Source organism: Ruegeria sp. HKCCD7181, from assembly GCF_057221055.1.
Window position 1 is genome coordinate 114,271 of record NZ_JBWVBC010000001.1, and the last position, 225,802, is coordinate 340,072.

At 55.9% G+C, this 225,802-nt stretch carries 229 protein-coding genes, 3 tRNA genes, 1 pseudogene and 2 riboswitches (2 of these 235 running past the window's edge); of the genes and pseudogenes, 105 read left to right on the forward strand and 128 right to left on the reverse strand.

Annotated features, from left to right (window positions below; genetic code table 11):
• The 5 genes from nusA to pip all read right to left on the reverse strand — a co-directional run.
• A protein-coding gene (gene nusA, locus AC2TCY_RS00545; RefSeq protein WP_480844765.1) for a transcription termination factor NusA crosses the window boundary here: on the reverse strand, nt 1-457 show its start. Its footprint begins 1,163 nt before the window's first position; the window shows 457 of its 1,620 coding nt (coding positions 1-457); its start codon is at nt 455-457; its stop codon lies off the left edge, out of view.
• Nucleotides 457-1,047, reverse strand: coding sequence for a ribosome maturation factor RimP (gene rimP / locus AC2TCY_RS00550; RefSeq protein WP_480844766.1), 591 nt, complete (start codon nt 1,045-1,047; stop codon nt 457-459). The genes nusA and rimP overlap by 1 nt, the downstream gene beginning before the upstream one ends.
• A gap of 165 nt (nt 1,048-1,212) precedes the next feature.
• Nucleotides 1,213-1,839 (reverse strand): CDGSH iron-sulfur domain-containing protein, encoded by a 627-nt coding sequence (locus tag AC2TCY_RS00555; protein WP_480844767.1) that lies wholly within the window; start codon nt 1,837-1,839, stop codon nt 1,213-1,215.
• Between the two features lie 69 nt (nt 1,840-1,908).
• Nucleotides 1,909-2,730 (reverse strand): ABC transporter substrate-binding protein, encoded by an 822-nt coding sequence (locus tag AC2TCY_RS00560; RefSeq protein WP_480844768.1) that lies wholly within the window; start codon nt 2,728-2,730, stop codon nt 1,909-1,911.
• Complete coding sequence (gene pip, locus AC2TCY_RS00565) at nt 2,727-3,704, reverse strand: prolyl aminopeptidase (RefSeq protein ID WP_480844769.1); 978 nt, start codon at nt 3,702-3,704, stop codon at nt 2,727-2,729. The genes AC2TCY_RS00560 and pip overlap by 4 nt, the downstream gene beginning before the upstream one ends.
• Nucleotides 3,705-3,752: 48 nt before the next feature.
• On the opposite strand from pip, the gene ubiG reads away from it, so the two are divergent.
• Nucleotides 3,753-4,499 carry a bifunctional 2-polyprenyl-6-hydroxyphenol methylase/3-demethylubiquinol 3-O-methyltransferase UbiG gene (ubiG, locus tag AC2TCY_RS00570; protein WP_480844770.1) on the forward strand — a complete coding sequence of 249 codons (747 nt, stop codon included), beginning with the start codon at nt 3,753-3,755 and terminating at the stop codon, nt 4,497-4,499.
• Nucleotides 4,500-4,570: 71 nt separating this feature from the next.
• On the opposite strand, the gene AC2TCY_RS00575 is transcribed toward ubiG, so the two are convergent.
• The 5 genes from AC2TCY_RS00575 to AC2TCY_RS00595 all read right to left on the reverse strand — a co-directional run bounded on the left by AC2TCY_RS00575 (nt 4,571) and on the right by AC2TCY_RS00595 (nt 7,582).
• Entirely contained in the window at nt 4,571-5,182 is a 612-nt protein-coding gene (locus AC2TCY_RS00575) for a hypothetical protein (RefSeq protein WP_480844771.1), read from the reverse strand.
• Nucleotides 5,183-5,273: 91 nt separating this feature from the next.
• Complete coding sequence (locus tag AC2TCY_RS00580; RefSeq protein ID WP_480844772.1) at nt 5,274-5,714, reverse strand: MarR family winged helix-turn-helix transcriptional regulator; 441 nt, start codon at nt 5,712-5,714, stop codon at nt 5,274-5,276.
• Between the two features lie 14 nt (nt 5,715-5,728).
• A complete protein-coding gene (locus AC2TCY_RS00585) occupies nt 5,729-6,559 on the reverse strand; it encodes a carbon-nitrogen hydrolase family protein (protein WP_480844773.1) in 831 nt (276 codons plus the stop codon).
• Nucleotides 6,559-6,816: a glutaredoxin 3 gene (grxC, locus tag AC2TCY_RS00590; protein WP_480844774.1), complete on the reverse strand. Its 258-nt coding sequence runs from the start codon at nt 6,814-6,816 to the stop codon at nt 6,559-6,561. Before grxC ends, AC2TCY_RS00585 begins: the two co-directional genes overlap by 1 nt.
• Nucleotides 6,817-6,853: 37 nt before the next feature.
• Complete coding sequence (locus AC2TCY_RS00595) at nt 6,854-7,582, reverse strand: double zinc ribbon domain-containing protein (protein WP_480845474.1); 729 nt, start codon at nt 7,580-7,582, stop codon at nt 6,854-6,856.
• A gap of 16 nt (nt 7,583-7,598) precedes the next feature.
• Here AC2TCY_RS00595 and AC2TCY_RS00600 point away from each other — a divergent pair, with 16 nt between their 5' ends.
• Nucleotides 7,599-8,429, forward strand: a complete 831-nt coding sequence (locus tag AC2TCY_RS00600) for a class I SAM-dependent methyltransferase (RefSeq protein ID WP_480844775.1) — start codon at nt 7,599-7,601, stop codon at nt 8,427-8,429.
• 55 nt (nt 8,430-8,484) lie between these two features.
• On the forward strand, nt 8,485-9,534 hold the full coding sequence (gene hemH, locus AC2TCY_RS00605; RefSeq protein ID WP_480844776.1) for a ferrochelatase: 1,050 nt from the start codon (nt 8,485-8,487) through the stop codon (nt 9,532-9,534).
• Between the two features lie 74 nt (nt 9,535-9,608).
• Here the strand turns inward: hemH and AC2TCY_RS00610 are convergent, their stop codons facing one another.
• Together AC2TCY_RS00610 and AC2TCY_RS00615 are read right to left on the reverse strand one after the other, a co-directional pair.
• The gene (locus AC2TCY_RS00610) at nt 9,609-9,791 is read right to left on the reverse strand and encodes a hypothetical protein (RefSeq protein ID WP_480844778.1); all 183 of its coding nucleotides are present in this window, start codon (nt 9,789-9,791) and stop codon (nt 9,609-9,611) included.
• Between the two features lie 139 nt (nt 9,792-9,930).
• On the reverse strand, nt 9,931-10,530 hold the full coding sequence (locus tag AC2TCY_RS00615; RefSeq protein ID WP_480844780.1) for a L,D-transpeptidase: 600 nt from the start codon (nt 10,528-10,530) through the stop codon (nt 9,931-9,933).
• 169 nt (nt 10,531-10,699) lie between these two features.
• Here AC2TCY_RS00615 and dalA point away from each other — a divergent pair, with 169 nt between their 5' ends.
• Nucleotides 10,700-11,215: a divisome-associated lipoprotein DalA gene (dalA, locus tag AC2TCY_RS00620; RefSeq protein WP_480844782.1), complete on the forward strand. Its 516-nt coding sequence runs from the start codon at nt 10,700-10,702 to the stop codon at nt 11,213-11,215.
• 76 nt (nt 11,216-11,291) lie between these two features.
• Here the strand turns inward: dalA and AC2TCY_RS00625 are convergent, their stop codons facing one another.
• The 7 genes from AC2TCY_RS00625 to AC2TCY_RS00655 all read right to left on the reverse strand — a co-directional run bounded on the left by AC2TCY_RS00625 (nt 11,292) and on the right by AC2TCY_RS00655 (nt 16,075).
• Entirely contained in the window at nt 11,292-11,756 is a 465-nt protein-coding gene (locus AC2TCY_RS00625) for a PTS sugar transporter subunit IIA (protein WP_480844784.1), read from the reverse strand.
• 60 nt (nt 11,757-11,816) lie between these two features.
• Complete coding sequence (gene hpf / locus AC2TCY_RS00630) at nt 11,817-12,380, reverse strand: ribosome hibernation-promoting factor, HPF/YfiA family (protein ID WP_480844786.1); 564 nt, start codon at nt 12,378-12,380, stop codon at nt 11,817-11,819.
• A gap of 252 nt (nt 12,381-12,632) precedes the next feature.
• Nucleotides 12,633-13,391 carry an LPS export ABC transporter ATP-binding protein gene (gene lptB / locus AC2TCY_RS00635; RefSeq protein WP_480844787.1) on the reverse strand — a complete coding sequence of 253 codons (759 nt, stop codon included), beginning with the start codon at nt 13,389-13,391 and terminating at the stop codon, nt 12,633-12,635.
• Nucleotides 13,391-13,882 (reverse strand): LptA/OstA family protein, encoded by a 492-nt coding sequence (locus tag AC2TCY_RS00640; protein ID WP_480844789.1) that lies wholly within the window; start codon nt 13,880-13,882, stop codon nt 13,391-13,393. The genes lptB and AC2TCY_RS00640 overlap by 1 nt, the downstream gene beginning before the upstream one ends.
• A 3-nt stretch (nt 13,883-13,885) precedes the next feature.
• Complete coding sequence (locus AC2TCY_RS00645; RefSeq protein ID WP_480844791.1) at nt 13,886-14,485, reverse strand: LPS export ABC transporter periplasmic protein LptC; 600 nt, start codon at nt 14,483-14,485, stop codon at nt 13,886-13,888.
• Nucleotides 14,486-14,495: 10 nt separating this feature from the next.
• Nucleotides 14,496-15,464 carry a KpsF/GutQ family sugar-phosphate isomerase gene (locus tag AC2TCY_RS00650; RefSeq protein WP_480844793.1) on the reverse strand — a complete coding sequence of 323 codons (969 nt, stop codon included), beginning with the start codon at nt 15,462-15,464 and terminating at the stop codon, nt 14,496-14,498.
• The gene (locus AC2TCY_RS00655) at nt 15,461-16,075 is read right to left on the reverse strand and encodes a ribonuclease D (RefSeq protein ID WP_480844795.1); all 615 of its coding nucleotides are present in this window, start codon (nt 16,073-16,075) and stop codon (nt 15,461-15,463) included. The genes AC2TCY_RS00650 and AC2TCY_RS00655 overlap by 4 nt, the downstream gene beginning before the upstream one ends.
• A gap of 131 nt (nt 16,076-16,206) precedes the next feature.
• Between AC2TCY_RS00655 and AC2TCY_RS00660 the strand changes: the two genes are divergently transcribed.
• The 8 genes from AC2TCY_RS00660 to AC2TCY_RS00695 all read left to right on the forward strand — a co-directional run bounded on the left by AC2TCY_RS00660 (nt 16,207) and on the right by AC2TCY_RS00695 (nt 23,389).
• Nucleotides 16,207-16,464: a metal-sensing transcriptional repressor gene (locus tag AC2TCY_RS00660; protein ID WP_480844796.1), complete on the forward strand. Its 258-nt coding sequence runs from the start codon at nt 16,207-16,209 to the stop codon at nt 16,462-16,464.
• A 3-nt stretch (nt 16,465-16,467) separates the two neighbouring features.
• Nucleotides 16,468-17,787: an MFS transporter gene (locus tag AC2TCY_RS00665; RefSeq protein WP_480844798.1), complete on the forward strand. Its 1,320-nt coding sequence runs from the start codon at nt 16,468-16,470 to the stop codon at nt 17,785-17,787.
• A gap of 57 nt (nt 17,788-17,844) precedes the next feature.
• Entirely contained in the window at nt 17,845-18,273 is a 429-nt protein-coding gene (locus tag AC2TCY_RS00670) for an Lrp/AsnC family transcriptional regulator (protein ID WP_480844800.1), read from the forward strand.
• A 73-nt stretch (nt 18,274-18,346) separates the two neighbouring features.
• On the forward strand, nt 18,347-19,045 hold the full coding sequence (locus tag AC2TCY_RS00675; RefSeq protein WP_480844802.1) for a transglycosylase SLT domain-containing protein: 699 nt from the start codon (nt 18,347-18,349) through the stop codon (nt 19,043-19,045).
• A gap of 9 nt (nt 19,046-19,054) precedes the next feature.
• Nucleotides 19,055-21,142, forward strand: a complete 2,088-nt coding sequence (gene flhA / locus AC2TCY_RS00680) for a flagellar biosynthesis protein FlhA (RefSeq protein ID WP_480844804.1) — start codon at nt 19,055-19,057, stop codon at nt 21,140-21,142.
• Entirely contained in the window at nt 21,139-21,909 is a 771-nt protein-coding gene (locus tag AC2TCY_RS00685) for a flagellar biosynthetic protein FliR (protein WP_480844806.1), read from the forward strand. Before flhA ends, AC2TCY_RS00685 begins: the two co-directional genes overlap by 4 nt.
• Entirely contained in the window at nt 21,909-22,997 is a 1,089-nt protein-coding gene (flhB, locus tag AC2TCY_RS00690) for a flagellar type III secretion system protein FlhB (protein ID WP_480844808.1), read from the forward strand. The genes AC2TCY_RS00685 and flhB overlap by 1 nt, the downstream gene beginning before the upstream one ends.
• The gene (locus tag AC2TCY_RS00695; protein ID WP_480844809.1) at nt 22,994-23,389 is read left to right on the forward strand and encodes a hypothetical protein; all 396 of its coding nucleotides are present in this window, start codon (nt 22,994-22,996) and stop codon (nt 23,387-23,389) included. The genes flhB and AC2TCY_RS00695 overlap by 4 nt, the downstream gene beginning before the upstream one ends.
• 38 nt (nt 23,390-23,427) lie before the next feature.
• Here AC2TCY_RS00695 and AC2TCY_RS00700 read toward each other — a convergent pair whose 3' ends face one another.
• From AC2TCY_RS00700 to AC2TCY_RS00740, 9 genes are read right to left on the reverse strand one after another with little or no spacing between them, the layout of a single operon-like run.
• A complete protein-coding gene (locus AC2TCY_RS00700) occupies nt 23,428-23,937 on the reverse strand; it encodes a flagellar basal body-associated protein FliL (RefSeq protein ID WP_480844811.1) in 510 nt (169 codons plus the stop codon).
• Between the two features lie 9 nt (nt 23,938-23,946).
• Entirely contained in the window at nt 23,947-24,678 is a 732-nt protein-coding gene (gene flgH / locus AC2TCY_RS00705; protein WP_480844813.1) for a flagellar basal body L-ring protein FlgH, read from the reverse strand.
• A complete protein-coding gene (gene flgA / locus AC2TCY_RS00710) occupies nt 24,678-25,091 on the reverse strand; it encodes a flagellar basal body P-ring formation chaperone FlgA (RefSeq protein ID WP_480844814.1) in 414 nt (137 codons plus the stop codon). The genes flgH and flgA overlap by 1 nt, the downstream gene beginning before the upstream one ends.
• On the reverse strand, nt 25,091-25,876 hold the full coding sequence (gene flgG / locus AC2TCY_RS00715; RefSeq protein WP_480844815.1) for a flagellar basal-body rod protein FlgG: 786 nt from the start codon (nt 25,874-25,876) through the stop codon (nt 25,091-25,093). Before flgG ends, flgA begins: the two co-directional genes overlap by 1 nt.
• 21 nt (nt 25,877-25,897) lie before the next feature.
• Nucleotides 25,898-26,608 (reverse strand): flagellar hook-basal body complex protein, encoded by a 711-nt coding sequence (locus AC2TCY_RS00720; RefSeq protein ID WP_480844817.1) that lies wholly within the window; start codon nt 26,606-26,608, stop codon nt 25,898-25,900.
• Nucleotides 26,608-26,880, reverse strand: a complete 273-nt coding sequence (locus AC2TCY_RS00725; RefSeq protein ID WP_480844818.1) for a flagellar biosynthetic protein FliQ — start codon at nt 26,878-26,880, stop codon at nt 26,608-26,610. The genes AC2TCY_RS00720 and AC2TCY_RS00725 overlap by 1 nt, the downstream gene beginning before the upstream one ends.
• A 3-nt stretch (nt 26,881-26,883) precedes the next feature.
• Nucleotides 26,884-27,174, reverse strand: coding sequence for a flagellar hook-basal body complex protein FliE (gene fliE, locus AC2TCY_RS00730; protein WP_480844819.1), 291 nt, complete (start codon nt 27,172-27,174; stop codon nt 26,884-26,886).
• 12 nt (nt 27,175-27,186) lie between these two features.
• Nucleotides 27,187-27,573: a flagellar basal body rod protein FlgC gene (gene flgC / locus AC2TCY_RS00735; RefSeq protein WP_480844820.1), complete on the reverse strand. Its 387-nt coding sequence runs from the start codon at nt 27,571-27,573 to the stop codon at nt 27,187-27,189.
• A 12-nt stretch (nt 27,574-27,585) separates the two neighbouring features.
• The gene (locus AC2TCY_RS00740; protein ID WP_480844822.1) at nt 27,586-27,972 is read right to left on the reverse strand and encodes a FlgB family protein; all 387 of its coding nucleotides are present in this window, start codon (nt 27,970-27,972) and stop codon (nt 27,586-27,588) included.
• Nucleotides 27,973-28,058: 86 nt separating this feature from the next.
• Here AC2TCY_RS00740 and AC2TCY_RS00745 point away from each other — a divergent pair, with 86 nt between their 5' ends.
• The 6 genes from AC2TCY_RS00745 to AC2TCY_RS00770 all read left to right on the forward strand — a co-directional run bounded on the left by AC2TCY_RS00745 (nt 28,059) and on the right by AC2TCY_RS00770 (nt 35,302).
• Nucleotides 28,059-29,396, forward strand: coding sequence for a FliI/YscN family ATPase (locus AC2TCY_RS00745; RefSeq protein ID WP_480844823.1), 1,338 nt, complete (start codon nt 28,059-28,061; stop codon nt 29,394-29,396).
• An 87-nt stretch (nt 29,397-29,483) separates the two neighbouring features.
• Complete coding sequence (locus AC2TCY_RS00750) at nt 29,484-30,323, forward strand: flagellar motor protein MotB (RefSeq protein WP_480844824.1); 840 nt, start codon at nt 29,484-29,486, stop codon at nt 30,321-30,323.
• Nucleotides 30,324-30,420: 97 nt separating this feature from the next.
• Nucleotides 30,421-31,716, forward strand: coding sequence for a flagellar hook protein FlgE (locus tag AC2TCY_RS00755; RefSeq protein ID WP_480844826.1), 1,296 nt, complete (start codon nt 30,421-30,423; stop codon nt 31,714-31,716).
• A 33-nt stretch (nt 31,717-31,749) separates the two neighbouring features.
• Nucleotides 31,750-33,201, forward strand: a complete 1,452-nt coding sequence (gene flgK, locus AC2TCY_RS00760) for a flagellar hook-associated protein FlgK (protein WP_480844828.1) — start codon at nt 31,750-31,752, stop codon at nt 33,199-33,201.
• Nucleotides 33,202-33,203: 2 nt separating this feature from the next.
• Nucleotides 33,204-34,211 carry a flagellin gene (locus tag AC2TCY_RS00765; protein WP_480844829.1) on the forward strand — a complete coding sequence of 336 codons (1,008 nt, stop codon included), beginning with the start codon at nt 33,204-33,206 and terminating at the stop codon, nt 34,209-34,211.
• Nucleotides 34,208-35,302, forward strand: coding sequence for a flagellar basal body P-ring protein FlgI (locus AC2TCY_RS00770; RefSeq protein WP_480844830.1), 1,095 nt, complete (start codon nt 34,208-34,210; stop codon nt 35,300-35,302). Before AC2TCY_RS00765 ends, AC2TCY_RS00770 begins: the two co-directional genes overlap by 4 nt.
• Before the next feature lie 48 nt (nt 35,303-35,350).
• Here AC2TCY_RS00770 and AC2TCY_RS00775 read toward each other — a convergent pair whose 3' ends face one another.
• From AC2TCY_RS00775 to AC2TCY_RS00840, 14 genes and pseudogenes are all read right to left on the reverse strand, one after another.
• Entirely contained in the window at nt 35,351-35,998 is a 648-nt protein-coding gene (locus AC2TCY_RS00775; protein ID WP_480844831.1) for a DUF1523 family protein, read from the reverse strand.
• 11 nt (nt 35,999-36,009) lie between these two features.
• Entirely contained in the window at nt 36,010-36,276 is a 267-nt protein-coding gene (locus tag AC2TCY_RS00780; protein WP_480844832.1) for a hypothetical protein, read from the reverse strand.
• Complete coding sequence (locus tag AC2TCY_RS00785; RefSeq protein WP_480844834.1) at nt 36,277-37,614, reverse strand: DUF6638 family protein; 1,338 nt, start codon at nt 37,612-37,614, stop codon at nt 36,277-36,279.
• Nucleotides 37,611-38,555 carry a hypothetical protein gene (locus tag AC2TCY_RS00790; protein WP_480844836.1) on the reverse strand — a complete coding sequence of 315 codons (945 nt, stop codon included), beginning with the start codon at nt 38,553-38,555 and terminating at the stop codon, nt 37,611-37,613. Before AC2TCY_RS00790 ends, AC2TCY_RS00785 begins: the two co-directional genes overlap by 4 nt.
• Nucleotides 38,552-40,483 (reverse strand): AAA family ATPase, encoded by a 1,932-nt coding sequence (locus AC2TCY_RS00795; protein ID WP_480844837.1) that lies wholly within the window; start codon nt 40,481-40,483, stop codon nt 38,552-38,554. The genes AC2TCY_RS00790 and AC2TCY_RS00795 overlap by 4 nt, the downstream gene beginning before the upstream one ends.
• A 22-nt stretch (nt 40,484-40,505) precedes the next feature.
• Nucleotides 40,506-41,624: a hypothetical protein gene (locus AC2TCY_RS00800; protein WP_480844838.1), complete on the reverse strand. Its 1,119-nt coding sequence runs from the start codon at nt 41,622-41,624 to the stop codon at nt 40,506-40,508.
• The gene (locus AC2TCY_RS00805; protein WP_480844839.1) at nt 41,621-42,025 is read right to left on the reverse strand and encodes a hypothetical protein; all 405 of its coding nucleotides are present in this window, start codon (nt 42,023-42,025) and stop codon (nt 41,621-41,623) included. The genes AC2TCY_RS00800 and AC2TCY_RS00805 overlap by 4 nt, the downstream gene beginning before the upstream one ends.
• Before the next feature lie 5 nt (nt 42,026-42,030).
• Nucleotides 42,031-43,110: a hypothetical protein gene (locus tag AC2TCY_RS00810; protein ID WP_480844841.1), complete on the reverse strand. Its 1,080-nt coding sequence runs from the start codon at nt 43,108-43,110 to the stop codon at nt 42,031-42,033.
• A 393-nt stretch (nt 43,111-43,503) separates the two neighbouring features.
• Nucleotides 43,504-44,829: a ferredoxin reductase family protein gene (locus tag AC2TCY_RS00815; RefSeq protein WP_480844842.1), complete on the reverse strand. Its 1,326-nt coding sequence runs from the start codon at nt 44,827-44,829 to the stop codon at nt 43,504-43,506.
• Nucleotides 44,826-45,347, reverse strand: coding sequence for a helix-turn-helix transcriptional regulator (locus AC2TCY_RS00820; RefSeq protein ID WP_480844843.1), 522 nt, complete (start codon nt 45,345-45,347; stop codon nt 44,826-44,828). The genes AC2TCY_RS00815 and AC2TCY_RS00820 overlap by 4 nt, the downstream gene beginning before the upstream one ends.
• Before the next feature lie 54 nt (nt 45,348-45,401).
• Nucleotides 45,402-45,677 (reverse strand): PepSY domain-containing protein, encoded by a 276-nt coding sequence (locus AC2TCY_RS00825; protein WP_480844844.1) that lies wholly within the window; start codon nt 45,675-45,677, stop codon nt 45,402-45,404.
• A 104-nt stretch (nt 45,678-45,781) separates the two neighbouring features.
• Nucleotides 45,782-46,030 (reverse strand): annotated as a pseudogene (locus AC2TCY_RS00830) (transposase); the annotation flags it as partial.
• Between the two features lie 184 nt (nt 46,031-46,214).
• Nucleotides 46,215-50,432, reverse strand: coding sequence for a hypothetical protein (locus AC2TCY_RS00835; protein ID WP_480844846.1), 4,218 nt, complete (start codon nt 50,430-50,432; stop codon nt 46,215-46,217).
• A gap of 226 nt (nt 50,433-50,658) precedes the next feature.
• On the reverse strand, nt 50,659-51,147 hold the full coding sequence (locus AC2TCY_RS00840) for a helix-turn-helix transcriptional regulator (RefSeq protein WP_480844847.1): 489 nt from the start codon (nt 51,145-51,147) through the stop codon (nt 50,659-50,661).
• Between the two features lie 444 nt (nt 51,148-51,591).
• Between AC2TCY_RS00840 and AC2TCY_RS00845 the strand changes: the two genes are divergently transcribed.
• From AC2TCY_RS00845 to AC2TCY_RS00860, 4 genes are all read left to right on the forward strand, one after another.
• Nucleotides 51,592-52,899: a tyrosine-type recombinase/integrase gene (locus AC2TCY_RS00845; RefSeq protein WP_480844848.1), complete on the forward strand. Its 1,308-nt coding sequence runs from the start codon at nt 51,592-51,594 to the stop codon at nt 52,897-52,899.
• Complete coding sequence (locus tag AC2TCY_RS00850; RefSeq protein ID WP_480844849.1) at nt 52,892-53,545, forward strand: hypothetical protein; 654 nt, start codon at nt 52,892-52,894, stop codon at nt 53,543-53,545. Before AC2TCY_RS00845 ends, AC2TCY_RS00850 begins: the two co-directional genes overlap by 8 nt.
• 114 nt (nt 53,546-53,659) lie before the next feature.
• Entirely contained in the window at nt 53,660-53,860 is a 201-nt protein-coding gene (locus AC2TCY_RS00855) for a hypothetical protein (RefSeq protein WP_480844850.1), read from the forward strand.
• On the forward strand, nt 53,857-54,372 hold the full coding sequence (locus AC2TCY_RS00860) for a hypothetical protein (RefSeq protein ID WP_480844851.1): 516 nt from the start codon (nt 53,857-53,859) through the stop codon (nt 54,370-54,372). The genes AC2TCY_RS00855 and AC2TCY_RS00860 overlap by 4 nt, the downstream gene beginning before the upstream one ends.
• A gap of 425 nt (nt 54,373-54,797) precedes the next feature.
• Here AC2TCY_RS00860 and AC2TCY_RS00865 read toward each other — a convergent pair whose 3' ends face one another.
• Complete coding sequence (locus tag AC2TCY_RS00865) at nt 54,798-55,691, reverse strand: lipid A-modifier LpxR family protein (RefSeq protein ID WP_480844852.1); 894 nt, start codon at nt 55,689-55,691, stop codon at nt 54,798-54,800.
• 244 nt (nt 55,692-55,935) lie between these two features.
• Here AC2TCY_RS00865 and AC2TCY_RS00870 point away from each other — a divergent pair, with 244 nt between their 5' ends.
• A complete protein-coding gene (locus AC2TCY_RS00870; protein ID WP_480844853.1) occupies nt 55,936-56,451 on the forward strand; it encodes a hypothetical protein in 516 nt (171 codons plus the stop codon).
• Between the two features lie 160 nt (nt 56,452-56,611).
• On the opposite strand, the gene AC2TCY_RS00875 is transcribed toward AC2TCY_RS00870, so the two are convergent.
• On the reverse strand, nt 56,612-56,839 hold the full coding sequence (locus AC2TCY_RS00875) for a hypothetical protein (RefSeq protein WP_480844854.1): 228 nt from the start codon (nt 56,837-56,839) through the stop codon (nt 56,612-56,614).
• A gap of 615 nt (nt 56,840-57,454) precedes the next feature.
• On the opposite strand from AC2TCY_RS00875, the gene AC2TCY_RS00880 reads away from it, so the two are divergent.
• The 5 genes from AC2TCY_RS00880 to AC2TCY_RS00900 all read left to right on the forward strand — a co-directional run bounded on the left by AC2TCY_RS00880 (nt 57,455) and on the right by AC2TCY_RS00900 (nt 61,968).
• Nucleotides 57,455-58,099, forward strand: coding sequence for an acyl-homoserine-lactone synthase (locus AC2TCY_RS00880; RefSeq protein ID WP_480844855.1), 645 nt, complete (start codon nt 57,455-57,457; stop codon nt 58,097-58,099).
• 233 nt (nt 58,100-58,332) lie between these two features.
• Nucleotides 58,333-60,294: a calcium-binding protein gene (locus AC2TCY_RS00885; protein ID WP_480844856.1), complete on the forward strand. Its 1,962-nt coding sequence runs from the start codon at nt 58,333-58,335 to the stop codon at nt 60,292-60,294.
• Between the two features lie 290 nt (nt 60,295-60,584).
• Nucleotides 60,585-60,809 (forward strand): hypothetical protein, encoded by a 225-nt coding sequence (locus AC2TCY_RS00890; RefSeq protein ID WP_480844858.1) that lies wholly within the window; start codon nt 60,585-60,587, stop codon nt 60,807-60,809.
• 90 nt (nt 60,810-60,899) lie between these two features.
• On the forward strand, nt 60,900-61,097 hold the full coding sequence (locus AC2TCY_RS00895) for a hypothetical protein (RefSeq protein WP_480844859.1): 198 nt from the start codon (nt 60,900-60,902) through the stop codon (nt 61,095-61,097).
• Nucleotides 61,063-61,968 (forward strand): SDH family Clp fold serine proteinase, encoded by a 906-nt coding sequence (locus tag AC2TCY_RS00900; protein WP_480844860.1) that lies wholly within the window; start codon nt 61,063-61,065, stop codon nt 61,966-61,968. Before AC2TCY_RS00895 ends, AC2TCY_RS00900 begins: the two co-directional genes overlap by 35 nt.
• 112 nt (nt 61,969-62,080) lie before the next feature.
• On the opposite strand, the gene AC2TCY_RS00905 is transcribed toward AC2TCY_RS00900, so the two are convergent.
• A tRNA-Lys gene (locus tag AC2TCY_RS00905) sits at nt 62,081-62,156 on the reverse strand.
• 210 nt (nt 62,157-62,366) lie between these two features.
• Between AC2TCY_RS00905 and dapF the strand changes: the two genes are divergently transcribed.
• Nucleotides 62,367-63,209, forward strand: a complete 843-nt coding sequence (gene dapF, locus AC2TCY_RS00910) for a diaminopimelate epimerase (protein ID WP_480844861.1) — start codon at nt 62,367-62,369, stop codon at nt 63,207-63,209.
• Nucleotides 63,206-64,462: a tRNA (N(6)-L-threonylcarbamoyladenosine(37)-C(2))-methylthiotransferase MtaB gene (gene mtaB, locus AC2TCY_RS00915; protein ID WP_480844863.1), complete on the forward strand. Its 1,257-nt coding sequence runs from the start codon at nt 63,206-63,208 to the stop codon at nt 64,460-64,462. Before dapF ends, mtaB begins: the two co-directional genes overlap by 4 nt.
• Before the next feature lie 8 nt (nt 64,463-64,470).
• Here the strand turns inward: mtaB and AC2TCY_RS00920 are convergent, their stop codons facing one another.
• The gene (locus AC2TCY_RS00920; RefSeq protein WP_480844865.1) at nt 64,471-64,755 is read right to left on the reverse strand and encodes a nuclear transport factor 2 family protein; all 285 of its coding nucleotides are present in this window, start codon (nt 64,753-64,755) and stop codon (nt 64,471-64,473) included.
• Nucleotides 64,756-65,080: 325 nt separating this feature from the next.
• Here AC2TCY_RS00920 and AC2TCY_RS00925 point away from each other — a divergent pair, with 325 nt between their 5' ends.
• A complete protein-coding gene (locus AC2TCY_RS00925) occupies nt 65,081-65,512 on the forward strand; it encodes a hypothetical protein (RefSeq protein ID WP_480844866.1) in 432 nt (143 codons plus the stop codon).
• A 366-nt stretch (nt 65,513-65,878) separates the two neighbouring features.
• On the opposite strand, the gene AC2TCY_RS00930 is transcribed toward AC2TCY_RS00925, so the two are convergent.
• The 3 genes from AC2TCY_RS00930 to petA are packed head-to-tail and all read right to left on the reverse strand — an operon-like array spanning nt 65,879 to nt 68,609.
• Nucleotides 65,879-66,664, reverse strand: coding sequence for a cytochrome c1 (locus tag AC2TCY_RS00930; protein WP_480844867.1), 786 nt, complete (start codon nt 66,662-66,664; stop codon nt 65,879-65,881).
• 17 nt (nt 66,665-66,681) lie between these two features.
• On the reverse strand, nt 66,682-68,013 hold the full coding sequence (gene petB, locus AC2TCY_RS00935) for a cytochrome b (protein WP_480844868.1): 1,332 nt from the start codon (nt 68,011-68,013) through the stop codon (nt 66,682-66,684).
• 11 nt (nt 68,014-68,024) lie between these two features.
• The gene (petA, locus tag AC2TCY_RS00940; protein ID WP_480844870.1) at nt 68,025-68,609 is read right to left on the reverse strand and encodes a ubiquinol-cytochrome c reductase iron-sulfur subunit; all 585 of its coding nucleotides are present in this window, start codon (nt 68,607-68,609) and stop codon (nt 68,025-68,027) included.
• A gap of 483 nt (nt 68,610-69,092) precedes the next feature.
• On the opposite strand from petA, the gene AC2TCY_RS00945 reads away from it, so the two are divergent.
• A complete protein-coding gene (locus tag AC2TCY_RS00945) occupies nt 69,093-69,539 on the forward strand; it encodes a c-type cytochrome (RefSeq protein ID WP_480844871.1) in 447 nt (148 codons plus the stop codon).
• Between the two features lie 25 nt (nt 69,540-69,564).
• Here AC2TCY_RS00945 and AC2TCY_RS00950 read toward each other — a convergent pair whose 3' ends face one another.
• Nucleotides 69,565-70,179 carry an FMN-binding negative transcriptional regulator gene (locus AC2TCY_RS00950; RefSeq protein ID WP_480844872.1) on the reverse strand — a complete coding sequence of 205 codons (615 nt, stop codon included), beginning with the start codon at nt 70,177-70,179 and terminating at the stop codon, nt 69,565-69,567.
• Between the two features lie 54 nt (nt 70,180-70,233).
• A riboswitch (FMN riboswitch) is annotated at nt 70,234-70,381 on the forward strand.
• 71 nt (nt 70,382-70,452) lie between these two features.
• Between AC2TCY_RS00950 and AC2TCY_RS00955 the strand changes: the two genes are divergently transcribed.
• From AC2TCY_RS00955 to cobO, 5 genes are all read left to right on the forward strand, one after another.
• Nucleotides 70,453-70,893: a 6,7-dimethyl-8-ribityllumazine synthase gene (locus AC2TCY_RS00955; protein ID WP_480844873.1), complete on the forward strand. Its 441-nt coding sequence runs from the start codon at nt 70,453-70,455 to the stop codon at nt 70,891-70,893.
• A 111-nt stretch (nt 70,894-71,004) separates the two neighbouring features.
• Entirely contained in the window at nt 71,005-72,105 is a 1,101-nt protein-coding gene (aroC, locus tag AC2TCY_RS00960) for a chorismate synthase (protein ID WP_480844874.1), read from the forward strand.
• Entirely contained in the window at nt 72,089-72,751 is a 663-nt protein-coding gene (locus AC2TCY_RS00965) for an HD domain-containing protein (RefSeq protein ID WP_480844875.1), read from the forward strand. Before aroC ends, AC2TCY_RS00965 begins: the two co-directional genes overlap by 17 nt.
• A 52-nt stretch (nt 72,752-72,803) precedes the next feature.
• Complete coding sequence (locus tag AC2TCY_RS00970) at nt 72,804-73,739, forward strand: DMT family transporter (RefSeq protein ID WP_480844876.1); 936 nt, start codon at nt 72,804-72,806, stop codon at nt 73,737-73,739.
• A 56-nt stretch (nt 73,740-73,795) separates the two neighbouring features.
• On the forward strand, nt 73,796-74,395 hold the full coding sequence (gene cobO, locus AC2TCY_RS00975) for a cob(I)yrinic acid a,c-diamide adenosyltransferase (RefSeq protein WP_480844878.1): 600 nt from the start codon (nt 73,796-73,798) through the stop codon (nt 74,393-74,395).
• Between the two features lie 35 nt (nt 74,396-74,430).
• Here cobO and AC2TCY_RS00980 read toward each other — a convergent pair whose 3' ends face one another.
• The 4 genes from AC2TCY_RS00980 to AC2TCY_RS00995 all read right to left on the reverse strand — a co-directional run bounded on the left by AC2TCY_RS00980 (nt 74,431) and on the right by AC2TCY_RS00995 (nt 77,257).
• Entirely contained in the window at nt 74,431-74,661 is a 231-nt protein-coding gene (locus AC2TCY_RS00980; protein ID WP_480844880.1) for a hypothetical protein, read from the reverse strand.
• A 187-nt stretch (nt 74,662-74,848) separates the two neighbouring features.
• Nucleotides 74,849-75,214, reverse strand: a complete 366-nt coding sequence (locus tag AC2TCY_RS00985) for an SPW repeat domain-containing protein (RefSeq protein WP_480844881.1) — start codon at nt 75,212-75,214, stop codon at nt 74,849-74,851.
• A 111-nt stretch (nt 75,215-75,325) separates the two neighbouring features.
• Nucleotides 75,326-76,276 (reverse strand): AraC family transcriptional regulator, encoded by a 951-nt coding sequence (locus AC2TCY_RS00990; RefSeq protein WP_480844883.1) that lies wholly within the window; start codon nt 76,274-76,276, stop codon nt 75,326-75,328.
• Nucleotides 76,277-76,390: 114 nt separating this feature from the next.
• Nucleotides 76,391-77,257, reverse strand: a complete 867-nt coding sequence (locus AC2TCY_RS00995) for a branched-chain amino acid aminotransferase (protein WP_480844884.1) — start codon at nt 77,255-77,257, stop codon at nt 76,391-76,393.
• Between the two features lie 158 nt (nt 77,258-77,415).
• On the opposite strand from AC2TCY_RS00995, the gene AC2TCY_RS01000 reads away from it, so the two are divergent.
• The 22 genes from AC2TCY_RS01000 to AC2TCY_RS01105 all read left to right on the forward strand — a co-directional run bounded on the left by AC2TCY_RS01000 (nt 77,416) and on the right by AC2TCY_RS01105 (nt 103,422).
• Nucleotides 77,416-77,925, forward strand: coding sequence for a MarR family winged helix-turn-helix transcriptional regulator (locus tag AC2TCY_RS01000; RefSeq protein WP_480844886.1), 510 nt, complete (start codon nt 77,416-77,418; stop codon nt 77,923-77,925).
• Entirely contained in the window at nt 77,922-78,623 is a 702-nt protein-coding gene (locus AC2TCY_RS01005) for a response regulator (RefSeq protein WP_480844888.1), read from the forward strand. Before AC2TCY_RS01000 ends, AC2TCY_RS01005 begins: the two co-directional genes overlap by 4 nt.
• Before the next feature lie 68 nt (nt 78,624-78,691).
• A complete protein-coding gene (locus AC2TCY_RS01010; RefSeq protein WP_480844889.1) occupies nt 78,692-79,618 on the forward strand; it encodes a histone deacetylase family protein in 927 nt (308 codons plus the stop codon).
• Complete coding sequence (locus tag AC2TCY_RS01015) at nt 79,615-79,857, forward strand: exodeoxyribonuclease VII small subunit (protein ID WP_480844890.1); 243 nt, start codon at nt 79,615-79,617, stop codon at nt 79,855-79,857. The genes AC2TCY_RS01010 and AC2TCY_RS01015 overlap by 4 nt, the downstream gene beginning before the upstream one ends.
• The gene (locus tag AC2TCY_RS01020) at nt 79,858-80,724 is read left to right on the forward strand and encodes a polyprenyl synthetase family protein (protein WP_480844891.1); all 867 of its coding nucleotides are present in this window, start codon (nt 79,858-79,860) and stop codon (nt 80,722-80,724) included.
• A 21-nt stretch (nt 80,725-80,745) separates the two neighbouring features.
• Nucleotides 80,746-82,677, forward strand: a complete 1,932-nt coding sequence (gene dxs, locus AC2TCY_RS01025; RefSeq protein WP_480844892.1) for a 1-deoxy-D-xylulose-5-phosphate synthase — start codon at nt 80,746-80,748, stop codon at nt 82,675-82,677.
• A gap of 220 nt (nt 82,678-82,897) precedes the next feature.
• Complete coding sequence (napF, locus tag AC2TCY_RS01030; protein ID WP_480845476.1) at nt 82,898-83,368, forward strand: ferredoxin-type protein NapF; 471 nt, start codon at nt 82,898-82,900, stop codon at nt 83,366-83,368.
• Nucleotides 83,365-83,637: a chaperone NapD gene (locus AC2TCY_RS01035; protein WP_480844893.1), complete on the forward strand. Its 273-nt coding sequence runs from the start codon at nt 83,365-83,367 to the stop codon at nt 83,635-83,637. The genes napF and AC2TCY_RS01035 overlap by 4 nt, the downstream gene beginning before the upstream one ends.
• Nucleotides 83,638-83,654: 17 nt before the next feature.
• On the forward strand, nt 83,655-86,147 hold the full coding sequence (napA, locus tag AC2TCY_RS01040) for a nitrate reductase catalytic subunit NapA (protein ID WP_480844894.1): 2,493 nt from the start codon (nt 83,655-83,657) through the stop codon (nt 86,145-86,147).
• A 27-nt stretch (nt 86,148-86,174) separates the two neighbouring features.
• A complete protein-coding gene (gene napG, locus AC2TCY_RS01045) occupies nt 86,175-86,993 on the forward strand; it encodes a ferredoxin-type protein NapG (RefSeq protein ID WP_480844896.1) in 819 nt (272 codons plus the stop codon).
• Nucleotides 86,990-87,922, forward strand: a complete 933-nt coding sequence (napH, locus tag AC2TCY_RS01050; protein ID WP_480844898.1) for a quinol dehydrogenase ferredoxin subunit NapH — start codon at nt 86,990-86,992, stop codon at nt 87,920-87,922. The genes napG and napH overlap by 4 nt, the downstream gene beginning before the upstream one ends.
• Nucleotides 87,919-88,353, forward strand: coding sequence for a nitrate reductase cytochrome c-type subunit (locus tag AC2TCY_RS01055; protein WP_480844899.1), 435 nt, complete (start codon nt 87,919-87,921; stop codon nt 88,351-88,353). The genes napH and AC2TCY_RS01055 overlap by 4 nt, the downstream gene beginning before the upstream one ends.
• 27 nt (nt 88,354-88,380) lie before the next feature.
• The gene (locus AC2TCY_RS01060; protein ID WP_480844900.1) at nt 88,381-89,082 is read left to right on the forward strand and encodes a NapC/NirT family cytochrome c; all 702 of its coding nucleotides are present in this window, start codon (nt 88,381-88,383) and stop codon (nt 89,080-89,082) included.
• A 14-nt stretch (nt 89,083-89,096) separates the two neighbouring features.
• Nucleotides 89,097-89,354 carry a hypothetical protein gene (locus AC2TCY_RS01065; protein WP_480844901.1) on the forward strand — a complete coding sequence of 86 codons (258 nt, stop codon included), beginning with the start codon at nt 89,097-89,099 and terminating at the stop codon, nt 89,352-89,354.
• 543 nt (nt 89,355-89,897) lie between these two features.
• On the forward strand, nt 89,898-90,698 hold the full coding sequence (locus AC2TCY_RS01070; RefSeq protein WP_480844902.1) for a glycosyltransferase family 25 protein: 801 nt from the start codon (nt 89,898-89,900) through the stop codon (nt 90,696-90,698).
• Nucleotides 90,695-91,585, forward strand: a complete 891-nt coding sequence (locus AC2TCY_RS01075; protein ID WP_480844903.1) for a hypothetical protein — start codon at nt 90,695-90,697, stop codon at nt 91,583-91,585. Before AC2TCY_RS01070 ends, AC2TCY_RS01075 begins: the two co-directional genes overlap by 4 nt.
• A complete protein-coding gene (gene glf / locus AC2TCY_RS01080; RefSeq protein ID WP_480844904.1) occupies nt 91,586-92,743 on the forward strand; it encodes a UDP-galactopyranose mutase in 1,158 nt (385 codons plus the stop codon). It begins immediately after the preceding gene.
• Between the two features lie 350 nt (nt 92,744-93,093).
• The gene (locus AC2TCY_RS01085) at nt 93,094-94,863 is read left to right on the forward strand and encodes an ABC transporter ATP-binding protein (RefSeq protein ID WP_480844905.1); all 1,770 of its coding nucleotides are present in this window, start codon (nt 93,094-93,096) and stop codon (nt 94,861-94,863) included.
• 363 nt (nt 94,864-95,226) lie between these two features.
• Nucleotides 95,227-96,987 (forward strand): glycosyltransferase, encoded by a 1,761-nt coding sequence (locus AC2TCY_RS01090; protein ID WP_480844906.1) that lies wholly within the window; start codon nt 95,227-95,229, stop codon nt 96,985-96,987.
• Entirely contained in the window at nt 96,984-98,936 is a 1,953-nt protein-coding gene (locus tag AC2TCY_RS01095; RefSeq protein WP_480844907.1) for an HAD family hydrolase, read from the forward strand. Before AC2TCY_RS01090 ends, AC2TCY_RS01095 begins: the two co-directional genes overlap by 4 nt.
• Nucleotides 98,937-99,464: 528 nt before the next feature.
• Nucleotides 99,465-101,204 (forward strand): M10 family metallopeptidase C-terminal domain-containing protein, encoded by a 1,740-nt coding sequence (locus tag AC2TCY_RS01100; protein ID WP_480844909.1) that lies wholly within the window; start codon nt 99,465-99,467, stop codon nt 101,202-101,204.
• Between the two features lie 268 nt (nt 101,205-101,472).
• A complete protein-coding gene (locus AC2TCY_RS01105; protein ID WP_480844910.1) occupies nt 101,473-103,422 on the forward strand; it encodes a hypothetical protein in 1,950 nt (649 codons plus the stop codon).
• Nucleotides 103,423-103,592: 170 nt separating this feature from the next.
• On the opposite strand, the gene AC2TCY_RS01110 is transcribed toward AC2TCY_RS01105, so the two are convergent.
• From AC2TCY_RS01110 to AC2TCY_RS01120, 3 genes are all read right to left on the reverse strand, one after another.
• The gene (locus tag AC2TCY_RS01110; RefSeq protein ID WP_480844911.1) at nt 103,593-104,519 is read right to left on the reverse strand and encodes a hypothetical protein; all 927 of its coding nucleotides are present in this window, start codon (nt 104,517-104,519) and stop codon (nt 103,593-103,595) included.
• 468 nt (nt 104,520-104,987) lie between these two features.
• Nucleotides 104,988-105,063, reverse strand: a tRNA-Thr gene (locus AC2TCY_RS01115).
• A gap of 112 nt (nt 105,064-105,175) precedes the next feature.
• Nucleotides 105,176-105,252: transfer RNA gene (locus AC2TCY_RS01120), tRNA-Arg, on the reverse strand.
• Between the two features lie 115 nt (nt 105,253-105,367).
• On the opposite strand from AC2TCY_RS01120, the gene AC2TCY_RS01125 reads away from it, so the two are divergent.
• Together AC2TCY_RS01125 and AC2TCY_RS01130 are read left to right on the forward strand one after the other, a co-directional pair.
• On the forward strand, nt 105,368-106,393 hold the full coding sequence (locus tag AC2TCY_RS01125) for a LacI family DNA-binding transcriptional regulator (RefSeq protein WP_480844913.1): 1,026 nt from the start codon (nt 105,368-105,370) through the stop codon (nt 106,391-106,393).
• A gap of 4 nt (nt 106,394-106,397) precedes the next feature.
• A complete protein-coding gene (locus tag AC2TCY_RS01130; RefSeq protein ID WP_480844915.1) occupies nt 106,398-107,612 on the forward strand; it encodes a winged helix-turn-helix domain-containing protein in 1,215 nt (404 codons plus the stop codon).
• Nucleotides 107,613-107,842: 230 nt separating this feature from the next.
• On the opposite strand, the gene AC2TCY_RS01135 is transcribed toward AC2TCY_RS01130, so the two are convergent.
• The 3 genes from AC2TCY_RS01135 to AC2TCY_RS01145 form a co-directional block, all read right to left on the reverse strand.
• On the reverse strand, nt 107,843-108,223 hold the full coding sequence (locus AC2TCY_RS01135; RefSeq protein ID WP_480844917.1) for a shikimate kinase: 381 nt from the start codon (nt 108,221-108,223) through the stop codon (nt 107,843-107,845).
• 353 nt (nt 108,224-108,576) lie between these two features.
• The gene (gene hpaR, locus AC2TCY_RS01140; protein WP_480844918.1) at nt 108,577-109,011 is read right to left on the reverse strand and encodes a homoprotocatechuate degradation operon regulator HpaR; all 435 of its coding nucleotides are present in this window, start codon (nt 109,009-109,011) and stop codon (nt 108,577-108,579) included.
• A 65-nt stretch (nt 109,012-109,076) separates the two neighbouring features.
• Nucleotides 109,077-110,231 (reverse strand): DUF3095 domain-containing protein, encoded by a 1,155-nt coding sequence (locus AC2TCY_RS01145; protein ID WP_480844919.1) that lies wholly within the window; start codon nt 110,229-110,231, stop codon nt 109,077-109,079.
• Between the two features lie 129 nt (nt 110,232-110,360).
• Here AC2TCY_RS01145 and AC2TCY_RS01150 point away from each other — a divergent pair, with 129 nt between their 5' ends.
• The 5 genes from AC2TCY_RS01150 to AC2TCY_RS01170 all read left to right on the forward strand — a co-directional run bounded on the left by AC2TCY_RS01150 (nt 110,361) and on the right by AC2TCY_RS01170 (nt 116,927).
• Complete coding sequence (locus AC2TCY_RS01150) at nt 110,361-111,533, forward strand: MFS transporter (protein ID WP_480844921.1); 1,173 nt, start codon at nt 110,361-110,363, stop codon at nt 111,531-111,533.
• Nucleotides 111,534-111,562: 29 nt separating this feature from the next.
• Entirely contained in the window at nt 111,563-112,600 is a 1,038-nt protein-coding gene (locus AC2TCY_RS01155; RefSeq protein WP_480844923.1) for a glycosyltransferase family 4 protein, read from the forward strand.
• Nucleotides 112,601-112,713: 113 nt separating this feature from the next.
• Nucleotides 112,714-113,736, forward strand: a complete 1,023-nt coding sequence (locus AC2TCY_RS01160) for an aspartate-semialdehyde dehydrogenase (protein ID WP_480844924.1) — start codon at nt 112,714-112,716, stop codon at nt 113,734-113,736.
• A gap of 271 nt (nt 113,737-114,007) precedes the next feature.
• The gene (locus AC2TCY_RS01165) at nt 114,008-115,162 is read left to right on the forward strand and encodes a hypothetical protein (protein WP_480844926.1); all 1,155 of its coding nucleotides are present in this window, start codon (nt 114,008-114,010) and stop codon (nt 115,160-115,162) included.
• Nucleotides 115,163-116,009: 847 nt separating this feature from the next.
• Nucleotides 116,010-116,927, forward strand: a complete 918-nt coding sequence (locus tag AC2TCY_RS01170) for an endonuclease/exonuclease/phosphatase family protein (RefSeq protein ID WP_480844928.1) — start codon at nt 116,010-116,012, stop codon at nt 116,925-116,927.
• 35 nt (nt 116,928-116,962) lie between these two features.
• Here the strand turns inward: AC2TCY_RS01170 and AC2TCY_RS01175 are convergent, their stop codons facing one another.
• On the reverse strand, nt 116,963-117,499 hold the full coding sequence (locus AC2TCY_RS01175; RefSeq protein WP_480844929.1) for an SRPBCC family protein: 537 nt from the start codon (nt 117,497-117,499) through the stop codon (nt 116,963-116,965).
• A gap of 82 nt (nt 117,500-117,581) precedes the next feature.
• Nucleotides 117,582-118,232, reverse strand: coding sequence for a carbonic anhydrase (locus AC2TCY_RS01180; RefSeq protein ID WP_480844930.1), 651 nt, complete (start codon nt 118,230-118,232; stop codon nt 117,582-117,584).
• A 144-nt stretch (nt 118,233-118,376) separates the two neighbouring features.
• On the opposite strand from AC2TCY_RS01180, the gene AC2TCY_RS01185 reads away from it, so the two are divergent.
• From AC2TCY_RS01185 to AC2TCY_RS01195, 3 genes are all read left to right on the forward strand, one after another.
• Nucleotides 118,377-118,766, forward strand: a complete 390-nt coding sequence (locus AC2TCY_RS01185) for a hypothetical protein (RefSeq protein WP_480844931.1) — start codon at nt 118,377-118,379, stop codon at nt 118,764-118,766.
• 62 nt (nt 118,767-118,828) lie between these two features.
• Entirely contained in the window at nt 118,829-120,211 is a 1,383-nt protein-coding gene (locus tag AC2TCY_RS01190; RefSeq protein WP_480844932.1) for a leucyl aminopeptidase family protein, read from the forward strand.
• On the forward strand, nt 120,208-120,945 hold the full coding sequence (locus tag AC2TCY_RS01195) for a C40 family peptidase (protein WP_480844934.1): 738 nt from the start codon (nt 120,208-120,210) through the stop codon (nt 120,943-120,945). The genes AC2TCY_RS01190 and AC2TCY_RS01195 overlap by 4 nt, the downstream gene beginning before the upstream one ends.
• Here AC2TCY_RS01195 and AC2TCY_RS01200 read toward each other — a convergent pair.
• The 13 genes from AC2TCY_RS01200 to AC2TCY_RS01260 form a co-directional block, all read right to left on the reverse strand.
• A complete protein-coding gene (locus tag AC2TCY_RS01200; RefSeq protein WP_480844935.1) occupies nt 120,942-121,292 on the reverse strand; it encodes a DUF2794 domain-containing protein in 351 nt (116 codons plus the stop codon). The two genes, AC2TCY_RS01195 and AC2TCY_RS01200, sit on opposite strands and share 4 nt — an antisense overlap.
• Nucleotides 121,293-121,364: 72 nt before the next feature.
• Nucleotides 121,365-123,029 carry an ABC transporter permease gene (locus tag AC2TCY_RS01205; protein WP_480844936.1) on the reverse strand — a complete coding sequence of 555 codons (1,665 nt, stop codon included), beginning with the start codon at nt 123,027-123,029 and terminating at the stop codon, nt 121,365-121,367.
• A gap of 116 nt (nt 123,030-123,145) precedes the next feature.
• Nucleotides 123,146-124,363: a phenylacetate--CoA ligase family protein gene (locus AC2TCY_RS01210; protein WP_480844938.1), complete on the reverse strand. Its 1,218-nt coding sequence runs from the start codon at nt 124,361-124,363 to the stop codon at nt 123,146-123,148.
• 19 nt (nt 124,364-124,382) lie between these two features.
• Nucleotides 124,383-125,216 carry an ABC transporter ATP-binding protein gene (locus AC2TCY_RS01215; protein WP_480844939.1) on the reverse strand — a complete coding sequence of 278 codons (834 nt, stop codon included), beginning with the start codon at nt 125,214-125,216 and terminating at the stop codon, nt 124,383-124,385.
• Between the two features lie 115 nt (nt 125,217-125,331).
• The gene (locus AC2TCY_RS01220) at nt 125,332-126,615 is read right to left on the reverse strand and encodes an ABC transporter substrate-binding protein (protein ID WP_480844941.1); all 1,284 of its coding nucleotides are present in this window, start codon (nt 126,613-126,615) and stop codon (nt 125,332-125,334) included.
• A gap of 77 nt (nt 126,616-126,692) precedes the next feature.
• Nucleotides 126,693-127,769, reverse strand: a complete 1,077-nt coding sequence (locus AC2TCY_RS01225; protein WP_480844942.1) for a branched-chain amino acid ABC transporter permease — start codon at nt 127,767-127,769, stop codon at nt 126,693-126,695.
• A gap of 3 nt (nt 127,770-127,772) precedes the next feature.
• A complete protein-coding gene (locus tag AC2TCY_RS01230) occupies nt 127,773-128,030 on the reverse strand; it encodes a hypothetical protein (protein WP_480844943.1) in 258 nt (85 codons plus the stop codon).
• A 3-nt stretch (nt 128,031-128,033) separates the two neighbouring features.
• Entirely contained in the window at nt 128,034-129,020 is a 987-nt protein-coding gene (locus AC2TCY_RS01235) for a branched-chain amino acid ABC transporter permease (RefSeq protein ID WP_480844944.1), read from the reverse strand.
• A gap of 29 nt (nt 129,021-129,049) precedes the next feature.
• The gene (locus AC2TCY_RS01240; protein WP_480844945.1) at nt 129,050-129,868 is read right to left on the reverse strand and encodes an ABC transporter ATP-binding protein; all 819 of its coding nucleotides are present in this window, start codon (nt 129,866-129,868) and stop codon (nt 129,050-129,052) included.
• A 78-nt stretch (nt 129,869-129,946) separates the two neighbouring features.
• Complete coding sequence (locus AC2TCY_RS01245) at nt 129,947-131,920, reverse strand: AMP-binding protein (protein WP_480844946.1); 1,974 nt, start codon at nt 131,918-131,920, stop codon at nt 129,947-129,949.
• A 489-nt stretch (nt 131,921-132,409) separates the two neighbouring features.
• Nucleotides 132,410-132,808, reverse strand: coding sequence for an 8-oxo-dGTP diphosphatase MutT (gene mutT / locus AC2TCY_RS01250; protein ID WP_480844948.1), 399 nt, complete (start codon nt 132,806-132,808; stop codon nt 132,410-132,412).
• Nucleotides 132,805-134,031: a bifunctional glutamate N-acetyltransferase/amino-acid acetyltransferase ArgJ gene (gene argJ, locus AC2TCY_RS01255; RefSeq protein WP_480844950.1), complete on the reverse strand. Its 1,227-nt coding sequence runs from the start codon at nt 134,029-134,031 to the stop codon at nt 132,805-132,807. Before argJ ends, mutT begins: the two co-directional genes overlap by 4 nt.
• A 6-nt stretch (nt 134,032-134,037) precedes the next feature.
• Nucleotides 134,038-134,886 carry a peptidylprolyl isomerase gene (locus tag AC2TCY_RS01260; protein ID WP_480844952.1) on the reverse strand — a complete coding sequence of 283 codons (849 nt, stop codon included), beginning with the start codon at nt 134,884-134,886 and terminating at the stop codon, nt 134,038-134,040.
• A gap of 176 nt (nt 134,887-135,062) precedes the next feature.
• Between AC2TCY_RS01260 and secA the strand changes: the two genes are divergently transcribed.
• The 3 genes from secA to AC2TCY_RS01275 all read left to right on the forward strand — a co-directional run bounded on the left by secA (nt 135,063) and on the right by AC2TCY_RS01275 (nt 140,385).
• A complete protein-coding gene (secA, locus tag AC2TCY_RS01265) occupies nt 135,063-137,780 on the forward strand; it encodes a preprotein translocase subunit SecA (protein ID WP_480844954.1) in 2,718 nt (905 codons plus the stop codon).
• Between the two features lie 100 nt (nt 137,781-137,880).
• Nucleotides 137,881-138,804: a hypothetical protein gene (locus AC2TCY_RS01270; RefSeq protein ID WP_480844955.1), complete on the forward strand. Its 924-nt coding sequence runs from the start codon at nt 137,881-137,883 to the stop codon at nt 138,802-138,804.
• Between the two features lie 24 nt (nt 138,805-138,828).
• Nucleotides 138,829-140,385 (forward strand): substrate-binding domain-containing protein, encoded by a 1,557-nt coding sequence (locus AC2TCY_RS01275; RefSeq protein WP_480844956.1) that lies wholly within the window; start codon nt 138,829-138,831, stop codon nt 140,383-140,385.
• 3 nt (nt 140,386-140,388) lie between these two features.
• Here the strand turns inward: AC2TCY_RS01275 and radC are convergent, their stop codons facing one another.
• From radC to dnaK, 13 genes are all read right to left on the reverse strand, one after another.
• The gene (radC, locus tag AC2TCY_RS01280) at nt 140,389-141,144 is read right to left on the reverse strand and encodes a RadC family protein (protein WP_480844957.1); all 756 of its coding nucleotides are present in this window, start codon (nt 141,142-141,144) and stop codon (nt 140,389-140,391) included.
• 35 nt (nt 141,145-141,179) lie between these two features.
• The gene (locus AC2TCY_RS01285) at nt 141,180-141,914 is read right to left on the reverse strand and encodes an ABC transporter permease (RefSeq protein ID WP_480844958.1); all 735 of its coding nucleotides are present in this window, start codon (nt 141,912-141,914) and stop codon (nt 141,180-141,182) included.
• Nucleotides 141,911-142,639 (reverse strand): ABC transporter ATP-binding protein, encoded by a 729-nt coding sequence (locus AC2TCY_RS01290; RefSeq protein WP_480844959.1) that lies wholly within the window; start codon nt 142,637-142,639, stop codon nt 141,911-141,913. The genes AC2TCY_RS01285 and AC2TCY_RS01290 overlap by 4 nt, the downstream gene beginning before the upstream one ends.
• Nucleotides 142,636-143,316, reverse strand: a complete 681-nt coding sequence (gene tenA / locus AC2TCY_RS01295) for a thiaminase II (protein WP_480844960.1) — start codon at nt 143,314-143,316, stop codon at nt 142,636-142,638. Before tenA ends, AC2TCY_RS01290 begins: the two co-directional genes overlap by 4 nt.
• Nucleotides 143,313-144,248: an ABC transporter substrate-binding protein gene (locus tag AC2TCY_RS01300; RefSeq protein ID WP_480844961.1), complete on the reverse strand. Its 936-nt coding sequence runs from the start codon at nt 144,246-144,248 to the stop codon at nt 143,313-143,315. Before AC2TCY_RS01300 ends, tenA begins: the two co-directional genes overlap by 4 nt.
• Before the next feature lie 20 nt (nt 144,249-144,268).
• Nucleotides 144,269-145,234 carry a HesA/MoeB/ThiF family protein gene (locus AC2TCY_RS01305; protein ID WP_480844962.1) on the reverse strand — a complete coding sequence of 322 codons (966 nt, stop codon included), beginning with the start codon at nt 145,232-145,234 and terminating at the stop codon, nt 144,269-144,271.
• Complete coding sequence (locus AC2TCY_RS01310) at nt 145,231-145,827, reverse strand: thiamine phosphate synthase (protein ID WP_480844963.1); 597 nt, start codon at nt 145,825-145,827, stop codon at nt 145,231-145,233. The genes AC2TCY_RS01305 and AC2TCY_RS01310 overlap by 4 nt, the downstream gene beginning before the upstream one ends.
• Nucleotides 145,824-146,588, reverse strand: a complete 765-nt coding sequence (locus AC2TCY_RS01315; RefSeq protein WP_480844964.1) for a thiazole synthase — start codon at nt 146,586-146,588, stop codon at nt 145,824-145,826. The genes AC2TCY_RS01310 and AC2TCY_RS01315 overlap by 4 nt, the downstream gene beginning before the upstream one ends.
• Nucleotides 146,589-146,590: 2 nt before the next feature.
• On the reverse strand, nt 146,591-146,785 hold the full coding sequence (gene thiS / locus AC2TCY_RS01320) for a sulfur carrier protein ThiS (RefSeq protein WP_480844966.1): 195 nt from the start codon (nt 146,783-146,785) through the stop codon (nt 146,591-146,593).
• The gene (locus AC2TCY_RS01325) at nt 146,769-147,746 is read right to left on the reverse strand and encodes an FAD-dependent oxidoreductase (RefSeq protein WP_480844967.1); all 978 of its coding nucleotides are present in this window, start codon (nt 147,744-147,746) and stop codon (nt 146,769-146,771) included. Before AC2TCY_RS01325 ends, thiS begins: the two co-directional genes overlap by 17 nt.
• Nucleotides 147,743-148,546: a bifunctional hydroxymethylpyrimidine kinase/phosphomethylpyrimidine kinase gene (gene thiD, locus AC2TCY_RS01330; RefSeq protein ID WP_480844969.1), complete on the reverse strand. Its 804-nt coding sequence runs from the start codon at nt 148,544-148,546 to the stop codon at nt 147,743-147,745. The genes AC2TCY_RS01325 and thiD overlap by 4 nt, the downstream gene beginning before the upstream one ends.
• A 45-nt stretch (nt 148,547-148,591) precedes the next feature.
• A riboswitch (TPP riboswitch) is annotated at nt 148,592-148,697 on the reverse strand.
• 129 nt (nt 148,698-148,826) lie between these two features.
• Nucleotides 148,827-149,978, reverse strand: coding sequence for a molecular chaperone DnaJ (dnaJ, locus tag AC2TCY_RS01335; protein WP_480844970.1), 1,152 nt, complete (start codon nt 149,976-149,978; stop codon nt 148,827-148,829).
• Between the two features lie 74 nt (nt 149,979-150,052).
• Complete coding sequence (gene dnaK, locus AC2TCY_RS01340; RefSeq protein ID WP_480844971.1) at nt 150,053-151,960, reverse strand: molecular chaperone DnaK; 1,908 nt, start codon at nt 151,958-151,960, stop codon at nt 150,053-150,055.
• 214 nt (nt 151,961-152,174) lie between these two features.
• On the opposite strand from dnaK, the gene AC2TCY_RS01345 reads away from it, so the two are divergent.
• Nucleotides 152,175-152,777, forward strand: coding sequence for an alpha-ketoglutarate-dependent dioxygenase AlkB family protein (locus AC2TCY_RS01345; protein ID WP_480844972.1), 603 nt, complete (start codon nt 152,175-152,177; stop codon nt 152,775-152,777).
• Here the strand turns inward: AC2TCY_RS01345 and AC2TCY_RS01350 are convergent.
• Nucleotides 152,774-153,595 (reverse strand): ABC transporter permease, encoded by an 822-nt coding sequence (locus AC2TCY_RS01350; RefSeq protein ID WP_480844973.1) that lies wholly within the window; start codon nt 153,593-153,595, stop codon nt 152,774-152,776. The genes AC2TCY_RS01345 and AC2TCY_RS01350 overlap by 4 nt on opposite strands.
• 121 nt (nt 153,596-153,716) lie before the next feature.
• Here AC2TCY_RS01350 and cysQ point away from each other — a divergent pair, with 121 nt between their 5' ends.
• From cysQ to AC2TCY_RS01385, 7 genes are all read left to right on the forward strand, one after another.
• Nucleotides 153,717-154,514 (forward strand): 3'(2'),5'-bisphosphate nucleotidase CysQ, encoded by a 798-nt coding sequence (cysQ, locus tag AC2TCY_RS01355; protein WP_480845477.1) that lies wholly within the window; start codon nt 153,717-153,719, stop codon nt 154,512-154,514.
• Entirely contained in the window at nt 154,514-155,314 is an 801-nt protein-coding gene (locus tag AC2TCY_RS01360) for a 3-deoxy-manno-octulosonate cytidylyltransferase (RefSeq protein ID WP_480844975.1), read from the forward strand. Before cysQ ends, AC2TCY_RS01360 begins: the two co-directional genes overlap by 1 nt.
• Complete coding sequence (galE, locus tag AC2TCY_RS01365; RefSeq protein ID WP_480844976.1) at nt 155,311-156,294, forward strand: UDP-glucose 4-epimerase GalE; 984 nt, start codon at nt 155,311-155,313, stop codon at nt 156,292-156,294. Before AC2TCY_RS01360 ends, galE begins: the two co-directional genes overlap by 4 nt.
• A gap of 7 nt (nt 156,295-156,301) precedes the next feature.
• Nucleotides 156,302-157,363, forward strand: a complete 1,062-nt coding sequence (locus tag AC2TCY_RS01370; RefSeq protein ID WP_480844978.1) for a glycosyltransferase family 2 protein — start codon at nt 156,302-156,304, stop codon at nt 157,361-157,363.
• A gap of 165 nt (nt 157,364-157,528) precedes the next feature.
• Complete coding sequence (locus tag AC2TCY_RS01375) at nt 157,529-158,515, forward strand: glycosyltransferase family 2 protein (protein ID WP_480845478.1); 987 nt, start codon at nt 157,529-157,531, stop codon at nt 158,513-158,515.
• Complete coding sequence (locus AC2TCY_RS01380) at nt 158,512-160,212, forward strand: DUF5927 domain-containing protein (RefSeq protein ID WP_480844979.1); 1,701 nt, start codon at nt 158,512-158,514, stop codon at nt 160,210-160,212. Before AC2TCY_RS01375 ends, AC2TCY_RS01380 begins: the two co-directional genes overlap by 4 nt.
• 6 nt (nt 160,213-160,218) lie before the next feature.
• Nucleotides 160,219-161,652, forward strand: a complete 1,434-nt coding sequence (locus AC2TCY_RS01385) for a nodulation protein NodH (RefSeq protein WP_480844980.1) — start codon at nt 160,219-160,221, stop codon at nt 161,650-161,652.
• Between the two features lie 6 nt (nt 161,653-161,658).
• Here AC2TCY_RS01385 and AC2TCY_RS01390 read toward each other — a convergent pair whose 3' ends face one another.
• The 8 genes from AC2TCY_RS01390 to hslO all read right to left on the reverse strand — a co-directional run bounded on the left by AC2TCY_RS01390 (nt 161,659) and on the right by hslO (nt 170,913).
• Nucleotides 161,659-162,177, reverse strand: coding sequence for a L,D-transpeptidase family protein (locus tag AC2TCY_RS01390; RefSeq protein WP_480844981.1), 519 nt, complete (start codon nt 162,175-162,177; stop codon nt 161,659-161,661).
• Between the two features lie 61 nt (nt 162,178-162,238).
• Entirely contained in the window at nt 162,239-163,024 is a 786-nt protein-coding gene (locus tag AC2TCY_RS01395) for an ion transporter (RefSeq protein ID WP_480844982.1), read from the reverse strand.
• A 21-nt stretch (nt 163,025-163,045) separates the two neighbouring features.
• Nucleotides 163,046-164,275, reverse strand: a complete 1,230-nt coding sequence (locus AC2TCY_RS01400; RefSeq protein WP_480844983.1) for a class I SAM-dependent RNA methyltransferase — start codon at nt 164,273-164,275, stop codon at nt 163,046-163,048.
• Nucleotides 164,276-164,314: 39 nt separating this feature from the next.
• Entirely contained in the window at nt 164,315-166,147 is a 1,833-nt protein-coding gene (locus AC2TCY_RS01405; protein ID WP_480844984.1) for an ABC transporter ATP-binding protein, read from the reverse strand.
• Nucleotides 166,144-167,994 (reverse strand): ABC transporter ATP-binding protein, encoded by a 1,851-nt coding sequence (locus AC2TCY_RS01410; protein WP_480844985.1) that lies wholly within the window; start codon nt 167,992-167,994, stop codon nt 166,144-166,146. Before AC2TCY_RS01410 ends, AC2TCY_RS01405 begins: the two co-directional genes overlap by 4 nt.
• A gap of 192 nt (nt 167,995-168,186) precedes the next feature.
• Entirely contained in the window at nt 168,187-169,341 is a 1,155-nt protein-coding gene (locus AC2TCY_RS01415) for a CCA tRNA nucleotidyltransferase (RefSeq protein ID WP_480844986.1), read from the reverse strand.
• Nucleotides 169,338-169,937: a CoA pyrophosphatase gene (locus AC2TCY_RS01420; protein WP_480845479.1), complete on the reverse strand. Its 600-nt coding sequence runs from the start codon at nt 169,935-169,937 to the stop codon at nt 169,338-169,340. The genes AC2TCY_RS01415 and AC2TCY_RS01420 overlap by 4 nt, the downstream gene beginning before the upstream one ends.
• Nucleotides 169,927-170,913: an Hsp33 family molecular chaperone HslO gene (gene hslO / locus AC2TCY_RS01425; protein ID WP_480844987.1), complete on the reverse strand. Its 987-nt coding sequence runs from the start codon at nt 170,911-170,913 to the stop codon at nt 169,927-169,929. Before hslO ends, AC2TCY_RS01420 begins: the two co-directional genes overlap by 11 nt.
• Before the next feature lie 76 nt (nt 170,914-170,989).
• On the opposite strand from hslO, the gene AC2TCY_RS01430 reads away from it, so the two are divergent.
• Nucleotides 170,990-171,436, forward strand: a complete 447-nt coding sequence (locus tag AC2TCY_RS01430; protein WP_480844988.1) for an NUDIX hydrolase — start codon at nt 170,990-170,992, stop codon at nt 171,434-171,436.
• 11 nt (nt 171,437-171,447) lie between these two features.
• On the opposite strand, the gene AC2TCY_RS01435 is transcribed toward AC2TCY_RS01430, so the two are convergent.
• On the reverse strand, nt 171,448-172,719 hold the full coding sequence (locus tag AC2TCY_RS01435) for a PP2C family protein-serine/threonine phosphatase (RefSeq protein ID WP_480844990.1): 1,272 nt from the start codon (nt 172,717-172,719) through the stop codon (nt 171,448-171,450).
• Nucleotides 172,720-172,867: 148 nt separating this feature from the next.
• Between AC2TCY_RS01435 and AC2TCY_RS01440 the strand changes: the two genes are divergently transcribed.
• Nucleotides 172,868-173,197 carry an Hpt domain-containing protein gene (locus AC2TCY_RS01440; RefSeq protein WP_480844991.1) on the forward strand — a complete coding sequence of 110 codons (330 nt, stop codon included), beginning with the start codon at nt 172,868-172,870 and terminating at the stop codon, nt 173,195-173,197.
• Here AC2TCY_RS01440 and ilvA read toward each other — a convergent pair.
• Together ilvA and AC2TCY_RS01450 are read right to left on the reverse strand one after the other, a co-directional pair.
• The gene (gene ilvA / locus AC2TCY_RS01445) at nt 173,194-174,420 is read right to left on the reverse strand and encodes a threonine ammonia-lyase IlvA (protein ID WP_480844992.1); all 1,227 of its coding nucleotides are present in this window, start codon (nt 174,418-174,420) and stop codon (nt 173,194-173,196) included. The genes AC2TCY_RS01440 and ilvA overlap by 4 nt on opposite strands.
• Before the next feature lie 57 nt (nt 174,421-174,477).
• Nucleotides 174,478-175,245, reverse strand: a complete 768-nt coding sequence (locus AC2TCY_RS01450) for a hypothetical protein (protein WP_480844993.1) — start codon at nt 175,243-175,245, stop codon at nt 174,478-174,480.
• A gap of 137 nt (nt 175,246-175,382) precedes the next feature.
• Between AC2TCY_RS01450 and AC2TCY_RS01455 the strand changes: the two genes are divergently transcribed.
• From AC2TCY_RS01455 to msrA, 4 genes are all read left to right on the forward strand, one after another.
• Nucleotides 175,383-176,609 (forward strand): argininosuccinate synthase, encoded by a 1,227-nt coding sequence (locus AC2TCY_RS01455; RefSeq protein ID WP_480844994.1) that lies wholly within the window; start codon nt 175,383-175,385, stop codon nt 176,607-176,609.
• Nucleotides 176,610-176,641: 32 nt separating this feature from the next.
• Complete coding sequence (locus AC2TCY_RS01460; protein ID WP_480845480.1) at nt 176,642-177,046, forward strand: DUF1810 domain-containing protein; 405 nt, start codon at nt 176,642-176,644, stop codon at nt 177,044-177,046.
• A gap of 79 nt (nt 177,047-177,125) precedes the next feature.
• Nucleotides 177,126-177,407: an SCP2 sterol-binding domain-containing protein gene (locus AC2TCY_RS01465; protein ID WP_480844995.1), complete on the forward strand. Its 282-nt coding sequence runs from the start codon at nt 177,126-177,128 to the stop codon at nt 177,405-177,407.
• A gap of 98 nt (nt 177,408-177,505) precedes the next feature.
• Nucleotides 177,506-178,177, forward strand: coding sequence for a peptide-methionine (S)-S-oxide reductase MsrA (gene msrA, locus AC2TCY_RS01470; protein WP_480844996.1), 672 nt, complete (start codon nt 177,506-177,508; stop codon nt 178,175-178,177).
• Here msrA and AC2TCY_RS01475 read toward each other — a convergent pair.
• Together AC2TCY_RS01475 and AC2TCY_RS01480 are read right to left on the reverse strand one after the other, a co-directional pair.
• Nucleotides 178,174-179,046, reverse strand: a complete 873-nt coding sequence (locus AC2TCY_RS01475) for a ribokinase (protein ID WP_480844997.1) — start codon at nt 179,044-179,046, stop codon at nt 178,174-178,176. The genes msrA and AC2TCY_RS01475 overlap by 4 nt on opposite strands.
• A 3-nt stretch (nt 179,047-179,049) precedes the next feature.
• Entirely contained in the window at nt 179,050-181,305 is a 2,256-nt protein-coding gene (locus AC2TCY_RS01480) for an NADP-dependent malic enzyme (RefSeq protein WP_480844998.1), read from the reverse strand.
• A 163-nt stretch (nt 181,306-181,468) separates the two neighbouring features.
• Between AC2TCY_RS01480 and mutS the strand changes: the two genes are divergently transcribed.
• Nucleotides 181,469-184,084 (forward strand): DNA mismatch repair protein MutS, encoded by a 2,616-nt coding sequence (gene mutS / locus AC2TCY_RS01485; protein WP_480845481.1) that lies wholly within the window; start codon nt 181,469-181,471, stop codon nt 184,082-184,084.
• 31 nt (nt 184,085-184,115) lie between these two features.
• Here mutS and AC2TCY_RS01490 read toward each other — a convergent pair whose 3' ends face one another.
• Nucleotides 184,116-184,679 (reverse strand): nucleotide exchange factor GrpE, encoded by a 564-nt coding sequence (locus AC2TCY_RS01490; RefSeq protein WP_480844999.1) that lies wholly within the window; start codon nt 184,677-184,679, stop codon nt 184,116-184,118.
• 10 nt (nt 184,680-184,689) lie between these two features.
• The gene (gene hrcA / locus AC2TCY_RS01495) at nt 184,690-185,754 is read right to left on the reverse strand and encodes a heat-inducible transcriptional repressor HrcA (protein ID WP_480845000.1); all 1,065 of its coding nucleotides are present in this window, start codon (nt 185,752-185,754) and stop codon (nt 184,690-184,692) included.
• Nucleotides 185,755-185,866: 112 nt separating this feature from the next.
• On the opposite strand from hrcA, the gene rph reads away from it, so the two are divergent.
• The 4 genes from rph to AC2TCY_RS01515 are packed head-to-tail and all read left to right on the forward strand — an operon-like array spanning nt 185,867 to nt 188,692.
• Entirely contained in the window at nt 185,867-186,580 is a 714-nt protein-coding gene (gene rph, locus AC2TCY_RS01500) for a ribonuclease PH (RefSeq protein ID WP_480845001.1), read from the forward strand.
• The gene (gene rdgB, locus AC2TCY_RS01505; RefSeq protein ID WP_480845003.1) at nt 186,577-187,191 is read left to right on the forward strand and encodes an RdgB/HAM1 family non-canonical purine NTP pyrophosphatase; all 615 of its coding nucleotides are present in this window, start codon (nt 186,577-186,579) and stop codon (nt 187,189-187,191) included. Before rph ends, rdgB begins: the two co-directional genes overlap by 4 nt.
• A complete protein-coding gene (gene hemW / locus AC2TCY_RS01510; protein ID WP_480845004.1) occupies nt 187,181-188,335 on the forward strand; it encodes a radical SAM family heme chaperone HemW in 1,155 nt (384 codons plus the stop codon). The genes rdgB and hemW overlap by 11 nt, the downstream gene beginning before the upstream one ends.
• A 3-nt stretch (nt 188,336-188,338) precedes the next feature.
• On the forward strand, nt 188,339-188,692 hold the full coding sequence (locus tag AC2TCY_RS01515) for a YbaN family protein (RefSeq protein WP_480845005.1): 354 nt from the start codon (nt 188,339-188,341) through the stop codon (nt 188,690-188,692).
• On the opposite strand, the gene AC2TCY_RS01520 is transcribed toward AC2TCY_RS01515, so the two are convergent.
• The 7 genes from AC2TCY_RS01520 to AC2TCY_RS01550 form a co-directional block, all read right to left on the reverse strand.
• Nucleotides 188,682-189,578, reverse strand: coding sequence for a ParB/RepB/Spo0J family partition protein (locus AC2TCY_RS01520; protein WP_480845006.1), 897 nt, complete (start codon nt 189,576-189,578; stop codon nt 188,682-188,684). The genes AC2TCY_RS01515 and AC2TCY_RS01520 overlap by 11 nt on opposite strands.
• A gap of 20 nt (nt 189,579-189,598) precedes the next feature.
• Nucleotides 189,599-190,402: a ParA family protein gene (locus tag AC2TCY_RS01525; RefSeq protein ID WP_480845007.1), complete on the reverse strand. Its 804-nt coding sequence runs from the start codon at nt 190,400-190,402 to the stop codon at nt 189,599-189,601.
• The gene (rsmG, locus tag AC2TCY_RS01530; protein ID WP_480845009.1) at nt 190,395-191,018 is read right to left on the reverse strand and encodes a 16S rRNA (guanine(527)-N(7))-methyltransferase RsmG; all 624 of its coding nucleotides are present in this window, start codon (nt 191,016-191,018) and stop codon (nt 190,395-190,397) included. Before rsmG ends, AC2TCY_RS01525 begins: the two co-directional genes overlap by 8 nt.
• Nucleotides 191,015-192,883 carry a tRNA uridine-5-carboxymethylaminomethyl(34) synthesis enzyme MnmG gene (gene mnmG, locus AC2TCY_RS01535; RefSeq protein WP_480845011.1) on the reverse strand — a complete coding sequence of 623 codons (1,869 nt, stop codon included), beginning with the start codon at nt 192,881-192,883 and terminating at the stop codon, nt 191,015-191,017. The genes rsmG and mnmG overlap by 4 nt, the downstream gene beginning before the upstream one ends.
• A 12-nt stretch (nt 192,884-192,895) precedes the next feature.
• Nucleotides 192,896-194,182, reverse strand: coding sequence for a tRNA uridine-5-carboxymethylaminomethyl(34) synthesis GTPase MnmE (gene mnmE, locus AC2TCY_RS01540; protein WP_480845012.1), 1,287 nt, complete (start codon nt 194,180-194,182; stop codon nt 192,896-192,898).
• A gap of 30 nt (nt 194,183-194,212) precedes the next feature.
• The gene (gene rho, locus AC2TCY_RS01545; RefSeq protein WP_480845013.1) at nt 194,213-195,484 is read right to left on the reverse strand and encodes a transcription termination factor Rho; all 1,272 of its coding nucleotides are present in this window, start codon (nt 195,482-195,484) and stop codon (nt 194,213-194,215) included.
• Nucleotides 195,485-195,608: 124 nt separating this feature from the next.
• On the reverse strand, nt 195,609-196,058 hold the full coding sequence (locus AC2TCY_RS01550; protein WP_480845014.1) for a CopD family protein: 450 nt from the start codon (nt 196,056-196,058) through the stop codon (nt 195,609-195,611).
• Between the two features lie 404 nt (nt 196,059-196,462).
• Between AC2TCY_RS01550 and AC2TCY_RS01555 the strand changes: the two genes are divergently transcribed.
• The 4 genes from AC2TCY_RS01555 to dnaQ are packed head-to-tail and all read left to right on the forward strand — an operon-like array spanning nt 196,463 to nt 199,197.
• Nucleotides 196,463-197,062 (forward strand): Maf family protein, encoded by a 600-nt coding sequence (locus AC2TCY_RS01555; RefSeq protein WP_480845015.1) that lies wholly within the window; start codon nt 196,463-196,465, stop codon nt 197,060-197,062.
• Nucleotides 197,059-197,892 carry a shikimate dehydrogenase gene (locus AC2TCY_RS01560; RefSeq protein ID WP_480845016.1) on the forward strand — a complete coding sequence of 278 codons (834 nt, stop codon included), beginning with the start codon at nt 197,059-197,061 and terminating at the stop codon, nt 197,890-197,892. Before AC2TCY_RS01555 ends, AC2TCY_RS01560 begins: the two co-directional genes overlap by 4 nt.
• Entirely contained in the window at nt 197,889-198,482 is a 594-nt protein-coding gene (coaE, locus tag AC2TCY_RS01565; RefSeq protein ID WP_480845017.1) for a dephospho-CoA kinase, read from the forward strand. Before AC2TCY_RS01560 ends, coaE begins: the two co-directional genes overlap by 4 nt.
• The gene (dnaQ, locus tag AC2TCY_RS01570) at nt 198,475-199,197 is read left to right on the forward strand and encodes a DNA polymerase III subunit epsilon (protein ID WP_480845018.1); all 723 of its coding nucleotides are present in this window, start codon (nt 198,475-198,477) and stop codon (nt 199,195-199,197) included. Before coaE ends, dnaQ begins: the two co-directional genes overlap by 8 nt.
• 25 nt (nt 199,198-199,222) lie before the next feature.
• On the opposite strand, the gene secB is transcribed toward dnaQ, so the two are convergent.
• Together secB and AC2TCY_RS01580 are read right to left on the reverse strand one after the other, a co-directional pair.
• Nucleotides 199,223-199,723 (reverse strand): protein-export chaperone SecB, encoded by a 501-nt coding sequence (secB, locus tag AC2TCY_RS01575; RefSeq protein ID WP_480845019.1) that lies wholly within the window; start codon nt 199,721-199,723, stop codon nt 199,223-199,225.
• Nucleotides 199,724-199,777: 54 nt separating this feature from the next.
• Nucleotides 199,778-200,278: an FxsA family protein gene (locus AC2TCY_RS01580; protein ID WP_480845021.1), complete on the reverse strand. Its 501-nt coding sequence runs from the start codon at nt 200,276-200,278 to the stop codon at nt 199,778-199,780.
• Between the two features lie 108 nt (nt 200,279-200,386).
• On the opposite strand from AC2TCY_RS01580, the gene AC2TCY_RS01585 reads away from it, so the two are divergent.
• The 3 genes from AC2TCY_RS01585 to AC2TCY_RS01595 are packed head-to-tail and all read left to right on the forward strand — an operon-like array spanning nt 200,387 to nt 202,667.
• Nucleotides 200,387-201,043, forward strand: coding sequence for a Tim44/TimA family putative adaptor protein (locus AC2TCY_RS01585; RefSeq protein WP_480845022.1), 657 nt, complete (start codon nt 200,387-200,389; stop codon nt 201,041-201,043).
• Nucleotides 201,040-202,080 (forward strand): murein transglycosylase A, encoded by a 1,041-nt coding sequence (gene mltA / locus AC2TCY_RS01590; RefSeq protein WP_480845023.1) that lies wholly within the window; start codon nt 201,040-201,042, stop codon nt 202,078-202,080. Before AC2TCY_RS01585 ends, mltA begins: the two co-directional genes overlap by 4 nt.
• Complete coding sequence (locus tag AC2TCY_RS01595; protein ID WP_480845025.1) at nt 202,080-202,667, forward strand: Smr/MutS family protein; 588 nt, start codon at nt 202,080-202,082, stop codon at nt 202,665-202,667. The genes mltA and AC2TCY_RS01595 overlap by 1 nt, the downstream gene beginning before the upstream one ends.
• Here AC2TCY_RS01595 and AC2TCY_RS01600 read toward each other — a convergent pair.
• From AC2TCY_RS01600 to hslU, 3 genes are all read right to left on the reverse strand, one after another.
• Nucleotides 202,664-203,884: an MFS transporter gene (locus AC2TCY_RS01600; protein WP_480845026.1), complete on the reverse strand. Its 1,221-nt coding sequence runs from the start codon at nt 203,882-203,884 to the stop codon at nt 202,664-202,666. The genes AC2TCY_RS01595 and AC2TCY_RS01600 overlap by 4 nt on opposite strands.
• Nucleotides 203,881-204,978 (reverse strand): alpha/beta hydrolase, encoded by a 1,098-nt coding sequence (locus tag AC2TCY_RS01605; RefSeq protein WP_480845027.1) that lies wholly within the window; start codon nt 204,976-204,978, stop codon nt 203,881-203,883. The genes AC2TCY_RS01600 and AC2TCY_RS01605 overlap by 4 nt, the downstream gene beginning before the upstream one ends.
• Nucleotides 204,979-205,074: 96 nt before the next feature.
• Nucleotides 205,075-206,382: an ATP-dependent protease ATPase subunit HslU gene (gene hslU / locus AC2TCY_RS01610; protein ID WP_480845028.1), complete on the reverse strand. Its 1,308-nt coding sequence runs from the start codon at nt 206,380-206,382 to the stop codon at nt 205,075-205,077.
• Nucleotides 206,383-206,580: 198 nt separating this feature from the next.
• Between hslU and AC2TCY_RS01615 the strand changes: the two genes are divergently transcribed.
• Nucleotides 206,581-206,979, forward strand: a complete 399-nt coding sequence (locus AC2TCY_RS01615) for a DM13 domain-containing protein (RefSeq protein WP_480845029.1) — start codon at nt 206,581-206,583, stop codon at nt 206,977-206,979.
• Nucleotides 206,980-207,083: 104 nt separating this feature from the next.
• The gene (locus AC2TCY_RS01620; RefSeq protein ID WP_480845030.1) at nt 207,084-208,325 is read left to right on the forward strand and encodes an MFS transporter; all 1,242 of its coding nucleotides are present in this window, start codon (nt 207,084-207,086) and stop codon (nt 208,323-208,325) included.
• On the opposite strand, the gene hslV is transcribed toward AC2TCY_RS01620, so the two are convergent.
• On the reverse strand, nt 208,317-208,874 hold the full coding sequence (hslV, locus tag AC2TCY_RS01625) for an ATP-dependent protease subunit HslV (protein ID WP_480845031.1): 558 nt from the start codon (nt 208,872-208,874) through the stop codon (nt 208,317-208,319). The two genes, AC2TCY_RS01620 and hslV, sit on opposite strands and share 9 nt — an antisense overlap.
• Nucleotides 208,875-209,071: 197 nt before the next feature.
• Between hslV and AC2TCY_RS01630 the strand changes: the two genes are divergently transcribed.
• The gene (locus AC2TCY_RS01630) at nt 209,072-209,266 is read left to right on the forward strand and encodes a DUF1127 domain-containing protein (protein WP_480845032.1); all 195 of its coding nucleotides are present in this window, start codon (nt 209,072-209,074) and stop codon (nt 209,264-209,266) included.
• A 61-nt stretch (nt 209,267-209,327) separates the two neighbouring features.
• Here AC2TCY_RS01630 and AC2TCY_RS01635 read toward each other — a convergent pair whose 3' ends face one another.
• The 10 genes from AC2TCY_RS01635 to regB form a co-directional block, all read right to left on the reverse strand.
• Nucleotides 209,328-209,690 carry a Lin0512 family protein gene (locus AC2TCY_RS01635; RefSeq protein ID WP_480845033.1) on the reverse strand — a complete coding sequence of 121 codons (363 nt, stop codon included), beginning with the start codon at nt 209,688-209,690 and terminating at the stop codon, nt 209,328-209,330.
• The gene (locus AC2TCY_RS01640; RefSeq protein ID WP_480845034.1) at nt 209,687-210,037 is read right to left on the reverse strand and encodes a Lin0512 family protein; all 351 of its coding nucleotides are present in this window, start codon (nt 210,035-210,037) and stop codon (nt 209,687-209,689) included. Before AC2TCY_RS01640 ends, AC2TCY_RS01635 begins: the two co-directional genes overlap by 4 nt.
• Before the next feature lie 71 nt (nt 210,038-210,108).
• Complete coding sequence (gene trxA / locus AC2TCY_RS01645) at nt 210,109-210,429, reverse strand: thioredoxin (protein ID WP_480838588.1); 321 nt, start codon at nt 210,427-210,429, stop codon at nt 210,109-210,111.
• A gap of 60 nt (nt 210,430-210,489) precedes the next feature.
• Nucleotides 210,490-213,849: a double-strand break repair helicase AddA gene (addA, locus tag AC2TCY_RS01650; RefSeq protein ID WP_480845035.1), complete on the reverse strand. Its 3,360-nt coding sequence runs from the start codon at nt 213,847-213,849 to the stop codon at nt 210,490-210,492.
• Nucleotides 213,846-216,773, reverse strand: a complete 2,928-nt coding sequence (gene addB, locus AC2TCY_RS01655; protein ID WP_480845036.1) for a double-strand break repair protein AddB — start codon at nt 216,771-216,773, stop codon at nt 213,846-213,848. The genes addA and addB overlap by 4 nt, the downstream gene beginning before the upstream one ends.
• Nucleotides 216,766-217,452 (reverse strand): nucleotidyltransferase family protein, encoded by a 687-nt coding sequence (locus tag AC2TCY_RS01660; protein WP_480845037.1) that lies wholly within the window; start codon nt 217,450-217,452, stop codon nt 216,766-216,768. Before AC2TCY_RS01660 ends, addB begins: the two co-directional genes overlap by 8 nt.
• Nucleotides 217,449-218,453 (reverse strand): aminoglycoside phosphotransferase family protein, encoded by a 1,005-nt coding sequence (locus tag AC2TCY_RS01665; RefSeq protein WP_480845039.1) that lies wholly within the window; start codon nt 218,451-218,453, stop codon nt 217,449-217,451. The genes AC2TCY_RS01660 and AC2TCY_RS01665 overlap by 4 nt, the downstream gene beginning before the upstream one ends.
• Nucleotides 218,450-218,920, reverse strand: a complete 471-nt coding sequence (gene tsaE / locus AC2TCY_RS01670) for a tRNA (adenosine(37)-N6)-threonylcarbamoyltransferase complex ATPase subunit type 1 TsaE (RefSeq protein ID WP_480845041.1) — start codon at nt 218,918-218,920, stop codon at nt 218,450-218,452. Before tsaE ends, AC2TCY_RS01665 begins: the two co-directional genes overlap by 4 nt.
• Nucleotides 218,921-218,961: 41 nt before the next feature.
• Nucleotides 218,962-220,470, reverse strand: coding sequence for a PAS-domain containing protein (locus AC2TCY_RS01675; RefSeq protein ID WP_480845042.1), 1,509 nt, complete (start codon nt 220,468-220,470; stop codon nt 218,962-218,964).
• A 62-nt stretch (nt 220,471-220,532) separates the two neighbouring features.
• Entirely contained in the window at nt 220,533-221,930 is a 1,398-nt protein-coding gene (gene regB, locus AC2TCY_RS01680; RefSeq protein WP_480845043.1) for a sensor histidine kinase RegB, read from the reverse strand.
• A gap of 89 nt (nt 221,931-222,019) precedes the next feature.
• Between regB and AC2TCY_RS01685 the strand changes: the two genes are divergently transcribed.
• Together AC2TCY_RS01685 and AC2TCY_RS01690 are read left to right on the forward strand one after the other, a co-directional pair.
• Nucleotides 222,020-222,640 (forward strand): SCO family protein, encoded by a 621-nt coding sequence (locus tag AC2TCY_RS01685; protein WP_480845044.1) that lies wholly within the window; start codon nt 222,020-222,022, stop codon nt 222,638-222,640.
• A gap of 85 nt (nt 222,641-222,725) precedes the next feature.
• On the forward strand, nt 222,726-223,280 hold the full coding sequence (locus tag AC2TCY_RS01690) for an ActR/PrrA/RegA family redox response regulator transcription factor (protein ID WP_480845046.1): 555 nt from the start codon (nt 222,726-222,728) through the stop codon (nt 223,278-223,280).
• Between the two features lie 748 nt (nt 223,281-224,028).
• On the opposite strand, the gene AC2TCY_RS01695 is transcribed toward AC2TCY_RS01690, so the two are convergent.
• Nucleotides 224,029-224,622 (reverse strand): HD domain-containing protein, encoded by a 594-nt coding sequence (locus AC2TCY_RS01695; RefSeq protein WP_480845048.1) that lies wholly within the window; start codon nt 224,620-224,622, stop codon nt 224,029-224,031.
• Between the two features lie 205 nt (nt 224,623-224,827).
• On the opposite strand from AC2TCY_RS01695, the gene AC2TCY_RS01700 reads away from it, so the two are divergent.
• A complete protein-coding gene (locus AC2TCY_RS01700) occupies nt 224,828-225,142 on the forward strand; it encodes a hypothetical protein (protein ID WP_480845049.1) in 315 nt (104 codons plus the stop codon).
• A gap of 101 nt (nt 225,143-225,243) precedes the next feature.
• Nucleotides 225,244-225,802, forward strand: partial view of an adenosylhomocysteinase gene (gene ahcY, locus AC2TCY_RS01705; RefSeq protein WP_480845051.1) — the 5' end (the start) only. It continues 830 nt past the right edge of the window; only the first 559 of its 1,389 coding nucleotides appear in the window; its start codon is at nt 225,244-225,246; the stop codon falls past the right edge of the window.

Below are 225,802 nucleotides of genomic sequence, written 5' to 3' on the forward strand. Positions count from 1 at the left end.
CGCGTTTGACTGCACCGTTGATGATGGTGCCCGCACGATCCTTGAATTCTTCGTACTGACGATCGCGCTCGGCCTCACGGACCTTTTGCAGAATCACCTGCTTGGCGGACTGAGCGGCGATGCGGCCCATTTCGACCGGCGGCACTTCTTCAACGAAAACGTCACCAACTTCGGGCGCTTCCATATACTGCTTGGCCTGCTCGACGGTCATCTCGGCCTGATAGTTCTCAAGCTCTTCATCCTCGACCACGGTACGAACGCGAGTGAACGTCGCCTTGCCGGTCTTGCGGTCGATCGACACGCGGATATCCATTTCGGCGCCATAGCGGCTCTTTGCGGCACGGGCGAGCGATTCTTCCATCGCTTCGACGACCAGCCCGGGGTCGATCATCTTTTCGCGGGCCACGGCCTCGGCGGTCTGCAGCAGCTCCAGCTGGTTGGCTGAGGTGATTGCCATCAGTTCGTCTCCTCTTCGGACCCTTCGGTCTCAATCTCGTCGAAAGCGTTTTCGTTCAGCGAGCCAGCGTCCTTGCGCTGGCGCAGCATTTCTTTGATCAGATCATCGGTCAGGACCAGCTTGGCATCGCTCAGCCAGTCGAATTGCAAACCGATGGTTATCGTCTCGTCCCCTTCTTGGAGGTTGATCAGAACCTCGTCCCCTTCAATGCCTGCCAGCTCACCCTTGAAGCGGCGGCGGCCGTCGATCAGTTCCGAGGTTTCCAGCTTGGCCTCATACCCTTCGAACATCTCGAAATCCTTGAGACGGGTCAGAGGGCGGTCGATACCCGGGCTGGACACTTCCAGCGTATAGGCGTCGAGGATCGGGTCCTCGACATCCAGCGTGGCGCTGACCGCATTCGAGATTTCGGCGCAATCATCCACTTCGATGCCGCCATCGGGCTTATCGGCCATGATCTGCATGGTAGTCTGCTTGCCGCTCATCAGGCGGATACGGACCAACTCAAACCCCAGATCCTCAATAACGGGGGTGATGATCTCGGCCAGTCTCCGGTCGATGGCTGCTTTGGCTATCAGGTCGTTTGTCATCTGGTGCTCTACCCTTCAAACGGGCACAAAAAAACGGGCGCGCGGCCCGTCGATCTTTTCCGGTGGAGCCCCGGACCTTAGCCCGACACGCCGCTGTTGAAACTGCATATACGCAGGATGATCCGAATCTGCAAGACGAATGTCCGATATTGTTGCCGCTGACACTTATTCTGCGTCTGACCAACCTTCATCACGATGCGTCCCGTCACAGAAAGGCTTGTTTCCCGACTTGCCGCATCGACACAGGACATACTTACTTTGACACGCCCCTTTCGCCTTCAGTTCGGCGGGCGGTTCGACACCCAGGACCCAATAAGGGCCATCTTTCTGCACCTCGATCTGTGCACGGTCCGCATGCAGATGTTCCCGGGATTCATCATCCCCCAAGGCCAACGCACCCGACGGGCAGGCCGATACGACCTCGCGCACCTCGTCGATGGTTCCTTGATCAGGTTGAACCCAGGGCTTTTGCGATGGGTTAAAAATGTTGGCGGCCAGCCGCCCGCATTCCGCCGCATGCGAGCACAACAATGGATTGAAACTTACGGTTACGGAGTCGCCACGATATCCGATTATCCGATCTGGCCCCGCCGGAGTCCCACCGCGGCTTTCGAAGTCAACCTTCGCATGTGTTCCGTCGCAAAACGGTTTGTTTGCAGAATGCCCGCAGCGGCACAGCGCCATAACCTGTTTGACTTCGATTTCCCTTCCGGCGGCATCGCGCATCGAGTGAAGGTGTTTGACAATCAGTGGGCCGTTTTCACGTTCTTCGATCGTAGTTGTATCGGACATGTGAACATTCTCCCCTCAAAGGGTCAGCGTAGAGAAGCGCACCTGCTTGTCAAATTTCAAACACCTGCCTCAGACAAGCCACCATCTTTCGGCCAGGCGTCCGTCGTCCAACGCGGCGCCTTTTGCGATTTGGCGGGGCATGCCGACATTGGATGCGACGGCCAGCGCCAAATTCGCCTCGGACGGGTGATACCGCAACCCCCGCGTTCCGCGCAGATCGCTTGCGTCAGGAAAGGCGGCAAGGTCCACATAACCGTCCCGCAACGCCTCGGCCCGAACATGAGCATCTGGGATCACGATTACCTCGATCGCATCAACCCATCCTGCCTGGCCATCCTTGTAATGACCCGCAACCCTGCGCCCCAGGAAATGGCGCGTGTCCTCGGCCCGTTCGACCCGATAACAGCCGGTTCCATTCGCCTCGGACAAAGGCGATACGCCTTGCCCCGTACGGGTGATAACAAATCGGTTGTCAGCCAGCAGGAACGGAAGACCCGGATTCGCCTCGGCAAGTTCCAGACGCACGCTATTGGATGACAGGGCTTCGGCTTTCCCGACCTCGGACAGAACAGCCAGAACGTCGCGGATATCCAAGGCCGCCCCATCGTGAAACAGTACGTCGTCCCGTAGGCCAAATTTCCATACGCGCGCCACCGAGTCAGTTTCCCAGCTCGTCGCCAGTTCGCCACGCAGAGTTCCGTCGGCCGCAATCTCGGTCAACGTATCGTACACCGCGCCCCGCGCGACCTGCTCCAGACTATCATCCCGTGGCACGGCCAAACGCAGCGTACCACCCGGTTTTGGCGTATCGGCCAGGGACGCGCCCGTCGCCGCCAGCAACGCGGCAGCGGCACCCGAGGCGAACAAGGCACGACGATCGATCCGGTTCATGCTACGCCCTCCGCCACACGATCCATGATACGCACCAATTCGGAACTGATGCCCGGTTCGGACAACGCGTGCCCCGCATGGCGCACCAATTTCAACTCGGCATTCGGCCAGCGATCCGACAAGTTCCATGCGGCCTGCGGTGGGCAGATCATGTCATAGCGTCCCTGCACGATATGCCCGGGGATATGCGCGATTCGGTCCATTTGGTCCAATATCTGCCCATCCTGTTCGAGAAATCCACCATTGATGAAATAATGGTTTTCAAGCCGCGCAAAAGTGCGCGCGTATTCGCCCGGACTTTCCCCAATCGCCCCGTTGGTATGAATCGAAGCCAATGAGTTTTCCCAATGCGACCACGCACGGGCATAGAGAATCTCGGTCGCGCGGTCTCCGGAAAACAGACGTTTGTTATAGGCGGATATCGTGTCGGACAATTCGGCCTCAGGCAGCAACGAGGTGAATTTCGCCCATTGCTCGGGCCAGAACCTGCCTGCTCCGCCGCCGTAGAACCAATTCAGCTCGGCCTGCGTCATCAGAAACACACCGCGCAGCACCAGACGGCTGACGCGGTCCGGATGCGTCTGAGCATAGATCAGGGCCAGCGTTGCACCCCAGCTACCGCCAAAAGCAATCCATTCTTCAATATCGAACAAGTTGCGCAGCCGTTCGATATCCGCAACCAGGTGCCAGGTCGTATTGTCCTGAATCGACGCGGTCGGTTGTGACCTTCCGCACCCGCGCTGATCAAACAGAATCACCCGATACACACGCGGGTCGAAATACCGCCGCATGGCCGGGCTGCATCCACCACCAGGGCCGCCGTGCAGAACGACAACAGGAATACCATCAGGATTTCCGCATTGTTCCACATAGATACGGTGCCCGTCGCCCATATCGACCATTCGCTGATCGAACGGGTCGGTCGGCGGGTAAAGATATTGAACTGCGCGCTTTTGGTCCGGGTACTTGTCCATTATGGGCCTATATAGTCCTTAAGCGTAAAAGAGCACACGGAGACAGGAATGCAAGCGCATCCGAACACGGTCGACCCGTCCGAGATCGCAAAATTCGAAGCGATGGCTGCGGAATGGTGGGATCCGCACGGGAAATTCAAGCCCCTGCACATGATGAATCCCTGTCGCCTGGATTATATCACACAGCAAATCGCCGGTGAATTTGACCGTGATTTGAAGGCTCCGAAACCGTTCGAAGGGCTGCGTTTACTGGATATCGGCTGCGGCGGCGGGTTGCTGAGCGAACCCATGGCCCGGCTGGGAGCTAAGGTCGTGGGGGCAGACGCCGCCGAAGGTAACCTACCAGTGGCACGTATCCATGCGGAACAGTCCGGTCTGGACATCGACTACCGTCACACCACTGCCGAGGACATGGCAGCCGCAGGCGAGCAATTCGACGTGGTTCTGAACATGGAGGTGGTCGAACACGTCGCCGACCCGGCAGGTTTCTTGACCGCCTCGCAGCACTTGCTGAAACCGGGCGGCTTGCTGATCTGTTCCACCATCAACCGCAACCCGAAATCCTATGCGATGGCCATCTTCGGGGCCGAGGTCGTCATGCGCTGGCTGCCGCGCGGCACGCATGAATGGAACAAGTTCATCACTCCAGATGAGCTATTCGACCTGCTGCGCCAGGCCGGGCTGGAGCCGGTAGACCGCAAGGGATTTGTGTTCAACCCGATCCTGTGGAGCTGGTCGATCTCGGACCGGGATTTAAGCGTGAATTATGTGACGGCGAGTGTGAAGCCGGGGTAGGATGGGTTTTTAACCCATCATTACGACGACAAGCCAGACGCTATGGGTGCAAGCACCCGTCCAACGCTTACTCACTTTCGTAGTTCCGTTTTGAAATCAAACGGGCTGATCAATTGTTGATCAAGATCAGCGTCTATTGGTTTAAGCCACTCATTGTAAGTCGGTAGCCATCGCAAAACCGATTCTACCCCCCCCGTCAACGGTTCCTTCGTGGCTTGGATCGTCAACCTGCGTAATTCATAGTCGGCACCAAATCTGTCAGCAAGTTCGTCAGGGTTTACCAGTTGAATAGATGTTGGGTCTTCGATGTTCTCGAACGTAACCATTCGCGGCCATAAGTTCGGAGGAACATCGAGGGGTTTAGTCTGCCTCTCCACTTCACGAATGGCATCTTTGAACCCGGGAACGTTCTTGGATTCGCTCCGCATGGTCAGCCAAATCAACCGACCGGCTCCCTCGTCAAGCAATGCGAACAGATATCGCCCGCCCAGATCAGCCACGACGGCCTCGCCAGTGATACCAATATCGCCAAAATCCATGCCACCAAGCCAATCAATCGGGGCTCTAACGTCTACCCTGGTAACACTCGACGCGGTCACGGGACCGTCAGGCGTATCAAAATACAGCACCATTTTCTGATGCCAGGCCGCTCTTTTAGCGCAACCTGTCAACAGAACGGCCATGACGGCGAATATGACTATGTAAAATCTCAATTAGCTTCTTCCCGCCATGGTTGATTCCCAGCTTGATCAAATCAATCAAATGGAAGAAACTCTACTCCCCCTCCAACTGCAACCGCAAATCCCGCAGCACGGGCAGGGTGCTGCGGACCCGCTCCAGCCCCAGCTCTCCGACCACCTGATTGATCAGCGGCGCGATGGAGGAGATCGCCTGATCCCGCGCGCGGCGACCGGCGGGGCTGATCGCGACCATCTTGCGGCGGGCGTCGTCCCAGTCGGGGCGGATATGGATGTATCCGGCCCATTCCAGCTTGGCCAAAGTGTTGGTCATCGCACCACGGGTGACATGAAACGTGCTGGCCAATTGCGCCGGACTGCGTTCGTTGCCCACAAAGGCCAGATGATTCAGCACTGAAAAATGCGAGATTTCCATACCTTTGGGCAGCACGCGGCTTAGCCGGTTGCGCAATAACTGATCGGCGGTCAGGATCTCGCTGAACAGCGTGACCGCAATGGCATTGGTATCGTCTGTCATGGTCCGGTTCTGGATCAGGGTCCGTCAAAGGAACGGGTATGCGTCAGCGAATGTATACGCCGACGCGCCTCTGTCACAGAACTATCATCCAAATCGAAAATGTGAATGCCCGGATCGGTCCCTGCGTCGATCAGCACCTCTCCCCACGGGGCCACGACCATGCCGTGACCATAGGTATAACGCGTCTTTCCGCGGGTCTTGGGGTGTTCCCCGGTCTGGGCCGGGGCAATTACCCAACATCCATTTTCGATAGCCCGCGCCCGCAACAGCGATTCCCAATGCGCCGCACCCGTGACCGGCGAAAACGCAGACGGAACCGTCAGGATTCGCGCACCAGCCTGCGCCAAAGCCGCGTAAAGGTGCGGAAAACGAACATCATAGCAGATGGACAGTCCAACCCTACCGAATTCTGTCTCAGCTACGACTGCCCTGTTACCGGGCCGGTAGTTTTTCGATTCGCGGAACGACTCGGCCTCGGTGACCTGAACGTCGAACATGTGGATCTTGTCATACCGGGCCACGATCTGCCCCTGAGGGTCGATCATGAAGGATCGGTTGGCAAAGCGACCGTCCGCGTCATGGGTTTTGATCGCAAGCGAGCCGATCGCCAACCAGACACCAAGCTCTGCAGCCTGCTCGCGCAGGCCAGCCAGCGTAAGGTCATCCTCTTCATGCTGTAACACTTCGCGCTGCCGTGTCGTGCTGGTCGAAACGCAGTTTGTGACCTCAGGCGTCAGGATAAAGCGTGCGCCATGCCCGGCCGCCTCGGCCATCATGGCGCGCACCATTTCCAGGTTCCGGGTCGGATCGTCCGACGAGGTGATCTGCAGCAGCGCGCTTTTCATCAGGCCGCCAACAGGTTGTCCAACTTGCCTTGGCGCTCCAACTCATAAAGATCGTCACAGCCGCCCACATGCGTTGTGCCGATAAATATCTGCGGCACGGTGCGTTTGCCTCCGGCGCGTTGGATCATTTCCGGCTTGCGTTTGGGATGCATCAGCACGTCGACTTCCGAAAACTGGACACCCTTCTGTTTCAGCAAGCGTTTGGCCGCGTGGCAAAAGCCGCATAGCGGCGAGGTATAGATTTCAACCGACTTCATTTTCCGTCCCTTCGGGTTTCGCGCAATCTTCCGCGAATTAGGCATCCTTGGCAACGCGCGCCAGTGCCAACACGAAAATATGATTTGCCCCCGCTGCCTGACAAACACGCGCACAGGCTGCCAGCGTTGCGCCAGACGTCATCACATCATCCACCAGCAGCACATCACGCCCCTGAAGCCTGCCCTGCCGCTTTGGGTGAACCGCGATCGCGCCTTTCAGGACTTCGGCACGCTGTATTGCGGTTTTACCGTCCAGAACAGGCGTTTTAACACGGCGAATCAAAAGATCAGGGCAGGTTTCGATTCCGGTTTCGCGCCCCAGACGTTGTGCCAGCAATGCGGATTGGTTGTATCGGCGCTTTACCAACCGAGACCAATGCAAGGGAACTGGAACGACCAACATATCATCCCGGAACAAATCCCGCCCGGCCTGCGCCATCCAACGGGCGGCAGGGCGCGCCAGCTCCGGTCGGTCGCCGTGCTTCAAAGCCAGGATCAAGGACCGTGCGCGCCCGCTATAAAGAAGCGCTGCACGCCCGCTCTGCCATGGGCGCGGCGATCTCATGCAGTCATCACATTCGATCCGATGACCATCAGCCAAGCCCAGCAATGGCATCCCGCAACTTTCGCAGACAACACCACCGATAAATGGAGTTTCGCGCCAACACATACCGCATAGCCCAAAATCCGACTCTGTCAGTTCCTCGCATCCCAGACAGCGTGGCGGATAGATCAGCTGAACAACGGTTTGAATCCGATGCCACATGCGATAGTTGCGGCCTATGAAATTGCCTGTCTCCAATACACCCTCTCTGTTTGACCGAACAGCCCTTGTCCAGCACCGCGCTCGAGCGACGGACAACGCGCTGTTCCTGCATCGCGCCACCGTGGACGAAGTGCAGGATCGACTCTCCTTGGTTAACAAAACCTTTACAGAGCCTGCGATCGTATCTCCCTTTCCGCAGGCTTGGAGCAACGTCCTGCCGGGCGCCAAAATCGTTGCGGATGACGAGGTGCTGGCTCTGACATCAGCGGCACATGATCTGGTGATCCATGCTATGGCACTGCATTGCGCCAATGATCCTGTTGGACAGCTGATCCAGTGTCACCGCGCCCTGCGGCCTGACGGGTTGCTGCTGGTGGTTTGTCTGGGCGGCGAGACCCTGCATGAACTGCGCGCAGCTCTGGGGCAGGCCGAGATTGAGGTTTCTGGCGGTCTCAGCCCCCGCGTCGCGCCCATGGCTGAACTTCGCGATATGGGCGGTCTGCTGCAACGGGCCGGGCTGGCCTTGCCAGTGGCGGATTCTGTGCCACTAACAGCCGAATACCGTGACCTTTGGCATTTGATGCGGGACTTACGCGCGATGGGTGAAACCAATACTCTGTCTGCGCGCCTAAAACGATTTACGGCGCATTCGGTATTCGAAACGGCACAACAGATTTACGAGTCGCATTTCACAGCCCCTTCGGGCCGTCTGACGGCCACGTTCGAGTTGATCTGCCTGACCGGTTGGTCACCCGATGCCAGCCAACCCAAACCGTTACGCCCGGGATCAGCCAAGATGCGCCTTGCTGATGCCTTGCGCACAGACGAGGGCAAACTGCCCGATTGACGACCCGCCGATTCCCGTTATCTCAGGCCGGAACAGAAAAGCCAGGAAGCCCGACATGTCTGACGCCACCCGCCCCGCGAACGCGCACGCCGAACACCCCAAGGTTAAAATGGGACGTGTGGGCGTTCTGTTGGCCAATCTGGGGACTCCGGATGACTATTCCTATTGGCCAATGCGGCGCTACCTGAACGAATTTCTGTCAGATCGCCGTGTGATCGACTACCCGGCGTGGAAATGGCAACCAATTCTGCAGGGCATCATCCTGACCAAACGGCCTTTCAGCTCGGGCGAGGCGTACAAATCGATCTGGAACCATGACAAGGGCGAAAGCCCGCTAATGACCATCACCAAGGATCAGTCGGCCAAGCTGCGCCAAAGTATGAAAGCACGATACGGAGATAGGGTCCTGGTGGATTTCTGTATGCGCTATGGCAATCCATCGACGAAATCCAAAGTCCGGAAAATGGTGGCCGACGGCTGCGACCGTATCCTATTTTTCCCGCTTTATCCGCAGTACGCTGGCGCCACGACGGCCACTGCCAACGATCAGTTCTTTCGCGCCCTGATGGAAGAGACCTGGCAACCCGCAAGCCGCACAGTGCCCGCCTATTTCGACGAGCCAGCCTATATCGACGCATTGGCGCAGTCTGTCGAGCACGCTTACGCTACCACGGACACTAAACCGGATATTCTGGTCTGTTCTTATCACGGGATGCCCGAGCGCTACTTGCAACAAGGCGATCCCTATCACTGCCAATGCGTGAAGACCTCTCGTTTGTTGAAGGAACGCCTTGGATGGTCGGAAGATCGACTTGTCTCGACTTTCCAATCGCGGTTTGGCCCCGAAGAGTGGCTGAAGCCTTACACGGTAGACCACGTGGCTGAACTGGCGCGACAAGGAAAGAAGAACATTGCCGTTATCGCCCCGGCCTTTTCAGCCGATTGCATCGAGACGCTGGAAGAGATCAATGAAGAGATCAAAGAAAGCTTTGAAGAAGCCGGAGGTGAAACATTCACCTACATCCCATGTCTGAACGACGAAGATGCGCATATCGCAGCACTATGCAAAGTGATCGAAGATAACCTAAAAGGTTGGATGGATTGAACCTATTCTCCGATCAGACATAAAAGAAGGCGGTGGATTTCTCCACCGCCTTTTTGTCGATGAGTCTCGTCGACTTAGCTTGCTGCAACAGCTGCGGCAACAACGACCAACAGGATCAGCGGCAGGACGATGCCCTGCGACGAACCCTGAGTTTCTTCGACAACAACAGGTGCTTCAACAACCGGCTCTTCCAGGTTGCCAGCATATGCGGTCGAAGCAGCAGCTGTCAGAGCAGCAGCGAGAACGAGTTTCTTCATATTAACCTCCAGAATTTGCGCGATTCCCAATAGCGAAACCGCACATCTAAGACTTACCTCGTGAGTTTTTCTAATCAGCTATCCCCATGGATTGCAATTGCAACTTGCGCCGCAGGCGGCTTCGTGCGCGAAAGTGTCGTCAAATAAGCAACACTTGCGTGCCCACCTTCGTCATTGAGAACAGCTCGGCGATATCATCGTTGAAAAGCCCGATGCAGCCATTGGACGACCGGCGACCGATTTTGCGTGTATCGTGCGTGCCGTGGATGCGGTAATACTTCCAGCTCAGATATAAGGCGTGCGTTCCCAATGGGTTATCCGGTCCCGGTGGAATGTAGTCCGGCCATTCCGGGTTTCTTTTCTTCATCGAAGGAGTCGGCGACCAGCTTGGCCCCTCGACTTTGCGGATTACGCTGGTCCGTCCGCGACGCGTCAATTCCTCGGTCAGCGGTACCGATGATGGGTACAGCTTGTAGACGGACTGATCATCTGACCAATAATGCAGCGCTCTTGAGACCGTATCGACCAGAATCGCGCCGTTTCTGGTGTTCGAAAAGTACGGTTCCCAGTTCAGCGCCCGGAATCCTGAGACATTACGGCGCACCTCTGGCTCAGGTTCCGGAGCAGGGCGCAAGGGATCACCCGGAATGTATTGCGCCAAAGCCGGCGAAGCCAGACCAGCCGCAGCAGCCGCGATAAATCCGCGGCGCGTTGGTGAAAATATGCGCTTTTTGACCATGACGGACGGTCCTTTGTTATGTTCAGATACTAAATCCGGGTCATTTTATGGCCAGAATGCTTCAGTCGCAAATCAAACCGGCAGAATCATGCAAGGTTGCCCCATTGCACGTTTGCTCCGAGCGCTCAGGCGGGCTATTCCCGGTATCGACACAAAAATTAGGCCAACCATGACGCGTATTTTTACCTTACTCTTGATTTGTTTTGCCGCTTTGGCCGCCTGTACCGATTCGCGCGCGCCCTCCCTTGGCTCCGACGGTCGGCCTCTGCCTACGGTCTACAAGATTCGCGGGAACCCCGAAAAACTCCAATTCCGTATGCTTGATTCGGTCAATGCACTGCGTCAAGCGCAGGGATTGCAGCCCGTTCAGTTGAATGCCCAGTTGAACGCGGCGGCTGCCACGCACTCAAAGGACATGGCCCGGCAAAATCGCCCATGGCACTTTGGCTCGGACGGATCGTCCCCGTTGGACCGGGCGACCCGTGTGGGGTATTTCGGGACGTTCCTGGGCGAAGCGATTTCGGAAACCTATGAGACGGAAACCGAAACGCTGGCGGCATGGATGCAGGAGCCAGGCCCTCGGGCTGTCATTTTGGACCCCAAGGCAACGCAGATGGGGTTTTCCTGGCATCAGGAAGGTGGCGGCAAGATCTGGTGGACGCTCGAAATGGGCACCGGCGGCTGATCATCCTGATCAGTTGAACGACAAAGCCCCCGAAACTCGGGGGCTTTTTTTGTTTTCGGACCCTTTCCTTCGGCGGTCAGGCCGCTTGCATGGATTGGGCTTCTGTCAAAATCGCGTACAGTTTGACTGGGTCAGGGTTGGCCCTCAACTTAGCGCAGACCGTAGGTTCGCGGAGCGTTCGTGACACCAGCGCAAGTGCCTTGAGGTGATCGACACCGGCCTCTTCTGGCGCAAACAGCGAAAATGCCAGATCCACCGGCTGTCGGTCTACCGATCCGAAGTCCAGCGGCTTCTCCAAAAGCACAAAAACACCAGCAACTGATTCCAACTCAGAAAGTCGCGCATGCGGCAGAGCCACGCCATGGCCAACACCCGTTGGGCCCAGGCTTTCGCGTTCCAGCAAGCTGTCAACAATGGTCTGCGCATTTAACCCGAGGGTCGCCGCGCCAACGTCGCCGATTTCCTGAAACAGTCGCTTCTTGCTAGAAGCAGCAGACAATACACGCACTGCTTCGGGCTTGAGTATGCTCGAAAGCTCCATGGTCACGCTCCTGGGCTAAGCCCCCGCAATTGGCGAGGGCGTGCCACTTATCCTTGCCTGTTACGGATCGATCCAGCCGATATTGCCGTCATCGCGACGGTACACGACATTCAACCCATCCTTGTTCTCATTCCGGAACACCAGCACTGGGGCGCCCGCAAGCTCCATCTGCATAACAGCTTCGCCAACACTCAGCGATGGGATCTTGGTTTCCATCTCAGCCACAATCATGGGCTGCAATGAGTCGGGTTCGGCTGCCGTCTCAGATTCGTCCGAGGCGAGGATATATGAGGACGCGCCAAAGAGTTCAACAGGCTCGGACCGATCCTTGTGGTGGTCCTTCAAGCGACGCTTGTAACGGCGCAACTGTGTTTCCATTTTGTCGCAGCATGCCTCAAACGCCGCGTAAATTTCGGTTGCGTGGGCTTTGGCCTGGGCGGTTAGGCCTGTCGACAGATGTACGGTGGTTTCGCATACATATTCATGCGCCGAACGGGAAAAGACGACGTTGGCATCCGTTGGTCGCTGGGCATATTTGCCAACGGCTTCGCCCAACTCGGTCTGCACGTGAGTCTGCAGCGCCGCGCCGATGTCGATCTGTTTTCCGCTGATTTGGTAACGCATGTGATCTCCTTCACAATTCACACCCATTCTGACGCCGCGATACGCGACTGACTTCTTTTTATCGGGTGGGGGGTAGCGACATTATTTGCGGTAGTCTCCGAATCGGCCCTTCGAAGAAGGGACATCGAGATCCAGACTGGAACCGAAGAAATGCCATAAACCAATTGAGCCAAGAGCCGAGGGAAGAGTCAATCAAAACAGGTGTGTATATACGCGATTTCCGGCATGCGCTCGGCGCAATTCTGCGCAAGCCTATGAAATACGGAAATTTTCGCCCAGATAAACACGCCGCACGTTTTCGTTTTCGACCACTTCATCGGGGGTACCTGACATCAGAACCTGCCCATCGTGCAGGATATAGGCGCGATCCACAATTTCCAGCGTTTCCCGTACGTTATGGTCTGTGATCAGTACACCGATTCCACGCTTCTTCAAATCGGCAACCAAATGACGGATGTCACCCACGCTGATTGGATCAACGCCCGCAAATGGCTCGTCCAGCAGCAGATATTTCGGGTCAGCGGCCAGACAGCGGGCAATTTCCACCCGACGGCGTTCCCCTCCCGACAACGCGAGTGCCGGCGCGCGGCGCAGATGCTCGATCGAGAAATCCGACAACAGTTCTTCCAGCCGTTCCTTGCGGCGGTGAGCATGCTTGACGGTTATGTCCAGAACGGCTGCGATGTTGTCTTCTACGCTCATGCCGCGGAAGATCGACATTTCCTGCGGAAGATACCCGATCCCAAGGCGGGCCCGGCGATACATCGGCAGCGTCGTGACATTCTGACCGTCAATCGTGACAGTTCCCGCCTCAGGAAAGACCAGTCCCGCAACGGAGTAGAAAGTCGTCGTTTTGCCCGAACCGTTCGGCCCCAGCAAAGCCACGACTTCGGATCGATCCAACGTCATGGATACGTCCCGAATGACTGTTTTTTTCTTATAGGACTTGCGCAGCTTTTCGATCTTGAGACCGGAAGAGCCCTCGGCAATGGACAGGTTCGGCCGATTCATCAATTGCCACTCGGTTGCAAAATAGTTTTGACCCGACCCGTCATTGTAGCCGTGCCGTCGGTCAGATTCGCAACCATCTGATCGCCGCTGATAATGCTGGGGCCCTGCGTCAGCAAAACGTTGCCATTCATCCTGATCACACCGGAATCAATAGTATATTCCGCCCGGTCGCCTTCTGCCGCGTCAGGGGGGTTGACCAGAACCACATTCTCAGTCGCCTCGAGCCGCTGGATGGCCGAGCGTTCCTCATTGTAGATGACCATAACCCGCTCGGCTGTCAGACGCATCTCTCCCTGAATAACGATGACGCTGCCCAGAAACTCGGCCGTTCCGTCCTCTTGATTCACGTTCAGAGTTTCGGAGGTGACCTCGACAGGCAAAGTGGGGTCCGCCTTCACCGCCCCGAAAGCTACTTGCGCTTCCTGCGCCGATGCGGGAACGGCTGCACTTGCCAAAGCGATGCAAATTGAGGCTACACGTAAATCAAACACAGGTTATCTTTCAGCTTTCTGCGGCTCGTATATCAGCTTCACACCGTCTGTAAAAAGAATATGGACCGACCCGCCTTCTTTTTGTGTTCCGAAAACCATACGCCCGGCGGTGAAATCACCGATCGGACCGGTTCCATCGACCTGCCCGGGCGTGTCGCCACGGATTTCCTCCAGCGAGGTGTTTAGCAAATCCGTCGTTACGCGGATACCATCGGTTGTGGTTATCACCACATCTCCGACGAATGTCGCCGTTCCTTTGTCCGGGCGGATCAATCCCGAGTTGGAGTCCAGTGTGATGACGCCACCATTGCTCAATCCGAAACGCCCCCGAAATTCCGAAGCGGTCGGCGCGGAACCTTCACTGCCTTGTGTGGCGCGACGGGCCTCGACCTGCACCTCTTCGCCTTTGCTCGTTACCCCTTTGTAATTGGGACGTGTGACCGCCTGATTGGCTAGCCTCTCGTCGATCGCCTCGCGGGAAAACGGTACCGATACATTGGTTTCGATGCTGCGCGACAGAAGAAAAACTGTCGACAGCAGAATGATCGCCGTCAGCGGCAGCACCACCTTGAGGAACTGCACCCATCTGGAATGGCGATCCACGGCAGCCCCCTCAGCCCAACCCGACGCGCAGGCAGTCGTGAATGTGCAACAAGCCTTGCGCCCGTCCCAATTCATCTGCATCGGCGACGAACAGTGACGTGATCTTACGATCATTCATGATCGCCACAGCCTCTTCGGCCAGCGCACCCGGGGGGATGGTGGTTGGATTCTCGGTCATGACCTGTTCTGTGGTCTTTTCCAGCAAACCATCCATGTGACGCCGCAAGTCACCATCGGTGATGATTCCGACCAAATTCCCCTGCGCATCCGTGACCCCCGCCACGCCAAATCCTTTTTGGCTGATCTCGATCAGGGCATCGCTCATGGGCGTATGTGCTGCCACCAGGGGCAGTGCGGCACCAGAGTGCATCAGGTCTCGCACCGTGCTCAACCGCGCTCCCAGCTTGCCGCCGGGATGGAAGGCACGAAAATCCTCAGGCTGGAAATCGCGGTATTTCATCAGCGCAATCGCCAACGCATCGCCCATAGCCAGTGTCAGTGTGGTCGAGATCGAGGGCACCATGCCGAAACCACAAGCTTCGCCCATCGAAGGGATCAGCAGATGCACATCTGCTTGCTTCATCAGCGTACTTTCGGGCTTGCTGGACAGGCCGATCAATGGAATGCCGAAGCGACGAGTGAATGCCAGCAGATTGGCCAGTTCCGGCGCCTCGCCCGAGTTCGAGATGGCCAGCACCACATCGCCATTTGACACCATGCCCAAATCGCCATGGCTGGCTTCGGCCGGGTGCACGAAATAGGCCGGGGTTCCCGTGCTGGCCAGCGTAGCTGCAATCTTGTGCCCAATGTGACCGGATTTGCCGATGCCGCTGATGATGATGCGGCCAGTCGCCTGCAAGATCAATTGAACAGCTTCGGCAAAATTCTCATCGAGACTCTCGGCCAGAACGTCCAATGCTCGAGCTTCGTCGGTAACGACCTGCTTTGCGGTCTTCAGGAATGCTTCGGTATCAGTCATGAGTGCGCAAAAATATCCGTTTCTGGCCATCCGGCGAGGTCAAGCTTCGCACGCATCGGCAGGAAATCAAAACAGGCCTGTGCCATCTCAGTACGGCCTTCGCGGTCGAGACGGGCATTCAGCCCGTCGCGCAGACGGTGCAGGTAAAGGACGTCGGACGCGGCATAGTCCAGCTGCGCCTCAGTCAGAGCTTCGGCCCCCCAATCGCTCATCTGCTGCTGCTTCGAGATATCGACGCCCAGCAGTTCCTGACACAGGTTCTTCAACCCATGCCGGTCGGTGTAGGTGCGCACCAGGCGGCTGGCGATCTTGGTGCAATAAACCGGTGCCGCGAGAGCACCGAAAGCATGGTACATGGCGGCGATGTCGAAACGGCCAAAGTGGAACAGTTTCAGCACGTTGGGATTTTCCAGCATGGCACACAGGTTGGGCGCCGCTGTCTGCCCCTTTTCCACCTGAACGATATGGCTGTTGCCGTCGCCGCCCGACATCTGAATGACGCACAGGCGGTCCCGGTGCGGGTTGAGCCCCATGGTTTCACAATCAATGGCCACAACTGGGCCCAGATCCAGCCCGTCGGGCAGGTCGTTCTTGTACAAATGGTTCGCCACGGAAATTTCCTTTGTGCACTGTCGCCCCCGAGATAGGAGGTTTGTCGATCAAACTCAACGCCGTCCGGCCAAGGAACAGAGGCAGGTACCGTAATCTTGACAATAACCCCTAGGGGGGGATAGGGATATATATGGCTGAATACACTCATCAATCCCACCCGCAGGTCACCGCACGACTGAAACGGGCTCACGGGCACCTGGCCAAGGTTCTCGCGATGCTGGAAGATCACGCGCCCTGCGCAGATATCGCACAGCAACTTTTTGCGGTGGAAAAAGCCATCACCAATGCAAAACGCGTCCTGATTCACGATCACATTGACCATTGCCTGACCTCGGATTCCGTGGGCGAAGGCATTGAGAACTTCAAATCCATTACAAAGTACCTCTGACCAATGTTCCGCGTTCTCAAAAACCGGGTGTATCGACACCTTCTGGCCGCGCAGGTTGTAGCGCTGACCGGAACCGGACTGGCAACTGTCGCGCTCGGCCTGCTCGCCTATGATCTGGCAGGGGATGCCGCCGGTCTGGTGCTGGGCACAGCGCTGACCATCAAAATGGTGGCTTATGTTACCATCGCTCCGCTCGCCGCTGCCTTTGCCGAACAGTTGGATCGCCGCAGGATGTTGGTGGCTCTGGATCTGGTGCGTGCCGCGGTGGCCGTGTGCCTGCCATTCGTCACCGAGGTCTGGCAGGTTTACGTGCTGATTTTCGTACTGCAATCGGCATCAGCGGGATTCACACCCACCTTTCAGGCCACCATCCCCGACGTCCTGACGGACGAACGGGATTATACCAAAGCCCTGTCCCTGTCGCGTCTGGCCTATGATCTGGAAAGCCTGCTTAGCCCGATGCTGGCGGCGGCTTTGCTGTTGCTGGTCAGTTTCGACAGTTTGTTCTGGGGCACCAGCTTCGGGTTTGTTGCTTCGGCAGTTCTTGTCGTTTCAGTCGCGCTGCCTTCACCCAAACCGGGCAAGCGTCGCGGTATTTACGACCGGACGACAAGAGGCATACGCATCTACCTGAAAACGCCCCGGCTGCGCGGACTTCTTGCGCTTAGCTGGAGTGCGGCCGCGCTCAGTGCGATGGTCATCGTCAACACGGTGGTCATCGTCCGCAGCGATCTGGGCCTGTCCGAAAGCGCCGTAGCCATCGCGCTGGCCGGGTTTGGAGGGGGCTCAATGCTCGCCGCCTTCGCGCTACCGCCCCTGCTGGACCGGTTCGAGGATCGCAAAGTCATGATCGCCGGAGCCGCGTTGGGCACGGCCACAATGGCCAGCGCAGCATTATCGACAGCTATTGCGCCGCTGTCGCTTGGCCTTCTGACAGTGTTCTGGGCCTGTACCGGGTTCGGATATTCAGCGACGCTGACCCCTTCAGGCCGGTTGCTGACGCGATCGTCGCAACCCGAAGACCGACCCGCTCTCTTCGCCGCCCAGTTCACCTTGTCTCACGGATGCTGGTTGGTATTGTACCCTCTGGCCGGAGGGCTGATGACTGGCCTCGGCAGTACAGCAGCGCTGGCATGGATGACGACATGTTCGATCATGGGGCTGGTTGTGGCCCTTGTCATTTGGCCGCGCAATGATCATGGCCCGGTGGCACATGAACACCCTGAACTTCCACGGGATCACCCGCACATCGCGGGCGACGGATCGCACTCTCACCCGATCGTCATCGACGATCTGCACCCGCGGTTCCCGCACAAGCCTTGAGCCTGGTTCGCCAAACTGCTCTAACCGGTAGCAGATCCTGCCCGGAACGGAGCCTTCATGGACTCGCTTGACCGCCGCATCATTGTCGCCCTGCAACACAACGCACGAGCGTCGACCACGCATATCGCCGCCACGCTGGGCGTCGCGCGCACAACCGTTCACGAACGTATCAGCCGGATGGAAGAACGGGGGGTGATCGCCGGGTATTCCGTCGTGCTGGGCGAAACCGAGGACACGCCCCGAGTTCAGGTCGTTGTTCTGCTGGAAGTACAGCAAAAGGAAACCACCCGCATAATCAAACGGCTCGAGGCTTACCCCGAGGTCAAGCTGTGCCTGTCGATCAACGGTGAATTTGACCTTCTGCTATCCGCCGAAGCGCCCCGCATCGAGGATTTGGACATTTTGGTGGATGACCTTGCCCGGATACCCGGTATCTTACGAACCAACACGAGCGTGGTCTTTGGTCGCCGCATTGACCGAAACTGAGCCGACGATAACCCTCTGTAAACCGATGATTGGCTAGCTTGTCCCGGATTGATCAAAATCCCGGACCGGCAGAATGCCCAACCCAAAGACCTTGATGCTTCTTATGTTGGCGCAGTTTATTGCGCTACCGCAGGTATTGGCCAAACCTGCCCCCAATTCAGTCAGCATCTGCGATCAGGCCGCCAGACGCGCTGCACAATCCGAAGAAGTGCCGTTGGACGTGCTCCGGGCAATCACGCGCGTGGAAACCGGGCGTGTGCAAAAGGGTCAATTGGAACCTTGGCCGTGGGCTGTCAATGTCGCAGGCCAAGGGTATTGGTTCGAATCCGAGGCTGAGGCCAAGGCGCATGTGTTTGACGTTTTCAGATCAGGAACGCGCAGTTTCGATGTGGGCTGTTTCCAGATCAATTACCGCTGGCACGGCAAGGCGTTCCGCTCGATCGACTCAATGTTCGATCCAGATGAGAACGCAGGTTATGCCGCCCGGTTTCTAAAGCAGCTTCACTCAGAACTTGGCACATGGGCCGCCGCAGCCGGAGCTTATCATTCCCGATCGCCAAACCTGGCGAATGCTTATTCCGGACGTTTTCAAACGGTTCTGGCGCAGTTGAACGATGCGCCCCAGGCTCAAACCGCTCAGGTTGAGCACGATCCATTCAAATGGTCTGCGGCACCCCTGATCCCCTTGTGGCACGCCGAAACACGTCCAAGCTCGCTCGGCTCGCTGGTTCCCGCGACGGGATCTGGTTCTGCTTTCATCGCCTTCAATTAGGAGCCGCCAGTGCCCCGGATCGACATCCGCACCCTTTTCTCACCGACTGTCCTGCTTGCCATCGCGCTTATGACGGTCATCGTGATGATGATCCTGCCGATGCCCGCATGGGTTCTGGACGTGGGCTTGGCGGCCTCGTTCGCACTGGCGATCCTGATCTTCACGTTGACCTTGTTCATTGAAAGGCCATTAGATTTTTCCTCGTTCCCGACGATCCTGCTGGCCTCGCTGATGTTGCGCCTGTCGCTGAACGTATCTTCGACCAAGCTGATCATTGGCCAGGGGCACACGGGCACCAACGCAGCAGGCGACGTTATCGAAGGTTTTGCCCAGTTCGTCATGGGGGGCAGCATTTTCCTGGGTCTCGTCGTATTTGGCGTGCTGTTGATCGTGAATTTCATGGTAATCACCAAAGGCGCGGCCCGTATGGCCGAGGTTGGCGCACGATTTGCACTGGATGGGATGCCCGGCAAACAGCTGGCCATCGACAGCGACATGTCCGCCGGGGCTATCGATCACCAGCAAGCCAAGGAACGCCGAGAGCGCGAGCAGCAGGAGACCACTTTTTTCGGTTCACTCGACGGGGCGTCAAAATTCGTCAAAGGCGATGCCATTGCCGGGCTGCTAATCACCTTGCTGAATCTTGTTATGGGGCTTGTCATGGGCGTGATCGTCCACGGCATGCCTGTCACATCGGCATTTGAAACCTACGCGATTCTGACTGTAGGCGATGGACTGGTTTCGCAGATTCCCGCCGTGATAATCTCGATTGCGTCGGCCTTGTTGTTGGCACGCGGAGGCACGCAAGGCGCGACGGACAGCGCCATATTTTCGCAACTTGGGCGACATCCGGCGGCGTTGGGCACCGTTGCTGTTTTGATGGTGCTGTTCGCTTTGGTACCCGGCCTGCCCTTTTTGCCCTTCATTCTGGGTGCGACCGTTTTGGGGTACGCCTCTTACAGCGTTTACCGCACCCAAAAGGCGCAAGAACTGGCCGAACAAGCTCCGGCAAACGAAACCGATGGACCGGTATCGCAGGCCATCGGTGACATTCTGGATCTGGACGATGTGCATCTGGAATTTTCCCCCGATCTGGTCAGCATGGTGCTGGACCCCGGGACAGGTCTGGACGCGCGGATCACTAATATGCGCACCTATGTCGCGTCGAGCTTTGGATTAATCCTGCCAGAGATTCGCCTGACCGATCGCGCCGACCTTCCCACTGGCACATACGTGATCAAGGTTCAGGGCGTCGAACAGGCACGCGGCGTTCTAAGCGCCGATCTGGTTCTTGCACTGGTGCAGGACAGTAATGACCTGCTGCCCGACGGCAACGATGTGACCGAACCCGTTTACGGCGCCCCCGCCCGCTGGATTCTGCCCAAGGATCAGGAGGCCGCCGCATTGAACGGAGCCACCATCGTCACACCGCCCGAAATCCTGGCGACGCATTTGCTGGAAATTATCAAGCAGAATTTCTCACGTCTGCTGACGTTGAAATCCCTACGGCGTCTGTTGTCCGAGATGACGCGCCTCAGCGATCCGGTCCGGGCCGAGGCAAATCGTAAGTTGCTGGATGAATTGATCCCAGACAAGGTTCCAATCGACACGTTGCACGCCGTGCTGCGCTTGCTGCTGGATGAGAGGGTCTCAATCCGCAACATGGCTCTGATCCTTGAAGGTGTGGCCGAAGCGCGCCTGACCACGACCCAGCCCGAAGGTATCTGTGAACTGGTACGTCAGAGGCTGGGCTTTCAACTGGTTTCTGAAATGAAGCGCGAAGACGGGTCGATCCCATTGATCCAGCTGGCCCCGGAATGGGAGGACACCTTTTCCACCTACCAGATTGACACGCCCAACGCCGGCCTCGATGTCGCATTACCGCCGAACCTGTTCAACAAACTGGCCGATGGCGTCGTCAACAGCGTCGCGCAATCAGCCAATCACGGCTTGTTCCCGGCCGTTGTGACCTCAACCCGGCGGCGCAGGTTGCTGCGCACGATCATGCACGCGCGCGGAGTGTCTAATCCGGTGCTGTCTTTCGAGGAAATCGGGCTCGAGGCGAGGCCTGCGCTGGTCGGAATGGTGCCTGCATGATTGCTCTGCCGCCTGAACTTTTGGATCAGCTATCGGCCAGTCTTTGGCATGTCTTCGCCGTTTTCCTGCGGGTTTCCGCGTTGGTTTCAGTCTTACCCGCCTTTGGTGAGCGCAGCATCCCGGTAAGGGTGAAACTTGGCATCGCGGTGGCCTTCACCCTGATCGTGACCCCCGCTGCGCCCTCGCCGCCCGTCGCTCCGGACCTTGTCGCGATGGCCGGTTTAGTCGGCACCGAAGTTCTGATCGGCCTGGCCTTGGGAATGGGTTTGCGCCTGTTCGTTCTTGCGCTGCAGACAGCGGGTTCTATTGCGGCACAAGCTACATCTCTGTCTCAGCTTCTGGGCGGGGCAGCAGCAGATCCTGTTCCTGCAATGGGGTATCTGCTGACGCTGGCGGGGCTAGCCTTGGCCGCACTGTTGGGCCTGCACATCCGTGCAGCCCAGTTCTTGGTCAACAGCTACATCCTGTTCCCGGTCGGCGCAGTTCCTGCTGCACCTGATCTATCGCCTTGGGGCGTCTTGCAGGTCGCGCGGAGTTTTGGTCTGGCCTTCGCTCTGGCAACGCCATTTGTCATCGCCTCGCTGATCTACAATCTGGCGCTGGGTGTGATCAACCGGGCCATGCCGCAGCTCATGGTTGCTTTTGTCGGTGCCCCGGCCATTACCTTTGCAGGCCTATTCCTTCTTTTTGCCGGTACTCCCCTCATCCTGTCAGTTTGGTCCGATGCGTTGTTCGCTTTTCTCCATAACCCGCTGGGTAGGAACTGATGAGCGGACAGGATGATGACAGCGACAAGTCCTTTGAGCCGACCCCGCAGAAGCTGCAAAAGGCCCGCCAAAAGGGTGAGGTGGCAAAATCCAACGATCTTTCCGTGGTCGCCGCTTATTCCGGATTGTTGATTGCCTTTCTGGTGGCGGGAAGCTTTTCAGTTGAACACCTGGGGTCAGTATTTGTGGTTCTAATCGAACAACCCGAGCAGTTTTCAGATCTGCTGACTACCGGACCGGCTTTCGTCCCTGTCGGTGGGTTGTTGCAATCAACCCTTGTGCCAGTTTCTCTGCTGTTTGCTGTCCCGGCTGCAGCCGTACTGCTGAGCCTGATTGCCCAACGGGCGCTTGTCTTTGCACCTGACAAGCTGAAACCGCGTTCGTCAAGAATTTCGATCCCGTCGAATGCCAAGAACAAGTTTGGCCGGGGCGGTCTGTTCGAATTTACCAAGAGCTTCGTAAAGCTGGTGATCTACGGCATTTGCCTGACACTGTTTCTACGCTCGAATCTGACCGAGATTCTTGCTGCCAGCGCCGCACCGGCCCGGTCTTCGATCCTGCTGATGATGAACCTGCTGTTTCGCTTCCTGTTTATCGTGATCACGATCGCACTGACGATCGGCGTTGTGGATTACCTGTGGCAGCACGCTGAACATCTGCGCAAGAACAGGATGTCGCGCAAGGAGATTCAGGACGAAACCAAGGACTCGGAGGGCGACCCGCACGTTAAACAACAACGCCGTCAGCGGGCGCAGGATATCGCAACCAACCAAATGATGGCCGATGTTCCTAAGGCTGATGTCATCATAGTTAACCCGACTCACTATGCGGTTGCCCTGAAGTGGTCGCGCGACACCGGTACCGCACCCGTCTGTGTCGCAAAGGGTGTGGACGAAGTTGCGACCGCCATCCGAACCGCCGCTGGGGAATCTGGTGTTCCTGTTCATTCCGACCCGCCAACCGCCCGAGCACTGCACGCCACCGTCGACATCGGCCAGGAGATCGCCGAAGAACACTATCGTCCCGTGGCCGCCGCCATTCGGTTTGCCGAAGCGATGCGAAAACGGGCAAAAGGGCAAGTTGGATGAAAAGCGCCCGCATATCTGATCTTGCTGCAGTGACCGAGGCAGTCTTCCAGAAAGAATTCCAGCAACTACGCCCGCTTTTGCAACAAGAGGCTAGTGTGCAACAACAATTGGCACGCCTGGACGCACAGCTTTCTCAAGTACGCTCGGACAGCATTCAGACCGAGGGATATTACATCACAGGCAGTGACATGCTTTGGCATAGCTGGGAATCTGAAATGCGCCGCCAGTTGAACACGGAACTTGCACGGTTACGATCGCAAAAGCTGTCAGCAATCGAAAACCTGCGCAAGGCATTTGGTCGAAAACAGGCCGTCGAAAGGCTGTCGCAGCAGGCAAAAAATGAGAAACGGCGCAAACAAAAAAGAGCACAATTGAGCCAGGTCTTCGACTAGAACGCCCTGGCATATGAAACTGGCCGGGAAAGGTTGCTCTAGGTGTCCTGCCTGGCAACGCTCATGATCAGGACGCGCGAAACATCTTCACCCAGATTTATCCGGGCCACCTCCAACAAGGCTTTTCGCAGGGTAGTCAGATTGTCAGACCGGGTGAATGCCCCATCAAATCCCCCAGTATTGGCATGATCGAAAAGCACCTGCAGGAAGCCGTCCCTCAGTTTCGGCTCAATGTCGTAAAACGATTCCTCAATTCCCGGTTTCACTTCGAGGCTTAGGGCCATAGTTACAAGCGCCGAGATTTCGTCATCCCCTACGACCGGAACCACGAATTGCTTTGTCAGTTTCAAGTACTCAAACTCGGAGTGGTTTTCATCTTTTCCCGCTGGCTTTAGTTTGGCTGACTTGTCTTCTTTCGGCGCGGCTTCGGCGGCAGCTTCGCTGGCTTTGTCCTTGCCTTGGTCCGATGGCGCCAGCGCAACCCCTGCGCCAACACCAGCCGCCAGACCGACGATCAGATAGATAAATGGTAAGAGCGTTTTGATCACGTCGGCACCTCAGAACGGTAGCAGCGAATCGAGGATCTGCTGGCCATACCGCGGCTGTTGCACATCCGTTATTTGCCCCCGGCCACCATAGGACACCCGCGCCGAAGCGATCTTGTCATAGGTGATCTCATTCTGGCGCGAGATATCTTGAGGTCGCACATATCCGGAAACAAGCAGCTCTCGCAGTTCGAAGTTCACCCGCAATTCCTGTGTGCCAGAGATTGACAGAACACCATTGGGCAATACGTCGATAACTGTCGCAGCCACTCGCAGCGTCAGTTTCTCTTTGCGTTTGACCGACCCCTTTCCCTTGCTGGACGATTCAGAGTCGATTGAGACCGCGTCATCCAGAGATGCACCTGTTGGCAGTCGGTCCGCCGCGCGTTGCGGCAAACCGAACAGGCTGGGCACAGCAAGGCTTTCCGATCCGACCCGCGAACGATTTGTGTCATTCGAAAATTCTGCTTTTTCGTCCAGCTCGATTACAACGGTCAGAATATCCCCTTTTTTTATTGCTCGTTGATCACCAAGCAGCGAATGCTGCCCCCCACTCCATAGTGAAGACTGATCAACCGACCGTTGCGGTTGAGTGTGCAGCGGTAGTCCCGGCCAAAGCATCGCCACATGTTCCGGGGATTCCGTATTGGGCGTAAGGCTAGGTGGTTTACCCAGATGGTCCACACGCCCGCAAGCGGACGCGAAAAGCATGCACAAAAGTAGGAGAGCGGGAATTTTTAACATCACTGAACCTCGATATGACCGTCGGCCCGGATAAAGCCCGTTACTGTGGTGCGCGACGACAGGTTCATCACGCGAATCCGCTCGCCGGCCGCACCCCGCCCAAGGGCGCGCCCTTCTGTCGAGATGGACAGCAAAGCGTGGTCAAAAACCAGCGTCACCAGATCGTTACGGTTGACGATTGCGGGTGGACCGAAATCCGCGGCACGGATGGGGCGCCCCGGATAGAGCGCGACGCGCGCCTCCTGCCCGATCAGGTCAGAGGCCCTCGTAATGGCCCCCACGGCATCTATGGCTTTGGTTTCGAGGTCCTCGGCCATGATCACCTCTTTGGCGCGGATGGTCCGGGTCGGAACCAAAATCTCGGCCAATGCGTCCAAAGGAGAAAGTGCCAGAAACAGAATCAGCCCTCTCATCAGCGCACCTGTGTCGTTGCGCCCATCATCTGATCAACAGCAGAGATGACTTTGGCATTCATTTCGTAGCCGCGCTGGGCCTCGATCAGTTCGGTAACTTCGCGCACAGCATCGACCGAGCTATCCTCCAGATAGCCTTGCCGAATGGTGCCCAACCCGTCCTCACCCGGCGTGCCAATCACAGGTGCGCCCGAGGCTTCTGTCTCTTTGAACAAGTTGCTGCCGATAGCTTCGAGCCCTTTGGCATTCGAAAAGTTCGCAAGCGTCAACTCCCCCAGCAACTGACCTTCTGCGGTGTCGTCGAAATAGGCATAGACTTCACCTGTGGCGTTTATCGAGATTGATCGGGCGTCGTCGGGGATGGTGATCTCCGGCGCCACGGCGAACCCGTCTGAGGTTACAATCAACCCTTCGGCGGATCTTTTCAAACTACCGTCGCGGGTAAATCCAGACTGGCCGTTCGGCAGAGCCACCTCAAGATATCCACGCCCTTCGATGGCAATGTCGAGATCACTGCCCGTGGCAGACAGGGCGCCCTGCGAAAGCTGTACTGTCACGGCCGCGGGGCGAACCCCAAGGCCCAGCTGAATTCCAGTCGGCAGAACCGTACCGTCCGAAGCGTTCACCGTCCCGGCGCGCGCCATTTGCTGGTAATGCAGATCGGCGAACTCGGCCCTACGGGCATTGAAACCCGTGGTGTTCATGTTCGCGAGATTGTTTGAGATCGTCTCGACCCGCATTTGCTGGGCAGTCATACCTGTGGCAGCAATCTTCAAAGCGCGCATAGTGAAATCTCCTTGTACAAATCAACGCATCAGGGCCTTGAGCGCCTCGCGAACCCGTTCATCTTCGGTTTCCAGAAAGCTCTGCCCAAGCTCATATGCGCGTTGAATTTCGACCAACCGGGCGACTTGCTCGATGGCATTCACGTTCGACCCTTCCAGAAAGCGGTGCAGAATGACCGGATCTTCGACCGGCTCCACATCGCCCGCGGGGCGGAAGCGTGTATTGCCTTCGCGTACCAGTTCATTGGGTTCGGCAACCTGGTAGACGCCAATTTGACCCAATAGCTGTCCATCCACGCTGAGCGTGCCGTCGCTGCCAACATCGACCGTGGCTGCATCTGGCGGGACAAAAACTGGTGCACCATTGCTGTCCAGCACGCGCGCGCCATCCAATGCCACCAAATCCCCGTCAGCATTGGGCGAGAAGCTGCCTGCGCGGGTCAGGCGGTTGCCAGATGGCGTTTCGACCATGAAAAACCCATCACCTTCGATGGCAAAGTCGAATTGCCCTCCGGTTTCGGTAAGCAATCCTTGGAGCATAGACGTATTGCGCACTTCGGCTCGACTCATGGACAGGGATGGGTTGCCCGGCATGTCCTTAACGAACTCGGAAAACACCACCCCCTGCTCGCGGTAGCCGGTGGTGTTGGCGTTGGCGATGTTATTGGCCACTTGCCGCATTTCATTCATCAAACCGGACTGGCGGGACAGAGTGACATAGGTGGTGTCCATCAGCGGCCTCCTGCGATCAAAGGGATGAGGGTTTTGGTAAAGAACGTCACCAGCGTCTGGGTCATGAATCCCATCGAAATCCAGAAAACGATGACAATGGCGATCAGTTTAGGAACGAAGGTCAGTGTCATTTCCTGCACCGAGGTCAGTGCCTGAAACAGACCCACAGCAAGGCCCGAGATCAGGGCTACAGCCAGGATCGGGACCGAGGTGATCACCGCGACCCATAAGGCCTGGCGCACGATGTCATAGAAAAGACCTTCGCTTAGCATGGCTTAGACCGGCATCCGCAGGATTTCCTGGTAAGCTTCAACCACCTTGTTGCGGACGATAACAGCGGTTTCCACGGCCAGTTCGGTCTGCGCCAACGCCTGCACCAGCGCGTGCGGATCGGCCTGCCCGACCATCGAGGATTGCGCCACCTGTTCGCTGTGTTTCAGCGTTGTGGCGAAATCCTGAAACGAGGATCGCAACCCTTGCGCCATCCCTTGCTGATCGGGATTGGCCTGTGTTGCAGGGCGCGCAACAGCGTAATTCTGCGCTGCGGTCAACGATCGGATATCCATTCTGGCTTTCCTCTATTTGCGAAGTAAATCCATCAGACTCGACGACATCTGTCGGGTCTGGTCGAACATTTTCAGATTGGCCTCGTAACTGCGTTGCGCCTCGCGCGCGTCGGCGATCTCGATCATCAGATCGACATTCGAACCATGAAAGTATCCTGTTCCATCAGCCATGGGATGGCTCGGGTCGTAGATGCGCGTCAGATCACGCCGGTCCAGCTTGACCCTCCCCGCCTGCACCGTTGTGCCGCCGCTCCGCTCGACTGCTTCAAACGGCACAGTCTTTCGCCGGTAGCCCGGCGTATCAGCGTTTGAAATATTCTCGGAAACATGGCGCAATCGGGTCGCTTGCGCGCGCAGAGCACTGGCCGAGGCAGACAGGGAATGGGAAAAGTCACTCATCTCAATCCCTCCTTACGCGCGGCCAAGGCTGGTGCGCAGGATTCCGATGGAAGAGCGATAGATGGCCAGAGCCCGGTCATGCTGCCGTTTGACTTCAACCGCTTTCAGCATCTCTTCTTCCAGCGAAACACCGTTGCCATTGGGATCGCCGGACGAATTGGCCACATGTTCGGCCCAAGGCTGCGCACCCGTGCTGCCGTGTAGATGACCCGGGCGCGTGGCGACCATCTCGGCCTCACGCCCGGCCTTGTCGAAAGCTGTCTGAAAAGCCTCGATATCCCACGGCTGATAGCCCGGTGTATCCGCATTGGCCATGTTTCGCGCGATGACCGCTTGCCGTTGCCCGGCATGGGTTGCCATTGCGTACGCTGTCTTAAAGACGTTCAGGTCAGAGAACATCGGGGCTTCTCCCTCGATCAATTTCAATCAAGGCTTAACCCCGATTCCTTTAGAAAGCGTTTTCAGAACCAAGTTGGAGACCTGCGATGTCCGATTTCGATCCGATACTTCTGAAATGCGAATTCGACAGGATGACTGCTGTGCGCAATATGGGCCGCGTTGCGGGGGTGGCGCACGGGGTTATCGAAATCGACGGTCTGTCCGACAGGGCTAAGATCGGGGATCACCTTATTTTGCGCCGTCGCAAAGGCCCGGACATCATCGGCGAAGTGCTGCGTGTCGATTCTGACAGGATGCACATGCTGCCAGGGTCCGCGCCAAACGGCGTTTCGCTAGGCGACCCGGTAGTGCTTGAACCTGTAGCTGCGTTTGCGCCCGGGATGCATTGGCTGGGGCGAGTTGTTGACCCGTTCGGCCAGCCGCTGGACGGCAAACCTCTGATCGGCGGTAAGCATGAAGTTGATCTGACGCGCACCCCTCCGCCTGCCGTTGCACGCAAACCGCTGGGTGAGCGTATGGAAACCGGGCTGGCCGTTCTCAACACCATGTTGCCAATTGTTCGCGGTCAGCGCATCGGCCTGTTCGCTGGCTCCGGTGTGGGGAAATCCACTTTGCTCGCCACCTTGGCCAGAGCGATGCAGGCAGATGCGGTCGTTGTCGCGCTGGTGGGTGAACGAGGGCGAGAAGTAAACGAATTCGTCGACACCGCCCTTGGGCCCGATGGCATGAAACGGTCTGTTGTCGTTGCCGCTACTTCGGACCAGTCGGCGCTGGCGCGTCGGCGTTGCGCCTGGTCAGCCATGTCAGTGGCAGAGTATCTGCGGGATCAGGGTCTGAACGTTTTATTTCTGGCCGATTCAGTGACACGCTTCGCTGAAGCGCATCGTGAAATTGCTACCGCGATGGGCGAAGCGCCTTCTTTGCGTGGGTACCCTCCATCCGTGACGACGCTGATCGCAAATCTTTGCGAACGCGCCGGACCTGGGACTTCCGAACAGGGGGACATCACTGCGGTATTCAGCGTTCTGGTGGCCGGGTCGGACATGGATGAACCGATCGCGGACATCCTCCGCGGTGTTCTGGATGGCCATATCGTTTTGAGCCGGGACATCGCCGAACGCGGACGCTTTCCGGCGATTGACCTCAGCCGATCAGTTTCGCGCAGCTTGCCGGGCGCAGCGTCTGAAGAGCAAAACCGGATTATATCGGAAACCCGCAAACTGGTCGGCAGCTATGAACAGTCCGAGGTTATGATCAAAGCCGGGCTTTACGCCGAAGGCACTGACCCGCTGCTGGATCAGGCCGTGCGGGTCCATGAGGAACTGGACGCATTTTTCGGCAAACAGGAAACAGACGGGATTGAGAACAGTTTCAACCACCTGTCTCTGATTCTGCGCCGCGCCAGCGCCGGGTTGCCCAGATGAAGGAAAACCGAGACAGTTTTAAGTGTTAAGTCCACCTTAAGATCTGCCCTGTTACCCCGGTAGACGGGTGATAAGAAGGTGGTGGAGATGGGTGCGCAATCCAATGCGGCGCCAATCATCATCAAGAAGAAGCGTGTAACGGGTGGCGCTGGACATCACGGTGGCGCGTGGAAAGTCGCGTATGCTGACTTTGTTACGGCCATGATGGCTTTCTTCATGTTGATGTGGCTGCTGAATGCAACAACAGAAAAGCAACGAAAAGGGTTGGCGGATTACTTCTCGCCCACGATTCCGGTGAACCCAGTTTCGGGTGGCGGCGACGGTGCCTTTGGCGGCAACAACATGTTTTCCGAAAAAACGCTGGTAATGGACGGATCAGGTGCAACCAAACGCAACCCGACCAGGGCCAAAGAAGCACGCGGTTCGACCGGTGTGGATGCCGAGGGCGGTGACGACCAAGTGTCCGAAGAATTCTCATCGCTCGAGGCGCACCTGCTGGGCCGTACCGGTGAAAGTGTTGTTTCAGAAAAACTGCTGAAGCACATCATTACGCGCGTAACAGACGAGGGGTTGGTGGTCGAGATGTTCGATACTGAAGACCAGCCGCTTTTCGAATCAAGATCCGACAAGCCGACGGACATGATGCGGGCACTGGCGCTGCTAGTGACCCGGTCTTCGGATCTCGTGACCAATGATGTCGCAGTGGAGGGGCATGTTCGATCTGAACCGCTGGTCCTGGCCAAAAACCCCTCGTGGGATTTATCGACGTCGCGCGCTCAGGTCGTGCGACAGATACTGCAAAACAAAGGAATGGTAGGTTCGCGGTTTGATCGCGTGGCTGGCCATGCGGACCGCGAATTGGTGACCGAAAATCCGATGGCAGCGCGCAACAACCGGATCGAAGTCATCTTCCTTCGAAGCCCCTGATCCAAAACGATAGGACGCATTTTACCTGTTAGCGCGCTGTTAAGGCCCGGCGCGTTACCTGTTGCAATAACGATATACGCAACAGAAGGGCGTGCTGATGACCATATCCTCTTCGCTGAATGCCGGTGTGGCGGCGTTGAAGGCCAATGCCAACAGGCTTGCAACCATTTCAGACAACATCGCCAATTCTTCGACATTTGGGTACAAGCGGGTTGAGACTGACTTTCATTCGATGGTCACCTCGGGCCAAGGCGGCAGCTATTCCGCAGGGGGTGTCAGAACCACCAGTCAGCGCCTGATCGATCAGCGCGGGTCTTTGGTGACCACGAATAATTCCACCGATCTGGCCGTTCGTGGGCGCGGCATGTTGCCAGTGCGGCCCAGCTCGCAGATCGGAACCGGTTCGAATGAAATGCAACTGACGACCACCGGCTCATTCCGCACAAATGAAGAAGGTTATCTGGTGACAGAATCCGGGCTGGTGCTGCTGGGCTGGCCCGCGGCAGCTGATGGATCGATTCCCAGTGTGCCGCGCGACACGCCCGCTGCATTGGTGCCTGTCCAATTAAGCGTCAATCAGCTCTCGGGTTCCCCTACAACCGCAATGAACCTAAGAATGAACTTGCCTGCCACAGCGACCGAAGCGGGTGCCCCCGGCGATGTTCAGCCTTTGTCGGTGGAGTATTTTGACAATCTCGGCAAATCGGAAAGCGTGGATATTGAATTAACACCAACGGTCCCGGCAACCGGGTCAAGCAATGAATGGACACTAACCTTGCGGGATTCGGCCTCGAGCGGGGCCGTGATTGGGGAATACACTCTTACTTTTACCGACAGCCGGACAGCGGGCGGAACACTGGCCAGCGTCACTGCCGTTTCCGGCGGCGCATATGATCCGGTTACCGGCGGCTTTGTCGTAAACGTTGCAGGCGGGCCGGTGGAAATCAACATTGGCCAGATTGGTGATACGGATGGCATTACACAGCTGTCTGATACCTTCGCCCCTGTTTCGATTACCCGCGACGGTTCGGCCGTTGGAACAATGACCAGCGTTCAGGTCGACGAAAAAGGATATGTTTACGCCTTCTACGATACCGGCGTCAGTCGTCGCATGTTCCAGATTCCGCTGGCGGATGTGCCGAACCCCAACGGCCTGACGGCGTTGGACAGCCAGACATATGCCCCATCCCGGGAAAGCGGAACGTTCTTCCTTTGGGATGCTGGTGAAGGTCCAACAGGTGATCTGATCTCTTTCGCGCGCGAGGAATCGACCACCGATGTCGCCACCGAACTCACGTCGATGATCCAGACGCAGCGGGCCTACTCCTCTAGCGCCAAAGTGATCCAGACCGTCGACGAAATGTTGCAGGAAACCACCAATATCAAACGCTGATCCCGTGTTTGACCGGCGGAAAGGAACTGATCCATGAACATGTCGACGGCATTGAACAACGCGCTGGGCGGGTTAAGCGCAGCCAGTCGCGGCGCGGCGGTTGTTTCGGGAAACATCGCCAACGCGTTGACCCCGGGCTATGCGCGCCGCTCGCTGGAATTGGCGACCAGCCCTATTTCCGGCAACGGTGTTCGGGTAGTCGGAATAACTCGCCACCAGGACCCCGTACTTCTTGCCAACCGCCGCGCGACGGATGCGGATATGGCCAACACCTCGACCCTATCAGAGTTTCATGCAGGTTTTGAAAGACTGGTTGGTTCCACAACGGACCCAACCTCGATCGCCGCCCGCTTTGCAAGCTTTGAAAGCAGCTTGATTACAGCGGCCAGTCTGCCGGATTCCACCATACGTCTGGATCAGGTCGCGGGCGCAGGCAATGAGTTGTCGAGTGCGCTTAATGCAGCCTCTGAGGGATTGCGGCAAATGCGGTCTGATGCGGACAGAACGATCAGAAACCAGGTCGAAACGCTGAATCAGACTCTCAGGGATATCGAGGCACTGAACGCAAGAATTCCAGCTGTGCGAAATTCGGGAGGGGACATCGGCGCATTGCTGGATCAGCGGCAGGTCCTGATCGATCAGGTGAATGAGCTTGTTCCCGTCAACGTCGTCTCTCGCGAAAATGACCGGGTTTCACTTTATTCTGACGGAGGCCTCATCCTGCTGGAAGGAAGCGCCGTCGAGTTTTCGTTTTCAACGACCGGTGAAACCAAGCCTCATATGACGGTAAGCAACGGGCTACTGTCCGGCCTCGAGGTCAACGGGCAACCGGTCAGAGTCAGTGGAGATTATGCTCAGATCCGGGGGGGGGCCCTTGTTGCACAGTTCGAAATCCGCGATGAACTGGCGGTTGAGGCGCAGACAAATCTGGATGCCGTTGCCCGTGATCTGATCGAACGGTTTGAAACGCCGGGGTTGGATCCTACCCTTACCGCCGCGGATCCAGGGCTTTTCACCGATGACGGGAACAGGTTCAACGCGGCCACATTGACTGGCCTCGCATCCCGGATTGAACTTAATGCCGCCGTGAGTCCGGACGCGGGCGGCGCAAGTTGGAAACTGCGTGCAGGGCTGGGCGCCGCTTCACCGGGAGACCCGGGTGACGCCACTCAACTGCAAGCGTTTGGGGCGGCACTCGACACTGGACGCGCGGTGACTGGAGCAAGCTTTGGAACCGGCAACATGCGCGCGGCTGAAATCGCCGAAGCGTTACTGTCGAAAGCGGGTACAGATGCACACGCCGCCAACCAACGCATGTCCTTTGCCGCCAGTGCTCAGCTTGAAATGGAAAAAATCGTTGCCGAGCAGGGTGTTGACAGCGATCAGGAATTGCAACGCATGATGCAGATCGAGCAGGCATATGCAGCCAACGCGAGGATAGTCGCGGTCGTCGATGAATTGATGGACACTTTGCTGAGGCTCTGATCATGACACTGAATTCAATTGGCGATCTGGCGCGAGGTCTGACCCTGAGGTCGCGCAGCACCGAGATCAAATCCCAGATCGAAACCCTGTCATATGAAATGTCCACCGGTCAGGTACAGGATGTCTCGGGCCGGTTGGGCGGTGACTATTCGCATTTGCTCGATCTGGATCACGGGCTGGCCCGGCTGGACGCTTATGGCGTCGCGACAGCCGAGGCGCGTCTGTTCACGGATGCGATGCAGCTTAGCCTGACAACATTCAGCGATTCCGTTGGTGATTTATCCGCCTCACTGCTGGCATTTGGGACGGCGAACCAGACGGTAACACATGAACAGGCCTCGGTTCAGGCCCGAAATGAGCTGGATACGATGGTCTCTGCCCTCAACACACGAGTTGGCGGACGCAGCTTGTATGCGGGAACGGCGACGGATATGTCGCCCTTGCCGTCAGCTGATACACTGCTGAACGCTTTGCAAACCGAATTGGCAGGGCTGACAACAGCCGCGGACATCCGACAAGCCGCTGAAGACTGGTTCAATGATCCTACCGGGTTTGACGCCGTCATCTATCAAGGGGCCGCGACGTCGCTGGCCCCGATGCAAATCTCCGACAACGAAAGGATCGACGTCCCGATCATGGCAACGGATCCTGCCTTCAAGGCGGCCCTGCGCGATGTCGCCGTCGCAGCACTTGTATCAGACAGCGCGCTCAATCTGGCGCCAGCCCAGAGGACTGCGTTGTTCACACAGTTGGGTGTAGATTTGGCGAGCACACAGGACGAAGCCGTGAAACTGCGAGCGCAAGTGGGCGCGGCAGAGGCCCGTGTTGAACAGGCTGCCGCGCGAAATGCTGCGGCGCAAACCAGTGCGGAATACGCACGCGGCGCGCTGATCGCCGCAGACCCATATGAAACCGCTGCCCGATTGCAAACAGTGCAGTTTCAGTTGGAAAGCCTGTATTCCGTGACTGTTCGCAACGCCAACCTTTCACTGGTAAATTTCCTGAGATGAGAGTTCTTCTGTTCCTTTTGGTGTTGTTGCCCAGCCTGGCTAACGCCGGTGCGATCCGGTTGAAAGATCTTGTGGATTTCGACGGGGTGCGCGGCAACGACCTTGTGGGATACGGCTTGGTTGTTGGGCTGAACGGTACTGGTGACGGGTTACGCAACTCTCCTTTCACCGAAGAGATTATGTCGAATATTCTGGAACGCCTGGGCGTCAACGTGAACGGAGAGGATTTTCGCCCCAAAAATGTTGCGGCCGTTCTTGTCACCGCGGCTCTGCCGCCTTTTTCCCGGGTCGGCAGCCAGATCGACATAACGGTATCCGCCATCGGAGACAGTAAAAGCCTGTTGGGCGGGACTCTGGTCATGACGCCCTTGAACGCAGCCGACGGTCAGATCTACGCTGTAGCTCAGGGTACAGTTCTGGCCGGTGGCGCGGTGGCCGAGGGCGAAGCAGCCTCGGTTACGCGTGGCGTTCCTACGTCGGGTGTGGTTCCTTCTGGCGCGCGTGTGGAACGGGAAATAGACTTTGAATTATCCTCCCTCGCACAAATTAGACTGGCGCTGCGGGAACCTGATTTCACGACAGCGGGTCGGATCGAAGCTGCGATAAACACAGAATTCAACCGCGCTGTCGCAATTATGCGGGATTCCGGCACAGTCGAGCTGAACATCGCAGCGACGCAGGCCATATCACCCGCTCATGCCATCGGGCGCATCGAAAACATTCTGGTTCAGCCAGAAAGCAAGGCCAGAGTCGTGGTTGACCAAAGGTCTGGTACGATTGTTATGGGGCAGGACGTTCGGATTTCGCGCGTGGCCGTTTCGCAGGGCAACCTGACTCTGACCGTCGAAGAAGCTCCGATTGCCGTACAGCCAAATCCCTTTGCCCGTGGCGAAACCGTCGTTGTTCCACGCACGATCGCAGGCATTGAGGAGGAAGAGGGCACCGGGCTGGCTGAAATCCCTGAAGCGACCACTCTGTCAGAGGTGGTGGCCGGATTGAACGCCCTTGGGGTGTCGCCCCGCGACATGATCGACATTCTGAAAACGATCAAGGCCGCCGGGGCGCTTCATGCCGAGTTCGTTGTCCGATAGGCGCTCTGGCCACAACGGGATGGCCAGATCAGACCTGTCGCGCCATCGTCACTTTGATTTCCAGCTGTCCAGCCAACGGCGGAACCCGGTGCGCCTTTCTTCAATTGCATCGCCCGCCGCGTAAAAGCTGTCTTCGACATTTTCGAGCATCGGGTCGATGCGGCGCTGCCGAAATCGTCGCCAGCGCACCCAGATCGCCCAGACGATGGCAAAGAACACCGTCAGGAAGATGATGTTGAACCAGGGGATCAGCCGTACATCGGGGCTGTCCACCGGGCGCACCGACACCGCGTTGGGAAAGATCGACATGAGTTGATTGCGCCAACCGTAATGGCGCAACACCACCCATTGCGGGTCCGCCTCGGTCGACACGAGATTGGTCAGCTCCGCCTGCAGATTCGAGCTGTCGAGCTTGAAATAGGGCGGCCAGCCCCAGCCGGTATCCTCGTTGCGATAAACGCGCGGCTTGCCGTTGGGGCGGAAGGTTTCGACGAAACGCACATCGCGATTGACCGTCTGCGCGGTTTCCTGTCCAGTGTCCTGCTGCGCCCAGAAAAGCGAGTTCTCACCGAAATCGACGCGCCTCACCTCGGTTTTGACGATCCGCACCACATCCTGCTGCGGCAGGGTGTATTCCAGCACTGCGGCGACCAAACCCCAGAAAACTATGATGAACGCCCATTTGACATAGACCATCTATCCGGCCCTCACATGAAATTAGTAATATAGATCAGCAGGGCAATTGCCCCAAGCGGGACGACATAGACGCCCAACAGCAGTTTCCTGCGAAAGGAGTTGTCGTATTTCTTCAACCCCCGCGCGACAAAAGCGTCGCGATCACCGGTCAACCCTTTCTTCTCCCAATGCGCGATCAGCTTGCGCCGCCGCATCAGGCGGGAATAGATTGACAGACCGATGTAGATCACCGTCAGAACAATCAGAAGCGGGATCAAGAAACGGATTGCAACGATCATTCAATTCCTCCCAACAGCGCCCCAGGGACCGACGCGAGCTATGACCTCGTCGCTGACCCTGTCGTTGCCGCTCATGTCCGGCTCATGGCCGAACAACGCGGCGCGGGCACCTGCCTTGTCCACCTGATACTCGCGTGCGAGGAAGTCGGCAACATAGGCTTTTTTGGTTTCAGGCCATAGGGCGTATGTGCTGTAAAACAGCTCTTTATGGCAGATGAACATTTGACGAGGGTCCAGCGGGGCAAGCTCGGCCAAAAGCATGTTCACCAGATCGCGGCTCGGGGTATCCGCCGCACGCAGCGTGTAGAAATAGGCTGGGTGATCTGAGGTAATGCGGGGCCACGGACCGCCATCTTTCGCCCAGCGCAACAACTGTGCCAGGCCGTGATAGGCCTCGGGCAGACGATCCGCGTGGTTGCGGGCCAGACGCCGCATGTCGCCCCGATCCAGCCCCGTCAGGTCAACGCCCGCATCAGCGGCGGCGTCAATGGTCAGGAAATCCATCTTCTGCTGCAGGATAGCTGCGGAATCCACACCACGAGCTTCGATGATCGTTTCGACCAGATTGTTGTACCCAAGGAACTTGGCGATCTGATTTCTCTGAGACACGTCAAATACGTATTTGATCGGCAGATCGTCAGGCCGTTCGGCCATACAGATTGCAGCCGGATGTTCCAAATCCGGGAATAGGTAGAGCCCGCCGAAATGCGCTGTCCAGAAATTGCGCTGTTCAAACGCTGTGTGGCGCAGGCGGACCGGGTTGCGTGTCACGTCGCCGGTTTCCTTGGCCGTCTCGATCATTTCCGCAATCAGCACATCGTCGAACCAGGCGTCTTCTTTGGTCTTGAACCGTTCGACCATGCCTGCAAGTTGCTGTGCCTTGCGCAGGGTGCCGCCTGCGGTGTCGGCCTCGATCTCGATCTTTTGCAGGTTCAGCAGATCGCGCGGCGTGCTGAGTTTGATGACAGAGTTCACCAGCTCTCCAGCCACCGCATCGGTGGCGGTCAGGGCGAACAGCTGTGCCTCGTTCATCTCAATGAATTCACGCAGGATATCGCGCGAGGTCGAGAACTTGACGTTCAGCAGAGGCGCGCGTTTCTGCTCGGTCGTCAGCAGGATGAATTGCCGGTTGACCCCGTTGGGATTGAGGTAGAGCGGGTCGTCCAGCTCAATCCCCACCTCGGGCGAATAGCCCGAGATATCGACGTGGAAATCCGTCAGCTCCGTGGTCTTGCCCGCCAGATGCTGCAGCGCGCGGTTATACCGCTCGACCAGAGCCGGGCTGGAGATGTGGACGAGGTTGCCGAACATCAGGCCTTTTTCGATGAGGCGGATCATTGAGTCGGGGTCTCGTAAAACAGTTTCAAGGCTTCCTCAATTTCTATTGAGCCCCCTTCTTCTTCCCAAATATTGTGATCGAGTATCTTCAATAGAGATTTACGAGATCCGTCTATTTCCAGCCTCTCAAAGCGCGTTATTTGATCTGCCCCTAACTTTTTAAAAGTACTTTGTGCGCTGTCGTATAGCTTGAGGAGGTCTCGGAAAGTTCTTTCAGAGTTGCAAGGCCTCATTATTGTTCCATGGAACTTCCCGTATCTAATCATAATTTCAAATCTATTGAACGTACCAAACATTTCAGAAACTAAGTCATCCCCGGCCGTGAGGATCGGTTCCCGAAACAATAGCACCTCGGAAAATTCATTGTCCTCGCTGTCTTCGTCGGACTTAAATGTGGGTCCTTTTTGGTATTTCGAGATAGACCGACATTTGTTTTCAATACTTTTTACTATGCTATCTAACTGCCGCTCAGCTTCCAACTCGCGACTACGCCTTTGTTCACTATCGAGAGACGCAGACTGTTTAGATAAAGCACTGGCCATTTCTTGACTGGCTTTGCGCTGCTCTACCATTTCTTTGCGAGTTAAGGTCAACTCTTGCCTTTGAGCAGCCAGTTCTTTGCCTTGTAGCAACACTGTTACGACTATCCAAAGGAACGCTAAACCGCCAGCAAGTCCAGCCAGTGTATCACCAACTTCGTTTGCGGGCGCGTCAAGGAAGGCGTTCAATCGGCTTTCGCAAACGAGAAAGTTGCACGTGTCATCAAACGCAAGCAAAGCAACTAGCCCTAAAAAGGCTACTGTCGCCAACATGCCAAACTTAATTAAACTATCCACACCAGCCCAATAACGACGCGCGTAACGATACAGAAGATCGTCGCTCCTGCTGTCGATCATCCACCATACATAAGCATAAATTAGCCAAACCGCGACTTTGTTCACCCCTTCCCCTCCAAATACCGCCGCTTGGCCTCTTCCATCCGGCCCATCTCACGCACCGCGTTTTCGATGGCGACTTCGTCGCTCTTGTCGGCATAGCGGAACTCGCTGTCGGCATAGCGGTTGATCTCTTGCATCACCATCTCAACCGTGATCGGCTGGCGCAGGTCCTCGATCATGGCCTTCTTGGTGTCGTAGTCGTGGAACAGGAACAGGTCAGGGTTTTCCATCCATTCGTCAGGCAGTTCGAAATCCATCGCGCGGACCTTGACCGCGTCGGTGATGTTCTTGATCGCGCGGCCGGTGAACCGTTCATCCGCTTGTTGGATCGCTTTTAGGTATGTGCCCAACTTGGCGATCGTGTCCATCTGGCCGATCTGATCGGAGACCCGGTCATAGACTTTCAGCAGAGCATCCTCATGCGGGCGGGAATGGCTTTCAAAGCTGGCGGCGACGGCCTTCTTGATCTCTTGCGCGGCATAGGCTTCGTGCGCGCCCAGCGGAATATCATGGTTGCGGCCCATCAGCAGGTGCAGGATGTCGATGTAATCCTCGCGCGTCTGCGGCCCGTCCACCAGGAACCGCGCGCCCGCCCGCTGGCGCAGGGCGTCGTCGACATTCTCGGGGTAGTTCGAGAACATGCCAAAGGTGCAGTTGCCGCGCACGACGGTGTTGGCGCCTGCAAAGCTTTCCATCAGCACGGCGGTGATTTCCAGCTGCCCGGCCGAGGACTGCCGGTCGCCGCGTTTGCCCGCAAGTTGGTCAATGTCGTCGATGGTGCCGAAGCCGATGACCGAGGGGTCGATGATCGTGTTGATAAAGGCCTTGGCGTTCTGGCCGGATTTGCCCTGATAGCTGTCGATATTGTCGGTGCTCAGGTTCTGATAGCGGAACGGGTATCCCGCGTTCTGACAATAGTTGTTGATCAGCCCGGCCATCATCTGGATCAGGGTGGTCTTGCCGGTCCCCGGCTTGCCGTCGCCCATGAAGGTGAAGATGAACCCGCCCAGTTCCGCAAACGGGTTCAAGCGGCGGTCGAAGTCATAGGCCATCACCATTTTGGCCAGCTTCATGGCCTGATACTTGGCGATATGGTTGCCGACCACCTCGTTCGGTTTCTTGAACGTCATGGTCAGGGTGGTGGATTTCGCCTTCGATGCCGGTTCGAAACCCCGGATGGTCAGATCGTCGACCTCGATATGCCAGGCGGCGTTCTGAAACGCGGCCAAATGGCCTGCGGACTGAGCACGCAGGGCGGCCTTGTCCATCAGTTGCTCGGCATAGGCGCTGGTGGCGGCGATCAGATTCGCGTCGTCGGGGGCGTGTTTGGCCAGCGTCTGGTCCAGTTCCCACAGCGCGCCGTGCAGGGCGAGTTGCCCATTATCGGTCAGAACCTCTTCGATCTCACCGATATCGGCAGTCGTCTCGCCCAGATGCGACGACATCAGATAGGCCAGAGCATTGCCGAAGGTGTGTAGCGTGATCAGAGCCTCAGCCGTCAGCAGTTCCGAGAATTCGGTCTTGCGGGCGGGCGGCAGATCCCCGGCCAGATTGGCACGTTTGAGATCGGCCAGCGGGGTCTGTTCCGCATAAGCATCAGCAACGGCCAGAGCGATGGCGATGGCACGTCGAAGGGCTTGCTGCGTGGTGGCCTGGGGCGGTGAAACCAACGTGTCGCCATCATCCGAGGCTTCAATCCGTTCGACCAGATGCACCCCATCCGCGCGCACGGTGCGCCGTGTCACCAGCCCCGGCGTCGTGGACCGGAAGCGCCGCCCAGTCGACACCCCCGGCGACCGTTCAACAGCGGCCTCAACTGGTTTGGCGATCCTTGGCGCGTGCTCGAACCCGTTCAGCAGGGCGGTCGCCGCTGGATAGTGCTTACGAATGTCGTCTTCGCGCAATTCCATCTGATCTGACGTCAAACTCATTTCAAAATCGCCTTTGCTGTCTTCAATATCTCAAGACCTGCCCGGTTTTGCTGACCACGAACTTGCGCACATCGGCAAAGCCCGGCGGGTTGCGTTCGGCCAGCACCTGAAACGGGCGCTGGGGCAGGATGATCGACCGTTGGGTGCGGGTGGCCCCGGTGTCGGCCCCTTGCCCGCCGAACGGGTCCAACGCAAAGACCTCGCGTTCGACGGTAGAAAACCAGCCTGCGCGCTCCTCGATCACCTCTTCGCTTTCCAGTTCCTCGGTGGTCCAGGCCAGCGCCCAGTCCTGACCTTCGGGCGCTTGCGCGTCTTCCAGCACTTGCCGCAGAGGGCCGGATTGCTCGGTATAGGCCGAGGAATACATCGGCCCCACATGGATGCGGCGCAGATGTTTGGGGTGCAGGTCGTCGAAATCCTGATCGAAGCCCTTGGCGATGGTCACAAGTTTCAGCCCGCCTAAGCTTTGCGCCATCAGATGCGCCTGTACTTCCGGCCAGCGGCGTTGGTCCTTGGGCAAAGCGGTTTTGCCGCTGTCTTCAAGCTGCATCAGGTAGATGACCGGCAGGTTGATCTGGCTGTCATAGACCGCCCAGTGGATCATGAACCTGCGCCGATCCCCCTCATTCCCGATCCAGTGGCATTCGGGATCGTTGCGGGACCAGAACAGCTGACCTTTCAGCAATTCCTCGTAATAGAGCCTTTGAGACAGCGCGAATTGTAGCTTGGTGGGAATTTCCTGATCCCCGATGATGGTGCGCACCATGTCCGTTTTCAGGTCGTCTTCCGAGGGCATATTCGCCAGATGCACCTGCGCCTGTTGCGCGTCATTGGCCATGGTCAGCAGCTCGGCCGCCACCGGAAACCCGCTGTCGCGCTTATCCATGGCGAGGCTGCCAAAGAACCGCCCCGTATCGCGCCCGACCAGCAGGTATTTCATACTCAGAGCGCGAAAGGTGTAGAGCAGCCCCGAGAGGTAACGCGACACGATCCGCACCTCTTGTTTCGAGATCGCTCCCTCAGCCTCCATCGTCGCGGCCACGCGCAGGAGGTGGACGGTGATCACCTCAAATTTGCGGAAATAGCGGCGCGAGGCGAAGGTGTCGGTCAGGCCGACATGGTCGTGGGTTGGGTCAGTCATTGAGTGCGTCTACGACGATTGGATTCCAAACGGCAATGGTCCACTGTTCCGACGAAAAGGAATAGGTACAGACCAACGGCACCAGCTATCGGTAAACCCCAATAAAGATACAAAAGTCCGCCGAGCAGAAATCCTGAAAACGGCAAAGCCCATTCTCTGAAATATTTCCGCCAAAAACGCTTGGACTTCACCGCCTCTGAAATGGTCAGGTAATCTTTGTCCCGGCCACGGCCATCCCTCAGAACAAACGATTTTACTATCCAAAGAGGCACGATACTCCAGCAGGCCAAGATGCTGAGATTGGGTTTGTCAGATGCAATGCCCGCAGCAATGGATAGAAGCAATGCAACAAACAACGCGCCGAAAAGAAGGTTGAGAATGCGATGTGATGCGTAGCTCACCCAGCTCAACCCCCATACAAATTCTTATCATGCTTCTCGACAATCGAGGCAAAGCGGCGGGCAAAGCGTTCGTCTGCCTTGGCCTTCTTCTCCAGCACGTCGCGGGCAAAGACCATATGGTCCTCATGCGCCTCAAGCATGTCGGCCATTTTCTGGTTGGTCGCGGTGCCGATGGCGGCCATGGCGGTTTGCGCCTCTTGGTCGGTCTGCACGCCGATCTCGTTGATGCGGTGGGCCACGTCCTGCTGCTGCGCGGTTTTCAACGATTTGGTCAGGGCGTCATACAGCACCACGCGCTGCTGGGTGTCTGTCTGCAGCTTGTTGATCAGCACCATCTGCGTTGCCGCCTGGTTCTGTAGTGAGTCGACCCAGGTCTTGCCCTTTTCGATGTAACGCTCCAGCGTTTGGCTTTTGGCCAGCTTGACCTGCTCTTCCTGAACCTTGGCGTTGTATTGCCTGTTCAGCTCGGCCAGTTCGGTCTCTAGCTGGGTGCGCGCGGCGGCGTCCTGTTCGACGCTGATCTTGTTTTCCAGCGTGATGATGGTCGGGTCCATGCCCTGAATTTCGGCGCGCAATGCCTCCAATTCGGCCACAGTCGCCTCACGGTCGTCCAGCGTGCCGGTCAGGTTTTCCTCGACCTTGACGCGCTGTTCTTCCAGCAGGGATAGCTGACCCTCCAACAACTTCACGATCACGTCAGACTTGGCGATCAGGTCCTGCAGCTTGTCGTCGATATTGGCGGTGCGCATCCGCTCCTGCCGCATCGACTCGGATTTGCCTTTCGAGAAGATACCAACAAAGGTTTCCCATCCGGATTTCGAACGCATCTCGTCGAAATCCTTGGAGAAAGCGCTGGTGACGTCGTCCAGCCCCATGATCAGCTCGGCGATATTGGCGTTCATCACCTCGGTGTGCGCGTGCACGTCTTCGAGGGTAGCGTTTTCAATGTCGATATCCGCCTCGGAGGTTCCGATCTTGGCTCGCGCGGCTTCGATCCGTGATGTTAGCCCTTCTATCTGCGATTGGCTCTCACGTACTTTCTGTTGAGTCTCTTGAATCAACGCCTCGAATTGCTGGTTCGACATCTGTCCTATCCTTATTTTTCTTATATACCCAATAAGATAGGGAATGTTATGCTGATTTACATCCCCTTGGGTCCTGAAATTCTGCAAAGATTGGCAAACTCACAGCGAAAAAGATAGATGCGACAACTTATCACCGAAGGGAACGACGTCGCCTGTGTAGGTACGGCGTCTTTTCAAGGACTTATTATCCGGTGTTGTTTTGCCTGTAACGGCTTCCTAAATCCACTTGTTGCTACTGCAGCTCCAAAAACGTCACCTCCGCGTCACCCATAGCAACAACAAGTGGCGTAACTGCATTTCGCACCTCATGCGCACGCGGTGGTGTTATCTTCATGATCGTTCAAAACAGGAAACCGCCCATCCTTGGAAAGACGGTTGGTATTATTGGAACCGTCATTCACGGTTGCCAAATTGAAATTGAGAAACGCTGGTAAGGTTTCGGGTTCGCAACCATCCAGCCAGACCCCTGACGCCGACGCCTGTTCGAAACTCAAACTCCTCAAACTGGAACCTTCGCGCAGGCACACCGAAGCGACGCAAGCCTTCGCTGAGAGACACCCGGAGAGAGACCGGCCCACAAAAGGAGACTTTTGCGCGCGACAGGTTCGGGCCTATGACACCGGCGATCATTTCAGCGCTGATGCGTTGACCTTCGTCAGATATTACGAGGTGCAACCTCAAATTCGGTTTGAGTTCAGCAAGTTTTTCGACTTCTTTCAAATGCGGGGCGGCCTTTCGGGAGCTGACGCAAAAGAAAAGATCAACTGGTTCGCCGTCACCGTTCAACGCATTGGCCCATGCAAGAAATGGAGTGATACCGATGCCGCCCGCGACCCAGACCTCAGGGCCCCTGCCTTTATGGCGGAACCGCCCATAAGGGCCTTGGATATGAACAGACTGACCTTCTTTTAGGACGCGGCCCAGAGTAGATGTATAATCCCCAAGGGATTTCACGGTTACACGCAGAGTGCCGTCAGGACCGACTTTCGAAAAGCTGAACGGATGCGGTTCATTTTTCCCGGCGCCGGTGAAGCGCAGAACACCAAATTGCCCAGGGACCGGGTTGAGCCGTCTGTCTTCAGGCTCAAGTGTAACAGCCAAAGCACCGCCGGTCGTCTCAAGTTTCGAGATTTTGTATCCGTATGACGGACGTAGTTTTTGCGGCAGCAGCATCCATGAATAGGCTCCAATGCCCAGCGCACAGAAAAAACCGGTATACAATCCGGCAGGATCCGTCATCGCAAAGGGCTTCATGATCAGAAAGAAATGGAGAGCACCGATAGCAAACAAGGCTCCCATGGCTTTGTGCGTCCACTTCCACAGGTGATAGGGGATAAACGTCGCAACGGAAATCAGGGCCAGGATGAGCAACCCGTAGAAACTGACTTCACCCAAAGATTCAGCGAAGTCATTCCATGCGGTCTCGCGGCCAAGACCGCGCATTTCGGCCCCAATTGTATCGTGCAACAAAATTGCTGCCATTGCTGCGATCCCTGCCCATTTATGCAAGACGTAAACACGATCAAGGCCACCGAATAAGTGCTCGATCCCCGGCAGACGCGTTGACAGAATTTGCCCCCACGCCATCAGAACCAGCGCTGCGAGACCCAAATATTGGGAAAACAGCGCTGTCTGGTCGGTGATTCCTGGCAGAGAAAAAAGCTGGTAAGCCGGGACAAGCGTCGTCACACTGATCAAAAAGAGTCCGATTGGTTTCATGAGTTTTCCTCGATCTGCGTTTGAAATTCGGCGCTGATCAGTTCGTCCGCGAGAAGGTCGTCGATAAAAGTACTTAGAAGCTGCAGACGACCTGACACACCAGCTTTTCGATAAACAGAAGCACATTGCGCCTTGATTGTGCCCGGTTTGGTTCTCCTCAGATCGGCGATTTCAGCGATCGAGAAACCCTTGATGGCGAGAATGGCGACCTCACGCTCTGCCTTGCTGAGAGACCACGCTTGAAATCGGGCATTCAGAAGCTCGCTGAATGCCCCTGACGCAACTTTTACCTGATCTTCAAGTTGGGTTTGGCGGGTCAGAACTTGGCGCAGCTCGTTCGCCGTAAACGCCAACCCACTGATCAGCGCAACTGTTACCAGCGCCTCGATAAGATCGCTTTCAGCCATTTGGATGGAGGATATCGGCCAAAGAAGATCCAGGATGATATCCATCAGGAAGTAAGCGCTACAGACGGCCTGCAAAGCGAACAAAGACCATAAAATGGTAATACGTGTCATAATCGGCTTTCGGAAAAAGGGGTGCGCCCTTAGACAGGGCGCACCAATCGACGGTCAGCTGTCGTCAGAGGGGTCTTGCAGTTCAATCTCGAGTATTTGGCCGGTCTCAGGCGACACCTCGATCTCGAAATCTGTGCCACCCATTGACGCCTGGATTTCGATTTCGTCATCCTCGGTCTCTACTTCTGAAATGACGTAACCCTCCGCCTCTAACGCAGAGCGAATGGCCGCCACCGACGTTCCCAGGGTATCGCCCACATTGACCTGCGCCAGAGCCAATCCGGGCGTAATGAGAACAGCCAGAATCACCAGTTTTCCAAGATTGTTCATTTGCATTCCTTTCCAAGAAATCTGCCACCGCGAGATTGCGGTTGCTCTTATCTGAGAAGTTCTTGAGATCGACAAAATTGGACTTTTGGCAGAATTCAAGCGGCTTAGGCCGAAAGTTTATGCCAACTAAGGCGATTAGCTCGGCCTGAACTAAACAACTGTCGACCGGCGTTGGCGGGATCGGCGATGTGGTAATCGAGATACTGCATAACGATACCCTCAGTGATGACACCGTTTGTGGTTAAGAAAAATCCCCTGCCCCGGAACCTGCGATCCCAATAGCGCCTGCGCAGCGCGGGGAATTTCCGCTGTAACTGGTGAGACGAACGGCGCTTCATCTTGCGCACCAGATCCAGCTGGAAATCGGAGGGCGTCCTCCAATCTGTTGACCCTATGGACTCTTATGCCCATCTATCCTGTTGGGCTTATCGGATTAGTTCCCAACAAAATACTCTGTGGGCCACCTGAGAAGGTTCGAGATGGCCCACGTGAGACTGCATATGTTACTGCGCTACCTCACTATGACGTATCTATTGCTTAAAACCGCCATTCGTACGACGCCCAAAGAGCCTGCGTGGATACGTCGGCACCAAGCGTTGATCTCGCCTCAAGGCGTAGGTTTCCACCGTGATCAAAGGCTTTCTCATAGCTCAGGCCCACTTCGCCAAAAGTGTCGGTTCCGCTGCCGCCTGAGGCAAGTGCAAGGGTGTTGCCAAAAATTGCGACATCAACAACCGACGGCGCATCCGCGTCGCGATGTACGGCGGCCAGCGACGCCGAGAGACTTCCGCCACCCACGGCGGTCGAGTATGCGCCTCCTATCCGGGTCTCGCTGAACGTGACGGTTCTATCGCCCACCGTCGCATTGGGGCTGCTGCCCGTCTCGGTGTAACCATCCAGGTCCTGTTCGCCATACAAAAAGCTGGCCCGGGGGGTCAGGATCGCACCATTCTCCATTCCGAAATCCCGTTCGGCAGCTACCAGCGCAGTAATCATGTCGCTGGAATAATCCGCATCAGTTGTGGTGTTTCCGCTTGTGGTGGAGTCGTCGTGATCCAGGTTGCCGTAACCAAGACCAAAGCTCAGATCAGCAAAGCCAAAGTTCTGGGCGATGATGCCGCTCATGAAGACACCGGACGTGTCGAAAGACGTAGCGCCAAAGGTACCGTCATTCTTGAGGTAGCTGGCCCCAAGCCCGTATCGCAGGCCGGTTCCAAGATCGCGGGTTACACCTGCGCTGGCACTCCACATATTCGACGACAGGGACGCAGAACTCCCGCTCGAAGTTCCATCGCTTCGACTGCCGCTGATCAGAAAATACGGCCTGAACCCTTCGATGGCACCACTTCCACGGGTACTGAGAACAACTCTGTCCTGGCTAACAGTGCCACCATCAGTGCTATCCAACTGGCGGGCCAAATCGTAAGACAGTCCGGCAATTTCAAACGCCTGGTTTGTGTTGGGCTGCAATTCAGTGGCATCAAATGTGGCATAGACAGGGGCCGTGCCGCCTTCGTCGTCAACAAACCAACCCTGAAACGGTGAGGATACCGTCGTGGTGAAGACACCAGTGGACGTGTCATCGTCCTGGAAGTGATAGACAACCCGTCCACCGACATTCTTCAGATTGACGTCATGATCACTGACCCGAATGGTTCCACCAATATTGGCTGAAGATTCGACATTGAGCGTGCCACCGCCATCGCCAAGAAAGACGGAATAACTTTGGCCTGACGACTGGACCGCAATGTCGCCGGTGACGTTGACCACGCCCTGAGCCGATTGCAGATGCAAGCCATAGGCTTCCGCGGTACCCCCGGTGGCGGTAACGGATATCGAACCGCTGTGGGTCAGGACGCCGGTTGCGGTCAGATCGCCGGCAAACAACCCTTCGGCCCTGATCTGGGAATCTCCCAGAGCGGACACAGAGATTGTTCCCGAGTTTTCGGCTATGCCCTCGATCTGGCCAAAGCCCAGACCGGTGGCAGCGACCGTAGATACATTCTGGCCGATGGCGGCGACTTGCACTGTCCCCGAATTTGAAATCTGCGCGTTTTCCTGAATTATTCCGGCAAACATCCCCTCAGCGTAGGCCGAGGTGCCGTGGGTGTTTTCGACCCGCACCGAGATATCGCCGCTGTTGGTTGTGGACCCTTCGATCTCTCCGATGCGCAGGCCCTGTGCGTGGGCATATGCCATCCTATCGCCTTTCGCAGCGACGGAAATGTTGCCGGAATTCAAATAGGTACCGCTGTTACTGGTGCTGATACCCACAGCGCTGGCGCTCGACCCGTTATCGGCTATTGCCGTCACCGAGATGTTACCCGAATTTTCAAACTGTCCGCTTGCGAATCCCAGGTAGTCGCTCGATGTGATACCGACTGCACCGGCAGTCGACCCGCCTGATGCGGCAACTGTAATTGTCCCAGTGTTGGCAAAAGACCCGACGAGATCGTTCATTTCAATCCCCAGCGCAAAGGCGGTTGTCTGCCCATCGGCCAGAACGGTGATCGAACCGGAATTGCTGGCCGCGCCGAATATAAGACCGCTGCGGATACCGGTGGCCTGCGCAGTAATACCCTGCGCAGTTGCCATGATCGAACCGCTGTTGGAGAATTGTCCTTCGACATGAGAGATTTCGATACCGTAAGCGGTTGCCGTGAAACCGCCGGAAACCGCCTGAACGATCAGGCTTCCGCTGTTGCTGAACGTGCCCTCGACGGTACCGTTGGCCGTGACGCCAATAGCGCTTGCATAAGAACTTGGGCTTTCGGCGAGGACGGAAACCGTGCCGGTGTTGGTGACGTCGGCCCCTGCGAGCACGCCGTTCACGCTGATCCCTTCCGCTGTTACTTCAGCCCCCTGCGCAACAACCGAGATATTCCCGCTGTTGGCGAATGAACCCGTCAGAGTGGAAGACCGGATTCCTATGGCTTCGACGCTCGAACCATTGACTACATTGACGGTAATCGTTCCCGAGTTGTTCAGAGTGCCATCTATTTCTCCGACTTCAATACCGTAGGCCGATGCATGATTAATGGCCTCCACCTGAACGAGGATGTTACCAGAGTTTTGTAGCAGCCCGTTCAACCTTCCAGCGTCAATGCCTGTCGCAAGAGCCGAAAATGAGGTGGCGATTGCGTCCAAAGCAATTGTATTTGTGTTGATCAGGGTGCCGTCGACATTTCCAGTCTCTATCCCGATCACGTCAGTGCTGCCGCCTTGTCCGATTGCAGTGATGGTTCCGTTGTTGGTTAACGCGCCTTGAACGAAATCCGTAGAAATTCCAATCGCAGAGACGTTGCTCACCCCGGCCGCCGCGATCACCAGTTGCCCATCATTGGTCAGCTGATTGCGAACCTCATCAACCTGAAAGCCAAAAGCTTCAGCTGACCTGTTACCGGCCCTTGCATCCGTGAAAATCCGTCCGCTGTTGACCAGTGTGCCAGAGATGTTTCCTCCGTGAATTCCCCGGGCTGTCGCCGAGGTGGTTCCGTTCGCAATGACATTGATCTGTCCGGAATTCGCGACGTTGCCGTTGACGTCACCAAAATCCAAACCATCCGCTCTTGCATCCGCTGTGGTGCCCAGGACCTGAACGTTCACCGCGCCAGAGTTGTCGAAGACGGCACTGTTGGCTACATCCGCAATGTCAAATCCATCGGCGCCAGCGCTTCCGGCCATGGCAGTTCCGTTGATAGCTCCCGAATTCGTTAGCGTTCCTGTCAGGTTCGAAACTTCGACAACGTCAACGGAAGCACGACCGGTGTCACCCGCCGTCATCGAAACCGTCAAAGCGCCGCTGTTCTCCAAACGACCTGAGACAGTCGCAATCTCGATCGCATCGCCGTTTGCGTTGCTTCCAGCGTTGCCCACAACGTTTATGGCACCGGAGTTGATCAGATTGCCTGAAAGGTCGTTTATACCAATTCCATCCACACTTGCGGTTACGCCGCCCGAAGCTGCAGCGACGATAGGCCCTGAGTTCTCGACCGTCCCGGCGACAGTTGCCAGTTTGAAGCCATCTGCAAATGCACTGCCGCCAGAACTGGATGCGTCGACGGTAATGTTGCCGGTGTTGCTGACAGTCCCATTCACGGTCTGAGCCGCTATCCCGACGGCCGATACCCGGGAGCTGAGGTCAGCCCGAACATTGATCGTTCCACTGTTGGATAGCGCGCCGTCGATCTGAGTAGCAGAAATACCTGTTGCGGTGCCAAATGTCAGAGCGGAATTTGCAATGTCGATGGTGCCTGTGTTCTGAACGGCACCCGTCAAATTCCCCAATACATCGACACCGTACAGCACAGCACTGTCGCCAGTCGCTGCGCCCATCGAAATCGTTCCAGAATTCAGAACTGTGCCGGAGAGATCACCATTGATGTCAATAGCTGAACGGGTTCTCAGTGTACCTTCCGGCGCTGTCAGCCGCCCGTCATTTGTCAGCGTACTGGTATAATCCGGCACATTGATCTGGACCACCCCCGGCCCGGTCAACAGGTTGACGTCAATCGAACCTGTTGCCGTAATCGTATGATCTTCGTCGACGCTACTGACCAGAGGTGTCGTCCGTGGCCCGTTCACCACTTCGCCAAAAACAGATCCCGCGGAAACTGCCAAAACCGAGGCAGAACACAAAAATACTGAGGGGGCGACACTCGCTACTCTACCCTTCCACTTGGTCAAACGCCCCCCGCGCGTGAAAGCACGAACTCTTTGCTCGATCTGCATATAACTCTGCCCCATCTGGCTCATTTCCGTTCCCCGAGTCCGCAGGGTTGTTTCCCCAGCGTCACCCACTCAATGCGATGTGTGTTTGCACACTCCAGAGCAACGTTAAAAGAGCGATGAGGGCGGAAATGTGGCCAAATCGGCGGTTTAGAACTTTAGTTTATGCTATCTTAACAGGCGTTTATCCAACTTTGAGACTTCCCGCTATATTTGCGAGGTTCAGGCTGCACGCGACTCGACAGAATTGAAATCAGGCCACCGATCCGCCGTCGGTCAGGTCTTCCAGAAATGCGCTCAGCAGCTGAGCTTTGCCGGCGTATCCTGATTTTTTATAGATCGAGTTGGTTTGCGCCTTGATGGTGCCTTCCTTGGCATTGCGGATCTCTGCCATTTCGGCGGTTGAACACCCTTTGATCAACAGGCGGGTAACCTCGCGTTCCGCGTCTGAGAAAGACCACTTCTCGAAATAGGCATTCAACAAATCTTCAAACGCGCTTGAAGCTCTGGCCACTTTATCCTCAAGCGTCTCCTGATACCGGCGCATCTTCAATACCTCGAAACCAAGAAGCATTATTGCACCAAACAGGGACAACATGATCAGGACTTCCCAGACATGAATGTCATCCCATTCATCAATCCAGGCTACACCCATCGCTTCGCCGATATCTTCGAACAGCATGACAAAGGCGCAGAAAAGTGAGGCGAAGAACGAAATCGTCAGGCGTTTTTTTGATGGCATTGAAGCTTCCACAGAGAATAGAGGATTGATCGCGGGTTCTTACGCCAGGTACACGCGGCACCTCAAGCGACAACTGCCGGGGCGCTGCCAAAGGTTGAGGCGCTCAACGACTTTATTTCGATGAAATTACGTTTCGTGGTAGCCCAGCGGTACCCACGCTATCTCCAGTCAGAGACAAATATCGGCTATGTCACTGAAAAAAGTGGTGAGCCGTGCAGGATTCGAACCTGCGACCCACTGATTAAAAGTCAGAGGAACGCTTTCTACCTCCCTTTGTCCACTACAGTCCACAGCCATCCGCAATCTTCCAGAACTCCACCTGATTTATATAGCTTTTAGCCTCCTGGGCGTTGTCCCCTAGACAAAATGCGTCTACAGTTGTCCATATCTGTCTGTCATAATCCAGCCTATTTTGTCCCCCATGAGTCCCCCAGAGGCGATTTAATGAAAAAGGAACTGAACGACCGATACCTAAAGAGCCTTAAGCCACCGGCAGACGGGCGGATTGAAATATCGGACACCAAGCGCACCGGGTTGCGATTGCGGGTCTACCCCGCCCGCGCAGTGTGGATGTACGAAAAGCGGGTAAAGGGTGGTGCGAAGCGCAAGCACACCTTTGGCACCTACTGCACGTGGTCATCTACTGGAAAGCGTGAGGATGGCGCGCTTGGGTTGGGGGAAGCACGGGCATTGGCCCTAGAGATAGAGGCAGAGGCAGCACGTGGCTTTGACCGTGTACTTGAAGCCCAGCAAACCCGCAGGGATCAGGAACGGGCCGCAGCGACCGCCCAAACTCTGCAAGATGTTCTCGACGTGTATAACGAACTGCACCTTTCCACGCTGAAACGGCAGGATGAAAGAAAGCGCCAACTTGAGGACGCGTTGCGCAATCACCTGTCCCAGCCAATCGGTGACCTGAACCGAGCTAGCCTGCAAAAGCCGATTGATGACAAAGCCAAAGAAGGCAAGATGTTCATGGCGAACAGGATCAGGGCCGCGCTGAAGCACTTCACGCGCTGGGCGTGGCGGCGTGAATACCTAAGTGAGGATGTGGGCGACCGGCTGGAACGCGCAACCAAAGAACAAATCAGGGATCGTGTCCTTAGCCTGGACGAGGTTAGAGCTATCTGGAAGCAAACCTATGAACTAGGTGACCTTTGGGGGCCTCCGGTGCGCATTCTGTTGCTAACCGTTCAGCGCCGCACCTCGATCAACAACCTGCGTAAAAGTGAACTGGAACTTTCAAAGTCCCGGTTCAAAAAAAACATATCACAGGAAAAGAACGACCGGGGGCATATCACCCACCTATCGGCCCCGGCAATGGCCGAGATTCAAGCGGTTCAAACCCGTCATGAGCTGGCGAAGGCCGAGAGGCTCAAAAACAAGAAATCCGGCAAGCCCCCTGCTACATCTGATTTCCTGTTCACCACCACTGGCCGCACCCCAATTTCCGGGTGGAGTAAAATGAAAGCCCGCCTTGATGAACTGTTAGGCGACGATTTCGAGGCGTGGCGTCTGCATGATTTCAGGACTGCGTTTGCCACCCATATGGCCGAGCGCGGCATTTCTGAATCTGTTGTGGATCGGGTCTTGAACCATGCGGCCGCAGGATCGAAGCCAAGCGCTGTTGCCCGCGTTTACAATCAGGCCGAACTGCTGGCTGAGCGAGCAGTCGCATTAGACAAATGGGCAGAGCTGATAACGCAGGAAAGTGCGGACGTGATTGAGCTAGAAGGGCAGCGGAATGTTTAACCCAACTGGATATGTATCCCTCTATGACATTGCCTCTGAATACCGCAATGCTGGCGTCGGTTGGGATGATTTTGCCGGCCAGATTGGTCAAGTTGAAGCGGTGTCGATTTATAACCCTGGCGAACAGCCGACCCAGGTTTCGCTTGATTTGTTGAGTATGATCCAATGGGGCGAACGGATGGAGTTTGCGTTCATTGATGCAGGTTCAGGCGTGGTTTCACTCGCCAAGATCCGGGACGCAGCAAAAGGCATGGAGCCAGAACTGTTTGTTGGTGTCGCTATTCTGTTTGCCACGGATCAGGCCAACTTGTCAGGGCATCCAATTCCCCTAGATTTTGCACAGAAGTTGGAGGCCTTCGAAGGGCAGCAAATAGTTCTGCCTGAGACTGAAGCAGACAAGCTCATTTTCGCGCTTAAAAATATCAGCACGAAATCACAGCGAAACACGAGCCTGTTGCGCGAAGACGTTGAGCGCGACTATCAAATCTGGCTAAACCAACTCCCCGGGCGCAACCCAACCGAGGCCCAGCGAGACGAATGGTATAAGAGCTACGGGGTTTCTCGGGCGCGTGAGAGAGAGTTGTGGAAAAGGTTTAAACCTGAAGGCGGCTCTAAGCCCGGTCGCCCACTCAAGTCCCCCCAATAATAGTAAACCCCGCCAAAAACTGTCCATTACTGTAAACGGCGGGATTGGCGGGGTTTCCGCGACGTTTTCGGCGGGAATATCCTGCTGGACTTCGTGCAAAGCGGCCCCGGTGAATTGGTCCGTTATCTTCAGCATACCGGCTTTGACATTGCCGCCATATCCGGCACCGACGAACTGCTGCCTGCCTTTCTCGGTTACTACAGGATCGGGCAAGGAACCTATGACACGGAGCGCGCCCTGCGACACCTGATAACGTGGCCGCCAATCGCAGCGGCGATATTCGAACGGATGGAAAGCCGAGGTTTAGCCAAATGATTTGTGAAGCCGCTCAGCAGGCCCGGATAGGTGACTTTGACACCAATGGGCGGGATTGGGTTTACGTCGCTGGGTATCGTATTGCGTTGGATCGCACAGCCTGCAATCTCGGCGGCTCACGCGCTTGGTTTCTCTGCCCCGGTTGCAATCGTCGCTGTGGTGTTCTGTATCCGCTCAAGTGTCGGATCTGTCTTGGGCTGCGGTATGCGTCCGAGGCAAAGGGCGTTCAGGACCGGGATTATCAGCAGGCATTCAAGCTGCGGCGCAGTCTTGGGCAGTCTTCTGGCGGGCTTGAACAGCCATTCCCGGCAAAGCCCCGTCTGATGCGCTGGCACACGTACTTTCGAATTCGTCGGCAGGCGATGGCGCGAGAGGCGCGGATACTCCGTAGATTGGCCGCTGGCCTGCCCCATGGGGTCAAACAAACTGACGCTTTTTTCAGGCGGTCCATGCAGCAACAGAAGCCGGATTGCCCGCATGGGGTGTTACTGGATGAAGGTTATACGAACTGAAATACTTGCGCTTGTCTGGTGTCTTGGATCTCTCAGCACAAAGCTGCTCGTATACCATGAAATAAGAGGCCTCTATACCTAGTTCACCATCGGAAAATCCGACTGCAGACCAGTCTACGTTGCCAATGCAGGCCTCAGGAGGGAAAAACTTGAAAGCCAGTTGCCGCGTTTTTCACCTGCGCTTGCTGGTGACCAAGTTGACATGGCCGTGGAAATGCACCCAAAAAGAATCATCAAAATCCATTTGCGCACTTTGGCTCGGCCTTGCAGCTCTTCCTTAGGCATTAACACCTTATTTCTTTTCAATTTTTCTTCTCCATTCTTAGCTGACGCTCTGCATCGTTAAGGCGCAAGACACTTCGCGTTCTTAAAAACTAGTGGCTGGCACTTTTGGGAAAGTTACTGAGCGGTCCTACCGCATCCTGTCAAAAAGGAAACTCAAGCGAGATAACACCGATTGTCTGGTCTTCAAATTGAGAGTGGAATTCTTTGGTTAGGTAGGTGAAGCCTACAAAAACTGAAACAGCAACAACACGAGCTTGCAGCCCCGTCCGCACACGGATTCGTTCGTTTTCCATCTCAACGGCAGACCAGGATGGAAAGAAATCGCTATGGGTGACGTAGGAATAGTCAGCTCCGATCAAGAATGACAAATCGCCCATCCTATCTGCTCTGTTTGGCGAAGATGGTTGCAAAAAGCCTGAAACAGGATCCCGAACATAGCGCTCTGCCTCTGCGTAATCCCCCAAAATTACATCAAAGCCAATTCGACCGAAAGTCTCGTACCCCGCCTGCGCGCCCAGAAACGGACGGATAGATAATTCGTCGTTTAGGCTGTAGCTCCTCGCGATTTCACCAGATACCATACCAGTTACGTCGTCACCTACATGCTCGTGCGGCATGTCTCTCGGAAGATAACCTGCGATACCAGTTGTTTCGTGAAAGCTCTGCTGAAAATCTGCGATATTTGTTTGGTCGCCTGTAAACAAAATTTCAGCACCGAAGTTATAGTCCAATTTCCCAAACCGGTCGTTCGCAAATGCTCCAAATCCCAGCATTCCGACATAGGGTCGATCATCATTTGCTGGCTGAGCTTTCGCACCCCAAGGCGAAATGATTTCAGCCCTGCCTCGTAAGTCATGTGCGATACCGCCGGTATTTTCACCTTCAAAACCAAGGAAAAGCGTGTAGCTCGCAGAACGCCACCTGTCTCTCCCATCTCCAAGAAAGTCATTGGTAAAAAAGCTGGACTTTGTCGGCCCTGAAAATGCAGAGGTCGCCAGAAAAGACGCAAAAACAACCAGAAATAATCTCTTCATATACTATACCTCAATTCGACGGAATATGGGCGATGCAGAACCAATCGTTAGCGAGCAGGCATTAACAGACGACTAATTTCTTGCCGCCGAAATAGAGCTTGGGGTCAAACTTGGCCTCATCTGTCTTGATTTGTTCGATACCTGCCTGAGTGCACGAGAAGTAGCAGGCAACAGACCGGTGCGTTAATTCACTATTATTGTTCTTGCTTAAAAAAGGTTTGGAAATTGGTGAAAGGAATCAGCCTTGTTTTGCACGACAACGACACCGTTCGATGTTCAGGACGTATTACCGGTACTTTCAAGGCATTGCGCTGAGGTCGAAACTGCGTGGAAGATTTTACGGCCCCATTTTGGAATTCAACTGAACTTCGGGTGTGGGCGAACCGTATCTGCACCAAATTTTTTTGATGTAGTAGCAATGGGAGCGTTGGTAGAATTGCTCAAGTCGCCTCAGGACATTGATAGAGCAATAGCAATTTCCACGAGTATCGCTGACGAAGTTGCGGTCTGCATGGACCAGTGCGATTCAATACGCCCGTTCAGCAAGCGACAGCAGGATGCAGTTCGGGGTTGTCTAAAATCTTTGCTGGATGATTGGTATTTCTGTGAATCAGAAAGATTGGAAGCGCAAATATGTAGAAACATTACTATTGTAGTTTCACGTATTTATCAAAGAGTTCAAGGAGGATTGGTTGGAGAGATATATTGTTCGAGCATTTCTGAAGAGGGGCAGGCATTTGCTTTGAATAAAACCGCGTAAATCGCATGCGTTTATTGCCAGGGGATTTAACCCTAAAAGCTATTGATTGAGAATGGCCTACCGGTAGAGAAGAACACAACAAATACGATTCATTTGGGGTTTCGAGGGACGCAAAAATCCGTTCAACACCACCGATAAAATCCTTACTGGGTGCGCAATTTTATTCATTAAAACAATCCTGTATTGAATCATTCAATGTAAATGAACCCTGTGAGTCATTTTGCAACATTCTGCGGGCAACTGCCTTTTCTTCCTCGGTCATTCCTCCCTCATCCAAGAAAACTTCAAAGGCAGCTTGCAGTCCGCATAATAAATATCTCTGATTTCCGTTTTTAACGTCGCCGATCATTTCAGAAATTGCTTCGACAAACCAATGGGTATTTTTCATGAAGCCCCTCAACTTCTTGTTTTAAGTACCGTAGGGGAACCTTGGTTAACGGCTGGTTAACCAAGGTTTTAATTGCGGGTCATTTTGGCCACACTGTAACTTTGAATCCGAGGGTTGCTCGCCTAAGTATGTATTGATTAGTTTCCAGATTGCATCTGCCGTCAGAGACATCCCCTCTGCCCGAAGTCGAAGTTCGGCGTCAGTGGCGCGCTGCAAAAAATCATCACCCATAACGATGGATCCCATTTACAAAATTTTCACCAAGTTGAACTGACTTCCTTAATAAAAGGTAAACTGTCGCTCAATATGAGTAAGTTTGTATGTGTGCAAACAGGTGTAGGCACAACATATATGAAACAGATTGCTTTGTAGATTTGTTAGCCTGTGACTGTTTCTAGGCAAGCAACACTGCAGTAAAAAATTTACTCAATTTGGTCAAATCTGTCAGTGCCCTGCTGGAAAGCCCCAGGCGCCTACTTTTACGAGCTTATCAGTGTTTTGAGAGCAATGTTAACCCTGTTTAACAATTGCTTACCACTCTTCCGGCACGCTCACTAACTATTAACCATGATCCACCACCACTTAGTTCCGCGATGGAATCAAGTGGTGAAACGAATGCTAAGATATATTTTTGCAAACGAGCTGAGCAGCTATCCGACACTGGCAAGCGGCATGTTCAAGGATAGAGCAGATCAGTTCAAAACCAGATTGGGTTGGGATGTTCAGGTAAACGCTCGTGGAGAAGAAAGGGATCGGTACGACGATTTGAACCCGCTTTATGTAATTTGGGAGGAATCCGATGGTTCACACGGCGGATCAATGAGAGTTTTGCCGACGACCGGTCCCGTAATGATAAATGATGTGTTTGGACATCTTACTGGCGGTTACCCAGTACGTGATCCGCTGATTTGGGAGGTTACTCGCTTCTGCTTGTCGCGGAATGCGAGCCCCTTCACAGCCGGTGCTATCATGTTGAGTGGAGGTGAATTGATGGAGAAATTTGGTCTTTCCCATATAGCAGGTGTCTTCGATGCTAGAATGATCCGCATTTATCGACTGATAGGTTCCTCTCCAATAGTTTTGGGTTCTGAAGGGAGCGGGCGTGAGCAAGTTTCTGTGGGGCTTTGGCCGTACTCACCAGAGGACTGCAATCGTGTTGCGGAAAGAGCCGGAATATCTAGGGAACTGTCCAGAATGTGGATCAACACAGCTCTTGGTCGCTTCAAGTCTGAAAAGCCCAAGATTGAGCGCTTTGCGTAGGATGGCTCGCGATAAAAACTTGTCGCTGTTGATCCGTAGGTAGGAAGCCAATGAATCTTGGGAAGGTAAGAAGCTGATAACGCGTGTACTCACGACCCTACAAAACGGTGTGCGACAACTAACTTCGTGAAAAATTGCTTTATTTCCAAATAAAATACGTCGCACTAATTCTTTGCCCGAAAACAGGATTCTTGAAAGATTGCACTGGAGCAACAATGAATCGGAATTGAGTAATGCCATCATATTCCTACAAGTTGAGGCCAGGTGAGGTTTCCAATCGGGTTACCGAGTCCCACTTTGGCGCAAATTTTCGGGAAATGTCCCACAATATTGGTGAAGCATTCGATATGTTAGGTGTCACGCAATTACGATACCCAGCAGGAGCAGCTCAAAAAGAAAACATAACACACCTGGAGAACGGCGAGCTAAATCAGAAGCTCCAAGAGTTTCTGGACTGGGCAGTTGAAAGAGGCACACCATTTACGCTTAGCGTACCCGTGGGAGACTTGCTCGCCACACAGTCGCAAATGCGTGATTTTGTTAACGCAGTATATGACAAATTGGGTGCCAGTAGTAAGCTCCTAAACGCGTTTGAAATAAGCAATGAATACTGGTCCTTTCAGAGCGCTGGCGAATATGGAAAAGACGCATCCAGTGCCGTTACCTACCTCAAGCATGCCATCGATGATTTAAATGATACTCGCGAGAATATAGAAGTTGATCCAAAATTCCTGGTACAAACCGCACCGCCATGGCACGTTGGAAATAGTACCATGGATCAAAAAAACAAAGAAATAATACGGCATTTCGATGCGAACAAAGATTTATCCGACGGTTTACAGGCAACTGTGGCAAGTGAAGCCATCGACGGTATTGTTTCTCACTACTATTATTACAAGGATCATGGCGACGACAATACATTTTCCGATGGGTATTATGAACATCGGGAAATCGGCCCCAGAAAGGATATGTGGGACAAGTATTTTGAGAAGGACCTCGATTACCATATCACAGAATGGAACGTGCAAAATGCCCGTATCGATCAGCAGGGTCTAAAGGCTGCTTCGGTTATCCTAAAGCAATTTGAAAATATGTTGAAGGCAGGAGTCGATGCTGCCGATGTGTGGTCTGTCAGAAATAAGAACTATAATTCTCTGGCAGGTGGAACTTTAGAGGAGAACCCAATCCAACCAACTCCCGCGGGCCAAATCTTCATGTTGATGAAGGAGAGCCTGTTGGGGAAAGACGGAGAAGGATTGTCACTGTTGCATTTGGAGGGCGTTCCTACCAAGAATAGACCAATTGAGTTTAATGCCTACACTGGGCAAGATAAAACAGTTATCTACGTTTCAAATAGAAGCGACGATTTTGATGTATCCGTTGACTTGGATCTAACTGGCCTAGGTGGAAGTAACGCTAGCCTGTCCGTGAGAAAGGTGGGCATCTTAGAAGGGTCAGCGGATGGGTTAAGTGACCGTGCTGCTTTCTATGAAGATGGTAGATTCGTCAAAGGTTCCCGAAATAAGCTTCGGATAATTGACGAAGCCGAAAAGGCAGCAATAGAAGCGAAGTTCTCCAATATTCTTGAACTCGATGTTTACGAAAGATTTTACATCGGGGAATACGGTAACGGCAGCTACCGAACGTATATTCCTGATCCCTCAACGATTCTGTTGAAACCAGGGAAAACTCCGGAAACTGCGACGAGCCTTGATGATTATTATTTTGCGAGTGAGGTGGATATCACTGTCGATGTAGAGCAACTTTCTTTTGCCGATTCTTCGAGTATCCAGTTGGAACTGGACCCATATGAAGTTGTCGAAATAGTACTTCTTCATCCCTCTACTTTTAGGGACTTACTCCTATGCCGTTCGCTCTTCGATTTACAACCCATCTCGGATTTATTTATTGGCGACCAAGACACCGAATTACTCAACAATGGCCTCAGAGAAGAGGCGTTACTTGGGGGCGATAGCTCAGATTCATTTATTTTTCTCGTGGATGAAGAATCGGGCATGTCTCCCAATTCCGAGCCGGAGTTCGATCAATTTGGGAGAGAATTGCGAGAAGCATATTCTGAAGATGCACAATCCTTGTGGGGTGATCGAGAAGTCACAACGGTTTTGGATTCCACTCCTGTTAACATATTGGAATCTAGCATTTTGGTTTTGGATGAAGGTGACTATTTTTTCTGACAAACAACTTGAGGCAGGAGGCGGCTTTTGGCCTCTGCCATAGGTTTTTTTGGTAACTCTGTTTGAGCTGAGGTTTTCATGTCAATGCGTTGAGGAACTCAGCAGGGCAATCTGCGACAACTTCTTCCAAGGGTGCGCAATTTCCTAAAGACGAGACCCCGCACGTGTTTTCTATTACCTAGGATATCAACGATCCGTTTTTATGGTCGCGAGCCCATGAAGGGGCACTGATACGAAGAACGTGCGCAACTAGTCGCTCACGTGTTGCCGCAAGCCCCCATGGGGATTGGATGTTCTACGGCCATGCGGGGCTTAACGAACAATCGATTGCAAGCTGGAGGCTGATAGACTTACGGGCGTTCAGGGCGGCGCTGATCCGGCACAGGACAACCGGCACGCATTTGCTAATGGGCGACAAGCGCAATGCAGACGGTACGTGCTTTAAGTGGTTTGATATTCGGTCCTTTCCGAAGGAACCGCCGCTCATCGTTGCTTCTCAAAACACGGTGATGTGACAATTTGATTCACTTGCAAGGTTACAGTTTTTGATTGTTGACTCGCCCGTGTTAGATTAAAGCGAATCACTTTTAGTAGTGGAGGATTTGATGTCAGAAAGAACTGATGCATTGGCAGAGCTGGGTATTGCGATTGGTGCCGACGAACATTTCTCCCACGACCCAAAACAAAACACTGCTTTGATTTCTTATGGTTTTTCCGGTTACGGTGAGTTCACTCCAATTTCTGTAACCGGTGGAACCGAAATTTGCCATGCCAACATGGAACGAAATAGTTCAAGAGATTAGTGGTCTGGGGCAAGCTAATGCCTGCGACCTCGTCACAACAAAGTACTTAAGCGCACTCGAGGCCAGAGTTGGAAGACCTGTCATCGCCTACTACTCTGGCTGGCTGCAGAAGAAATCGCCGGACGGGCGCATTCACCCAGAAGCCGCAATAACTGATCTAGATATGAATGGCCTGATGGCAGTTGTGCACAACGTGCCAAGAGACAAAGGGCTGGATTTAATTCTTCATACTCCTGGTGGTAGCGCTGAGGCCACTCGGGCTATCGTAGAATATCTTTATAGAATGTTTGGAACAGACATTCGCGCAATCATCCCTCACATGGCTATGTCGGCAGGTACTATGATTGCTTGCGCGTGCACTGAAATAGTGATGGGTAAACACACCTCCCTTGGCCCAACAGACCCACAGATCAAAGGTCATCCCGCTATGGGGGTTCTGGCAGAAGTTGATCAAGCAATTGAAGAAATCAAAAAGGAACCACTGAAGAGACTGGTTTACGAGCAAGTATTTGCAAAGTACCCACCTGCATTCATCCTTGATTGTGAGCGAGGCGTTGCGGGTACACGGGACATGGTAACGCGTTGGTTGGCCGGTAACATGCTTAAGAACGAGGAGAGCCCGACAGAGGCAGCTTATGCAATCGTTGAAAGCTTGATGGACTACAAGGGCACGACAGAACACGCACACCACTTCATGATTGATAAGTGCAGCGACATGGGGTTGAAGGTTGTTTCACTAGAAGGTGACCAGGATCTTCAGGAAGACGTACTCAGTGTTCATCATGCTTTCGTTGCATCGTTTGGAATGACGAACTCAATAAAAATAATTCGAAACTCGAATGGAGGGCAATGGACGGTCGGTGGGCAGTAAATCTGACGGAAATGTCCCCTATTTGTCCCCCAGACGCAACAGAGCATGAAGCAAACAGGGGATATGCCAAGAGCGCTCGGCGCTCAACAAATTGATATTAATTTTAAAAAAGTGGTGAGCCGTGCAGGATTCGAACCTGCGACCCACTGATTAAAAGTCAGTTGCTCTACCAACTGAGCTAACGGCCCACTCTTTTCTGGATCTTGTCGATCCGTGGCGCTCTCTAAGGCATTTTCCCAACCGGGTTCAAGTCCCTAATTTGCACCTCGTTTCACGCGATTTATCAGTGTTTCGCGCGCCCCGATAGGCGGCCTAATTAGGGAGGTGACGCAGGGGGGTCAACCCCTTTTTTCAGGAATCTGCGCGTCAGGGTGGATTCGTTTCTCGACGAGCGTTATATGCCCGCCATGCAAAAGACTCACCCCATAGGCTTGCCCTTCATGAAGATGCACGGGCTGGGCAATGACTTTGTCATTGTAGACGCGCGCGCGCAGGCAGTGGCGGTTACTCCGGCGCTGGCCAAGGGAATCGGGCACCGGCAGTTTGGTGTCGGGTTTGACCAATTGGCCGTCATCGAAAACGGCGACGCGGATGCCCATCTGGTATTCTTCAATGCTGATGGTTCAACCTCGGCAGCGTGTGGCAACGCAACACGGTGTATCGCCCGGTTTTTGATGGATGAGCAGAACAAAAACGAACTGACCCTGACAACCGAACGCGGCACGTTGCTGGCACGGGATGCAGGTAATGGCCTGACCTCAGTCAATATGGGACAGCCGCAACTGGCCTGGAACGAAGTTCCGCTGGCCGAAGAAATGGACACGCTGGAACTACCGATCGAGGGCGGACCAACGGCTACTGGAATGGGCAACCCGCATTGCACGTTTTTTGTGGAAAATGCCGAAGCGATACCCTTGGAAGAGTTCGGGTCCCGCTACGAATACCACCCGCTCTATCCAGAACGCACCAATGTTCAGGTTGCGCAGGTGATTGGCCCGGACCACATCCGTATGCGCGTGTGGGAACGGGGCGTAGGGATCACGCTTGCTTCTGGTTCATCCTCCTGTGCAACGGCCGTTGCAGCAGCGCGACGCGGCCTGACCGGGCGCAAGGTGCAGATTGAACTGGATGGTGGAACGATCTGGATCGACTGGCGCGAGGACGGGGTTTGGATGACCGGGCCGACCTGCCACGTCTTTTCGGGAACCCTGACACCCGCGTTTCTGGAGACACTGGGATGAATCCGCCCAAATTCACCACATTGGGCTGTCGCCTGAACGCCTATGAAACCGAGGCGATGAAAGAGCTGTCGCAACAGGCGGGTCTGCAGGACGCCGTGGTTGTGAACACCTGCGCCGTCACCGCCGAAGCCGTGCGCAAAGCGCGGCAGGAAATTCGCAAGCTACGTCGGGAGAACCCGAACGCGCGCTTGATCGTTACCGGTTGCGCCGCGCAGACGGAGCCTCAGACTTTTGCATCGATGGACGAAGTTGATGCCGTCATCGGCAATACCGAAAAGATGCAGCCTGAAACCTGGAAAGGTATGGCGGCCGATTTCATTGGCGAAACCGAGAGTGTGCAGGTCGACGACATCATGTCCGTGACAGAGACAGCGGGTCACCTCATCGATGGCTTTGGCACCCGCTCTCGCGCTTATGTGCAGGTCCAGAATGGCTGTGACCACCGTTGCACCTTCTGCATCATTCCTTATGGCCGTGGCAACTCGCGCAGCGTTCCTGCCGGCGTTGTGGTGGACCAGATCAAGAGGCTGGTGGACCGGGGCTATAACGAGGTGGTTCTGACCGGTGTCGACCTGACGTCGTGGGGCGCGGATCTACCGGCGCAACCCAAGTTGGGCGATTTGGTCATGCGGATCCTGAAACTCGTACCGGACCTGCCGCGCCTTCGGATCAGCTCGATCGATTCTATTGAAGTGGACGAGAACCTGATGCGTGCCATCGCGACCGAACCGCGCCTGATGCCGCATCTACACCTATCGCTGCAACATGGCGACGACCTTATTCTGAAACGGATGAAGCGCCGGCACCTGCGCGATGACGCCATTCGATTTACCGAAGAGGCCCGCAAGCTGCGGCCAGATATGACCTTTGGCGCCGACATCATTGCTGGCTTTCCGACCGAGACCGATGCCCATTTCGAGAACTCGCTGAAACTGGTCACAGAGTGCGATCTGACCTGGTTGCATGTCTTCCCCTACTCCAAACGCGAAGGCACCCCGGCAGCCCGCATTCCACAACAGACCAACGGCAACATCATCAAAGAACGCGCGGCCCGCCTGCGCGCGGCCGGAGATCTGCAGGTGGCAAAGCACCTGACGGAGCAGATCGGGAAAACACATCGGATTCTGATGGAGAACCCGCATATGGGCCGGACCGAACAATTTGCCGAAGTGACATTTGTCACACCAAAGGTTGAGGGTCAGATTGTTGAATCCGAAATCTCCGGCAACACCGACACGTATTTGGTTGCCTGACACGGATCTTATTCAGCTGGTGGCGGCGGACACGGCGGCGGTGTCATAGAGCTCCTCGCATTCGTGACCAGATCATCCCGAAACCGGCAGATGATAACCACCGGCGTTTCCCCCGTCTTGCCGGTTTCTTTGTGCCTCCAGGCTGTCACCGCGACACCAACCACGTGATTGCCCTCGGCGATAGTTTCCTTCATGGTCCAATGCTCCATCTCGAAAATGTCGGTAAGATTTTTCAGGTAGGCACGGCCCAAACCCAGCGGCATCACGCCCACGAGGGTAAGTTGTTCAGGCACCAACTCAAGGTCAGCTGAGCGGGAAATGTTAGCCTTCGCTCCTTTGGCTCCAAGGTCTGCATTCTAGTTGGCTAAAACGGATTCGAATTTGTTGGGGAACAAACCCGTGATGCGGTGACCGCGAATTTGATGGTCGAGAAATTCGAGCGATTTGGCTCTGAAGTTACGTGTAGCACCCGTAGTTCTTCGCGTGGAATTTAATCCAAAGACCTGTGGCGTATCAGCAACGATAAATAAAGAACGAACCTTTCTTAGCGTCCACGATGCAAGTGCTTCTGTTAAGCGTAAAGAAAACAATAGGATTCCACGTTAGAGCAGGCGGCGGATGAAAGGCATTATTACAGCCTTGGCAGGGCTTATCCTGATGGGCCTGCCGGTGGCATCAGAAGAAATACAGGTTGGAAATGATACAGGCGGGCGGTTCTTGAGCCGCTTAGTACAGATTGAAATCGCCAATCGGAAGAACGCGCAAGTTCAGATAATCGGTGACTACTGTTATTCCAGCTGCACCTTGCTTCTGGGTGCGGACAACGCGTGCATCGCATCTGATACTACGTTCGGGTTTCATGGCCCTTTTCTTTCGTCTCGAAAAGAAATGACCAGAGATGAATTCGACAGGTATAGCGCTTCGTTTTCCAGCTATTATCCAGAGCCGGTGAGAAGTTGGTTTATGTCCACGGCTAGATATGCCGGGCCAGATGAGCTTCTTTTTATATCGGGTGAATACCTGATAAGCATTGGCGTGAAGGAGTGTTGAGAACTCCCCGGTGGGCTACTTCTCTAAGTGGATGGCACAACGCCTTCAGATGCGGTCGGATCAAAAGACTGTTGATGCTCGTCGATATCCTTCGACGGCAACAGGGGACATCGTTTCAGATGGTCTTTACTTCGGAGTAAACGTGAAATTGCGGATCGGTCATTTGAGCCCGCTTGGAAAACTGTTCAACCCCGTGACTGGGAATGTAGGCATCTGCATTTGCTCCGAAAATCGGAAAATTGGGCTCGAAACGGCCATTGGAAGCGAATGAAGCAGCCGCAGCAAAACCTCTGTTGACAGTCGCCCACATAAGAAAAGCCCCGCGCGTCGCGCAGGGCTTGTCCGATCTTATCGCAAGAACAGAAGTCAGACCGACTTCTTGCCTTTCACCGGCGCCCACAAACGCTTGTTGACCAGATACAACAGCACCGAGAGAACGGTCAGGAACAGAACGCCGACAAACCCGGCATTTTTGCGGTCCATCATCTTGGGCTCAGCTGCCCACATCAGGAACGCTGCTACGTCTTCGGACATCGCCTCGACAGTGGCAGGGTGCCCGTCTGCAAATTCGACTTGATCTTCCGACAGCGGCGGGCCCATCGAAATCCAGCCACCCGGGAAGGCGGTGTTTTCATACAGAACCGCGCCCGCTTCTTCCTTTTCGTGACCAGTGTAGCCATCGAGCAGCGATGCGATGTACTCAGCGCCACCCATGCCTTTGAACAGTTGGTTGATCCCCAGACCGTATGGTCCGTGGAAGCCTGCGCGTGCCTTTGCCATCAGGCTCAGGTCAGGTGCGCCAACACCGTCATTGGCGGGGAAATGATCGGTCGGGATGGCCGGACGGAAATCGTCCAGCTCCGGATCGAACACTTCGAAGTTGTCAGCCGCATAGGCGATGACTTCTTCTTCCGAATAGCCCAGCGCTTCGAGGTCACGAAGCGGGACGTACTTTAGTCCATGGCATGCCGCGCAAACCTCGGTATAGACCTGAAGTCCGCGCTGCAGCTGGTGCTGATCGTAGGTGCCGAATGGGCCTTCGAAAGAGAATGCGAAGTCCTCGATATGCTCATCGCCACCACCTGCTGCGAAGGATGCAGCAGGGGTCAAAGCCAGAGCAAACGCGGCGCCGATTGCAAGTTTCTTGAACATGTTTCCGGTCCCTCTTCTTACTCGGCCGGCGTGGCGTCGGCGTCAGCCTTGCCATAGTGCGCGTTGAAGTCTTCTTCGATGGTTTCCGGCTGCGCCTCGGGTTTCTCGATGACACCCAGGATCGGCAGGATCACGAAGAAATAAGCGAACCAGTAGGCAGATGCGATCAGCGAGAAGGTCGCATAGGGCTCTTCCGCGGGCATCGCACCCAGCCACATCAAGGCAAAGAAGTCGATGATCAGCAGGTAGAACCACCATTTGAACATCGGGCGATATTTGCCCGAACGTACGCTCGACGTGTCCAGCCAGGGCGCCAGCGCCATCGCCAAGATCGCACCGAACATCGCAATCACACCAAAGAACTTGGCGTCGATGATGCCGCCGGTGATGAAGCTTGCGAACTGTACGACCCAAACCTCACCCGTGAAGGCACGCAGGATCGCGTAGAACGGCAGGAAGTACCATTCGGGCACGATGTGTGCAGGCGTCACCAGCGGGTTGGCTTCGATGTAGTTATCCGGGTGGCCCAGGTAGTTCGGCATGTAGCCGACGATGGCCCAGAACACGACCAGGATAACGGCCAGCGCGAACACGTCCTTGATGACAAAATACGGCCAGAACGGCAGCGTGTCCTTCTCGGCCTCGGCTTTCGAGCCACGGCGAACTTCAACACCCGTCGGGTTGTTGTTGCCGGTGGTGTGGAAGGCCCAGATGTGCACGATCACCAACGCCGCGATAACGAACGGCAGCAGGTAGTGCAGCGAGAAAAAGCGGTTCAGCGTGGCATTGTCCACGGCCGGTCCGCCCAGCAGCCAGGTCTGGATCGCTTCACCCACAAACGGGATCGCGCCAAACAGGCCGGTGATCACGGTCGCACCCCAGAAGGACATCTGACCCCAGGGCAGAACGTAGCCCATGAACGCGGTGCCCATCATCATCAGATAGATCAGCATACCTATGATCCACGTGATCTCACGCGGGGCTTTGTACGAGCCGTAGAACAGACCACGGAAGATGTGGATGTAAACGGCAACAAAGAACAGCGAGGCGCCGTTCATGTGAATGTAACGCAGCATATAGCCGCCATTCACGTTGCGCATGATGTGTTCGATGCTGGCGAAGGCCAGATCGACATGCGGAGTATAATGCATCACCAGAACGATACCGGTGACGATTTGCAGCACCAGGCAGAACGCCAGGACGATGCCCCAGATCCACCACCAGTTCAGGTTCTTGGGGGTCGGGATCATGAGGGTGTCATAAAGCAGGCCGACGATCGGCAGACGGCTGTTCAGCCACTTCTCGCCATTTGTCTTCGGCTCGTAATGATCGTGGGGAATTCCGGACATCTGGGTCTCCCTTAGCCGAGCTTGATGGTGGTGGCGTCAACCCATTCCACAGGCGGAACGGGCAGGTTTTCAGGCGCGGGGCCTTTGCGGATACGACCAGCAAGATCGTAGTGCGAGCCGTGGCAGGGGCAGAACCAGCCACCAAAGTCACCAGCATCACCCAGAGGTACGCAGCCCAGGTGGGTGCAGACGCCCATCTGAACGATCCATGCGCCGGGCGCTTCGCCCTCGGGCGACGGCATCACGCGGTTGGCATCCGTTGCAGGCGCATCGGCGGGCAGATTGAAGTTGCGAGCCAGCGGATCAGGCAGTGCATCCACGCCTTCGGCGTCCTGTTCCTGCGCTTCCTGAATCTCGGCACCGGTGCGGTGGCGGATGAATACGGGCTTACCCAACCATTTCACGGTCAGCTGCGTGCCCGGCTCAACCCCGCTCACATCCTGACGGATCGAGGACAGCGCCTGAACGTCTGCCGATGGGTTCATTTGGTTGATCAGGGGCCATACGGCTGCACCCGTCGCAACGACACCTGCACCGCCAGCGGCGTAGTAGAGGAAATCTCTGCGGGTGCCTTCGTGGTCTTCTGCGTGGGACACGAGGTTTTCTCCGATTCCAGCGCCCGACGTTTCGGGCAAACATGCGTCAGCACCGCATCAAAGCGGCGTCTCATCGCGGCTATCTATCCGGGAGAAAACGGTTCGTCCAGCGGTCATAGGCGCGCAGTACGCCTCATCTGGGCATTCATGTCACAACGAGGCGGCAATATTTCAAGGTTACACATCTTTCGGGCCATTCAATCCGACCCAAACGGCGGCGGCAGCAGGACGTGATTCGCGCGCGCACTGACGGGCTGTGCGATCTCGGATTAATTGGCGTCGAGTGAAAATCGCGGACGCGAGAACCTCAGAATTGCCACAAAAATGCCCCGCAGATTTCTACTTTAGCGGGATTTGAGCGTATCTAATTCATTAATTTAAAATAGATATTTTTGAAAGGCCTATTGCGCCTCGTTTCTTGTTGCACCTTTTGCGTGAATGCCCCAAGGGCACCTTCAAGCAATTGCGAAACAGGAGCACCCCATGTCAAAGATATCTGCAACCGCACTGCTGTTTACAGTCGCGACCGCCACTCAGGGTCTTGCAGCAGGCGATCCGGCTAAAGGTGAAAAGCTTTATAACCGCTGCTCATCGTGCCACGCGATTATCAAGGATGGCGAGGTTCTGGTCAAAGGCGGCATCACCGGACCGAATCTCTATGGTGTGGTCGGGCGGGCCGCAGGAACGGAAAACGATTACCTCAATGGCAGTGAACGTCTGCCTGTCGGCATGTTCACGGATGATATGATCCGCGCGGGACAAGAGGGGCTGGTTTGGACTGAAGAAAACATATCGGCCTATTCGAAGGACCCGATAGGTTTTATCAAAGAATACCTGCAGGATGAGACCGCGCGCCCAAATATGTCGGTCAAACTGAAGAAGGGGGCCGATGACATTGCCGCCTATCTGGCGACGTTCTCAGTCCAATAGGGGCAAGCCGCCAAATCCGGGCTGGTCACGCTTTACGCATTAACGCGGCCAGCCAATCCACCTCACTTCCAAACCCGACGTTCTCAATCTGAGCCGCGGCCCCCAGGCGCGCGTTTTCCGGCTTGTTCTGATTCAGTTTCCAGGTGCCCTGTATGTCTTCGATGCGCATGCGGCAGGGCACGATCATCCGCAAAAGCCGTTCCAACGCTTCGGGTGTCATCTTTTGTGGCATCCACGACGGTTTAGGGTTCAGGCGATCTTCAAAAAACTCCGACTGTCGGTCCAGCAGACTATTCAGCGTATCCTGCGGACAAAGCTCAAGCTGCCCGGTCAGGTGAACCGCAACATAGTTCCAGGTCGGGACCTGATCGTCCATCCCGTACCAGTCAGGAGAAACATATGCGTCCGGACCCGACACGGCGATTCGTGCCGGCAGCGGTTGCTTCAGCGCCCGGACGATCGGGTTTGATCGAACCAAATGCAATTCTGCGTTCTGACCGTCCGCGGCCAAAAGATACGGAACGTGGCTGAGTAGTGGCGCCCCGTCCGCGGACGCAGCAAGCACACCAAACGCGCGTTTTCGCGCGAATTCTATGTTACGCGCACGGTCCTCGGCCCGAAAAACTGGATTGGGATGCATGACGGTCCTCCTGTCAATCTCTCTTGCAGAACCGTCCGCATCTTGGCAAGTTCGGTGCGTTCTCAGGGCGGGGTGCAATTCCCCACCGGCGGTATGCGGGCAGCGACCCGTAAGCCCGCGAGCGGCCCCGGTCTTCGGGGTGTCAGCAGATCTGGTGAGAAGCCAGAGCCGACGGTGATAGTCCGGATGAAAGAGAACGTGCAGCGCGCCGTTTCGCGGCGTGTCTGCTCGTGATCGCCTTGGGTGACGTGTCTGTTGCGAAAGGAGATCATGATGACACACACCCGCTATGCTTTTATCAAAGCGAACTGGCATTCCGATATCGTTGACCGCGCGCTCGACGGGTTTCTTGAATTGATACCTGCCGAACAGGTCGATGTGTTCGACGTACCCGGCGCTTTCGAGATGCCTCTGCTGGCCCGCGATCTGGCCCAGACTGGGCGGTACGGAGCAGTGGTCTGCGCGGCCTTTGTCGTAGATGGCGGTATTTATCGGCACGACTTTGTCGCTCAAGCCGTGGTTGACGGGTTGATGCGTGCGGGTTTGGACACAGGTATCCCGGTGCTGTCGGTCTCACTCACTCCGCACCAGTATCAGGAGACTGATCACCACAACGCGATCTACCGGGAGCATTTCGTTCAAAAGGGTCGCGAAGCAGCGCAGGCCACGCTGAAGATCAATGAGGCGCGGGCGGCTCTTTCCAAAGCAGCCTGATTTAGGGCCTTGGCGTCGCCGCCAGGCGGCGATACCTGCTTGCCTGGTCTGCAAATCCGCTTGAGGACAAAGGCACTCCCCGCTAATCACGACGTTCAAAGGAGCATGCCCATGTCGATGAACAGTTTTGGCCACCTCTTCCGCGTCACCACCTGGGGCGAGAGCCATGGGCCCGCATTGGGTGCCACAGTCGACGGCTGCCCACCGGGCGTCCAAATTGACGAAGGCATGATCCAGCACTGGCTGGACAAGCGCAAACCGGGGCAGAACAAATTCACCACACAGCGGCGCGAAGCAGATGCTGTGAAAATCATGTCCGGCGTGTTTGAGGGCCAGACCACCGGAACTCCTGTCCAGTTGATGATCGAAAACACCGATCAGCGCTCGAAGGACTACGGCGACATCATGGACAAGTTCCGTCCGGGCCACGCCGATATTACCTACTGGCAGAAATACGGTATCCGCGACTATCGCGGCGGCGGGCGTAGCTCGGCCCGTGAGACCGCGTCGCGCGTGGCCGCAGGAGGGTTGGCCCGCGAGGCGATCAAGCAGATCGCGCCAAACGTACAGATCACGGGATACATGACTCAGATCGGCCCGCACAAGATTGACCGTGGCAATTTTGACTGGTCCCAGATCGAACAGAACCCGTTCTGGACACCAGATGCACAGGCCGCACAGGACTGGGCCACCTATCTGGACGATCTGCGCAAATCCGGAAACTCGGTCGGCGCTGTCGTCGAAGTGGTGGCACGTGGTGTGCCAGCCGGGCTCGGAGCGCCGGTTTATGCCAAGTTAGACACTGATTTGGCCGCCGCAATGATGTCGATCAACGCAGTGAAGGGCGTTGAGATCGGGGAAGGTATGGCCGCCGCCGAACTGACGGGCGAGGCTAACGCGGACGAGATTTTTATGGGTCAAGACGGCCCGCAATACAGTTCCAACCACGCGGGCGGCATTTTGGGCGGCATCTCAACGGGTCAGGACGTTGTTGTACGATTTGCGGTGAAACCAACATCTTCAATCCTGACCACCCGCAAAACGATCACCAAGTCGGGCGAAGAGACCGAGATCATTACCAAGGGTCGCCACGACCCCTGCGTGGGAATTCGCGCAGTGCCTGTCGGCGAAGCGATGATGGCTTGTGTGATCCTTGATCATCTGCTGCTCCACCGTGGACAAATTGGCGAGAACCGTGGCCGGATTGGCTGATCTGCGCACCGTCCTGCGTGTGATCGTTAAGACCCGCATGGCAACGGACCCAGCCCATGACCTAGCCCATTTGGATCGGGTCTGGGTTAACGCGCAGGTCATTTCGGACGACCTGACCGATATGAAAGTGCTGCTTGCCGCATGCTACCTGCACGATCTGGTCAATCTGCCGAAGAACGATCCCAACCGTCATCTGGCCTCTCATCGTTCAGCCGAGGAATCAGAGTCTATTCTTGGGGAAATGGACTTTAATCGACACCAAATCCAGGCCGCGCAACATGCTATAATCGCGCATAGTTTTTCTGCCGGAATTCCCCCTGACACACCAGAGGCGCGCATTTTACGCGATGCCGACCGTTTGGATGCGCTGGGTGCCATCGGTATTGCACGTACGTTTTCGGTTGCTGGCGCATTGGGTCGCGCCCTGTACGACCCGTCCGACCCCTTCGCCGAGCACCGGCGGCTGGACGATCTACAATTCTCGATCGACCACTGGAAGGTCAAACTCCTGAACCTCCCGGATGATATGCTGACGGAGACTGGGAAAAAGATCGCGAAGGCCCGAACTGGTCGAATGATCCGGTTTCTCGAGGAGTTCGCGGATGAGATCGGCAGCAGCTTGCCGCGAAACTGGATAAACCGCTAAACCAGTTCGCCGGGCGTTGATCTTTGCCCGACAAAAGCGCAGGGTCGCGCCGATGGCAAAATCCTTAACATCGCATCGACCTGTTCTTGCCGTGGCGCTGAAACTCAGCGCCCTGTTTCTGTTCACGGCGATGTCGGCACTGGTCAAAGCGTTGTCAGACGATTTTCCACCAGGTGAGCTGGTATTCTTCCGATCACTGTTTGCGATTCCCGTCATCATTATCTGGCTGATATCGCGCGGAGAATTAGCCCAAGGCTTTGTCGTGAAAAAGCCGATGGGTCATTTCTGGCGCGGAGTTCTGGGTACAACCGCCATGGGCCTGACATTTACCGGCCTCAGCTTGCTGCCGCTGCCCGAAGTAACTGCCATTGGTTATGCCACCCCAATCTTCACCCTGATTCTTGCGGCTATCATGCTGGGTGAGCGTATTCGTATGATCCGCATCGGTGCTGTCGCACTAGGCTTGCTGGGGGTTCTGATCATGATCTGGCCGCGCCTCGGCAGCAGTGAAATGGAATTGGCCGCCACCATCGGAGCGCTGTGCGTTCTCGGCGCGACGATCGCCCGTGCCTTTGTGCAAATCCATATCCGGCAACTGGTACAGGTAGATCACCCCGCAGCCATCGTGTTTTATTTTTCCATGACGGCGACGTTGCTGTCCGGGCTGACCGTATTCTGGGGCTGGACTTTGCCGACTTGGGAGCAAACGGTGACTCTGATCGCCATTGGCTTGACCGGAGGTGTTGCACAGATTCTCGTGACCTCGTCTTACAGGTTTGGGCAAGCCTCAATGTTGGCACCCTATGATTACACCAGCATGCTATTTGCCATAATCATTGGTTATGTCTGGTTCGACGAGCTGCCGACAATTGCCATCCTGGCTGGGGCGGCTCTGGTCATCGCGGGCAACGTGGTAGTGATCTGGCGCGAGCATCAGCTTGGGTTGGAGCGCGGCAAGGCTCGGGCGCTCAGCGATCATAAACCATGACTTTACCTTTTACGAACTTCCCCTAGGTTGGGCGCGACAATGAACGAGGTATCCCCATGAGCGACGCGCAGGATCACAAGGAAAAGATGCAAGAGGTGCAGGCCAAGCACCGAAAAAAGGTGTCCGAAGCGGTTGATCCAGGACGCGGATTGGTTCTGATCAATACCGGCAAGGGCAAAGGCAAGTCTTCGGCGGCCTTCGGTGTCGTCATTCGCGCTCTGGGCTGGGGCCAGAAGGTGGCCGTGGTGCAATTCATCAAGGGTAAGTGGAAAACGGGTGAGCGGCGCTTCTTTGAAGATCGCGACCTGGTAACCTGGCATACGATGGGCGAAGGATTTACCTGGGACACACAGGATCGCGAGCGCGACATCGCGGCGGCAACCGCCGCCTTTGCGAAAGCCTGCGATCTGATGAGCAGCGGCGACTATGATCTGGTCGTACTTGACGAGATTAACATCGCGCTGCGGTACGAATACCTCACAGTAGACACTGTTATTGAGGGTCTAAAGACCCGTTCCGACAAGACCAGCGTCTTTTTGACGGGCCGCGACGCGCCGCAGGAACTGCGCGATTACGCCGATCTGGTTACCGAGATGACCGAGGAAAAGCACCCATTCCAGGCCGGAATCAAAGCCCAGCGGGGCGTGGATTTCTGAAAATTGGCATTCGGCGCAGCCCAAAACTGGCTGCGCTATTCTTTTTTTGACCTAGTTTGCTCGGTGCGCATGTTTTCATACACATATCTGACCGAGCCGCGCTGACTGGCCGCGCTGGTTGGCAGCCTGTTCTCTCGCGTGTCGATGTGAGCTTTGGGCGTAGGTTTACGTTGTTCGACATAAGCCGCAAAATCGTCATCACAGCAGCAACCGCAACAGGTTGCCGCCTCGTGCCGAACAATGATTTCACCAAGTGGATCGCTCATTCCTGACCTCTGAAACACTGGTCCATGTCGTTTCCGGGGCGGCGGCAAGTTCTCACCAGTTCATACTTTAAACTCGCAAACCACCCCGAAATTCCGTGCTGGATGTCGAATATCTGGCCTTGGCAATTATCTGATCGTTTCTGTCGGAAATATCAAGTGGATACCGCGACATCAGTGATTACTTTTTTCAGGCCAAGGCTTCGTGTTCCGGTGCGCTAAGCGATATGACAACCACGACTGCCGCACCGTTCAGCCAATAATACAGAGCGTCAATGCCAGAGAAGCCAAACAAACTGGGCGCTAGCAAGAACGTGATGCCGACGATCAAATCCACCGCCTGATGAAACTTGTAGGGCAAGACCCGCCAGATCCCCAAGTGGTGATCGGTCAGAACCGTCAACACAAGGGCCGCTACACCTGTGACCACCGACAACCATAAAGCTATCGGGTTGGACTGGCCCAACCCCAAAACAAAGGGCAGGCCCATCAGCGCCAAGGCGACCGGATAGTCAAGGTAAGCATGAACAGAACGGGTAACAAAACGCAGAGACATTTGAACTTCCTTTCCTCAAACAGTGATGAAAGAAAGGTAGGAAAGGCGCATCGAACGTTGCAGCTCAGATCGTTTGATAAATCCTGCAGATCGTTCAAAAACAACGGCGCATCAGTGCATGGCCCTATAGGCCGCCGGAGAAAGGCCCACCTGCTTTTTGAACACGCGCGAAAATGCGGCTTCGGACGCATATCCAACTTCGGCCGCGGCATCCGCCACGTTCCATCGTGCTTCAGTCAATCCGTGGCAGGCGATCTGCATCCGCCAGTCCGTTAAATACTGCATGGGCGTGGTCCCCATTTTCTCAGCGAAAAGCTGGGCAAAAGCCGTGCGCGACATGCCAGCCTCTTTCGCCAGGCTTGCAACACTCCATTCCTGCGCAGGAGCTTGGTGAAAAGCGGTCAGAGCGCGGGAGATACGTGGATCGGCAAAGCCCGCCAATGCGGCGTTGTTCGGACTTTGGCGTTCCAGATAGGCGCGGATAGCCTGGGCAAACAGAACCTCGGACAGTTTCAGCGCGATCAAATCACCGCCGATTCGGGCACCAGTGACTTCGGATCCGATCATGCGCAATGTGGCCTCGACCCATGCGCCGGCTTCCTCGCCATAATTCTCGATCAGAATATAGGGCGGCAGGCGATCGATCAGCATATGCCCGGTGCCACGACGACCGGCGGGTCCGGTGAACGAGAAATGTCCGCAAATCAACTGCGTGTCGCGGTCTTCATCGTTGCCACCATAAACAAGCACTCCATCGCCTTTGTAACCTGCAATTTCAATAACCTGTTCCAATGGAAGTGCGTCCTGCGGCCTGACCTCGTTGCACAACAGCGCGTGCGGTGCCCCGTGAGGAATAAGGACCAAATCACCCTGCCGCAGCCGCAGGGTATCGCCGGTGGATGAAATATGAACCTTCAACTCGCCGCGTTGAACAAAGTGGAACCGGGCCACATTTTCGAATTCGGGTACCTGAATGCCGAAGGGCGGAGTGAAGGATGTGCGGAAATAGAACGTCCCGCGCAGTGACAGGCGGGTGAGAATATCGCTGAGAAGGTCCAACATGGCTTCAAGATACGCAGTTTGGCGCCCTCGTCCACGGCTGCGAACGGACTGCACAGAAAATTGCACGCCCTGCAAAAAACCCCCGCCAAAGCGGGGGTTTGTAATATTGGGATGTTACGAACGAACCAGCTTTTCGTAATCTGCCGCGATCTCGCGCGTCAGATCGCCCACCTCGAACGTGTAGTCACCGATCTGACCTACGGGCGTAACCTCGGCCGCTGTGCCGGTCAGCCAGCATTGTTCGAAATCTGCCATTTCCTCGGGCTTGATGCGACGCTCATGCACAGTGATGCCTTTATCTTTCAGCATCTGGATGACTGTCTGACGGGTGATACCGTTCAGAAAGCAATCGGCCAGCGGGGTATGCACCTCGCCATCTTTGACGAAAAAGACGTTGGCGCCGGTCGCCTCTGCCACATATCCCCGCCAGTCCATGAACAGCGCGTCCGAACAGCCCTTGGCCTCGGCCTTGTGCTTGGAGATAGTGCAGATCATGTAAAGACCGGCAGCTTTGGCATGCACCGGGATGGTCTCGGGGCTGGGGCGTTTCCATTCGGCGATGTCCAGTTTGGCGCCTTGCATCTTGGCATCGCCATAATACGCGCCCCAGGGCCAGACAGCGATGGCCATCCGAACCGGGTTCCGGGCCGATGCGACACCCATGTCATCACCCGAACCGCGCCAGACCAGCGCCCGCACGTAAGCATCCTGTAAACCGCTGGCTTTCAGCGCCTCTTCCTTGGCGGCTTCGATTTCGTCCACCGAGTAGGGGATCGGCATGTCCAGCGCCTCGGCCGAAGCGATCAGGCGTACGGAATGTTCCCGGCTTTTGAAGATCTTGCCGTTATAGGCGCGTTCACCTTCGAATACGGACGAGGCATAATGCATCGCATGGGTCAGAATGTGTACGTTGGCCTCACGCCAGGGCACCAACTTGCCATCCAACCAGATGACACCATCACGATCATCATATCCAGCCATGTGAACCCTCCAGAAATGGGATGAATTTCCGATCCTTGCGCAGATACGTTCCGATTTCGCCGAAATAATGCGCAAAATTCGAGTTTCGATACTCCTCCACCCTTGGAATGTCAACAACGCTGACTTAAACTCGGGCGACCTAAACCATGAGGCAATACATGTCTGAAACCCGGTCCGCTCCGGCCTTTGGTGAGAGTTTGCTGTTTCTGACAGATGAGCAGTTGCGGCAGGGAATCGAGGCAATGTTCTTTGCCTATCGCGGTTTTACTGCTGATCCTGATCGCATATTGGCACAGATGGCCTATGGCCGGGCACATCACCGGGCCATCCACTTCATCAACCGCGCTCCGGGAACGACGGTCAACAACCTTCTGGCCATCCTGGGCGTCACGAAACAGTCTCTAAACAGGGTTCTTCGCACCCTGATAGATGATGGCATGGTGGAAAGCCGGGTCGGCACGATCGACAAGCGCGAACGCCACCTGTTCCTGACGGACAAGGGCAAGGCTCTTGAAGCCAAATTGTCGGACGCCCAGCGCGCCCGAATGCGCACCGCATACAAAGATGCCGGACCCGAAGCGGTGGCCGGATTTCGCAAAGTGCTTGAAGCAATGATGGATGCTGATATGCGTCGTGCATATACCAAACTGCGGGATACGACTTCATGAGCGAAATGGACGCCCATCTTCTGATCGTCGACGATGACGAGCGTATTCGTGATCTGCTCAAGAAATTCCTGATGCGCAGCGGGTTTCTGGTGACCTCGGCCCGCGACGCTGCCCATGCGCGGCGCGTACTGTCCGGGCTGGATTTCGATCTGATCGTCATGGATGTGATGATGCCGGGCGAAGATGGCGTCAGCCTGACCCGCGCCCTGCGAGAGACACATACGACGCCCATCCTGTTGCTGACGGCCAAAGGTGAAACCGAGCATCGGATCGCCGGGCTTGAGGCCGGGGCTGACGATTATCTGGCCAAACCGTTTGAGCCCAAAGAACTGTTGTTGCGGATCAACGCAATCTTGCGGCGCATGCCAGAAACACCGGCGCAAGATACGGCCGCGAAAATCCTGCACCTGGGCCCGATCCGCTATGATATCGAGCGCGGCGAGATGTGGCAGGGCGAAGATCCGGTGCGCCTGACAGCCACTGAAAGCCAATTGATGAAGATCTTTTCGACCCAGCCAGGTGAGCCGATCAGCCGCGCCAAACTGGTCGAAGACCTCGGTCGCGACAAGGGTCAGGCGCAAGAGCGTGCAGTGGACGTGCAGATCACGCGCCTGCGCCGAAAGATCGAACAAGACCCCAAACAGCCGCGCTATCTGCAGACTGTGCGGGGTGCCGGGTATATGCTGGCACCGGATTGAGCTTACAACCGTACAGCGGTTCTATCATTCAGTGAGGTTTTTCTTGAACCAATGAACAGGGGATTACGATGACGACCGCGCTTTTGACCCATGCCGATTGTCTTGAGCACGTGACCCCTCAAGGGCATCCCGAACGTGTTGCAAGGCTGGAGCATATACTGCATGCGCTGGAGGCGCTGGACCTGAAGCGCGTGACGGCGCCTCTGGCGGCAGACGATGATCTTCTGCGCATTCACCCGGAAAGTCATATCAACGACATTCGAGATGGCAGACCCACTGAAGGTTTCAAACAAATAGACGGCGATACCTTCATGTCCTCGGGTTCGGTCGAAGCTGCCTACCGCGCCGCCGGAGCGGCAGTGCGGGCGGTGGATTTGGTAATGGGGGGCGAAGCCTCCAACGCCTTTTGTGCCATTCGTCCTCCCGGACATCATGCTGAAACCGAAACTGCTATGGGCTTTTGCCTGTTTGGTAATGCCGCGCTCGCGGCAAAACACGCGCTGGATCATCATGGGCTGAGCCGCGTCGCCGTCGTTGATTTCGACGTCCATCACGGCAACGGCACGCAGGACTTGCTGTGGGATGAAAAGCGAGCTTTGGTGATTACCAGCCAGCAGATGCCGCTGTGGCCCGGTTCCGGTCGTCCGGATGAAACCGGCGCTTATGAGACGGTTCTTAATATCCCGTTGGCTCCCAACACAGGCGGGGCCGAGATGCGGGCCGCCTATGAGGCCCAAGCCTTTCCACGTTTGCGCAGCTTCAAACCAGAGCTCATTATTATCTCGGCTGGGTTTGATGCCCACCAGGATGATCCGCTGGCAAACTTGAACTGGTCGACCGGGGATTTTGCCTGGCTTACGGCAGAGCTTTGCAAGATCGCTGAAGAGGTTTGCGCAGGCCGTATCGTCTCGACTCTGGAAGGCGGGTATGATCTGAACGCACTGGCCGAGGCGACACGCGCCCATGTGGAAGAACTGATGAAGGCAGGACGATGACCGATACTCCAGTTGAGCAGATGACATTTGAACAGGCGATGAAAGAGCTTGAGGCCGTTGTGGGTCAACTGGAACGTGGCGACGTGGCACTGGACCAGTCTATCGATCTGTACGAGCGCGGCGCGAAATTGAAGAAACGCTGCGAGGAGGAGCTGAAGCGGGCCGAGGAAAAAGTGGCCGCAATCAGTCTGGACGCAGATGGTCAGCCGACCGGGACGACGCCTGTCGAAGGTCAGTAAATGTTTCGCGAAAGACTGGCCCAGGATGCGGCGCGGATTCAGGAGCAGTTTGGTCTGGTTCTGGGCGCACTGGACGATTTGGATGTAACCCGAGCGATGGCCTATGCCACTCGGGGCGGCAAGCGGCTACGTGGGTTTCTGGTGCTGGAAAGCGCTCGCCTGCACGGAATTGACGAAGCCCAGGCAATCTGGCCCGCGATCGGGATCGAGGCTTTGCATGCCTATTCGCTGATTCATGACGATCTGCCCTGTATGGATGACGATGACCTTCGACGTGGACGTCCGACAGTACACGTGAAATGGGACCAAGGCACAGCTGTGTTGGCTGGGGATGCTTTGCAAACACTGGCATTTGAAATGTGCGCGCGGCCCGAGACGGGAAATGCGGAAGTTCGCGCGGAATTGGCTCTAACACTCGCTAAAGCAAGCGGTGCGCAGGGAATGGTCCTTGGGCAGGCGTTGGACATAGCAGCGGAAACGGCCGCATCGCCGTTGACCCTGCAGCAAGTCACACAGCTTCAGGCAGGCAAAACCGGTGCGCTGATCGAATGGTCTGCTTGCACCGGAGCGCGTCTGGCGCAGGCAGACCCCGAACCTCTACGTAAATATGCGCAAGCGCTTGGCCTTGCCTTTCAAATCGCCGACGACATCTTGGATATCGAAGGCGATGCCGAAAAAGCCGGAAAACGGCTGCAAAAAGATACTAAGGCAGGAAAAGCCACTTTTGTCTCGCTTTTAGGTCTGGATGCGGCCAAAAACCGTGCGGCGGAACTGGTAGATCAGGCCTGCGCAGTGATTGATATTTATGGGGTGCAGGCTGAAACCTTGAAGGATGCCGCCCGCTTCGTTATTGCCCGGGACAGCTAAGCCGCAAGGAACGCGCTAAAGATGACCTCTGACCGCCCGCATACTCCGCTGCTGGATCTCGTGAATCGTCCTGCGGACCTCAAACAGTTCTCGGACACGCAGTTGCACCAAGTGGCAAGCGAGTTGCGGGCCGAGACGATTTCTGCCGTGTCCGTTACCGGCGGGCATCTCGGCGCGGGATTGGGGGTGGTCGAGCTGACGACGGCGCTGCACGCGGTTTTTGACACCCCGCGCGACAAGATTATTTGGGACGTTGGCCACCAATGCTATCCTCATAAAATCCTGACTGAACGGCGCGACCGAATTCGCACCCTGCGTCAAAAAGAAGGACTCAGCGGTTTCACCAAGCGCAGCGAAAGCCCCTATGACCCGTTTGGCGCGGCACATAGTTCAACTTCGATCAGCGCGGCGCTGGGCTTTGCCGTCGCCCGTGATCTGGGCGGCGTGACTCCCGAGGGGCTGGGCGACGCGATTGCCGTGATCGGCGACGGGTCGATGTCGGCTGGCATGGCGTTTGAAGCCATGAACAACGCGGGCCATCTGAAAAAGCGGCTGATCGTCATCCTGAACGACAACGAGATGAGCATCGCTCCACCCGTTGGCGCGCTATCGACCTATCTTTCGCGCATTTACGCGGAAGAACCCTTTCACGATCTGAAAGCAGCCGCTAAAGGCGCAGTCTCGCTGCTGCCCGAACCGTTTCGCGAGGGCGCCAAACGTGCCAAGGAAATGCTGAAAGGCATGGCCGTTGGCGGAACGTTGTTCGAAGAGTTGGGCTTTTCCTATATCGGCCCGATCGACGGTCACGACATGGATCAGCTGTTGCCGGTTCTGCGCACTGTCAAGGCACGGGCCACGGGTCCGATTCTGATCCACGTGCTAACGAAAAAAGGCAAGGGATACGCCCCGGCGGAGCAGGCTCGCGACAGAGGTCACGCGACTGCAAAATTCGACGTGGTGACGGGTGAGCAAAAAAAGACCCCGTCAAACGCGCCCTCCTATACCTCCATATTCGGCAAGGCGCTGGTGGATGAGGCCGCGCGGGATGACAAGATCGTAGCCGTGACCGCAGCGATGCCGGATGGAACTGGTCTGAGCCTGTTTGCGGAACGCTACCCGTCGCGTTGTTTCGATGTGGCAATTGCCGAGCAGCATGGCGTTACGTTTTCGGCTGCACTGGCTGCGGGAGGGATGAAACCCTTCTGCGCAATGTACTCAACATTCTTGCAGCGCGGCTATGATCAGGTCGTGCATGATGTGGCAATCCAGCGCTTGCCCGTTCGTTTTGCCATCGACCGCGCGGGGCTTGTTGGCGCAGATGGCGCAACCCATGCGGGATCTTTCGACATTGCTTTTATGGCAAACCTGCCAGGAATGGTCGTCATGGCCGCTGCGGATGAGGCTGAGCTGGTACATATGGTAGCCACTGCCGCGGCACATGATGAAGGCCCGATCGCCTTCCGCTATCCGCGCGGCGAAGGCGTGGGTGTTGAACTACCCGAATGTGGCGAGGTGTTGGAGATCGGCAAAGGCCGAATGATCCAGTCAGGTGCGCGGGTGGCCCTTTTGTCCTTTGGCACGCGATTGGCAGAGGTTCAGAAGGCGGCCGAAGCACTCGCGGCCCGGGGCATCACGCCAACAATCGCAGATGCTCGCTTTGCCAAACCACTGGACCACGAACTGATATTGGAACTGGCTGAAAATCACGAGGCGCTGATTACGATCGAAGAGGGTGCCATAGGCGGATTTGGCAGCCATGTTGCGAATCTTCTGGCCGAAGAAGGGATTTTCGACCAAGGGCTGAAATACCGGTCAATGGTGCTGCCCGATACGTTCATTGATCAGGCAAGTCCGGACGATATGTACGCAGTTGCGGGTATGAACGCCGAACAGATCGAGGCCAAGGTGCTTTCGATTCTGGGTGTCGCAACGATTGGCGAAAAACGTGCCTGATATGCGCCTTCCCGGAAAATTTGCATTTTGGAATCAAATTTACGCGATTTTCGTGCGAAGATTGGGGTTTAGATACTTAATAAATGATCTAGGTCAAATTCAGAATCTTCATGCTAGACTATGAGCGTGTGTAAGGGCAGGCATCTGCTGTGTCCGATTCCTCTAGGGTAGCAAGCACGTGAATCAGCTCGCCAACCGACGCGCATTTCTTAGCGGCCGAGTGCTGCGACAAGACAGGCATGCCATCCGGCCGCCTGGCGCGGATGAGCGCGGCTTTTACAACTTGTGTGAGCAGTGCGATCACTGTGTTCGGGCCTGCCCCGAAAACATCATATCCTTTGATGCACAGGGGTGGCCTGTCGTTAAATTTGACAGTGGACCCTGCACGTTCTGTGGCGACTGCGCCCAGGCTTGCCCCACAGGTGCCCTGCAGCCCGCACAGGTTACCAACTGGCCTTGGCGCGCGACCTTTTCTTCGACATGTCTGTCGAAGAACGGAGTCACTTGCCGCGTCTGTCAGGACACCTGCGAGGAAGATGCCATCAGGTTCAGGTTGCAACTTGGCGGACGCTCGGAGCCCACACTTGAAACAGACGCCTGCACCGGATGCGGTGCGTGCGCCGGGGCCTGCCCGGCCGACGCTGTCAGCTTTGCACGCCCTACCACACCCAATCCGGAGGTTGCCGAATGAACATTTGCGGCTGTCTAGTCCATGTTATGCCTGACGCCGCACTGCGCGCTCAGGAAACGATCCAGCGCGTGGACGGTGCCGAAGTCCACGCAACCTCCGAGGATGGCCGCCTGGTTGTCGTCGTGGAAGATACAGCGGATCGACTTGCGTCAGAAACCATCATGGATCTGCACCAGATCCCGGGCGTAATTTCCTTGTCGCTGACCTACCACCATTTCGAAGACCTCGCGGAGAGCCGTCCGCACCTTAACGCTACTCGCAAGATATAAAGCCGGAGACCCATGTCATGACCATCTCTGAATCCCGCCGGACCTTCCTGAAATCCACTGCTGCCGCTGCGACTGCGTCGGCAGCGGGCTTGCCGCTGGCCACAGGCCAGGCGAACGCGCAGGCCGGCTCCCCTGATATTCGCTGGGACAAAGCGCCCTGCCGGTTCTGCGGCACCGGTTGTTCGGTGCTTGTCGGCACCAAAGCGGGCCGTGTTGTTGCAACGCAAGGCGACCCGGACGCTCCGGTGAACCGGGGCCTGAACTGCATCAAGGGCTATTTCCTGTCCAAGATCATGTACGGTCAGGACCGCCTGACCACGCCGCTGCTGCGCAAGACAAACGGCGAATATGACAAGAACGGAGAATTCGAGCCCGTCAGCTGGGACGAAGCCTTTGACGTCATGGCCGCCAAATGGAAAGAGGCACTGGCCAAGAAGGGCCCAACCAGCGTCGGCATGTTTGGGTCTGGTCAGTGGACAGTCTGGGAAGGCTACGCCGCCGCCAAAATGATGAAGGCCGGGTTCCGATCCAACAATATCGACCCTAACGCGCGGCATTGCATGGCTTCAGCTGTGGTCGGCTTTATCCGTACCTTCGGCATTGACGAGCCGATGGGTTGTTATGACGACCTCGAGCACGCGGATACCTTCGTGCTGTGGGGCTCGAACATGGCCGAGATGCACCCGATCCTGTGGTCGCGCCTGACGGACACGCGCCTGACCAAACCGGGATGCGAAGTGCATGTACTGTCGACCTTCGAACACCGTTCGTTCGAGCTGGCCGACAATGGCATGATTTTTGCACCCCAAACTGACTTGGCGATCCTGAATTACATCGCCAACTACATCATTCAAAATGGCGCGGTGAACGAAGAGTTCGTAAAGAACCACGTTAACATCACCAAGACTGACACCGATATCGGCTATGGCCTGCGCGACGAAAATCAGCTGCAGCAAGAGGCCGAGAACCCGAATTCCGGCAAGCTGGAAACCATCAGCTTTGACGAATATGCCGAAGCAGTCTCGAAATACACTCTGGAATACACGGCGGAACTGTCCGGTGTGCCCGCCGACAAGCTGGAGAAGCTTGCCAAGCAATATGCTGACCCCAACCGCAAAGTGATGAGCCTGTGGACCATGGGCTTCAACCAGCACACCCGCGGATCGTGGGTAAACTCGCTGATGTACAACGTTCACCTGCTGGTGGGTAAGATTTCGGAACCGGGCAACTCGCCCTTCTCGCTGACCGGTCAGCCTTCGGCCTGTGGTACGGCACGTGAAGTTGGCACATTCGCCCACCGTCTGCCCGCCGACATGGTCGTAATGAACGACAAGCACCGCGAGATTTGCGAAACCGCATGGAACGTGCCCGCCGGCACCATTCCGGCAAAGCCCGGTTTCCACGCCGTGCTGCAGAACCGCAAACTTAAAGATGGTGACCTGAACGCCTATTGGGTGCAGTGCAACAACAACATGCAGGCCGCGCCCAACATCAACGAAGAAGGCTATCCCGGTTATCGCAACCCGGAGAACTTTATCGCGGTGTCGGACCCGTATCCCACCGTTACCACCATGTCTGCCGACCTGATCCTGCCCACTGCCATGTGGGTCGAGAAAGAAGGCGCCTATGGTAACGCCGAACGCCGCACCCAGTTCTGGCGCCAACAGGTAAAAGCACCGGGTGAGGCCAAGTCCGACCTGTGGCAGGTGATGGAATTCTCGAAACGCTTCACGGTCGAAGAGGTCTGGGGCGAAGAGCTGCTGGCCACCATGCCCGAACATCGCGGCAAGACCATGTATGACGTGCTCTTTGCTAACGGCAAAGTGGACCAGTACCCTCTTTCGGAAACCCCCGAAGGGTTCGACAACGACGAATCCGAGCATTTCGGCTTCTACGTCCAGAAGGGTCTGTTCGAGGAATATGCCGAATTCGGTCGCGGCCACGCCCACGATCTGGCACCGTTCGAAACCTACCATCAGGCGCGCGGCCTGCGCTGGCCTGTCGTGGATGGCAAGGAAACGCTCTATCGTTTCCGCGAAGGGTACGACCCTTATGTGCCAGAAGGCGCCGACGTGGCGTTCTATGGCAAGAAGGACAGCAAGGCGAATATCATCTTTGCCCCCTATGAACCTGCCGCAGAAGAGCCTGATGAGGAATACGATCTGTGGCTCTGCACAGGCCGGGTTCTGGAGCACTGGCACTCGGGCTCAATGACCCGCCGCGTGCCGGAGCTGCACCGCGCCTATCCGACCGCCGTGGTCTACATGCACCCCGAAGACGCCAGAAGTCGCGGCGTTCGCCGCGGGCAGGAGATCGTGTTGTCCACCCGCCGCGGCGAAGTGGTCAGCCGAGTCGAAACCCGGGGTCGGAACAAAGTGCCACGCGGTCTTGTCTTCATGCCATGGTTCGACGAAGGCCAGTTGACCAACAAGCTGACTTTGGATGCAACCTGCCCGCTGTCGAAAGAAACCGACTTCAAAAAATGCGCCTGCAAGGTTGAACGGGCGTAACGGACAGGCAAGGCAAAGGTAAGACCCATGTCTCTTGTCGGCACACCTCTTTCGCCGCAGCGACGCCGTTTCCTGCAGGATACGGCGCGCGTGGCGGGCGGCTGCGTAGCAGCCGGGTCATTGCTGGCCTGGCTGGCCCGCGATGCAAGGGCGTTGCCGGCCGAGGCTTTGCGTCCGCCAGGTGCCTTGCCTGAAAAGGATTTTCTGTCCGCGTGCATCCGCTGTGGTTTATGCGTGCGGGATTGTCCCTATGACACGTTGAAACTGGCCGAGCTTGGGGTGGATGCCGCAGCCACTGGCACCCCTTACTTCACCGCGCGCGACATTCCCTGTGAGATGTGTGACGACATCCCATGTGTCGCAGCCTGCCCAACAGGTGCACTGGACCCCTCGCTGGACAATATCGATGACGCAAAGATGGGTGTGGCCGTTCTGGTCGATCAGGAGAACTGCCTGAACTTCCTCGGCCTGCGCTGCGATGTTTGCTACCGCGTTTGCCCTGTCATTGACGAAGCAATCACGCTGGAAGTTGCACATAACGCACGTTCAGGCAGCCATGCGGTATTCATCCCGACTGTTCATGCTGATCGCTGCACGGGCTGCGGAATGTGTGAAAAAAGCTGTGTGCTGCCCGACGCCGCCATCAAGGTTCTTCCCAACCGTCTGGCCCGAGGCAGTGCGGCGGATCACTACCTTAAAGGCTGGGAAGAGAAAGAAGCCAAAGGTTCGCCTGTTGTCGAAGGCATCATCGACTTGCCCGATCGCCTGCCGGGTCCGGGTACGGACAATCTGGCGGCCCCCGGCGGATTCGAGCCCACATTCAAGTTACCGGAGGTCACCCAATGACCACCCGGACGCATTTGCCGATAGGGCATGAGGCCATCGAAGCAAAAGGTTGGATAGGCGCCCATCGCTATCTGCTGTTGCGGCGCGCCAGCCAGTTGTTCTTTCTGGCCCTGTTCCTGACTGGCCCGTGGTTTGGGCTCTGGATCGTGCAAGGGACATTGGCCGGGTCGCTGACCCTTGGCGTGTTACCGCTGTCCGATCCCTTCGTGTTTCTTCAAAGTCTGGTCGCCGGGCACTGGCCTGAACTGACGGCCGCCATTGGTGCAGCAATCGTGCTGGTTGCCTATGCGCTGATCGGAGGCCGGGTCTATTGCTCCTGGGTTTGCCCTATCAATCCGGTAACGGATGCGGCGCACTGGCTGCATGAGAAGCTGGGATTGCAAAAAGGCTGGCAACCCAAACGCAGCACGCGACTGTGGATCATGGCCACCGTTCTGATCGTTTCGGGCCTGACCGGCGCGATCGTGTGGGAACTGGTCAACCCGATCACCATGCTGCACCGAGGCCTGATCTTCGGTATGGGCTTCGTCTGGGCCATGGTCGGTGCGATTTTCCTATTCGATGTGTTCGTTTCCCGGCACGGCTGGTGCGGACACCTGTGCCCGGTTGGTGCCTTTTACGGACTGGTTGGCACCAAAAGCCTGCTGCGCGTCAGTGCCGCCAATCGAACTGCCTGCGACGATTGCATGGACTGCTATGCGGTCTGTCCGGAAAACCAGGTGATCTCACCGGCTTTGAAGGGCAAACCGGACAGTACTCCGTTGATTCTTTCGCCCGACTGCACCAATTGCGGTCGCTGCATAGACGTCTGCGCCGTAGACGTATTCAAATTCACCCATCGGTTCGACACTCTTCCTGTCGCGCCAACCGAACCAACCGCCGCGCCCGAGCTGGCGCCTCAAGACCTTTTTGAAGGAGTGAGAAGATGAAAAAGTCGATCCTGATGGGCCTTGCCCTGATCCCGCCGCTGCTCCTCGGTGGCCTGGCCTTAGCGCAATCCACCGGCGTTACCACACTGCGTGGCGCCGAGGTTGACGAGCCCGTCATCCTCGATCAGATCCCCCGCACTGTCGAAGGCCGGATGCAGCGCAACTATCGCCAGCAGCCGCCGCTGGTCCCGCACTCGATCGAGCAATATCAGATCGATACGCGCACCAACCAGTGCCTGTCGTGCCACGACTGGACCAAAGCAGGTGAACGTAACGCACCGACACTTTCGATGACCCATTATCTGGATCGGGACGGTGTTGAGCTGGATCATATCGCTGGCACACGGTACTTCTGTAACCAGTGTCACGTCCCGCAGGCTGACGCGCCGCCGCTGGTGGAAAACATCTTTGAACCTTCCTCCGGAAACTGAACTCAGATCTGAAAAGGAGCACGCGACATGGCCGACTCCCAAGAAAAACGTGGACCGATCCGTCGCCTCTGGGACTGGTTCTGGAGCCCTTTAGCCGCCCTGAGCGTCGGTTTTACTCTGCTTGCTGGTTTTCTGGCAGGCATCCTGTTCTGGGGCGGGTTTCACTGGACCCTGGAAATGACCAATACCGAGGAATTCTGCACCTCGTGCCACACGATGGAAACCAATCTGGGCGAATATCGTGAAACCATTCACTACAACAACCACTCAGGTGTGCGTGCAATCTGTTCCGACTGTCACGTGCCGCATGAATGGAACCACAAGATCAAGGCCAAGATCATGGCGGTCAAAGACATCTATCACGAAATGGCCGGCACGATCAGCACGCCCGAGAAATACGAAGCACACCGTCTGAGCATGGCATCGGCCGTCTGGAAAAAGATGAAGGCATCGGACAGCCGCGAGTGCCGCAACTGCCACAACTTCGACTACATGGACTTTACCACTCAAGAAGCCCGCGCTGCGTCCGAGCACCAGCGTGCAATCGATGAGAACATGACTTGTATTGATTGCCATCAGGGGATCGCCCACAGCCTGCCGCCCGGTTATCTGGAGGAATATCAAAACGTAACCGAAGCACTGAATGGGCAGTCTGGCGAAAGACTACAAGAACATGCAGCGGCATCAGGTGACGATATCCGCACATTCCTGAACAACAGCAGTAATTAAGGTGGGGGTTTGATATGCTGGATCTACTCGGAACCATCGGCGGCAACGTCCTGAGCCTGCCCGGGATTCTTGGCCTTGCACTGGGAATGATGACACGCCGGCTATGGCTGGGCGCTGCGATGGGCGGTCTCATGGGAGTGTTTGAGACACTGGTCTTTGCGGGCTGGCAATTCTCCCATGTCGAACTCGTGGAGCTGTTCATTGCCGTCGTCGTTGGCGTCTGTGCGGGAAGCCTCGGCACCGCCATTCGCCGCAAGGGTACAACGGTGTGAGGGCGAGAGTGCTACATGTGGAGCGCAACTGCGGCGGCGCCGGGGCGATTAGCTCTGGCGACCAACTGCAATAAACCGCTTTACATCCGCCGTACTCGTGCAGACAAAAATGAATGCAATCACGGCGTGTTAGTATTGGAACTGGGCGCTTTATCAGCTCGCCATACATAGTGCAGCAATCACCAACAACTGATATGGCAGTATAGGCTTGGCGAGCGAGCCAAAGACCAATGGAGATATTCACAAGATATACATAGCCATGTGCATCTAACGTGATTATCTCGCTGCCACACCAGACTTGATGCATTAGGTCATTGAGACGATTGTACCGGCAAAATGTCGCCTGAATAACTGGTAATCTATAGGTTGTAGAAATACCATAAACAAAATAGCTGCGCCTATAGGATAAAGTTTGGAAATGACTGGCTGGGCACCTTGTTGACAGTACCGCTAATGTTGCCGGCGGTATTGCATTGTGATTTGGTGTTTCTCGCATTATGACGCACCTATTCTGTACTCAAAATTAGCTCTGCACGTGAAAAAATGCCCATAAAAATCATCATCCTGAGCCTGCCGAGCGACGTTGAGCGCAGGCGTTCATGTGAAGGTGAAATTGCGCGCTTCGGGTTACAGCATGAGTTTGTCGATGCGATTTCCGGAGAGCAGCTTGAAGATTCTGAATTTCAAAGAGTCTACGACCCCGAACTTAACCGCAAGAGATTCAAGCGCCCCCTGAGTCGCAATGAAGTCGCCTGTTTTCTAGGGCATCGTCGGATTTGGAAGAAAATAGCCGATTCAAACGACCACCTGACGCTGGTTCTGGAAGATGACGCGACCTTTGTTAAGGATCCCAGACCTTTTCTCACCGCGATTTCCAAGTGCTCGGAAGATTTCGAAAACGTCATAGTCAAACTGGATGGCGTGTCGCGCAAGAACAAACAGACACTTACCTCCTTCGTTGACCAAACTCTCGTACTGTCCGACCATCTTCCGCCCAGAACGACTGGGTATACCATTGGCCGACGTGCCGCGGCGAAGTTGGCAAAGCTCGAGGCCCCTATTTCGCGTCCCATCGATGTTGACCTAAAGTTCTACTGGGAACACAAGGTGCCCATCTTGACCCTCCGGGAACAGATGATTGCGGAAAACGAGGCGCTCGGCAGCAACATAGAAAGTGTGCGTCAGAAGAACAAACCTGGCTCACCATTGCGCAGGTTCCTTCGGAATTTAGCCTTCCAAGCCAAGTACAATTTCGGTCGCTTGAGCCACCCCTTGAATCCGGACATGATCGATGGTCTGAGGCCATTGTTGAGGGGCAAGAAACCTATTCGGAATCTGCCATGAAAAAGAACCTTGTGGTTGTACGCGCCGGTAGCAGGTCATTACATCACCGGTGGCAGGAGATCGCGTATGAAGATCGTAATTACGATCTTCTGATAAGCTACTTCTCCGAAGAAGCATTTGCGAATTTTGTGCCCGAAACCGGCGTCGAAGCCGTATTGATCAAAGGCGGCAAATGGGACGGGCTATTTGAAACCCTCGCGGGTCGAGACCTGACCCGGTATGAGTATTTTTGGCTTCCAGACGACGACCTCGATATCAGTGCACAAGACGTGAACGCTTTGTTCGAGGCCATGCGCGTTTACGGATTGCGAATTGCACAGCCGTCGCTCACTCCAGACAGTTTTTTCTCTCATTTCGTATTCAGTCAGTGCCCGGGATTTGTGTTAAGGTTCACGAATTACATCGAAATCATGGCCCCATGTATGCACCGTGATATCCTTAAAACCGCGTTGCCGTTGTTTCGGAGTACAATGAGTGGATATGGTTTGGACTACATTTGGTGCCGCTGGGCGGAGGCCGGTGCGTTTCGAGCTGCCATTCTGGATGAGATCGCCATGCACCATACCCGGCCGGTTGGGAAAAACCTGAAGGTGGCCATGTCTGAAGCGGGAAATATCAGCTCAGAAGACGAAGAGGCGGTGATCAAGGAATTGTTCGATCTATCGCGGCGTACTGTACCTTTGGTATTTGCCGCAATTATGAAGGGCGGGCAGCCAGTCTCAGGTCGGGTTCAGGTGGGTTGGCGCATGTGCCGTGCATGGTTATCCATGTTATCCAGCTTTCGTAGCGCCAGCGAGGCACGGGCCGGGATATTCAAGATCGCCCGCCGTCAATTGAGCAAGCCTTTGGACATGACGACGATTTCTCTGAAACGAGAAGGTGCCTGAATGAAAGCGAGCCGGTTCTTAATGGTCGGCGCTGGATTGTCCGGTGCCGTAATCGGTCGCGAGCTCGCAGAGCAAGGGCACGAAATAACCATTGTGGATCGCCGCGACCATGTCGGCGGAAACTGCCACACGAAACGCGATGCCGAAACCGGAGTCATGGTGCACGTCTACGGGCCCCATATCTTCCATACGGATGATGAAGAAGTTTGGCAGTACGTGAACCGTTATGCCAACTTCCTTCCATACAAGAACAGGGTCAAAACCACGTCTCAGGGGCAGGTATTTTCGCTACCTGTCAACCTTCACACCATCAATCAGTTTTTCGGCAAGACCATGCGCCCCGATGAAGCATTCGAATTCATCACACGAGAGCAGGCCGACACATCCATAACAAATCCACAAAGCTTTGAAGAGCAAGCATTGCGCTTTGTCGGGCGTGATTTGTACGAAGCGTTCTTCAAAGGCTACACGATTAAGCAGTGGGGCTGCCATCCCTCTGAGCTGCCTGCATCGATCCTCAAGCGGCTTCCACTGCGTTTCAACTACGATGACAACTACTTTTTCCACAGATTCCAGGGTATGCCAGAAAACGGTTACACTGAAATGATCGCCGGAATTCTCGATCATCCGGCGATCACAGTAGAACTGAATACCGTTTTTGATCGTAGTATGGGCGCTTCCTTCGACCATGTATTCTACTCGGGTCCGCTGGATGGCTATTTTGACTACGAGTTGGGTCGCCTGGGTTACCGTACCCTTGATTTCGAACGCTTCACCTATGAAGGAGATTATCAAGGCTGCGCGGTCATGAATTATGGTGAGGAAAAGGTGCCATATACACGCATCACCGAGCACAAACATTTTGCGCCTTGGGAATCTCATGAAGGCTCGGTGTGTTATCGAGAGTATTCCCGCGCGGCTGGTCCTAACGATATTTCATATTATCCGATCCGTCAGGTAGAAGAAAAAGCGCTGCTTAGTGACTATGTCAAATTGGCCGACAAGACCCGGAACGTTACCTTTGTTGGACGTTTGGGAACATACCGTTATCTCGATATGGACGTAACAATTCGCGAGGCATTGGACACCGCGCACACCTCCTTGGTAGCGCTGGCTCAACAGCAACCCCTCAAGCCGTTCGCTGTATCCGTCCTTTAAGATGCATCTCTTGTCAGTCGTCTATTCGAAAGAGTTATGCAATGAGAGCACTGATGAGAAATCTTTTTGAACTTGGGCCACAGCAGACTGGCAAAGGAAGCGGCGTTAGCCGCGCTGCACTGGTGTAGATTTAATGTTCTCTCGGATTCAACATAATCACCATGCACGACAGATATTACAATGCCTTCTCCCATCTGTTTGCTGTTATCAATTCCATCGTCTATTGGCTGAGATGCATGAGCTGGCTTCTCGGAAGACGCAATCAAATCGCCGCACTCGACATCTGTTCTTTACGCCAACTCGAAAATGGGCTTCTTGACCGAGCGCTGGATTTTTTCTGGAGATAAGAGATGATCAAATCTGCCTGGGACAAATGGCGAAGCGGCTATATGGGCCGTCTTGTCAGTGAAAGCTTTCGCGCTCAGGGCGGGTTATACTTTGTCGCAATTGTTGCGATGATTGTTGTTGCGGCAACTACCGCCGGTTCGGCCTATATGATGGAGTATATTGTCGACGCCATGACCAGCCCCGAAATGCGAGGCTGGGCCAAGGTCATTTCCCTAAGTGTAGTTGGACTGTTCTTTCTCAAAGCGGTGGCGTCTTACATTCAGGCCGTATTTCTTGCCCGCGCTGGCAACCGGATCGTTGCTGCCCAGCAAGAGAAACTGTATCGCAAGCTGCTCAGACACGGCATTGCTTTTTTTAGCAAAAATGAATCCTCTAACCTCTTGATGCGCACAACGCACGGAGCGCAGGCCGCGCGGGGGCTGATCGACGTACTTGTTACGGGCTTTATTCGCGATGCACTGACACTTGTGGGGCTTGTCATTGTTATGGTGTACCAGCAGCCGGTTTTGTCCGTAATGTTCTTTGTTGTTGGGCCGATTGCTATGCTTGGGGTTCGCCAACTTCTGAAAAGAGTACGCTCAATCATGCAGGCCGAGTTTAAGTCCCTGGCCGAAATCATCCGGGTGCTGCAGGAAACATCGGCGGGAATAAAGGTGATCAAGGTGTTTTCGCTTGAAGACCGGATGATCACACGCATGGATACGGCTATCCACAAGGTTGAGCAGCGCTCGAACGATATTGCGAAGTTGCAATCAATCGCCAGCCCTTTGATGGAGTTTCTGGCGGGGCTGGCTGTTGCCGGAGTTCTGGTCATTAGCACCATTGGAGTAGCGGGCTCCGAGCAACCAACAGCAGGACAGTTGATGTCGTTCATTACGGCTTTGCTGATGGCGTACGAACCCGCAAAACGGCTTTCTCGGATGCGCGTTCAAATCGAAACATTCATGGTTGGCGTCAGCCTGTTGTTCGGTCTGCTGGACGAAGAAGACACTATGCAGGAAAGTCCTGACTCTCATGATCTGCTTGAAGGTCCGGGCGAGATCAAACTGCGCAATCTCAGCTTTGGATATCAAGGTTCCATATCTGTGATCGAAGATATGAACGTGACCTTTGAGGCGGGTAAAACTACGGCATTGGTGGGGCAATCCGGCGGTGGAAAATCTACCATTTTTGGATTGATCATGCGATTCTACGATCCTGACCGGGGGAGTGTCGAAATTGACGGCCAGGACCTCAGGGGGGTCAGTTTTTCATCGTTACGCCGCAAGATTTCCTATGTCGGACAAGACACGTTTCTGTTTTCGACCTCTGTAATGGATAACCTGCGTTGTTCCGCACCGGACGCCACTGACGAAGAAGTCATAGCAGCGGCAAAAGCTGCTCACGCACACGGATTCATTAGTGAGTTACCTAATGGGTATGAGACACAGGTAGGTGAGAACGGAATATTTTTGTCCGGAGGGCAAAAACAACGGGTGGCAATCGCCCGGGCCATCCTGCGCAAGGCCGAGATTCTTTTGCTGGATGAAGCGACCAGCGCCCTCGATGCGGAATCGGAATCTTTGGTAAAAGAAGCACTGGACGCATTGACCAAAGAGATGACCGTACTTGTGATAGCTCATCGCCTCTCCACCGTGTTGGAGGCGGATAAAATCGTGGTTATTCAGGACGGCGCAGTTGTCGAGCAAGGAAATTTAAACGAACTTTTGGAAAGTGGCGGCAATTTCAAAAAACTGTTCGACCAACAATTCAAGACCCACGAAACGGGATAGTGCAGCGCTTCAGGTCGGGCTACAATCTCAAAGTTCACAGACTGCCGTTCTTGACCAGGTATTCTGCAATTTCTCCCATCGGGAGAGTATACGGTGAATCGTTTCTACCCGGACACCCAGGTTTCGCTGGTAAAGTCGAATAATTTGAGACCAAAGAAACACTTGAGGCGGCAAGCTTTATAGTACCCGCGAAGTAGCTCAAGGTTAACGGTCGACGACACCAGAATGACGCAACTAATAGGGGTTGACTATTGCCCTACCAGACCGGAAAAGTCCCCCTGAATTGAGCAATAGTTTGCGTGAAATATTCCTTAGTCAGGATTGCTCTCAGTTGAAGTCCGTTCATATTCACGGAGTTGAGAAATGCATCTGAACCCTTTTTTGTATGAGTTGATCCAGACAGAGGGGGTTCCCAAGCCGGACATAGACGTTCCACTGCGCGAACAATACGGGCAGCTAGCCGAGGACGTGATTGTAGATTCACTCCTGTCAGCTTGGGCCGTGCGCACCGGATCGAACCTGAAGTCACTGAGATACCTTGAGATCGGCGGAAATCATCCTTTTGCGACAAGCGCAACATTTCTTCTAAGCCGTAAGCAAAGGATGCACGGCGTCATCGTCGAAGCAAATGACGACCTGATCGGGCCTCTGCGCACCGCAAGGCCCAACGATACTATTGTTAATTGCGCGATCACCCCGGAAGATCGTGACAAAATTGAGTTCTATATCTCCAATCAATCCGAGCTGAGTTCACTGGATCGGCGTTTTGTCGAAGAATGGCAAGATGGCAAGGTTGGGATAGCCGATGTACGTATTGTTCCAGCTATGCGCGTCAACACACTTGTCGAACAGCACTTTGAAGATGAGGCTCCGGTATTTCTAGCAGTTGACGTCGAGGGTCTGGATCTACAGATATTGCAGGATTTTGACTGGAACAGATGGCGCCCAGTGGTTGTTCAGGTCGAACCCTCCGACCACCACGTGGCAGGTACATCCGACGCCATGATCGAATTTATGGCCAGTCAGAGATATATCTTGGCGGCCCGCACCGATATCAATCTAGTCTTCGTGGACAGGGCAACAATTACCTCACCCGCGAAGGAAACCAAAGCGAAGCGGGCAGAAAAGCCGACTTCAATCTATGGCAAGAATTGCTCGGTCGGCATCGTCACGCGAACGAAGGATCGCGCGGTTTTGTTGCGACGCGCACTGGAAAGTGTAAAGAACCAGACATATCCGAATTGGCAACTGGTCGTTGTTAACGACGGAGGCGCGCCCGAACCAGTCAACGAGTTGGTCGCAGCCATTCTGGGTGACGATGAGCGCGTTCAAGTTTTGCATCACGAAACCTCCAAGGGTATGGAAGCTGCGAGCAACGCTGGCCTGCTGAGGTTGGATACCGATTTGGCGGTGATCCACGACGATGATGACAGCTGGGCGCCTGATATGCTGACTGTGGCAATTGGTGTCCTGCGGAAGCAGAACACCATGTTCCCGACCGTAAGGGGCGTTGTATCGCGCATAAACTGGGTTCGCGAAACCGTGGTGGGTAATCACGTCAGAATCGAAGACATTAAGCCCTGGCAACGAGGTGATAAGGATGAACTTCAGGAGGGATTGATCGACTTGTCCCGTATGCTGGTTAAAAACCAGTATCCGCCCATTGGCTTCATTTTCGATCTACAGGTTTGTCGAGAACTTGGAATGTTCGACGAAACTCTTCCAGTGCTAGGCGACTGGGATTTCCATCAGCGTTTTTGCATGGCACATGATGTTTGGGTCCACCCAGAGGCGCTGGCGTTCTATCATCATCGCCAAAATGCCACCGGAGCTCTGGGTAATACTGTCATAGCCGGCAGATCCAAACACCTCCTCTACAATACTTACCTCCGCAACCGCTGGCTAAGGGAAGCCGCGCAGGATCAAAACGTGCAGGCCCCGCTTGCAATTCTGTTGAGAGAACAGGGCCTTGAATTTGACAAGATGGAAATGCGCCCGATGGGAGCATCGGACGCAGCACCATCTGTAAGAAATTTTGATGAGCCCAAGAAGAAGAAAACCGGCTTGGCCAAGTTTCTTTCGGATCTGAATTATCGAAGAAAAGCATTGAGGTTCAAACAGTGACGAACTCTGGAACAACACAGGATTTTCCCGCGGGATCGAGTGTCGTTTCTTTTGATATCTTCGATACGCTGTTGCACAGGCTGACCAAGGCACCAGTTGACGTGTTCGAAATGGTGAGACTGCGCGCGTTCGAGGACGAGCGAAGTCTGTACCACCATGATCTGCTTGATAATTTCGCAATATCGCGCTGGCAAGCCGAGAGTGACGCGCGACATCACCGGATACAAAAACATGGCGGCGAAGGCGAAATCACCTTTGACGAGATCTATGAGCAATGGGTTCGAGACAACGAAGCACCTCAAGAGATCGCGGAATGGCTAAAGGCGCTGGAACTTGATTGCGAAAGACGCGTTTTTTATGTCTCCGCAGAGGGCCTGGAACTGTATTCAAAGGCTTTGTCCGAAGGAAAGAAAATTGCGTTCCTAAGCGACATGTATCTTCCTTCCGACTGGCTTACGGACAGGCTGGTTGACTTGGGGTACGAGCAGGCAAAAACACATCCAATCTACGTTTCTGGCGAAGTACGTCTGTCAAAACACTCGGGTGCACTCTATACGCACGTTGCCGAGGCCGAGGGTTGGTCACGTGACTCAAGCTGGCTGCATGTTGGTGACAATCGTCATGCCGATGTTAAGCAAGCACGCGCATCAGGGTTAAACGCACTTCATGCGACCTGGCCGAGCGTAAACAACATTCGCACCGAACGCTGTCAGGAATTTTCTGGCGACTTCATCTACTCTCTCATCGAAGGTTTGTCGCTGCCTCAGGCAACCCGACGCTTGCCGCAAGATCCACTTGAACGGATCGGCTATTTGGTCTGGGGACCAATGCTGTTTGGCTACGTATGCTGGCTAATGACGCAGTTGAAGGAAAAGAACATCGACCGGGCGCTCTTTGTGGCGCGGGATGGTTGGCTGATGAAGCGGCTCTATGAAATGTGCAACGAAGTATCGGCCGTGCCTGGCGTTGAATCAGAGTATTTCTTTATGTCACGCAAAACTGGGTACAAGACAGGGACGCGTGATTGGGATCCAGTTCGGGCGTGGAACTATATCGGCGGTAAGACAGACCAGAACGCTGAACGTGCCTTTTTCGCAGCGAACTTGAATCCGCGTGACTACCAGGCAATGCTGAAAGATCGCGGGATTTCCGACCTCAAGGAACCACTAAACACCAGTCAGCGTGAAAGCTTGTTTAATATATTGAATGAGCTGCATTCCGATGTGTTGAGAAAATCCGTGGAAACGCGCGCCAGCTATGGATGCTATTATGATCGCCCTTTAAAAGATTCTGATCGTATCGCGCTGATCGATATTGGTTGGGTCGGCAATCTGCAGAGGTGCTTTTCCCACTCTTTGTCCGACCCGACAGCATATGAAAGAGTCGAAGGTTTCTACGTAAGCTTGCATCGGGATTTTGTGCACCCAAATCAAAACTTGGGATTGCCAATGCAAGGGTGGCTGAACGGTTCTGGCCGATATGACGAATTCAACACGGCACTGCTTTCGGGCGGGGTCGAGTTGATGGAATTTGTACTGACGGCTGATCACGGGTCTACAATCGATCTGAAGCGAGAAGGGGATCAGGTTTCGCCTGTATTTGAGACCCAGGGAGAACAGGAGCAGGAGCATCAGCGCATGGCGGCAAAGGCGCAAGCCGGCGTGATCAAGTTCGTCGAGGACTACCGCTTCCTGCTGGAGATGTTCTCGCCCGCCACGCTCTCAACACCGATATGGGCAGAGTTTTTCCTGGAGATGACCATGAACCCGTCGGCGGAGCAAATAGAGCACCTCGCGGAGATTACTCATTCTGACTCGCCGGGTGGCAATGTTGATCGGATTGTACTTGCGCCTAAGCTACCCGTGGCTGATGCACGCAACAGAAGAAAAAGAAACAGAGCCCGAGAACAGGCGTATTGGAAGGCTGCATTTGACATCAGGAACTCCTGATTGCGTTCGGCCAAATTGCTGCGCCAAAGCATGATTTGCCCAGCAGTGCCTTGAATCAATTGCGAAGTCCCAATTTGAAGCGTTTTTTTCTACGCAGGCCAATCGACTGCGCCACACTGGCCGCCGAGAAAACTAGCCAGCCTAATTAGAGCTTTCAAAACTCAACCATCAAATCAACTCGTCAGTCGCCGTATTTTGCAACTGGTTTCAGCTGTGCTATGGCGTGGAGCCGTATGGCGAATCCGGGCCCGCGCCCATGGTCAGCGCAGCCAAAAAAAAGATGACGGAACGGCAAAAATCCAGAGTGTTGCGCAAGTTCGACAAACTTTGGACAAATTGTGCCGGCACTTCAGAAAGTTACTTGTTATCAGTTTGATACGACTGATAGCCAAGTGGAAATCGGACCGTGACGCTGAAGACAGAATCGAGAATTTCCAAAGATAATAACGTCTAATCGTGTGGACGGTCTGAACGAAGGGCAATTTTTGTTTCTCATGAGACTTATTAACAAATAAGGACGTAACGACTGTGGTTGTCTACAACAACGATCAGATTGCCGATTACTTAGTCTATGCACCAACGGGATTCGAAAGGAAATGGGAATCCAAAAACATCTCAGTCAATTACGACGGTGTCGCTCCTTATGTTCAGCACCTCGTTTCAACGGCACTCGACACATGGTCGAGCGTTACAGGCCTGAACTTTTACAAAGTAGGCTCATCGGCGCAGATCACCTTCGACGATAATGACACCGGAGCCTACGCGCAGCCTTATTATGGGTCATCGGACGCGTCAGCGCTGTATTTTTCAGCCCAACACGTAAATGTCGGCAAAGATTGGATTGCGTACTACGGAACTGGATACGATAGCTATTCTCACCAAACTTATCTGCACGAAGTTGGTCATGCCATTGGGCTTTGGCACGCCGGAGACTACAACGGCAGCGCGACATATGGTGTTGACAACCACTATGACAACGACAGTTGGCAAGCTTCCATCATGTCGTATTTCTCGCAGCACGAAAACACCAGTGTGAACGCGTCATACGCTCACGTCATTACCCCAATGATCGCCGATATCCTTGCGGTCTGGCAACTCTATGGAGAGCCCAACGACATCCGTACCAATAATACAAGATACGGGTACGACTCCAACGCCGGGGGTGTTTATGACAAGATCACGGCTGTCGGAGGCCAGGTCGCATTTACTATCGTTGACGATGGCGGCGTGGATACGATCGACTTTTACTACGACCACTCAAACCAACGCGTTGATCTGAAGGGTGAAAGCTATTCCGATGTTTTTGGTCTGATCGGAAACATGGCCATCATGCGCGGAACAGACATTGAGAATTACATTGCCGGGCAGGGAAATGATACTGTCTATGGCAACGGTCAGAATAACTATATCCGCGGCAGCGGGGGCCACGACAAGGTTTTTGGGCTGACCGGCAACGACGCCTTACACGGCGGCACCGGGAACGATACTGTTGTCGGCGGTCTTGGCAACGACGACCTGTTCGGAAATCAAGGCACCGATACCCTGGCGGGTGGTAGCGGGACAGACAAACTGTGGGGCGGGAACGGCAATGATGTCCTTTGGGGTGATGCAGGAAATGACACTCTACGCGGAGGCCATGATAACGATATTCTCAAAGGCGGAAACGGAAATGACACCCTGTTCGGTGATGGCGGGGCTGACCTTCTGATTGGAGGAGTCGGCAAAGACTTTCTGCGCGGATGGACAGGATCCGATAAGATTTGGGGTGACGACGGAGACGACAATCTGCGCGGTGGCCAAAACAACGACCTTCTCGTCGGAGGCAAAGGCAAGGATACCGCGTACGGGGATCACGGTAACGATAGGGTTGTTGGAGGTGACGGAAACGATTTTCTGTCAGGAGGGACAGGGTCAGACCGGATATGGGGCGGTGCCGACAATGACATCTTGCAGGGGGGTGACGGAAACGACTTCCTTTACGGTGAAGCCGGCAACGACGTTCTGGTCGGGGGTCTAGGAAATGACAATCTGTCCGGCGGGTTTGGTGCCGATACGTTCGTCTTCGCAGATAATTTCGGAACTGATCACATCACTGATTTCACGCTAGGAGAAGACATTATCCGATTGGACGGTATTGTTCAGGATTTCGCAGAGCTTCAAATCAGCTCGACAGCTACGGGCGCTTTGATAGACACCGGATCTGGAACAATTCATTTGGATGGAATTTCAGCACTGGATATCACGTTAGACGACATCCAGTTCATCTAGTTACCCGCGATAGACCTACATTGCACGGTCAGGTTTCCCGCCGGGCTGAGCTATCAGATGCAACTGAACTCGGAATTCAAGCCTTGTCCGGTATCCGGGCCGGGCTTGATTTGTTTCCAGCCGGTCGCGTTATGGCGCACATCTGGTTCAGCGCAACTGGGCGGATCAAGACGGTCGTAATAGCTTTGATCCTAAATTCATTGGATAATTGAACCTTTTGTGGGATAGAGAACATCCCATCCCCGGTTCCACAAAAGGTCATACCTCATTGTTCCCGCCCCACCCCCAAATCACTCATTTTTCAGTGGATGTTTTTGGAACACTTGTCTTTCGGCTCACAAAAACACCGACCGATGTTTTTGTCGGCATGGAGGGCGATTCAGATGTGGGCAAGATCACTGAGGACTTTGCGGATTACCGTATTCAAGCCGAAAAACTCGCCAGGCGCCTTGCCGCCAACGCCGGTAGGGACGAAATCACCCTGAACGAAATCTACGACAATTTCCGTCTGTTGGTGCGCTGCAGCGAGGCAGAAAAAAAATTACTCATGAGCAAGGAAGTCGCCGCTGAGAAACGCGCGACAAAACTGTCGGTTTTCGGGCGCAATTTCTTGGACCACGTCGAATCGACCGGCGGGCGTTATGTCATCACATCTGACACCTACCTTCCCGCAACGGTCATAGAGGAGCTCCTTAACAACGCCGGTGTCACAGGGTACGAAAAGCTGTTTCTTTCCAGCGAGACACAAAAAACCAAACGCCAGGGAAATGCCTTTGACCTCGCTGCAAGTCATTTCAAGGCACGACCAGCCGAAATTATGCACATCGGGAGCAATTGGCGTGATGACATTCAAATACCTGGACGCATGAACTTCGCGACCCATTACGTTATACCGAGAGAATGCACCCAAGACCGCAAAAAAGCTGCAGTTGAAGGAACGTTCCTTCGGCATGGGAAACATCCCTTGACACAGGCATTCGCGGCGCAATTCCTAGAAGAGGAGTGCTCAGATCTCGAAAGCGCCGACATCAGCCACTTTAGTGAAGATAAGTATTTTGAAGCAATTGGAGCTACTGTCCTCGCACCATTTGTAACCGCTTTTTGTGTTTGGCTGTCCGACAATGCGAGCAGACATAATATCCAACATCTCGCTTTCCTGGCACGAGATGGGAAATTCATAAAAAGAGTGTTCGACCTTTTGCACCCACATGGTTGGTCAACGACATACGTGGCGGCATCGCGACGCATGACAACGTTGCCCTCCACTGCTTTGGATTCTAGGACAATAGCGAACTTTTTTCATAGGACACTGGAAGGCTCAAAGACAATCTCCGAGTTTCTTTTCAAGTCGAGGACGTCCCAATCATTAAAGACTCATTTTCAAGACTTGGGATTTGACCTCAACGCAACCCTCACTCGAAAAACACGGAAAGCGTTTCTTCGCGCTCTTTCAGAAAGCTCTGAACCTCTTCAACGCAGTTTTCTTCCCGAGTTGCAAACCATTAAGGACTATTATGACGAAACTTTCCCGTCTGAACAATTAAACGGTCTGATCGACTTGGGGTGGCGCGGTAGTCTTCAAGACTCAATCGAAGAATGCTTGATGGGGAACCAAAATGTCATTGGTTTCTACGTCGGAACAAGCGAGGACGCAATTGACATCCTCGAGTGTAAGGAACGCAAGCACGAGGCCTTTTTGTGTCGAAATGGGTTGAATACATATCAAGCGAAAATGCTGGACCGCTACCGGGATCTGATAGAGTTTCTTTTTTCAGCCGACCACGGCAGCTTATACTCCGTTTCTCCTAAAGAAGACCAGTTCACTTGGCTCAAGTATGAAATATCTGCCTCGGAACGCACCACAATGGATTTAGCTCGACACATACAAAACGGGGCTTATCGTGCGATCGAAGGACTCCTGGAAAAACTGCCGTACGAAGAAATCAGAGAACTAAGCAAAAAATATGATGCCGGTGATTTCTGGGATTTCATGGAGAACCCATCGAAGCAGGATGCGCACCGATTCCGCAACATCCGGGTCTTTTCGGGAGTTGGGGATGATATCGGCGAAAGCCTGACAATGATTGGCGAACGAAGCTCTCACTACAATAACCTGAAGCGTAGCTCATGGCCGGAGGCTTACGTAACCACACTTGGAAAACTCGGGCGGGCGCGAGTGAATTTCTTCAGAAGACGAAAGAACTTACCCGAAATCTGAACCCTGCTTAGATTTGTGCGCAATAGCCAATTGTGCGCTCGTCATAAGCACATATCAGACCTCAACCCAAGCATCAGTGTGCTTCCGTCTGCTCGCGGTAAGCTGGGAATACTTTCGCATCGGCTGGCGAGCTCATTGCGTACACAAACAAATCCGATTCAGCGCCCCTGCTACCGGTAGTTCGAAAAAATCGCATCATTTATTGGAAAGCGGAGTCGAATTTTCTCGCAAAGCTCCCGTCGGACATGATGATTTGGAAATCTCGCATCTATCGAGCGCGTCATTTCTTTTGAAACAAATGATTCAGCAGCAATCAAGGAGTTAAGGTTTTCTTTGTAAGCTATTTCTTGAAAGGCGGCATCTTTGCTTGCGTTTCTCCATTTTTCAATATCGCTGCCTTCATCAATCCACTTGCCAGTTTCCGCCCCAACTAATTGCTGAATAATTTCTGCACCAGGAAAGGGCCCACCTCCGTTAAAAGGGATTACCCGAGTCTTCCCTTTCGTATACTCGGAAAACACCGAAATATGCGAGTTGTAGTCAAAAATAAAGTTCCATCCTTTTGGAATCCCATCAGTTTGGCTCCCTGACCTTGGAACAAATAAATATCCCGCCTGCATAACCGAAGAAAAAGACTGAAACCAATCAAGGTACACGCCGTGTTTGCACATCTCGGCCATAACAGACGCAAAGCGCACCCCAGCCTCTCGCAACACGAATAGGTATTCCACTTCGTCAAACCCCAGACTGAAGAGTTTTTCATCCAAACGTTTTGCGGACTCCAAATCACATAGCAGGTTTTCGAATTCCTCAGAAGAAATAAATAGGTCTGTACAGTGTCCTGGCATCCCATCAACGGCTTCTTTCAGGCCGTCATACTCCCCGCGCAATATCGACCACGCCAGACTGTGGTGCGCAGGATAAGGCGTGACAACTTCGAAATGAACACCTTTGCCTGACATCTCCGTCGCGTGCGTTCTGCATGCGGCCTGCAAAAAAGTGCTGCCGGTTTTATGCAACCCACAATGTACTATTGCTCGCCGGGGTTTTCTGGATCGCCATGTGGAAAGGAAAGGGGAACGAAGACTGAAAGCCATGGCATTTTCCCGTTCAGTTTTGGAGAATTTTGACCGCCGCTACATAGCGCAGTGTTCATATCAGGTAAACATCGTTCGATGCCCCACCAAGTGGCCCGTCGGCATCAACTTAGACTGAGGCATTGATACAGAAGTGGACTCACTTCCAAACAACTCGCCGCGAGCCATTCGGAAGGAATTTGAACTAGCAAGCGAAGGCCAAATCCCCGAACTGCGCTCGAAAGCAGCAAAGCTGGAAGGCAAGATCGCCAATCTGATCGTTAACGAAGGATAGTTCGATAATACGTCCAAGCTTTCAATGTCGTTTCTCACAAGCCCTCACAATACTTAGAAAAACTTGTGGGATGAAAGGCCTAGTCCGGCGACTAGTGCTTTCTGCCGTTGAAAATTTGTACGAACGAAGGATTTCGAGCTGAGGAACAACCTTAACCTTCAAGAAGTTGAAGTTCCTCTACACGTCTGACGAAATGGTGCCTCAAGAGGGACTCGAACCCCCGACCTTGTCCTTACGAAGGACCTGCTCTACCAGCTGAGCTATTGAGGCACCCTTTGTCGCGGCTATGTGCCCTGCCAGAGCACAAGCCCGGTGAGGCAACGATGCGATAGGTCGTTTAGACGGTTGGGCAGCCGCGCGCAAGTGTCCGGTGCGCCAGAGTTGGCGACCCCGGCAGGATTCGAACCTGCAACCTGCCCCTTAGGAGGGGGCTGCTCTATCCAGTTGAGCCACGGGGCCGCGCGCCGCCTTCTGTAAACGGGTTTTCTGGGCTTGTCATTGCCTTTGCACAACAGTTGTAAAGATTGCCCTGTTCACGCTACCATCAGGCAAAACAACAACGCAGGTATTCCCGGTGACAACAGAAACAAAACGCCCACTTACCCTTCGTGATGTCTCGGAAGCATCCGGAGTGTCGGAAATGACTGTCAGCCGAGTACTGCGAAACCGGGGCGACGTTTCAGACGCAACGCGGACCCGGGTGCTGGCCGCTGCCAAGGAACTTGGCTACGTGCCGAACAAGATCGCAGGGGCGCTGGCATCCAGCCGGGTAAACCTGGTCGCGGTCATCATCCCTTCCCTGTCGAACATGGTGTTTCCCGAGGTCCTAACGGGCGTCAACCAGGTGCTGGAGGATACGGAGTTACAGCCCGTGGTCGGTGTCACCGATTACCTGCCCGAGAAAGAAGAGAAGGTTCTGTACGAGATGCTCTCGTGGCGCCCATCAGGTGTCATCATCGCAGGGCTGGAACACACGGACGCTGCGCGTGCGATGCTGGATTCAGCTGGCATTCCGGTGGTCGAAATCATGGATGCAGATGGCAAGCCTGTGGATGCGATGGTCGGTATTTCTCACCGTCGCGCAGGGCGCGAGATGGCTCAGGCTATACTCAAAGCCGGATACGAGCATATCGGCTTTATGGGAACCAAGATGCCTTTGGATCACCGCGCGCGAAAGCGGTTCGAGGGCTTTACTGAAGTGCTGGGCAAGCACGGGGTCGAGATCGAAGACCGCGAGTTTTACTCGGGCGGCTCTGCGCTCGCCAAGGGCCGCGAGATGACGAAGGCGATGCTGGATCGTTCGCCTGAATTGGATTTTCTTTATTATTCTAATGACATGATTGGCGCTGGCGGCTTACTGTATCTGCTGGACCAGGGCATTGATGTACCCGGCCAAATCGGTCTGGCAGGTTTTAACAATGTCGAGCTGTTGCAGGGGCTGCCACGTAAATTGGCCACGATGGATGCCTGTCGGCTTGAGATCGGACGCAAAGCGGCCGAGATCATCGCTGCACAACTGCAAGACCCGGATGCCGAGGTTGATGCGCGCGTCACTCTGACCCCCAAGATCAGCTACGGTGACACGCTGAAACGGCGCTGACCCTTTGTCGTTGCCGAAGCTGAACAACCGTGCGGCGCGCGCCGTGTTCATGCAGCGTCACGCATTGCTGGAACCTCCGTCCGGGGGTGCAAAAAACGCGGATCTACTGGATCTGATCCACCGTTTGGGCTTTGTGCAACTGGACAGCATCAATACCGTCGCGCGTGCCCATGACATGATCCTGTATTCGCGCAGGCCCTCCTATCGCGCCAGCAACCTGAAACGACTGTACGAGCGCGACAAAGCGTTGTTCGAGCACTGGACCCATGATGCAGCCGTCATTCCGATGGAGTTCTATCCCCATTGGCATCTGCGTTTTCGCCGCGACGCGGATGTGTTGAAGGCCAGATGGAAGAACTGGCGGCGGGATGGGTATGAAAAACAATTCGAAGCCGTACTCCAACACATTCGTGACCATGGGCCAGTAAGCTCTTCCGATGTCGGTAAGGATGAACGGAAAGGTTCAGGCGGTTGGTGGGATTGGCATCCCTCGAAGACAGCTTTGGAATATCTGTGGCGATCGGGTGCTCTGACCGTAATCGGCCGGGAGGGTTTTCAAAAACGGTATGATCTTACGGAACGTGTGATTGAACACCACCTTTGCCCAGGCAACCAGCCTTGCAACCCGGCTGAAACTTTGGATTGGCTGTGCAACGCGGCAATGGATCGCCTCGGCTTTGCGACCTCGGGCGAATTAGCTTCCTTCTGGGATACAGTCAGCCCGGCAGAGGCCAGGTCTTGGTGCAATACGGCTCTAACACGGGGAGAATTGGAGGAGATATGTATCGAATGCGCGGATGGCCGAATCCGGAAACTGTTTGCACGACCGGGACTCGCAGCTGAGGCCGAAACCTTACCGGCTGCACCCGGTCGGATCAGGGTGCTGAGCCCATTTGATCCTATGCTGCGCGATCGACAAAGGGCCGAGCGCCTGTTCGGGTTTCATTACCGCATCGAGGTCTTTGTTCCCGCACCCAAACGAACTTACGGATACTACGTCTTTCCATTGCTAGAAGGCGACCGTTTGGTGGGACGGATTGACATGAAAGCACATCGCGATTGCGGCGAGCTGCGCGTGAAAGCCCTGTGGCCCGAAAATTCCGTTCGTTGGTCCGACGCTCGGACCAGACGACTGGAATCTGAACTGGAAAGAGTCAGGAAGTTCACAGGACTGGAAAACGTTATTTTTGAAGACAACTGGCAGAAACTACCGAAATAGACTCTATCTTAGCGGTAATAATTTTAGGTTTCTGATCAATTCCTGCGCCTGCCGCAAAGAACTCTCAAGGGACTGACAGAACTATCCAGCCGCGCAGTGGCGCGACCATACATGGCCTCGCGACTGGTCAAGATCGATTTCAATTGTGCCAGTGCTGCGGGATTTCCGGCCATGGGTCGCTCATCCCCCCGCGCCCGGACCCGTGACATATGCTCAGCCGGAGACGCGCGTTACCAGATCGTGTGAAACTGACAGAGCAGAGTATCATATGTCGCTGGCTCGGCCACGATCCCTCCCGCTACTGCCAAAATCAGTTGACCATGGGTCGCAATGACTCTGTCTAGGGTTTGCGATTCAAGCCTGCGATACCCATCCTGACCATAGAAGGCCATAATCTCGGACAGGGGCATCCCGGCCATCTCTTCGATCACGTCGGTCAATTCAACAAAGGGAAGCTTCAGTTTAGTGCTCAGCCACGCGCTCAGTGTCGATTTCCCGGCGCCACGCAGACCGATCAGGCAAATGCGCCCAGTTCGAACGTCATTGATTGGACTTGAATGCAGAAGGTTGCGTGCAGTTTTCTTTACGTTTTCGTCGGCACAACGGTACATTTCTAAGATGCGCTCCGCGTTGCAGCAATCCGATCGAAATATTACCCTCTCCGGTCTCCAACTGAGCAAGGTAACGGGGCTAAATTCCAGACTTTTCAGAGAGAACTCTGCGGGACATACCGCATGTCTGCTGCGCTTTGCGCACACGCGCGCCAACCAGTTTACCCAGACTCTGAACAGGGATATTTGGCGGATTATTTCTCACTCCGCAGCTGTTTTGATTCAGACGGTCCGACCGACGCACCCATAACTTTGAGCCGAGCGTGTATTATAGTGCACAAAGTTCGGCACTACGGTCGCACAACAATACGCGTCGTCGGGACCGAGTGTGCTGAGAGACTGACGGGCCCGACCTAAATGTCCAGCTTGTACAGATCGCCCAGAAGGTCCAGCAACATCTCATGACGCTCGGCGCCCATCTGCACTCGGATACGTTCAGCTTGTTCAATGCTGGCAGACAGGTTGGCCTCGATGATCTGATGGCCCTTGTCACTGATTTCAACAATTTGTCGCCGACGATCTTCGGTGTCCGAACGCCGAGCAATCAGGTCTTTTTCTTCGAGCTTTTTCAGAATACGCGTCAGGCTGGGTAGCAAAAGGCAGGCTTTATCAGCAATCTGCGTGGGTTCTTGCGGCCCGTTTTCAATTAACACGCGCAGCACACGCCACTGTTGTTCAGTGACGCCAGCATCAGCCAACATGGCCCGAATGGGCCCCATGACCTTTTCCCGTCCGCGTAACAAGGCGATCGGTAAAGATCGGGACATTAAAGGAAGTTCGTCGGTCATACTGAACTTTTGCCGAATTTCCCGAACCTTGCAACCAGTCGTTGAATGTACTCTGCATTTTCGGCTCAGTGCTTGACCCGACCCCGCATCATCGCGGCGGCCCGCGCATACCCACCCGAGGCGCCGTCGACAAAATGAACATGGTCGTCCTGCATGGCCGAAGGCACAAAACACGTCATCATCGCCTCTTGCTGAGCGTGCAAGCCGTACCGGATACTTCCATCATCCTGGGCCGCTTCAAGCATCTGCTTGATCTGAGCTAGTGTCACCGGATCGCAATCCAGCGTCATCTTGAGCCCATCATCGAATTTGCGGAAATCCGCGTTTCGGCTGACCATACGTCTGTAGTGTTCTGGTTCGAACTTCCCCAAACGCAGTCCGGTCCAGAATAGTAAACCGATCAAAAGGTTCTCACCCAACAAACGCAATTTATGCACCAACAGATTGCGCCCCGCCCGCGAAACATGTGCGTCGATGTCGACACCCGGCGGCGGCCACGAGATCGGAGGACCGTTGGCGGGTACCGGGTGACCCGCCCGGTCAAGCGCTTCTGACATCGTCAGTATCGACTGGGATAATTCTGCAAAAGCCTTCTCATCAGAGTCTAATGCAGGTTGTATGACCAGAGATACGATCTGACCATGCTGGGCCGGGCTGTTCGACCAGCGGCATGACAACCCTGTCAGGTCCGGTTGCGCATCGGATCCAGCGGGTGGCACGACGAACTGACCGGCCTTCATCTCAGCTTCAGCCCAGGCTAACCCGCCTCCGGAAAACATAGCATAATCTACTCCGGATGACGGCGCATAACGCGCAACACGCAGATCGCGTCTTGCGGCACGGATTTCGGAAACAGAAACCAAGGCAGCGCGCAAAGGCATCGCGAATTCAGCCTCGGCCCAGCTGCGCAACTGCGCAAGTGTTTCGCGAGCCCGTTCAGAATCTGCCGCGGGAACGGCAAAGGCGGCGCCATCGCCGCCAAAGACATAGGGAAAAGAACGGCCGCCCAATGCGTTGATCATACCCGAGATCACGGCTGCACCGACCATATTTACGGTTTTATAGCGGCCCCGCGCGATCTCGCCAGTCGAGTCGACGATGTCGGCTACTCCGACCACCCAATCGTCTGGCAATGCAGTAAACTTTGCTGGATCACTCAGGCGAAGGAAATCGTCCAAAACTGGAACAGAGGCATAAAAGTCATTAACGGCGGTGGTCATTGCCCCCCCAAAATATTTGATCTGCAGAAGAGATAGTCCAATCGTAAATAGTTTCCGCCCATGCAACATATCACGCACGCTTGTATGTGCCATCGGGACGTGCCAAGCATTCCGCCGAGGAGGAAAGCGATGCAGGCAGGTTTGGTGATTTTGTGCCTGGCGTATGTCCTCAGCCAGTTTTTTCGCGCGTTCCTCGCAGTTCTGACGGCTGATTTGGGTCGCGATATCGGCGCCACACCCGAAGACCTGGCTTTTGCTTCGGGCCTTTGGTTTCTGGTGTTTGCTGCCATGCAGATCCCGGTGGGCTGGGCACTGGACCGAGTCGGACCGCGGCGCAGCGCAGCTGTACTGCTACTGATCGGCGGCGCAGGAGGCGCCGGCCTATTCGCGGTGGCGACGAGCCCGGCCCATATCAGTCTTGCCATGGCCTTGATCGGAATCGGCTGTTCGCCTGTATTGATGGCATCGTATTTCATCTTCGCGCGTGAGTTTCCGCCGAAAAAATTCGCCACGTTGGCGGCAGTGATGCTGGGCGTCGGTTCGGTGGGCAATCTGGTCGCGTCATATCCCACAGCGCTTGCCGTCGAATGGATCGGCTGGCGAGCCACACTGATGGGTTTGGCTATTATCTCGGCCAGCGTTTCCGTTGGTATCTGGTTCACGGTGCACGACCCCAAACGGGTTGAGACCGAACACAAAGGATCGCTTCTGGACTTGTTGAAAGAGCCAGCGCTGTGGACGATCCTGCCCCTGATGTTCGTCGCTTACGCCCCATCAGGCGCACTGCGCGGATTATGGGCCGGCCCTTATCTCGGGGACGTTTTTTCGCTCGATACCTCTCAGATTGGTAAGGCCACGCTGGTTATGGGCGCCGCGATGATTGCGGGAACTTTTGCCTACGGTCCATTGGATCGCTTTCTGAGAACGCGCAAATGGGTCATCTTCGGCGGTAATGCACTTGGTGTTCTGGCGTTGGTGATGCTGTGCCTGTGGATCAGCGAAGCAGGTTGGATTTCGGTTCTGTTGCTGGCCGTGATCGGCTTCACCGGCGCCTCTTTCCCGGTCATCATGGCCCATGGTCGCGCATTCATCCCTCCGCATCTGGTTGGACGCGGTGTGACCTTGTTGAACCTGTTTGGTATCGGTGGGGTTGGGCTCGCGCAATTCGCGACCGGGCGCATTCATGCGGCCACGGTGGACATAGGCCCGACCGCACCCTACACAGCCATATTCGGCTTTTTTGCCGTAACTCTGGGTATTGGCTGTGTAATCTACCTGTTCAGCCGCGACAGCATAGACTGACTTTCGTCAGAATCTGATAGGAGAGCGCAATGCGGGATATCGAGGTTATCGCGCCGAATTTGAAACACAGCCTCTCTGGTGTGACGACCACGGTTATCCGGCTTTTGCCAATTCAGGCGAAGATGATTGGTATTCGCGCGACTGGCCCGGGTCTTCCGAGTGACATCCCGCATATTCGCCTTTGGAAGACACTGTTTCTGTCGAACCGGAAACCCATTGTGTGGCACGCACGCCGGAACACGGAAATGCTGATGGGCCTGTTCCTGAAAACTGTGTTTAGGCGGAACTACAAGCTTCTTTTTACATCAGCTGCCCAGCGCAATCACTCAGGTTTTACGAAAAACCTGATCGCTAAGATGGACGCGCTGATCGCGACAACGCCTCAGGCTGCGTCATTCCTTGAACGCCCTTCCAAAGTGATCATGCATGGCGTGAATTCCCAGATCTTCCACCCAACCAATGACAAAGAGGCGTTGCGTACCAATCTTGGTTTGCCCTCCGGGACGCTGATTGGATGTTTCGGGCGCATCCGTCCGCAAAAAGGTGTCGATCTTCTGGTGGATGCCGCGATTGAGGTGCTTCCGTCCTACCCGGACGCCAAGATTATCTTTACGGGCAACGCTACGAAAGAGTTCGAATCCTTTCAGCGTGAACAGGAAGAAAAGCTGGAACAGGCGGGTCTGACAGACCGGGTCAGGTTTCTTGGCGAACGCCCTTGGGAAGAGATCGTAGAAATCTACCGTGCGCTGGACCTGTTTGTTGCACCGGCACGCCACGAAGGTTTCGGGCTGACACCGCTTGAAGCGATGGCTTCAGGCGTACCGGCCATTGCATGCCACGGTGTAGGTGCGTTCAGCGCGCAGATTCAGGACGGGATAACGGGCCGCCTAGTGGAAAAAGACAACGCAAGTGCTCTCGCCGCGGCCCTGAACGACATGCTGAGCGACCCCAACAAAATGGCCGCAGCAGGCACCGCAGCCCGAAAGCATGTCGAAGAGAACTTTCGAATCGAACGCGAGGCCGAAGAAATCGTTAAGGTCTATCGATCCCTACTGGGCCAAAGCTAAGCGTCAGGAAATTACCTCTATTCGCTGCCGTCCTAAGAATATTACCGAGAATCCCCTTTTTTCTTTGCTGCAACGCGGCTATGAACGCGCGTCCTTAACTTTGGAGACATGCTATGGGCTATCGCGTCGTTGTCGTTGGCGCCACGGGTAACGTGGGCCGCGAAATGCTGAACATCCTGGCTGAACGCCAGTTCCCTGTCGATGAACTTGCTGTTCTGGCAAGCCGTCGTTCGCTGGGCACCGAAGTCAGCTTTGGCGACAAGACGCTCACTACCATGGATCTCGACACATTCGATTTCACCGGCTGGGACATGGCGCTGTTTGCCGTCGGTTCTGAGGCGACTAAAGTCTACGCGCCAAAAGCAGCCGCAGTTGGCTGTGTGGTAATCGATAACTCGTCGCTCTATCGCTATGATCCCGACATCCCGTTGATCGTGCCCGAGTGCAATCCAAATGCGATCCACGATTACTCCAAGAAGAACATCATCGCCAATCCCAACTGCTCAACCGCGCAGATGGTAGTGGCGCTGAAGCCGCTGCATGACCGCGCCAAAATCAAGCGCGTTGTCGTCTCGACCTATCAGTCAGTGTCGGGCGCAGGCAAAGAGGGCATGGACGAGCTGTGGGATCAGACCAAAGCGGTCTACAATCCCACCACAGAGGTTGAACCGAAGAAGTTCCAGAAGCAGATCGCCTTCAATGTCATTCCGCAGATCGACGTCTTCATGGAAGACGGCTCGACAAAGGAAGAGTGGAAGATGGTCGTCGAGACCAAAAAGATCGTTGATCCGTCGATCAAGGTCACGGCCACCTGTGTCCGCGTGCCGGTTTTCGTCGGACATTCAGAGGCTGTGAACATCGAGTTCGAGGAATTCCTGGACGAAGACGAAGCCCGCGACATCCTGCGCGAAGCACCGGGCATAATGGTGATCGACAAGCGCGAAGCTGGTGGCTACGTCTCGCCCACCGAATGCGTCGGTGATTTCGCCACCTTCATCAGCCGCATCCGTCAGGACTCGACCGTCGAGAACGGCCTGAACCTGTGGTGCGTGTCCGACAACCTGCGCAAAGGTGCCGCGCTGAATGCGGTACAGATCGCCGAGCTTCTGGGCCGTGAGGTACTGAAGAAAGGTTAAGTCGGAGAAGCAGACGATGACAGTGGTTGGATAAGTCGTCTCTTGGGAACCAGTAGCCAGCGAAAACAGTTTGAAATGAGATTTGTTCTCCTGCACCCTATGGTTTCGGTCACCAAACAGGAACTGGCAATTCCACCGAAACCATAGGGCTATTGGCATATTACCCAGTTTAACATACTGCACAGCAAGAAAACGTTGAGGGCTTACGGTCTGACAAGGCAAAGAATAGAACGCCAATAGTTCTTTGTCCAAGAATAGAAGAAGGAAGCAGATGGGCAACACAGCGACCACCCCGATTGCGGAGCACTTTTATGACGAACCAACGGTGTTTGTGCATGCCGGCCTATTCAAGACGGGAAGCTCAACACTCCAGAGTTACTTTGCAGAGCACTCCGACTACCTGAACTCTAATGGAATTCACTACCCAACGCAGGGTACCCATTGGGCAGTAAAGGGCAACGTAACGCTTGGAAACGTAGGTAGAATTGCTAAGCAGTTGGGGGAGTGCAAAAATATTGCCGATGCAAAGGATCGGAGGCATTCTCGAAAAGAAATTTTAGCAGGTTTGGAATATATCTTCGAAACGAATTCCAAACACATCCTGATTTCAAGCGAGGTATTTACATTAAGCGACAGCGAAACACTAAATGATATCACGGAGCTCTTTCGCAAAAAGGGCTATAATACGCACTTTATTTGGCTTTTCCGGGATTTCTCCGAATATTTTTATTCCATTTACCTGCAATGCTTAAAAGTTCACGGCGAGAAACGGGACTTTAGAACTTTTGTCTCTCAATGCAGAAACGACCCCCTAGAAGTCGTGGATTCGATTGAAGGTATCAGCAATTCCAGTTTTTCTTATTCCGCATTAAACTATAAAGACGCCAACGGAGACATTATTGGCTTTTTTCTGAACACATTACTGGGTCAAAAAGCTAAAAATCATCCAATCGGCACTTTCACTCGCGTCAATAGATCACTTACGCGTCGTGAAGCCGATGCATTATTGATGGTAAATAGGCTATCGGGTAAGGATGCTGGCAACCAATTGTGGAACAGTTTCGAGGCCTCGTCGCCCGGCTTAAAAACCGAAGGCCCCAATGGAGAAGAAGTTTCAGCCATACGGGAACACTTCGAGTACTCTCTTGAAAAAGTCAATCAAGTCATCGACGGAACAGAAATTGGTATAGGGCAGCCCAAGACACCAAACCCGATAGAGGATGAGTATCAGACCATGCTTCGGGTTCTGCTGACAACCACAAGTTTGCTAAAGCGCGACATCGATGAATTGACCGCGACCGACGCAGTAAAATTGCGTAAAGAAAGAGATGAAGCGCGGGCTAAAGTGGACGAACACTTAAAGGAACTGCGTAGTGTTATTCGCTATCCTTGGAAACACATCCATCGGTTTGTTCGACGGCGTTGAATCGGGAGAAGACCAACCTTTCGTTACAATTATCGGCTACCCACCCCTGCCCCTCGAGCAGCACGTGAGGCGCGCGGTTTCGGGTTCGAAGCCTCTGCAGCCTCAGATGCTCACTATCAGCTCTTTATTGCGCAAAATCGGGCTATGCTGAGAGAGGCCTCAGACAGGAAGTGACCGGAATCCGGCTTCCGTTGGGCGGAAAGACAAAAAATGTTGTGCTATAACCACCTAACCGAAAATACAGCATGGTTCTGGCTGTCCGGTTCTCAAAACATTCGATATTCTCCTGCCTTCCCATGATCCGCCCTAATGGCCAGCGTTTTAACTGACCCGATAGCAGAACTATTCCAAGGGTCGGCCGCAAATTGTCATGTACTGACTCGAAACCGCGGCGGTGCCTGTCTGATTTCGTGTTCCTTAAAGATGTTGAGCGTGCGCGAATCTGTATGGACAGTTTTCAAGCTAACCCGGGGCGCTCCGCATTTGGAATGAGATTCGTTTTCCGAACAAAATGGCTCAACTGTTTCTCGGCCAACGCAAGCCAATCCGTCGGAAAGGAGACCACAATCAGGGAATTTTGACTTAAGAGATTGATCCTACCCCCGGTCACCCATTTTGGCTGAACGCCTAGCAGACTGGAAGAGCTATCGGCTTCTTAATCTACCCGGAGGCCGGCTAATTAACCGATTCTGCATCGGGGTTGGTTGACGATAACGGTTTAAATCCTTCTTCTTCCCGATGTTGACAAACCCGATGGTCCTTGCCACCTGATCGTCAGGCAATTCCAACGGGGCGTGGAACAGCGAAGCCGCTCTCGTTATCCCCGACGCGGCAGTTGAGGCAGCGAATGCAAGTTCTGACCAACAAAAGGCTTGGGCGAACCCTGATCAGAGGATGCTCGGCCATCCTGATCGGGCTGGTGATATTCGGGTTTACCGGAAGCTACTTCGCGGCCGGGGATTCCATTGCTCTGCTACGTCCGCAGACCGGTGTCTTGCTCGCAGTATTTGCAGTCATTCTTTTTTTCATGCGCGCCAAGTACCTGGCGCTGACCGCCTTGGTGGCAGCCATCATCGCAATCGGTTCGATCGCAATGGGGTTTACCGCGCCCGCGAAAGACTGCAACGGATCATGCCTGACGCTGTACCAGAAGAACCTGCTGAGCAGGGCCTGGCCACGCTATTCACTGGCCGACGACATCATTGCGTCGAATGCAGACATCGTGACATTGCAAGAAGTGTCCAGCCACAACCGCAAATACATGGCAAACATGTACGAGCACTATCCGACCAAACTTTTCTGCAGATTTCGCCCCCATCAGGAGGTGGCCGTTTTGACAAGTTTGCCGGTCGTCGAAGGGTCTGAATTCTGTATGTCTGGCTATGGGCTGGCCGGGTTACAGGTCGAGACGCCTGACGGTGATCCCGTTTGGGCGGTATCGTTGCATCTGTATTGGCCATTCCCTTTCGAGCAATCCGAGCAAAGTCGCAAGATCGCCGAGCGCATCGCAGAACTGGATGGTCCGGTACTGATTGGCGGCGATTTCAACATGGTGCCGTGGGGCGCCAGTGTGAAACGGATTGGTGCAGCGGCAGGCAATGAAATTTTTGGGACAACCGAAAACACGCATTACTTCGGCAGCTGGACATTGCCATTGTCGATCGACAATCTTCTGTTCCCAAAAGGCACGACGGGGACAGTTGAAATGCGTCCTTATTTGGGGTCGGACCATCTGGGTAAACTGGCACGGTTTCAGCTGCAATAGCGCAGAAGCGCAGAAGCGCAGAAAGTGACTGATTACTAGGTCGCATTTTCGACCAGGGCCTTCAGGTTTTCCAACCCGCGTTCATAATCTCCACCAACCCATTTATCCATCATAAGCCCCATCCAGCGTGCCATGGGATTCAAGCCCAGATTGGATTCAAACCCCCATGTGACCTGTGTTTCCGAACCCTCGGGCTGCAGTACAAAAGTAGCGGACGCCGTTCCCATCTGACCGAAATCCAGCGCGGTTTTCACCACCTGATTATCGATGCTCTCCACGATCTCCTGCGATCCGGTTCCCACCTGTGGGTGATCAGAACTCCAGTTCAAGGTATTTCCGACCCCCGCCTCAGGACCGCTATAGGCCAGCTTGGTTTCCGGATCTCGGGACAGCCAGGGGGACCATTTCTCGGTCTCTTGCATCGAATTCACGAATGGAAAGATTTTCTCGGCAGGCGCATTGATTGTAATACTGCGGGATACCTGTGCCTTACCTGGCAGCAGGTAGGACACGCCAACCAACGCCAGAACAATAACCAACAAGGTCCCGAAAATTCGTTTAATCAATCTCATGGCAGGCTCCGAATCCAATTTGGATACGACCAGCCTACCGAAAAGTAGCGCGAAGTCAGAGAATTGTTCCGCGCTGCTCTCTTCAGACCACAGTGAAGACCTTTTCCTTCGGATCATAGCATTGCAGACCGCCCTCACCGATATCGGTCCATAGCCCATGCAGGCTCAGCGCGCCCTCTTCAACGGCTGAGGCGACAAAAGGGAAGGTCATCAGATTCTCAAGCGAGGCTACGACCGCATATCGTTCGAACTGCCGCGCCTGATCAACACTATCCTCTACATCGGCGACCAGATCATATTTCGGCTTGAGGATGTCCATCCAGCGCCCGACAAAACTGTCCTTTGCTTCAAGCTGGGGCGCTTTTCCCTTGCACATATCTATACACCCCTGCACCCCGCCGCATTGGGAATGACCCAACACGATAAGGTGCGCCACTTTCAGCGCCGTAACGGCGTATTCAATGGCAGCACTGGTGCCGTGGTGATCTCCGTCCGGCAAATAGGGTGGCACAAGGTTGGCGATATTGCGGTGAATAAAGAAGTCACCCTGATCTGCGCCAAACATTGATGTTACATGCACCCTGCTGTCGCAGCACGAAATCACCATTGCTCGCGGTCGCTGACCTTCTGTCGCCAGCCGCTTGTACCACACCTGGTTTTCGGCATAGGTCGTGGCTTTCCAGCCATGATACCGTTTCACCAAGTAATTCGGCAGAGGTTTGGCAAAGTCCATTCTTCATGTCCCTGTCTTTACGTTTGCTGGATGATGTAACCTGAATTCGCACAAAATTCGAGACATTATCCAAACTGCAGGCAACGATTTGCAAAGGGATTTCACGTCAGTATCGGCCCACGCCGTGGGGGCGTAACGAATGGGGTGAATGTGGTGGATAAGATAATCACACTTGAACAAAAGGAATCCGTGCGTCTGGATCCGGACCGCCTGAGTGGGCTTTGCGGTTCGCTCGGCGATGCCAACACGATGGACGTATTGTGCAGAACCATCGAGGAACTGGCCCTGCGCCTGTCCAATTGCGAACGCTTCTGGCGGCAGCGCGACTGGGCAGGTCTTCGCAAATGCGCCAAGTCGCTGGTCGCGATCTCGGATCAGGTTGGGATGACTGCGCTGGCCCGGGTGGCGGGTGACGTTGTGCACACGGTCGATGCCGGAGACGCTGTAGCCACCGGGGCCACGCTCAACCGGTTGATCCACGTAGGTGAACGTTCGTTGACCGCCGTTTGGGATCAACAGGATCTTTCGGTCTGACGGGGGTTGCGGGCGGGGTGTGGACGGATAGTCTGGGCGCGACCGAACCAGCCGAGACGCCCATGACCCTGTCCTTCGCTTCGCCCGCCGATCCAGCCCTTGCCCTGCACCTTGTTGCCCAGCCCGATCTGGAAGGCTGGCTCAAAGACCAGCCGGAAATGGTGAAGTCCTGGGTTGTATCCAACGGGTTTACCGGCGCAGTGGGCCAGGTCTTGCTGGTTCCCGAGGCAAACGGATCACCGGGTTTCGCGTTGGCGGGCTACGGCACCGAGGCGAAACGCGCACGCAAGCGGTTTCCGTTAGCCGCTGCTGCCGAAGCTTTACCCGAGGGCACATACCGCATCGCTTCTGGGTTGCCCAAGGCAGTCGCGCAGACGGAATGCCTTGGTTGGCTCCTGACGGGTTACGCGTTTGACCGCTATGCCTCGCAATCGCCAGCCAAAGCGCGGCTGATTGCCCCTGAAGGGATTGACGCCGCCCGCATCGAGGCCATGGCAAGCGCCGAAGCACTGACTCGCGATCTGGTCAACACGCCCGCCTCGGACATGGGGCCTGCGCAATTGCAGGCAGCGTCCGAAGCGTTGGCACAGGAATTCGGCGCGTCTTGCGATGTGGTCATTGGTGAGGCGCTCTTGCAGCAGAACTTTCCCATGATCCACGCTGTAGGCCGGGCTGCGGAACAATTGCCCCGTCTGATCGAGATGAACTGGGGCAACACCGGGCCAAAGCTGACTCTGGTCGGCAAAGGTGTATGCTTCGATACCGGCGGTTTAGACCTGAAGCCGGCTGCGGCGATGGGGTTGATGAAAAAGGACATGGGCGGAGCAGCCAACGTGCTGGGCCTCGCCCGGATGATCATGGCGCTGGGCCTGCCGCTGCGATTACGGGTACTGATACCTGCGGTCGAGAATGCCGTCGCCGGCAACGCCTTTCGCCCCGGAGATATCCTGACCGCGCGTAGCGGCCTGACAGTTGAGATTAACAACACCGACGCTGAGGGGCGTCTGGTTCTAGCAGATGCGTTGGCTTTGGCGCAGGAAGGTAATCCGGATCTGATGATCTCGATGGCAACCCTGACGGGTGCTGCGCGGGTTGCCGTGGGGGCGGATCTGGCTCCGTTTTACACGGATGACGAACACGCTGCGGGGATTCTGGCAAGGGCCGCTCAACAGGCAGCAGATCCAGTCTGGCGGATGCCTTTTCATGACCCTTACGAGGCGCTGATCGAACCGGGTATCGCTGACTTGGACAATGCGCCTTCCGGCGGGTTCGCCGGATCAATTACCGCAGCCCTGTTCCTGAGGCGTTTTGTAGGCAATAGCCGCTATATGCACTTTGACATCTATTCGTGGCAACGCAGCAAAGAACCCGGACGCAGCAAAGGGGGCTTTGGACAAGGACCGCGTACCTTGCTGACCGCCTTGCCGGAGATTCTTAGCCTATGACCCAAATGCGCGTAATCCAACCCGTCGTCGACCTGCTGCGCAGCCCCGATGGCCCCCGGGATCGGCAATTGCTGTACGGAGAAATGGTGTCGGTGGCCGAAGAAGATGAGGCGTATAGCAGGGTCACAGCGGAAAAGGATGGCTACTCCGGCTGGGTCGTCTCAGAGCATTTGGGGCAGATTGAGCCGCAAACGCATTGGATCGTTGCGGCCGCGACACACGCCTACGCAGAGCCGGATCTGAAAAGTCCCGATCAAACCTCGTTGAGCTTTGGCAGTAAAATACGGGCGCTGTCCGAGCAGGACGGATTTCTGGAGACCTCACTGGGGTTTATTCCCGCTGTTCATGCTGTGCCCACCTATTCCCGCCTGAATGATCCGGTGGCTGCAGCCGAACTGTTTTTAGGCACACCTTACCTTTGGGGCGGCAACAGCCGGTTTGGGCTGGACTGTTCCGGCCTGGTGCAAGCCTGTCTGCTGGCCTGTGGCATTCCATGTCCAGGCGACAGCAGTGAGCAGGAGCGTGCGTTGGGAACGGCCGTGCCTGCCGGCACTCCTGCCAAACGTGGCGATCTGCTGTTCTGGAAAGGGCATGTCGCCTGGGTCGCCGCAGACAATCTGCTGCTGCATTCAAATGCTTATCATATGGCGGTGGCACTGGAACCTATGGATCAGGCAATTGCCCGCATCAAAGCTCAGGGGGACGGGCCGGTTACCGCCTATAAAAGGCTTTAATCCGGATCAACTGATCGGATTAGCTTGCGTTCCAACACACGCAGCACCGAACGCAGGTCATGCCCGCGCTTCAGAATACGTCCATCCATACCCACGACCGAGTACATCCCTTGTCTCATGCGCGAACGAGGGTGCTTTTCCACGCGATAGATGGGATGCTCCGCAGATCTTCGAAAAATCGAAAATACCGCCGTCTCTCGCAGGTTTGAAATCCCGTAGTCTCGCCATTCCCCCGCGGCAACCATCCGGCCATAGACGGACAGGATCTGAGACATCTCTCGCCGGTCAAAAGCCACCGGCATCTGCGCCGATTGTGAGGGAAACCGGCTTGGAGGCTGCATGTTCATATGACCAGCCTTGCCGGAAATTGCATTTGAATCAAGCCCGGTGGAAATCAGTGTGGTACTTTTGAAGCACCATTAACGGCGCCCAACCTGGTGACAGATCAGAATAACCGGCAACAATCCCACGGCCAGAATAACCAGCGAGGGCACCGCCGCGCCCTCAAGCCGTTCGTCCGAGGCAAGCCTGAAAGCCTGTACCGCCAATGTGTCAAAGTTGAAGGGCCGCATGATCAATGTTGCGGGTAATTCCTTCATGACATCGACAAACACGATCAACAGCGCGGTCAGCAGGGAAGGCGTCAGAATCGGCAGGTGAACCCGTCGCAATGTTCCCAGCGGAGTCTGACCCAGCGATCGCGCGGCCGCGTCCATGTTGGCGTGTACCGTGCTTTGCCCACCCTCATAGGCACTCAACGCGGCGGCCAGAAACCGTATCATGTATGCCGCAACCAGCAGCCAGATCGAACCCGTAACCAGCAAGCCGGTCGAGATACCGAAAGTCTGGCGCATCCATGCATCCAGTGCGTTGTCGAAGCCTGCGAATGGCACAATCAGTCCCACGGCGATCACTCCGCCCGGAACGGCATAGCCCAGACGCGCCAAATAGGCTGTAGTGGCTGAACCCCGCCCAGGTCTAAGGCGTTGATAGAACCCAATTGATACGGCCGCGCAAACGGTTAGAACGGCCGCCGTTCCAGCCAGAGTCAGTGAATTACGAATGAATCCGACATAGCGGCGTGACATGAGGTTTTGCTCGGATTCCAACCCCATTTGCACAAGGATCACCACAGGCAGCAGAAACCCGAAAAGGACTGGGATTGCGCATAGCAGGAACGCTGCAAGAGATTGCCACCCCTTCAGCTCAGCGGCAGGCAGAACCGAATGGCGCTTCCCGGCCTGATAGTATTTTGCCTTGCCACGCTGTGTTCGTTCGCTGACGGCCATGACAAGGGCAAATGCCAGAAGGCACAGCGCCAGCTGCGCGGCGGCTGCCCTGTCGGCCATCGAGAACCAGCTTGTGTAAATCCCTGTCGCAAAGGTCTGCACACCAAAATAGGCCACGGTACCAAAGTCAGCGATTGTCTCCATCACGGCCAGTAGCACGCCGCCCGCAATTGCAGGACGCGCCATCGGTAGTGAGACGCGCCAAAAGGCTGACCACGGGCCATTACCCAATGCCCGCGCTGCCAGAAAGGCTGTGGCGCTTTGTTGCAGGAACGCGGCACGGGCCAGCAGGTAGACGTAGGGGTAAAGAACGAGAACAAGCATCACGGCTGCGCCCTCGGTCGAGCGGATCTCGGGGAACCAGTAATCCCGCGGTCCCCACCCGGTTACATCCCGCAGAGTCGTTTGCACGATACCGGGGTGATCCAGAATGAATGTATAGGCATAGGCCAGCACATAAGCCGGAAAAGCCAAGGGCAGCACAAGTGCAACTTCCAGAACCCGAACACCGGGAAAGCGAGTCATGGTAACCAGCCACGCGGCGCCCACGCCGATTGAGAATGTACCGATGGCCACCAGCACCACAAGTATTGCCGTGGTCATCATGTACCCAGGCAAAACAGTCTCTAACAAATGCGATATCGTTTCCGTTCCACCGGTCACTGCGGCCAAAATCACGGCCAACATCGGCAAAAGGCACGCCGCAGCGACGGTATAAGCGATCCCGCCGACAAGTCGGGTGCCCAGCACACCTCGATTGCGTGCTCCGTGTTCTGAATATTCGATTTCGGCCATGGCTTGTGACTGACGGTCCCGAAGGTTCTGCCTTTAATCGACCAAAATGCTCGGAAACGCCAGTGGGGCGACCAATAAATCTGCGGCACATACTGCCGCAGATACTGCCAGACACCTTATTCGTAGACGCGCTGATCCTCGATCACCAACCCGTCCTTAGGCAGTGACCCGGGGGCGACAACCTCTATCGCTCCCTTCAGCTTCAGGACTTCGACCACAGACTTGGCATAGGCGTCGCCGTTGCTACTGGGGCTTTCAATCTGAACTGTCATCGTGTCCATCTCACCTTGTCGCGCGGCGATGACACGGGCTTTGACGATCTCATCATGTTTTTCGACCAGCGCAGCCACCTGTTCGGGGCGGACAAACATGCCTTTGATTTTAGTGGTCTGGTCCGCGCGGCCCATCCAGCCTTTGATGCGCAAATTGGTGCGACCGCACGGTGAAACACCCGGCATGATCGCGGACAGGTCACCAGTGGCAAATCGGATCAGCGGATAGTCAGGATTGAGCGAGGTAACCACAACTTCGCCCACGTCACCCGGAGCGACCGGAGTGCCAGTGCCCGGGGTTACGATTTCCACGATAACGTGTTCATCGATGATCATCCCCTCCATCGCTGGGCTTTCATAGGCGATGTTACCCAAGTCAGCCGTGGCGTAGCATTGCAGACAAGAAATCCCGCGATCGGCATAATCCTGACGCAGGCTGGGAAACAGCGCCCCGCCACCAACAACAGCCTTTGAGAAATTCAGGCCAACGCCCATCTCTTCAGCCTTGTCCAGAATGACCTTCAGGTAATCTGGAGTACCTGCATAAGCGGTACACCCAACGTCACGCGCAGCTGTAACCTGCAATTCTGTCTGACCAGTCCCGGCGGGAAGCACCGCAGCGCCTACCGCGCGGGCGCCGTTTTCAAAGATCATGCCGGCTGGTGTCAGATGATAACCAAAACAGTTGTGGACGATATCACCGGGGCCGACGCCTGCTGCATGGACGAATCGCCCCATCCGCCACCAGTCGTGATCGGTGCTGCCCGGTTCGTAGATCGGCCCCGGCGACTGGAACACATGGTGGAAATGTCGCGCCGGTTTCACGGTAAAGCCACCAAACGGAGGTCGCGTCGCCTGTGCCTGTGTCAGATCGGATTTCCGCAGTACCGGCAGCACTGGCAGATCGGTAACCGAGGTAACCGCATCAATATCCACATCCGCCAAATGGGCAACGAACCCAGGCGCGGATTTCGCGCGTTCGATCTGAATTCGCAGCGCCTGCGCCTGATCGGATGCGCGCTGGTCCGCGGAGCGCGTTTCGAGTGCGTCGAAATATGTCATCGCCTGATCCTCCATCCGCTCACAGCCACCTCTTGCGGCGGCGATAGGAGCGTACGTCGCGGAAACTCTTGCGGCCTTCTTCGGACATACCAAGGTAGAATTCCTTGACGTCCGGATTCTCACGCAGGTCGGCGGCGGGGCCGTCCATTACCACACGACCCGATTCCAGAATATAACCGTAATGCGCGAACCTTAGAGCCACATTTGTGTTCTGTTCAGCCAACAGGAAAGACACGCCTTCCTGTTCGTTCAAGTCCCTCACGATGCCGAAGATCTCTTCGACCAGCTGCGGTGCCAGACCCATCGAGGGTTCGTCCAGCAGGATCGTCTCGGGCCGGGACATCAGCGCGCGGCCCATTGCAACCATCTGCTGCTCACCGCCAGAGGTGTAGCCTGCCTGAGAGCGGCGGCGTTCCTTGAGACGGGGGAAATAATTGTAAACCAGTTCAAGATCCTGCTGGATCGCGCCCTTACCATCTTTGCGAGTATAGGCGCCGGTCAATAGGTTTTCCTCGACCGTCAGGTGTTCAAAGCAATGACGGCCTTCCATCACCTGGATGACACCCTTTTCGACCAGAACAGCCGGGTCGCTTTCATGAACGCTCTCGCCGCGATATTTAATCGAACCCTTGGTGACTTCGCCGCGCTCGGAATGCAGCAGGTTCGAGACCGCTTTGAGCGTGGTCGTCTTGCCCGCGCCATTACCGCCCAGCAGCGCCGTGATCCCACCTTTGGGCACGGACAGGCTGACGCCTTTCAGCACGAGGATCACGTGATTGTAGATCACCTCGATATTGTTGACCTCAAGCAGGGTTTCCGCCTGCACGTCAGTGGTTTGTGCCGCATCCAGCATCAGCGCGTGTCCTCATGCCTGTCCCGGAAAACCGGGCCTTTTGGGGTTCGAGCGGCAGCGGTACCGCCGCTCGGGATTTGTCGGCGCCCCGGATTGTTTCCGGGGCAACCCTGTATCATTCGCAGCGTGGCGAAATGTTGTTCTCGGACGCATAGGCCGCCGAGTCTTCTGCGATCAGCGCACCGATCACTTCAGCGTCGGTCGGCTTGAAGTCCTGGATTTTGTTCCAGGTGCCTGTCGATGCATCCCACTGGACGACGCCCACCAAACCCGGACCACCGTGGTTTTCGCAGCTCACCGAGAATTCAGGACCAAATCCGGTCATGCCCAGCGCGTCCATCTTGGCGTTGGTCATTTCCAGTGCTTCCATGCCATCACGCATCATCGATGCGTCGATATCCGCCACGCCATGCATCTCTTGCGCGGTCTTGATCGCCTCAGAGGCCAGCATCGCCGCGTAGAGACCGCGGTTATACTGCACCGCGCCCAGCTGATCGCCTGCACCCGCGGCCTTGCCCGCGTCAACGACATGCTTCCGCAAATCGTCATAGACCGGATAGTCATCTCCCAGGCCGGTGAAAGTCAGTGCCTTGTAGCCAGTGGCCTTGTCACCCGCAGGTTCAACGTCGAATTCCGCACCGGACCACCAAACGCCGATGAAGTTCTCCATTGGGAACCGGATGTTGGCCGCTTCTTGTACCGCAACCTGGTTCATCACGCCCCAGCCCCACATGACCACGTAATCCGGCTTTTCACGACGGATTTGCAACCACTGCGATTTCTGTTCCTGACCCGGATGGTCCACTGGCAGCAAGGTCAGTTCGTAGCCATGCTTTTCGGCCAGAGTTTCCAAGGTGCGGATCGGTTCCTTGCCATAGGCCGAATTATGGTAAACCAGCGCGATTTTCTTGCCGCTCAGGTCGCCGCCATTTTCGTCCAACAGATAGTTGATCGCACCCGACGCCCCGTTCCAGTAGTTGGCGGGATAGTTGAACACGTTGCTGAATACCTTGCCGTTGGCAGCCGATGTGCGGCCATAGCCCATCGTGTGCAGCGGAATGCCGTCTGCGGTCACTTTTGGGATCAACTGATAGGTAATCCCGGTCGACAGTGGCTGATAGACCAGCGCGCCTTCGCCCTTGGTGGACTCATAGCATTCCACACCCTTTTCGGTGTTGTATCCGGTCTCGCATTCGATCACTCGCACCGGAACGCCACCAATGCCACCATCGCGCTCGTTCAACAGAGTGAAGTAGTCATTGTAGCCATCCGAGAACGGGATCCCACCGGCAGCATATGGGCCGGTTCGGTAGCTCAGATCCGGGATTACAAGATCCGCCAGTGCCGGCCCCGCAGCCATAAGGGCGCCCAGCGCCATGGTTGCTATTTTCTTGTTCATCGGGTGTTTCCTCCCTTGATTGATCCGATGTTGAATTCGGGCTTTGCACCCGTCTTTTTTGATTGGGCCTGCCCCGCCTAGTGGGGGAACGGCCAGAGTCTGAGTTTTTCCTTTGCCACACGCCACAGCTGCGCCAGGCCATGTGGTTCCAGGATCAGGAACATGATGATCAGGGCCCCAACGATCACCAGCTGAAGATGCGCCACGATATCCGTAGGCCAGCCCAGCACATCGACGCCGACAACTTTCAGAACTACCGGCAGCAGGACCAGAAACGCGGCCCCAGCAAAAGACCCAAAAATAGACCCTAATCCGCCGATAATGACCATGAACAGCACCAAGAACGATTTCTGGATACCGAACACCTCACCCACTTCGACCGCTCCCAGATAGACAGCAAAGAACAATGCGCCAGCGATGCCGACGAAGAATGAACTGACTGCGAAGGCGGTCAGTTTCGCCTTCAGCGGGTTCACCCCGATGATCTCGGCGGCGATATCCATGTCGCGGATCGCCATCCACGTCCGACCCGTTGTGCCACGGGTGAGGTTGCGCGCAATGATGGCGCAGACGGTCAGGAAAATCAGGCAGAACAGATAGGTTGCCCAGGCCGGCGCGTTCGGCCCGGTAATAATGATGCCGAACACATCACGCTCGGGCGCATTGATCTGCCCCGAAGCGGAGTAATTGTAGAACCACGGCACCCGGTTGAAGAGCCAGACCAGAAAGAACTGCGCCGCCAGCGTCGCCACCGCCAGATAAAAACCTTTGATCCGCAAGCTCGGCAATCCGAACAGAACGCCTACAACCGCTGTGATACCACCTGCCAGCAGCACGTGGATAAACATGCTGACATCCGGGAACGCGGTCATCAGTTTGTAGCAGGCGTAAGCCCCCACAGCCATGAAACCGCCGGTCCCCAGCGAGACCTGCCCACAATAGCCCACAAGGATATTCAGCCCGATCGCTGCGATGGCGTAAATAAGGAAGGGCAACAGCAGCGCATTCGCCCAGTAATCATTGATGATGAACGGGATGATCCCGAATGCCACCGCCAGCACGACATAGTATCGGTACCGGTCAAACTTGATCGGGAAAGTCTGGCTGTCATCTACGTAAGAGACTTTGAAATCTCCGGCCTCACGATAGAACATGTTTTACCTTCCCCATTCTTCCTGCGCCCGGTTGCGGGTCGCCGCATCCAGTTGTTTCGACGATTTGGCATAACCGCTCTGTTCGGTTACCCGCACCAGCTTCATGTAGGCTACGACCCCCGTCACCAGGCCGGCAAAGGCCAGGATCGCAGCAACCGTCAGTTGGCCTTTGGTCAAACCCTCCGCCGTGAGCGCGAGGTACCCAAAGGCCCAGAACCCTGCCCAAGCGATCACATTTATGATGGCAATCAGCTTGCTCACGCTCTACACCCTCTCGATGATTTTCTCGCCGAACAGGCCCTGCGGCCGGAACACCAGGAAGATCAGCGCCAGCACATAAGCAAACCAGTTCTCGGTTGCGCCGCCCACCAGCGGACCGATTGAGAATTCAAAGAGCTTCTCGCCCACACCGATGATCAGTCCGCCGACAATAGCTCCGGGGATCGAGGTAAACCCGCCCAGCATCAGCACTGGCAGCGCCTTGAGCGCGATCAGCGACAGCGAGAACTGCACGCCCGACTTGGTGCCCCACATGATACCGGCGACCAAGGCGACAAAGCCTGCAACCGACCAGACCATAACCCAGATGAAGTTCAGCGAGATGCCAACGGACAGCGCCGCCTGATGGTCATCTGCCACCGCACGCATCGCGCGGCCTTGCTTGGTGTACTGGCTGAATGCCACCAGAGCAGCAACCAACAGCGCCGCAATGATCGTCGCCACGATGTCCAGATTGTCGATGAAGAAGCCGTAATCGAAGATGTTGAAGGTCGTCTCATCGATCCACAGGTTGATACCCTGCGGCAGACCCACATCCAGCGTCTTGATCTCGGACCCCCACATCAGGTCGGCCACACCCTCAAGAAAGTACGCCAGACCGATTGTCGCCATGAACAAGATGATCGGCTCCTGTCCCACCAGATGCCGCATCACGAACCGCTGCACTGCCCAGGCCAGCAGCACCATGACACCCATGGTCAGGATGATGGCCAGCAAGGCCGGGACATTCCAGCCGAAATAGTGGATATGCGTGCCGAAGGTGGCGTTGATCAGATGCGCAAACGGCACCTGCCCATTCATGATCCCCACCAGCGTCATCGCCGCAAACAGAGCCATAACCCCTTGGGCGTAATTGAAAATCCCAGAAGCCTTGTAGATCAGCACAAAGCCCAGCGCGACCAGCGCATATAGCACCCCAGCCATCAGACCGTTGAGGATGACCTCCATCGCAAATACGAGTTGTTCAGGCATGCCAGCCCCCCTCCAATTCTGTCCGGTGCTCAGTCATGGCTGACCCCCAGATAGGCGTCGATGACTTCCTGGTTGCTGCGCACCTCGTCTGGTGTGCCGTCGCCGATTTTCTTGCCGTAATCCATAACGACCACGCGGTCGCTCAGGTCCATCACCACGCCCATGTCATGTTCGATCAGCGCGATGGTGGTGCCGAATTCGTCATTCACGTCTAGGATAAATCGGCTCATGTCCTCTTTCTCCTCGACGTTCATCCCGGCCATCGGTTCGTCCAGCAGAAGAAGCTTGGGCTCTGCCGCCAATGCGCGGGCCAGTTCCACCCGCTTTTTCAGGCCGTAAGGCAGGCGCGATACCGGTGTCTTGCGGATATGTTGAATCTCAAGGAAGTCGATGATCTTCTCGACCGCCTCACGGTTTTCAACCTCTTCCGCTTCGGCTTTACCCTTCCAGAGCGCCTGCTGAAAAATATTGGTTTTCATGTAATTCAGCCGCCCGGTCATGACGTTATCCAAAACGCTCATACCCTCGAACAAGGCGATGTTCTGGAATGTCCGGGCGATACCCTGCCGTGCCACCTCATAGGGCCGCATCGGCGGGCGTTTGGCGCCATGGAACCAGACCTCGCCCTCTTGCGGCACATAAAACCCCGAGATCACGTTCAGCATCGAGGACTTGCCCGCCCCGTTCGGCCCGATGATCGCGCGGATCTCGCCCTCACGAATGTCGAACGAGATATCCTTGATCGCTACCACGCCGCCAAAGCGTAGGGTGATGTTTTTCATCTCCATCACCACACCGCCGATCTTGCGGCCATCCTCGGTGACATATCCTTCGGAGTTATCCAGCATCAGTCACTCCCTGACTTTCGCAATAACGGGACGGCGGGCGGGGCGAAGACCGCAGGTCGAGCGGCGCTCGTGCGGCCCTCATTCCGCCGCTACCTTGTGCTGCGCGACCGGAACAACCGGCGCATCGACGATCTCGAGCGTTGCGCTGATCGATCCCTTGCGGCCGTCTTCATAGGTTACTTCGGTCGTGGTCGAGACAGTCTCGGATCCGTCATAAAGCGCGGCAATGATGTCGCTGAACTTGTCTTCGACAAACCCGCGCCGCACCTTCCGCGTACGGGTCATCTCGCCGTCATCCGCATCCAGTTCCTTGTGTAGAACGACGAAACGGTGCACCTGACAACCCGACAACATTTCGTCGGCGGCAACAGACTTGTTCACCTCTTCCACGTGCGACTTTATCGTCTCTAACACACGGGGATGCCCCGCGAGCTCCTGATATGACGCATAGGCCACGTTGTTGCGTTCCGCCCAGTTGCCCACCGCCGTCAGGTCGATGTTGATGAAGGCCACGCAGCGGTCCTTGCCATTTCCGAACAGAACGACTTCCAATATATCGGGATAAAATTTCAGTTTGTTCTCGACATATTTTGGCGCGAACATCGACCCATCGGCCATCTTGCCTACATCTTTGGCGCGGTCGATAATGCGCAGATGGCCGCTGCTTTCCTCAATGAACCCGGCGTCGCCCGTGGCGACCCAACCCTCGGCGTCTTTGGTCGAAGCTGTTGAATCCGGATTCTTGAAATACTCAACGAACACACCTGGCGAGCGATAGTGAATCTCACCCGTGTCGTCGATCTTCAATTCTACATCCGGCGCTGGAACGCCAACGGTGTCCGCCCGCACCTCTCCATCCGGCTGCACAGTGATGAATACCGTGGCTTCGGTCTGACCGTAAAGTTGCTTCAGGTTGATGCCCAAAGACCGATAGAAATCAAAGATTTCGGGTCCGATGGCCTCGCCTGCAGTATAGCCGACACGGAAACGGCCATACCCTAACGTGTCTTTCAGCGGTCCGTAAACCAGCAGATTGCCCAGCGCGTACTTTAGTCGATCCCCAATACCAACCGGTTTGCCATCCAGCAGCAGACCGCCGACTTTCTTGGCATGCGCCATGAAATGGTGGAACATGTTCCGCTTCAGTTTGCTCGCATCCTCCATACGGATCATCACGTTGGTCAGCTGCGTTTCAAACACGCGCGGCGGAGCGAAGAAATAGGTTGGCCCGATCTCGCGCAGGTCGGTCATCATCGTGTCCGCGCTTTCCGGGCAATTCACGCAGAATCCACACCAATAGGCTTGACCGACCGAAAAGATGAAATCGCCCACCCAGGCCATCGGCAGATAAGACAGAATATCTTCGTCGCGGGTCAGGTGGTCAAAGGCAGCCGAGTTCTTCGCACTTTCGATCACGTTGCGGTTCGACAGCACCACACCCTTTGGCTTGCCCGTGGTGCCCGAGGTGTAGAGCATCACGCAGGTGTCGTCATAAGTGATCTTGGAAATGCGTTGGTCCAGCTCGGCATCAAAACGGAAATGACCGGCGCTGCCTTCGGCCATGATGTCCTCGAGCGCGTTCATCTGACTGTGATCGTATTTCCGCATTCCGCGCTTGTCGGTGTAGAGGATATGCTTGACCTGATGCAGGTTTTCCTGAATCTCGATGACCTTGTCGACCTGCTCCTGATCACCGCAGACGACATATTTTGCGCCGCAATGCTCCAGCACATAAGCCATCTCTTCGGCAACGGCGTCCTGATAGAGCGGGACGGGAACCGCACCGACCATATTGGCTGCACTCATTGTCCAGTAATGCGCCGGTCGATTGCGTCCTATCACTGCGATATGATCGCCCTTTTCGACACCCAGTTCCAGAAAGCCGAGCGCAATCGAACGGATTTCCCTGGCAGCCTCGGCCCAGGTCCAGCACTGCCAGATACCGAATTCTTTCTCACGATAGGCCGGGGCATCCCCGAACTGCGTCACATTGCGGTGTAAAAGCGCCGGAAGGGAATGCAACCCTTCAGCGCCCGACTGCGTCTGAGCCAATCTCTTTCTCCTCCCCATCCGACCCCTCCTCCGGGCCGGAAATGGCGGGTCCGGGATAGTTCCCGAACGCCAACGCCCCGATAAGGGACGCAGGAAAGATCAGCGTCAAGTTTTGCCTGATGTTTTCTCAATTCTTACGAATTGTAACAGGGGTTAAGGACGCAGACTAGGGCGTGACCTGGCTTGCGTCATCCGACGGAATTCATCAGCCTAGCTTGTGGAATAATCAGATACTTAAAGAGAAAAGGGCGGCGATATGTTCAGAAAAGCGCTCCGCAAGCACCCATTTGTGGTGATTGCGGGTACGTTCATTTCCTATTTCCTTATCAGCGGCGCATCAGCCCAGCTATTTTTCTCTTTCGAGGGAAGTGGATTCAATCCGGCTTGGGCATTAGACGGTTTTTGGCTCCTATGGGTCTTGTACTCCGGCGCTCACATCGCAACTTTTTTAGTCGCAAAAATTCGATGAGCGGGGTCCAACGTCCACGCCTACAACCAATCCCTCAAAATCGGAATCAGCGGCACATCAGCCGCAGGCATAGGATAACTCCGCAGCTCATTCGCGCGGACCCATTTCAGCGCCTGCCCTTCCTTTGACTGCGGAATGCCCTCCCATTTACGGCAGGCAAACAGAGGCATCAGCAGGTGGAAATCGTCATAGCTGTGGCTGGCGAAGGTCAATGGCGCGAGGCAGGAGGCCCAGGTGTCGATGCCCAATTCCTCGTGCAATTCGCGGATCAGGGCGGCCTCGGGGGTTTCACCGAGTTCGATCTTACCGCCGGGGAATTCCCACAGACCGGCCATGGATTTGCCTTCCGGGCGTTGAGCCAGCAGCACGCGGCCCTCGATGTCGATCAGGGCAACTGCAGACACTAATACTGTTTTCACGAGCGATAATCCGCGTTGATCTCGATATAGCCGTGGGTCAGATCGCAGGTCCACACAGTGGATTGGCCCTCACCCAGCCCCAGATCAACAGCAACGACCAAATCCTGACCCTTCATATAGGCGGCGGCGTCCTCTTCACGGTAATCAGGGCTGACCCACCCTTTTTCCGCCACCAGAATGTCGCCAAAAGAGATGCTCAACAGATCGCGATCCGCTGCAGCGCCGGATTTGCCGATTGCCATTACCACACGGCCCCAATTGGGGTCTTCACCGGCAATAGCCGTTTTGACCAGCGGAGAGTTGGCGATGGCCAGACCATGCACTTTGGCATCAGCGTCCGATGCTGCGCCGGTTACACGGATTTCCACGAACTTCGTGGCACCCTCACCGTCGCGCACCACCTGCTGCGCCAGATCCAGCATCACGCTTTCCAGAGAGTCTGCAAAGGCGGTGTTGCCGGTTGCATCCACACCCGACGCGCCTGTTGCGCAGAGCAGCAGCGTGTCAGAGGTCGAAGTATCGCTGTCCACAGTGATGCAGTTAAACGTGCGATCCGTCTGCGCGCCAAGCATCCGTTGTAACGCCGATTGTTCAATCTGAGCATCGGTAAAGATGTAAACCAGCATCGTCGCCATGTCGGGCGCGATCATGCCAGAACCCTTGGCAATCCCTGAAATAGAGACTGTTTTACCGTCAATCTCGACCTGGGCACTCGCCCCTTTGGGAAAAGTATCCGTAGTCATGATCGCGCGCGCTGCATCTTCCAGCGCGTGCATGCTCAGCCCCGTTTTCAGTGTCTCAAGCTGCGTCACGATTCGATCGTGAGGCAATGGCTCGCCAATGACCCCGGTAGAGGATGTGAAAACACGCTCAACCGGCACTCTGGTTGCTGTCGAAACAGCCTGAGTAATCTCGGCCACCGAAGTTTGTCCATAGTGACCGGTGAACGCATTGGCATTGCCCGAATTCACAAGGATTGCCGCCGGGCCGTCACTCGGACCTCCAACTTTTTCCTGGCAGTCCAGAACCGGCGCGGCGCGCGTAGCCGAACGGGTAAAGACACCCGCCACCGAGGTACCGGGATCCAATACCGCCAACATGACGTCGGTTCGGCCCTGATAGCGCACACCAGCCTCGACCGTGGCAAAGCGTACGCCGTCTATCGCGGGCAAATCCGGAAAGGCCGCCGGGGCCAGCGGGGATTCCTTGGTAATATTGGCCACGACGTATTACTCCTGAACCATGTCCAGTTGACGGATGACTTCAGGGCCAACGCCTTCCAGCGCCGGGCGATCGATCTGGGCCTGCTGGGTCAACTCATCAATCCGCGCCTGAATGGCGTCCTGCTGAAGTGTCTGCGCCAGTTCACCACGTACTGCCTCCAATTCGGGGGCTTCAGTTTTTCGCTTGTCGTTCAGAATGAGGACATGCCAGCCGAACTGAGTCTGGACCGGCTCGGAAATCTGCTCTTTTTCCAGCTCAAGCACGGCTGCTTCGAATTCCGGCACCATGCGACCTTTACCGAACCATCCCAGCGCACCGCCATTCGGACCGGAAGGCCCAGTAGATTTTTCTTTGGCCAACTCGGCAAAATCCGCACCATCGTCCAGCTGCGCCTTGATGGCTTTGGCCTCGTCTTCGGTTTCGACGAGAATATGGCTGGCGTTGAACTCGTCTTCGCCTTCGAAATTGGCGAACTGCGCATCATACGCCGCCTGGATAGCATCTTCGGTAACTTGCGCGTCTGCGATCGCATTGATCGTCTGCACCGCCCGCAAGGACCGGGTCTCGTTTTCCAGCGTCAGGGTGTTCAGCGAAGACAGGTATTCCTGCTCCTGGCTCAGCAATTGCTGATTTACAAGCTGTTCCACAATGAAGTCGTACAATACGTCGTCTTCCAATTGCTGATACTGCGCCGGCAGGGCCGCAACAGTGGCAATAACGTGACCCAATGTGATCTCATCTCCGTTCACGCGCGCGATCACTGTGCTGGCATCAGGCTTGGTTTCGGCGGCCAACGGCAGCGCCATCACAGCAGCCAGAGCCAGTGATGGCAGAAATGTGAGGCCTTTGGGCATGGAATTATCCTATTTCTTTGCCGCGACAGGGCGCAGCGTTGACACTCTGGGACCTGCCGCTTACATCGCTTAGAAGCCTTGGACAGGGCCGCCTTTCACCCCCCGTATCTATGGGTTGCGCGCAAGGTGGGCAAGCCTGTCGCAACCAAGACAAGAACAGATCCGCTGGAGTGAACATGCTGGGACTCGGAACGCTCGCCAAAAAGGTGTTCGGAACACCGAACGACCGCAAGATCAAGGCGACCCGCCCGCTGGTCGAAAAGATCAATGCGCTGGAGCCAGAGTTCGAAAAACTGTCGGATGAAGGTCTGATCGAAAAGACCGCCGAGCTGCGCAAACGCGCGCTGGATGGCGAAAGCCTTGATGGCCTGCTGCCCGAGGCTTTTGCCAACGTTCGCGAGGGCGCCAAGCGCGCGCTGGGACTGCGCGCCTTTGACGTGCAGCTGATGGGTGGTGTGTTCCTGCACCAGGGTAACATCTCGGAAATGAAAACGGGCGAGGGTAAGACCCTGGTCGCCACTTTCCCGGCTTACCTGAATGCGCTGACCGGCAAGGGTGTGCATGTTGTCACGGTGAACGAGTACCTGGCCAAACGCGACTCGGAATGGATGGGCAAGGTGTTTGCCGCCGTGGGCATGACCACAGGTGTGATCTGGTCAGGTCAGCCGGATGCCGAGAAAAAGGCCGCCTACGCCTGCGACATCACTTATGCCACCAACAACGAGTTGGGCTTCGACTATCTTCGCGACAACATGAAAGCCGATCTTGCCGAAATCTATCAAAAGCACCACAATTTCGCGATTGTGGACGAGGTGGACTCGATCCTGATTGACGAGGCGCGGACGCCTTTGATCATCTCGGGACCATCGCAAGACAGGTCGGACCTGTACACCGCCATTGATGGGCTGATCCCCTCCCTGAGCGATGATCACTACGCGATGGACGAAAAATCCCGAAGCGTGACTTTTACCGACGAAGGCAACGAATTTCTGGAACAGCAGCTACTGGCCGCGGGGCTGATCCCCGAAGGGCATTCGCTGTATGACCCAGAAAGCACAACGGTCGTGCACCACGTGAACCAGGGCCTGCGCGCGCATAAGCTGTTCCAGCGCGACAAGGATTACATCGTGCGCGACGGCAATGTGGTTCTGATCGACGAATTCACAGGTCGTATGATGCCGGGCCGCCGTTTGTCCGAAGGGCTGCATCAGGCTATCGAGGCCAAGGAAGGCGTACAGATCCAGCCGGAGAACGTGACGCTGGCCAGCGTGACTTTCCAGAACTACTTCCGCCTCTATGACAAGCTGGGTGGTATGACTGGTACCGCACTGACCGAGGCCGAGGAATTTGCCGAAATCTATGGTCTGGGTGTGGTTGAAGTACCGACCAACATGCCGATTGCCCGCGTTGACAAAGACGATCAGGTTTATCGCACCGCACTTGAAAAATACGGCGCGATGATCACGGAGACAAAGAAAGCTACTGAAAAGGGTCAGCCGGTCCTGCTGGGCACCACCTCCATCGAAAAGTCCGAATTGCTGAGCCAGATGCTGACCAAGGAAGGTATCGAACACAATGTTCTGAACGCCCGTCAGCATGAACAAGAGGCACAGATCGTTGCCGATGCAGGTAGGCTTGGCGCTGTGACCATTGCAACCAACATGGCCGGTCGCGGAACCGACATTCAGCTGGGCGGCAATGTCGAGATGAAGGTTCTGAAAGCACTGGCCGAGAACCCCGAAGCCGATCCTACCCAGCTACGCACCGAAGAAGAGGCACGCCACGCCGAAGAAAAGCAGAAAGTGATTGAGGCTGGTGGCCTCTACGTCATGGCTTCGGAACGCCATGAAAGCCGCCGCATCGATAACCAGCTGCGTGGCCGCTCGGGTCGTCAGGGTGACCCAGGCCGCACTGTGTTCTACCTGAGCCTCGAAGATGACTTGATGCGCATTTTCGGTTCGGAACGGCTGGACAAGGTGCTGACCACGCTGGGCATGAAAGAAGGCGAGGCGATCATTCACCCCTGGGTCAACAAATCGCTGGAACGGGCGCAGTCCAAAGTCGAAGGCCGCAACTTTGATATGCGCAAGAACGTCCTGAAGTTCGACGATGTTATGAACGATCAGCGTCGGGTGATCTTTAGCCAGCGGCGCGAGATCATGTCGACGCAAGATCTGTCGGAAATCGTGTCGGACATGCGAGAGCAGGTAATCGACGATTTGATCGACGAATACATGCCTCCGAAGTCCTATGCCGATCAATGGGATACAGACGGTCTGCACGAAGCCATCAAGGAAAAGTTGACCATTGACGCCCCGGTTCAGGACTGGGCCGCCGAAGAAGGCGTTGATGACGAACAGGTTCGCGAGAGATTGGTCAAGTCAGCGGATGAAATGATGGCTCAGAAAGCCGTCGCGTTCGGCCCCGAAAACATGCGCAATATTGAAAAGCAGGTGCTGCTGCAGACCATCGACGGCAAATGGCGTGAGCATCTGCTGACACTTGAACATCTGCGCTCGGTTGTCGGATTCCGCGGCTATGCCCAGCGCGATCCTCTGAACGAATACAAGAACGAAAGCTTCCAGCTGTTCGAATCCATGCTGGACAGCCTGCGCGAAACGGTCACGCAGCAGCTTTCCCGTGTGCGTCCTCTGACCGAGGAGGAACAGAAAGAGATGCTGGCTCAGATGGCCGCGCAGCAAGCGCAGACACAACAGGCAGTGGATCAGGCCACGAACCGGGCCGAAGCACTGGCCGAGGCCGAAGCATCCGGCGACCCGCTTCCCGGATTTGTCGAGGACGATCCCGAAACCTGGGGTAATCCTTCGCGCAATGACAAGTGCCCCTGTGGGTCGGGCAAGAAATTCAAGCATTGTCATGGCCGCCTGACCTGAGGCGGCCAGTATTGGAACACAATGACTCCGCTGGCCCGCCACAATTAAGCCGCGATTGTTAACGACAGTCCGACTCGCTCCTTCAACTGGGGAGGGTGTTTTGTTTGTCGTAAGAAACTACGTGACCATGGGCGGTACCGTTGCCTGCGCCCTGGCCATCGGATATTTGATGCAATACGGCCCCGCGTCGCAGCGCAATGCTGCGCAAGGGTCCGAACAAGTGGCAAGTGTCACTGGACAAGCGTCAGTCTTGGCTGGGATAGAAGCTATTGTGCTAACTTCTTCCCCGAGCGCAAACACAACCGCAATTGATCTACCGAAGGCGTCCGGCAAACCATCCCGCGCACAACCGCAATTTCGAACCGATTGCAGCCTCAGCGCACGGGCGACGGCCGTGCCGGGTGCCAATGCACGCTTGCGGATCAAAGCCCCCTGCCATGATACATCAGAGATCGAGATTCATCACAGCGGCCTGACCTTCACCGCTATGACCAACGCGCACGGCGCCGTGGATCTAACCGTCCCTGCCCTGTCCGAATACGCAATTTTTCTGATTTCTTTTGAAAACAAGCGCGGCACTGTCGCCACCACTCACGTCCCCGATATTGGGGAATACGACCGTGTCGCGCTGCAATGGCAAGGCCAGACCGATCTTCAGCTGCACGCGCTGGAATTCGGCGCAAGCTATGGCCAGGACGGCCATGTCTGGGCGAACCCCGACGCCAGCGGGGCGGGAACAATGGTTCAATTGGGTCAGACCGAAATTGCCAAAGCCCGGAATGTGCAGGTTTATTCCTTCCCAAAGAAATCCTCGGAATACTCTGGCACAATCGAATTAAGCGTCGAGGCCGAAGTTACCGAAGCCAATTGTGGCCGCGATCTGAGCGTGCAAGCGCTGGAATTGCATGGCAACAGCCCACTCAGATCGCGTGACCTGTCGCTGACACTGCCGGAATGTTCCCGCGCAGGTGAGTTTCTGGTGTTGAATAATCTGCTCGAAGACCTGACAATCGCGTCCAAATAAACGGCAGGCAGGCTCGGCATTCCAATGGCATTTTCCCGTGTGGCGGCAGCTGCGCTGTATTGCGTCGCCTTTGCAAGTGGCGCGCAAGCGCAGGATATCACCCTGACCTCGCATGATGGCAAGGTCGAGGTGACTGGCAATCTTCTGGGATATGATGGTGAATTCTACCGCGTGGACACCCAATTCGGAGAGTTGACCGTGGATGGTTCGGGCGTCACGTGCGATGGCCTTGCCTGCCCAAATCTGACCGACTTCGTGGCCGAGGTCACCTTATCCGGATCATCGGTCATGGCCGAAGCCATTCTGCCCGCGTTGGTCGTTGGCTTCGCGCGCCAGGAAGGACTGACGGCTGTTCCGATCCACGAATCGCCTTCGGGATTTGTATATGAATTGCACCGGCCTGACCGGGAAGCCCCATTGGCACGCCTGCGTTTTCGCGTCGGTAACACGGATCAGGGTTTTACCGATCTGATTGCAAACGAGGCCGACATCGCAATGGCATTGCGTGAGATTCGGCCGGAAGAGAGCGAGGCAGCGCATGCGGCCGGCCTTGGCGACCTGCGTCAGGCGCGCCGGTCGCGCGTGGTGGCTCTGGACGCCATGGTGCCGATTGTGGCGGCGGATAATCCTGTCCGGCAGATTTCGTTGATCGATCTGGCACGGGTCCTTTCGGGCGAGGTCACTAACTGGACAGAACTGGGCGGGCCGGATGCGCCGATTAATCTGTATGTGCCAAACGCACGGTCCGGAATGGCACAGGGAATTGAGACTCAGCTTTTGGTTCCAGCGGAAAGTACGCTGACCGAAACCGCTACGCGTTATGAACGAAACGGCGTGCTGGTGCGCAGTGTCGCCGAAGATTCTTTTGGCATCGGCATTGCCAGCCGGTCCAACATCGGTGACGCGCGCGCTCTGCCTCTGACCGGCGGGTGCGGACATGCTTTGGCGGCGACACGACAGTCGGTCAAAACCGAGGACTATCCCCTGACCTCCCCAATGTTTCTGTATCTGCCTGCCCGTCGCCTGCCCCGGATCGCGCGGCAGTTTCTGGCTTATGTACAGAGCTCTCCGGCGCAATCGGTCATTCGTCAGGCTGGATTTGTCGATCAGGCGCCGGAAACCGTGGGTCTTGGAGTGCAGGGGGATCGTTTGGCCAACGCCATCGCATCCGGCGGGCCTGAAGTAGGACTTGAGGAATTGCAGCGCATGATTGAGTTGCTGCGGCCCATGGCGCGTTTGTCCTTGTCTTTCCGATTTGAGCCCGGCTCTTCACGACCTGACGCGCAATCTCGGTCGAACATCCTGCAACTGGCGCAAGCACTGGAATCTGGTGCTTTTGATGCGCACACACTGACCTTTGTCGGCTTCAGCGACGGACACGGTGCCGCCACTGCGAACCAGCGTATCGCCCAACTCCGCGCGAAAACAGTGCGCAACGCAGTTCTGGCAGCGATAGAAACCTCTATTCCCGAAACTGTCGAGATCGCCGTGGAAGGGTTTGGCGAGGCCATGCCAATGGCCTGCGATGACACGGAATGGGGCCGGAAAGCCAATCGCAGGGTCGAAGTCTGGGTAAAGTAACGATCACAGATACCCTTGTGATCGAAAGCTGAGCTCGGTCGATTTTCCGATGATCAGGTGATCGTGCAACGTTAATCCCAGCGCCGCACAGGCATCCTGAATGCGGCTGGTCATGTCGATATCCGACTGTGACGGTGTCGGATCACCCGACGGGTGGTTATGCACCAGTATCAAGGCGGAGGCGTTCAGCTCCAGCGCCCGTTTCGCGACTTCACGCGGGTAAACAGGAACGTGATCCACAGTTCCTTTGGCCTGTTCCTCGTCCGCAATCAGCACGTTCTTTCGATCCAGATAGAATACGCGGAACTGTTCTGTCTCACGATGCGCCATGGTCGTGTGGCAATAATCCAGCAGCGCGTCCCAGCCCGAAATCACGTGCCGCTGCATCACCCGTGCGCGGGCCATTCGATGGGCGCAGGCTTCGAGTATTTTCAGGTCGGTGACAACTGAATCACCGATACCTTTGATCTGGTGCAGCCTTTCCTCGGGCGCGGTAAGAACGCGATTAAAATCACCGAACGTGTCCATCAAGGCCCGCGCCAGCGGTTTCACATCCTGACGTGGGATCGAGCGGAACAGAACCAGCTCCAGCAATTCGTAGTCCGGCATCGCCGCAGATCCGCCGGACATGAACCTTTCGCGCAGCCGCCGCCGGTGATCTTTGATGTAGGAGGGTAACCGACCCGACGGCAGCGGCTGCGCCGGTGCTTCGTCCGTATCGAACAGCATTGGGGCTTCGGCAAAGGCGTCCTGTGTCATGGGACCACCCTGACGCAGAATCGGTTTCTGAATGGTTAACGCGTCTCACCTGCCATGCGCGCCGTCGCGCGTCGGACAACCATATGCAGCAGTATTGAAAACACGCCCAGCGTTAACATTGCAGCAAACATCAGGTCGGTCTTGGCGCGGCCATTGGCCAGCAGCATCAGATAGCCCAGACCTTGCGACGACCCGACCCATTCGCCGATCACGGCCCCGATAGGTGCATAAACCGCGGCCAATCGCATCCCCGAGGCCAACGACGGCAACGCTGCAGGAATACGAATGTGCCACAATATCGCGCGGCGGCTGGCTTGCATGGTGCGCGCCAGGTCAAGATAGCCTGACGGCGTCCGCATCAAGCCGTCGAAGAAGGACGAAGTGATGGGGAAATAAATGATCAACACGGCCATCGCGACCTTGGACCACAATCCATAACCCAGCCAAAGCGTCAACAACGGCGCAAGCGCAAACACCGGAAGGGCTTGCGTGAATACCAGCATCGGCTGAACCAGCACCCGCGCTGCCCTTGAATTGGCAAGTTGCAGGGCAGTGACCACGCCAAGAATCGTGCCGCAGGCAAGACCAATCACCACTTCGATCGCTGTGATCCATGTGTGTTCGGCAATAACCCAACGATATTGCCACCAGGTCTCTGCCACCACCGCCGGCCCCGGAAGGATGAATTTGGGCAACCCGGTCAGGGTGACGATCGCTTGCCAGACAGCAAGGGCAAACAACGTTGCAACAACGGCCGAGAAGACTTTCATACCGCCGTCTCCCGCAACAGTTTCAAAAGCGATCCTTGCGTTTCCAGCGTCTCGAGATCGTCCACATTGCGCGGCGCCGGTGCGTGCGGTGGCTGGCAAGGGGTCAACCCGCCCGGCGTCATGACAACGATGGTCTGGCCCAGGCGTGCCGCTTCGCCGGGATCATGGGTCACAAGCAAGACGGTACGGCCCCGCAACGCCTCGGCCGCCAGATCCTGCATGTCCGCCCGGGTGCGAGCGTCGAGGGCCGAGAATGGCTCATCCAGCAGAACAATGGGACGGTCTTCCATCAATGTGCGTGCAAGGGCCACGCGCTGACGCTGTCCACCCGAAAGCTCGGCCGGTTTCTTGTTCATGTGATCATGCAAACGCATCCGGCCGATCAATCGGTCCCGCCGCTCGAGGTCGACCGCATCACCCCGCAGACGCGCGCCAAGCGAGACATTCTGCGCGACAGTCGCCCAAGGCAGCAGCAGATCGTCCTGCGCCATATAAGCGACGCGTTCAGCTACCGGCTGGCCATCGCTGGCGGCGATCTCTCCGGTGAACTGTGCGCCGGTTTCCAAACCGGCAATAAGACGCAATACGGTTGTTTTACCAACGCCCGATCCGCCCAGCAAACAAGTCCATTGCCCTGCACCAAGGCACAGAGACAGCGGCGCGAACAAAGGCGCACCGTCGATGCTGGCTTTGCCGCTGATTGTCAGATCGGGCGCTGGGGTCATGGCGTCAAACCCATCTGCCAGAAATTGACTTCTAAGACGGTTGCGGTCTCAAAGGTCTTGCAGAGATCAGCCCAAACCGGAAGTTCGTCGTAGCCCTTGCCCAACCTTCGTATGACCGCGCTGTCCATCAACGCACCAATGTCACGGCAGTAGCTTTGGTACTGGTCGCCGGCATAGGTATCAATCCAGGGGCGATAGATCTCCGATGTCGCCTCCTGAGCCAGCCGCGAACCGATCTCGGCATAGCCGATAACGCAGGGCAGCAATGCAGCCAGCAGGCTCAGGTAATCGCCCGAATAGCCTGCCTCGAGGACGAAGCGGGTATAGGCCAGGTTTTCCGGCCTTTCAGGCGTTGCAAACAGGTCGTCCCGGGAAATGCCTGCCTCGGCGCACACACCAACATGCAGCATCATCTCTTCATGCATCAGACCGTTCACCGTGGCAGCGGCAACCTGCATTTCTTCGTGGGTTTGCGCCTTGACCACTGCCAGCGCCCAGGCGCGCGAGAAATGCGTTAGGAACACATAGTCCTGCCGCAGATAATGCAGGAAAGCTTCGCGCTGCAGGGTACCGTCCTTTAGCCCTTCGACAAAAGCGTGGCGGGTATATTCCCGCCACGGCCGCTGTGCCGCGTCGCGCATCAGTGTGAAGGCGCGGCCAAAGTTCGGGCTCCTCATTGCGCCGTCACATCGATTGCGATGTCGCTGACAGGATTGACGCTGTCGATCATGCCGCTGTCTTTGAGGAACGATTCAAACCGGGCGTAACGACCAGCTTCAAGGCCCGCAGGACGCAGCGCAAAACGGGGGAGCGTATCGACCCAAGCGCGGGCGTTCAGCTCGTCTTGAAGTTCGGGCGACGTGGACGAGAAGACTTCCCAGCTTTTTTCCGGATTGTTTACGATGAACTGGGTGGCCTTTTCAGTAGCAGCAAGGAAACGCGCGACCTTGTCGGTATCCATGATCTCGGGGTTGGCCACGTAGATCAGTTCGTCATAGGGCGGCACGCCTTCCTCTTCGATATAGAAGCAATGGCCCGGGACGCCTTCGATGTCCATTTGGTTCAGTTCAAAATTGCGGTAGGCGCCGATTACTGCATCCACCTGACCGGTCATTAGTGACGGCGAAAGCGAAAAGTTCACGTTGATCAATTCGACTTCGTCCAGAGTCACGTCATATTTGCCCAGAACCGTGCCCAAGACGGCCTCTTCCACGCCGGCGACCGAAAAGCCGATTTTCTTGCCCTTAAGGTCGGCAGGCGATTTGATTGGACCGCCTTCAAGAACCAGCAGGCAGTTCAGGGGCGTAGCGACCAGGGTACCAACTCGCTTCAAGGGCAGGCCTTCATGAATCTGCAAGTGCAGTTGCGGTTGATAGGACACGGCCAGATCGGCCTGACCAGCCGCCACAAGACGCGGCGGTGCAGAGGGATCGGCGGGCGGAACGATTTCGACTTCAAGCCCTTGCTCGGCGAAATATCCGTTTTCCTGCGCCACGATGATCGGACCGTGGTCGGGGTTGATGAACCAGTCCAACAGCACGGTCATCTTGTCCTCGGCCCAGGCTGGCGCGGCGGCCAGCACGGCGATAGCTGTGATCAGTTTCTTCATATCTCGCGTTTCCTTTTCATTCACGAGGTTGAGGCCGCGACAAGAACAATCTCGCCGGGCCAATCTGGTTGAATTTGTTCGGCAGCACGCCAGGCACGTAGCCCGGTGGCACAGCACAAAGCCAATCTTTTCCCTTGATTAGGGTCGATTCGATGCAAGTCATTCAGCGATATTCGCTTCGCATCCGGGTGGATCGGGATTTCCACTTCTTCTGTTCCGCGCAGCTCGATAATCTGGTCTTCCTTGGTCAGTTGGCTGGCAGACAAGAAGCGGAAACAGTTGTTTGGCTCTGGCGCTTTTTCGAACCGGAAGCCATTACTGCGCAAAGTTCGGGCATCGTATTGCACCATCTGACCCAGAGGCGATGGCCCCACCCCCAATATCAGATTCAGCGTCATCTGCGCCTGCATCGCGCCGAGCAATCCTACGACAGAACCCAGTACACCAGCGGTGGCGCAGCTGGCACCGCTGTCCGGCGCATCCGGGAAAAGCGCTCGTAACGATGGTGCGCCGCCGCAAAAGCCACCCACATAGCCTGACAATCCAAGCACCGATGCGCTGATCAACGGTTTTCCCTGCGCCAGACAGGTATCCGAGAGAATATAGCTGGCGGCATAGCTATCCGCACAGTCGAGGATCACATCCGACTGCGCGACGAAAGCGGCCGCGTTTTCACTTGTCAAAGCCAGCTTTTGGCTGAAAACCTCAATCTCGCTATTCAGTGCACGGCAGCGGTTAGCAGCGGCATCAACCTTGTAACGCCCGCAATCTGCCTCGGAAAACAATGTCTGGCGGTGCAGGTTGGATAAATCGACAGTGTCGCCATCCACAATCGTGATCCGCCCTGTCCCGGCCCCTGCCAGTAAAGGCAGAACCGGAGCGGCAAGGCCACCCGCACCCACCACCAACACACGGGCAGAGGACAGACGCGCCTGCCCCACAGCCCCCACTTCGGGCAACACCGTTTGGCGGTGGTACCGACTCACCTTGTGGCCTCGATCCATTGACGCACGCGCGTCTCTGGGTCCGTGTTCAGTGTGATATCGGTGACGGCCGAAACGATATCCGCCCCGGCTTCGAGCACACCCGGCGCGCGCTCAACACTCATACCTCCAATGCCGACCAGGGGAATACTTCCGACACGCGCTTTCCATTCAGTAACGCGCGGCAAGCCCTGCTGGTGCCATTTCATCTTTTTTAAGATAGTCGGATAGACGGGCCCCAGCGCAACATAGTCCGGTGCCATAGCCAGAACTCTCTCCAGCTCATCATCGTCATGAGTGGAAACGCCCAGTTTTAGACCCGCTTTTCGGATCGACTTCAGATCGGCATCGTCCAGATCTTCTTGCCCCAGGTGAATCCAGTCGCAGCCCAAATCGATAGCGGCCTGCCAGTAGTCGTTGACCACGAGAACGGCATCGTGATCCCGGCACATTGCCTGCGCGATGGAAATCTCCTGGCGCACCACGGCGTCTGCCTGATCCTTGATCCGCAACTGCACCAGTTTGACACCCAAAGGTAGCATCCGCCGGAGCCAGTCCGAGTGGTCGAAGATCGGGTAAAAACGGTCAAGAGTCATGACAGAAACGCCTTTCCGATCACTGGGGTCGAGGGTTCCGCCATATCGCGGGCTTCGATCGGGTCGGCGCGATGCGCCAGTTGCCCGGCCTCGATCGCCATTGCCATCGCTTTGGCCATCACCTCCGGATCGCCAGCCCTTGCCACCGCCGTGTTCAGAAGAACCGCATCATAACCCAGCTCCATCGCCTGAGCGGCGTGGCTGGGCAGGCCGATTCCCGCGTCGATAACCAGCGGCGTGTCGGGAAATTCCGCCCGCATCGCGCGCAGCGCGTATTCATTGTTCAATCCACGCCCAGAGCCAATCGGCGCACCCCAAGGCATCAGAACTTCACACCCGACTTCAAGCAGACGCTCACCCACGATCAAGTCATCGGTCGTATAGGGAAACACCTGAAATCCGTCCTCGGTCAGGATGCGCGCCGCTTCGACCAGTTGGAACACATCCGGCTGCAAGCTGTCGGTGTGACCGATCAGTTCGAGTTTGATCCACGGTGTCTCGAAAACTTCACGCGCCATCTGGGCGGTGGTCACGGCTTCTTTCACCGTGTGGCAACCGGCCGTATTCGGCAGAATGCGAACTCCCAGTTCTCGGACTATCTGCCAGAATGTCTGGCCACCACCCGATTCCCGGCGCAGCGACACGGTCGCGACGGCCGCCTTGCTTTCGCGAAACGCGCGTTCAAGGATCGCGGGGCTGGGATACTGCGCGGTGCCCAGCATCAGCGGGTTGGGCAGATCAACACCGTAAAAGGATTTCATCCTCAACCTCCCTGCATCGGCGCGACGATCTCAACTCGATCCCCATCGCCGAGCTTGAGTGCAATGCGCAGACTGGACGGTACGAACTCTTCATTCACAGCTGTTGCCACACGGCCGGAAAAACCGCATTCCGTCAGCAGATCCGAAAGTGTTTCGGCCTGAACATCTCGGGCTTCACCGTTAAGCACGATCTTCATCGACCAACTCCGATTGTTTGTTTTCAAGGGCCAGGTCGGCCACGCCTTGCGCCAGCGCAGGCGCGAGCAGGTAGCCATGGCGATAGAGCCCGTTTGCATAGATTGTCCGCCCCAATCGCCGGATACGTGGCAAGTTGTCGGGGAAAGCAGGGCGAAGGTCGACGCCAATTTCCAACACTTCTGCCTCGCCGAAGGCGGGATTGAGCGCATAGGCCGCACTGAGCAGTTCCAGCATCGATCGGGCAGTTATGCGACCGCTGTCCTCGGCTTCGATCATCGTCGCACCGAGCATATAAACGCTGTCCCCACGAGGCACGATGTAAAGAGGCACGCGCGGATGCAACAAGCGAACCGGACGGGTCAGCGTCACGTCCTTGCATCGGATCACCAGCATCTCGCCCTTAACACCACGCAGATCGTAAAGAATTTCGCGCGCGTGCAATCCACGGCAGTCAATGGCGTTCTCCAACCGGGTTGGTGCGAGTTTGCGGTGAAAGGTGACCCCGTCGATCTGAAGCTGACGATAGAGATCCTGAAGGGCCTGCCGCGGATCAAGGTGCGCCTCACCCCCAAAATGCAACCCTTTGCTGAATCCATGCAGATCAGGCTCTAATTCAGCGATTTTCGCCTGTTCAACCTCGGTAAATGCTTCCGTGCGCCGCGCAAACCGGCGCAGTTCTGGCAGATCACGGGAGTTGGCGACCACCAAAGTGCCACGTCGTTGCACTTGCGTACGAGATGCCCACCAGTCGATCGCCGTCTGACCCAACCGCAATACGGGTTCCTCGGCATTCTCATATTCACACCACGGAGCCAGCATACCCCCGGCCCACCACGAACACCCATGCGCCCCCGGAGGCCCTCCGGGATCAAACACCTGAACTTTGGCGCCACGTGAAACCAACTCGGACGCCACGGCCAGACCGGCAACACCGGACCCTATGACCGACCAGACCGTCACGCCGGCCAAACCTGATGGAAATGGTGAACCGGCCCGTGACCCTGCCCCACCTGCAACTCGTCAGCACGCGCGATGGCCGCTTGCAAATACGCATGCGCATCCGCGACGGCCTCAGTGAGGCTTAGCCCTTTAGCAAGCCCTGCCGCGATGGATGATGACAGGGTACAGCCAGTGCCGTGCGTGTTCTTGGTTGCATTGCGAGGCGCTTGGTATTCGGCCACCAATCCGGACTTGCCGATCAGAAGATCGTGGCAAACATCTCCTGCGCCATGCCCGCCTTTCATAAGAACGGACTGAGGCCCCAGTCCGCATAGTGCCAACCCTTGATCGACCATCTCCGCCACAGACTCGGATGGCTGGCAATACAGCAAGCGCGCAGCCTCGGGCAAGTTTGGTGTCAGGACAGTGGCCCGGGGCAGCAACACCTCGCGCAACGTCGAAACAGCTGCCTCGGCCAGCAAGGCATCGCCGGATTTGGCAATCATCACCGGGTCCAGTACGATCGGACCCGAGAAGTCCGCCAGGCCATCCGTGACAGTCCTGATGATCTCGGGCGTGGCAAGCATCCCGATCTTTATTGCGCGCACGTCCAGATCGCTTAGAACAGCCGATATCTGATCTGCGATCACTCCCAGCGGAATACCGTGAACAGCGGTCACCGCCTGCGTGTTCTGAGCCGTTACTGCGGTGATTACACTGGCACCATAAACCCCTAAAGCGGACATCGCTTTGAGGTCGGCCTGAATCCCGGCACCTCCGCCGCTGTCCGATCCTGCAATTGTCAACGCAATAGGCGCCATGTTGTTGCTCCAACTTTTCTTGGGCAACGGGCATGGAAAACGTCTGTAAACTGCGAGACCGTTCCCTACGCCGGAATTGCCCGGATCAGGTTCGATGGGTTAGCGCATTCACGCCTCTCAGCCCCAGGACAGGGCACCCCAACGGTTGGCGCGGACAATCTCAGGGGTTTGGACGGGAATCAAGGGCCAATTAGGCCCGGCTCGCGGTCAAACTGGACTTATGAAACAAAAAGGACCGGTTCAACGGAACCGGTCCTTCTGGTTTCGAATAAATTTGGCTTCAGCCCTTCATCCCATCCCAAAAAGACTTCACGGATGAGAAAAAGCTTTTGGATTCAGGATGATTGTCTTCGCCCAAATCGTCAAACTCGCGCAGAAGCTCTTTCTGACGGCTGGTCAGATTGACCGGAGTTTCCACTGCCAGCTCTATGAACATATCACCGACACCGCCACCACGCAGGGCAGGCATGCCCTTGCTGCGCAGGCGCATCTGGCGACCGGACTGGCTTCCGGCCGGAATCTGAACACGACCGCGGCCGCCGTCGATAGTCGGAACCTCGATCGAACCGCCCAGCGCTGCCTTGGCCATACTGACCGGTACACGGCAATAGAGGTTCACGCTGTCACGCTCGAACAATTTGTGATCCGACACTTCGACAAAGATATAGAGATCACCCGGAGGGCCACCGCGCATTCCGGCCTCACCTTCGCCCGCAAGGCGAATACGAGTCCCGGTTTCGACACCGGCGGGAATATTTACGGACAGCGCTCGGTCTTTCTCGACACGCCCTGCGCCTTTACAGGATTTGCACGGGTTCTTGATGATCTGCCCAAGGCCGGAACAGGTTGGGCAAGTACGCTCTACTGTGAAAAAGCCCTGTTGCGCCCGAACTTTACCCATACCCGAACAGGTCGGGCATGCTGTGGGTTCCACACCGCCTTCGGCGCCCGTTCCTTCGCATGAGGAACAGGCCACTGCCGTGGGCACATTGATGGTTTTCTGCAAACCAGCATAAGCCTCTTCCAGCGACACTCGCAGGTTATAACGCAAGTCAGACCCACGCGCAGCGCGGCGCCCGCCGCCACCCCCACGTTGGCCACCCATGAAGTCGCCAAACAGATCGTCGAAAACATCCGAAAAGGCGCTGGAGAAATCACCCTGCCCGCCAAAACCACCGCCGGGACGTCCACCGCCACCCATGCCGTTTTCAAAAGCAGCGTGGCCGAATCGATCGTAAGCGGCCTTTTTCTCGGCGTCACGCAGCACGTCGTAGGCTTCGTTCGCTTCCTTGAACTGAGCCTCGGAATCCGGATTGTCCTTGTTGCGGTCGGGATGCAATTCCTTGGCCTTCGTGCGAAAGCCTTTCTTGATCTCATCCGCCGATGCGCCCTTGGACACGCCGAGCACATCGTAATAGTCGCGTTTTGACATCAGTAGTTCCTTATGTCTCAACGTAATCGGGCCGGCCCGGCAACCGGACCGGCCCGCATTGGCCCGGTTACCCGTTAGTTACGCTTGTCGTCGTCCAGATCTTCGAACTCGGCATCGACGATGTCGTCCTCACCTGGCGCGGCATCGGCTGCTGCAGGCTCTTCTTCGCCTTCTTCAGCCTGTGCCTTGTAGATGGCTTCACCCAGCTTCATCGCAGCTTCGGTGACGTTCTGGATGCCCGACTTGATCTTGTCGGCATTCTCGGTTTCCAGCTCGTCTTTCAGCGCCGCGATGGCCAGTTCGATGGCTTCGACGGTTGTCGGATCGACTTTGTCCGAATGTTCCTCGACAGACTTTTCGGTCGAGTGAATCAGGCTTTCCGCCTGGTTCTTTGCCTCGATCAACTCGCGGCGTTCCTTGTCCGCCTCGGCGTTGTCCTCGGCGTCCTTGACCATCTTTTCGATGTCCTCATCGGACAAGCCACCAGAAGCCTGGATGGTGATCTTCTGCTCTTTGCCGGTGCCTTTGTCCTTGGCCGAAACCGAGACAATGCCGTTGGCGTCGATGTCAAAAGTCACCTCGATCTGAGGCATGCCGCGCGGTGCCGGCGGGATTTCCTCGAGGTTGAACTGACCCAGGATCTTGTTGTCCGCAGCCATCTCGCGTTCACCCTGGAAACAACGGATGGTCACGGCGTTCTGGTTATCCTCGGCGGTCGAGAAGACCTGAGACTTTTTCGTTGGGATCGTGGTGTTGCGGTCGATCAGGCGGGTGAACACGCCGCCCAGCGTTTCAATACCCAGCGACAGCGGGGTCACGTCCAGCAGAACCACGTCTTTGACGTCGCCCTGCAGAACACCGGCCTGAATGGCGGCGCCCATGGCAACAACTTCATCCGGGTTCACACCCTTGTGCGGCTCTTTACCGAAGAATTTGGTGACCTCTTCGATCACCTTCGGCATCCGGGTCATACCACCGACCAGAACAACCTCATCGATGTCGCCAGCCGACAAGCCTGCGTCTTTCAGAGCGGCCTGACAGGGCTTCATCGACTTCTTGATCAGATCGCCAACCAGCGATTCCAGCTTGGCACGGGTCAGCTTCATGACCATGTGCAGCGGCTGGCCGTTTGCACCCATCGAGATGAACGGCTGGTTAATCTCGGTCTGCGAGGTCGAAGACAGCTCGATCTTGGCTTTCTCAGCGGCTTCTTTCAGACGCTGCAGGGCCATTTTGTCGCTGGACAGATCGACACCGTGTTCTTTTTTGAACTCATCCGCCAGGTAGTTGACGATGCGCATGTCAAAGTCTTCACCACCCAGGAAGGTGTCACCGTTGGTCGATTTGACCTCGAACAGACCATCGTCGATTTCCAGGATGGTCACGTCGAAGGTACCGCCACCAAGGTCATAAACCGCGATGGTTTGGGTTTCTTCCTTGTCCAGACCATAGGCCAGCGCGGCGGCTGTCGGTTCGTTGATGATCCGCAGCACTTCCAGACCGGCGATTTTACCGGCGTCTTTGGTGGCCTGGCGCTGAGCGTCGTTGAAGTATGCCGGAACGGTAATAACCGCCTGCGTGACTTCCTCACCCAGATAGCTCTCGGCGGTTTCCTTCATCTTACCCAGAGTGAAGGCCGAGATCTGGCTTGGGGAGTACTTTTCACCGCGGGCCTCAACCCACGCGTCACCGTTGCCGCCATTGACGATGGCATACGGCACCATTTTCTTGTCTTTTTCGACTTCGGCATCATCCACACGACGGCCGATGAGGCGCTTGACACCAAAGATCGTGTTGTCGGGGTTGGTGACCGCCTGACGTTTCGCAGGCTGACCGACCAGTCGCTCATCTTCGGTGAAGGCGACGATCGAGGGCGTGGTCCGCGCCCCTTCGGCGTTTTCGATGACCTTCGGCTGCGAGCCATCCATGATGGCCACACATGAGTTGGTGGTCCCGAGGTCAATCCCGATTACTTTTCCCATTTTTGCAATCCCTTTCTCTTCAAGGCGATGTCCCGAGGGCCGGACCCGTTTTGGCATCCCGTCCCCGATCTGATGTGCGCGACAGCACTACACCATCGCGCGTCGAGGCGTATATAAGGGCGGGACCGGAGGCCTGCAAGCGTTCAGAAATGCAGGTTTTCGGGAATCTGAGGCCTTTTTTCGCAAGGAATTGGTAAGGAATGGGGATTCAGGGATGACACGGCTGATATTGCGGGGCTTCGACATCAGAAAAGGGTATCTGGACATCGCTGCGCAAAACTCCCTGATCGAAGGCTTGCGACCGATTCTGAAATCCGCTCCGTTGTTTCGGCCATCAACGTCCTCGGGCAAACAAATGTCGGTGCGAATGACATCAGCAGGACAGCTGGGATGGGTGTCCGACCGCGGCGGCTACCGATATCAGGCCAACCACCCAAAGGGCATGGCGTGGCCCGAAATCCCCAATGAAATCTTGAACATCTGGCAGGATGTGACGGGCGCGAACCGTGCGCCGGATTGCTGCTTGATCAATTACTACGGTGAAGACGCCCGGATGGGGATGCATCAGGACAAGGACGAAGAAGATTTCTCGTGGCCTGTGGTATCGGTTTCGTTGGGCGACGATGCCCTGTTCCGCATCGGCAACACTAAGAGGGGCGGCAAGACCGAGTCGGTCTGGCTAAACTCAGGGGATGTGGTGATCATGGGCGGTCCCGCCCGGCTGACGTATCACGGGGTAGACCGCATTCGATTTGGTTCGTCCCGGCTGTTGCCGAAGGGTGGGCGGATCAACCTGACACTGCGTGTGGCGTCTTAGCGCCGCGCATCCCAGCTCTGCGAGACTTGCTTGCGGGTATAAAACTCGGCCAGCAATCCGATCATCAGCAGAACAATCCCGACCCAAAGCGCGTATTCCCAGCTTGAATTGCGTGGAAAGTAGTTTCGAAAGACAAATCCCCGGCATTGATCAATCACGTGAAACAAGGGATTCCACGCGAACATGCCTAACATGAAACCGCCCAGCGCATTGCCGACAAACATCTTTCCCGAAAACACCATGTTCATCCTTCGGTAGATGTTCGAGAGGATGGTGGCCAATCTGGGGAACCAGGGTGTCAGTGCCAATAGGATCATCCCAACTGAACAACCCGTAAACCATGCCAGAACCAGCATCGCGAAGGCCCCACCGGGCTCCTGAATCTCCAATGGAGTGACGGCTACGCTGTAAACAAACAGAATAACCAGTATGGACACTAGTTGCGTGTAGAGCGCGCCGAACCCCGATGCCAACAGCATCACCATCATGTTCATCGGCGAATGCAGCATCATCGGGTTGTTTCCGCTCCCGACCCCTGCGATCGCACCCACTGACTTGATATGTGTTATGAACAGGAACACTCCGGAGAGGATGTATAGAATAAATTCTCCGCGGATTTTGGCCACCCGTGCACCCATTAGCGACAAGATCAGGTAGAACACGGTGGCCACCAATATCACCTGAACGATGTTTATCACGATCGCCACAACAGCATTGGAATGCTGCGCGCGTACGCTGCGCACCACCGCATGAAAAACCAGTTCGGCAGTGGTGAAGGCACCGCCCAGCATCGTCTGATTGCGCTTGTAGTGAAACACTCGAACGTTCTTTCCTGCTGTGACACCAGTAATCTGGCACGAAATTCTTGCCGTTCCGTATCCACCAAAGCATAAGACCGTCACGATTTCGGATCAACAAACCATGAAGACGGAGCATTTTGTGACCTATGACGCCCTTATCCCGGTAATCCGGCGCCTTGCCCTGGAGGCCGGAGACAAGATCATGCAGATCTATGAGGCAGACGATTTCGACGTAAAGGTCAAATCCGACTCCAGCCCGGTGACCGAAGCGGACGAGGCCGCAGACGCTTTGATCTCAGCCGGGCTTCGCGCGGCTTTCCCGGACATTCTTCTGGTAACCGAAGAACAGGCGGCCTCGCATACCAAAAAGGGTGAAACGTTCCTGATTGTCGATCCTCTGGACGGTACCAAGGAATTTATCAATCGACGGGGCGATTTCACAGTGAACATTGCGCTGGTTGAAAACGGAGTTCCCACCCGAGGCGTCGTCTATGCGCCCGCCAAGGGACGTATGTTCTATACGCAGGCCGATGGACAGTCGGTCGAAGAAACCGGAACATTGGATAAAGAAACGCCAGGGGAAGTAACCCCAATTTCAGTTTCTTATCCTGACAATTCCGCGCTGCTGATCGTCGCTTCGAAGTCGCACCGGGATCAGGCAACTGAAGACTACATCAACAAATACAAAGTTCGTGACAGCAAGAGCGCGGGTTCGTCGCTCAAATTTTGTCTGGTCGCCACCGGAGAAGCCGATCTTTATCCTCGTGTAGGCCGCACGATGGAATGGGATACGGCCGCTGGTCACGCAGTGCTGACCGGAGCGGGTGGCAAAGTAGTGCGGTTCGACGATCACAACCCGCTTACCTACGGCAAAGACGATTACGCCAACCCGTTCTTCATTGCCTATGCTCCGGGCGTTGAACTGAAGGAAGCCTGATGTCTGTACTGATCGCTATTCCAGCCCGCTATGCTTCATCCCGCTACCCTGGAAAACCTCTGGTTCCGTTGACTGGCGCCAAGGGGACCTCAATGACCCTGATCGAACGCAGCTGGCGTGCCGCGAAATCGGTCGCAGGCGTCGATCGTGTGGTGGTGGCGACCGATGACGACCGTATTCGCGACGTTGCGGAAGGGTTCGGGGCCGAAGTCGTTATGACCTCGGAATCCTGTGCCAACGGCACTGAACGCTGCGCCGAGGCGCATGCGGTATTGGGTAGCGGGTATGACATCGTAGTCAATCTGCAAGGCGATGCCCCGCTGACGCCGCATTGGTTTGTCGAGGACCTCATCAATGGCCTGCGCGCTTCACCAAGTGCCGAAATTGCCACCCCTGTCTTGCGCTGTGACGGCGACGCCCTGAACGGCCTTCTGAATGATCGACGCCACGGCCGCGTCGGTGGCACAACTGCTGTATTCGGAACAGACAACAGCGCGCTTTACTTCTCGAAGGAAGTAATCCCGTTCACTTCCGAAACCTATTCCAGCGCCGAACAAACACCCGTTTTCCACCATGTTGGGGTCTATGCTTACCGCCCGGACGCACTGGCGGCTTATCCCGGCTGGCCAACTGGGCCTCTGGAAACACTCGAAGGGCTGGAACAACTGCGCTTTATGGAAAATGGTCGCAAAGTTCTGTGTGTCGAGGTTGAGGCCAAAGGACGCCAGTTCTGGGAGCTTAATAACCCGCAGGACGTGGCAAAGATCGAAGAGATGATAACCGCGATGGGGCTGGAATGACGAACATACTTGTTACTGGCGGGGCTGGATATATCGGATCCCACGCCTGCAAAGCTTTGGCGCGCGCGGGCTACGTACCGGTTACTTTTGACAACCTGAACACAGGCTGGCAGGACGCGGTGAAGTTCGGTCCATTCGAGCAAGGCGACCTGATGGACCGTGAACGTCTCGATGAGGTTTTTGCCAAATACCAACCTGCCGCCGTGATGCATTTCGCAGCACTCAGTCAGGTGGGCGAGGCAATGTCCGAACCCGGAAGATACTGGTCAAACAACGTCACAGGATCTTTGAATCTGATCGAGGCAACCGTGGCATCCGGATGCAGGAGCTTTGTGTTTTCCTCCACCTGCGCAACTTACGGCGATCAGGACAATGTGGTTCTGGACGAAGACTCTCTGCAACTTCCTCTCAACGCTTATGGTGCCTCGAAACGTGCGATCGAGGACATTCTGCGCGACTTTCAGGCCGCGCACGGGCTGAACCACGTGATTTTTCGCTATTTCAACGTTGCCGGCGCCGATCCCGACGGAGAAATCGGTGAATTTCACCGCCCCGAAACGCATCTTGTCCCGCTGATGTTGGATGCTATCGATGGAAAGCGCGACGGGCTGACGGTGTTCGGCACTGATTATGACACGCCCGACGGAACCTGCATTCGCGACTACGTTCATGTCTGCGATCTGGTGGATGCGCATGTTCTGGGCCTTGAATGGCTGGAACAAGGCAAGGACAGCCGGGTCTTCAACCTGGGCACAGGCTCGGGGTTTTCCGTAATGGAGGTGATCGAACATTCCAAATCCGTCACCAACCGGCCCGTTCCCTATTCGATCGGCGCCCGCCGAGCGGGAGACTGCACCAAGCTGGTGTCCGGCTCCGTACGGGCCGAATCCGAGCTGGGCTGGAAGGCCAAAAGGTCAACGTTAGAGACGATGATTGCCGATGCCTGGCGCTGGCACCAAAACGGTCACTACGAGAAATGAGCGATCCATGACGGCAAGCGGTGAACAGATGCAGCCGACCCTCGGCTGGTTGCAAAATTACCGCCTGCGTCTGAAACGCAGACGCCTTCTGTGGCGCTCTTTTCGCAGCCGGCACGATCTGAACAGTTTGTCAGACAAAACCCGGTTGATCGCACCTGATAGCATTCTGGCCTTAACCACGGTGCGTAATGAAATCACCCGATTGCCCTGGTTCTTTCGCCACTATCGCGCCCTGGGCGTCGATCACTTTCTGATGGTCGATAACGGCAGCGACGATGGGACGGTGGAGTTTCTTCTGGATCAACCTGATGTTTCGCTTTGGCAGACCCGGTCCAGCTATCGCGCCTCGCGCTTTGGAGTGGACTGGCTGACCTGGCTGCAAATGCGGTATGGGCACGGCCACTGGACCCTGATGGTGGATGCGGACGAGCTGTTGATCTACGCCCATCACGATACCAGCTCGCTGCACGACCTGACCAAGTGGCTGGAGGATCAGAATCGTCAGGTATATGGCACTTTGATGTTGGACCTCTATCCCGAAGGGCCTTTAGGGGATCAGCGTTATGATCCGGATTCCGATCCCTGCGATCTGCTGTGCTGGTTTGATCCCGGCCCCTACCGCTCCGAACGTCAATCTCCGATGAGCAATCTGTGGGTTCAGGGCGGAGCGCGCGAACGAGCGTTCTTTTTTGACCGACCACAACGGTCACCCACTTTGAACAAGATCCCGCTGATACGGTGGTCGCGACGCTATGCCTATGTCAACTCCAGCCATTCCGCCCTGCCGAGGCAATTAAACTTCGGCTACGATGGGCCTGGAACCGATGCCCCGTCGGGCGTTCTGCTGCATACAAAATTTCTGCCCGAGGTCGTTGAGAAGTCTCGCATCGAGAAACAGAGGGGGCAGCATTTTCACGACCCGAACGAGTTCGGCGCTTATTATGATGGCGTGATCAGTGGTCCGGATTTGTGGACGGATCAGTCCGAACGGTACGAAAACTGGACGCAATTGGAGTGCCTCGGGTTGATGAATTCCGGCGGATGGGGCGGTACGGGGAATACTTCATGAGGAAAAACCGTTTCTTCCTAACGACATATAAATACGTTGCCTGACAAAGTTCTAAAATGTCATAATGCGGCAATTGCCCGGCACCACTCTGGCCTCGGCCGCCCCGGGCATGCTCGCGTATAATAAAGGTTGGGCAGTCGCGTGAGCCTTTTGGATTCCTATCGCATGAGATTGCGGCGCAAGCGTCGCCTGTTGCGGTGCCTTCGAAAACGGCGCGAGTTGAAGCCGGTCCGCGACAATACCTCGACCATTCAATCCAATGATGTGCTGTTGGTCAGCGTCGTACGGAACGAAATGATCCGGCTGCCGTATTTCTTGGCCTATTACCGAAAACTGGGCGTCAATCATTTCCTGTTTGTTGAAAACAATAGTGACGATGGCACCCGCGAGTATTTGTCGAACCAGCCCGATGTCTCGGTTTGGCGCGCCAATACCAGCTATAAGAACTCCACGTTCGGGGTGGATTGGTCCAACTATCTGCTGCGCACCTATGCACACGGGCACTGGGTTCTGACAGTCGATCCGGACGAGTTCTTCATATACCCTTTCTGCGATACACGACCAATCCGCGCGTTGACCGATTGGTTGGATGGGTCCGGCATTCGCAGTTTTGGCACGATGCTGGTCGATATGTATCCTGAAGGCCCGATTGAGGACGCAACATACCAATCTGGTCAGAACCCGTTCGAAATCGCGCCTTGGTTTGACCCCGGTAACTATATGATCACGCGGAACCCGACCTACGGCAATCTGTGGATTCAAGGCGGCCCCCGCGCCCGGGTTTTCTTTCGAGACAACCCCGCGAAAGCACCCGCGCTTAACAAGATCCCGCTGGTCAAGTGGAACAAACGCTATGTCTATGTCAGCTCGACCCACTCCCTGCTGCCCCGCGGCTTGAATCAGGTTTATGATGAACGAGGTGGAGAAAAAGCAAGCGGCGCCCTGTTGCACGCCAAGCTGATCGACACTTTGGGCAAAAAAGCCAGCGAGGAGCTGCAACGCGGTGAGCATTACCGCGCTTCGGGTGAGTATCGGGCTTACGCCGAACAGCTGGAGGATAAGCCCGTTTTCCGGAATCAATGGTCCGAAAAATACCTGAACTGGCGTCAGCTTGAGATTTTGGGCCTAATGTCCAAGGGCAATTGGGCATGAGCGGTCTCGGCATAGTCATGCTGGTGCATACCGCACTGGACCGGGCCGAACAGGTGGCCCGTCATTGGACGGCATCGCATTGCCCGGTTGTCATTCATGTGGACCGCAAGGTCAGCGACACGGTCTATTCAGAATTTGTCTCGTCCTGCTCCGATGATCCGCTGATCTTATTTTCCGACCGCCACGTGTGCGAATGGGGCGGATGGGGCATCGTTGCGGCGTCGCAATCCTCCGCAACCCTGATGCTTGAACGTTTTCCTGACGTCCGGCACGTTTTCCTGTCTTCCGGTGCCTGCTTGCCTCTGCGCCCAGTGGACGAGTTGATCGATTATCTGGCCGACCGCCCCCGCGTCGATTTCATCGAAAGCGCCACGACAGGCGACGTGACGTGGACCGTTGGAGGCCTGGATCTTGAGCGGTTTACATTGCGGTTCCCGTTTTCTTGGCGAAAGCAGCGCAAGCTCTTTGATTTTTACGTGCATCTGCAACGGCGGCTGAATCTGCGCCGCAAGATCCCGGATGGTTTGGTGCCCCACATGGGCAGCCAGTGGTGGTGCCTGACGCGACAAACTCTGTCGGCGATCCTTCAGGACCCCAGGCGTGGGGTCTATGACCGTTATTTTCGACGGGTCTGGATACCAGATGAAAGCTATTTTCAGACCCTAACAAGGCTTTATTCCACTCATATCGAAAGCCGCTCGCTCACATTGTCAAAGTTCGACTACCAAGGTCGACCACATGTTTTCTACGACGACCACCTGCAACTGCTGCGCCGATCCGATTGCTTTGTCGCACGCAAAATATGGCCTCAAGCAGATCGTCTTTTTCAGACCTTCCTCACCGATCAGACCAGTGCACTGAAACCAGCTGAACCCAACCCGGGTAAAATCGATCGCGTATTCGCCAAAGCGGTAGAGCGCCGCGTTCGGGGGCGCGACGGGCTGTACATGGCAAGCCGCTTTCCCCGGCATGGAAACGATTATGGCCTGACTGCCTTTCCCTATTCCGTATTTCAAGGCTTTGCCGAAGTATTCGAAGACTTCGACTCGTGGCTGAGCAACGCGACCGGGGCGCGGGTGCACGGGCATCTGTACCACCCGGACCGGGCCCAATTTGCAAACAATGAGAGCTTGATGAATGGCGCGCTTACGGATTGCGCCACCATGCGAGATTACAACCCCACGGCATTTCTGACGAACCTGATCTGGAACACCAGGGGCGAACGGCAGTGTTTTCAGCACGGTCCCGCAGACAGGCAGAAGATCAACGAGTTTCTGGCGCGGGACAAGAATGCCCAGATCTCGATCATAACCGGTGCTTGGGCTGTTCCTCTATTTCGCTCCAACTTGAATTTTGCAGACATCCGGGCTGAGGCCGCACGCCTGCAACAGATCGAAACGCAACAGCTCAAGACGCTTGAGGCGGTCGGAGCCGCATCGCGAACTCGGGTCTGGTCGATGGCAGATTTCGTAGAAGCACCGATGGAACCCTTGCAAACAGTGCTGGATGAGATCGCAATTCAGCAACCCAGCCACCTGTCCGAGGCTCCACAGATGGTAGACTTGATCGGTTTTGGAAAGTTCCTGCAAAACCTCAAGAACCAGGGGATGCACCCCTATCTGATGGGGGACTTTCCGGTCGATGATGTTTTTGGCACGCAGACCAAGCCATATCGCAAACCCTATCTGGTGCAATAAACAGAGATGTCACCAAAGTTCGACTATTTCATTGTGCTGGCCGATATGCGCACCGGGTCCAACCTGCTGGAATCGCAGTTGAATGCGTTAGACGGTGTTAGTTGCCACGGCGAGGCGTTCAATCCATATTTTGCTGGCCTTCCCAAGCTTACCGAGTTGTTGGGCTTCACAGTCGAAAAGCGCGACCGCGATCCATTGGCCCTGCTGGACGCCATCCGGTCGGCCCCGGGCGAAATGAATGGATTTCGGTTTTTCAGCGACCACGATCCGCGCGCCTTGGAATCTGCTCTGGACGACCCGCGCTGTGCTAAGATCATTCTGACGCGCAATCCGCTGGACAGCTATATCTCGTGGAAAATCGCCATAGCGACCAAGCAATGGAAACTGGTGAACATCAAACAGCGACGTGAGACCCAGATTTCCTTCGACGCCGAAGAATTTGCTGACCAGCTGGAACAACGGCAAGCCTTCCACCAAACAGCTCTCAACCACCTACAAAAGACTGGCCAGAGCGCGTTTTACATCGGCTATGACGATTTGAACGATGTCGACGTTCTGAACGGTCTTGCAAAATGGCTGGGGGTCAGTGCGCGACTGGACGGGCCAAACGACCATCTGAAACGGCAGAACCCTGCAGGGGCTTTGTCCAAAGTGACGAACCCGGACGAGATGGAGCGAGCCGTTTCCCGGTTGGACCTCTTCAACCTGCATCGCACCCCAAACTTTGAGCCGCGGCGCGGGCCTGCGGTGTCACGCTATGTGGCCGCGCCAAACACGCCTTTGTTGTATTTACCTGTACGCGGCGGGCCGGAGACCGAGATGGCGCAGTGGCTGGCCAATCTGGATAATGCAAAGCCTGAAGACCTGATAACCGGTCGCAATCAAAAGCAGATGCGTCAGTGGATGCAATCCAATCCGGATCACCGCAAGTTTACCGTGCTTCGGCATCCACTGGCCCGAGCCCATACTGTATTTTGCGAGCGCATCCTCAGCACCGGCCTGGGGGCTTATGTCAGTATCCGCAACATGCTGCGCAACCGCTACAAGTTGCCCTTGCCACCAAAAAACGAGGCCGGGGCTTACTCGAAAGACCAGCACCATGCGGCTTTTTCAGGATTTCTGACCATGCTAGGCCACATCCTGGCCGGTCAAACCCCGATCCGTGTGGACGGGCTATGGTGTAGTCAGGCGCAAACGCTGGAAGGGATTGCCACCTTTGCAATGCCTGATCTGATCCTGCGCGAAGATGAACTTGCGACGGCTCTGCCTGATCTGGCACGGCATGTCGGTCACCCAAACCCACCTGTACCAAAGACGCCAGAGCCGGACGCGCCGTTTGCCTTATCCCAAATCTACGACGCCGAGCTAGAGGCGAAGGCAGCCGACGTTTACAAGCGCGATTATCTGCAATTCGGGTTCAAGGACTGGAAACCACTGTAGGCCAGATCAAGGGCGCAATGTGATGACCGTGCCTTCATTGACCATGGCATAAATCTCTTCGATCTCTTCGTTCTTGACCGCTATGCAGCCCGCTGTCCAATCCGAGGTCTTTTTCGCGCGCTTGCGTTCGGATCGCTTGTTAGGCTCACCATGAATGAAAATGTCGCCCCCGGGATCGAGACCAGCGGCCTTGGCCTGCGCTCTGTCATTCGAGTTCGGGTACGAGATGCCCAACGAGAGGTGGTACCGGCTCTTTGGGTTACGGCGATCGATCAGGTAAGTTCCTTCGGGCGTACGGCCATCACCACGTTTGGTTTTGGTTCCATCCGGAGCAAAGCCCAGATCGACTTTGTATTCCTTCAGAATCTTCTCATTGTGCAAAAGATAGAGTTTTCGCGCGCCTTTGTTTATGACCAGTGCGGTCACTTCGGGCCCGTCATAGGTAAGAATTCTGGGGTTGGCTGATGCGCACGCTGAAAGGCTCAGCGTTGCCATCGCACCCATTCCAAATGCTCGACGATCCATTGTTTTCACTGCCTACTGCTCTTTTTTAAAGCCATTATGCCAAATTCTGTTAAAACTGAAATCACTTTTTGATGTTTGATTGCTCAGTCAGGCGGCGTTCAATGTTTTCCAGACGCTCCAGCACCTCATCCCGGTAAGCGTCGGTTCTGACTTCATCCTCGGCATGGTGCGCGTCCTGCATCGAGTTCACGATCAGACCCACCAACAGGTTCACTACAGCAAACGTGGTGACCATGATAAAGGGTACAAAGAAGACCCAGGCGTAGGGATAAACTTCCATCACCGGGCGGACGATGCCCATCGACCAGCTTTCCAGCGTCATGATCTGGAACAACGTATAGGCGGACAAACCCAGGTCACCGAACCAATCAGGGAAGGATTGCGAGAACAGCTTCGTCGCAATCACCGAACCGATGTAGAACAGGATCGCCATCAGCAGGAATACACTGGCCATGCCCGGCAAAGCCGAAATGAAGCCTTCGACCACGCGACGAAGGCGCGGCGCAACCGAGATGACCCGCAGTACCCGCAAAATCCGCAGGGCTCGCAACACGGACAACCCCGCAGCTCCGGGTACCAGCGCGATACCGACGATCAGGAAATCAAAAATATTCCAACCGCTCTGAAAGAACCGGCGCCCGGTGGCGACCAGCTTCATCGCGATCTCGGCCACGAATATCGACAGGCAGATTGTGTCCAGAGTGACAATCAACGGCCCTGCATGTTCCATCAGGGAGGGCGACGTCTCCATCCCCAGCAACACCGCGTTAAAGATGATCACGCCAGTGATGAAACGACCAAAGGCCGGAGCTTCGATGATGGTCTGCAAACGCTGGGTGGTCCCCATGTCCGGCGGTCTCCTGTCTGATCACTTTGCGGGGTTCAGAGTAAACCGCGCGGCAAGTTCCGTGTGCGACGACCATCGAAATTGGTCAACCACCTGAACCCATTCAAGGGTGTATCCAGCATTAGTCAGATATTTTGCGTCTCGGGCAAATGTCACCGGGTTACAAGATACGTAGGCAATAACTGCGGGCTGGGCCTGTGTCAGTTCGTTTACCTGCGCTTCAGCCCCAGCGCGGGGTGGGTCCAAAACAACAGCGTCAAAGGATTTCAGCTCATCCGGCATCAACGGGCGGCGGAACAGATCGCGCGCTTCGGTCGAAACCCGCTTGAGCCCCAGCGCCTTGCGCCAGCCCAAATCCATTGCCCGGGTCATTTCGGCTTCACCTTCAACCGCGTGGATTTCCGCGTTTTGCGCCAAAGGTAACGAGAACGTTCCGCATCCCGCAAACAGATCGGCGATCCGTTTTGCACCGGTTGTCGCTTCCAAAACTGCCTGTAATAGAGCCTGTTCTCCGTCTGCAGTTGCCTGAAGAAACGCGCCGGGCGGCGGAACAACCACGGCTGTTCCAAACCGCTGGGTCGGTGGCCGCACCATGGCAATCACTTCGCCGTCCCAGCTCAGGCGGGCAAGACCATATTTCTCGGAGGCTTGCGCAAGTGCCAGTTCCAGCGGGCCATCCAGTGGTTTGCCGCCCTTGACCGAGACATCCAGCCCGGCCTCGGATACCGTAAGTGTCACCGCCAAAACTGCTTTGCGACTACCGCCCAGAACGGCAAGCGTTTCGGCCACTGGAATGGCAGAAATCAGGGCCGGGTCCAACAGATGGCAATCGGGGATTTCCGTGATGGTGTCGGACGCACGGCCGTGAAAGCCTGCCAATGTCCCCTTCTTCGTACGCCTCACGGCAATCGTGGCGCGACGGCGCGAACGCTCGGGCGAGGTATGGATCGGGCGCATCGGAGCGGACAAACCCTGCGCGGACAACGCATTTTGGACGATATCGACTTTCCAATGAGCGACAAATTCATCTGCGGCATGCTGCAACTGACACCCACCGCAAGACTTGTAATGCCGGCAAGGGGCTTTCACACGATGGTCCGACGGTGTCAGGACACGAATTTCCGTCAGCCCATTATCAGCCAAAACGCCACTCACCACCTCGCCCGGCAGAGTGCGTGGGGCATAAACGGGGCCTTCGGCTATACCGTCCCCCTGGTGGCCAAGGCGGAGAATTGTGTAGTCCTGTGTCATGAATGGCCTGATAGCCGGGCCGGGTCCGCAAAAAAACCCTTATTCTGCAGCTTCGGTCTGAATGAATCCGCCAGATTGGCGATGCCAGAACCGAGCGTATAGCCCGTTTTGCGCCAGCAGAGTTTCGTGGGTGCCATTTTCGACAATCCGTCCGTGATCCAAAACAATGATCCTGTCCATCTCGCTGAGGGTGGACAGCCTGTGGGCGATAGCAAGAACAGTTTTGCCCTCCATCACCCGGTGCAAAGCCGTCTGGATCGAGGCCTCGACTTCGGAATCCAACGCCGACGTCGCCTCATCCAACACCAGAATCGGCGCATCTTTCAGGATCGCGCGCGCCAGCGCTATCCTCTGTCGCTGACCGCCGCTCAACTTGACACCCCGTTCACCCAGATGCGCTTCGTAACCCGTGCGCCCCTGTGCGTCCTGCAGGCTAAGGATGAATTCATGTGCTTCAGCCTTTTGGGCTGCGGCAATCAGGGCCTCTTCGGACGCAGTTGGGTTGCCGTACAGGATATTGTCTCGGGCCGAGCGGTTGAACATGGCAGTTTCCTGCGTAACCATCCCGATGTGGTGTCGCAGACTGTCTTGTGTGACTGCTGCAATTTCCTGACCGTCAATCGATACTGCGCCAATTTCACTGTCATACAGCCTGAGCAGAAGCGAAACGAGGGTAGACTTGCCCGCACCGGATGCGCCCACAATTCCCAGCTTCTCACCCGGTTTTATGGTCAGATTCAGATGAGAAACTCCGCCAACGTCACGACCATATGCAAAACTGACATCCTGAAAATCAATCTGACCATCGGTGACGTGCAGCTCTTTTGCAGCGGATGCGTCCTCGACCCGATCCCGCTTGGTCAAGGTATTCATGCCATTTTCGATTTCACCAACATTGGCGTAAAGCCCCATCAGCGTGAAACTGACCCAGCCGGTCATCTGCGCAATTCGAATGGAAACAGCGCCTGCAGCCACAATATCACCAGTGGTCGCAGCCCCCGCCTGCCAAAGCAACAGAGTCGCCCCCAAAAGCAGAACAGGCAGAACTCCGGCCAGCGTCATCAGGACAAAGCGGAAGCTGGCGGAAAGCTTGCCGAAATCCAGCGATTTTTCCCGAAGTTCAACCATTGAGTTACGCGCGGCCTGATCTTCGAAGGCGGAATGCGCGAACAACTTGACCGTTTTGATGTTGGTGATCGTATCAACCACCTGCCCTGTCACCATCGCCCGCGCACCGGCCCGTGCGGCCGAACGCTTGCGAATACGCGGCAGATACCAGCGGATCAGCAAGAAATAGACCACCAGCCAGGCTGCAAAAGGCAACATAACTAGTGGGTGAATAGACCCTAATAAAAGCAAAGAGCCCAAAAGCGAGGCCAGCGCAAAGACAATGGCACTGATCGTTTCAGACACGACCGAGGTCAGAGCCGTCGACGTCTGCATCTGTTTCTGCGCAATACGACCGGCAAAATCATCATCGAAATAGGTCACCGACTGACCCAGCGTCCAGCGGTTCAGCCTGGCCAAAACGAGCGGCGGCAAGTTCGGCATTACGATGTAGTTGTTCGACAGCGACGACAAGCCGAACAAGGCAGGACGCAGCAACATGAAGAACGCGACCGCGCCTGCGATCATCCACATATTTCCCGTGGTCAGAAAACCCTCCGGCCCGCTGGCGGTGGCTGTGTCAACGACAAGGCCCAGAATCCAAGCGGTTCCGGCCTCCATCGCGCCCGCGGCAGCCGAAAAGAAAGCCGCCAGGAACAACATCGGCCATGCGCCCGACAGGCACCAATGAATGAACGCCCCCAGTGTTTGTGGCGGGGGCGTTTCGGTTGTCCTGAACGGCTGGATCAGATCGGCAATTCTCATTCTGCTGCCTCTTCTGCGGCTTCGGGATTCATGAAACCGCCAGACTGCCTTGCCCAGAACTGCGCGTAAAGCCCGCCCTTCACCAGAAGGTCTGCATGAGCACCTTCCTCGACGATCCGACCGCCATCCATCACCAAAATGCGATCCATCTGTGCAATGGTACTTAGCCTGTGGGCGATGGCAATCACGGTCTTGCCTTGCATCATGCCGTAGAGGGTCTCCTGAATCGAAGCTTCGACCTCGGAATCTAGGGCGGATGTCGCCTCGTCCAACAACAATATCGGCGCGTTCTTCAGGATCACCCGCGCCAAGGTCACGCGCTGACGCTGACCGCCGCTGAGCTTGACCCCACGTTCCCCAACATGCGCGTCATAGCCCGTGCGACCTTGCGGGTCCTGCAGGTCGAGGATGAACTCATGCGCCTCAGCTTGTTTGGCCGCGGCGATCATCTGTTCCTCGGTTGCGTCGGGTCTTCCGTACAGAATGTTGTCGCGCACCGAGCGGTGTAGCAAAGCGCTGTCCTGCTGAACCATGCCGATATGACTGCGCAAGCTGTCCTGTGTGACCCGCGCAATATTCTGATCGTCGATCAGGATCGCCCCTTGCTCCACGTCATAAAACCGTAAAAGCAGCTTAACTAGGGTCGATTTTCCAGCGCCCGAACGTCCGATCAGACCAATCTTTTCACCCGGTTGGATGGTCAGGTTGATATGATCAAGACCACCTGTTTTTCGCCCGTAGTGATGCGACAAGTCACGAACTTCAACCCGTCCGTTTGTCAATTGCAGTGGTGTGGATTCCGGTGCATCCAACAGATCTACAGGCTGCGCGATGGTCTCCATTCCTTCGGCCACAACACCTAGCTGACGGAAGAAGCTTGTCAGCGCCCACATGATCCAGCCGGTCATTGCGTTCAGCCGCAGCGTCAGCGCCGTTGCCGCCGCAACAACACCCACCGATGCGCTGCCTTGCATCCACAAGGCAATCGCCCAGCCGACCACCCCGACGATCAGAAGTCCGTTCAACGTAACCAGAACAGCATCCATGATAGTGAAGATGCGCATCTCGATCTGGAACGTCCGGCGGGTTTTCTCGATAGCTTCGCGTGCGTAATCCAGCTCTTGGTCTGCATGGGCGAACATCTTGACCGAGTGAATGTTTGTATAACTGTCCACCACGCGCCCCGTGACCGTCGACCGCGCGTCCGACGCAGCCTGCGACGCCGGGCCGACCCGCTTAACCGTCCAGCGCACCAAAAAGCCGTAAAAGACGAACCAGATCAGCAACGGGATCAGCAGGCGCGGATCAGCGGCCATCAACAAAATTGCAGCCCCGATCAGGTAGGCAATAGAAAAGGAAATCGCGTCAAAAACCTGAAAGACGACCTCTCCTGCGGCGGGCGGGGTTTGCATAATGCGGTTTGCGATACGCCCGGCAAAATCGTTTTCGAACCAGCCAACCGATTGGCGCAACACGTGTTTGTGCGCCCGCCAGCGGATCAGCGTGCCGAAGTTGGGCAGGATGGCGTTGTTGAGCAGCAACACGTCAAGGACATGCAATATCGGCCGCAGCAGCAGAACAAATGCCGCCATCAGCAAAAGCTCGGTCCCGTGCTCCTGCCAGACCTCGGTGGGAGAGCTTCCCAGCAGGTCGACAACGCGGCCCATATAGTAGATCAGCCCGATTTCAACGCCGGCAACGATCACCGAAATCAGCGCGGTCCAGACAAAGACGCGAAAGAAGGGCCGCGAATAGTCCAGCATAAAAGGCCACAGCCGCGTTGGCGGCGTGTCGACTTCGTTATAGGCAACAAAAGGGTCTACGAGGTTTTCGAAATAGCGAAACATGGAAAGTGCTCCGATTGAGCAGAAAATAGGTCATGCGAAGAAAGATGGCGCCAGAACACCACCCCAACGGGTCGAGCGTCCCGGCTTTAGCCGAACCAGATCCCGTAATACATCCGCATTCCTCCATCCATGTGACAGGCGTCACCCTAGCCAAAAACGGTAACGCTTGTCATCCCCTTTTGAGACTTGAATTCACTTGGACAGCAATTCCTTGCGGGTCATCGCAAAATCAGAGGCGATCCAGCAGGCCTCAAGTTGGGCCAGTTTCTTGCCCAGCGCCGCACCTGTGAATGCGGGGATCAGGTCTTCTGCCTTGATGGGAAAACTGGCCGCAGCACCGTGTTTCAACTCTTCCGCCAAATCTGCGGTCCAGGGCAGTTCCAAAAATGCGCAACGCAGCAAGGCTTCGTTCAGCCCACCTTCGGCCCCGTTGCGATACCCCAGCTCGGCAATACTGGCCGGTCCCGTAGCCTCGGTTCGCATACGAGTCAGGCGTTGCAATTGTGCCCGGCTCAGGCGCAGGGTCGCAGCCACCTCTGGCGGTGTGATCGCGGCCAGGCGGCGCACCGGTTCCGGTGCGGCGTTTGCGTCTTGCTCGATCTTGATCAATATGGGCAGGGACCGGTCGTCCGCCCCAGCCAGGAGGTGCGCCATTACGCCGGCACTGCGCATGGCTGCAACCGACGGCGCAGGATCCGGCGCGCCAAGCAGTTTCAAAAGCTCAGCTCCGACACGTTCTCGCGATAATCCTGCCAACCCATCAAGATTGGCAGCGATGGCAGCCAGCGCATCTGCATCAAACCCGGCATCAACATCCCCGTACCAAGCGTGAAAGCGGAAATACCGCAGCGATCGCAGATAATCCTCGCGAATGCGATCCTCGGCCAGACCAATGAACCGCACACGGCGCGCCTGCAGGTCCGGCAACCCACCCAGCGGATCCAGAATCGTTCCGTCTGCGCGGGCATAAAGTGCGTTCATAGTGAAGTCGCGGCGCGCTGCGTCCTCTTCAACTTTGTCCGAATACGCGACGACGGCACGCCGCCCGTCAGTTTCGACATCCCGGCGAAAGGTGGTGACCTCGTGGGGAATACCGCCGCTGACAATGGTGACTGTACCGTGGTCTATACCGGTCGGAATGGGCTTCAGCCCTGCTTTTTGCGCCAGCTCCATCACCTGTTCTGGGCGCGCATCGGTTGCGATGTCGATGTCCGAAACCGGTGCCCGCAGCAAAGCGTTGCGTACGCAACCGCCCACAAACAGAGCTTGCGCACCAACTTCCGTCAGCGCAGCGCACACCTTTTGCGTCGGCTCGGCTTGGATCCAGTCTTCGGTGATCTGCTTCATTCACTCACTCGCGCTGCCAACCCCCGCAAAATTCGTGCCGTAGCGCCCCAGATGTAATAGGGGCCGTAGGGCACCGCAAAGTAATAGCGTTTCTGACCACGCCAACGGCGCGATTCGACTACATAATTTGCCGGGTCCAGCACATGCGCAAGGGGGACCGAGAAGACTTCTTCCACTTCACCCGGCTCCGGGATCGGATCAAATCCCTGTTCGAGTACCGCTACAACCGGAGTGACCGAGAAAGACGTCACGGTTTCATGAATCGGAAGGTGGCCCAGAATTCGAGGCATGGCCGAAGGCAGGCCGATTTCCTCGCGCGCCTCGCGCAGAGCGGCGGCCGTGACGTCGGCATCACTTTCATCCTGCTTGCCCCCCGGAAACGCGATTTGGCCGGGGTGGTGTTTCAGCGCCGAGGAGCGTTTGGTCAGGATTAAACGGGGGGTTTCGTGAACCAGTGAAACAGACACTAACACGCCAGCAGGCCGCAATTTGCGACCCGCCGGCAGAACGACATCAGGGTTCAGATCAAAATCACTGGACCCGGTACCGGGGCGACGTAAGGCCGCCGTCAGCTGCTTAATGGGGTCACGCGCCATCCGTGTCTTCGGCATCGAAGCCCACCGTGCGAGGGTCCAGCACATAATGGGCGCCACAGAACTGGCAATCGGCCGTCACCGTACCTTCATCCGTCGTCATTTTGGCGATATCCAGTGCCGAGTAGATCGATAGGCTTTGCCGCACGCGGTCCTCCGAGCAGGTACAGCCGAATTGTACCATCTGTGCATCGTAAACACGCGGTTGTTCCTCGTGAAACAGGCGGATCAGCAGATCGGTAGGAGCAACCGATGGCCCGATCAGCTCTAGATCCTCGACAGTATCAAGCAGGATATTCACACGACCCCAGTTTTCACCCTCTTCTCCGTCGACCAGATCAGCAGCGCTCAGGATGTCACCGCTGCCTTCGCTGGACGCTGCAAAGGGCGAAGCCTTGGGCATGTGTTGCAACATGACCCCGCCCGCGCGCCAATGCTCACCGACGCCGGGTTCGGTCGACTTGCCGAAACTCAGCGAGAAGCGTGTAGGCAATTGTTCTGACTGTGCAAAATAGGCTTCGGCACAGGCTCTGAGCGAACCACCAGCCAAAGGAGTAATTCCCTGATAAGGCTGCGTGCCCTCGCCTTGGTCGATCATGATGGCAAAGTACCCCTCACCCACCTGATCAAAGGGCGCACTGTCCGTCAGCCGATCCCGGTCAAAACTGGCATAGGCGCGAATCTTTGCGGGCTGGCCGTCTTGCTTAGGCGCATAATAATCAGTGGCGATCATTCGCACTGCACCTTTGGATTGCACCTGCAACGACAGTTTCCAGCGCAACGCAACAGTCTGGCCGATCAAAGCGGTCAGCAAAGCCATTTCGGCCACCAGCGCTTCGACTTGAGGAGGATAGTCGTGCTGTTTCAGGATGCCATCCAGCACCCCGTCCAACCGCGCCACACGGCCGCGCATATCCGAGACATCAAGTTGAAAGGGCAGGACAGTATCGTCCCACGCGATTTTCGTTCCAATAGACATGGGGTTTCCTTACACGCCACAGGTTGGCATACCGCCACCATATAAGTCCAATAATCCGGGTTGAAAGGGGCCATACATGATCCGACGGTTTGGTGAAACCCCAGAGCCGGGGCGGAGGTACATCCGGCGCCCAGGCGTATATGTTTTGCTACCACGGGGACGCTCACTGCTGGTGACTTGGTACGACGATGGCATAAACCCGGAACTGCAGCTGCCAGGAGGGGGCATTGATCCTGGCGAATCCCCTCTCACCGCCTTGCATCGCGAAGTTTTTGAGGAAACCGGCTGGCTGATCGCCTCACCTCGCCGCGTTGGTGCTTTTCGCCGGTTCACTTTCATGCCGGAATACGATCTTTGGGCCGAGAAGGTCTGTACGATCTACCGCGCCCAGCCAGTGCGCCGTATGGGACCGCCGACCGAAGCGTTCCACGAAGCCCGGTGGATGGACATCACCGATGCGGTGGGACTACTGGGCAACGAGGGTGACCGCCATTTCACCAACCTTCATTTGCAGGGGTTTTGACCCGCCGATCCTCAGGATCCGTTGAACTCGAAGAATACTGCTGAAACGTCATCTTCCATGCCAGTGTCCGGCGACATGACCTGTGTAAGGCGCCAAAACATGTCATCCAGAAACTCACGCCCGGTTCTTTCCGCAATACTATCTGTCGCCATTCGCTTCAGTCCCTCTTCGTCCAGAAGGCTGCCATCTTCAAGTCGGCATTCGGTGAACCCGTCCGAGTACAAGAGCAGTTTGTCCCCCGGTTGCATATAAGTTTCGGTTTGATGAAACGGGACGTCGGGCAACAGTCCTATCGGCAGGCCGCCATCGCCCAGATATTCCGCGCTGCCGTCCTGCCTCAGCAACAGAGGATGGGGATGACCCGCCTGCACCATCTTAAGATGCCCGTTTCGCAGATCGATAATGGCGTAGATCATCGTAAAATACTCCTCGATCCCCGCGTCGGCCATCAGGCGAGAATTAAGAAGCGCCGCGACTTCCTCGGGCGGCAGCAGCGCATAAAACTTGTTGAAGCGTCGCTCCATCGCAATATTCTGATCGAAATGCTTACTGGACAGGTAGCCGCCCAGCCGCGCAGTCATCATTGCCGAAGTGATACCGTGACCAGAAACGTCAATGCTGTAGAATCCCAATCGATTGACGCCTGGTGAAAACATCCCGACCAGATCTCCGCCGATGTGACCACAGGGTTTTAAAAGCAGGCTGACCTGTGATGCACCAAAGGTACCGGTCAGCTCGGGTACAAGCGATTCCTGAATCTTTCGGGCCTGAATCAGATCTTTGTCGATGGCATCATGGGCCAGCTTCAACTCATCCAGCGCCGTTTCGATCATGCGGTTCTTTTCAGACAGCTCGCGTTGCATGTCCAGAATGCGAGCCCCGGCCGAGATACGCGCGCGCAATTCGTCCGCTTCAAGAGGTTTGATCAGAAAGTCATCCGCCCCGGCGTCCAGCCCCCGCGCGACTTCCTGTTTTTCGCTTTTTGATGTCAACAGAATGAAATAGCTGTATTGATCGTTGCCCAGCGCGCGGAAGGCATGACAGAACTCAAGCCCGCTCATCCCCGGCATGATCCAGTCGCTGAGAACCAGATCGGGCTGGTTAGCCTGACACAGGGCAATCGCCTCTTCGCCGTTGTCGGCTTGGATCACCTCAAAACCCCATTTCTTGAGCGAAGCCGCCAGAATACGCCGCTGCAGACGGCTATCGTCCACAATCAGCACTTTCTGGATCGCGCCAAAGTCCAGTTCGACCCTGACCTCGGCTTGACTGGTTCCTGACACCCTAGATTCCCTGTGTGGCCTCAACGGCCCAACGCTAGGCAGGCGACACTTAACATCCGGTGAAAACCGGGCTGGATGAAAGCCTTAACCTGCCCTTTACCGGCCTGCGCTACAAATTCCCCTGCGCGGTCAGATACGGAGGGCGGCCATGATTCACTGGCACAGGGTTATACAATTGCGTGACGAAGTCGGCGCGGATGAATTCGATGAGGTTGTCCAGATCTTTCTGGAAGAGGTGCAAGAAGCGATCTCCCATCTGCATCAGGACATCACACGACAACATATTGAACAGAACCTGCATTTCCTGAAGGGCAGCGCGCTGAGTCTGGGATTCGACCAGTTCTCGAAACTATGTCAGGACGGAGAACGGCGCGCCGCCGCGGGCGAAGGGATGGAGATCGACTTGCCTGAGATCATCGCGGCCTTTGAGCAATCGAAACAAGTATTCGAAGCCGGGTTGGCCGAAAACCTTTGCTAGATCACGAATTGTGCCAGCGTCTCGTCCTCGGTGATATCCGTATAGGTGAATCCCGCCTCATCCAAATGCGCGAACAGACGCATGAAATTCTCGGGCTTGCGGGTTTCGATCCCGATTAAAACCGAGCCGAAATTTCGGGCCGATTTCTTCATATACTCGAACCGGGCGATATCATCCTCGGGGCCGAGGATGTTCAAAAATTCCTTCAATGCACCGGGCCGCTGCGGCAGGCGCAGGATGAAGTATTTCTTGACGCCGGAATAGCGTTGCGCGCGTTCCTTGACCTCGGGCAAGCGCTCGAAATCGAAGTTACCGCCCGATGTGACGCAGACGACGGTCTTACCGCGGACAAAGCTTTGAATATCGCCAACCGCTTCGACCGCCAAAGCCCCGGCGGGCTCCAGAACGATGCCTTCGACGTTCAGCATTTCAATCATGGTGGTACAGATGCGGTCCTCGGACAGGACCAGAACATCCGAGAGATGGCGTGAACGCAGCAACTCAAAAGGTTTCTCGCCAATTCGCCCTACAGCAGCACCATCGACAAACGTGTCCACATGATCCAGTGCCACAGGGTGTCCAGCGGCCAGTGCTGCGCGCAAGCAGGCGCCGCCCGACGGTTCAACAAACAGGCAGTGGGTGCGATCCCCGAACCATGTCGCCACACCCGAGGACATGCCGCCGCCGCCCACAGGCAACACCACGTGATCCGGAACACCGCCCAGCTGCGCTTCGATTTCAACGGCCAATGAGGCCTGACCTTCAATTACATCCTCATCATCAAACGGAGACAGGAAATGCCCACCTTGCTCGGCGCACCAAGCTTGCGCTGCGGCCAGCGTATCGTCGAAATAGTCACCGGTCAGATGGATTTCGATATTGTCGCCACCAAAGATACGCGTCTTCTGGATTTTCTGCTGCGGTGTCGTGACCGGCATGAAAATCACACCACGCACGTTCAGATGTTTGCACATGAACGCAACACCCTGAGCATGGTTGCCCGCACTGGCACAAACGAACAGGTCCTGCCCCTGCTGCTTGCGCATGGCGTTGAAGGCACCGCGGATCTTGTAGGACCGCACCGGACTGAGGTCCTCACGCTTGAGCCAGATATCGGCCCCATAGCGTTCGGACAGGTGTGCGTTCCGTTGCAACGGAGTTGCCGGGAACACAGAGCGCATCGCCTGTTCGGCGGCGCGGGCGCGGGTCATGAAATCACTCATGACCGTTTCACTGCCGCATCAGTGCGACAAGGGCAAGGAATACATATGTGTACGGGTTCAGGCGAGTTCGCGTTTTTCAATGAAGATGCCGTAGATTGTTGTCAAGATGCTAACATTGATCAATGGCACAACCAACATTCCCGCAAATACGACGATCAAAACCCCAATGATCGGGATGAACAAAAGCAGTGAAGCCAGCAATTGAAGAAGTATCTGGAACAGCATTGACAGAATGACCAACAGTACAATTGCACCGCTTGCCCCGGAAGTGGCCTGCCATGCTTCGGATAGCGTGACCGATTTCCCGATGGCAGCGCCCGGCAGGATCGGCGAAACCCGGTAGAATCCGATCGTAAGAAAGATCACCAAAGCTACCCAAAAGAGTATCCCCATCACCACGGAGGCCTGGGCCATAATGCTCATGATGAGCCCCGCCGGAATAAATATAACAACGGCCAACAACCCCAGCATCAATAGCCGCCCAAAATATGCCAATACCCGGTCGAACCTGAATGGCGGAACCACCCCGGTCGGATACTCCTCAAGCAGCACAAACCTGTGCCAGGAAACGACAATCCAAAGCATGACGCCAAATACAACAGCGATGAGGGCCAACACGAACCCGGCGAAGGAACCCGGGGTCACACCTTCGGGGAACCCGGTCGCTTCGCTATCGAACTCTTCAAAGGGAATATCAAAAAGATAGAACAACCCAAACACCAGAAAGCCGCCAATCAGCGCAGGCACAACAGAAATCTGCAACGCTTGGGTGAGGTTCCTCAGGACCATCTTCACAGAATGAACGAATATCTCCAATCCCAGCATAATTCCTGCCCTTCAACCAAACCTTGTTATTTATTAACTGTTTCACCCCAATTCCCGCCCTGCGTCAACGCTCATAACTTGCCCCCGGTGCCAAAACCCGTTAGGGGCCAATCGTCTTACGAATAAGGGGAAGTCAGATGTCCGCGCCCAAGAAAGTTGTTCTGGCCTATTCCGGTGGCCTTGATACCTCGATCATCCTGAAATGGCTGCAGACCGAGTATGGATGTGAGGTCGTGACCTTCACCGCCGATTTGGGTCAGGGTGAGGAATTGGAGCCCGCCCGCAAGAAGGCCGAGCTGCTGGGAATCAAGCCCGAAAACATCTTTATCGAAGATGTGCGCGAAGAATTTGTCCGCGACTTTGTCTTTCCCATGTTCCGCGCCAATGCCGTTTATGAAGGCCTGTACTTGCTAGGCACCTCGATCGCGCGTCCGCTGATCTCGAAGCGTTTGGTCGAGATTGCCGAAGCAACCGGTGCTGACGCTGTCGCCCACGGCGCCACCGGCAAGGGCAACGATCAGGTGCGTTTTGAACTGGCTGCCTATGCGCTGAACCCTGATATCAAGGTTATCGCCCCATGGCGTGAGTGGGATCTGAGCAGCCGCACCAAGCTGCTGGAATTTGCCGAAGCGAACCAGATCCCGATTGCCAAGGACAAGCGCGGCGAGGCACCCTTCTCGGTCGACGCCAACCTGCTGCACACCTCGTCTGAAGGAAAGGTTCTGGAAGACCCCGCCGATATGGCACCTGATTACGTCTATCAGCGCACCGTCCACCCTGAGGACGCGCCAAATGAGCCGGAATTCATCGAGATCGGTTTTGAAAAAGGCGACGCGATCAGCATCAATGGCGAGGCGATGAGCCCGGCCACCATCCTGACCAAGCTGAACGAATACGGCGGCAAGCACGGCATTGGCCGACTCGATCTGGTCGAAGGCCGGTTCGTCGGTATGAAATCGCGCGGTATCTACGAGACACCTGGCGGTACAGTCCTGCTGGAAGCGCACCGTGGTATCGAATCCATCACCATGGACCGCGGCGCGATGCATCTGAAAGACCAGCTTATGCCGCAATATGCCGAGCTGATCTATAACGGTTTCTGGTATTCGCCCGAGCGGGAAATGCTGCAGGCCGCTATCGACAAGTCTCAGGAACACGTCACCGGTACCGTCCGCGTGAAACTGTACAAAGGGCTGGCCTCAACCGTCGGTCGCTGGTCGGACCACTCGCTGTATTCCGAGGCGCATGTGACCTTTGAGGAAGACGCTGGCGCCTATGATCAGAAAGATGCAGCGGGCTTCATCCAGTTGAACGCATTGCGTCTGAAACTGCTGGCCGCGCGCGACAAGCGCTTGTCCAAGTGAGCGAAGACGACGGCATAAACGACGAACTCGATATGTTCATCGAGGCGCAGGACACGGTCTGGGCCGATGTCCTGCGTGAGCTTGAACAAGGACAGAAAACCAGCCACTGGATGTGGTTCGTCTTTCCTCAATTGGCCGAGCTTGGCCGATCCCATATGGCGCAGCTTTATGGGATAGAGGACTTGGACGAGGCTGCGGCTTATCTCGCCCATCCCGAACTGCGCCGCCGCCTGATTGAAGCTTCCCGGCTGATGCTTTCGCACAAAGGGCGTGATGCCAGCGATATTCTTGGCGGGATTGACGCCAAGAAACTGCGCTCGTCCATGACGCTGTTTTCGTCTGTCCCTGATGCGCCGGCTGAGTTTCAAGCTGTTCTAGACACCTTTTATAACGGAAAGCCCTGCGACCTAACCATGCAGTTTTTGGACGGCGCGTAGACACAGGGTCCCGTGAGGTCACCCTTGCCTGTTTGCCATCTCGACCTTTACGCAATCGAAAATTGTGAAAGGAATTCGGATGCTTCAAGACATCGCGGACGGGATTCAGAAAGGTCTGAACGGTAAGACTTTTGACGGCTCGCTGAAATTCGATTGCGGCGACGACGGCGTCATCGTCCTGGCGAACAATCAGGCTACAACGCAGGATCAAGAGACCGATTGTACCATCCGAATATCTCAGGAGAACCTGACCAAACTTCTGACAGGAAAGCTGAACCCCATGACCGGCGTGGCACTGGGCAAACTTAAAATATCGGGCAATATGGGCGTGGCCATGAAGCTGGGTCAGCTACTGGGCTGAGGCCCGATAAACTCACATCACCAGCGTGTGACAAACCATGTCAGCGGATTGCCACAGTCGAAAAGACAAGGCAGCCTCGTCTCGGAAGGAGACCTGCCATGATCAGGATTGCAACTCTCGACTGTCTCAAGCCCGTCCTACTGTTTACACTGATTACACTTGTTGCGTTGCTGCGCGCTTTGCCTGCCCCGGCTGCGGGAACCGAAACGCTGACGGTTGCAGGAGGGTGTTTCTGGTGCGTAGAATCCGATTTCGAATCCGTCCCAGGTGTCATCGGCGCGGTATCCGGATACACCGGAGGAGCAACGACCAATCCCACCTATGATCAGGTATCCAAAGGCGGCTCAGGCCACTACGAGGCCGTTCAGATCACTTTTGACCCGACCCGCGTATCTCGCCAAACGCTGCTGAACCTGTTCTTCCGCTCGGTCGATCCGACAGACGCGGGAGGACAGTTCTGTGACCGCGGCGAAAGCTATCGTACGGCGATATTTGTCTCTAACGCTGGGGAAAAGGCGCTTGCGCAATCAGCAAAAGATGAAGCTCAACGCGCTTTGGGTCAGGCGGTCGTAACGCCGATCCTGAACCAATCTACATTTTATCCGGCCGAGGCGTATCACCAGGACTACTACAAGGGGAACAAGCTGGTATTTACACGCTTTGGCCCAAAACGGCAGCAGAACGCATATAAAGCTTACCGCAAAGCCTGTGGCCGCGATGCACGCGTCAAACAGCTTTGGGGCAGCGACGCGCCGTTTTCCGGATCCTAGTCGAGCCGCGCCTCGCGCACTTCTTTCAGATCAGGAATAACATCAGCCGTTCCGTGACGCGTGACCATCAAGGCTGCGGCGCGGTTTGCTTGCACAATTGCTTGCGCCATTGGCATGCCGCGATCCATTCCGGCCAGGACATACCCGGTAAAGGTGTCACCTGCACCGGTCGTGTCCACTGGATCAACATCATGGGCCGCAAAATCAACCGGCTCACTGCCTTGCTGGTAGTAACGCGCGCCATCGGCACCAAGCGTTACAATCACATGCTCTACTGGCAAGTCCGAGGGCGCGATGCCAGTAGCTTGCCGCAATTGGTCGGCTTCGATCTGATTTAGGATCAGGAAATCCAGATAGGGCAAAACGTCCTTCACGGCCTCGGCCTGAAACGGGGCGGCGGCATAGCATACTGTTAAACCCAGTTCACGCCCCATCTTTGCCGTTTCAACTTGCATGTTGGTTTCGTTCTGCATCACCAACAGATCGCCCGATACCGCCGCCGTAAGGGACTGTCCTACTTGATCGCTGGCGATGGCGTGATTGGCGCCCTGAAACAGGATGATGTTGTTCTCACCTTGGGCATCGACAGCGATGATTGCGTGGCCTGTAGGCACATCTACCTCGGCAATGAACCGTGTATCGACGCCATATTCCGTCAAGCGATCCCGGGCCCAGCGCCCGTCCGATCCTACAGCTCCGATATGGGCGACGCGCGCACCGGCGCGGGATGCTGCGACGGACATATTTGCGCCTTTGCCGCCCAAAAACCGGCCCAAACGATTGGCCGATAGGGTTTCTCCCGGCCCGGGTAAGTGCGGCACGTCATAGATCATGTCCGCGTTGATCGAGCCGAGGTTCCAGATCGTCATGACTTATCCGATATCGCAGGAGGCGAGAATCGCCATGTTCAGGATGTCGTTGGCCGTTGAAACTGTCGAACAAATCTGAATCGGTTTATTAATACCGGACAGGATCGGGCCAATGACAGTCGCACCACCCATTTCCTGCATCAGTTTGGTCGAAATACTGGCCGAGTGACGTGCCGGAACAATCAGGATATTGGCAGGACCGGTCAGGCGGGAAAACGGATAGCTTGCCTGCTGATCAACATTTAAGGCAACATCCACGGTCATTTCACCTTCGTATTCGAAATCGACGCCGCGTTGGTCCAGAACGGCAGGCGCACGGTGCATTTTTTCCGCACGCTCAGAAACCGGGTAGCCAAAGGTGGAAAAACTGACGAACGCGACACGGGGATCCAGACCCATATGCCGGGCGACAGCGGCCGAGCGTTCGGCGATATTCGCCAGATCATTCTCATCCGGCCATTCATGCACCAACGTATCGCCAATCAGCACGATTCGGCCTTTGTGCAGCAGCGCGGTCACACCCGCTGCGCCATGGGTCGCATCGGCGTCAAATACGTGGTCGATCCGATCCAGCACATGTGCGGATTTACGTGTTGCACCGGTCACAAGGCCGTCACCATGCCCATGCGCCAGCATCAAAGACGAAAACACGTGCCTGTCCCGCGCCGCCAGCCGGTGAATATCCTTGGAATCAAACCCTTTACGCTGCAATCGTTTGTACAGGAAATCCTTGTACGTCTCGAGATGCGTGGTATTGGCAGCATTCACCACTTCCAGTTCGCGCACGGCGTCGCCGAGGCCAGCTTCCTCCAGCTTTTGCTTCACGTCATCTGGACGACCGACAACCAGCGCCTTGCCGAAACCAGATCGCTGATACATTACAGCAGCACGCAGCACGCGAGGATCGTCGCCCTCGGCAAAGATCATCCGGCTCTGCGCTGCGCGGGCGCGGGCGTTCAGGCCGCGCAGAATGCTGGCCGTCGGGTCCATACGGGATTTCAGGCTCAGCTCATAAGCATCCATATCGATGATCGGACGCCGCGCCGCGCCGGTATCCATACCCGCTTTTGCTACGGCGGGCGGAATGCGGTGGATCAGGCGCGGATCGAACGGCGTCGGAATGATGTAGTCGCGACCAAAGGTCAGGGTCTTGCCATAGGCCAGCGCCACCTCATCGGGCACATCTTCTCGCGCCAAGCGGGCCAATGCGTGGGCACAGGCAATTTTCATCTCATCGTTGATGGCACGAGCATGAATATCCAGCGCACCACGGAACAGATACGGGAAGCCCAACACGTTGTTCACCTGATTGGGATAGTCGCTGCGACCTGTGGCAACGATCGCGTCGACGCGAACCTCATGCGCTTCTTCCGGAGTGATTTCCGGATCCGGGTTTGCCATGGCGAAAATAACCGGATTATCCGCCATCGACGCCACCATAGCTTGCGTCACGGCCCCTTTGACCGATACACCAAGGAACACGTCAGCGCCTTCCATGGCCTCTTCCAGTGTACGCAATTCAGTCGTGATTGCATGGGCCGATTTCCATTGGTTCATGCCCTCGGTCCGGCCCTGATAGATCACGCCCTTGGTGTCACAGACGATGCAATTCTCGTGCCGCGCGCCCATCGCCTTGAGCAGTTCGATGCACGCAATCCCCGCGGCCCCGGCCCCGTTCAGGACGATCTTCACATCTTCAATTTTCTTTCCCGAAATATGCAGCGCATTCAGTAGCCCCGCCGCGCAGATCACCGCTGTGCCGTGCTGATCATCATGGAAGACAGGGATGTCCATCTCTTCCTTCAGTCGCTGCTCGATGATGAAACACTCGGGCGCCTTGATGTCTTCGAGGTTGATACCGCCGAAAGTCGGCCCCATCAGACGCACGGCGCGACAGAATTCGTCCGGATCTTCTGTATCCAGTTCGATATCGATCGAATTCACGTCAGCGAACCGTTTGAAAAGGACCGATTTCCCTTCCATCACCGGTTTTGAGCCCAGCGCGCCCAGATTGCCAAGGCCAAGAACAGCTGTCCCGTTCGAGATTACCGCAACCAGGTTACCCTTGTTGGTATAATCGTATGCCGTTTCCGGCGCTTCGGCGATGGCTTCACATGGAACGGCAACGCCGGGGCTGTACGCTAGCGACAGATCGCGTTGCGTGGTCATGGGAACGGTGGCCTGCACCTCCCACTTTCCGGGGGTTGGGTCCAGGTGAAAGGCCAGCGCCTCTTCTTTGGTGATTTTCGCTTTGGGCATCGGATATGTCGTTTCTTTGCAACTGCGGGGCCTTTGCCTCATAGCGCAGGCAGATGCGCGCCTCAACGACAATACGTTTTCACCTTTCGCAGCTGATGGGGGATTTGTAAGGTCGCGACCGGAATACGCCAGAAGGGGGCCGCCTTTGTCCACAGTCACGCCGATGATGGCGCAATATCTTGAGATCAAAGAGGCCCATGCCGACGCCCTGCTGTTCTACCGCATGGGCGATTTTTACGAGATGTTTTTTCAGGATGCCGTAAACGCCGCCGAGGCGCTGGACATCGCCCTGACCAAGCGCGGCAAACACAACGACACCGACATTCCGATGTGCGGCGTGCCAGTACACGCGGCCGAAGGCTACCTGCTGACTCTGATCAGAAAAGGGTTCCGCGTGGCCGTGTGTGAACAGATGGAAAGCCCGGCCGAAGCGAAGAAAAGAGGCTCTAAATCGGTCGTAAAGCGCGATGTTGTGCGTTTGGTTACCCCCGGCACGCTAACAGAGGACGCTTTGCTTGAGGCCCGTCGTCACAATTTTCTGGCCGCTTATTCCGAGGTGCGGGATGAGTCCGCCCTGGCATGGGCCGATATCTCAACCGGTGCGTTTCATGTGATGCCTTTGACTTCGGTCAGGCTGAGCCCGGAACTTGCACGGCTAGCGCCTTCGGAACTGATCGTGGCGGACGGGGTAGAACAGAAATTAAATGAGCCAGCCCGCGATCTGGGTATTTCACTGACGCCGATTGGGCGCGCCAGTTTTGACAGCACTGCGGCGGAAAAGCGCATCTGCGGTCTGTTCCATGTCGGGGCGTTGGACGCGTTCGGGAGTTTTGGACGCGCTGAAATTTCGGCCATGGGCGCGCTGATCGACTATTTGGAGATCACGCAAAAAGGGAAACTGCCCCTGCTGCAGACGCCATTGAAAGAAGCAGAAGACCGGGTCGTTCAGATCGACGCCGCCACACGGCGCAATCTGGAACTGACGCGTTCACTGTCCGGCGGCCGCGCCGGATCGCTTTTGTCTGTTGTGGACCGGACCGTCACGCCGGGCGGTGCGCGGCTTCTGGAACAACGCCTCTCAAGCCCCTCGCGCAATCTGGATGTAGTCCACTCGCGATTGGATGCGGTGAGTTTTGCTGCCGAAGACAGTCTGACCGCCTCTGACCTGCGCGAGGCGTTGCGGAAAACGCCAGATCTGGACCGAGCCCTGTCGCGCCTGTCTCTGGACCGTGGCGGCCCCCGGGACTTGGCAGCCATTCGTAATGGTCTTTCGCAAGCAGCTGCTATTGCAGAGATCTGCTATGGCCAAGATTTGCCAGTCCTGCTAGCCACCGCCTTGCAAAACCTTGTTGGTTTTGACGACCTGCTGAACCTGCTCGACGAGGCTCTTGTCGCTGAACCGCCCCTTCTGGCCCGCGACGGAGGGTTCATCGCTCCCGGTTTCGACTCCGAACTGGACGAAGCGCGCACCCTGCGAGACGAAGGCCGGTCTGTTATCGCAGGGTTCCAGCAGAAATACGCGGAGCACACCGGGATCACATCGCTAAAGATCAAGCACAACAATGTGCTGGGCTATTTTATCGAAACTACGGCCACTCATGCCCAGAAAATGCTGAACCCACCCTTCAGCGAAACCTATATCCACCGCCAGACCACCGCCAATCAGGTACGCTTCACAACGGTCGAGCTGTCCGAAATCGAGACACGAATTCTGAATGCGGGAAATCTGGCCTTGGAGATTGAAAAGCGGCTCTATCAAAGGCTTTCTGGCGAGATTTTGAACCTCGCCGCCCGTCTGAACCAAGCCGCCCGAGGGCTGGCCGAACTGGATTTGACCACCGCCCTCGCTGATCTTGCCCGCGGAGAAAACTGGTGCCGTCCGCAAGTTGACACATCTCGCGCATTCGACGTGCAGGGGGGCCGCCATCCGGTCGTGGAACATGCTTTGCGCCAACAGAGCGGGGATGCGTTCATCGCGAATGATTGCGACCTGAGTGCTGAGAAAGGAGCCGCGATCTGGCTGCTAACCGGTCCCAACATGGCCGGTAAATCGACCTTCTTGCGCCAAAACGCACTGATCGCACTACTGGCTCAAATGGGCAGCTACGTTCCAGCCGAACAAGCACATATCGGAGTAGTCAGCCAGTTGTTCAGCCGCGTTGGCGCCTCAGATGATCTGGCCCGAGGCCGCTCGACCTTCATGGTTGAAATGGTCGAAACCGCCGCGATCCTCAATCAAGCCGATGACCGTGCGCTGGTCATTCTCGACGAAATCGGCCGAGGTACAGCGACTTATGATGGTTTGTCGATCGCCTGGGCCACGTTGGAACACCTTCACGCCGCCAACCAATGCCGCGCCCTGTTTGCCACTCATTACCACGAATTGACGGCCTTGGCAGGCAATCTGGAGGGCGTCGACAACGCCACCGTCGCGGTCAAGGAATGGGAAGGTGCGGTGATCTTCCTCCACGAAGTTCATAAAGGCGCTGCCGACCGCTCTTACGGGGTACAGGTGGCACAGCTGGCCGGACTGCCGGCGTCAGTGGTCGAGCGCGCCCGCGTTGTATTGGATCAACTGGAAAAAACCGAACGCGAGGGCGGTAAGCAGAAGGCCCTGATCGACGATCTTCCTCTGTTTTCGGCCGCTCCACCGCCGCCGCCTCCAACCCCCAAGGCGTCGCCTGTCAACGATATGCTTGACGATATCCTGCCGGATGAACTGACCCCGCGCGAGGCATTGAATCTGATCTACAAATTGAAAGAGGCGGCCAGATCCTGACCGCCTCAATACCAATTTATTCAGAATCCGTTTAGTTTGCAGGCATCGACGACACGCCGACTTGTGCCGGGCGCAGCAGGCGATCATGCAGCATGAAGCCTTCGGCAGACACTTGAATGATATCACCTGCCTTGGTTCCAGGGACCGGAGCCTCAAACATCGCCTCGTGCACGTTCGGGTCAAATCGGTCGCCGACTTCCGGAGTGATCACCTCGATGCCATGCTTCTGAAATACATCCTTCAGCGCCCGCATGGTCAGTTCGACGCCTTCGATAAGACCGGCAGCGACCTCTTTCTGCTCATCGGTCGCGGCCTCAAGCGCGCGCTTCATGTTGTCATAGACGGGTAGCATGTCGCGCGCCAGTTTCGAGCCACCGTATTGCTCGGCATCCCGGCGAGCCTTGTCACCGCGTTTCCGTGCGTTTTCCGCATCGGCCAGCGCACGCATGAATCTATCTTTGTATTCATCCCGCTCAGCTCGCAATGCGTCCAGCTCCAGCGCTTCCTCGCTGAATTCAGCCAATTCGTCCGCAAGCTCTTCCGCTTCGGCGGTTGCGATATCGTCCAGAAAATCTTCGTTCTTGGGCTCTGCCATCTCTTACCCTCTAGCTCCGGTCGGATATCAGCTTGCCGACCAGTTGCGCCGTATAATCCACGATCGGCACGATCCGTCCATAATTCAGACGCGTGGGCCCGATGACCCCGACCGCACCGATAATCTTTCGATCAGCGTTCATATATGGAGACACCACCAAAGAGGAACCCGAAAGTGAGAAAAGTTTGTTCTCAGACCCGATAAAAATGCGCACACCCTCGCCATCTTCGGTCAGTTCAAGGAATTCGGCGATGTCCCGCTTGCGTTCCAGATCGTCGAACAGGGTGCGAATTCGGTCAAGTTCCTCGGCTTCACCGGGTTCACCCAACAGATTCGCCCGGCCGCGCACGATCAGACGGGCCGAATCCGTCCCGTCGCCGTCCCAGGCCGCCATACCGCTTTCCACCATCTCGCGTGCCAACGCGTCGATTTCCTGCCGCCGCGCCGCGATCTGGCTATGCATCTGACGACGCACCTCGCTCAGCGTTCGCCCCTCGATCAGCGCATTCAGGAAATTCGCCGCCTCGCGCATCGAACTAGGCGTCTGCCCGGGTGGCGGCGTGAAAAGGCGGTTTTCAACCTGCCCGTCAGAGAATACCAGAACCACCAGCGCCCGGTCATGGGCCAGCGACACGAACTCGATATGCTTGATTTCCGTCTCATGCTTGGGCGTCAGAACCAATGAGGCGCCATGCGTCACATGTGACAAGGCCGAGCCGACCCGGTCCAACATTCCCCCAACATCGCCAGCGTTAGAGCCTAATGTCTCGTCCAGCTTCTGTCGGTCATCCGCACCCAAGTCGCCAACTTCCAGCAGCCCGTCCACAAACATACGCAAACCTTGTTGCGTCGGAATCCGCCCCGCGCTGACATGGGGGCTGTCGAGTAGGCCAAGAAACTCCAGATCCTGCATCACGTTACGCACGGTTGCGGCGCTGACTTTTTCCGACAAGGTGCGCGTCAGTGTGCGGCTGCCGACGGGCTCGCCGCTGTCCAGATAACTCTCAACGATCAAACGGAACACTTCGCGCGACCGCTCGTTCATTTCGTCCAGAATTTTGCTCGCTTCGCTCATCGCGGGTCTCCTGCTGGCATGTCATTAAATAGCAGGCATCAGAAAGGTCAATCGGGGTTGCATCACCATGGTACTGGGAGTTATCCCCAAGCCAGTAAACAAAGGATTTTCCATGCGACCCTCAGGACGTGATCTAAACGAAATGCGCCCGGTTTCAATCGAAACTGGCTTTACTAAACATGCCGAAGGTTCCTGCCTGATCAAGATGGGCGACACCCATGTATTGTGCACTGCCACGATCGAGGATCGCGTACCGCCTTTCATCAAGGGCTCGGGCCTGGGTTGGGTCACCGCCGAATACGGTATGCTGCCGCGCGCGACCAACACGCGTATGCGGCGCGAGGCTGCCAGCGGTAAGCAAGGCGGACGTACCGTGGAAATTCAGCGTCTTATCGGGCGTGCGCTGCGCGCTGGGGTGGACAGGGTTGCACTGGGTGAGCGTCAGATCACCGTCGACTGTGACGTGATCCAAGCCGATGGTGGCACCCGTTGCGCTTCGATTACGGGCGGCTGGGTCGCACTGCGTCTGGCGGTGAACAAGCTGATGAAGACCGGCGATGTTATTTCCGATCCGCTGGTCGATCCGGTGGCCGCCGTGTCCTGTGGTATCTACGCTGGTCAACCGGTTCTGGATCTGGATTACCCCGAGGACAGCGAAGCAGGCGTAGATGGAAACTTCATCATGACCGGCTCCGGCAAGTTGATCGAAGTGCAAATGTCTGCCGAAGGCTCGGTTTTCAATCGCAACCAGATGAACCAGCTGATGGATCTGGCCGAAAAAGGCGTCGGTGAGTTGGTTGCGGCCCAAAAGGCTGCCACTGCATGACCCGCAAGTTCGACAGTGACAGGCTGCTGGTAGCCACCCACAACAAAGGCAAGCTTGAGGAGATGGCACATCTCCTCGAACCCTTTGGTGTGACGGTCATTGGCGCGGGAGAGATGGACCTGCCTGAACCGGAAGAAACCGAAGACACGTTCGTCGGCAACGCCCGGATCAAGGCCCACGCAGCCGCCCAGGCCACCGGCCTGCCTGCACTGTCGGACGATTCCGGCATCACTATCGACGCATTGGACGGAGCGCCGGGGGTCTACACCGCCGATTGGGCCGAAACCGGCAATGGCCGAGATTTCCTGATGGCGATGACCCGCGCGCATGATGAGCTGGAGGCAAAAAACGCCGTCCATCCGCGTACCGCACAATTCCGTTGTACGCTGGTTCTGGCCTGGCCCGATGGCCATGACGAAGTATTCGAGGGCATTGCCCCCGGTCATCTGGTCTGGCCGATCCGCGGCAAGGACGGATTCGGCTATGACCCGATGTTTGTCCCCGACGGCCATGACATTACCTTTGCCGAGATGGACCGTTGGGAAAAGAACAAGATCAGCCATCGCGGTCGCGCGGTGGAGATGTTCGTGAAGGGCTGCTTTGGCGGATGATTGGCGCAACGGGGGCTTTGGCCTGTACGTGCATTGGCCCTTTTGCGAGGCCAAGTGCCCCTATTGCGACTTCAACAGCCATGTTTCTAAAAATACTAATCAAAAACAATGGCTTGACGCATATTTGAAGGAACTGCGGCGCAGCGCTGCGGAAACACCCGACCGCGTTTTGAACACTATTTTTTTTGGCGGCGGCACGCCTTCGCTGATGGCGCCCGAAACCGTTGCCGCTGTGATCAACGAGGCCAGAGCCTTGTGGCGACCCGCCAACGATATGGAGATCACGCTGGAAGCCAACCCTGGATCGGTTGAGGCCGGCCGGTTCGCTGCTTACCGAGATGGCGGAGTCAATCGCATTTCAATGGGTGTCCAGGCGCTGAACGATGAAGACCTGCGCCGTCTTGGGCGCATCCACACTGTGGCCGAGGCCCGCGCCGCCTTCGACATTGCGCGCACCTGTTTTGACCGTGTCAGCTTCGATTTGATCTATGCGCGGCAACATCAAACTCTGGACGCGTGGCGCGCGGAGTTAAACGAAGCGCTTTCTATGGCGGTTGATCATCTGTCCCTCTATCAACTGACAATCGAAGACGGCACCGCATTTGGGGATCGCTATGCCGTCGGCAAATTGCGCGGCCTACCTGAGGATGACAACGCAGCAGATATGTATCTGGCGACTCAGGACATATGCGAGGCACACGGTTTACCCGCATATGAAGTTTCCAATCACGCACGACCCGACGCGGAATCGCAGCACAATCTGATTTATTGGCGGTACGGTGACTATGTCGGTATTGGACCGGGCGCTCATGGGCGGATTACGCTGAACGGGCGAAAATACGCGACCGAAACCTACCTCGCTCCGCAACGCTGGTTGGATGCAGCCTCTCAGGGCAACGGTGAAAAAGAGCGCACCGTGCTGCCCCCGAAGGACCAGGCAAATGAATACCTTATGATGGGGTTGAGAGTTTCTAATGGACTAGATATTGATCGATACACGAAATTGGCAAACCACCCCCTGCCCCAAAACAAACTGCAACACCTGAGTGAACTGGGCATGATTCAATGCCAGGGCGGACAATTAATTGCCACGCCAGACGGTCGTGCTGTGCTGAATGCAGTCATCCGAGAACTTTTGGAGTAGATGATGCACTATCTGTGGGCCAGTTTGGGACTAATCTGTGTGGGTTTAGCAGTGGTTGGGATTGCATTGCCCTTACTGCCCACCGTTCCGTTTTTGCTATTGGCGACCTTTTTCTTCGCCCGATCGTCATCAAGGCTGCATAACTGGCTGATAACGCATCGCGCGTTCGGCCCTTTGATCCTGGATTGGCAGAGCTCAGGCGCAATCCGACCAGCCGCAAAAAAGGCGGCAACTTTGTCCGTTACCGCCGTATTTGCTCTATCAGTTCTGTTTTCCGCACCGACTCATGTACTGATCATTCAGTTCGTGGTTCTGAGCGGCGTGATGCTCTTTATCTGGACCCGCCCTAGCGGCTAAGTTTGGCACAAAGATCGTCCAATTGATCAAGATTTTCATAGGTTAATACGACTTGCCCGGATTCGCTGCCAGCCTTGTGGTTGATGGCAACTTTCATCGCGAGAATTGCAGACAGGTCTTTCTCGAGCGCACGCGTATCAGCGTCCTTCCCGGCATTCAGATTTCTAGATCTGGGCGCAGGCCGGTCCGATTCCGACTGCTGTTGCTTCTTAACCAGATTCTCTGTCGCGCGAACAGAAAGGCCGTCCCGAACAATCTTTTTCGCAAGTTCTGACGGGTCTTCAGCCGTGATAAGCGCACGTGCGTGTCCCGCCGACAGCTTACCCTCGACCACCAAAGCCTGCACATCCATCGGTAGCGACAAAAGACGCAACAGGTTGGCAATGTGACTGCGGCTTTTACCTAGCGCCTCAGCCATCTTTTCCTGCGTATGGCCGAAACGGTCCATCAACTGCCTATACCCAGCCGCCTCTTCTACAGCATTCAAGTCAGCGCGTTGGATGTTTTCAATTATCGCCACCTCAAGGACTTCAGTATCATCGAAGTCTCGGACGATAACTGGAATGTCATGAAGTTGCGCCATCTGAGCTGCACGCCAACGACGTTCGCCCGCGACGATTTCATAGTCGCCACCGTTGATGCTGCGCACGATCAAAGGTTGAATGATGCCCTTTTCCTTGATCGAGGCAGCGAGCTCGTCCAGTTGCGTCTGCGAGAACGTGCGGCGCGGCTGATCTGGGTTTGCCCTCAATTTTTCAATTGGGACTTTCAAATCTGGTCGGCGCGGTTCTGATGTCACCCGGCCGTCTGCCTCGGTCGTAACATCCGCCATCAATGCGGATAGTCCCCGCCCCAATCCCCTGGGTTTGCCTTTTTTGGCGTTCACTTCGCCCTCCTGACGGCCGTTTAGACGGCTACCTTGTTATTCTTGTGCAAGACTTCTCGTGCCAAATGCCGATAAGCCATCGCACCCAAAGATCCAGAGTCGTACTGCAACACGGGCAAGGAATAGGACGGAGCCTCACTGACCCGCACATTTCTGGGTATCTTGGTTTTAAATACCATCTCTCCCAGATTGTCACGCGCGTCTTTTTCGACCTGACGGGACAAGTTGTTGCGGTTGTCATACATAGTCAACACAACACCTTCGATTCTCAGGTCCGGATTTGCTGTTTGTCTTACTTCGCGAATTGTCAGCATCAATTGTGAAAGACCTTCCAGCGCAAAGAACTCACTTTGCAACGGAACAAGGACGGAATGGGCTGCAACCATCGCGTTTACGGTCAACAGATTCAAAGATGGGGGGCAATCGATCAGCACAAAATCTAATTCAAACGCATCAATCGCCGTCTGCCGCAATGCATCATGCAGCAAATAACTGCGTTTTTCGTTTGAAATCAGCTCAATATCTGCCGAACTAAGGTCGACGGTCGCGGGAACTACCAGTAAGTTCTCGATCTCTGTATCCTGCACCACGGCTTCCAGTGGAGCATCATCCAGAAGCAAATCGTAAGTTGTCCAATCCCGATCATCGACACCCAATCCCGTGGAGGCATTTCCTTGCGGATCCAAGTCGACCACCAGAACCTTGCATCCGGATTCAGCTAAACCAGCCGCCAGATTGATTGCTGTTGTGGTTTTCCCGACCCCGCCTTTCTGATTGGCAACCGCAATAATTCGGGGACCTGAAGGACGAGACAGATCAACCACGTGTGACTCCTTTGATCTTCAGAATAACAGCCTGAGGCTCGGTTATGCTTGTAATTGCTTCCGCCTGAAATTGCCATTCTTCACGTGCGTCCGACAACTCTTTTTCCCAGCTTGCGCCTTTGGGCAACAAGGCCGCACCGGAATGGCTTAAATGTCTGTCACAAAAGGAGATTAGTGTTTTCAAATCCGCCAACGCTCGTGCAGACAAAATGTCGGCTTCCAATGGCTCAACCGCCTCGATACGCTTCGAAATCACTGTAGAATTTGCTTTGCATTCACGGATCACGTTCCGCAAGAATGCCGATTTACGCTGATCGCTTTCAACCAGGGTAAATCTGGTTTCCGGCGCCTCTTCAATTGCAATGATGGCGCAAACCAATCCCGGAAACCCGCCGCCACTGCCCAGGTCGACCCAGTGGGCCGCGGGGTCAGCACAACGAAAAACCTGAATCGAATCCTGTATATGCCGCGTCCACAAATCCTGAAGACTGTTACGCGAAACCAGATTGATCTTGGGATTCCATCGCTTCACCAGTTCGGCATATAACTTCAAACGCTCGAATGTTTCACGTGAAACATTCAAATCGTCGGGATTCAGCCCAATTTCCGAACTCATGCCTTGCGAACTTTCTGATCACGCCTTAGCCGCGCCAAAACCAAAGTCAATGCGGCCGGAGTAACGCCCTCAACCCTACTCGCCTGAGCAATATTGGTTGGCCTGGCTTTGGATAGCTTTTGTTTCATTTCTGACGAAAGACCATCCAAGGCAAAGTAATCGAAGTCCATCGGAATCTCGTGGGACTCGTCGCGTTTCATCGCATCCACATCTCTTTGCTGACGCGCTATGTAATTGGCGTAGAGAGCATCTCGTTCTATCTGACGGCGTGTGTCACTGTCTGTCCCGCTCAAGCCGGGAACCAAGGGGATTAGATCTTCGAATGAAACATCTGGAAACGCGAGTACCGCCATACCATCTCTGCGATTTCCGTCCTGGTTAATACTTATACCAGCGGAGCGGATTTCTTTTGGTGTATAGCTTTGCCCGGTTAATAAAGATTTGACTGTACCCAGCCTGTCCATTTTTTCTTCAAACACCTGACGTCGTCGTTCACCCACACAACCCAGCCTAGCTGCTATTGGTGTCAGTCGCTGGTCCGCATTATCTGCTCTTAGTGAAAGACGAAACTCGGCCCTGGACGTGAACATGCGATACGGTTCCGCGACTCCGCGTGTTGTCAGATCGTCTATCATCACGCCGATATAGCTGTCTGCTCTGGTAAAATGAACCGGTTCCCGCCCCTGCACTTCCAATGCGGCATTTAGACCAGCAACAAGGCCTTGAGCCGCAGCTTCTTCATATCCTGTGGTTCCATTGATTTGCCCCGCAAGATATAGCCCCGGTACATCGGGAAGTGACAATGAGGAAGTCAGGACACGTGGGTCAATGTAGTCGTATTCTATTGCGTATCCCGGTTGCAGGATTTCGGCGCGTTCAAGCCCCTTGATTGATTGAACATACTCAATCTGTACATCCTGCGGCAAAGACGTAGAGATACCGTTGGGGTAAACGGTGTGATCATTCACACCTTCTGGCTCCAAAAAGATCTGATGAGATTCTTTGTCAGCGAAACGAACAATCTTGTCTTCGATCGACGGGCAGTATCGCGGACCAACCCCATCGATATGACCACCGTACATGGCAGAGCGCGTCAGGTTTTTTTCGATAATCTCATGTGTTCTCGAATTGGTGTGCGTAATTCCACACGCGATTTGGGGCGCGGTAACCGCCTTGGACAGGAAGGAGAACAACACCGGTTCTTCGTCGCCTTCTTGTCTTTCGAGAATATCCCAGGCAATCGACCGACCATCCAACCGTGGTGGTGTACCTGTTTTTAACCGCCCCATGGGCAGATTGAACTGATCCAGTCGTTCGGCCAATTTCAAGGATGGGCGATCACCCATTCGACCACCAGATCGCGAGACATCGCCAATATGGATGACACCACGTAGGAAAGTCCCTGATGTCAGGATGACTGCTTTTGCCGGGATCTCTGAACCGTCGCCAAGAATGACACCCGAAACCTTTCCACCATCCATGAGGAAATCCACGACCTCTCCGGTGATAACCGTAAGACCGGGTTGCTCTGATGTCCTCTTTTGCATGGCTGAGCGGTACAGAGCACGGTCTGCCTGTGCTCGCGGCCCCTGAACAGCCGGACCTTTGCGTCGGTTCAACAGGCGGAATTGAATCCCCGCCGCGTCAGCTACACGAGCCATGACTCCGTCCAACGCATCGATCTCACGAACCAGATGACCTTTACCTAGACCGCCAATCGCCGGATTACACGACATCACTCCAATGTCTTTCTCGGACAATGTCACAAGTGCTGTGTTCGCTCCCATACGAGCTGCCGCATGTGCAGCTTCTGCTCCAGCATGACCGGCACCTATTACTATGACATCAAACTTCGAATGTTTCACGTGAAACACTCCTTACTTACCAAGGCAGAAACTGGCGAAAATTTCGTCCAGAAGCGTTTCTACATCTATTCTGCCCACCAGAGATTCAAGCGCTCGAATTGCTGTTCTCAGCTCTTCCGCCGCGATATCATACATGTCCGGACCCGATTCCAGAACAGTTTGCGCCGCACCAAGTGCCTGCATCGCCTTGTGCATTGCCACTCTGTGGCGTTCCCGCGTCGCAATACCAGATTTAGTGGTCTTAACACTAAGCTTCCGCGAAATATCGGATATCAACTGGTCAATACCCTGCCCTGTTTTACCAGATATCCCGCCAACCGAGCTGTCCCTCAGGTCAGATTTAGGGAAGACCTGAATATCGCCCTCCTGAATATCAATACCCAGCTCTTGCAGCGAATCCGTCAGAAAAACGCGCAAATCGGCAGACATCGCGCGCTTACGAGCCAGCTCGACACCCAAGTTTTCGACATGATCATCTGTTTGACGCAGCCCTGCCGTATCCAGCAATGTCACTGGCAGCCCCGCTAGATCCATCCGAACTTCAATGACATCGCGGGTTGTTCCTGCATATTCCGACGTAATAGCGGCCTCACGCCCAGCCAGTGCATTCAGAAGTGTGGATTTTCCCGCATTTGGCAGTCCAACAATAGCGACCTCGAACCCGGTTCGAATTCGCTCAGCAATTTTCACTCCCTGGGATTCACGCTCGAGATCAACCATGACACCAGCGATCAGCTCACGAACTTCGGGGCTGACGTCTGTCGGAACCTCTTCATCCGCAAAGTCGATCACTGCTTCCAACAATGATGCCGCCCGGATCAAATCTCGGCGCCAGCGTTCGGCCAACGCACCCAACGCGCCTGCAAGAATCGTTTGGGCCTGAGTTCTCTGGGCTTCAGTCTCCGCATCGATCAGATCAGCCAACCCTTCGACCTGGGCCAAATCCATCTTGCCGTTCTCAAGTGCGCGGCGGGTGAATTCGCCCGGTTCAGCCAGACGAAGATCTTCAAACTCGGACAAGCAACGCAGCACCGCATTAACCGAGGCGGTGCTGCCATGGATTTGCAACTCGACCACGTCCTCGCCAGTGAAGCTGGCCGGAGCCTCAAAGGTTAGGACCAGACCATCATCCAAGGGTGACCCATCTTGGGCCCGTAAACTACGCATTCGCATGCCGCGCGATGGCAGATCACCACCGGCAATTTCGTTTGCGGCCGTATGCGCCTGTGGGCCCGACAAGCGGATGACCGCAACGCCGGCTTTGCCTTGCGCGCTGGCCAAGGCGAATATCGTATCCATTCGAAGGCCTCGCGTGGGTTAAGACCTATGTCAGGTGTTCATCGAGTCGAAGAATTCACCGTTTGTCTTGGTCTGTTTCAACTTGGACAACAGGAACTCAATCGCGTCGGTTGTACCCATCGGGTTGAGGATCCGGCGCAGAACGAAGGTCTTGGCCAGATCTCCTTTATCGACCAGAAGATCCTCTTTCCGGGTGCCGGACTTGAGAATGTCGATCGCCGGGAACACGCGCTTGTCCGCGATCTTGCGGTCCAGCACGATCTCCGAGTTACCGGTGCCCTTGAATTCTTCGAAGATCACTTCGTCCATCCGGCTGCCGGTATCGATCAGGGCCGTTGCGATGATCGTCAGCGAGCCACCCTCTTCGATGTTCCGCGCTGCACCAAAGAACCGCTTGGGCCGTTGCAGGGCGTTTGCGTCAACACCACCGGTCAAAACCTTACCCGAAGACGGTACGACCGTGTTAAAGGCCCTACCAAGTCTTGTGATCGAATCGAGAAGAATAACAACATCTCGTTTATGTTCGACCAAACGCTTGGCTTTCTCGATCACCATTTCGGACACGGCCACGTGGCGCGTCGCAGGTTCGTCGAAGGTCGAGGACACAACCTCACCCTTCACCGAGCGCTGCATATCGGTCACCTCCTCCGGGCGTTCGTCGATCAGCAGGACGATCAGATAACACTCGGGGTGGTTCTGTTCGATCGAATGCGCGATGTTCTGCAAGATCACCGTCTTACCGGTCCGCGGCGGCGCCACGATCAGCGAACGCTGACCTTTACCAATAGGCGACACCAAGTCGATTACACGGGCCGACTTGTCCTTGATGGTGGGATCTTCGATCTCCATCTTCAGGCGCTCATCCGGGTACAACGGCGTCAGGTTGTCGAACAGGATTTTGTGTTTGGCTTTTTCGGGCTCTTCAAAGTTGATCTTCGTGACCTTGATCAGCGCAAAATAGCGTTCGTTCTCATCCGGGGCTTTGATATCCCCTTCGACCGTATCGCCGGTCCGCAGCGAATGCAGGCGGATCATGTCAGGTGAGACATAGATGTCATCCGGACCGGGCAGATAGTTCGCCTCGGGTGAACGCAGGAAACCAAACCCGTCCTGCAGTACCTCAAGCACGCCATCGCCACCGACGGTCCAGCCCTCATCCGCGCGTTCACGCAGAATCTGGAACATCATCTCGCCTTTCCGCATGGTCGAGGCGTTTTCGATCTCAAGCTCTTCGGCCATTGCCAGAAGGTCTTTGGGGCTTTTGGCCTTTAGCTCGGCCAGATGCAGGGATTCAGTTGTCATGATGATACGAACCTTGGCCGCATGGATCGCGGCACGGAGTGAAATTTCAGAACGGAAGATACGCCGCCCGGACGGGCGTGTTATGCGTTACATACGCATCAACAGGTCTGGAGTCAAATAGCCCTCAGAACTTCAGAACAACCGCTAGGACGATGGCAATCATCAAAACGGTCGGGACCTCGTTCATCATGCGATACTGACGTCCTGTGAGCTTATTCCGGCCCTCCAGGAAATCCTTGCGCCGTGCCATCAGCCAGTGATGGAACCAGGTCATCCCGACTACGGCTGCCCCTTTGACCCAAGGCCAAGTCCAGTCCCATCCGACGATACCCGGCGTAAAGACCATGATTAGCCCGCACACCCATGCCACGTACATCGCAGGGGCCATGATCACGCGCAGCAGCTTGTCTTCCATTTCAAAGAAGATTTCCTGCGCCCCATCGACGGCTTGTGCCTTCTCAACGTGGTAGACGAACAGTCTGGGCAGATAGAACAGGCCTGCCATCCACGAAATCACCGCCATGATGTGCAGGGACTTCACCCATGGATACAGCGTGAAAAGTAAATCCGTCATTCTGACTCTCGGCTTGGGTCTGATCTTCCCTAATAAAAAAATATGAAAAGAAAAAGGATGATGGTTTTGTAGGGAGGCGAAAATCCGTGGATTACTTTTTTACTCAGAACTTTTCCCCAGGGCGAATAAGTACCTTCACCCGTCTTCCGATTCTGTTGATATTAAAATTACCTATTTAAAAACAATATGTTGTGCTGCTATTTATCGTAGAACCATGGGGATAAATCCAAGAGTATTTCCGGATAATCAGGTTATCCTGATTTTCAGACTTATCCTTGCCCAGACTGGATAGTATCCGGGCGACTCGGCGAAGATTTTCCCGAAATTCCCCGGGTTGCGTGTCAACCAGAAAACCATACAAACCACTCCAGAACGTTCATCGAATTGCACACGGGGTTTTCCACATGTCTGTCCCCATTATCCTGGCTTCAGGGTCTGAGATCCGCGCGCAGCTATTGCGAAATGCAGGCGTACCATTTTCGGTCCAGACTGCCCGAGTGGACGAGGACACAGCCAAGCGGGCCCTGCTGGCCGAGGGTGCGTCACCTCGCGATGTGGCCGATACACTGGCTGAAATGAAAGCGCACAAAGTCAGCGACAAATCTCCTGGTGCCATGGTTTTGGGCTGCGATCAGGTTCTGGATTTCGACGGGCAGCTATTGTCCAAACCTGAGACACCCGAAGAAGCGGTAGCACAACTAAAGGCTATGCGGGGCAAGCGGCACATGCTGTTGTCAGCCGCGGTCATCTTTCAAAATGGCGAGCCCCTCTGGCGACATGTTGGACAGGTAAGGTTGCGGATGCGTATGAGTTCGGATGCTTACCTGCGGGACTATGTTACACGAAATTGGGACAGCATTCGTCATGCGGTCGGCGCCTACAAGCTCGAGGAGGAAGGCGTCCGGTTGTTTGCCACCATTGACGGCGACTATTTTAACGTCTTGGGTATGCCCCTGTTGGAGCTTCTCAATTTTCTGGCTGTTAACGGAGTGATTGATCAATGACGGACCACCGCATCCCACTGGCCGGAGTGATCGGGCATCCTGTTGCGCATTCCAGGTCGCCTAAACTGCATGGGCATTGGCTAAAAAAGTACGATTTGGCGGGTCACTATATTCCGATGGATGTGGCCTCTGCTGATCTTGAGCTGGTTCTGCGCACTTTGCCCAAGGCGGGTTTCGTCGGCGCCAACGTGACCGTGCCGCATAAAGAGGCGGCGTTGCGGCTGGCAGATCACGTTTCGGACAGGGCGTCGGTGATCGGTGCGGCCAACACTTTGGTGTTTCGCGAAGATGGCTCGATCCATGCTGACAACACCGACGGCTATGGATTCATGGAGAATCTGCGCAGTGGAGCACCTGATTGGAATCCAAAGGACGGCCCGGCGGTGGTCTTCGGCGCCGGTGGCGCGGCGCGGGCTGTTCTGCATGCGCTTGCGCTGGCAGGGGTGCCCGAAATTTTGCTGACCAACCGCACCCGCACCCGCGCCGATCACCTGAAAGAGGAATTTGGTCAGCGCATTTCGGTCGTTGATTGGGTTCAGGCCGGGAATGTCATTGAAGATGCCGAGCTTGTGGTCAACACCACGTCCCTTGGAATGCAGGGCCAGCCGGAACTGCGCGTACCGCTGGATGGATTGCAACCCGGTGCCGTCGTGACCGATCTGGTCTATGCGCCGCTGAAAACCCATCTGCTGTCTCAAGCCGAGGAGGCAGGATGCACGGCAGTGGACGGTCTGGGTATGTTGTTACACCAAGCTGTTCCCGGGTTCGAACGCTGGTTTGGTCTGCGTCCCGAAGTGGATACGGAAACTCGCGCGGCGGCGTTGGCATGAGTTTTGCGCTTGGCCTGACGGGTTCGATCGGGATGGGCAAAAGCACCACGGCACAAATGTTCGTGGATGAAGGCTGTGCGCTTTGGGATGCGGATGCCGCTGTACATAGGCTGTATTCCAAGGGGGGCGCGGCAGTTGAACCAATGTTGGCGGCCTTTCCGTCAGCCATCGTCGATGGTGCCGTCAACCGGGATGCGCTGAAGCAAATCATCGCGGCGGACGCGGCAGCCCTCAAATCGATCGAGGCGCTTGTGCATCCGCTGGTGGCGGCAGATCGCGCTTCGTTTCGTGAAACTGCAACGGCCGATATTCTGGTGTTCGACATTCCGCTGCTGTTTGAAACCGGTGGTGAAGCGGCGATGGATGCTGTTGCCTGCGTATCAATACCGGCAGAAATACAAAAACAACGGGTTATGGAACGTGGAACCATGACCGAAGCCCAATTCGAACAGATCCGGGCCAAGCAAATGCCGAATGACGAAAAATGCGCTCGATCGGATTTTGTAATTGTTACGGACACGCTGGACCACGCGCGCGCGCAAGTGCAGAATGTGGTCAGGCAGATCAGGGCGGGGATGGCAGATGCGTGAGATTGTGCTCGATACCGAGACCACAGGATTTGACCCTGAAAGCGGTGACCGGATCGTTGAAATTGGTGCAGTCGAATTGTGGAATCATGTCGCCACCGGCGAGACCTATCACGTCTACATCAATCCCGAACGTTCGATGCCGGAAGAAGCATTCGGTGTGCATGGCATTGGCCCGGACCTGCTGGAACCCCCGCGCCCACCTGAAAAAGGACAGGTCACGCTGAAGGACAAGCCGGTCTTTGCAAAAGTTGGTCAAGGTTTCCGCGATTTTGTCGGCGACGCGAAACTGGTGATTCACAACGCCTCGTTCGACATGAAATTTCTGAATGCGGAATTGGGCTGGATGGGTGTCCCGTTAATCCCGATGGAACAAGCGCTGGACACGTTGGCCATTGCGCGCAAGCGGTTCCCCGGCTCACCTGCCTCGTTGGATGCCTTGTGCCGCCGGTTTGGTATCGACAACTCGAACCGGGTTCTGCACGGAGCGCTGCTCGATTCGGAGATTCTGGCCGAGGTCTATCTTGAGCTGATCGGTGGCAGGCAGCCGGACTTCGGCTTGTCTTCTGTGGCGACAGGCATGTCAGGCGGGGGTGACAACTGGCGACCGACACCACGGCCAACGCCATTGCCCTCTCGGGTCACCGAAACAGAACGGGCCGCACATCAGGAGTTTGTGGAAAAACTGGGCGAGAACGCCCTGTGGACCCGCGCCTGAGCCTTGCCCGGCGCGGGTCAAAAGATCAGGCTTCGGTCTTTTGCGCCTGTTCGGCTTGACGGCGCATCAGCTCGTTACGATACAGTGCGACGAAGTCAATGTTGTCCAGGTTGACCGGCGGATAGCCACCATCGCGGGTCACGTCGCTGACGATGCGACGCAGGAACGGGAACAGCATCCGCGGGCATTCGATCATCAGGAAGGGGTGCAGCTGATCTTCGGGCACACCTTCGATGTGGAACAGACCACAATAATCGATTTCGAACAGGAACAGAACGTCTTCCAGGCCTTTTGCCTTGGATTTCAGGTTCAGCTTGATCGCGACCTCGAACTGGTGATCCGGTGTACGCTTTTTCGCGTCCAGATTTACCTGAACAGCGATCTCTGGCTGTACCTCGCCTGACACACCTTTTTGGGCCATGACGTTTTCAAAAGACATGTCGCGAACGAACTGAGACAGAACGCGCATCTGAACTTGCGGTGCGGCTTGGGCCGCGGTGTTTTCTGTGGCGCCTTCTTCGGCCATGGAACTACTCCAAAAATGAAATTCGCCACTGCTTAGCAAGTTGGGCGGGACACCTCAATGCTGGTGCGGCCCTTCGACCCATTTCGAGGGCTTTGCCGGGTCGCTACGCGGACGAACTTCCGAGAAATCACCGTCGATGATGTCACCCTGATCGAACGGATCGCTGCCTGATCGGAATTGCGCCCCTGTGCCCATCTGGAAATGGGTGATCGTCGCCTTTGATTTGAGGTAGCGAAAAACCGCAACGCGAATGCCGGGGATTAACAAGGCAAATCCAATAGCATCAGTGAAAAAACCCGGTGTCAAAAGCAACACACCCGACAAAAGGATCATGGCACCATGGGCCAGCGGTTCGGTCGGATCATCCAGTTCGGCAAAGGATCGCTGAAGGTTTGCCAGGGCCATGCGACCTTGTGTCCGCACTAAAACAGTGCCCAGAACAGCCGTCAGAACCACAATTGCAAGCGTTGGCCACAGGCCGATCAATCCACCGACCTGAATGAACAGGGCAATTTCGATGATCGGGACCAATAAAAATGCCAAGAACAGATACATTTGCGTTATCCTTTACCATAGGCCGGGATGTGGACTTGCCACCAACTGTCACCTACATAGTGGCATGAGGCCGCGTGTACAAAGTCTCGGTTCTGAAAAGAGGACGAAATGAACTCACCCCTGATCCAGCTATTGGTGTTAGCCGGAATTGCCATTTTCCTGATCCTGCGCCTGAAAAGCGTTCTCGGCACACGGGAAGGCTTTGAAAAGCCGCCCTTGCAGCAGTCTGACACAAGTAAGTCGCGCCGCGATTTCGAAGTGATCGAAGGCGGTCCGGATCATGACATCACCGACCACGTTCCTGAAGACAGCGAACAGGCACAGACACTCGCTGCGATGAAGCGCGTTGAACCCGGATTTTCGGTTGGCGAATTCGTGCAGGGCGCGCGCGGGGCGTATGAGATGATCGTGATGGGATTCGAAAAGGGCAATCTTAACGAAATTCAGCCCTTCCTGTCCGAAGAGGTGTTTGATTCTTTTGTTTCCGTCGTCGCATCCCGTGAAGATCAGGGCCTGACGATCGAAGCCGAGTTTGTTGGAGTGCGCGAAACCACTCTGGCTGATGTGAGTTTCGACAAGGATACCAATCAGGCCGAGATCACCATGAAGTTTGTCGGTGAGCTGACCTCGGTCGTGCGGGATCGCGGTGGAGACATCATCGAAGGCAGCCCCAACACCGTCAAACGCCAAAAGGACAGCTGGACCTTTGCCCGCGTCATGGGCAAGGACGATCCAAACTGGCTGCTTGTCGCCACGGACGCATGATTGCAGCATTCCGGTCGCTATTTTTGGTGGGTGTCATGACCGCCACCAGCGCCGCCGGAGCCGAGGCGACGCGGTCCATCCTGTCATTTGACGATCTGGACGGCTGGGCCGATGATGATCATGGCGCGGCGCTTTCGGTATTTCTGAACACTTGTGCTGATCTGGATGATCCGGATTGGCAGGCGCTGTGCGCCGTTGCCCGGTCTTATGACAGCGACGCTGCGCGGCCGTTCTTTGAACTGTTCTTCCGACCGGTTTTGATCGAAGACGGCAAGGACGCGCTATTTACCGGGTATTTCGAACCGGAACTGGATGGTTCAAGAACCCGATCTGAAAAGTACCGCTATCCGCTCTACAAGAAACCACCTGAAGCGCGCGATGCCGATCGGTGGCTCAGTCGGCGCGAGTTGCTGACGGGCGATGTGATGCAAGGGCGCGGGTTGGAAATCGCCTGGGTGGACGATCCGGTCGAGCTGTTCTTTCTACAGATTCAGGGCTCGGGCCGAATTCGCCTGCCCGATGGTGGTGCTTTGCGGGTTGGCTACGGCGGGGCAAATGGGCACCCCTATCGTTCCATCGGGGCCGAGCTGGTGCGACGCGGCACACTGGGTGCGCATGAGGTTAGCGCTCAGATGATCCGTGCCTGGGTGCGGAAAAATCCCGAGGCCGGGGCTGAGTTGCTGTTTCATAACCCTTCGTATGTCTTTTTCCGTGAGGTTACCCGCGTCGCGCCCGAATTCGGGCCTCTGGGGGCGATGAACCGGTCTGTGACGACGATGCGCAGCATCGCGGCGGATCCGGCCTTTACTCCACTGGGTGCGCCAGTCTGGGTTGAAAAAGACGGCAAAGTGCCAATGCGCCGCTTGATGATCGCACAGGATACAGGGTCGGCCATCAAGGGTGCGCAACGGGCCGATATCTTTTTCGGAACCGGGGATGATGCCGGTCAGGCTGCCGGCCGTCTGAAAGACCCCGGTCGGATGGTCGTTTTGCTGCCGATCCAACGCGCCTATGCCCTGTTGCCGGATGAGTTCTGATGTCGCGACGCAAACTGACCGCGGATGAGATCGAGTTGTGGCGTAAGGTTGCCAAGCAGGCTGAGCGTTTGCATCCAGAACTGCCTCAGACCGTTCATCCGTCTACTTTGCCAAGACCCAAGCCGTCCAAAGTGCCTAAACCCCGGATCGACACGTTTGAGCTTGGGCAGAAAGCGCAGGCGAAACCGACCCGGAATGCTCTGAAGCCATCGGTCACTGAAAGCCTGCGGTCCAGCCCTGTGCAGATGGACACCAAAGCTTTCGGCCGTATGAAGCGCGGCAAGCTGAAGCCAGAGGGCAAGATCGACCTGCATGGAATGCGCGTGGACACGGCACATCCGGCATTGGTTCGCTTTGTCCTGACGGCTCAGGCATCAGGCAAACGCCTGATCTTGGTGGTGACAGGAAAAGGCAAAGATCGGGATGAGCCCGGTCCGATTCCCACGCCTCGCGGAGTTTTGCGCAATCAGGTGCCGCAATGGTTGTCCCTTCCGCCGCTGGCCCAGGCAGTTTTGCAGGTGACCCCAGCGCATATCAGCCATGGTGGCGACGGGGCTTACTATGTTTATCTGCGCCGCAACCGCTAAAGACTGCGCACGGCTCGGCTGACGCCGATCCAGACCGACAGGCAGGACAATGCAAAGAACCCCCCGATCCAGAGGAACTGAGTTTCCAGGGGGACGCCCGCGTCAATCAGAACCCCGGTTAAGCCCGGCCCGATTGCAGAGCCCAGAACCATCAGAGCTGTGGCCATGGCTTTGATCGCACCGATATGGCGGGTGCCGTAGAACTCGGCCCAAAAGGCGCTGGGCAAGGTGCTATTGGCCCCGACGGTCAGAGCAAGTACGGCCAGACCCAACAACGCGCCGCCAACGGATGTGGCAAGCGACAGGATGACAAATCCTGCCGCCATTGGCAGCTGAAACGTGGGCATCATGCGCGCCGTGCCCCATTTGTCCAAAGCCAAGCCAGAGGCAAACATCGCCAACATCGAAACCCCGGTATAGGCGGGAAACAGGGCCACCAGCTGAATATGTGCCCAACCTTTGATTTCAGCCAGATGGACCTGGTGAAAGAAAAACGCGGTTACAAATGCAGACGGACCCAAAAGAGCTGGTGCCATGAACCAGAACAACGGGTTGAACAGGGCCTCTTTCCGTGTCCAGTGGCGCCCTTCCATTCCCGCCGCAGAGTAGGACTCTGCAAGGCTTTGCGGCGTGCGCTCCTGTTGCAGCAAACGCAATAGAACCGGAACACCCAGTGCGGTTACACATGCTGCGACCACCCAAAGCCACCGCCAGTCCATCAGTGCCATCGCAGCGACAAAGCTGATAGGCAGCACAACCTCTCCAGCGGCAAAACCCAGCGTGGCGATCGACAGCGCCCGTCCTCGCGTTGCGGTAAACCAACGGGCCATGGCAACCATCGCAATATGAGTGCTCATCCCCTGCCCGAACAGCCGCAGCAAGAAGATCACAACTGGCAGCAGGATAACCCAAACGTTCAGCGCCATCGCCAGTGCGGCTAACGCCAAACCAGCCAGAACCCATGGCCCCAGAACACGAACGCGGAAGATATCCGTCAATCCGCCCGCCCAGATCATCACCACGGCTGAGACCGTCGTGCCGAGCGAGTAGATCCCACCCCAAGCGCCATGGCTCAATCCGAATTCGGCACGGATCTCGCCCGCAAAGATCGAAATGAAAAAGGTCTGACCAAAACTGGACAGGAAGGTCAACAGCACGCCCGCGCTCAACCAGGTGGTGTTCTGAATCAGATACCGACGCAGGTTGAACTGCGTCACGGAGCGCTGACCTTAGCCTGCCCGGATTCCGTCAGAACAATCTCGGTTGCGCCGTCCGGATTGCGTGTGCTTGGTGGTGCAATGACATCAATTCCAGGTCGATCCGGTCCAAAGGTGGAGCTGACGCGGCGAACTGAACTCAATATGGCAAGCAACGCCGGAGAGGTCGCAGCCACAAAATGCGACGATCCTGCGTCACTGTTGAACGCTGTGGTGTCAATGACGCTGATCGGATACTCGGCCAGCTCCTCGACTGAACTGATATTGCCCAGCCGCTGGCTGTCCGCGGTTCCACGCAATCGCGCCGATAGGTTTAGAATCTTGTCCTTCTTCGACACCATCACGATGAATGGATCCGGAGCAGACTTTATGCTGTCCATTTGCGACCGGAACAGATCCACATCCAGATCCGGTGAAATCAGGATCACCCCTTCCAGGTTTCGTTTGGACCAGCCGGGCTCGCGCAACTCGGCTTGGCGCATCATCTCCATCGACAGGGCACCGCCCATGGAATGCGCCATCAGGATCACTCGACTTACACCCATTGCCTTGATGTTTCGGATTGTGGATTCAAGCCCGTCTCGAGCGAACAGCATACTGTCCAGGTCATAGGCGTATCCGGTGCCACTGCCCTTACTGGGCCAGGAATAAATGAAAGTTGTTCCGGGAATACCGATGTCGTGGCTCAACTGCGCCGCCCGAAAAGCGGTTTCGGTCTGCGTGGCGTTGTAGCCGTGGACAAAGATGATGACGTCGTCAACACCACGCAGGCGCGATTTTAAATCTTGCGGCCCGGAATACTCGGTGACGTCTGCCAGAACAAATTGCTTGTTCGGGTTGGGGTTCGCGTACGAGAAGTTCAGGCTTCCCGGCGTATGCGAAGGCGGGATGGAAACGGTAAGCTCGAGGTACCGTAATGCCTCGGCTCGTTGGGACCCATAGGATCCATCAGCCTCGCGAGCGCGGGTTGTCGTCGCAAAGACAGTCACAGGCGTACCGACCCTCAGGGCGTCGGGCGCAATTTCGGTTACAGACCGATCCACGCAGGCGGACAGCGAAAACAGGGTCACACAGATGATCAGATAGCGTAGCACAGTCGCCCCAATGAGGTTTTGCGCCCACGCTACCTAATTCAAGCCCGGCGTCCAGTCATACCTTTATGGCGGCCGGCAAGTTCCGGCCGGGTTATGTTACAGAACGTAACGGCTGAGATCCGCAGATTTGGTCAACTCACCCAGATTGTCGTCCACAAACTGCGCGTTCACGATGATCTCTGCCCCGGCCTGATCGGGGGCGGTAAAGGACAGTTCTTCGAACACCCGCTCCATCACCGTATACAAACGCCGAGCGCCGATGTTTTCGACGCTTTGGTTCACGTCTGCCGCGATACGAGCCAGCGCGGCAATGCCGTCTTCCGTAAACCCTACCGTGACTTCCTCGGTACCCATCAACGCGGTGTATTGGAGGGTCAGCGCGTTGTCGGTTTCGGTCAGGATGCGTACAAAGTCTTCTTCGGTCAGTGCCCGCAATTCCACCCGGATCGGTAAGCGACCCTGTAGCTCGGGAAGCAAATCCGAAGGTTTGGCAATATGGAATGCGCCTGATGCGATAAACAGAATATGGTCTGTTTTGACGGGGCCGTGCTTTGTCGACACGGTCGTCCCTTCGATCAGAGGCAGCAGATCGCGCTGTACGCCTTCGCGGCTGACATCGCCGCCGCGTGCGTCTGTTCGGGCACAAACCTTGTCGATCTCGTCAAGGAACACGATGCCGTTCTGCTCCACCGACTCCAACGCGATACGGTTGACAGTCTCGTCATCCAGCAGCTTGTCCGCCTCTTCTCCGATCAGGGCTTCATAGCTATCGGCGACGGTCATCCGCTTTTTAACGGTACGTCCCCCGAAAGCCTTACCGAAAATGTCACCCAGATTCATCATCCCCATCTGGCTGCCCGGCTGACCCGGGATATCGAACATTGGCATCGGGCTCGAGGAATCGGCCAACTCCAACTCGATCACTGTGTCGTCCAACTCACCAGCTTTGAGTTTTTTGCGGAACATTTCACGCGTGGCGTCACGGGCATCTTCGCCGGCAATGGCTTCGATCACACGATCCTCAGCGGCTTGATGGGCGCGGGCCTTGACGTCTTCGCGCATGTATTCACGGGTCTGGATAATTGCCGCATCTGCCAGATCGCGCACGATCTGTTCCACATCGCGACCGACATAGCCCACTTCGGTGAACTTGGTTGCCTCGACCTTGATGAACGGCGCGCGTGCCAATTTGGCCAAGCGGCGGCTGATCTCGGTTTTACCAACACCGGTGGGGCCGATCATCAGGATGTTCTTTGGGTAGACCTCATCCCGGATTTCATCCGACAACTGCTTGCGCCGCCAGCGATTTCGCAGAGCAACGGCCACGGCGCGTTTGGCGTCCTTTTGCCCGATGATGAAGCGGTCCAGTTCCGAGACAATCTCGCGCGGGGTCAGGTCGGTCATGTGTGTTCTATCCGGTTGTTTCGAACCGGAACCTAATCATAAGGCGCAAAAACACAAGCTGATCACGCAGATCTCACGCCAACACACGAAAAGCACACGGAAATTCGTGATGATGTGAATCGCCATGTGATCCGGGTATGCGCCATAAACGGCTTCGACGGGCAAACCAGCCTGTATTGGAAACTGGAGAAACACATCATGATGACTCGTCGTTCGCTTTTTGTGAATGCTGCTGCCGCGGGCGCGGCGCTGACACTGGCCAGCGCCAGCGGTGCCCTGGCCGGCGGAAAGAAAAAGGGTCAATTCGAGGGCCGTTCCAACCACGTCACCACAGGTTCAGTGAAACTGACGAAGGACGGCGACCGTTATATTGTCGAACTGGGCGATGATTTCTCATTGGATGGTGGCCCTGATCCGCGCGTGGCGCTGGGCAAGGACGGCACTTATGATCCTGAAACCAAACTGGGCGCGTTGCTGAACCTGACGGGCCAACAATCCTATGCCGTGCCGCCGACCATGGACGTCTCAAAATACAACGAAGTCTACATCTGGTGCGAAGTTGCCGGCGTTCCGCTGGGCGTGGCATCGCTGAACTAGTATTTCTGCAGGGGCCGGATTGCGTCCGGCCTCTGATACACCGTTAGGTGTCGGGACATCCATCTGTTACACTCCTCGGTAAATTTCGAACCGGGGCGCATTTTATGACGAAGATTGCCAAGATCACCCTGCTGTTTGTGGTGTTTGTCGACCTGATTGGGCAGGGTCTCGTGTTTCCCATCATCAATTCTCTGATCATGGAGACGAAATCCGGGTTCCTGCCGGAAAGCACCCCGGAGGGCCGCCGGCATTTCTATTATGGGCTGGTGATTGGATGTTTCTTCCTGTCGTGGTTTCTGGGCGTTGTTTATGTGTCGAAGGTCTCGGATTCCATCGGACGCAAGAACGCCTTGCTGATCTGTCTGGGCGGTGCTCTTGCCGGTTACGCAATTACAATTGCGTCTCTGTATCTCGATAGCCTTTTGCTGCTGATCGTCGGGCGATCGATTACCGGGTTTACCGCAGGCAATCAGCCTATTGCGCAGGCGGCAATGATTGACGGCAGCACCGATGCAGCGGACCGAGACCGCAACATGGGGTACATCGTGACCGGCGTCAGCTTTGGTCTGGTGGGCGGTCCGATCATCGGAGCGGTGCTGTCGGACGCAGCCCTGCTGGGCAGCGCGGCAACGCTGAAAACCCCATTCTATGGCGCCTTCGTTCTGGTGATGATTGCAATATCCCTTGTGGTGTTCTTTTTCAAAGATACCCGTACAGAACGTACAGCGTTTGTTTTTCGCCCTCGGGATATTACCGACAGCCTGATTGCCGTTCGTGGGCACCCGATGGTTTTGAAAATCCTGCCAGTCTACGCACTGTTCATGATCGCCAACGTCACGTTCTATGTGTTCGTTGATAATTTCCTGACCAGCGCATGGGGCTACGGAGTGATCGGCGGCAGCATGGCTATGGTTGTGATTGGTTTTGCGCTGGCATTCTCCAGCACCTTCCTGGTCAAGCCCGCGCAGGAAAGAGTTAGCAAGCACGTGATCATCTACACCTCGCTGGTCGTCATGGTGATCTGCGGCTTTGGCTTCGCCTTCAGTCCCAGCGGGGTATTGAGCTATGTCCCGGTCTTCTTCTTCTACTTCTTTTTTGGTGTGTCTTACCCGACCTTGCTCGGCCTGTTTTCCTCGGCGGTCAGCGAGACTGATCAAGGCTGGGTCATGGGCGTGACAACAGCAGTCTTCTGTCTGGCTGGCGGAGTCATGTCACTGATCGGCGGTGGGCTGATGAGCATTGATATCCGCATGCCTTACTACATCGTCATCGTGACGGCCCTTATGGGCCTGATCGGGATGCACATGCGCTGGAAGGGTAAAGAGATCAGGACGTTGTTAGCCTGAGATCGTTTCAACCGTCAGATTGCCGTTGGTGTACACGCAGATATCGGCGGCAATCGCCATAGCTTCACGCGCCACCTGTTCGGCTGATTTGTCGCCGTCCATCATCGCGCGTGCCGCGGCGAGGGCAAAGTTACCACCCGAACCAATGGCGGCGACGTTATGCTCTGGCTCCAGCACGTCCCCTGCCCCGGTGATCACGAACAGATCCTTGCCGTCGGTGACGATCAGCATCGCCTCAAGCTTTTGCAGGTATTTATCGGTGCGCCAGTCCTTGGCCAGCTCGACCGAGGCGCGCGCCAATTGGCCGGGCGTGGCCTCCAGCTTGGCCTCAAGGCGTTCAAGCAGCGTGAAGGCATCGGCGGTTGATCCGGCAAACCCGGCAACAATCTCAAACCCGCCTGGCGACAGGCGGCGTACTTTGCGCGCAGTGCCCTTGATCACTGTTTGACCCAGGCTGACTTGCCCGTCTCCGGCAATGACGATCTTGTCACCCTTTTTGACGCCGATGATCGTTGTGCCATGCCATCCGGGAAAATCGCTGTCTGCCATGAATGCCTCCGTAATCTCTGGCGTCCTATATGGGCTGGGCAGGCAAAGGGCGCAACCCGTTCCAAAACTGCCCGAAAGATATGCACAAAACGCAATCCGGGACTGTTGAACGAGCAATTGTGAGACTCGGCGGTTCGTCCTACATGGGGCTTACAACCGACAACGGGTCGGCTGTTTCATCGAAAAGGACTGGGTACATGGCAACTACTGCAAACATCCATGCGCCGCTCGGAGCAGCTACCATCCTGCACGTAGTGGACGCGTTCACAAATGCTTTCGACACTGTTGTCGAATGGAACACTTCGCGTAAGACCCGCAAGGCGCTTTCGCAACTGAGCGACGCTCAGCTGGACGACATCGGCCTTGTCCGGGCGGATATCGCGAAACTCTGATCCATCATCCGGATCACCAAGTCAGAACAGCCGCCCGGAAATCCGAGCGGCTTTTTCTATGTCAGCACTGTACGTATTTGCCGGTCTGATCCGGAACGAACGCCTCGATAGCGGCAGTGGCAACGACATGCCGGGTACCCGCCTCATCATCGACAACATCCTGGCCGCCCAGGACCGCGCGCACTTCGGCAAGACCTCTTGGCAGGTCAGCAGCTATGACATCGCAATCTACCTGATCAGGGTTTTGAACGCCAATTGTCACCCGCACCCGCATTTCGCTGTGGTCGATTCCCAGCTTTGAAAACAAGGTGATCGAGGAATGATGCAGCGCGTCCTGCACCGCACGTCGGGCGGCCTTGGTGTAGTCCTGACCGTAAAGGTCATTCCCCATACCCATTTCCAGAATGATGCGTTTCTTTCTCATTGCGCAGGCTCCATATCGAACGAGACTGCCAAGGCCGCATTGGCAATGACCGTGTGTCCCGCGTCACCGGGCTTTTCGATATCCAGACCTCCCCGTGTGACAGTAACGTTGGGCTGACCATAAGGAAAAACGTCCAAAAGCCTGCTGGTATCAACCTGATCTGGCTGTTGGACTCCGATCTCTACGTCGATGATCATCGCCTCTTTGGGAAAGCCGAACAGTTCGGCCATGTTGATCGAGTTGTGCCACAGGGCATCCCTGATCGCGCGCAGTGATGCCTCGGTGAAGTCCATGCGCCGCAACGACGTGCCCATCCCGAACTCTACAAGAACCCGTGTCTTCGCCATCTGCTCCTCCGATACTCAATAAAAAAGGCGCCTTACGAAAGGCGCCTTAGATCTTTGCCGATCACAACGGATCAGATTGATTCTTCGATCCAGCTTTGCAGCGCGGCCTTGGGCGCTGCGCCTGCACGGTTCGAGACAACCTGACCGTCCTTGAAGATGAACAGCGCCGGAATGCCACGTACGCCCATCGCGGCGGCTGCGTTCGGGTTGCTGTCTACGTCGACCTTGGCGATCTTCACTTTGTCGCCGTATTCGGACGCCAGTTCCTCCAGCGCGGGGCCGATCTGCTTACAGGGACCGCACCATTCGGCCCAGAAATCCACAACAACGGGGACGTCCGAGTTCTTGACCTCGGCGTCAAAGGTTTCATCGGTTACGGCTACGGTCGACATTTTCTGTCTCCTGAATGGGGAATGCTTGGGTTCAGAACGTAGGTGCGGCGATTTGGGAGGTCAAGACGCCCGCGCCCGTCGCAGCGCTTGTGTCACATGTTCGTGGGGTAACCACATCAGGCTCGCGGTACGCGTCCACAGGATTGCCGTGCGGATTTCGCGCTCCGGATAGATTTGCGAGAGGGCCTTCGCGTAAGCCCCCATTTGCCTCAGCAGCCCTTCGGGGCACTCTTCGGCAGTGGCGGGAACCGTGGCATTCGTTTTGAAATCAACAACCTGTATTTCTGAATCGGTGACGATCAGACGGTCAACGACCCCATGCAGCCGGGCCCCTTCCAGATCCGCCGACAATGGGACCTCGGCCAGGGCGTCAGGCGCGAAGACGGATTTCAGGTGATCCGCTGTCAGGACCGCTGCGGCCTCGTTCAGCAATTCCCGCCGATCCAAGTCCTGCATATCCGGCAGAAGTCGGGCGCAATGCTCGGGCCAATCATGCTGTTGCGCCGCTGGCAAATGCTCGAGAAGCAGGTGCAGACGTGTTCCGCGCAGTTTGGCGGCCTCCTCTTCCAGCCCGTCGTCACCGGGCAAGGCTTTCGCCCCGCCGAAGTCAGAGGGGCTGAGTGTATCCTGCAACGCAACCGGTTCCGGTGGTAATTTTTGAAACATTTCCGGTAAAGCTTCAGATTGGGCCAAAGTGACAGCATGCGTAACCTGCTGCAGTTCTTCCCAATCCCCATGTGCCAGTCTGCGGATGTCGGTTCCTTCGACTTGAACGGCCCCCGCCTTCGCCATGGCGGCTTCGACCATCTGATACCAGCTGGATCCGTCCTTGCCGACATCGCCCGCAGCGGCCACAATCAACCACTTTTCCGCCCGAGTTAGAGCCACATACAACAGCCGTAGCCGTTCATTCTCTTCTCTTTCTCGCGCCTTATTTCTCGCGCGTGTGATTAGGTCTGGCGAGTTATCCGCGGGTACTTTCCATACCGGCGTTCCCTCCGAAACCATGATTTCCGCGTCCCTTGGCGGGGGGCGCTTGCCGGTGTCCGGCAGGATCACGATCGGCGCCTCCAAGCCTTTTGACCCGTGAACGGTCATGACTCGAATCATATCTCCGACGCCGCTCATCTGTCGTTTGATTTCCAGATCGTCGGTCTGCATCCAGATCAGAAAGCCAGTCAGGCTGGGTATATCCGTGCGCTCATAAGCCAGCGCCTGCGATAGCAGGGCGTTGATCCCATCTTCGGCCTCGGCGCCCAGACGGCCCAGCAGTTTGCGGCGACCGTCGTGGCGGGTCAGGATGCGTTCGATCAGGTCATAAGGGCGCAAGAAATCGATCTGACCCCGCAGATCATGCAAAACGGCCAGCGTTTCAGGGAATTCCTCTGCCCGGTTTCGCAAAGCCGTCCACAGGAACGGGTCTGTTCGCCGATGTGCCAAGTCAAACAATTGCTGCTCGGACCAGCCAAACAGCGGAGATTTAAGGACGGTGGCAAGAGACAGGCTATCTTCCGGCGTTGCCAGAAAACTCAACAAAGCGGCCAGGTCCTTTACCGCCAATTCGGCCCCGACTTTCAACCGGTCGGCCCCGGCGATGGGCAATCCAGCGGACTTGCAGGCGCGGATGATCTCAGCAAACAGATCCGAGCGTCGCTGAACCAGGATCAGAAAATCGCCGGGCCGCACTTTGCGACGCACAAAACGTCCGGGTTCGGAGCCATCCTCAGGGATAGTTTCACCATCATCGATCATGGACTTTATTGAGTTGGCGACCTTTTCGGCCAGAATGACCGTATGGTGCCGTGCACCAGGGCGGTCGACGGGATCGGTCCAATCGCCCTCTTGATTGTCCTCGACCTTTTCTATCACCGGCCACAGATCGACCCGACCGGGCAGATCCGCCTTGAAGGCGCGATGCTGAGACTCTTTGTGAAACCCGGCATCTATTCGGCTTTCGAACAGAATATCGACCAGAGACAGGATCGCGCTGGAGGATCGGAAGGAATATTCCAACGTTGAATCCCACAACTTAGAGCCTGATTCCTGCAGTTTACGACCAAACTGCTCTCGCATCTGGTCAAAGGCCTTCGGATCTGCGCCCTGAAAGGAATAGATGGACTGCTTTTTGTCCCCCACCACGAAAATCGTGCGCTCAACACCTGATCGGGCCCCTTCCCCGCTGGTGAATTCCTGCGCCAGTTTTTCCACCACATCCCATTGGTCGGGGCTGGTGTCCTGTGCCTCGTCCACCAGAATGTGATCAATGCCGCCGTCCAGACGATATAGTACCCACTCCGCCACAGCCGGGTCGTTCAATACTTGCCGGGCGCGCAATATCAGATCGTCGAAATCCAACCAGCCGCGTAACTGTTTGCGTCGTTCATACTCTGGCAAAAAAGCGGCGGCGAACCGGTGCAGAACATGGGCTTTCTGCGCCGCGACGAGCGCCAAACGCTGTTCCCGCGCGGCCTCAACCCTCAGCATCAAGGCTTCGAGTTGCGGCATCCAGTCGGCCAGTGCACCTTCACGCAATGGCTTTGTGGGGAAGCCGTTGATTTTGGCGGCAAAGGGTTCCTTTGCAGATTTGCCGGTTAGCAAAACGCTTTCGAGAACCGGAAGCGCCATCAGCTGTGGCCCTGAGAGTGTTGCCAGTTTTGCCGCTGCATTGGCGTTGTTGCCGCCGCTTTCGGTTAGCGCAGGCAAAAGGGCTTGGATCAGCTCAACCTCACCCCCCAGAAAGACGCTTTTTAGCAACGCATCTTCGTCAAACCCTTTGGGTAATCCGAACCGCTTTAAAAGGTCGAACCAGTCCAGTGGTTGCGAAAACAGGTTTCGCTTTTGCGTGATGGCGGCGGTCAGGTTGTCGAACCCGGTATCAGTTACAAACCGAGCGACGTCCTCGACAAGATCGGCCTGTGGCCCATCGGCAAAATCCTCTACGATTTCATCTCGCAACAAGGCGGCTGCGCGGTCTTCCATTTCGGTGAATTGGGGGCTGACGCCGGCCTCCAGCGGAAACCGGCGAAGTAGTGATGCACAAAACGAGTGGATGGTCTGGATTTTCAGTCCGCCGGGCGTCTCGATCGCACGTGCAAACAGCGTGCGGGCCTGCGCCAGTTTGTCAGGGTCAACGACGCCCTGGATCCCCAGGTCCGTTAGCTGTTCCAGCAAGGGGGCGTCGCTCAGCATCGCCCATTCACCAAGGCGCTTGAACAGGCGGTTCTGCATTTCGCTGGCCGCAGCCTTGGTGTAGGTCAGGCACAGGATATGTTGCGGCTGCACGCCACCTAATAATAGCCGCGCCACACGGTCGGTCAGAACCCGCGTCTTGCCCGAGCCCGCATTCGCCGCTAACCAGGTCGAGGCGTCTGGCCGCGCGGCCTGCACCTGACGCTCGGACGCATCGTTACGCAAGGTCATATCAAGTCCTCGGGGCGGGTCTCCGCGGTGCGGTCCCATTCGCCAAATCGCGCCAAATGGTCATAGTCGCCAGCATCAGAGTCCTTGTGTAGCATGCGGCGGGAGGAGAAGCCCAGATCAGGCTCTAAATAAGCTGAAATTAGTTGTTTTAACTCAGCCAGTACTTTGTCTGGCGGTTCCTTGGTCAAGGGCGCGGGAACCTCTTTATAGGTACCGCCCATGCCGATGAAAATGGCCTGTGCAACGGGTGATGGGTCGAACCCTTCAATACCACCCTGTTCGGCCATCGCGGCCTCGATCAGCAGCTGCTTGTCAAACTTGGCCTGCTGGCTCTCTGATGGCGGCGTACCGGTTTTGTAATCAATGATTTGCAGCGCACCACGGCTGTTGCGGTCGATCCGATCTGCCCGGCCTGCTATGATGAAGTCCAGCGGCGATAGTTTCAGCGCCATTGCCGCTTCGAATGCGACTGGGCCGCCGTTGGTTCGCCGACCCAATTCCGCACTCAGGAACGCATCAGCGATCCGCGTAAGGCGCGCCAGCCATAACTTGCGCGCTGTGGGCCAGGCTACTTGGGTCTCCAGCAAGGCGTTGGAGCGCTTCAGAAAGTTTTCGCGAGTCAGAAGCGCGGAATCCAGAACGCTGTCTTTAATGAAATGTTCCAGAATCTCGTGGATGACGATTCCACGCAGCAAGGCGTCCGGCGCGCGCACCAAGGGATCCAGCGGTTTCAGTCGAAGTATGTGTTTGGCGTAGATCGCATAAGGATCGCGGATCAGACGCTTGATCTCGGTAACCGAAAGTCGTCTCGGGCGGGCCGCGACCGGAGGCCTGGGCGATGGACGATGCACGGCCTCTATCCGGGGCGCGTGTTCCAGAGCTTGCGACCAGTGCAGCCATTGCTGGCCACGCTCGCGCATTTTGGACAGCACCTCCGGACCACCCTGCCCCTGCAGGCCTTGCAGCAGGTTTGTCAGGCGGTTCAGCCAGCGCGACGGAACGGTTTCGGCGTCATCCGAACGTATGGCGCGTGTCAGCCAGACTTCGGGCGCACCGACAGCTTGCTGAAAATCATGCGCTGATAGCCCGATACGCCTTTCCGGCAGCAGCAATCCTGCCTTGTCGCGCATCTGGCGGTTCAGCCAAGGGTCTGGCGCAGCAGCTTCGGGCCAGCTTCCTTCGTTCAACCCTCCAAGGATCAACAGATCGGCCCCTTGAACTCGCGCCTCAAGGGTCCCCCAAATCATGATATGCGGATGCGGAGCGTCGCGATCACGGACCTCTTCCCCCGCCAGCAAAGCACCCAGCAAGTCAGAGAAATCGTGCGCGGTCATCGAACCGCCATGCTCTGCTTCGGTTTCCAATGCAGTCAGAATCGCCAACGCCTTTTGGCCCGCGTTTTTGTCCCAAAGCGTGCCCGTTTCGCCGGAAGTTCCCGCTGAAATCGCCTCGGCGAGTTCACGCAAACGGTTGATCCAATTTGTCAGCGGCAGCTCGCCCGGAATCTGCCGATCGCAAAAATGGATGGTGACCCAACGTACCCAAGCCTCGACACCGTCCTTGCGATTAGCAAAGCCCGACAGGCTGGCCGCATCAGGGAACGGAGGTCCATTGCGGCGCAAATCAAGCTCAAGATCGCGCGTGTGCAGCAAATGTGCCCCACGGTCACCGCCGTCATGGCAAAGCGGGTGTTTCAGTAGCGTCAGCAAGGCCTCACCGTCCAATCGACGGGCAAACAATCCTGCCACGTGACGCAGGAACCGACCAGGTGGGGACAATTGCAGCGGCAGGCCAGCGCTGTCATCCGGTAGAATATCCCAGCGGTCCAACGCGGCGCTGACCTGGCGGGTCAACATCCGATCCGGTGTAATCAGAGCGGCGGTCTGACCGGTCTCGGCCGCCTGACGCAGACGCAGAGCAATCGCCAGTGCTTCGGACCGCGGCGATTGCGCCTCGATTAGCGTCAGATCTTCAGTTGCGGCCTCTAGATTAGTCAGGCGCGGGCCTTCGCTCATCCATGCATCAGTGATGGGCGCGGGGCGTAATGCTAACGAAATCAATTTGTTGCGCGTGGGCGAAGGTGCCTGGTCCTCGGTCCAAGGTTGGATTTGATCCGGATACAGGCTCAGTTCGCGCATTAGCTTGTGGAACCGGAATTGTGGGTGATCTTCAGAGGCCAGCGCATCATCCATATTGCGCCAGACTTGATCAGGCTGGTCAAAATCGTAACCCGGCAGAATGAGGGCACCTTGCGGCAATTGCGCCACGGCCTTCATCAACATCATCGTGGTTCCGCGCGATCCGGTAGACCCTGCGAGGATTACAGGATGCTGAGGCGGGCTCTCCTGCCACTGCGAAATCAGTGTTTCAACTACGCGCCGCTGCCGGGCCTGTGCGTCCAAGGTGCCCTGTTCCGCATCTATGAAGTGATCCGCGATGCCGATGAACGCCTGCGCCCGCGCCCAATGGCCAGACATGTCGCTAACATCCAGCTGACGAATGGCGTCGGGCGACACACCTTCACCCTGCATTTCATCGATCAGGGCGGCCAGACTGTCGGAAAGGTCGAACAGCGAGGATCGTGCGGCCAAATCTGGCTGTTGTTCCAGCAATTTGGCGATCAGCTGGGTTAGCTGAAGTCTTCGGCGCAGAGGTGGAACGGCAGGAGGAATATGTTCCAGGTCCGCACCGGCGCCAAGATCTGTTACAAGTGACATTCGCGGTAACAGGCATGGCGGACCCTGGTCGAACAGATCGCGCACGCGGCGCGCCATCCGGCGGGTATTCACCACCAGTTGAACTCGCGCCAAGCTTTCCGGCGGCAACGTAGCGCTGCGCATGCGCAAGCCGTTCACCAGAACCTTGGGAAAATCCGCGCCCGGTGGTACAGCGAAAACTCTTGGCTTGGTGACGGGTTCAAACATCGGCAATCAAACCTTCAGCCAGCGCGATACCTTCGGACCGTCCGACATCGCACCAGCGTCCGGGGTAGCTGAGTGCAAAAAGACGTTCTTGCTCGTGAATCCTGTCCCATAGCAGGTTGAGGGAAAAAGCCTCTTGCGGGAAATCGTGCAGCCCGTCGGTTTTGAGGATTTGTGCGCCGCCGTAGACCAGACCCGGGCCCCTGCTAATCCGGCCAGTTTCGTCCGCGGTGAAATCGCCCGGTCCGGAATGGCCGATGGTCTGACCCACCGGAATGCACATGAGCAATGCATCCATCTCTTCGGGGTTCCATGATTCTTGGAGCAATTTCAATGGATTGACGCCAGACCAGATGGCATCGGAATTCAAGGTAAATACTGGGTTGGACCCAAGCAGTGGCAGCGCGGCGCGTAAACCCCCACCGGTTTCAAGAATCCTGGGGGTCTCATGTGACAGCAATATTCCACGGGGCTTCAAGTGCGCGGCCAACTGGTCAGCTCGGTAATGAAGGTTCGCAACCACGCGTTTGGGCCCGGCGTCTTCGACCAGATCCAGGGCATGGTCGATCAAAGGTCGGCCAGCAACGTGGATCAAGGGCTTGGGCTTATCATTGGTCAGCGCACCCATGCGCGTTCCGAATCCTGCGGCAAACAACATGACGGCCTGCGGCGTTCGGGTCATTGCGACCTCAGTCTGGCTAGGTTTTCAGGGGTTGGTTTCGGCAGAGCCTCTCGCAGCAAATCGGCCACGGGTACCAGCGCCGGATGTTCCAGATCGCGCATCAGATGCGCCCAAGCGGCCGGAATCAGATCGACATAGTGCGGTTTGCCATAATCTGTGGCCAGACGGGCGAAGCCCCCCAGAATACGCAGACTGCGTTGAGCGCCCAGAACGCTGTACGCCGTGCGGAAATCATGGCTGTCAACACCGGTTGCCGTGATATACCGATCAATCATGCGCATTTCGATCCCGGCGGGAACCGACCGGCGAACATCCTGTAACAGCGACATCAGATCGTAGGCCGGATGACACAGCATAGCGCTTTGAAAATCCAGCAAACCCACCCGAGCGACGCCCTCGCGCTCAGGCAGCCAGATCAGGTTTTCTGCATGATAGTCCCGTTGCACCACAACACGCGTTCCGCCAGTTTCGCGATGAAGGATGTCGGCAAAACGCAGTTCGAACCGGGACCGGGCATCGGAGTCGTGTGTGCCGAGTATGCCTTGAGAGTATTTCGTGAAGGACAGCGCTGCGAATTCGGTCATCAGGGCCGGATCGTAGCTGTCCAGGGACAAAACCGGTGCCGCGTGCAGATGGACCAGAACATCTGTGGCTGCGTCGTAAAGCATCCGCTCGGACGCGGGATCCTTTTCCAGGACACGCGCAAACAATGCATCACCCAGATCTTCGAGCAAAAGGAAGCCGTATTGACTGTCCTCGGCGTATATTTCCGGTGCGCTCAATCCAATCGAGCGCAGGTATTGAGCTATCCGCACGAAGGGTTCAACATCTTCGCCTTTTTCCGGTGGCGCATCCATTAACACTGCAGTTCGGCCTGTGGTCGGATCGGTAAGTCGCTCGTATCGACGGTTTGACGCATCACCTGCCAGCGGCGCGTGCGTCGCATTTGCCCAAGGGGTCTGAGCGATCAGCGCTTCAGCCAGAATAGCCCGGTTGGTCATACAGAGTTCTCCAGCCTTGAAGCCCACTTTGGATCGGACCAGGACAAGATTAGATGACGGGTATCCTCGTCATCTGTGTCGGCTCGAAACTTCAGTGTTAGAGCCGAATTCGGTCGGACAGAGCCAAGTTTGTCCGGCCATTCAACAAGGCAGATGCCGGTTTCAAACGCTTCGGTTAGTCCCAATTCTTCAACCTCTTCGATTGCCGTCAGGCGGTACAGATCTGAATGCCAGACTTCGCCAATCCCGGTGTCATAAACCTGAACCAAGGTGAAGGTTGGCGATGGGATATCTTCCGGGTTTGCCAATACAGACTGGATCAGGGCGCGCGCAAAATGGGTTTTCCCGCTGCCGATGGGTCCATCTAGCAACAGTACGTCGCCGCGTTGCAGCGTTGACCCCAGGCGGGCAGCCAGAACCGATGTTTCTTCCGGTGATTTCAGTGTGATCGACAGCGGCGCATTCATGGCGCCACAATGAACCCGAGCCCGATCCTCTGCAACCCGGTTCAGGCGCTGATTTTTTGCAATCTGTCCATATTTTCGATGCTGTCCAAAGTGGAAAATCGAACGATGGTTGCACCGTTCTGCATCGGGCTGATGGTGCAACTCAACTGCGTACCGTTGCGCATCTGGATTTCCGAGGACCATTCTGCCCGATTGTCACGCATTTCAACGAAATCGCGAATTTCCCCCAGAGCAGGCGTGGCATAGCATTGCTCCTGCCAGCCGCGTGTCACATCCAGAACAGTGATGGGGTCAAAGCCGACCTCATCGCTGTCGCCCCACAGCGATTGATAAGCATAGTTGGTAAAGGCCAGCGAACCGTCATCAGCGAAAACGATGATAGCATCGGCCAATTTGTCCAAAATGGATTGCATCAGGTCCATTTCTGACCGGAACCGGCGCGTCAGAGTGATTTCGGCTGTGATATCTTCGAACAGAAACGCCACCGCTCCGTCGGGATGGGGGCGGCCACTGACGGAATACACCGACCCAGACGGCAGCGACCATGTCTCCTGGTAGTTTCCGTCTTGCGCAGCTTCGAGCAGGTCGTTCATCTGCCGACGCCAGCCGCGGTAATTCTTGGGCTCCGGCATCATATGCTGATCCCGCATTCGATCGAAAAAGCTGGAAAGGCTAGGGCGGCAGCTGAGGAAATCCGGGGGTAGGGTGGTCAGGTCGATCAGCGCCGGATTGAACAGCGCCAGCTGTCGGTTCCGATCGAAAATGGCTAGTCCGATAGACAGCTGAGCAAAGGTTTTGGTCATCGTCTGTACGAATTTGCGTTGGGCCGTTTCGGCCTCAACAATAGCGTTGATGTCAACCGCGTAGAACAAATGCCCCTGGTCCTGATCTACATGGGTCAGATCAAACCACATCTTGGCTTCGTTTTTGCCGACCGTGATAGACATACGGGTTTTGCGCCCAAGGGGCGCCTCGTCCACAAGGGCTGGAAACAGCGGGGCCGTCAGATCAGCGTCCGGCCCACGGGCTTTGCGAACCAGAGCGACATAGGCCGCGTTACACCAGCGAATTTTTTCGTTGTGTCCCAGAAGCCAGACGGGATAAGGGGCCTTATCCATGGCCAGACGGATCGGGTCATTGGGATCGCGCCGTTTGGGGCCCGGAGCGCCCGTCAGATCGCGCAGCTGGACACGAAGGATTCCATCAATCCATTCGCACAGCACCTCTCGTTCAACGGTGCAGTCTATGGCGGAGACGACCAAATTGCCTTCGTCTCGCACGATTTCGGGGGTTTCGGGAAAGGCGGGAAAATCCCGTTGTAATATCCGTCGCAGGTCGCCCCAGTCGGCAATACGCTCAAATCCAGCCAGGGCGATGTCGGAGTGGCTGATCAGCTGGTCGCCATCAAACAGAAAAACCGTGTCAAACAGTGAGGCAGGAGAGGACAACCCGAAATCCGCAGGCCTGTTCGGGCGGCGCGGTAGCAGCCACTGTACCGCAAAGGTGATCGAGACCAGACTGATCCCGGCCAGAATGATCCAGTCCACCATGGTTTCCGCCTCTGACAAATGCGCGAACCGTTATGGGTAATAAAGGTTAATAGCGTCTTAATTCAGATTTGGAACGGTTGATTTGCGCCTGAAGGAACCGGTGAGTCGCCGGTTTGAGCGTCGATCAGATTGCGTGGCCAGACCACTTGGACGATGGCACCGCGCCGGTCGGTCAGCTTGGTCAGGTTTTGATAGGGGTCGACACCATTTGCGAATTTCAGCTCGGCGCCGCTGCGCTCCAGCAATGTTTTGGCGATGAAAAGGCCCAAACCCATGCCTTCATATTCCGGACGAGCGCGTTGGTCGGATTCGGATCGCCGCCGACGCACAAACGGGTCGCCAATGCGCCCGAACATTTGAGGCGGAAACCCGCGCCCGTCATCCATGATGCATACGGTGATCCAGTTCGAAGTCCACTCGGCCTCGACCCAGACATTCCCTTGTGCGAAATCCACGGCATTCTGAATCAGGTTGCGCAGTCCGTGGATGATTTCGGGTTTACGCAGGATCGACGGCTGCTGAACATCGCCATCCCCGGTTGGGCCTTCGTCGAAATGCACCTGTTTTCCGCGATTGATATGTGGCTCGGCGGCCTCGTGAATGACGCTGGACAGAGGCGCTTGGCGCAAATGCAGGTCGTCCTTTCCTGCCCGACCCATATCGCGCAGAATGTCGCGGCACCGGTCAGCTTGTTCCCGGATCAAAGCGGCATCTTCCTTCAGATCTGGCCGAGCTTCCAGTTCTTCGATTAGTTCCGAGCTGGCCAGTTTGATCGTCGCCAATGGTGTGCCCAACTCATGCGCGGCCGCAGCGACTACTCCGCCCAGATCGGTTAGCTTTTGTTCGCGGGCCAGTGCCATATGAGTGGCCGACAGCGCCTCGGACATTGACTGCACTTCGGAACTCACCCGGTGGGAATAGGCGCCCAGAAACACGATAGCGATGACTATTGCGGCCCAGTTGCCAAACAGAAGGATGTCGGGGGTGTCCAGGACCAGCCCCAGATTGGTCCGCAGTGGCAGGTGGAATTGCGCCAGCAACGTCGTCAGCACGATCGCGACACTGCCCACAATCAGGGTAGAGCGCGTGCTCATCACGCTGGCCGAGATTGTCACCGGACCTACAAGAAGCAACGCAAAGGGGTTGTTCAACCCGCCTGTCAGATACAGGAGAAACGACAGCTGTAGCAGGTCGAAGAGTACCATCAGAAAGTTCTCATATTCGGACAGGCGTTTGTTCTCGGGAAACAGCAGGATCGCAGTCAGGTTCCCCATTACCGAAACGCCGATCGCCATATAACACAGGCCCAGCTCAAGCTGGACGTGATAGGTTTTCTGCGCCACGGTGATCGCGGTGATCTGACCGATGATGGCCACCCAGCGCAACAGGATCAACGTGCGCAGGCGAATCCAGCTGCTGCGTTCCTGGCCACGCCAAAGACTGGTATTGGAATTTGCCATTGGTCTATTATGTCCTGTTGCACCGGCTGAGTAACTTGATAGGTGTCCGGGCCGAAACGATCAACAACCCCCTTCATCAGGTGACAATCATGACCCGCCTCTACGCCATTCTCGCAACCGTTATTCTGGCCGTGGGTCTGGGCGCCATGTGGTTGCTGACGCGTGGTGCGAGCTCGGATGACAAATTTGCCCAATGCCGGACCAGCCAGATCGCCGGCGGAACCGCTGCCATTGGCGGGCCCTTCGAACTGATCAATGCCAAGGGCGAAACGGTCACCGACAAGGACGTGATCACCGAACCCTCAATGATCTATTTCGGTTATACGTTCTGCCCCGATGTCTGCCCGCTGGACACGTCGCGCAACGCCGAGGCCGTCGATCTGCTGGCCGAGCGTGGCCAATCGATCACGCCGGTATTCATTTCAATCGACCCGGACCGCGACACGCCCGAGGTTGTGGGTGATTTTGCCTTTAACCTACATGAAAAAATGATCGGGCTGACCGGATCGCCCGAGCAGGTCAAGGCGGCAAGCAAGGCCTACAAGACCTATTTCAAAGCGCAGGATAAAAGCGACGAGTACTATCTGGTCGATCACTCGACCTTTTCCTATCTGGTGACACCTGAAGATGGGTTCGTGGAATTTTTCGACCGCAACACTTCGGCCGAGCAGATGGCGGATCAGGTCGGCTGCTTCCTGGATAAGATGTAGCTGAAACGTGTTGTTTGACCTTTGTCATGGCGCTGCTATTACTCTTGTCTAAGCCAACGGCGTGAAATAGCGGAAAGAATAGAAAATGGCGGACAGCTCTCCACTCGACATCGGCCCTGATAAATCCTTGCTTCTGGTGGACGATGACGAGCCATTTCTGAGACGTCTGGCCAAAGCCATGGAAAAACGCGGGTTCGAAGTTGAAACCGCAGGCTCTGTCGCCGCAGGCCGCGCCATTTCCACCGCCCGCCCGCCCGCCTATGCAGTGGTCGACCTGCGACTTGAGGATGGCAACGGATTGGACGTGGTCGAGGTGCTGCGGGAAAAGCGCCCTGACAGCCGGGTTGTGGTTCTGACCGGATACGGCGCGATTGCCACCGCCGTGGCCGCCGTCAAGATCGGCGCGACGGATTATCTGTCAAAACCCGCAGACGCCACTGACATCACCAACGCGCTGCTGGCCAAGGGCGACGAACTGCCTCCGCCGCCGGAAAACCCCATGAGCGCGGATCGCGTGCGCTGGGAGCATATCCAACGGGTTTATGAGCTGTGTGACCGGAATGTATCCGAGACAGCGCGACGGTTGAACATGCACCGCCGGACATTGCAGCGGATTTTGGCGAAGCGCAGTCCGCGGTAGCGCACTGCTCCTTGAGCTTTGGTTCGATACTATCCCATGGTGAGAGCTAGTTCATAGACTTCAGGCGAGTAAGAACTTCATCGATCGCGTCCACCAACGGACGGCAGCTCAGCGAGACGACTTGAGTGAAGTGACCGCTAACATATGTTTGGACATAGTGACCATGCCATCCATCACCGTTGCATTTTCTAAGCGTAAGCTGGTCGTTGCCTTTATAGTTCAATGAATACTCGCCCAGCGAAACCTCACTGTATGTTGACCGATATTCGGCAATCTTGGTTATCTGGGAAATCCCTTTGAAACTACTTGTTGGAAAGGGCTCTTCGATCAATATGTTTGTTCTATTTGGCGCCCCCATGTACACAGATAGGCCGCTATCTAGATCGTGCGTGTAATCAATAATGAGCGTTGTACCTGACGCTAACCCCGCACCAAATCTTGTACTTGAACTAGTGGGACCATCCTTGGTTGGGACAAACTGACTTGTGATAACATTGCACACAATTCGACCATTTATCGAATCTTCTTGTGCAAAAGACTGCGAAGCCAAAAATGAAATCAGGATTGTAAGGACGGTTCTCATAACGACTACCCCCAATCACTTTACTTAAAATCCGCCACCAAGTCACGGGGCTGGGTTTGGCCTCCAATAATCTCTACCGCTTGAACACTAGCTATGAGGGATAATTGCCCTTGGCTGTTAACGAAGATTGTGGGCTCAGAGCTGACGTTGCTTCAAAATGGGTTGCTAAAGTAACCCTATCAGCGCTCCATGCCGATCCGAATACGCATTTCTTACCTCAACCGGTGGTCTGAGCCTGATCTCCAACCCCTCCATCACGGCCATATCCGGGCGGCCAAAGAACTTGGTGGCTTCAGCTTCGGAAAAGCCCGCGATCTGGGTGGCCTCCATCCACGCGCTGATCTTGTCGGCCTTCTTGATCTGACGTTTCACCGTTTTCGGCACCGCAGCAGGCAGGCCGAACCGGATGTGGATTGCCGCCGCCAAACGGTCATCCAGCGCGCCATAGTCCGGGCCGACGGCGGATTTCACCGGTGAGATCATATCTCCGATCACATATTCGGGTGCGTCATGTAACAATGCCGCGAGCCGCCATTTTATCGGTGCTTTGGGGGCAATCCGGCCAAAAAGCTCTTCCACCAGCAGGGAATGCTCCGCCACGGAATAGGCGAAATCGCCGCGTGTTTGCCCGTTCCAGCGCGCCACAAAGGCCAGTCCGTGGGCGATATCCTCGATCTCGATATCTACCGGTGTAGGGTCCAGCAGATCGAGCCTGCGACCAGACAGCATCCTCTGCCATGCTCTGGGTTGTGTTGCCATATTGCCATGCCCCCTGACGCCAGACGCGCCTGCGCCGCTTTTTTATGCTATGATGTACCTGTCTGGATCACTTGCTGCCAACATTTTCTTGAGCATTCGTGCTTTGAACGGGTGCAGGATGATCCCGACATAAGGACTGAGGGGGGTGCATACTCCTCCCGGTGCGCCCCTCTCGAAACGAAACTCGTATCGAAAGGAGCAAGCTATGTTCAAACGCTTATTCGCAATTGCCCTGACCTTTGGAATGGCTGCCACCGCGCCGCCCGCTTTTGCCCAAAGTTGTGCAATGCGCGACGATGTCATTGCCAAATTGCAGAACAGTTATGCCGAAGAACTGACTTTTGGCGGTCTGCAAAAGACACGTGGCGCGCAAATGGTCATGGAGGTCTGGTCCTCGAAAGAAACGGGTACTTATACCGTTTTAGTGACCCACGCCAACGGCATTAGCTGTATTGTTGCCGCCGGCACGGATTTCTTTGAAGCAATACCCAAGATCAAAGCTGAGGGTACGCCAAGTTGATTTCATAGGCGTTAAACCCGTTTCCGGCCATCTCCGTTGCCACTTGCCTGAAGGGATGCTAGTGGCTGCCCGGACCAATTTTTACCGGGATGGAGCTTCTGATGGCCGGGGACTATATCGTCAAAGACATTTCACTGGCCGAGTTTGGCCGCAAGGAACTGGACATTGCCGAAACGGAAATGCCAGGCCTGATGGCCCTGCGTTCCGAGTACGGTGAAAGCAAACCGCTGAATGGCGCGCGTATTGTCGGTTCGCTGCACATGACCATCCAAACCGCTGTTCTGATCGAAACGCTGGTGGCGTTGGGCGCTGATGTGCGCTGGGCCTCTTGCAACATTTTCTCGACCCAAGACCATGCGGCTGCCGCGATTGCCAAGGCCGGCGTACCGGTTTTTGCTATCAAGGGTCAGACGCTGGAAGAGCACTGGGATTATCTGGATAAATCGTTCCTGTTTGCAGACGGCCCCAACATGATCCTGGATGATGGCGGTGACGCAACACTGTATATCCTGCTGGGTGCTCGTGCCGAAGCCGGAGAGGACATCATCCCTGTGCCGTCCTCGGAAGAAGAAGAAGTCATCAAAGCCCAGATCGCCAAACGCATGGCAGCCTCGCCGGGTTGGTTCACCAAGATGCGCGACCAGATTCAAGGCGTGTCCG

What these genes read in the sequence shown, in the direction of transcription:
- AC2TCY_RS00865 (WP_480844852.1), bottom strand. Translation starts at nt 55,691, where the DNA reads ATGAAGAGATTATTTCTGGTTGTTTTTGCGTCTTTTCTGGCGACCTCT.
- aroC (WP_480844874.1), top strand. Translation starts at nt 71,005, where the DNA reads ATGTCGATGAACAGTTTTGGCCACCTCTTCCGCGTCACCACCTGGGGC.
- AC2TCY_RS01440 (WP_480844991.1), top strand. Translation starts at nt 172,868, where the DNA reads ATGATTCACTGGCACAGGGTTATACAATTGCGTGACGAAGTCGGCGCG.
- tenA (WP_480844960.1), bottom strand. Translation starts at nt 143,316, where the DNA reads ATGAGGAGCCCGAACTTTGGCCGCGCCTTCACACTGATGCGCGACGCG.
- dnaK (WP_480844971.1), bottom strand. Translation starts at nt 151,960, where the DNA reads ATGGGAAAAGTAATCGGGATTGACCTCGGGACCACCAACTCATGTGTG.
- ubiG (WP_480844770.1), top strand. Translation starts at nt 3,753, where the DNA reads ATGCAAGCGCATCCGAACACGGTCGACCCGTCCGAGATCGCAAAATTC.
- thiD (WP_480844969.1), bottom strand. Translation starts at nt 148,546, where the DNA reads ATGGCGCCTATTGCGTTGACAATTGCAGGATCGGACAGCGGCGGAGGT.
- AC2TCY_RS01170 (WP_480844928.1), top strand. Translation starts at nt 116,010, where the DNA reads ATGCAAGTTCTGACCAACAAAAGGCTTGGGCGAACCCTGATCAGAGGA.
- grxC (WP_480844774.1), bottom strand. Translation starts at nt 6,816, where the DNA reads ATGAAGTCGGTTGAAATCTATACCTCGCCGCTATGCGGCTTTTGCCAC.
- AC2TCY_RS01685 (WP_480845044.1), top strand. Translation starts at nt 222,020, where the DNA reads ATGACCCGCCTCTACGCCATTCTCGCAACCGTTATTCTGGCCGTGGGT.
- AC2TCY_RS01200 (WP_480844935.1), bottom strand. Translation starts at nt 121,292, where the DNA reads ATGAACATGCAGCCTCCAAGCCGGTTTCCCTCACAATCGGCGCAGATG.
- AC2TCY_RS00955 (WP_480844873.1), top strand. Translation starts at nt 70,453, where the DNA reads ATGACACACACCCGCTATGCTTTTATCAAAGCGAACTGGCATTCCGAT.
- addA (WP_480845035.1), bottom strand. Translation starts at nt 213,849, where the DNA reads ATGACCTTGCGTAACGATGCGTCCGAGCGTCAGGTGCAGGCCGCGCGG.
- AC2TCY_RS00850 (WP_480844849.1), top strand. Translation starts at nt 52,892, where the DNA reads ATGTTTAACCCAACTGGATATGTATCCCTCTATGACATTGCCTCTGAA.
- mltA (WP_480845023.1), top strand. Translation starts at nt 201,040, where the DNA reads ATGATTGCAGCATTCCGGTCGCTATTTTTGGTGGGTGTCATGACCGCC.
- AC2TCY_RS01665 (WP_480845039.1), bottom strand. Translation starts at nt 218,453, where the DNA reads ATGACCAACCGGGCTATTCTGGCTGAAGCGCTGATCGCTCAGACCCCT.
- AC2TCY_RS00750 (WP_480844824.1), top strand. Translation starts at nt 29,484, where the DNA reads ATGGGTGCGCAATCCAATGCGGCGCCAATCATCATCAAGAAGAAGCGT.
- galE (WP_480844976.1), top strand. Translation starts at nt 155,311, where the DNA reads ATGACGAACATACTTGTTACTGGCGGGGCTGGATATATCGGATCCCAC.
- AC2TCY_RS01615 (WP_480845029.1), top strand. Translation starts at nt 206,581, where the DNA reads ATGATGACTCGTCGTTCGCTTTTTGTGAATGCTGCTGCCGCGGGCGCG.
- AC2TCY_RS01595 (WP_480845025.1), top strand. Translation starts at nt 202,080, where the DNA reads ATGTCGCGACGCAAACTGACCGCGGATGAGATCGAGTTGTGGCGTAAG.
- AC2TCY_RS00985 (WP_480844881.1), bottom strand. Translation starts at nt 75,214, where the DNA reads ATGTCTCTGCGTTTTGTTACCCGTTCTGTTCATGCTTACCTTGACTAT.
- AC2TCY_RS01390 (WP_480844981.1), bottom strand. Translation starts at nt 162,177, where the DNA reads ATGGATCGTCGAGCATTTGGAATGGGTGCGATGGCAACGCTGAGCCTT.
- AC2TCY_RS00930 (WP_480844867.1), bottom strand. Translation starts at nt 66,664, where the DNA reads ATGTTCAAGAAACTTGCAATCGGCGCCGCGTTTGCTCTGGCTTTGACC.
- hslO (WP_480844987.1), bottom strand. Translation starts at nt 170,913, where the DNA reads ATGTCTATTGGAACGAAAATCGCGTGGGACGATACTGTCCTGCCCTTT.
- napA (WP_480844894.1), top strand. Translation starts at nt 83,655, where the DNA reads ATGACCATCTCTGAATCCCGCCGGACCTTCCTGAAATCCACTGCTGCC.
- AC2TCY_RS01205 (WP_480844936.1), bottom strand. Translation starts at nt 123,029, where the DNA reads ATGGCCGAAATCGAATATTCAGAACACGGAGCACGCAATCGAGGTGTG.
- AC2TCY_RS01065 (WP_480844901.1), top strand. Translation starts at nt 89,097, where the DNA reads ATGCTGGATCTACTCGGAACCATCGGCGGCAACGTCCTGAGCCTGCCC.
- AC2TCY_RS00575 (WP_480844771.1), bottom strand. Translation starts at nt 5,182, where the DNA reads ATGGCCGTTCTGTTGACAGGTTGCGCTAAAAGAGCGGCCTGGCATCAG.
- AC2TCY_RS00670 (WP_480844800.1), top strand. Translation starts at nt 17,845, where the DNA reads ATGGACTCGCTTGACCGCCGCATCATTGTCGCCCTGCAACACAACGCA.
- AC2TCY_RS01220 (WP_480844941.1), bottom strand. Translation starts at nt 126,615, where the DNA reads ATGAACAAGAAAATAGCAACCATGGCGCTGGGCGCCCTTATGGCTGCG.
- AC2TCY_RS00810 (WP_480844841.1), bottom strand. Translation starts at nt 43,110, where the DNA reads ATGTCGAACCAGCAATTCGAGGCGTTGATTCAAGAGACTCAACAGAAA.
- AC2TCY_RS01190 (WP_480844932.1), top strand. Translation starts at nt 118,829, where the DNA reads ATGACCCTGTCCTTCGCTTCGCCCGCCGATCCAGCCCTTGCCCTGCAC.
- AC2TCY_RS00615 (WP_480844780.1), bottom strand. Translation starts at nt 10,530, where the DNA reads ATGGTCAAAAAGCGCATATTTTCACCAACGCGCCGCGGATTTATCGCG.
- AC2TCY_RS01515 (WP_480845005.1), top strand. Translation starts at nt 188,339, where the DNA reads ATGCACTATCTGTGGGCCAGTTTGGGACTAATCTGTGTGGGTTTAGCA.
- mnmE (WP_480845012.1), bottom strand. Translation starts at nt 194,182, where the DNA reads ATGGATACGATATTCGCCTTGGCCAGCGCGCAAGGCAAAGCCGGCGTT.
- AC2TCY_RS01215 (WP_480844939.1), bottom strand. Translation starts at nt 125,216, where the DNA reads ATGCTGGATGCGGCACAAACCACTGACGTGCAGGCGGAAACCCTGCTT.
- AC2TCY_RS00800 (WP_480844838.1), bottom strand. Translation starts at nt 41,624, where the DNA reads ATGACTGACCCAACCCACGACCATGTCGGCCTGACCGACACCTTCGCC.
- AC2TCY_RS01370 (WP_480844978.1), top strand. Translation starts at nt 156,302, where the DNA reads ATGACGGCAAGCGGTGAACAGATGCAGCCGACCCTCGGCTGGTTGCAA.
- AC2TCY_RS01310 (WP_480844963.1), bottom strand. Translation starts at nt 145,827, where the DNA reads ATGACTCTTGACCGTTTTTACCCGATCTTCGACCACTCGGACTGGCTC.
- AC2TCY_RS00600 (WP_480844775.1), top strand. Translation starts at nt 7,599, where the DNA reads ATGAAATTGCCTGTCTCCAATACACCCTCTCTGTTTGACCGAACAGCC.
- AC2TCY_RS01285 (WP_480844958.1), bottom strand. Translation starts at nt 141,914, where the DNA reads ATGAAAGTCTTCTCGGCCGTTGTTGCAACGTTGTTTGCCCTTGCTGTC.
- AC2TCY_RS01020 (WP_480844891.1), top strand. Translation starts at nt 79,858, where the DNA reads ATGTTTCGCGAAAGACTGGCCCAGGATGCGGCGCGGATTCAGGAGCAG.
- AC2TCY_RS00900 (WP_480844860.1), top strand. Translation starts at nt 61,063, where the DNA reads ATGCCAACATGGAACGAAATAGTTCAAGAGATTAGTGGTCTGGGGCAA.
- AC2TCY_RS00990 (WP_480844883.1), bottom strand. Translation starts at nt 76,276, where the DNA reads ATGTTGGACCTTCTCAGCGATATTCTCACCCGCCTGTCACTGCGCGGG.
- hemH (WP_480844776.1), top strand. Translation starts at nt 8,485, where the DNA reads ATGTCTGACGCCACCCGCCCCGCGAACGCGCACGCCGAACACCCCAAG.
- AC2TCY_RS00685 (WP_480844806.1), top strand. Translation starts at nt 21,139, where the DNA reads ATGATTGCTCTGCCGCCTGAACTTTTGGATCAGCTATCGGCCAGTCTT.
- AC2TCY_RS00585 (WP_480844773.1), bottom strand. Translation starts at nt 6,559, where the DNA reads ATGAAAAGCGCGCTGCTGCAGATCACCTCGTCGGACGATCCGACCCGG.
- AC2TCY_RS01275 (WP_480844956.1), top strand. Translation starts at nt 138,829, where the DNA reads ATGGCATTTTCCCGTGTGGCGGCAGCTGCGCTGTATTGCGTCGCCTTT.
- AC2TCY_RS01480 (WP_480844998.1), bottom strand. Translation starts at nt 181,305, where the DNA reads ATGCCCAAAGCGAAAATCACCAAAGAAGAGGCGCTGGCCTTTCACCTG.
- AC2TCY_RS01315 (WP_480844964.1), bottom strand. Translation starts at nt 146,588, where the DNA reads ATGAAATCCTTTTACGGTGTTGATCTGCCCAACCCGCTGATGCTGGGC.
- AC2TCY_RS00765 (WP_480844829.1), top strand. Translation starts at nt 33,204, where the DNA reads ATGACACTGAATTCAATTGGCGATCTGGCGCGAGGTCTGACCCTGAGG.
- AC2TCY_RS01240 (WP_480844945.1), bottom strand. Translation starts at nt 129,868, where the DNA reads ATGCTGGATAACTCCGAAGGATATGTCACCGAGGATGGCCGCAAGATC.
- AC2TCY_RS01300 (WP_480844961.1), bottom strand. Translation starts at nt 144,248, where the DNA reads ATGAAGAAACTGATCACAGCTATCGCCGTGCTGGCCGCCGCGCCAGCC.
- rph (WP_480845001.1), top strand. Translation starts at nt 185,867, where the DNA reads ATGCGACCCTCAGGACGTGATCTAAACGAAATGCGCCCGGTTTCAATC.
- AC2TCY_RS01345 (WP_480844972.1), top strand. Translation starts at nt 152,175, where the DNA reads ATGACACGGCTGATATTGCGGGGCTTCGACATCAGAAAAGGGTATCTG.
- AC2TCY_RS01145 (WP_480844919.1), bottom strand. Translation starts at nt 110,231, where the DNA reads ATGACCACCGCCGTTAATGACTTTTATGCCTCTGTTCCAGTTTTGGAC.
- AC2TCY_RS01375 (WP_480845478.1), top strand. Translation starts at nt 157,529, where the DNA reads ATGAGATTGCGGCGCAAGCGTCGCCTGTTGCGGTGCCTTCGAAAACGG.
- AC2TCY_RS01235 (WP_480844944.1), bottom strand. Translation starts at nt 129,020, where the DNA reads ATGCCTGAACAACTCGTATTTGCGATGGAGGTCATCCTCAACGGTCTG.
- AC2TCY_RS01060 (WP_480844900.1), top strand. Translation starts at nt 88,381, where the DNA reads ATGGCCGACTCCCAAGAAAAACGTGGACCGATCCGTCGCCTCTGGGAC.
- AC2TCY_RS00815 (WP_480844842.1), bottom strand. Translation starts at nt 44,829, where the DNA reads ATGAAACCAATCGGACTCTTTTTGATCAGTGTGACGACGCTTGTCCCG.
- AC2TCY_RS01620 (WP_480845030.1), top strand. Translation starts at nt 207,084, where the DNA reads ATGACGAAGATTGCCAAGATCACCCTGCTGTTTGTGGTGTTTGTCGAC.
- AC2TCY_RS00740 (WP_480844822.1), bottom strand. Translation starts at nt 27,972, where the DNA reads ATGTTCTCTGACCTGAACGTCTTTAAGACAGCGTACGCAATGGCAACC.
- glf (WP_480844904.1), top strand. Translation starts at nt 91,586, where the DNA reads ATGAAAGCGAGCCGGTTCTTAATGGTCGGCGCTGGATTGTCCGGTGCC.
- cobO (WP_480844878.1), top strand. Translation starts at nt 73,796, where the DNA reads ATGAGCGACGCGCAGGATCACAAGGAAAAGATGCAAGAGGTGCAGGCC.
- AC2TCY_RS01660 (WP_480845037.1), bottom strand. Translation starts at nt 217,452, where the DNA reads ATGACCCGAACGCCGCAGGCCGTCATGTTGTTTGCCGCAGGATTCGGA.
- AC2TCY_RS00755 (WP_480844826.1), top strand. Translation starts at nt 30,421, where the DNA reads ATGACCATATCCTCTTCGCTGAATGCCGGTGTGGCGGCGTTGAAGGCC.
- fliE (WP_480844819.1), bottom strand. Translation starts at nt 27,174, where the DNA reads ATGGATATCCGATCGTTGACCGCAGCGCAGAATTACGCTGTTGCGCGC.
- AC2TCY_RS01490 (WP_480844999.1), bottom strand. Translation starts at nt 184,679, where the DNA reads ATGGCAGAGCCCAAGAACGAAGATTTTCTGGACGATATCGCAACCGCC.
- napG (WP_480844896.1), top strand. Translation starts at nt 86,175, where the DNA reads ATGTCTCTTGTCGGCACACCTCTTTCGCCGCAGCGACGCCGTTTCCTG.
- flhB (WP_480844808.1), top strand. Translation starts at nt 21,909, where the DNA reads ATGAGCGGACAGGATGATGACAGCGACAAGTCCTTTGAGCCGACCCCG.
- AC2TCY_RS01475 (WP_480844997.1), bottom strand. Translation starts at nt 179,046, where the DNA reads ATGACGATCTGGAACCTCGGCTCGATCAACGCGGACATGATCTATGAC.
- AC2TCY_RS01580 (WP_480845021.1), bottom strand. Translation starts at nt 200,278, where the DNA reads ATGTATCTGTTCTTGGCATTTTTATTGGTCCCGATCATCGAAATTGCC.
- AC2TCY_RS01070 (WP_480844902.1), top strand. Translation starts at nt 89,898, where the DNA reads ATGCCCATAAAAATCATCATCCTGAGCCTGCCGAGCGACGTTGAGCGC.
- hpf (WP_480844786.1), bottom strand. Translation starts at nt 12,380, where the DNA reads ATGCGTTACCAAATCAGCGGAAAACAGATCGACATCGGCGCGGCGCTG.
- flgA (WP_480844814.1), bottom strand. Translation starts at nt 25,091, where the DNA reads ATGAGAGGGCTGATTCTGTTTCTGGCACTTTCTCCTTTGGACGCATTG.
- AC2TCY_RS01155 (WP_480844923.1), top strand. Translation starts at nt 111,563, where the DNA reads ATGCGGGATATCGAGGTTATCGCGCCGAATTTGAAACACAGCCTCTCT.
- pip (WP_480844769.1), bottom strand. Translation starts at nt 3,704, where the DNA reads ATGGACAAGTACCCGGACCAAAAGCGCGCAGTTCAATATCTTTACCCG.
- AC2TCY_RS00890 (WP_480844858.1), top strand. Translation starts at nt 60,585, where the DNA reads ATGTTCTACGGCCATGCGGGGCTTAACGAACAATCGATTGCAAGCTGG.
- AC2TCY_RS01395 (WP_480844982.1), bottom strand. Translation starts at nt 163,024, where the DNA reads ATGGGGACCACCCAGCGTTTGCAGACCATCATCGAAGCTCCGGCCTTT.
- dnaQ (WP_480845018.1), top strand. Translation starts at nt 198,475, where the DNA reads ATGCGTGAGATTGTGCTCGATACCGAGACCACAGGATTTGACCCTGAA.
- AC2TCY_RS00785 (WP_480844834.1), bottom strand. Translation starts at nt 37,614, where the DNA reads ATGATCCGCCTCATCGAAAAAGGCCTGATGTTCGGCAACCTCGTCCAC.
- AC2TCY_RS01455 (WP_480844994.1), top strand. Translation starts at nt 175,383, where the DNA reads ATGTCCGCGCCCAAGAAAGTTGTTCTGGCCTATTCCGGTGGCCTTGAT.
- dxs (WP_480844892.1), top strand. Translation starts at nt 80,746, where the DNA reads ATGACCTCTGACCGCCCGCATACTCCGCTGCTGGATCTCGTGAATCGT.
- flgH (WP_480844813.1), bottom strand. Translation starts at nt 24,678, where the DNA reads ATGTTAAAAATTCCCGCTCTCCTACTTTTGTGCATGCTTTTCGCGTCC.
- AC2TCY_RS00580 (WP_480844772.1), bottom strand. Translation starts at nt 5,714, where the DNA reads ATGACAGACGATACCAATGCCATTGCGGTCACGCTGTTCAGCGAGATC.
- AC2TCY_RS00925 (WP_480844866.1), top strand. Translation starts at nt 65,081, where the DNA reads ATGAAAGGCATTATTACAGCCTTGGCAGGGCTTATCCTGATGGGCCTG.
- AC2TCY_RS00820 (WP_480844843.1), bottom strand. Translation starts at nt 45,347, where the DNA reads ATGACACGTATTACCATTTTATGGTCTTTGTTCGCTTTGCAGGCCGTC.
- AC2TCY_RS01165 (WP_480844926.1), top strand. Translation starts at nt 114,008, where the DNA reads ATGGGCAACACAGCGACCACCCCGATTGCGGAGCACTTTTATGACGAA.
- AC2TCY_RS01560 (WP_480845016.1), top strand. Translation starts at nt 197,059, where the DNA reads ATGACGGACCACCGCATCCCACTGGCCGGAGTGATCGGGCATCCTGTT.
- AC2TCY_RS01015 (WP_480844890.1), top strand. Translation starts at nt 79,615, where the DNA reads ATGACCGATACTCCAGTTGAGCAGATGACATTTGAACAGGCGATGAAA.
- AC2TCY_RS01135 (WP_480844917.1), bottom strand. Translation starts at nt 108,223, where the DNA reads ATGTACCGTTGTGCCGACGAAAACGTAAAGAAAACTGCACGCAACCTT.
- addB (WP_480845036.1), bottom strand. Translation starts at nt 216,773, where the DNA reads ATGTTTGAACCCGTCACCAAGCCAAGAGTTTTCGCTGTACCACCGGGC.
- AC2TCY_RS00675 (WP_480844802.1), top strand. Translation starts at nt 18,347, where the DNA reads ATGCCCAACCCAAAGACCTTGATGCTTCTTATGTTGGCGCAGTTTATT.
- AC2TCY_RS01640 (WP_480845034.1), bottom strand. Translation starts at nt 210,037, where the DNA reads ATGGCGAAGACACGGGTTCTTGTAGAGTTCGGGATGGGCACGTCGTTG.
- AC2TCY_RS00725 (WP_480844818.1), bottom strand. Translation starts at nt 26,880, where the DNA reads ATGCTAAGCGAAGGTCTTTTCTATGACATCGTGCGCCAGGCCTTATGG.
- hslU (WP_480845028.1), bottom strand. Translation starts at nt 206,382, where the DNA reads ATGACCGACCTGACCCCGCGCGAGATTGTCTCGGAACTGGACCGCTTC.
- AC2TCY_RS01430 (WP_480844988.1), top strand. Translation starts at nt 170,990, where the DNA reads ATGATCCGACGGTTTGGTGAAACCCCAGAGCCGGGGCGGAGGTACATC.
- thiS (WP_480844966.1), bottom strand. Translation starts at nt 146,785, where the DNA reads ATGAAGATCGTGCTTAACGGTGAAGCCCGAGATGTTCAGGCCGAAACA.
- AC2TCY_RS00845 (WP_480844848.1), top strand. Translation starts at nt 51,592, where the DNA reads ATGAAAAAGGAACTGAACGACCGATACCTAAAGAGCCTTAAGCCACCG.
- AC2TCY_RS00775 (WP_480844831.1), bottom strand. Translation starts at nt 35,998, where the DNA reads ATGGTCTATGTCAAATGGGCGTTCATCATAGTTTTCTGGGGTTTGGTC.
- napH (WP_480844898.1), top strand. Translation starts at nt 86,990, where the DNA reads ATGACCACCCGGACGCATTTGCCGATAGGGCATGAGGCCATCGAAGCA.
- AC2TCY_RS01695 (WP_480845048.1), bottom strand. Translation starts at nt 224,622, where the DNA reads ATGGCAACACAACCCAGAGCATGGCAGAGGATGCTGTCTGGTCGCAGG.
- dnaJ (WP_480844970.1), bottom strand. Translation starts at nt 149,978, where the DNA reads ATGTCAAAACGCGACTATTACGATGTGCTCGGCGTGTCCAAGGGCGCA.
- AC2TCY_RS01175 (WP_480844929.1), bottom strand. Translation starts at nt 117,499, where the DNA reads ATGAGATTGATTAAACGAATTTTCGGGACCTTGTTGGTTATTGTTCTG.
- AC2TCY_RS00885 (WP_480844856.1), top strand. Translation starts at nt 58,333, where the DNA reads ATGCCATCATATTCCTACAAGTTGAGGCCAGGTGAGGTTTCCAATCGG.
- rho (WP_480845013.1), bottom strand. Translation starts at nt 195,484, where the DNA reads ATGACAACTGAATCCCTGCATCTGGCCGAGCTAAAGGCCAAAAGCCCC.
- AC2TCY_RS01195 (WP_480844934.1), top strand. Translation starts at nt 120,208, where the DNA reads ATGACCCAAATGCGCGTAATCCAACCCGTCGTCGACCTGCTGCGCAGC.
- regB (WP_480845043.1), bottom strand. Translation starts at nt 221,930, where the DNA reads ATGGCAAATTCCAATACCAGTCTTTGGCGTGGCCAGGAACGCAGCAGC.
- AC2TCY_RS00695 (WP_480844809.1), top strand. Translation starts at nt 22,994, where the DNA reads ATGAAAAGCGCCCGCATATCTGATCTTGCTGCAGTGACCGAGGCAGTC.
- flgC (WP_480844820.1), bottom strand. Translation starts at nt 27,573, where the DNA reads ATGAGTGACTTTTCCCATTCCCTGTCTGCCTCGGCCAGTGCTCTGCGC.
- AC2TCY_RS00835 (WP_480844846.1), bottom strand. Translation starts at nt 50,432, where the DNA reads ATGAGCCAGATGGGGCAGAGTTATATGCAGATCGAGCAAAGAGTTCGT.
- secB (WP_480845019.1), bottom strand. Translation starts at nt 199,723, where the DNA reads ATGGCCGAAGAAGGCGCCACAGAAAACACCGCGGCCCAAGCCGCACCG.
- AC2TCY_RS00980 (WP_480844880.1), bottom strand. Translation starts at nt 74,661, where the DNA reads ATGAGCGATCCACTTGGTGAAATCATTGTTCGGCACGAGGCGGCAACC.
- AC2TCY_RS00625 (WP_480844784.1), bottom strand. Translation starts at nt 11,756, where the DNA reads ATGGAGCTTTCGAGCATACTCAAGCCCGAAGCAGTGCGTGTATTGTCT.
- AC2TCY_RS01675 (WP_480845042.1), bottom strand. Translation starts at nt 220,470, where the DNA reads ATGGTGGACTGGATCATTCTGGCCGGGATCAGTCTGGTCTCGATCACC.
- rsmG (WP_480845009.1), bottom strand. Translation starts at nt 191,018, where the DNA reads ATGAGTTCGGAAATTGGGCTGAATCCCGACGATTTGAATGTTTCACGT.
- AC2TCY_RS00770 (WP_480844830.1), top strand. Translation starts at nt 34,208, where the DNA reads ATGAGAGTTCTTCTGTTCCTTTTGGTGTTGTTGCCCAGCCTGGCTAAC.
- coaE (WP_480845017.1), top strand. Translation starts at nt 197,889, where the DNA reads ATGAGTTTTGCGCTTGGCCTGACGGGTTCGATCGGGATGGGCAAAAGC.
- AC2TCY_RS01260 (WP_480844952.1), bottom strand. Translation starts at nt 134,886, where the DNA reads ATGCCCAAAGGCCTCACATTTCTGCCATCACTGGCTCTGGCTGCTGTG.
- AC2TCY_RS01555 (WP_480845015.1), top strand. Translation starts at nt 196,463, where the DNA reads ATGTCTGTCCCCATTATCCTGGCTTCAGGGTCTGAGATCCGCGCGCAG.
- AC2TCY_RS00875 (WP_480844854.1), bottom strand. Translation starts at nt 56,839, where the DNA reads ATGAAAAATACCCATTGGTTTGTCGAAGCAATTTCTGAAATGATCGGC.
- AC2TCY_RS01005 (WP_480844888.1), top strand. Translation starts at nt 77,922, where the DNA reads ATGAGCGAAATGGACGCCCATCTTCTGATCGTCGACGATGACGAGCGT.
- AC2TCY_RS00895 (WP_480844859.1), top strand. Translation starts at nt 60,900, where the DNA reads ATGTCAGAAAGAACTGATGCATTGGCAGAGCTGGGTATTGCGATTGGT.
- AC2TCY_RS01420 (WP_480845479.1), bottom strand. Translation starts at nt 169,937, where the DNA reads ATGGCGCGTGACCCCATTAAGCAGCTGACGGCGGCCTTACGTCGCCCC.
- AC2TCY_RS00995 (WP_480844884.1), bottom strand. Translation starts at nt 77,257, where the DNA reads ATGGCTGGATATGATGATCGTGATGGTGTCATCTGGTTGGATGGCAAG.
- hslV (WP_480845031.1), bottom strand. Translation starts at nt 208,874, where the DNA reads ATGGCAGACAGCGATTTTCCCGGATGGCATGGCACAACGATCATCGGC.
- AC2TCY_RS01410 (WP_480844985.1), bottom strand. Translation starts at nt 167,994, where the DNA reads ATGTTTCGCTATTTCGAAAACCTCGTAGACCCTTTTGTTGCCTATAAC.
- AC2TCY_RS00665 (WP_480844798.1), top strand. Translation starts at nt 16,468, where the DNA reads ATGTTCCGCGTTCTCAAAAACCGGGTGTATCGACACCTTCTGGCCGCG.
- AC2TCY_RS00825 (WP_480844844.1), bottom strand. Translation starts at nt 45,677, where the DNA reads ATGAACAATCTTGGAAAACTGGTGATTCTGGCTGTTCTCATTACGCCC.
- hpaR (WP_480844918.1), bottom strand. Translation starts at nt 109,011, where the DNA reads ATGACCGACGAACTTCCTTTAATGTCCCGATCTTTACCGATCGCCTTG.
- radC (WP_480844957.1), bottom strand. Translation starts at nt 141,144, where the DNA reads ATGACACAGGACGCCTTTGCCGAAGCCCCAATGCTGTTCGATACGGAC.
- flgK (WP_480844828.1), top strand. Translation starts at nt 31,750, where the DNA reads ATGAACATGTCGACGGCATTGAACAACGCGCTGGGCGGGTTAAGCGCA.
- AC2TCY_RS00650 (WP_480844793.1), bottom strand. Translation starts at nt 15,464, where the DNA reads ATGACTGATACCGAAGCATTCCTGAAGACCGCAAAGCAGGTCGTTACC.
- AC2TCY_RS01460 (WP_480845480.1), top strand. Translation starts at nt 176,642, where the DNA reads ATGTTCATCGAGGCGCAGGACACGGTCTGGGCCGATGTCCTGCGTGAG.
- rimP (WP_480844766.1), bottom strand. Translation starts at nt 1,047, where the DNA reads ATGACAAACGACCTGATAGCCAAAGCAGCCATCGACCGGAGACTGGCC.
- tsaE (WP_480845041.1), bottom strand. Translation starts at nt 218,920, where the DNA reads ATGAATGCGCCGCTGTCGATCACACTGAAATCACCGGAAGAAACATCG.
- AC2TCY_RS01180 (WP_480844930.1), bottom strand. Translation starts at nt 118,232, where the DNA reads ATGGACTTTGCCAAACCTCTGCCGAATTACTTGGTGAAACGGTATCAT.
- AC2TCY_RS01380 (WP_480844979.1), top strand. Translation starts at nt 158,512, where the DNA reads ATGAGCGGTCTCGGCATAGTCATGCTGGTGCATACCGCACTGGACCGG.
- AC2TCY_RS01450 (WP_480844993.1), bottom strand. Translation starts at nt 175,245, where the DNA reads ATGCTGGGATTGGAGATATTCGTTCATTCTGTGAAGATGGTCCTGAGG.
- AC2TCY_RS00610 (WP_480844778.1), bottom strand. Translation starts at nt 9,791, where the DNA reads ATGAAGAAACTCGTTCTCGCTGCTGCTCTGACAGCTGCTGCTTCGACC.
- AC2TCY_RS01210 (WP_480844938.1), bottom strand. Translation starts at nt 124,363, where the DNA reads ATGACATATTTCGACGCACTCGAAACGCGCTCCGCGGACCAGCGCGCA.
- dapF (WP_480844861.1), top strand. Translation starts at nt 62,367, where the DNA reads ATGCCCGCCATGCAAAAGACTCACCCCATAGGCTTGCCCTTCATGAAG.
- AC2TCY_RS01075 (WP_480844903.1), top strand. Translation starts at nt 90,695, where the DNA reads ATGAAAAAGAACCTTGTGGTTGTACGCGCCGGTAGCAGGTCATTACAT.
- AC2TCY_RS01700 (WP_480845049.1), top strand. Translation starts at nt 224,828, where the DNA reads ATGTTCAAACGCTTATTCGCAATTGCCCTGACCTTTGGAATGGCTGCC.
- AC2TCY_RS00745 (WP_480844823.1), top strand. Translation starts at nt 28,059, where the DNA reads ATGTCCGATTTCGATCCGATACTTCTGAAATGCGAATTCGACAGGATG.
- AC2TCY_RS00840 (WP_480844847.1), bottom strand. Translation starts at nt 51,147, where the DNA reads ATGCCATCAAAAAAACGCCTGACGATTTCGTTCTTCGCCTCACTTTTC.
- AC2TCY_RS01400 (WP_480844983.1), bottom strand. Translation starts at nt 164,275, where the DNA reads ATGACACAGGACTACACAATTCTCCGCCTTGGCCACCAGGGGGACGGT.
- AC2TCY_RS01055 (WP_480844899.1), top strand. Translation starts at nt 87,919, where the DNA reads ATGAAAAAGTCGATCCTGATGGGCCTTGCCCTGATCCCGCCGCTGCTC.
- AC2TCY_RS00795 (WP_480844837.1), bottom strand. Translation starts at nt 40,483, where the DNA reads ATGAGTTTGACGTCAGATCAGATGGAATTGCGCGAAGACGACATTCGT.
- lptB (WP_480844787.1), bottom strand. Translation starts at nt 13,391, where the DNA reads ATGAATCGGCCGAACCTGTCCATTGCCGAGGGCTCTTCCGGTCTCAAG.
- AC2TCY_RS00945 (WP_480844871.1), top strand. Translation starts at nt 69,093, where the DNA reads ATGTCAAAGATATCTGCAACCGCACTGCTGTTTACAGTCGCGACCGCC.
- msrA (WP_480844996.1), top strand. Translation starts at nt 177,506, where the DNA reads ATGATCAGGATTGCAACTCTCGACTGTCTCAAGCCCGTCCTACTGTTT.
- mtaB (WP_480844863.1), top strand. Translation starts at nt 63,206, where the DNA reads ATGAATCCGCCCAAATTCACCACATTGGGCTGTCGCCTGAACGCCTAT.
- AC2TCY_RS01630 (WP_480845032.1), top strand. Translation starts at nt 209,072, where the DNA reads ATGGCAACTACTGCAAACATCCATGCGCCGCTCGGAGCAGCTACCATC.
- AC2TCY_RS01550 (WP_480845014.1), bottom strand. Translation starts at nt 196,058, where the DNA reads ATGACGGATTTACTTTTCACGCTGTATCCATGGGTGAAGTCCCTGCAC.
- AC2TCY_RS01290 (WP_480844959.1), bottom strand. Translation starts at nt 142,639, where the DNA reads ATGACCCCAGCGCCCGATCTGACAATCAGCGGCAAAGCCAGCATCGAC.
- trxA (WP_480838588.1), bottom strand. Translation starts at nt 210,429, where the DNA reads ATGTCGACCGTAGCCGTAACCGATGAAACCTTTGACGCCGAGGTCAAG.
- AC2TCY_RS01000 (WP_480844886.1), top strand. Translation starts at nt 77,416, where the DNA reads ATGTCTGAAACCCGGTCCGCTCCGGCCTTTGGTGAGAGTTTGCTGTTT.
- AC2TCY_RS01585 (WP_480845022.1), top strand. Translation starts at nt 200,387, where the DNA reads ATGAACTCACCCCTGATCCAGCTATTGGTGTTAGCCGGAATTGCCATT.
- ilvA (WP_480844992.1), bottom strand. Translation starts at nt 174,420, where the DNA reads ATGAGTGATTTCATGACCCGCGCCCGCGCCGCCGAACAGGCGATGCGC.
- AC2TCY_RS01110 (WP_480844911.1), bottom strand. Translation starts at nt 104,519, where the DNA reads ATGGCTTTCAGTCTTCGTTCCCCTTTCCTTTCCACATGGCGATCCAGA.
- AC2TCY_RS01405 (WP_480844984.1), bottom strand. Translation starts at nt 166,147, where the DNA reads ATGAGAATTGCCGATCTGATCCAGCCGTTCAGGACAACCGAAACGCCC.
- AC2TCY_RS00560 (WP_480844768.1), bottom strand. Translation starts at nt 2,730, where the DNA reads ATGAACCGGATCGATCGTCGTGCCTTGTTCGCCTCGGGTGCCGCTGCC.
- AC2TCY_RS01690 (WP_480845046.1), top strand. Translation starts at nt 222,726, where the DNA reads ATGGCGGACAGCTCTCCACTCGACATCGGCCCTGATAAATCCTTGCTT.
- AC2TCY_RS01465 (WP_480844995.1), top strand. Translation starts at nt 177,126, where the DNA reads ATGCTTCAAGACATCGCGGACGGGATTCAGAAAGGTCTGAACGGTAAG.
- petB (WP_480844868.1), bottom strand. Translation starts at nt 68,013, where the DNA reads ATGTCCGGAATTCCCCACGATCATTACGAGCCGAAGACAAATGGCGAG.
- mutS (WP_480845481.1), top strand. Translation starts at nt 181,469, where the DNA reads ATGATGGCGCAATATCTTGAGATCAAAGAGGCCCATGCCGACGCCCTG.
- AC2TCY_RS01415 (WP_480844986.1), bottom strand. Translation starts at nt 169,341, where the DNA reads ATGAAGCAGATCACCGAAGACTGGATCCAAGCCGAGCCGACGCAAAAG.
- AC2TCY_RS01385 (WP_480844980.1), top strand. Translation starts at nt 160,219, where the DNA reads ATGTCACCAAAGTTCGACTATTTCATTGTGCTGGCCGATATGCGCACC.
- rdgB (WP_480845003.1), top strand. Translation starts at nt 186,577, where the DNA reads ATGACCCGCAAGTTCGACAGTGACAGGCTGCTGGTAGCCACCCACAAC.
- AC2TCY_RS01035 (WP_480844893.1), top strand. Translation starts at nt 83,365, where the DNA reads ATGAACATTTGCGGCTGTCTAGTCCATGTTATGCCTGACGCCGCACTG.
- AC2TCY_RS00660 (WP_480844796.1), top strand. Translation starts at nt 16,207, where the DNA reads ATGGCTGAATACACTCATCAATCCCACCCGCAGGTCACCGCACGACTG.
- flgG (WP_480844815.1), bottom strand. Translation starts at nt 25,876, where the DNA reads ATGCGCGCTTTGAAGATTGCTGCCACAGGTATGACTGCCCAGCAAATG.
- AC2TCY_RS01635 (WP_480845033.1), bottom strand. Translation starts at nt 209,690, where the DNA reads ATGAGAAAGAAACGCATCATTCTGGAAATGGGTATGGGGAATGACCTT.
- AC2TCY_RS01085 (WP_480844905.1), top strand. Translation starts at nt 93,094, where the DNA reads ATGATCAAATCTGCCTGGGACAAATGGCGAAGCGGCTATATGGGCCGT.
- AC2TCY_RS01225 (WP_480844942.1), bottom strand. Translation starts at nt 127,769, where the DNA reads ATGTTCTATCGTGAGGCCGGAGATTTCAAAGTCTCTTACGTAGATGAC.
- secA (WP_480844954.1), top strand. Translation starts at nt 135,063, where the DNA reads ATGCTGGGACTCGGAACGCTCGCCAAAAAGGTGTTCGGAACACCGAAC.
- AC2TCY_RS01160 (WP_480844924.1), top strand. Translation starts at nt 112,714, where the DNA reads ATGGGCTATCGCGTCGTTGTCGTTGGCGCCACGGGTAACGTGGGCCGC.
- AC2TCY_RS00860 (WP_480844851.1), top strand. Translation starts at nt 53,857, where the DNA reads ATGATTTGTGAAGCCGCTCAGCAGGCCCGGATAGGTGACTTTGACACC.
- AC2TCY_RS00950 (WP_480844872.1), bottom strand. Translation starts at nt 70,179, where the DNA reads ATGCATCCCAATCCAGTTTTTCGGGCCGAGGACCGTGCGCGTAACATA.
- AC2TCY_RS01090 (WP_480844906.1), top strand. Translation starts at nt 95,227, where the DNA reads ATGCATCTGAACCCTTTTTTGTATGAGTTGATCCAGACAGAGGGGGTT.
- AC2TCY_RS01150 (WP_480844921.1), top strand. Translation starts at nt 110,361, where the DNA reads ATGCAGGCAGGTTTGGTGATTTTGTGCCTGGCGTATGTCCTCAGCCAG.
- AC2TCY_RS00595 (WP_480845474.1), bottom strand. Translation starts at nt 7,582, where the DNA reads ATGTGGCATCGGATTCAAACCGTTGTTCAGCTGATCTATCCGCCACGC.
- AC2TCY_RS00970 (WP_480844876.1), top strand. Translation starts at nt 72,804, where the DNA reads ATGGCAAAATCCTTAACATCGCATCGACCTGTTCTTGCCGTGGCGCTG.
- AC2TCY_RS01010 (WP_480844889.1), top strand. Translation starts at nt 78,692, where the DNA reads ATGACGACCGCGCTTTTGACCCATGCCGATTGTCTTGAGCACGTGACC.
- AC2TCY_RS00555 (WP_480844767.1), bottom strand. Translation starts at nt 1,839, where the DNA reads ATGTCCGATACAACTACGATCGAAGAACGTGAAAACGGCCCACTGATT.
- dalA (WP_480844782.1), top strand. Translation starts at nt 10,700, where the DNA reads ATGACGCGTATTTTTACCTTACTCTTGATTTGTTTTGCCGCTTTGGCC.
- AC2TCY_RS01360 (WP_480844975.1), top strand. Translation starts at nt 154,514, where the DNA reads ATGTCTGTACTGATCGCTATTCCAGCCCGCTATGCTTCATCCCGCTAC.
- AC2TCY_RS00880 (WP_480844855.1), top strand. Translation starts at nt 57,455, where the DNA reads ATGCTAAGATATATTTTTGCAAACGAGCTGAGCAGCTATCCGACACTG.
- hrcA (WP_480845000.1), bottom strand. Translation starts at nt 185,754, where the DNA reads ATGAGCGAAGCGAGCAAAATTCTGGACGAAATGAACGAGCGGTCGCGC.
- AC2TCY_RS00720 (WP_480844817.1), bottom strand. Translation starts at nt 26,608, where the DNA reads ATGGACACCACCTATGTCACTCTGTCCCGCCAGTCCGGTTTGATGAAT.
- AC2TCY_RS00780 (WP_480844832.1), bottom strand. Translation starts at nt 36,276, where the DNA reads ATGATCGTTGCAATCCGTTTCTTGATCCCGCTTCTGATTGTTCTGACG.